Source organism: Ornithinicoccus hortensis, assembly GCF_006716185.1.
GTDB classification, from domain to species: Bacteria; Actinomycetota; Actinomycetes; order Actinomycetales; family Dermatophilaceae; genus Ornithinicoccus; species Ornithinicoccus hortensis.
Map to the genome: position 1 here is coordinate 2,732,095 of NZ_VFOP01000001.1, position 230,686 is coordinate 2,962,780.

The following is a 230,686-nucleotide window of genomic DNA, read 5'->3' on the forward strand; positions in this document are numbered from 1 at the left end:
TGCTGGACGCCGCCTCGCTGCGGGTCTCCCAACGCGACCCGCAGTGCCCGCCCCAGATCCGGGACCTGCAGATCACCGACCACGCCGCGCTGCTCATCGAGTACACCGGCGGCACCGCCGAGGAACTCAGCGAGCGGGTCGCCGCCGCGACCCCGGCGCTGCGCTCGCTGCCGGTCACCGCGCCCGCCGAGCTCTCCGAGGACGGCGCCACCCGCACGGCGCTCTGGCGGGTCCGCAAGGGGCTGTTCAGCGCGGTCGCCGGGGCCCGGCCCCAGGGCACCAACGCCCTGCTCGAGGACGTCGTGGTCGAGGTGGGGCTGCTGGGCCAGACCTGCGCCTCGCTCACCGAGCTGTTCGACCGGCACTCCTACGAGGAGTCGGTCATCTTCGGCCACGCCAAGGACGGCAACGTCCACTTCATGCTCAACGAGCGCTTCGACGACGACGCCGCGATGGCCCGCTACGCGGCGTTCACCGAGGACATGGTCGACCTCGTCCTGGGCAACGGCGGCTCGCTGAAGGCCGAGCACGGGACCGGGCGGATCATGGCACCCTTCGTGCGCCGCCAGTACGGCGACGAGCTGTACGCCGTGATGTGGGAGCTCAAGCGCCTGATCGACCCCCGGGGCCTGCTCAACCCCGGCGCGGTGCTCTCCGACGACCCCGACTCCTACCTCAGGGACCTCAAGCCCAACCCCCGGGTGGAGGAGGAGGTCGACCGGTGCGTGGAGTGCGGCTACTGCGAGCCGGTCTGCCCCTCGCGGGACGTGACCCTCACCCCGCGGCAACGGATCGTGCTCCGGCGGGAGATGGTCACCGCCCGCGAGCGGGGTGACCACGCCCTGGCCCGGGAGCTGGAGCAGGACTACGTCTACGAGGGCGAGCAGACGTGCGCGGTCGACGGCATGTGCCTGACCGCCTGTCCGGTCCTGATCGACACCGGTGACCTGGTGCGCCGGCTGCGGCGGGAGACCGTCTCGCCGGTGGCGGACCGCGTGTGGGAGGGCGCCGCCCACGCCTGGGGCGCCACCGCCCCGGGAGCCGCCCTGGCGCTCAGCGCGGCGCGGGCCCTCCCCGCGGCCCTGCCCGTCGGGGTGACCGCCGCGGCCCGGGCGGTGCTCGGGCACGACACCGTCCCGCTGTACGACGACGGCCTGCCGGCCGGTGGCAGCCCCCGCCCGAGGCTGGACCAGCCGGGGGCCGAGGCGGTGCTGTTCAGCGCCTGCATCGGGCAGATGTTCGGCCCGGAGACCACGGCGGACGGTGCTCCGACCCCGGGCGCCGCCGAGGCCCTCCGCACTCTGTGCGAGCGCGCGGGTGTCCGGCTGCGCACCCCGGCCGACCCGGGCGCGCTGTGCTGCGGCACGCCGTGGAAGTCCAAGGGCCTCGGCCGTGGGTATGCGGTGATGGCCGACCGTGTCGTGCCGGCGCTGCGCGAGGCGACCGGGGGCGGGGCCATCCCGGTGGTCATCGAGGCGTCCTCGTGCGCCGAGGGGCTGGTCGAGATGCTGCGGGACCGGGCCCCGGAGCTGCGGGTGCTGGATGCCGTCGAGTTCGTCGCCGAGCAGGTGCTGCCCCGGCTGACCATCACCCGCAGGGTCGACTCGGTCGTGGTGCACCCGACCTGCTCGACCGAGCGGGCCGGGACCACCCGGCACCTGCTGGAGCTGGCCCGGGCGGTCGGCGAGGAGGTGTCGGTGCCCACCGGGTGGGGCTGCTGCGGGTTCGCCGGGGACCGGGGGCTGCTGCACCCCGAGCTCACCGCCTCGGCCACCGCGCCCGAGGCCGCGGAGGTGCGCGGGACCGGGCACACGGCATACGTGTCGAGCAACCGGACCTGCGAGATCGGGATGACCCGGGCCACCGGGCGGCCCTACCGGCACGTCCTCGAGCTGCTGCTCCACGCCACCGGCTGAGCGGCGCCCGTCCGGACGGTCGGGCGCCCACTGGGTGGGACCCGACCGCCCGGTCGGCGCTGCCGCGTCGGGCCGGCTACTCCAGCGTCCGCAGCTGGTCGGCCACGCCCTCGCTGATCGCGGCCGTCCCACCGAGCAGGAAGATCCTGCCGGGGTCGAGCCGGTCCAGCTCGGTCCAGGTTGCCTCCGGGATGCTGTCCTGCTTGACCAGCAGCACGGGCACGTCGGTGTCCGCGGCACGCGCGGCCCCGGCCAGTGCGTCCGGCCAGTCCTGCCCGGTCGCCACGAAGATGTCCTGCGACGTCTCGTGGTCCTGGGCGATCAGGGCCGCCGTCTCGTACCGGGTCGGCCCGGCCACCCGCTCCACCGGGCCGTAGGAGCCCAGGGCCTCCTCGACGTCGGCGGACACCGCCTGGGTGCCGCCCAGGAGCACGATCTGCTCCGGCGCCAACCGGCTCAGCTGCTCGGCCGTCGCGTCCGGCACCGCGTCGGGCCGGACCAGCAGCACCGGCCCGTCGAGCGCCCCGGCGCGGGCCGCGCCGGCGAGGGCGTCGGGGAACTTGCGACCGGTGGCGACGTAGACCACGTCGGCGGACGCGAAGTCCCCGGCGATGATGGCCGCGGTCTCGTACCGGTCGGCCCCGGCGTAGCGGACGACCTCGGCGTCGGGGACGAAGGCCGCGAGCTCGTCCTCGACCTCCTGACCGACCGCGCTCGTGCCACCGACCAGGACCACCGTGCTCGGCTCGAGCCGTTGCAGCTCGATCCGGGTGGTCTGCGGCAGCCACTCCGGGTGGGTCAGCAGCACCGGGGCCCCCTGGCTGCCGGAGGACGCGGCCGCCGCCAGGGCGTCCGGGTAGTCCTTGCCGGTCGCCACGAAGACGGTGTCCACGGGGCCGGGGAACAGCTGGGAGATCCTGGAGGCGGTGTCGTAACGGTCGACGCCCGCGACGCGGACCACCTCCGGCGGCACCGGCTCCGGGTTCTCCTCGCACGCGTTGTCCCGCATCGAGAAGTCCTGGGTGACGGTGTCCCCGCGGACCAGGTCCACCAGGTGCATGTCCGGCCGGTAGCCGGGCAGGCTCGCGGTCATCCGCAACCGGCCGACCTGGGTGTTGAACCAGCGCGCGTAGTCGCCCTCGTGGTTGGTCACGACGAGCCAGCCGTCGCCGACGTCCTCCCGCACCGGGTCGACGTTGATCGGGATGCTGTCCCCGGCGGTCTGGCCACCGTCGCACGCCTCGAGGTATGCCGTGCCCATCACCTTGCCCCACGTCAGCGGCGGGCTGACGTGCATCGCGACATCCACCGGGGTGGGTCGCACGGGGGTGTTGGCCGAGATGGTGACCTGACCGCTGTAGGTCCCCGGCTGGGCCACCGTGCTGCTGTCGGTCGTGACCAGCACGGTCACGCTGTCCCCGGGCTCCAGCACGGCCTCGGTGGTGTCGAGGTCGAGCCACGGGACGTCTGCGCCGCTCTCCGCACACTCGTCGAAGCCGGGCAGCTGCTCGGCGGAGTCGGTCGGGGAGAAGCCCCCGAGGTCGCCACCGATCCGGACCAGGCCGCAGGCACCGCCGCCGCGGTAGACCGCCTCGTTGGCCGCCGGGAACTCCGACCACGTGTCCGCGTCCGGGTCGTACCCGAAGGTGGCGTTGGTGATGTTGTCGTCCTGCACACCACCGACCACGACCAGCTGGTCGTTGGCCGCCGTGCCGGCGGCGCCCCAGACGGTGACCGGGGCCGGCGCGCCGTCGGCCCACGCGTCCTCCGCCGGGTCGTAGAGCAGCGTGTCGGCGAGCCCGGCGCCGTCGTCGTCGATGCCGCCGGCGCAGGCCAGCACACCACCGACGGCGCCACACACCGGGAAGGCGTTGGCCTGCGGCAGCGGGGCCAGCTCCGTCCACTCGTCCGCGGCCGGGTCGTAGGACTGGACCGTGTCGACGATCGGGAAGCAGTCGGCCGTGGTGCAGCCACCGACCACGACCAGCTGGCCGCCGAGCACGGCATACCCGCTGGAGGAGGTCGGTACTGGCATCCCCGCGGCCGCCGTCCACGCGTCGGACGCCGGGTCGTAGAGCCAGGTCTGGTCGGTGGGGTCGCCGTCCTGCCAGCCACCGGCGACCACGATCTGGCCGCCGACCACGCCGACCGCCGACGACTGTGCCGGGGCCGGGAGCGGTGCCACCGGCATCCACTCCAGCGCCGTGGCGTCGTAGCGCCACACCGCATCGGTGCTCTCGAAGCCGTCGGTGCCACCGATCGAGTACCACTGCCCCTCGACGGAGACCACCCGGTTGTCCAGCACCGGCAGCTCCAGCGGGGTCAGGTCGACCCACGGCTCCTCCGCCGTGCGGGGCGGGGCGGCGGTTTCGCCGGACGGCGCGGGACCGTCGCGGAAGGCGGCCACCGAGACGTCGGCCTCCCGGCTGACGACCGGGGCACCGGCGGACCCCAGGACCTCCTGGGTGGTCATCCGGCTGCCGTCGGCCCGCAGGATCTCGAACCCGACGTTGCGCTCGCCGAAGGTCACCTCGGCCGGGCTGGTCCCGTTGTTGGTGACGGTGAACTCGGCCGAGTCGCTCTCGCCCAGCTGCACCTCGGTCTCCAGGGAGGTCGGGTCGACCTCGAGCACCGCCGAGCCCAGCACGAAGTCGGCCCGGCCCACGTCACCGACCGGGACGTCCACGTCCTGCTGGTCGGTCCCGTAGTTGCGGGCGGACGCCTCGAACGGGGTGCTGCCGGTCAGCGCGGAGTACAGCCAGTAGAAGCCGTCCTCCAGCGCGTCGTCGTCCGGGGTCGCCCGCGTGGTCCCCACGTCGGAGGGGTTCTCCAGCGAGGTCACCCGGGCACCGAGGATCCCGGCACCGTCGGAGTCGTTCTGGACGTACCCGACGACCAGGCCACCGCCGTCCGGCAGGCACTGACGGCTGCCGATGAAGACGTCGTCGACCTGCCACCAGGCGTCCCAGTCCGCCTCGTAGTGGAACCGGACCTGGGTATCGGTGCCAGCCTCGTCGCCCAGCGGCAGCAAGACCGGTCCGGCGCCTGAACCGGCCGCCTCCCAGAGTGGGGTCCAGGTGGACCCGCCGTCGGTGCTCAGCTCGACCTGAGCCACCGAGCTGCCGAAGTCCTCCCGGTAATGGTTGAAGCCCACCGCAGGTGACTCGACCGCAGACAGGTCGACCACCGGTGAGACCAGGGTGGTGTCCTGCGGGTTGTCCGGACCGAGGAAGTCGCTGTTCACGACCGCGAAGTTGCCCTCGCCCCCGGTCCCATTCGGGATGTCGTAGGGGTCCTCGAAGACCCACACCCCGCCCGACCCGTTCAGGTCCTCGACCGTCCAGCCGTCGGGTGCCTCCGTCCCGTCGAAGCTCTCGGTGATCCCGTCCACCACGACCGAGTAGCCGGGCGCGTTGCAGGTCACGGCGTCGACGGGCAGCGCGAAGTCCTGCTCGACCGTGCCGTCCTCGGCGATGGTGACCTCGGCGGATCCCACCTGGTAGCCCGGGTACTGCGCGGTCGCGACCACGGTGTGCGTGCCCGCGGGCAGCACCAGCTCGTACGCCCCGGTCTCGGGGTCGGTGTAGCTGCCCACGGTCGGCTCGCCCTGCACGCTCAGCCGGGCGTAGAGCGGCCAGCCCTGCCCGCCGCCGTCCGTGACGGTGCCGGTCAGCGTCCCGCTGGGGGCGGGGTCCAGCGCCACGTCGTGCGTGACGGTGTCGTCGACCGGGATGGTCAGCGTGTCGGTGTCGGTGACGTAGCCGAACCGGCTGACGGTCACCGTGTAGTCCCCGGAGCTGAACCGCACCCGGTAGCTGCCGTCGGCGCCGGTGCGGACGCTGCGCTCGCGCTCCCCCTGCAGGAGCACCTGGGCACCCGCCACGGGGTCGCCGGTCGAGGCATCGGTCACCGTGCCCTCGACCGTGCCCGAGTCCGCGATCGGGGCGGCCGTGAGCAGGGCCAGCGCGTCGAGGCGTCCCTCGCCGAAGACGTTGTTGTCGGCGTCGGTGCCCCCGCACTGGTCGTTCGGGTTGTCGATGGCCGTGCCGTCGAGCAGCTCCTTGGTCAGCTCGATATCACCGACCAGCGCCGGGTCCGCCGACCAGAGCAGCGCGATGGCGCCCGCGACGTGGGGCGTGGCCATCGAGGTCCCGGTGAACGCCGCGTAGTCACCGCCGGGCACCGAGGAGGTGACCGCCGTGCCGGGCGCGGAGATGTTGGGCTTGATCTCCCCGTCCTGGCCCGCGCCGCGGGAGGAGGAGGACGCGATGTTGTGGTTGGCGTCGTAGTTGCCCACCGAGTAGTTGATGATCCGGCTTCCCGGGGAACCGCTGGTCTCACAGCCTGGTCCGATGTTGCCGTTGGCCCAGACGCCGAAGATCCCGGACGCCGCCCACGCCTCCGCGACGTCCTCCATGAAGGGGTCGTTGCTGGGTGCCGTGGTGCCCCAGGAGTTGTTGATGATGTGCGGACGCATCGACGCGTCGGGGTTCTCCCCGGTCAGGTCGGTCGGGGCCAGCATCCACTCACCGGACAGGATCAGTGCCTCGTCCGAGGGGCAGCACCCGTTGGCGGCGATCCAAGTGGCCCCCGGCGCGACCCCGATCTGGTGCTCTCCCCCGTCGTCGCCGACCATGGTGCCCATCGTGTGGGTGCCGTGGGCGTCGAAGTCCCAGGGCTCGTCCGACCCGGTGCCCGCCGCGTCGAACCAGTTGTAGTTGTGGTCGAACGTGCCGTCCCCGTTGTTCCCCCGGTACTGGTTCACCAAGGCGGGGTGCTCGTAGTCCACCCCGGTGTCGATGTTGGCCACGACGATGTCCTCGCCGGTGAGCCCGAACTGCGACCACACGTCGTCGGCGTTGACGTCCGCCACGCCCCACTCGACCGCGGTCGGGCCGACCACGGCCGGCTCCTCGACGGGTGTCGGGATCTCGTAGGCGGTGTTCGGATAGATCCCCTCGACCTCGGGGTCGGCGGCCAGCGTCGACACCAGCTCGGCGTCACCGTGCTTGACCAGGATCGCGTTGGAGATGAAGAACGGGGTGTATGCCGTGTGCGCGGCGTCGAGGTCCGCGCGGGCCTGCCGCTGGCTGGCCGCCGCGGTGGCGCGGAGCTCGCGGTGGACCGCCTCACCGCGGGCGTCCCAGTCCTCGATCTCGGCGAGGGCGTCGAGGTCGGGGCGGTCGGCGAAGCGCACCAGGAAGGTCGCCTGACCGTCCGCGTCGAGCGCCTGGGCCACCTCGTGGCTGACCTTGTCGCCGGCGTCCGCCGCCGGCTCGGCCGGGGTGGCTCCGGCGCCCGCACCCAGCGCCATACCCCCCATCGTGGCGAGCAGCCCGCTGAGGGCCACGGCCACCCAGCGTCGTTTGCCGCCCCGGGCGCCCTGGCCCCGGCGTGTGCTTGACGAACCCATAGCCCTGCCCCTTTGCACGGCGCCCGCCCGGGAGGAGTCCCCGGGGACACGGACGTTGGGACGAACCTAGGACCGCGCGGGTGCCGGGGGCATCCGCGCAACTACCCAGGCTCCTGCGGCCCGAGACCGCCGGACATCGCGGCGTGCCAGGCGGCCACACCGGCCCTGCTGCGGTAGCCGAGCTTGCGCAGGACGGAGCCGACATGGCTCTCCACGGTCCGCTCCGAGAGGTAGAGGTGGACGGCGATCTGCCGGTTCGTCCACCCCTGGGCGATGTAGCCGGCGACGACCCGTTCCCGGGGGGTCAGGCCGCTCGCCTGCAGCACCAGCGTGATCCTGCCCTGGGCGGGCGCCTCCGGGCCGGTGGCGGCCTGCTCTGGCCGGTCCTCCTCGGCGGCGGCCGCGGCGAGGATCGCCCGCACCTCGGCCTCCATCGACCGGTTGTTGCGGGCGGCGCGGACCTTCAGTCGGCGCCGTACGTCCTCGTCGAGGGAACGGACGGTGATCGCGGCCATGCCTGATGCTAGCGTTGCTAGCGACCTCGGTAGCGGCTGCTACCCTGCCGGTCCGCGCGAGTCCCACGGAAGGGGGTGCCGCCGTGGCCCCGATGCAGGGATCGCCCGGGGAGGTCGACGTCCGCGACTACCGGGACGAGGACGAGCCCTCCTGGCTGCGCGCCCGGGTGCTCAGCTTCCTCTCCACCGCCTACTACGACGACGTGAAGACCGAGCGCACCCGGTTCGACGGCGCTGCCGTCCGCCTCGTCGCGGTCCGCCCGGGGCCCGGGGCGATCACGAGCCCGGGGGCCGAGGAGGTCGTCGGCCTGCTGGACGTCGAACTGTTCGACCCCGAGCCGGGCGCGGCGGGCGGCACCGCCACGATCGACAGCATCGCGGTCCACCCGGACCACCAGCGCCGCGGGCTCGCGGACCGGCTGCTCGCCGAGGCACTGCGCAGGCTGGCACCGCTCGGACTGGTGTCCCTGGACGCCTGGACCCGCGAGGACGAGCCGGCCAACCACTGGTACCTGCGCAACGGGTTCGCCGTGGCGCACGAGTACCTGCACGTCTACAAGTCCTGGGACGACCCGGCCGAGGGGTTCACCACCCCCGACGGGCTGTCCGCGCCCCTGGCGGCCTTCATGCACGGCTCCCTGGAGGACGAGCAGGCCCTCCGCGCCCGGTTCCGCCGGGTCCACCGCTGCCGCCAGTACCTGCGCGAGCTCTGACCCGGGCGTTGTCTGTCGCCCGGCTCCTGCAGCCCGGCGGCGGAAAACCCGTTGCCCGCCGCCGGTCCCGCTGGCACCCTGACCTGACACGCGGCGAACCGCCGCGGGACGCGGGGCGACGGCAACGTCCCCCTGAGGAGAGGAGCAGTGAGATGTCCACGACTGCCGTCGGTGTGCCCACCAGCCACCACCCCCTCTCCCCCAGGAGCAGCAGCCTTGTCCCACCCTTCCGACACGGGTGACATCGCCCCGTTCTTCGTCTTCGACTACACCCCCATCGACGACCCCGCCCGGGCGTCGTCCCCCGACGGTGATGACGCCGGCGGCGCCGGCGACCAACGGTTCAGCACCTACTGGGACGTGGAGCGCGGCTGCCGCGGTCCCGAGCCACGACCCCACTGGGTGGTCCTCGACAGCGCCGCCGTCGACACCGACCTCGGCGTCCTCAAGACCGGCAAGGAGGCCGACGTCCGGCTGATCCACCGGGCCGCCACCGACGGTTCCGGCGCCGAGACCCTGATGGCCGGCAAGTACTACCGGGACCTGGACCACCGCAGCTTCCGCCGCAGTGCCGCCTACACCGAGACCCGCCGGGCCCGGCGCAGCCGGGACAACCGGGCCGTCTCCCGCAGGTCCTCCTACGGACGGGAGGTGGCTGCCGGCATGTGGGCCGTCGCCGAGTGGGAGGCCCTCAACCAGTACTGGTCCGCGGGCGTCCCGGTGCCCTACCCGGTGCAGGTCGACGGCACGGAGATCCTGATGGAGTTCATCCAGGTGGCGGGCGATGCCGCGCCGCGGCTGGCGGAGACCCGGCCGGACCCCGACCTGCTCGAGCACTACTTCGACCAGGTGCGGGAGGCGATGACGCGGCTGGCCTCGCTGCACGCCGCCCACGGTGACCTCTCGCCCTACAACATGCTCGCGGCCGGAGAACGCATCGTCATCATCGACCTGCCCCAGGTGGTCGACCTGGCCGCGAACCCCGCCGGGTTCGAGTTCCTGCACCGGGACTGCCGCAACGTCTGCGCGTGGTTCACCGCCCGCGGGCTGCCGGTCGACGCGGACGAGCTGTATGCCGACCTGGTCGCCTACACCTGAGCGACCCGGGTGCCGGGCCCGGTCGGCTAGGCGGGGACACCGGCGGCGGCGAGCAGTGCCTCGTCCTGCGCCACGTGCCGCTCCACCGTGGCCCGCTGGGTCGTCTGCAGGTCGGCCGCGGCCACGCCGGCCCGCACCGCGTCCCGGACCTGCCGGGCCGCCGCGGAGGAGATCAGGTCCAGCCGCAGCGCATGGGCGGCCGCGCCGGCATACGTGTCGAACAGGTACACGCCGGTCCCGGCGAGCCGCTCCCGGTCCCGCGGGTCCGTCCCGGCCACGTCGTGGATGAACACGGCCCGCACGTGGTCCGGGTCGCGCTCCAGCATCGCCTGCCCGACCCGGACGTCGGCCTGCCCGCTGTCTCCCAGGAAGACGACCGCGCACTCCGGGAAGAGCAACCGGTAGCGGTCGAAGTTGACCAGCTTGCGCTGGGCGATCCGCCCCTTGGTGAGCAGGTTGAGGATGCTGCCGGTCATCACCGAGTGCGGCGGCAGTCCGTGGCCGGACAGCCCGTTGCGGGTGTAGCTGTCGACCACACCCGCCGCGTCGGAGGGCCGGGCGGTGAGGAAGGTCAGGTCGCCCGGCCGACCCGGCTCGGCGGCGGCGCCGTGATCGAGGGCGCACAGGAACTCCACGACGCCCGGGTAGACCACGCCGCGGGGGAACCGTCGGTCGTGCAGCATCGAGATCACGGTGTCGTCGATGTCGGACAGGATCTTCAGGTCCGGGGACTGCTGCCCGGCCGCCTGTCTCGCGATGTGCTCCAGGATCTCCTCCCGGACGTCGTCGTCGTCGATGTCCTCAAAGATCAGGTGGTCCAGGTCGTGGTAGTCCCCGTGCGCGTTCACCAGGTTCTTCAGGGTTGCCAGCTCGGCGCCCTGCAGGGACAGGAAGACGTCGCGCACGGCCCGTTCGTGGCTCGCCGGGGTGCGGCCGTGGTGCAGCGCGTGGACCAGGTCGGCCAGCCGCTCCAGGGTCAGCTCGGCGCGTCGCTCGCGGCAGAGCAGGTCCAGCAGGGCACTGCGGTGGTCGGGGCCGAACATCCGCCGGTCGTCCAGTCCCCGGATCAGGTCCGTCAGCTCGACCTCGGCGAGCAGGGCATCCAGCTCCCCCGGGGGCGTCTCCCGAAGCAGCTGCAGCACGGCGGCCTCCTCGTCCCGACGGGTCCACCCGGAGACCAAGGACCGGAGTTCGGCGCTGCGGCTGCTCACGGCAGCAACCTACGGCACCCGCACCATGAGCGCACCGGGCTCCACCCGCGCCGACACGGCGAGCACCTCGGGGTGCGGGTCGCCGTCCACCTGGATCGTCACCCCGCCGGGCGCGGTGACCCGGACCGCGCCGACCTGCCGGTAGCCGAGGCCACACACCGGGCGGCGGTGCCCGACCAGGCCCTGGACCGCGATCGGGACCCAGTGCCACACCCGGGGAGGCGCCACCAGCGCTAGCTCCAACCGGCCGTCGTCCGGTCGCGCGCCGGGCACAACCGTGATCCCGAGCGGGATCCGTCCGCAGTTGGCGACCAGCAGGCTCCACGCCCGGACCTGCTGCTCCGGCCCGCCGTCGCGGCGGACCGCGAGGTCCACCGGCGCCGCCGCCAGCCGGCGCAGCCCGGGCAGGAAGTAGGCGGCCCACCGGATCCGCCGCTTCAGTCCCGGGTCGACAGCCGACACCGTGTCGGCGTCGTGACCGATCCCGAGGACGACGAGGAAGGCGGTCTCGTCGGAGACCACGGGGCCAACCGGTCCCTGCTGGGTGTAGCAGGCCCACCCCAGGTCCACCCCCCGGAGGCGGCCGTCGAGGGCGACCCGGACCGCCCCGGTGAGGTCGCGGCGCGGCAGGTCCAGGTTGCGGGCGAACAGGTTGGCGGTGCCCAGTGGCAGGATGCCGAGCGGCAGACCCGTCCCACCCAGCACCTCCGCCACGGCTCGCACCGTGCCGTCGCCACCACCGACGACCACCAGGTCGGCCCCCTCCGCCACCGCCCGGCGCGCCTGGGCTCCCCCGGGCTCGGCGACGGTGGTGGTCAGCAGGGTGGGAGCCGGCCAGCCGCGGTCCGCGCACGCCGCGTGGACCAGTTGCACGGCCCGGTCCGCGCGCGACCGGGCCGGGTTGAGGATCGCGACGACCCGGGTGGTCACGGGTCGGCTAGTCGCTGGCGAGGTGGCGGGTGACCGAGGTCGCGATCACGTCCGGGGTCAGCCCGACCCGCTCCATGACTTGGCCGCGGGACCCATGGGCGAGGAACTCCTTGGGGATGCCGTAGCACCAGACCGGTTGCAGCAGGTCGGCCTCGCGCACCGCCTTGCCGATCGCTTCCCCGATCCCACCGTCGACGATGTTGTCCTCCACCACGACGACGTGCCGGCTGCGGCGGACCAGGTCGACCAGATCGGCGCTCACCGGGAGCACCCACCGCGGGTCCACCACCTGGACCCCCGCCCCTGCGGAGGCCAGCTTGTCCCCCACCCCGAGCGCGACCTCGGCCATCGCCCCGACGGAGACGATGAGCACGTCCGGGCTCGGGTGCGACTCCCCGTCGGCATCGAGGTCGCGGAGCACGTCGACGGTGCCCTGCCTGCGGACCGCCTCGACCGGCTCCGAGACGGTGCCCTTCGGGAAACGCAGCACGGTCGGCCCGTCCTCGACCCGGACCGCCTCGCGCAGCGCCTGCCGCACCTGCGCGCCGTCGCGTGGGGCGGCCAGGCGCAGCCCCGGCACGATGCCGACCACGCTCATGTCCCACATCCCGTTGTGGCTGGCGCCGTCGCTGCCGGTCACGCCGGCACGGTCCAGCACGAAGGTCACCCCCTGCCGGTGCATCGCACAGTCCATCAGCAACTGGTCGAAGGCCCTGTTCAGGAAGGTCGCGTAGACGGCGACCACCGGGTGCAGCCCGGCGAAGGAGAGGCCGGCCGCCATCGTCACGGCGTGCTGCTCGGCGATCCCCACGTCGAAGACCCGCTGTGGGTAGCGCTCGGCGAACGGTCGGAGGCCGACCGGGAGCAACATCGAGGCGGTGAGCCCGACGATGTCCTCCCGCTCGTCGGCAAGGGCCAACAGTTCGTCGCTGAACTCGTCGGTCCAGGCGCGGCCCGAGAGTTCCAGCGGGAGGCCGGTCTCGGGGTTGATCACGCCCACCGCGTGGAACCGGTCCGCCTCGTCGGTCGTCGCCGGCTCGTAGCCGTGGCCCTTCTCGGTGAGCACGTGCACCAGGACGACGCCACGGAAGTCCCGGGCCCGGCGGAGCGCGGTCTCCAGGGCGGGCAGGTCGTGCCCGTCCACCGGACCGAGGTACTTCAGCCCCAGGTCCTCGAACATGCCCTGCGGGCTGACGATGTCCTTCAGGCCCTTCTTCACCCCGTGCAGCGTCTCGTACATGGGACGGCCCAACACGGGGGTCCGGTAGAGGAGCTGCCGCTTGCCCCAGGTGAGCACGTCCTCGTAGCGCCGGTCGGCCCGCAGCCGACCCAGGTACTCGGCCATCCCCCCGGTGGTCGGCGCGTACGAGCGCTCGTTGTCGTTGACCACGATGACCAACGGCAGGTCGGGGCTGGCGGCGATGTTGTTCAGCGCCTCCCACGCCATCCCGCCGGTCAGCGCACCGTCCCCGATCACGGCCACGGTATGCCGGTCGTCCTCACCGCGCAGCATCCGACCGGTCGCGATCCCGGTGGCCCACGACAGCGAGGTGGAGGCGTGCGAGTTCTCCACCACGTCGTGCTCGGACTCGCCCCGGCTCGGATACCCGGAGAGGCCGCCCTCCTTGCGCAAGGCGGAGAAGTCGTGGCGGCCGGTCAGCAACTTGTGGACGTAGGACTGGTGCCCCGTGTCGAAGACCACGGTGTCCGAGGGCGACTCGAAGACCCGGTGGATCGCCATGGTGAGCTCCACGACCCCCAGGTTGGGCCCCAGGTGGCCACCGGTCCGGGACACCGAACTGATCAGGTAGTCCCTGATCTCGGCCGCAAGGCTCTCGAGCTGGCGGGTCGAGAGGCTCCTGAGGTCCGCCGGTCCGTTGATGCTGTTGAGGAGACCCACGAGTGCCGGTTCCCTTTCTCCGTTGACGTCCGGTCGAGTGTACGGCTCCCCCCTGGGTGCTAGGAGCGGGCGCGGGGACCGGTCGAGCCCCGCACCGTCAGCCGGACGGGCAGTACCACCGGTGCCTGCGCGTGGGGCTTGGCACCGCCGATCATCGCGATCAGGTGCTGTGCCGCGGTCGCGCCCATGGCGCGCAACGGCGAGGCCACCGTGGTCAGAGTCGGGGTGACCCAGTCGGCGGCCAGGATGTTGTCGAAGCCCACCACGCTGACCTGGTCCGGCACCACGATCCCCCGTTCTCGCAGCCCCTGCATGAACCCGATGGCCATCTGGTCGTTGTAGGCCAGGACCGCCGAGGTCGGCCGCTCCAGCCAGCGCTGCACAGCGCGGGCACCCCCGGCCACGGTCGGCACCAGCGGCCCGATCCGGTGGGCGGTGAGCAGCAGTTCCAGCGATGCCTCGCGCACCGCACGCCACCGCATCCCGTCCACCCACGACGCCTCCGGCCCGGCGAGGTAGGTGATCGTGTGGTGGCCCAGGGACCCCAGGTGCTCCATGGCCCGCCGGACGCCACGGGGGTTGTCGGTCACGACGGACGGGATGCCGGTGATGGCCCGGTTGAGCACCACCACGGGGCCGCGCTTGGTCAGCGTCCGCACGGCCGCGTCCGACATCCGGGAGCTCGTCAGGAGCACTCCCTCCACCGAGCCGGCGACCCGGTCCAGTGCCGCGCGCTCCCGCTCGCCGGACTCGCGGGAGTCGGCCAGGACCAGGGTGTAGCCGGCCTCCGCGGCCGTGGTCTCGGCGCCCCGGATGACCGGGAAGTTCACCGGGTTCGTGATGTCGGGCACCACCAGGGCGATCATGCCGCTCCGGTGCGTCGACAGGGCCCGCGCGATCGGGTTGGCGCGGTATCCGATCTCCTCGGCGACGGCCCGGATCTTCTGCGCGGTCGCGGTGCTCACCCGCCCCGGCCGGGCGAACGCCCGCGACACCGTCGAGGGAGCCACGCCGGCCCGCCGGGCCACGTCGTAGATCGTCGGCGCCCGGTCCGCGTCGTCCGGTGAGGTGCTACCCACGGCCTCACCGTAGGACCGGCGACACCGGTTGGCAACCGATTGCAGTGATGGCAGTACCGGCGGGGTGGGCCGGGGTCAGCGACGGGCGACCCGGGTGGTACCCCGCACCGCGATGGGGGCCCGCACGCGCAGCGCCTCCAGCAGCAGCTCGGCGCTGCGCAGGGCCGCACGCAGCCGCAGTCCTTCCTGGGTGAGCGACCCGAGCACGTCGCCCAGCGTCCCCGGCGGTAGCACCGGGCCCAGGTCGGGGCGCACGTCGCGCCAGGCTCCCCGCATCGCCGCCAGGTCCGCCTCCAGGTGCCGCACCGTGACCCAGGCGAGGGCGACCGGGTGACGGCGCCAGGCGGCATACGCCCGGTAGTCGGCGGGACACTGGTCCAGCAGCCAGGACACGGCCGCCTGCTCCCACCCGGACACGCCGGCGGGCGGCACCCGGTCGGGCCAGCCCGGCGGTCCAGAGTTCATGCGAACAAGTGTACGACCTCTCGGGTGGTGCGTCAGTAGTAGACGGCCAGTGCGCCGTTCGGCCCGTCGATGACCTGCACCGGGGTGTCGAAGACACGGGTCAGGATCTGGCCGTCCATCATCGCCGCGGCCGTGCCGAACTCGACGACCCGGCCGTTCTTGACCGCACAGATGTGGTCGGCGTAGTGACCGGCGAAGTTGATGTCGTGCAACACGATGATGATGGTCCGGCCGAGCTCGGCCGCGGCCTCCTTCAGGTGCCGCATCATGTGCACCGAGTGCTGCATGTCCAGGTTGTTCAGCGGCTCGTCCAGCAACACGTATTCGGTGTCCTGGGCCAGCACCATCGCCACGTAGGCGCGTTGGCGCTGACCACCGGAGAGCTGGTCCAGGTAGCGACCCTCCAGCTCGGTCAGGTGCAGGAAGTCGATCGCCCGGCTGATGATCTCCTCGTCCGCCCTGGTCAGCCGCCCCTTGCTATAGGGGAACCGGCCGAAGCCGACCAGCTGGCGCACCGTGAGACGGGTGATGAAGTGGTTCTCCTGGCGCAGGATCGAGATGATCTTGGCCAGGTCCTTGGAGGCCGTGGTCGACACGTCGTAGCCGGCGACCTCGATGGCCCCGTCGTCCAGTCCGAGGAGTCGCCCGATCATCGTCAGCAGGGTGGACTTGCCGGCCCCGTTGGGACCCACCAGCGCGGTGATCCCGCCGGCCGGGATCTCCAGGTCCACGGGGCCGATCTGCACCTCGCTGCTGTAGTTCTTCAGGACGTTGGTCAGCGTGATCACAGCCGGCCCTTCTTCAGGATGACGTAGAGGAACACCGAGCCGCCGACGAGCTCGATGATGATGGACACGACGCCCTCTGCGTAGAAGACGTTCTTCAGGATGAAGTAGGCCCCCGAGAGCACCACGAAGCCGATCAGGAAGGCGACCGGGAAGACCCGCCGGTGGTCGTAGGTGTCCGCCAACTGGTAGGCGAGGGTGGCGACCAGGAAGCCGAGGAAGGTCATCGGCCCGACCAGCGCGGTGGAGACCGCCATCAGGATGGAGACCAGGAAGAGCACCCGCAGCACCTCGCGCCGGTGGTTCAGTCCCAGGTTGAGGGTGGCGTCCTTGCCCAGGGCGACCACGTTGAGCCGGTGGGAGCCGGCCCACAGCAGCAGGCCCGCACCCAGGCACAGCGGGATGGCGACCGGGAAGTAGCCGGCGTTGGCGTTGGTGACCGAGCCGAACAGCCGCGCGGTGAGGACGTCGAAGTCGCTGGGCGTCAGCAACCGCTGCATGAAGCTGGAGATGGAGCCCAGTCCCCCGCCGATGATGATCCCGATCAGCAGCATCACGTGGATGTTGCCGTAGCGGCCCGACAGCAGCCAGCCGTAGAGCAGGAGGGACAGCCCCACCATCAACACGACCTGGAGGACGAACTGGCGTGTCCCGGTCAGCGCCACCAGTCCGGCGACCCCGAGGAAGTACACCGCGGAGGTCTGCACCAGGACGTAGAGCGACTCGAACCCCATGATCGAGGGGGTGATGATCCGGTTGTGGGTGACGGTCTGGAAGCTCACCGTGGCGGTGGCCTGGCAGAACGCGACGATGGCCATCACGGTCAGGTCGGTCACCCGCATCTCGGCGATCAACCAGAAGCCTTCGGTCCCGAACGGTTCGGGGTTCCCCCAGGCCAGGCGGCCGAAGCCGAACCCGACAGCCAGCACCAGCAGGGTCCCGACCACCAGCCGGTAGCGGACCCTGGAGTGCCGGGTTGGCAGGGCACCCGAGTCCCGCGTCCGGTCCGGAGGGACCCGGGAGGGTATGCGGAGGGTCGTCAGGTCAGACACGGCGCCGCTGCCTCAGCAGGAGGTAGACGAAGACGACGGCACCGACGATGCCCAGGATCAGCGACACCTGCACCTCGAACGGGCTGATGATGGTCCGGCCGATCAGGTCGCAGACGGTCACGATGGCGATGCCGAGCAGGCAGACCCACGGCAGGTTGCTGCGGAGGTCGTCGCCGCGGAACATCGAGACGATGTTGGGCACGATCAGGCCGAGGAAGGGCAGGTTGCCGACCACCACGGTGACCACGCCCGTCGCGATCGCGATCAGTCCCGTACCGACCAGGATGAGCCGGTTGTAATTGAGCCCGACGTTGGTGGCGATCTCCTCCCCCAGCCCGGCCACGGTGAACCGGTCGGCCACGACGAAGATCGCGACCCCGACCAGCAGCACGATCCAGAGCACCTCGTACTGCCCACGGATCACCGAGGTGAAGCTGCCGCCGAACCAGATGCCCAGCTGCTGCAGCATGTCGGTCTTCAGCGCGACGAAGGTGGACAACGACCCCACCACCGCGCCGAGCATGATCCCGACGATGGGCACGATCAGCGAGCTGCGCAACGAGACCCGACGGAGGAAGGCGAAGAAGACCATGGTACCGATGAAGGCGGCCACCACGGCACCCACCATCCGGGTGAGGATGCTCGCATCCGGCATCACGATCAGCACCCCGAGCAGACCCAGCCCGGCCCACTCGGTCGTCCCGGTCGTGGTCGGCTCGACGAACCGGTTCTGCGTCAGCAGCTGCATGACCAGACCGGACATCGCCATCGCGGCACCGGCCAGCACGAGCGCGATCGTCCGGGGGATCCGGCTGATCGCGAACATCTGCCCGCCGTCTTCCCGGCCGAAGATGTCGTACTCGCCGGTGAGCAGGGACAGCACCAGCAGCGCGAGCACGCCGAGGGCCCCCAGGACCAGGGGAAGGTTGAACAGCTTCCCCCGGTCCGGGGCCCTGAGCGTGCTCGCGCTAGTGGTCACCGGGTCGACGGTCAGTTCTTCGCCTCGAGCGCGTCCGCCAGGGTGTTGAAGAACTCCGTGTAGGTCTGGATGCCCTCGTTGGTGTAGGTGTCGGCCGGCATGTAGACGAGGTTGCCCTCCTGGATCGCCGTGACGTTCTGCAGGGCCTCGGAGTCCTCCAGCACCTCCGCCGCCGGGGAGTAGTTCGGGTCGTCCGCGGCGACCGCTGCGTCACGGTCCATCACCAGGATCCAGTCCGGGTTGGACTCGGCGATGGCCTCGACCGAGATGTCGTCGCCCTGGTGGTCCTCGCTGCCCTCCACCTCCAGCGCCGGGGTCAGCCCGAAGATGTCGAAGGCGGGGCCGAGCGTGCGTCCTACCCCGGGGGCGACGTAGCCGATCTCACCGCCGGAGGTGATCAGCGCCATGACGGTGTCACCGTCCTGGTAGGCGGCGTTCACCCGCTCGATGGAGGCGTCGAAGTCACCGATCAGCTGCTCGGCCTCGGCCTGCTTGCCGAAGACCTCGCCCAGCACCGAGATCTGCCGGCGCAGCTCCTCGTCGAACGGCTCGCCCTCACGCGGGTCGAGCTCGAGCACCACGGCGTCGGGGGCGTACTTGGCCAGGTCGTCGTGGTACTGGGCGAAGCGCTGCCCGTTCACGATCAGGTCCGGCTTGGCGCTGACGACCGCCTCGAGGTTGGGCTCCCGGTGGTTGCCGAGGTCGACGATGGAGTCGTCCGAGGCGTAGGAGATCGTGTCGGGCATCAGGGACACCGCCGCGGCGCTGAGCTCGACGTCCCAGTCGGCCAGCGTCTCGAAGGTGCGGTTGTCGGTCGCCACCACCGACTCCAGCGGCAGGCTGATCGTCTGCGGGCCATTGTTGTCCTCGACGGTGACCTCCGACGGCTGCGCTTCGCCGTCCCCTTCGGCGCTACCGGTCTCCTCGGCGCCGTCTGAGCCCTCGGCGCTGTCGGAGCCCTCGGAGCCCTCGGCGGCGGCTTGCGAGCCGTTGTCGTCCCCGGAGTCGCCATCGGACTCACCGCCGCAGGCGGCCAGGGCCAGGGACAGGATGCCGGCGCCGGCGGCCAGGCGGAAAAGACGTGACGTGTGCATGCAGATCCTTCGTGACTCGTGACCCGTGCAGACGGGCCCTAGGGTTGCGGGCAACAAGAGGGCCGGCGAACCCGCCAAACATCCTGCGAAGCAGCGGAGTAACCGACACAGGCAAGCCTAACCTAACACCGATGGGTAGCTCGACCCACCCCCGCATGGCGTCGGTCACACCAGCCCGGTCACCGCCGCCGGGCCGCCGCACGGGCTCGATAGGATCGGAGGCGCTCCACCGCCAGCCGTTCGACAGAGGCAGCCCGATCGCCGGTACCCCGCTCAGGTCGCGGTCCGTGGAACCCCCGGATCGTTGGCCCTTCCATGCCCGGGAGGGCGAAGTGGAGCAGGTCGTGCAGCTGCTGGACCCCGGGACCCCGCAGGTCCCGGCGGACGGCCGGCCTGAAGGGACCGGCGGCGCCGTGCTGGCCGGGCCCACCGGAGTGGGCAAGACCCGGCTGCTGCGCGAGGTGCTGGCCGTCCTGGAGGGGCGCGGGCGCCGGGTCCACCTCAGCGTCGCGACCCGGTCGGCGGTGGAGATCCCGTACGGCTCCCTCGCCGGGCTGGTGCCGGACCGGGCACCGACCGACCACCAGGACTCCGACTCCTGGCACGCCGCGGTGGCCGCCAGGCTGACCGAGGGACGGGACGGCGCAGCCCCCGTGGTCCTCGCCGTGGACGACGCCCACCTGCTCGACCCCGGGGGCGCCGCCCTGCTGCTCCACCTCTGCGTCAGCGGCGCGGCCACGGTGCTGGTCACCGTGCGCCACGGTGAGCCCGCACCCGACGCGATCACCGCCCTGTGGCGGGACGGGCTGGCGCACCGGATCGACCTGCAGCCCTTCTCACCGGCGCAGACCGAGTCGTTCATCGACGCCCTGCTCGAGGGCCCGGTCGCGCGGCGCACCCGGCAGCGTCTGGCCGCGGTGAGCGGTGGCAACGTGCTGTTCGCGGGCGAACTGGTCCGCGGGGCGGTCGAGTCCGGGACGATGCGGCAGGTCGACGGGGTGTGGACCTGGGACGGCGCACTCGTCCTGGCGCCCCGCCTGGTGGACGCCGTCGACCAGCGGCTCGGCGCCCTGGGGTCCGCCGAGCGGGAGGCGCTGGCCCTGGTCGCGATGGGTGAACCGTTGCCCCTGGGCCTGGCCGAGCGCGCCCTGGACCCCGCTGCCGTGCATACCCTGGAGGCCGCCGGTCTGGTCGCGGTCGCCGGGGCGGCCGAGGGTGCGCCGGGGCTGCGGGTGTCCCACCCGCTCTACGGCGAGCTCGCCCTGGCGGGGGTCGGGACATTGCAGGAGCGGCGGTTGCGCCGCCTCCTGGTCGAGGACCTGCAGGCCGCCGGCGGGCACCGCAGCGGACTGGACACGGTGCGCCTGGCGCGGTGGCAGCTGGCCCTGGGCGACCCGGTCCCGGTGGACCTGCTGCGGGAGGCCGCGGCCCTGGCCAACCGGTTCTTCGACCACCCCCTGGCGGAACGACTGGCCAGGGCGGCTCTGCGGGTCGAGCCACGCTCCGCCAGTGCCGGGATCGAGCTCGCCGCCGCCCTCAACGGACAGAACTCCTACGCCGCGGCCGAGGAGGTGCTCGCCGCCCTCGAGCCGGACGTCCTGGCCGACGGGTCGGCACAACTGCACCAGCACTACCTGGACACCCGGCACACGTCCCTGCTCCTGGGGCTGGGCCGGATCGAGCAGGCCCGGGACATGTTGCGCCGCGCCGACGCCGCCCGCCCCGCCGCACCCGGCACCGGGATCAGGCCGACGGAGTCGCTCGTCGCCGTCTACTCGGGGGCGATCGCCCTCTCCCAGGGCCACCTGGCCGAGACGCTCCGGCTCATCGGGCCGGTGCTCGGGGCGGACCCCGACCGGGTCCCGGCGCTGGCCCGGCTGATGGCGCTGGAGCAGGCCGGGGAGGCCCTGATCTACCGGGCCGAGTTCGACCGGGCCCGGCGGGCGCATGCGCAGCTGCGGGACCTGGCCGACCACGAACCGGCCCTGGCCGCCCGGGGACTGGCCAACGCGATGCTGCAGGAGGTGCTCGCCCGGGCGTCCGAGGGGGCCGCCGGTGCCGCCCTGGAGCTCTCGCTGCACCTCCAGGAACAGCTGGGCTCCGTGCCGGACCCGGCGGTCACCAGCCTGGCCACGATGGTCCTGGGCGCCTGTCAGCTACGGTGCGGGCTGGTGGCCTCGGCGGTCCCCACCCTGGTCGAGGCGGTGCACGCCTACGGACGGAACGACCACGGGGGGCAGCTCTCCTGGGCCCTGGCGCTCCTCGCCCAGGCGCAGGCACTCTCCGGCGACGGGTCCGCCGCCCGGCTGTCCCTGGCCCGGGCCGAGGCCACCCAGCTCCCCCAGGTCCCGGCACGGCACGAGGTCGACCTGGTCACCGCCCGCGCCCTGGTCCACTGGGTCCACGGGAGGACCACCGAGGCCATCGCCGTCGCCCGGGCCGGCATGCCCGACTTCCCGGAGATGCTCGTCCACCGGGCCCGGCTGGTGCACCTGGCCGCCCTGCTCGGGGCGCCTCCCCGCAGCGTCCTCCCGGACCTGGAGGCGCTGGAGGCCCTGGCCCCCGGGGGCGGCGGCGGGGACGGACCGATCCACCTGACCGTCTCCCACGTCAGGGCGCTGGCCGAAGGCGATGGTCCCGCCCTGGAGGAGGTCGCCGACCACTTCACCGGGCTGGGTGCGCACCTGCTGGCGGCCGAGGCGGCCGGGCACGCCGCGGTCGCCTACCGCCGGGCCAGGCTGCCCGCCGCGGCGGAACGCGCAGCGGCCCGCAGCAGGGTGCTCGCCGCCCGCTGCGAGGGCGCCCGGTCCCCCGCCCTCGAGGTGGCGCCCGCCCTCGCGCACCTGACCGCCCGGGAGGCCGAGGTGACCCGGCTCGCCGCCCGCGGCCTGAGCAACGCGGCGATCGCGGCCGAACTGACGCTGTCGGTGCGCACCGTGGAGTCCCACCTCTACCAGGTGTTCGGCAAGCTCGGGGTGACCCACCGTAGTCAGCTCGCGGGCCTGGTGGGGACCTCCGAGCTCGAGAGTCCGCTCCCCTGAGCGACCTCCCGGGGCCAGTTCAGTAGTCGGCTACTGAGGTGTGAGATCCGTTCGCGCCCTAGCGTTCTCAGTGGGTACTCCCCGCGGCTCCCGTCCGACCCTGATCCGTGGCCGGTGACACTCAGGACGGGGGCCGTTCCGTGCCCCCCGGCATACCACTGGGCCGGGACAACGGCAGGGCCCCCGCACCAGACGTCCGGTGCGGGGGCCCTGTGCGGTCTGGGTCAGGCGGAGACCAGCGACCGCAGGACGTACTGCAGGATCCCGTCGTTGCGGTAGTAGTCCGCCTCACCAGGGGTGTCGATCCGGACCACGGCGTCGAACTCGACCGTCTCGCCGCCCTCCTTCTCGGCCGTCACGTGCACGGTGGCAGGGGTGCTGCCCTCGTTCAGCGCGGTGATGCCGGCGAAGGAGAAGGTCTCGGTGCCGTCCAGCCCCAGCGAGTCGGCGGTCTGCCCCTGCGGGTACTGCAGCGGCAGGACGCCCATCCCGATCAGGTTGGACCGGTGGATCCGCTCGTAGGACTCGGCGATCACGACCTTGACGCCCAGCAGGCGGGTGCCCTTGGCCGCCCAGTCACGGGAGGACCCGGAGCCGTACTCCTTGCCGGCCAGCACGACCAGCGGGACACCGGCCTCGGCGTAGACCTGGGCCGCGTCGAAGATCGCGACCGGCTCGGTGGAGCCGTCCAGCAGGTTGCGGGTGAAGCCGCCCTCGACCCCATCCAGCAACTGGTTGCGCAGCCGGATGTTGGCGAAGGTGCCGCGGATCATCACCTCGTGGTTGCCGCGGCGCGAGCCGTAGGAGTTGAAGTCCTTGCGCTCGATGCCGTGCTCGGCGAGGTACCGGCCGGCCGGGCTGTCGCCCTTGATGGAGCCCGCCGGGCTGATGTGGTCGGTGGTGACCGAGTCGCCCAGCTTGGCCAGCACCCGGGCGCCGGAGACGTCCTCGACCGGGGTCGGGGCAGCGTCCATCCCCTCGAAGTACGGGGGCTTGCGCACGTAGGTCGACTCGTCCGCCCACTCGAAGGTCTTTCCGTCCGGGGTGGGCAGCGACTGCCAGCGCTCGTCGCCGGCGAACACGTCGGAGTAGTCCTCGGTGAACATCTCCCGGCTGATCGAGGAGGCGATGGTGCGCTCCACCTCGTCCGGGGAAGGCCACAGGTCCCTCAGGAAGACGTCGTTGCCGTCGGTGTCCTGACCCAGCGGCTCGGACTCGAAGTCGAAGTCCATCGTGCCGGCCAGGGCGTAGGCGATGACCAGCGGCGGTGAGGCCAGGTAGTTCATCTTCACGTCCGGGTTGATCCGGCCCTCGAAGTTCCGGTTGCCGGAGAGCACCGAGGTGACCGCCAGGTCGTTGTCGTTGACCGCCTGGGACACCTCCTCGATGATCGGTCCGGAGTTGCCGATGCAGGTGGTGCACCCGTAGCCGACCAGGTGGAAGCCCAGCTTCTCCAGGTAGGGCCACATGCCGGCCTTTTCGAAGTAGCCGGTGACCACCTTGGAGCCCGGGGCCATCGAGGTCTTCACCCACGGCGGGACGGTCAGGCCCCGCTCGACGGCGTTCTTGGCCAGCATGGCGGCCGCCATCATCACCGAGGGGTTGGAGGTGTTGGTGCAGCTGGTGATCGAGGCGATCACCACGTGGCCGTGGTCGATCGTGACCTCCGCGCCGTCCAGGGTGACCGTGGCCGGGTTGCTGGCCCGGTCCCCGTTGACGCGGGCAGCCGAGTGGCTGGGCCGCCCGGCGGACTCCGACTCCTCGTGCGCGTCGTGGCTCGGCGCGTCGGATGCCGGGAAGCTGTCCCGCAGCTCCTGGTCGACCGAGCTCTTCTCGATCCGGTTGCCGTTCACGACGTAGTTCTTCAGGTCGTTGCGGAACTGCTCCTTGGCCTCGGTGACCGCGACCCGGTCCTGGGGCCGCTTCGGGCCCGCGATCGAGGGCACCACGGTGGACAGGTCCAGCTCGAGGCGCTCGGAGAAGCGCGGCTCCACCGAGGGGTCGTGCCACATGCCCTGCTCCTTGGCGTAGGCCTCCACCAGCGCGACCTGGTCCTCGGAGCGACCGGTCAGCCGCAGGTAGTCCAGGGTCACGTCGTCGATCGGGAAGATCGCCGCGGTCGAGCCGAACTCGGGGCTCATGTTGCCGATGGTGGCCCGGTTGGCCAGCGGCACCTGGGCCACGCCGTCGCCGTAGAACTCGACGAACTTGCCGACCACGCCGTGCTCGCGCAGCATCTCGGTGATCGTGAGCACCACGTCGGTGGCCGTCGCCCCGGCCGGGATCGCCCCGGAGAGCTTGAAGCCGACCACCCGCGGGATGAGCATGGACACCGGCTGGCCGAGCATGGCGGCCTCGGCCTCGATGCCGCCGACGCCCCAGCCGAGGACGCCGAGCCCGTTGACCATCGTGGTGTGCGAGTCGGTGCCGACGCAGGTGTCGGGGTAGGCGGTCAGCTCGCCGTCGACCTCGCGGGTCATCACGGTGCGGGCCAGGTGCTCGATGTTGACCTGGTGCACGATGCCGGTGCCCGGCGGGACGACCTTGAAGTCCTCGAAGGCCGTCTGCCCCCACCGCAGGAACTGGTAGCGTTCCCCGTTGCGCTGGTACTCGATCTCCACGTTGCGCTCGAAGGCGTCGGCGCGCCCGAAGACGTCGATGATCACCGAGTGGTCGATGACCAGCTCGGTCGGCACCAGCGGGTTGATCTTGGACGGGTCGCCGCTCAGGTCGGCCATCGCCTCGCGCATCGTGGCGAGGTCGACGATGCACGGGACACCGGTGAAGTCCTGCATGATCACCCGCGCGGGGGTGAACTGGATCTCGGTGCTCGGGTCGGCGTTCTCGTCCCACTGCGCCAGCGCGGTGATGTGGTCGGCGGTGATGTTCGCACCGTCCTCGGTGCGCAGCAGGTTCTCCAACAGCACCTTCAAGCTGTACGGGAGGTCCGAAGCTCCCTCGATCCCGCCGATCCGGTAGATCTGGTAGCTCGCGTCACCTACCTGCAGGGTTCCTTTGGCTCCGAAGCTGTCTGATGTGCCGCTCACGGTGGGGCTCCTTCCCAGATATCTTGACGTCAAGATACATGATCTCACACATTGACCCAAGTCTCCCGCACCCGGCAGGAACCCGCTAGCGAGCCTCGCCTGAGCTGTCCGACAGCCGTATGCCGTCAGCCGGCCGGGACGAGCAGGGCGATGCACTCCATGTGGTGGGTCATCGGGAAGGCGTCGAAGACGCGCAGGTCCACCAGGTCCAGCCCGGCGTCGCGGGCATACCCGACGTCCCGGGCCAGCGCCGCGGGGTCGCACGCGACGTAGGCGACGGCCCGCGGGCCCAGCCGCGCCACGTCCCGGACCACGGCCTTCCCGGCGCCGGAGCGCGGCGGGTCGAGGACCACCAGGTCCGCCCGCTCGCCCGCGCGCGCCATCCGGCGCACCGCACGGTCCACCCGGTCACGGGTCACCCGCACCCCCGCCCAGGGCGTCAGGTTGTCCCGCGCGTGCTCCACGGCGAGCCGGTCCCCCTCGACGGCATGCACCCGGCCGGAGTCCCCGACGGCGTCGGCCAGGGCCGCGGCGAACAGGCCGACCCCGGCATACAGGTCCAGCGCGCGCTCCCCCGGGCGGGGGTCCAGCCAGCCGAGCACCGTGCGGAGGAAGGTCTCCGGCGCCCCCGGGTGGACCTGCCAGAAGCCCCGCGCCGCCACCCCGAACTCGAACTCGCCGGTGCCCGTCGGGGTCGGGACCCGCTCGAGCACCAGCGGCGCCCGCTCGGTCCCGCCCGGGACCGGCACCAACACCGGCTCGCCGCCCGAGGGCGCGATCACGTCGACGGCACGCTGCCCCGGGAAGCGCCGCCGCAGCACGCCGGTGCCGACCACGGCGTCCCGGGCGATCATGCAGTCCTCCACCGGGATGACCTCGTGCGAGCGGTGCCCGCGCAGCCCGGGGCGCCCGGTCCCGTCGACGGCGAACTCCACCCGCGTCCGCCAGCGCAGGCCGGCCTCGTCGCCGGGGACGGGTTCGACGACCACGTCGCGGCCCAGCGCCGCGGGCAGGTCGATGCCGGCCAGCCGGTCGAACTGCTCCAGCACCACCGCCCGCTTGAGCTCGCGCTGGGTGGCCAGGTCGGCGTGCTGCCAGTCGCACCCACCGCAGCGGGCGGGCCCGGCATATGGACAGGGCGGCTCGACCCGCCCGGCCGCGGGCTCGAGCACCTCCACGGCGTCGGCCCGCAGGAACCGGCCGCCGGGGCCCTCGCCGGTCACCCGGGCCCGCACCCGCTCTCCCGGCAGCGTGTGCCGGACGAAGAGCACCCGCCCCTCGTGCCGCGCGACGCAGTGTCCGCCGTGGGCCACCGTCTCGACGGTGACCTCCAGGACGCTGCCGACCGGCAGTTCCTCGGTGGTGGTGGGGTGGCTCACCCGGGCGACGCTACCGCCTCCCGGCCCCCGCGCCTTGCGCGGTGGCCTGTCCCTGCCAGGGGACGGTCACCAGCATCACCCCGGGGGTGCGCAACAGCTCCCGCCGCAGCCGCTCCTCGGCGCGGTCGCGGACCCAGCGGACCCACCAGCGCTCCGAGACGTACTCGGCGACGTAGACCACCACGACCTCCCGCGGCCGGTCACGGTGCAGCCGGCGCACGTAGTCGATCACCGGCCGGACCGACTCCCGGTAGGGGGACTCCAGCGTCCGCAGGGTGACCGGCAGGCCGCGCCGGGCCCACTCCCGCTGCAGCTCCAGGGTCCGTTCGGGCAGCACGTCGGTGGTGACCGCCTCGAGCTCCTGCGGACGGCTGGCCCGGGCGTAGGCCAGCGCCCGCATGGTGGCCCGGTCCAGCTGGGGCACGTAGACCAGCGCGTAGACCCGGGAGGGGACGATCTGGCTGGCGTCGCTGCCCTCCGGCGGCAGGGCCAGGTCCTTGTCCACGGACCGGTGGTAGTTGTAGACCATCGTCATCACCATCCAGAGCAGGCCGATGCCGAGCAGGGCGACCCCTGCGCCGTGCACGAACCGGGTGAGCACCACGACCGTGAGCACGGTCAGGGCGCAGGTGGCGCCGGCGAGATTGATCGCCCGGCTGCGGATCATCGCGCGGCGGTTGTGCAGGCTGAGCTCCGTGCGCAGGTGCCGGTTCCAGTGCCGGACCATGCCGAGCTGGCTCAGCGTGAAGGAGACGAACACTCCCACCACGTACATGTGGATCAGGTCGGTCACCGTGGCCCGGTAGAGCAGCACCAGGGCCAGCGCGGCGGCGGACAGGAGCAGGATCCCGTTGGAGAAGGCCAGCCGGCGCCCGCGGCTGACCAGGTCGGTCGGCAGGAACCGGTCCCGGGCCAGCCGGGAGGCCAGCACCGGGAACCCGTTGTATGCCGTGTTGGCGGCGACCACGAGCATCACGCCGGTGCAGATGGAGACCAGCAGCAGGCCCAGGCTGTCGGCGCCGAAGACGGTGGTGGACAGCTGGCCCAGCACGGTGTCCTGCACCAGGTCGTCGGGGACCGGCACGCCGTCCAGGCGCAGCTGCTCCTGGGGGTTCTGCGCGATCTGGATCCCGGTCGCCCGGGTCAGCACGATCACCGAGAGCAGGATGGTGATCGACAGGGCCGCCATCATCACCAGGATCGAGGCGGCGTTCCTGCTGCGGGGCTTGCGCAACGCGGGCACGCCGTTGGCGACGCCCTGCACGCCGGTCAGCGCGACCGTGCCGGAGGAGAACGCCCGCAGCAGGAGCAGCCCCAGGCCGAACGCGGTGAGCGCCTCGTAGCCGTCCGCCGGCACCAGCTCGTAGGCGGCCGAGGCCGCCTTGTGCAGCGACCCGGTCGCCCACTGGTAGAAGCCCACGCCGATCAGCGCCGCCATGGCCGCCAGGAAGGCGTAGACGGGCACGGCGAGCGCCCTGCCGGACTCGCGGACCCCGCGCAGGTTGCTGAGGGCCAGCACGCCGATCAGGACGGCCGCGGCCACCGGCTCGAAGCCGCGCAGGAAGCCCAGCGCCGAGGCGGCGTTCTGCACCCCCGCCGAGACCGACACCGCCACGGTCAGCACGTAGTCGACCATCAGGGCGGCGCCCACCCCCAGGCCGGCGCGGGGCCCGAGGTTGGTCGAGGCCACCTCGTAGTCGCCTCCCCCGCCGGGGTAGGCGTACACCGTCTGCCGGTAGGAGGCGATGATCAGCATCATCACCACGCAGACGGCGACGGTGACGCTCCAGGAGTGGGTCAGCGCGGTCACGCCACCGGCCAGCGCCAGGGTGACCACGATCTCGTCGGGTGCGTAGGCCACCGAGGACAGCGCGTCGCTGGCGAACACCGGCAGCCCGAGGCGCCGCGGCAGCAGCTCCTCGTGGAGACGGTCGGTGCGCAGCGCCCGCCCCACGAGGACGCGCTTGACCAACCGACCGGACTCCATGGTGGCGAGTCTAGGGACGTCCGGGTGCCACGGCAGGACGCCGGAGCGGGGTAGCGTCAGACCCGTGCACTTCGTGATCATGGGCTGCGGCCGCGTCGGCGCCACGCTGGCGCACAGTCTGGAGCGCCGCGGGCACGCCGTGGCCATGATCGACCAGGACCCCGCGGCCTTCGCCCGCTTGGGCAAGGACTTCCAGGGGCAGCGGGTCCGGGGGGTCGGTTTCGACCGCGAGGTGATGAAGGCGGCCGGGATCGGGTCGGCGTATGCCTTCGCCGCCGTCAGCAGCGGCGACAACTCCAACATCATCGCCGCCCGGGTGGCCCGGGAGACCTTCGGCGTGCAGCGGGTGGTCGCCCGCATCTACGACCCCGCCCGGGCGGAGATCTACCAGCGCCTCGGCATCCCCACCGTGGCGACCGTGCGCTGGGCCGCGGACCAGACGCTGCACCACCTGCTGCCCTCCGGGGCGACGCCCGACTACTTCGAGCCCAGCGGCCGGCTGGCCCTGGCCGGGGTGCACCTCAACCCTGGGTGGATCGGGCGGCGGCTGACCGAGGTGGAGGAGTTCAGCGGCACCCGGGTCGGCTTCGTCACCCGGCTCGGTGACGCGCTGCTGCCCACACCGGGCACCGTCTACCAGGACGGCGACGAGGTGCACCTGATCGCCGACCGGTACACCCTGCCCCAGGTGGTGCACCGCCTCGAGCAGACGCCGCCTGAGGAGTGAGGGAGGGTATGCCGTGAAGATCGTCGTCGTCGGCGCGGGCAGCGTGGGCCGGTCCATCGCCCGGGAGCTGATCAACAACGGGCACGACGTGCTCATCATCGACCGGGACGCCGACCAGGCCCGGGTGTCCCAGCTGCCGGCGGCCGAGTGGGTGATCGCCGACGCCTGTGAGATCAGCACCCTCGAGCAGGTGCACCTGGCCGACTACGACCACGTGGTGTGCTCCTCCGGGGACGACAAGGTCAACCTCGTGGTCTCCTTCCTGGCCCGCACCGAGTTCGCCGTCCCCCGCACCGTGGCGCGGGTGAACAACCCGCGCAACGAGTGGCTGTTCAACGAGTCGTGGGGGGTCGACGTCGCCGTGTCCACCCCGCGGCTGATGACCGCCCTCGTCGAGGAGGCCGTGGTCGTCGGCGACGTCGTGTCGCTGTTCGAGTTCCAGCAGGGGAACATCCAGATGGTCGAGCTCACGCTGCCGCCCACGAGCCCCTTCGTCGGCACCCGGGTCGGTGACATCCCGCTGCCCGCCGACACCCTGATGACGGCCGTACTCCGCGACGGGCGCCCGATCGTCCCGAGTCCCGACGAGGCGGTCGAGGCCGGTGACGAGTTGCTGTTCCTCTGCCCGCCCGAGGCCCAGCACCAGCTGGCGACCACGTTGAACCCCGACTCCCGTCCGCGGGAGGTCCGCGAGGACGACGACTGACCGACCGGCCTCACCCAACGGGTGGGGACCCGCTGGTGCGGGCTCAGCCGGTGGCGCCCTCCCGGTGCGGCGTCCGGCCGACCGTGAGGAGCACGCCCATCACCACGACCGCCAGCAGGTAGAGGGGCCAGCCGAGCACCACCTTGGCCACGCCGAGCCAGGCGACCTCACCGGCCAGGTACAGCGGCAGCATGATCGCCACCCGCACCACGAACAGACCCACCAGGACCCAGGTGAGCCGGGAGCAGACCCTGACCAGGGCCGAGTCCTTGCGCCAGCCGGTGGGGTCCTTGGTGTAGTCCGGGTCGCCGACGGCGACCAGGAAGCCCAGCAGCGGCCAGCGCGCCATGATGGACACCAGGGCACCGACCCCGTAGGCCGCGGAGGTGAGGATGCCGGGGAGGAAGGCGTCCTCGGCCCGCCCTGAGCGCAGTGCGAAGAAGGCGGCAATCGCGGTGGCGAAGATCGAGGTGAGGACGAACCGCGGTGACCCCCCGACGGCCAACCGGATGCCGAGCAGGATCAGCGTGATCGCGCCGGCCGCGATCAGGGCCGGCCGGACCTCGCTGCGGAGCACCCACACGGCGACGAAGGCCACCGTCGGCAGGGCCGTCTCGAGGGAGCCGTACCACCCTCCGAGGGCATCCTTGAGCCGCTTGCGGATGACCGCCTCGACGGTCTCCTCCGCGGTCGCCCCGCGTTCGGTGGCGTCGGCCGACCCGTGCTCAGACATGGTGCGGCAGCAGTTCGTAGCCGGGGTTGAACATGGTGGCCTGGTCGTCCACCTCGGTGACCCGGCCCCAGACGGTCAGGTAGGCGCCCGGGCGGATGCCGTCGATGCTGCGCCGCCCCAACCAGGCCAACCGCAGCACGCCCGTGCCGTCGTACAGCTCCACCTCGAGCCGGGGTGGGCTCTGCGCGGGCTGGACGGCCAGGCTGTGCACCGCCCCGGTGACCCGGGCGGTCTGCCGCGGCACCAGGTCGGCGATGCGGGTGCAGCCGGTGCGCGCACAGGCGCGGGCCAGGTCGTCGGCCTCCTGCTGGGCCTGGTCCTGACCCAGCCGGTCCAGCACCCGGGAGATCATGTTCATTGCTGCTCGTCCGGCTCCGCCCCGGGCAGGTCGGCGGCCCGCTGGGAGGCCTGCGCCGTCTTGGCGGCCTTGGCCGCGGCGGCGCGCCTGTTCATCTCCTCGACGAACTCGGCGGGCGGGCTCAGGTGCAACACCTCACGGGGCGGACGGGGCTCCTCACCCCGGTCGACCACGACGAGCCGGACGAAGGTCTGGATGGCGGGCAGCGCCTGCGGGCTGGTGGCCGCGGGGCCGTTGATCACCGCGCGCAGGAACCAGCGCGGCCCGTCGACCCCCAGGAAGCGGGCCGGCTGGAGCACCGCCCGGCCGTCGGTGGTGCGGGCCGGCAACTGCGCGACGACCTCCTTGCCGAGCACCCCGTCGACGACCTCGGCCTGGCCGCCGGCGTTCACCAGTCCCTCGACGATCTGCGGCCGGATCTCGGACCAGACACCGCGCGACTTGGGCGCGGCGAAGGCCTGCAACTGGATCTTGGACTGCGCGAGGGTGCAGGTCACCCCGACGACCTGGTTGCTCCCCTGCTCCACGTCCAACCGCAGCTCCATGCCCTTGACGGCCGGGATCTTCAACGGCCCCAGGTCGACCCGGCCGGACAGGTCGGGGCGCTCGCTGATGTCGAACGGCCCGTCGACCGGCCGGTCCCAGTCCCGGTCCACGCCGGGCTGCCCCTCGGGAGCCGCCGGCGCCTCGTCGACGTCGACCTCCTCGACCTCGTCGGGGGTGCTCTTCTTCCTGCCGAAGATGGCCAACGGACGCCTCAGTTCTTCTCGGTGGTGGATGGGGTGGAATCTGTCTCGGGACGCTCCGGGCCGCCGAAGCCGCCGGAGTCCCCGTGCCCGCTCTCGCCGCGGTCGCTGCCCGGCAGGGTCGTCACCTCGGTGAACCTGACCGGGGTGACCTCCTGGACGACGAGCTGGGCGATCCGGTCGCCGCGCCGCACCACGAACGAGTTCACCGGGTCGCTGTTGTGCAGGTTCACCTGGATCTCGCCGCGGTAGCCGGCGTCGACCGTGCCGGGTGCGTTCAGGATGGTGATGCCGTGGCGCGCCGCCAACCCGGACCGGGGGTGGACGAAGGCGGCGTAGCCGTCGGGCAACGCGATCGCGACGCCGGTCGGCACCAGCGAGCGCTCCCCCGGCGCCAGCTCGCACCCGGCCGCCGCATACAGGTCGACCCCCGCGTCGCCCGGGTGGGCCCGGTGCGGCACCGGCAACCCCTCGTCGAGCCGGCGCAACAGCACGGGAACAGCAGGTCGGTCAGTCACGTGGACCGAGGCTACCCGTGTTGCTGGCCGGGTCGGCGATCGCGCAGGTCAGGCGGCGCACTCGGTGCACACCGGAAGCCCGCCGACCTCTTTGGCCAGCTGGCTGCGGTGGTGCACCAGGAAGCACCGCGAGCAGGTGAATTCGTCGCTCTGGCGGGGCAGCACCCGCACCGAGAGCTCCTCGCCGCTCAGGTCGGCGCCGGGCAGCTCGAAACCCTCCGCGTGCTCCGTCTCGTCGACGTCGACGCTGGAGGAGGACTTGTCCGCCCGCCGCGCCTTCAACTCCTCCAGCGAGTCCTCGCTGAGGTCGTCGTCGGTCTTGCGTGGAGCGTCATAGTCAGTCGCCATGACAGTTCTCCCTCCCTCGGAGATTGTGCCGGACGGACCTGGCGTGGTCCGCGCTCGTGGAACTCGTAATGGAACCTGGCCTCTTAACGTCGCGGCCACCGATTTTGTGCCCGTTCCCGGTGAACGCGTCGCAGTGATGCGCCGCGATTGTGCCGCATGGTGTGGTGCGGTGGCTAGGCGGGGGGTCACCGAGCCTGCGACCTGCGGTTCTACCGGATCAACGTCCCGAGCGGACCGTGCAGTGCCGGACCGCTGGCGAGCAGCGGGCCACGACCTCCGGGAGCGTCCAGACCGGTGACCACGCCGCCGGCCTCCCGGACCAGCAGGGCACCCGCCGCCACGTCCCACGCGTGCAGCCCCGCCTCGTAGTACGCGTCGAAGCGTCCGGCGGCCACCGAGCACAGGTCGAGCGCGGCGCTGCCGATCCGGCGCAGGTCCCTGACCTCCGCCAGGACGCGCAGGGCAAGTTCGGCCTGGGCCGCGCGCTCGACCCGGTCGTAGGAGAAGCCGGTCCCCACCAGGGCCAGGGACGGGTCGGTCTGCTGCCCCACCTCCAGCGCGATCGCGCGGGCAGGCCGCTCGCCGGCAGGATGGTACCCCGCGACCTCGCCCATCGGGTGGACGCAGCCGCCCCCGCCCAGGTGTGCCCGGAAGACCTCGTCGACCCGCGGGTTGCTGACCGCCCCGGCCACCGGGAGCCACCCCCCGGGGACCCTGGGGTCACCGACCACCACGGCGACGGACACGGCATACGCCGGGATGTCGTAGAGGTAGTTCACGGTGCCGTCGATCGGGTCCACCACCCAGGTCAGCCCCGAGGTGCCGACGGTCAGGCCCTCCTCCTCGCCCAGCACCCCGTCCTCCGGGCACCGCCGGGCCAGCTCGGCCCGGATGAGGTCCTCGCTGCCGGTGTCCATCGCGGTCACCACGTCCAGCGGGGTGGACTTCGTGGTGGCCACCTGCACCGTCGCCGGCCGGTCGCCGCGCACGAACCGGCCGGCGCGCACCGCGAGGTCCACGGCCAGCGCCTCCAGGTCCGCCAGCCGGGCCGGGGGCGGCACGTCCCGGGCGTCCGCCCAGTCAGGGGTGGGGAGCACAGGTCAGTCCGCTCCGCAGGCGGCCGGCTTGGCCACCCGCAGGTTCGGGCAGCACCCGGGCAGGCACACCGACGGCCGGGGCACGGGCACCGGCCAGACCGGTTGCACGACGTCCTCGCCGCGCGCCTCGGCCGCCCGCTCGAGCACGAGGTCGACCAGGCCGGAGACGAACTCGGGGTCGATGCCGACGGTGGGGACCCGGACCATCTCCAGGCCCAGCTCGTCGCAGGTCTCCCTGGCCTCGGTGTCGAGGTCGAAGACGACCTCCATGTGGTCCGACACGAACCCGATGGGCGCCAGGACGACCTGCGTCACGCCCTCGGCGGCCAGGTCCCGCAGGTGGTCGTTCACGTCGGGCTCGAGCCACGGCTGGGAGGGAGGACCGGAGCGGGAGCAGTAGACCAGGTCGCTGTCCAGGGTGAGGTCCAACGTGGCGTTCACCTCGTCGGTGATGGCCGCGGCCAGGGCCTGGTGCTGGGCGCTGTAGAGGTTGCCGTCCTCCTCGCCGCCGCCGGACGTGTCGTCCATCCCGTCCGGGATCGAGTGGGTCACGAAGACCAGCGCGGGCTCCTCACCGGAGCCCTGCAGGAGCTCCCGGACCGCCTCGGTGACGAGCCGGGAGTTCACCGAGGCGAACCCGGGGTGGTTGAAGTACTGGCGCACCTTGTCGACCCGCAGGCTGCGCCCCTCCCCCGTCAGCTCCTCCAGCGACTCGGCGATGTCCTCGCGGTACTGCCGGCAGGAGGAGTAGGAAGAGTAGGCACTGGTGGTGATGGCCACGAGGGTGTCGCGCCCCTGCTCGTGGGCGTCGCGCAGCGTGTCGGTCAGGAACGGTTCGGAGTTGCGGTTGCCCCACAGCACCGGCGTGCTGATGCCGCGCCGGTCGAACTCGGCCTGCAACGCCGCCCGGAGCGCGCGGTTCTGGTCGTTGATCGGGCTCTTGCCGCCGAAGGCCTGGTAGTGCTCGGCGACCTCCTCCAGGCGCTCGTCCGGGATCCCCCGGCCGCGGGTGACGCGACGCAGGAAGGGCATCACCTCCTCCGGCGCCTCCGGCCCGCCGAAGGAGATCAGCACGACCGCGTCGTAGGGCTCGGTCTCCGCCGCACGCTCGGCCGCGGGCTCCTCGGCCAGGACCGGTGCCGCCTCGGACTCCGGTGGGAGCGCGGGCTCCGGCTCCGGCTCCGGCGCCATGGCGGGCTCGGGGGTCAGGGCCGGCTCGGGCGACCGCTCCGGGTCGCGGGGTCGGCTCGGGTCGACGGGTTCGCGCGGCTCGAGGGGTCCGTCTGGGGGCAGCGTCATCAATGGTCTCCTGTGCGCAGCGCCTGGGGCGCGTTCAGATTGAGGGTTACCGCCACGATGCGGATCACAAAGACAAGGATGGCTGATCCGTAGAGAACCCACTCGTCGAGGTAGCCCAGATGGTGCGCGAGCACCACGGAGACGGCCCCCACCACGGCGGGAATCGCATACAGCTCCCGGCGCAGCACCTCGGGCACCTGGCCGGCCAGCAGGTCCCGGATCAGGCCGCCGCCGACGGCGGAGATGGCGCCGACGATGACCGCGGCCAGCCCCGGCATACCGAACTGCAGGGCCTTCAGCGATCCGGTCACCGCGAAGGCGGCCAGGCCGACCGCGTCCAGCACGAGCACCATCCGGGTGATCAGTCCCCGCCGCAGGCCCCGCCGGGGCACGTCCGGGTCCCGCAGGACGCCGTGCAACGCGAAGACGAGGAGCGCGGACAGGGCGGCCGCGGTGATCAACCGCCAGTCGCTGATCCCGACCGGGGGGATCGCCCCGATCATCACGTCGCGCATCATGCCCCCGCCGAGCCCCGCCATCCAGGCCAGCACGACGATCCCGACGAGGTCGAGCCCCCGACGGACGGCGACCAGCGCCCCGGACAGCCCGAACACGAACACGCCCACGAGGTCGAGGGAGAGTTGGAGGTCGGGGTTCACATCAACCATGCTCGGGACAGTATGCCTCCCGTGACCGCTGGTCAGCGGCCGAGGTGGCACTCGCTTGCCCCCGCGGCGGCGTGCCCGTTCCCCGCTGGGGCCCGCGGCATGGCAGAGTCGGACGCCAGGAGACACCCAGGACATACGCAGGACACACGGCACGAGGAGATCCGGCATGCGGGAGTTGCGGTTCGTTGCGGTCCACGAGGACGGCGAGCACCTCGTGCTGAACGACCCGGAGGGCGACGGAGGCGAGGGCACGGAGTACCTCCTGGCCGTCGACGAACGTCTCCGGGCGGCACTGCGCCAGCGGGCCACCGGGAGCCCGACGCGCCCGGAGACGCCGATGAGCCCCCGGGCGATCCAGTCCCTGATCCGGGCCGGGCACACCGCCGAGGAGATCGCGGGCGCCACCGGCTGGGACGCCACGCGGGTAGCCAGGTTCGAGGGCCCGATCGTGGCCGAACGGGAGCATGTCGCCACCCGGGCCCGGGCCGCCCACGTCCGGGGCCGCGCGGCCGACGGGGGCATCGCCACCCTGGACAGCCGGGTCGCCGAACGGTTGCAGGCGCGCGGGGTCGAGCCGGAGGACGTCTCGTGGGACGCGACGCGCCCCGAGGGCGGCCAGTGGACGATCGTCGTCTCCTTCACCGCCGCCAACCGCAGCCGCCAGGCCGCCTGGCGCTACGAGCCGGCGGGCGCCACCGTCGAGGCGCTCGACGACGAGGCCCGTTGGCTCTCCGAGGACGAGCAGGCCCTCCCCGGCGGCCGCGAGGCCGTGCTGGCCGGCGATGGCGCAGGAGCCGTCGACCTGATGGCGACCATGCGGGAACGCAGCCGGGCCCGCGGCCGCCGCTCGAAGAAGGCGACCCCCGCCGCGAAGGACCGCTCCTCGGGATCCGCCACCGACGACGGGTCGGCCGACCCGGCCGCACTGCCCTCCGGCGTCACGCCCGCCGACGACGTCCTGCCCCTGGAGGACCTCGACTACGACCCCGCGACCGCCGGGCTCCCCCCTGCTGCCGGTCGTCCCGACCGTGCGGCCGAGGACGGCTCCGAGGACGACCTCACCGACGACGCGGCCGGCCAGGATGCTGCCGGTGACGAAGGCCTCGGTACGGATGCCGGTGCCGACGGTTCGGATGTCGATCGTCCCGACACGGATGCCGCCGACGCAGATAGCTCCCACGACGAGGGCTCCGACGAGGATGAGGCTCCGTCCCCGGCCGAGCGGCTGCTGGGCAGGCGCGGTCGCCGCCGGCGCAACCGCCGGGCGGAGGAGGCTACCCTCGCCGACTTCTTCGGGCCCTCGGACGAGGAGCAGCAGGCCGACGACGAAGGCCCCACGGACGAGGACTTCTCCGACGGCGAGTTGACGACCGACGAGTTGGCGACCGACGAGTTGGCGACAGACGAGGAGCCTGACGAGGACCGCGACGACACGCCCGCTGGTGGTCCGGTCGCGGCTGCAGTAACGGTCGAGGCCGGGGCCGCGGCACGCGAGGACGAACTGGACGAGGTCGACGTGCTCGACGACGACGCCGAAACCCTCGGCGACGACACCCAGGCGTTCGACGACGAACTGGACCCCTCGGACGAAGACGAGGACCAGGACGGGGACGAGGAGCGGACAGCCGGCGAGGCCTCGACCGCCTCTGCCGATGTGCCGGTCGACGAACCGGCACCGGCGGATGACGTCTTCGACCTCCCCGAAGAGCCGTCAGCAGACGGCACATCTGCTGCTGAGCCGCCCGCACCGAGTCCGGAGCCGTCAGCAGACGCCGCACCTGCTGCGGAGCCCTCCGCACCTGCCGCGGGGTCCACGCCTTCACGGAAGAAGGGTCGCAAGAGCGTCCCGAGCTGGGACGAGATCATGTTCGGAGCCCAGGACCGGCGCTAACGCCGCCGCAACCACGGTCGACGGGTCGTCCACGCGGCGGGTCGGCTACCGCGACGGGTCGGCTACCGCCCGTCCTCGGGCTCCTGCTCCTGCGCCTCCCACTCAGACGCCTCCCTCCGCCGGACCGGGCGGGTGGGGTCGTGCCGGTATGGCTGGGTGTCCTCCGCGCGGGGACCGAGGAACTCCTCCCCCTCCGACTCGAGATAGGGGCGTTGCACCTCCCAGGCCAGGTTCTCCTCCAACCGGGAGTGCCCCACGCCCCCCGCGGACCCACCGTGCTGCGGCCCGTTCCTCCGAGGCCGCACCTCACGCTCGTAACCACCGCTGCCGGTGGGCTCCGGCCGCTGCCGGGCAGTCGTACCTTCGGCGGCGGCGGTCTCCTCCGGGACGGGTCCCTCCGTGGTCTCCTCAGCGACGTGCCCCGCAGCGACGCGCCCCTCAGGGGCGGGTGCCCGCGGGGCGGGCTCGACCGGGGCGGCCCGCGGTGCCCTCGCCCGCTTCGTCCGCGCCGACGCCCGTCGCTTGGGGCTCCACAGCACGAAGACCAGCCAGAGCACGAGCAGTCCGGCGACGGTCCCCATACCGATCGTGGCGTCGGTGGGCAGGGCCACGCCCAGTCCGCCGCCGAGCACCCAGGACAGCTGGATCAGCGTCTCGGAGCGACCGAAGACGCTGGTGCGTCGGTGCTCGGGGACCTGCTCCTGGATCGTGGCGTCCAACGCCAGCTTGCCGACCTGCTGGCACAGGCCGACCGTGAGGCTCAGGATGACCAGGGTGATCATGCCGAAGTTGATCGCCGTCACGACGGCCACCGCCACGTCGACGATCAGCGAGACCCGCACCAGCACGAGGGGTGGGACGGCCTTGAGCAGCGAGCCGATCAGCGTGCCGAGTGCGGACCCGACCCCGACCGCGGCCACCACGACGCCGATCAGCAGGGTGAAGTTGTCGCCCCATCCCGGCGGGGGGTCGGTGCGCAGCAGGAAGGCCAGGAAGATGGTCAGGAAGCCTGAGATCATCCGCAGTCCGCCATTGGCCCGCAGCGCCGTCACCACGTCCGGCGGGACCGACCAGCCACCACCGGAAGCGGTGAAGCCGCTGATCGGGACCGACTTCTCACCCTTGACCGAGTCGACCTCCTTGGGCAGCAGGATCGCCAGGATGGTGCCGGTGGCGAAGATCAGGAAGGCGAACCGGAGCGCCCACTCCGCCCCGAAGGTGGCGGCCCCCACGCCGATCGGGGCGAGGACGGTCGCGCCGACGACCCCGGCCAACGACATCCGCCCGTTGGCCTTGACCAGGTTCATCCCCCGCGGCAGGAGGCGGGGAGTCGCCGCGGAGCGGGCGATGTTGTAGGCCTTGGAGGCGACCAGGATGGCCAGGGCGGCCGGGAACTGCCACCACGACTCCTCCTGGATCGAGCTGGCGAGCACCCAGCACAGGAAGGCCCGGACGGCGAACATGGAGCCGATCGCCCACCGCCTGCCGTGCCGGAACCGGTCCAGGAACGGCCCGATGAACGGGGCGATCAGGCTGAACGGCAGGAGGGTCATCAGCAGGAACAGCGCCACCTGCCCCTTGGCCTCACCGGTCGGCACGGAGAAGAACAGGCTCCCGGCCAGGGCGACCGCGACCACGGCGTCGCCCCCGTTGTGCAGCAGGTGGACCTCGATCAGCCGGGACAGGCCCGTATCGCCCGCACCGTCGGCGTGCGTCGCCTTCCGCGCCAGCCGGGCCGTGGCCTTGCTGGCCGCACCGGTGCCGTGCGCCGCCGCCTTCACCCCCTTGCCCAGGCCGTGGCCGACGCGGGCACCGACCTCGGCGGCCTTGCTGGTTCGCGGGCGGGCGGAGATCCCCTCGATCGGGGCCCGGTAGCCGGCCGGGGAGGTCTCGTCGCCGGCGAAGTGGTCAGGGTCCTGGTGGCTCACGGGTCCTCGCTCACCGGCTCGGCAGCGGACACAGGTCCAGGTCGAAGGGCAGGACGTCGGGTGAGAGCGCCTGCGCCCGGGCCGCCTGCCCGGTCATCCGGCGCATGTAGTGGCGACGGCACAGGACCTCGTACTCCACGGTCGGCGCCGGCTCGTCGGCGTCACCGTCGGCGACGTCGCCCACCACGATCTGGTCCCCCTCGACGACCATGGTCCCGTCCACCACGCGGGCGTTGTGGGTCGCCCGGCGGCCGCACCAGCACAGCGCCTCCACCTGGAGCACCTGGGTGCGGTCGGACAGCTCGATCAGGCGCCGCGACCCGGGGAAGAGCTCGGTGCGGAAGTCCGCGGTGATCCCGAAGGTGAAGACGTCGATCCCCATCTCGTCGACGAGCCGGGCCAGCTGCTCCACCTGCACCGGGGTGTAGAACTGCGCCTCGTCGCAGATCATGAAGTCCACCTTGCGCCCGTTGGTGACCTGCTCCACGACCAGTTCCCAGAAGTCCAGGTCATCACCGACGGTGAGCGCCGCGCGCGCCAGCCCCAGCCGCGAGGAGAGCATGGCCTCCCCGGCCCGGTCGTGCTTGGAGAAGAGCAGGCCGGAGCGACCACGGACCGTGTGGTTGTGATGCATCTGGAGCGCCAGGGTCGACTTGCCACAGTCCATGGTTCCGGTGAAGAAGACGAGCTCGGCCACGATGGAGGAGTCTACGTAGCCGGACGGTGCAGGAGGGGCACCGACATCTCGGCGCGGCTCAATGACCCGTGTTGCCCGACCAACCGGAGGACCTCCGGGCGCAGCGCGCGGGAGTCCAGCAGGGTGGCCTGGCCGTGCATGGCCGCCACCACGTCGCCGATCCGGGCGAGCACGCCGGGGTCGACCGGGGTGTCGGCCGGCCCGAACCACCCGGCCTCGAGGGCCTCCTGGCGGGTCAGCACGGTCGCGGTGTCCCCGAGCAGTTCCCGCCAGGTGTCGGCCACGTCCGATGCCGCACCGGGCTGGCAGTGGGCCTGCGGTCCGCGCGGCTCACCACCGAGGTGCCGTATGCCGTGTGCCAGCTCCGGCTCGTAGGCCAGGTCGCGGCGCTGGGCCTCGGGGGCGGTCACCATGCCGTGGTCCGCGGTCACGGTCAGCGAGGTGCCGGCCGGCAACCGACGCGCGAGGTCGGCCAGGGCGGCATCGACCGCCTCGACCTGCTCGCCCCACTGCCAGGAGTCCGGGCCGTGGATGTGGCCGGCCTTGTCGACCTCGCCGAAGTAGAGGTAGACGAGGGACGGACCGCGCCCGCTCGCCAGCAGCGATGCCAGGGTGGTGTAGACGCGCCCGGCCATCGAACTGGCCCCGAGGAACCGCCCGCCCCGCAGGGTGGCCCTGGTCAGCCCCGACTTCTCGAAGTAGGGCGGCCCGACCCGGGTGACGTCGACACCCTCCGCGGCGAGCACCTCGAAGACGGTCCGGTGCGGCTGCCAGCGTCGCGGGTCCGGCCCCATGTCCCAGGACAGGTGGTTGAGCAGCTGGTCCTCCTCCGGCATCAGCGCCTGCCAGCCCACGATCCCGTGGGTGAGCGACGTGAGGCCGGTCGACAGGCTGGCCGTGCTGGTGGCGGTGGTGGACGGGAACCCCGAGTCGATGGCCCCGGCCGGTGCATCCAGCGTGCGCAGGAAGGGTGCGTGCCCGCCCCGGGCCGCCAGGAGCTCGGCGCCCAGCCCGTCGACCATGACCACGACCGCGTGCCGTGCCTCCGGCAGCTCCAGCTCCCGGCCCACCCAGCTCTGCTCCGGCACCGGGTGGCCGAGCGACCGGGCCACCGAGGGCAGCACGGACCCCAGCCACAGGTCGTACCCGGGCAGCTGCAGGTCGGAGCGGGTCATCGGGGCGCTAGGAGCCGATCCGGAGCGAGAGCTGCTGGGCGAACTCCAGGGCCTGGTGCAGCAGGTCAGGACCGTCGGCGTCCGCCGTGATCCGCAGCGAGATGTCATCCGAGGCCACGGTGCCCTCGTAGCCGTGGTCACCCTCGCAGGTCGGGTCCGAGCACGCCGCGGGGATCAGGTCGAGGCGGGACACGGTGCCCCAGCCCAGGGTCAGGGTCACCGCCCGGCCCCGGTCGCTGCCGTCGAACTCGACGGGGTCCGGGAGCACGTGCGTCATCATCACGCCGCGCACCGCCGACAGCGGCACGGTCTCGGTGGTGGCGGTCGCCATGTGCTGCCCGGCCTCCGGGCCCTGGTGGTCGTCCGCGTGCGCGATGACCAGCCGGCGCTCGGTGAGCGCCAGCACCGTCAGGTGGCGCCGGACCGCCTCCTCGTCGAAGGTCGTCTCCTGGTGCAGCAGGTGGCTGACCACCTCGTCGGCTCCCAGCGCCAGGGTGAGCACCTCCCGGACCACGGCCGGCAGGTACCCCGCCCGCTCGATGCTCTCCTCGAGGTCGACGGGCAACTGTGGTGCGGTGCGACGTGCCATGGACCCCATCCAAGCACCTTCGCCCGGTGGGCCGTGAACGTCGTCCACGACGTCGGGATCCCCGGCCGCTACGTGGAGAGCGCCCGGCGCCCCCGGTCGGCCCGTTGCGGGCCGGGGGCCACGTGCACCCTGGCGCCCAGGACGGCGACGCCGTGCTCGTGGGCCATCACCGGGTTCAGCCGCAGCGCCGCGATCTCCGGGTGCTCGTCGGCCAGCACCGACACCCGGGCCAGCAGGTCGTACAGCCCGTCGAGGTCCGCCGCCGGCGACCCCCGGTAGCCGGAGAGGATCGGCGCGGCCCGTACGTCCGCGACCATCTCTGCCACGTCGAGGTCGGTCAGCGGCGGGAACCGGTGGGCCACGTCCCCGAGCAGGTCGGTGGAGATGCCGGCGATGCCGAAGCTGACGACCGGGCCGAACAGCGGGTCCTCGGAGGAACCGATCACCACGGTCACCCCGTCCGGGGCCATCGACTGGACCGCGACCTCCTCCAGCCCCAGCGGCTCGATGGCCGCACGCACCCGCTCGTATGCCGTGCCCGCGCCGGTGGCCGAGCGGACGTCCGTGCGCACCCAACTCCGGTTCGGCTGGTGGCGCACCTCCTGGCTGGTCGCCTTCACGATCACCGGCAGCCCCAGCTCCGTGGCGGCCGCCTCGGCCTCCTCCCGCGAGGCCACCTGGCGACTGGGCCAGAGCACGATCCCGTAGGCGGCCAGCAGCTCGGTGGCCTCCTCCTGGGTCAGCCCCCGTCCCTCCGGCTCGCGGGCCAGCACCGTCTCGATGATGTTGTGCGCCTGGCGGCGGTTGACGTTGGACGGGCGCACCCGCTCGCCCTGCTCCCGACCCCGCCACTCGGCATACCGGGTGGCCGCGGCCAGCGCCCGGACGGCGTCCTCGGGCATCGGGTAGGTCGGCAGGTCACCGCCGGGGCTGACCCCGCGCATCCCCAGGAAGGTCGCCACGCACGGCTTGCCCTGCCCCCGGACCGCTTCCTCCACGGCCGTGACGACCTGGCTGTCGCCGGTGATCACCGGCGGGATGAAGCAGGCCACCAGCGAGTCGACCTCCTCGTCGGCCAGTGCCGCGGCCAGCGCCTCGCTGAACTCGGCGGCGGAGGCGGTGCTGGGCAGGGCGACCGGTCCGTGGGCGACCTGCAGGTCCCAGGAATGGCAGGCGTCCGCGGTCAGCGCCCCCAGCGCGTCCGAGTTGGTGACCACGGCGACCCGCAGGCCGCGCGGCAGCGGTTGGTGCACGACGAGCTGGGCGACGTCGAAGAGCTGGTGGGTGTTCTCCACCCGGATCACGCCGGACTGACGCAGCATCTCCGCGAAGGCCTCGGGCCGCTCCCGGGTCATCCGCACCCGGTGCCCGGGGGGCGGCTCGCCCTGCACGCCCGCAGCGGACTTCACCACGATGACCGGCTTCACCGAGGACAGCTGACGCGCGATCCGGGTGAACTTGCGCGGGTTGCCCATCGACTCCAGGTAGAGCCCCACCGCGTGGGTGGCCTCGTCGTCGATCCAGTACTGCATCAGGTCGTTGCCGGAGATGTCGACCCGGTTGCCGGCCGAGGCGAAGGTGGAGAGCCCGAGCCCGCGGCGCTCGGCGGAGGCCAGGACCGCGATCCCCAGCGCGCCGGACTGGGCGAACAGCCCGAGCGAGCCCGGGGGCGGCACCCGCGGGGAGAGCGAGGCGTTGAGCCGGACGCCCGGATCGTTGTTGATCAGCCCGAACGAGTTCGGCCCGAGCACCCGCATCCCGTAGGCCCGGGCGGTGAGCAGCAGCTCCTCCTGGCGTTCGCGCCCCTCGGGGCCGTCCTCGGCAAACCCGGCCGACACCACCACGGCCGACGGGACACCGGCCTGGGCGCACCGGCGGACCAGGTCGCTCACCATGTCGGCGCGGACCGCGATGATGGCCAGGTCGATCGGACCGGGCACCTCCTCGATCGAGCCGTAGACCGGTTCGCCGTCGATCTCCTCGGCGCGGGGGTTCACGGCATACACCGCGCCGGTGTAGCCGTGCTCCCGCACGTGCCGCCACAGGGCCCGCCCGATCGACCCGGGCTCCCGGCTCACCCCGATGATGGCCACCGTCTCCGGCGTGAGCACCCGGCGCATGCTCACCGCCTCGGCACGGTGCTCGCGGGACAGCCGGACGGCGGCGGCCCGCTCCGTCGGCTCGATCGCGAAGGAGACCGCGATCACGCCATCGTCGAACTCGTGGGTCACCTCGAAGCCCGCGTCCGCGAAGACGCCGATCATCTTGCGGTTCTGCGGGAGCACGTCGGCGACGAACCGGCGGACCCCGCCCTCCCGGCCGATCGCCGCGAGGTGCTCGAGCAGGACCGAGCCCACGCCCCGACCCTGGTAGGCGTCGGCCACGTTGAAGGCGACCTCCGCGGTGGTGCTGCCGGCCGACAACCGGTCGTAGCGCCCGATCCCGACGATGTCCTCCCGGACGGTCATCACCAGGGCGACCCGGTCGTCGTAGTCCACGTGGGTGAACCGGCGCACGTCGTTGTCGGAGAGCCTGGGGATCGGGGCGAAGAAGCGCAGGTAGATCGACTCGGCCGACTGCCGGGAGTGGAACTGGTGCAGACCCTCGGCGTCGTCCGGCACGATCGGGCGGACGTGTGCGACCGAGCCGTCGCTGAGCACGACGTCGGCCTCCCAGGAGTGCGGGTACCCCGGAGGCAGATCGGGCCGATCGGTCATGGGACCAGCATCTCAGACCCCGTCCGACGGGCGCGGGCGGCGCACCGGCCCCGGTCCCGGGAGCGAGGCCCTCCCCGAGGGCTACTCGCCGGGTCCGGCACCACGGGCGGGGGTCACCGCCAAGAAGGCCGGCCGGGCATACCCGGCGTCCTCGTATGCCGCGGTGACGGCCGCCTGCACGTCCTGCCGGGCACCGGGGGCCAGCAGGGTGATCACCGACCCGCCGAAGCCTCCGCCGGTCATCCGGGCGCCCAGCGCCCCCGCTGAGACCGCGGTGGCGACGGCCAGGTCGACCTCCGGCACGGTGTTCTGGAAGTCGTCCCGCGCCGCGACGTGGCTCGCGGTCAGGACCGAACCGACCTCGGCCACCCGGCCAGCCTCGACGAGGTCGACCACCTGCCGGACCCGGGCGTTCTCCCCGAGGATGTAGCGGGCCCGGCGCTGCAGCACCGGCTCACCGGCCAGCCGGGCCAGGGCGGCCTCCGGGTCCGCCACCTCGCGCAGGCTCCCCAGCCCGAGGCGCTCCGCCGCGGCCTCGCAGGACCGCCGTCGCTCGGCATACGCGCCGTCGACCAGGCGGTGCGGCGCCCGGGTGTCGATCACGAGGAACTCCAGCCCCGCCGCGGCGAGGTCGACCGGGACCGGCCGCACGGTGAGCTCCCGCGCGTCAAAGAGGCTCAGCTGCCCCGCGGCCGAGTGCAGCACCGCCATCTGGTCCAGCAGTCCGGTGGGGGCCCCGACGTAGTCGTTCTCCACGCGCTGGACCAGCCGGGCCAGCTCCGTCCGGTCCGGGTCCACCCCGGCCAACCCGCACAGGGCCAGCGCCACCGCGCACTGCAGGGAGTGGGACGAGGACAATCCGGCCCCGACCGGCACGTCGCTGCTGATGCTCAGGTCGGCACCCGGCACCTCGAACCCCGCCGAGGCCAGCGCCCAGGCCACCCCCGCGACGTAGCACCCCCAGCCGCGCACCTCCCCCGGCGCGCCGGGCAGCAGGAAGGACACCGGGTCGTGCCCCGCCGATGTCGCCGAGATCTGCCGGTCGTCCCGGCGTCGCGCCCGCACCACGGTGCGCAGCGGGAGGGCGAACGGCAGCGCCAGGCCGTGGTTGTAGTCGGTGTGGTCCCCGATCAGGTTGACCCGGCCGGGGGCCGACCAGGTGCCCTGCTCGCGTGGGGAGGCCGCCCCCGCGGGTCCGCTAGACATCCCGCAGCCGCTGGGCGGTCGCCTCCGGCAGGGAGTCGGTGATGAAGGCCCCCATCCCGGACTCGGAGCTGGCCAGGTACTTGAGCTTGTCCGCGGAGCGCCGGATCGAGAAGAGCTCGAGGTGCAGGTAGTCCAGGTCGTCGGCGTCGTGCACGACCCCCTGGTGCCAGGCCGCGATATAGGGCAGCGGGCGGTCGTAGAGGCGGTCGAAGCGGTTCAGCAGGTCCAGGTAGATCTCGGCCAGGTCCACCCGCTCCGCGGCGTCGAGCTCGGCCAGGGTGCGCACCCTGCGCCGCGGATAGAGGTGCACCTCGACCGGCCAGCGGGCGGCGGCCGGGACGAAGGCCGCCCAGTGGTCCGACGCGGCGACCACCCGCGCCCCGTCCTCCAGCTCGGCCCGGAGCAGGTCGGTCTGGAGGTCGGCGCCGGTCTCCTGCCGGTAAGCCAGCGCGGACTCCCGTATCCGTGCCGTCCGGGGCGTCACGAACGGGTAGGCGTAGACCTGCCCGTGGGGGTGCGACAGCGTCACCCCGATCTCCTCCCCCCGGCTCTCAAAACAGAAGACCTGCTCCACGCCCTCGATCGCGGACAGCTCGGCGGTGCGGTGCACCCACGCGTCGACCACCAGCCCCGCGTCCGCGACCGAGAGGTCGGCGAAGCTCGCGTCGTGGTCGCTGGAGAAACAGACCACCTCGCACCGGCCGAGGCCCGGGCGGACCTCCACCAGCGGGTGCACCGCGGAGGTCCCTGCCGTCGCGTGGGTGGAGAGGCTGGGGAACCTGTTCTCGAAGACGACGACCCCGTAGTCGTCGGCGGGCACCTCCGACAGGTACCCGTCCCTCGAAGGGCACAGCGGGCACTGCTCGACCGGCGGCTGGAAGGTGCGTGCCTGGCGGTGCGAGGCCATCATCACCCACTCGCGCAGCAGCGGGTCCCAGCGCAGTTCCGAGGCCGAGCTCACCTCCGGCAGGTCCCGGCGGTCGAGCGTGGCCCGCTCCGGCGCGTCGTCGTGGTCGAAGTAGATCAGCTCTCGTCCGTCGGCCAGCGCGGCGCGGGTCGTCTTCACGGTGGCACCATACCGATCGCACAGTGACGGTGCCGCGGTCTACGTTGGGGTGGTGAGTTCGACGACGCACTACCTGCGCTACCCACACATCCACCAGGACCAGGTCACCTTCGTTGCCGCCGACGACATCTGGCTGGCACCGACGACCGGGGGTCGGGCCTGGCGGCTGACCAGCGACCGGGCACCGGTCCAGCAGCCCCGTTTCTCTCCCGACGGCGCCCACATCGCCTTCGTCTCGCGGCGTGACGGCCACCCGGAGGTGATGGTGGTGGACCTCGCCGACGGGTCGGTCCGCCGGCTCACCTGGTGGGGCGCCTCGGTGACCCTCGTCCTGGGGTGGACCGCCGACGGGCGGGTGCTGGCGGCCTCGCACGCCGGCGAGGCGAACTTCCGGCACGTCACGGTGCGGGCGGTCGGTCTGGACGGTGCGGTCGAGCGACTCCCCTACGGCCCAGCCTGGGGCGTGGCTGTCCGCGAGGACGGGCCCGTCGCCCTCGCCACCCCGGGCAGCCGGCCACCCGCGCACTGGAAGCGGTACCGCGGAGGGACCGCCCCGCGGCTGTGGCTCGATCCCACGGGCACCGGAGAGTGGACCCGGTTGCTCCCGGAGGAGCGGGCCTCGCTGGTCGACCCGCTCTGGATCGGGCAGCGCCTGGCCTTCGTCTCCGACCGCGCCGCCCACTTCCCCGACCGTGCCGACGAGCAGGCCAACCTCTGGGTCTGGGACACCCCGGGGGAGGGCGCGCCTCGTCAACTGACGCTTCAGGACGAGGACCGCGGCTACGTGCGGGACGCCACCACCGACGGCCAGCGGGTCGTCTGGCACTCCCGCGGCCGGCTCTGGCTACTCGAGGACCTGTCCGCGGAGCCCCGCGAGGTCGAGGTCCGGCTCACTGGCAGCCGCCCCGCCCCGCGCTCGGCGTCCCCCACCGACGAGCTGACCTCGATCGCCCCTGACCATGGTGGCGACGCCAGCCTGGTGAACTGGCTCGGCAGCACCTTCTGGCTGACCCACCGCGAGGGGCCGGCGCACGCGCTCGTGGCCGACTCCGCGGTCCGCAGCCGGGAGCCGGCGCTGCTGGGACGCACCGGCCGGGCGGTCCTGGTGACCGACGCGGCGGGCGAGGACGCACTCGAGGTGCACAGCCTCGACGGGTCCGCGCCTCCCCGCACGGTGACCGTGGGCGACCTGGGGCGGGTGCTGCATACGGCATCCGACCCCTCCGGCGAGCGGGTGGCCACGGTCTCCCACGACGGCAGGGTCAGCGTGGTGCACCTCGCCGACGGCACGGTGACCCAGGTCGGACACTCCCCCGAGGGCGAACCCCTCGACCCCGTCTTCTCCCCCGACGGTCGCTACCTGGCCTGGTCGCAACCGACCAGCGAGGGCGAGTTGCACCAGTTGGTCGTGACCGACCTCTCCGCCGCCAACCCACAGCCGGTCTCCCTCACCGCCGGCACGGTCCACGACCGCGCACCCGCGTTCACCCGGGACGGCAAGTTCCTGGTGTTCCTGTCCGACCGCACGTTCGACCCGGTCTACGACACGCACGCCTTCGCGCTGGCCTTCACCGGGTCGACCCGTCCGTGGTTGCTGCCGCTCTCCGCGACGGAGCCGGCACCGTTCGGGCCCAGCGCCGCCGGCTGGCGGATCAGCAAGGACAAGGAGAAGGAGCCATTGCCGGGCGGGCAGGCGCCTGACGGGCAGGCACCCGACGCCGAGACCCCGCCCGCGTCACCGGACCTCGACGTGGAGGGCGCGGAGGACCGGATCGTGCCGTTCCCGGTCCCGTCGGCCGACTACCGCGACCTGCGGACCGCCACCGGCGGCGTCCTCTGGGTCCGGGTCGCCGGCGATTCCGGGGCGCTGGGCACCCGGCGGGCCGGCGTCGGGGACGACCCGGCCCCCGACACCCTGGAGTTCTGGTCCTTCGAGCAGCGCAAGGTCACCACGGTCGCGGACAAGATCGACAGCTTCGCCGTCTCCGGCGACGGGGAGCGCGTGGTGCTGCGCTCCGGGGACACGGTCACCGTGCAACCTGCGGACCGCAAGCCCGACGAGGACGCCGGCGAGGTCGTCACCGTGGACCTGGGGCGGCTCCGTCTCGAGGTGGATCCGCTGGCCCAGTGGCACCAGATGTACGACGAGAACGCCCGGATCATGCGCGACCACTTCTGGCGCGATGACATGGACGGGGTCGACTGGGACGCCGTGGTCCAGCGGTGGCGCCCGGTCGTGTCGGGTCTGGCCACGCACGACGACTTCGTCGACCTGCTGTGGGAGGTGGTCGGCGAGCTGAACACCTCGCACGCCTACGTGATGCCCAACACCCCGCCCGGCGACCAGTCCCGCAGGTTGGGGCTGCTCGGTGCGGACCTCTCCCCCGCCGAGGGCGGGTGGCGGATCGACCGGATCCTGCCCGGTGAGTCCACGGACCCCGACGCACGCTCCCCGCTGCGGGCGGCCGGGGTCGACGCGGCGGAGGGGGACCTGGTGGTCGCGGTCAACGGTTCACCGGTCGACCCCGCGTTCGGCCCGGCGACCGGGCTGGTCGGCGCCGCGGACACTCCCGTAGAGCTGACGTTGCGCCGCGACGGCCGGGACCGCCGCGTCGTGGTCGTGCCGGTCGGCAGCGAGGAGATCCTGCGCTACCAGGAGTGGGTGCGTTCCCGGAGGGAGTACGTCCGGGAGCACTCCGGCGGTCGGCTCGGCTACGTCCACGTGCCCGACATGACCAGTGTCGGCTGGGCCCAGCTGCACCGTGACCTGCGGCAGGCCACCAAGGCCGAGGGGCTGATCGCCGACGTGCGCTACAACCGCGGGGGACACACCAGCCAGATGGTGATCGCGAAGCTGGCGGCCAAGGTGGTCAGCTGGGGCGTCGGCCGGCACTACGCCAGCCCGACGAGCTATCCCGACATGGGGCGCCGCGGACCGGTCGTCCTGGTGGTGAACGAGAACTCCGGCTCCGACGGCGACATCGTCAACGCCGTCGCCCAGGCCATGGCGATCGGGCCCGTCGTCGGCGTCCGGACGTGGGGCGGAGTCGTCGGCATCGACGGCCGGTTCGACCTGGTCGACGGCACCTCGATCACCCAGCCCCGCTACGCGACCTGGATCGAGGGCAAGGGCTTCGACGTCGAGAACTACGGCGTGGACCCCGACATCGAGGTGGTGCACACTCCGGCAGACTTCTTCTCCGCGCGGGACAAGCAGTTGGACCGGGCCATCGCCGAGGCGATCGAGCGGTTGGAGCGCGAACCCGCGGCCGTCCCGCCGGAGATGCCCGAGCCCAAGGTCCGTCCACACTGAGCCCTTCGCAGGCCAACCTGAGCCGGAGACCACCGCCGACGCCGAGGCCCTCACTCCGACAACAGACCAGCCCTGGCCCAGGTGGCACCGCCGTCGGTCGACACCCAGTAACCCGGGTCGCTGACCTCACCCGGCAGGAGTTCCTGCCAGGCGTACACGGCCCCATCCGCGCCGGCCCGCAGACCGCCGAGTGAGGGACTGGTGACCGGCAGCGGCTGCTCCGGCTCAGCGAAGGTCCGGCCCCCGTCAGTGCTGGTCAGCGCCTCGTCGGGGGTGACCAGCACCAGGTCCTCCGCGTCGGGGGCGGCCAGCCACACCGAGGAGGAGGGTGCGGCATACGACTCCCCGGCGCCGGCCCAGGTCCGGCCACCGGTCGTCGAGGAGGCCACCGCTACCTCGCTCGAGGTCCCCGTCCCGTCGTCGGTCCGGCAGCCGAGGAAGACCGTGTCGCCGACGGCCGCGGCCGCGAAGGCGACCGGGTCCGCGCAGTCGAGGGGTTGCGCGACGGACTCGAGCCGGCCGGACTGGAGCCGCTGCACCACAACCGACTCCCCGCCCTCGGTCCCCGTCGCCGGGGTCCCGACCAGGAAGGTCTCCGTCCCGGTCAGTTCGACCCGGAGGTCCGTGACGGGAGTGGGCGCCGGTGCAGTCAGCACGTCCTCGGCCGTCGGGGCGCTGCCGAGCTGGGCCTGCACGAAGACGGCGTCGGCACAGACCCCGTCCCCGTCGCAGCCCGCAGCACCCGCGATCACCACCCGACCGTCGCGCACCGCCACGTCCCACACGTGCTCGAACGTGTCGTCCGGGACGGGCACGTCGGCCCACGACCTGCCCCCGTCGGAGGTCACCGCCAGGGAGCGACCCGTGGACGACCACCCGTACCCGACCTCGGCATCGGCGAACTCCACCCGGTCGATCCCGGCCGGGACCAGGTCGGCCACCACCTCCCAGGTCACACCCCCATCACCGGAGTGGATGAGCACGGCGCAGACGGCGTCGTAGACACACCCCGAGCCGTAGGTACCCGTGGCGAAGATGTCCCCCTGCCCAGCGTCGGTCAGCCGGGTGATCGCGAAGTCGCCCGGCACGCTGGTCGGTGTCTCGTCGGTCACGGGCGGGCCCACGGTCTCCTCCGCGGTCGGCTCCGGCGTCTGCTCGGTCGTGGGGCCGGCGGGGTTCGGGGTCTCCGGGACGTCCTGAGGCCAGAGCGCGTAGGCGGTGACCGCCACCGCGGCGGCCGCCACGCCCAGTCCGGCACGCGCGGTCCACCGGCTGGTCCGCCGCTCCCGGCGGTGCCGGTCGGCGATCCGCTGCCAGGTCAGGTCGTCCGCCGGTTGGTCGACCACCTCCGCCCGCCGGTTCGCGAAGAACTCCTCCACCAGCTGCTCGTCGCCGCGCTCGTTCATCGGTTCGCCTCCAGCGCTCGTGCGAGCAGCGCCCGCGCGTCATACAGGTCCCGTTTGACCGCACCCTCGGACTTGCCCAGCTCGCGGGCGACCTGCCCCACCGTGAGGTCGGCGTAGTAGTAGAGCAGGACCGCCGACCGCAGCCTGTCCGGCAGGCCCGTCACTGCGGAGCGCACATCCATGGCGTTCTCCGCGTCGGGGGCCGGGGCGGCCACGTCCGGGTCGGGCCCCCTCCCGCCCTGGAACCTCTCGTATGCCGACGCCTCCCGCCCCCGTTTGCGCCAGTGGTCGCGCACCAGGTTGGCGGCCGTGGCATACAGCCAGGGTCGCGGTTCCTCGACGTCGGCCCAGTGGCCCAACAGCCGGACGAACGCCTCCGTGGCGACGTCGTGCCCGAGATCCCGGTCCCCCACCAGGGACGAGGCCCACCCCGCGAGGCGCCCGAAGTGGGCCAGGTAGACCTGGCGCACCTCGACCTCCACCGCATCGGTGGTCGCACGCGCCATCTGGTCTCCTGTCCGGGGCCGGGGCTCGGCCAGCAGGTTCATACCTGGAGGACGCCGGTGCCCTGCCGCCGGTTGGCTCACACCCGGCGGTTGGCACGATGGTGGCATGGAGTTCACCGAAGTCGTCCGACGTCGCCGCATGGTGCGCAACTACGACTCCGACCGTCCGGTCCCGCCGGAGGTGCTGGAGCAGGTCCTCGGCAACGCCGTGCGGGCACCGAGCGCTGGGTTCTCCCAGGGGTGGGACTTCGTGGTCCTCACCGACCCGGCGGACCGGGCTGCCTTCTGGGAGGCCACGGCCGACCCGGACTCCGAGCCCGACAGCTGGCTGCGCGGCATCCAGCACGCCCCGTGCCTCATCCTGTGCTGCTCCCACAAGGGCGCCTACCTCACCCGGTATGCCGAGTCGGACAAGGGGTGGACCGACCAGGACGAAGCACGGTGGCCGGTCCCCTACTGGGACATCGACACCGGCATGGCTGCCCTGCTCATGCTGCTGACCGCGGTCGACGAGGGGCTCGGCGGACTGTTCTTCGGGGTGCCACCCGTGGCCCACCCGGCGGTACACGCGGCCTTCGGGATCCCCGATGACCGCAACCTGGTCGGCGTGGTCTCGGTGGGCTATCGGGCTCCGGACCGCAAGAGCCCCAGCCTCAAGCGTGGCCGGCGCGAGGTCCCCCAGGTCGCCCATGCCGGCAGGTTCGGCACGCCTTTTCCGGGCCGCTGATCTGGTGCTGATCCCCTGGCTGATGCCCTAACCGATCGTCCCAGCCTTACCCCTGACCGACGCCTAGGGGGTGACCCTGCCCGATCGATAACGCGCGGGCGAGACCCCGATCACGGCGGTGAACTCCCTGGTGAAGTGCGCCTGGTCCGACCACCCCAGCCGGGTCGCCAGTGTCGCCAGGTCCGGCGCCTGCCCGGAGTCGATGGCGTGCGCGGCGTCCTGCAGCCGGAAGCGGCGCAGCACCCGCAGTGGCGACACCCCGACATACCGGGTGAAGGCACGTTGGAGGGTCCGGGGTGACAGGTGGACGGCCTCGGCAATGGGCCCGAGACTCACCTGTTCGCGGGACCGCATCAGGTCGGTCGCCCGCCGCACGGCCCGGTATGTCGTGTCCTGGGCGACCCGGTCGGCCACCGGCTCGAACAGCTCTGCCAGGTGGTCCAGGAGGATCCGCTGGCGGTCGGCCTCGTCCACCAGGCCCGTCGCCGTGCGGGCGACGTCGGCGATCGCCGGCCCGACGATCCCGGTGGCGTCGACCACCCTCCCCGTCAGGTCGGCGACGTCACGGTCCAGCAGGGCGGCGAGGCCACCGGGGTGGAACCCGACTCCCGTGACCCGACCAGCCCGCGGCAGGTCGACGGTGAACACCTTGGTCACCACCCCGTGGACCAGGGCGGCAGGCGTCGGTACGCCGTGGATCGACTCGCCCCCAGCAACCTCCTCGAGGGTCAGGTGGACGATCGGGTCACCGAGGACCTCCGCCCGGAACGGCACGGACTCCTCCCGCCGCCACCGCACCCACCAGGTCCGGGACAGCACGAGGGAGAGGGGACCCTCCACCCAGTCCCGGGAGGATTCGTACACCTCCCGCCCCCGCGCCGGCCAGAGCACGCCCTTCGCGCGCCGCAGCGCGTCCCCGGGTTGCCGCGGCGCGTCCCCGGGTTGTCGCGAATCTGCAAGCGGCACGGCACCGATCGTAGGCAGCATGACTGACATGAGCACTTCACACATACCCGCAGGGTTCAGCTCGGTCACCCCGTTCGTGGCGGTCGTCCGCGCCGCCGAGGCACTCGACTTCTACGCAACTGTCTTCGGGGCGGTCGTGACGAGCCGGATGGATGGCCCGGACGGCTCGGTCGTGCACGCCGAGATCGACCTCGGCGCGGGCCGGCTCCAACTGGGGGACCCCTCACCCGACTTCGGGCTCACCGCACCCGACCTGGTCGGCGACGACACGACATACAGCCTGGCCATCTATGTGCCCGACGTCGATGCCACGTTCCGGGCGGCCGTCGAGCAGGGCGCCACGGTCCGTGAGGAGCCGGCGGACTTCGTCACCGGTGACCGGTTCGCCAGCATCAAGGACCCGTTCGGCGTGCGCTGGACGATCATGACTCGGGTGGAACAGGTCTCCGACGAGGAGGCACAGCGGCGACTCGACGACTGGGCGGAGTCGTTGTCCTGACCCTTGTCGTGTCTTGACCATGTCGTGCTGCCGGTCACGTCGTGCAGCCGGTCGTGTTGCCGGTCACGTCGGGGTGCCGATCGTGCTGCCGGTCACGAAGTCGCTGCTCCCGTCGCCGCGGCCAGCGACTCGAGCCACCGCTCGGTGGCCCGGGGGCTACGAAGGTGCACGGCAGGCGGCCCGTCAGGATCCATTGCCCACTGACGGATGCGGGTCCGCTTCCGCTTGAAGCTCCGGAAGTGCCACACGAGGATCGAGTCGCGCGAGAAGATCTCACGCCATCCCTCGACATTGCCGTTGCAGACCTCCTCGCGGGTGATCAGGCGTCGGGCCGTCCGGCGGATCAACCGCGTGAGGGACGTCAGTCGCGGGTAGTCCAACGCGATGATCACCTCCACCCGTGACATCGGGAGGTCCAGCCAGGCGCCGTAGGCAGAGTCGAGGATCCACTCGTCCTGACCCACGATCGCCTCGATCAGGGCACGCTGCTCGCCCTGTGGGCGCGAGCCCCAACCCGGCAACCAGCCGATGTCGTCGACGGACGTCCACGGGATGCCGGTCACCTCGGAGATCCGTGCAGCGAGGGTGCTCTTGCCGCTCCCGGTCACTCCGTAGACCATGATCCGTCGCGGCTGCATCGGACCAATCCTATGGGCCAGGGTCGCCCGGTACCCGCGCTCTTGTGTGGGCACTCAACCGGCCGCGATCAGAAGGGTGGAGGGAGCTCGGTGCCGGGGGCGGCCTCGTCGCTGTCGTCGTCCCCCGGCCGGGCGACCTCAGCAGGAGCGCTGAGCCCGAGGATGTCTTCCGGGGTTGCCTGGTCCGGTGGCGGCCCGCTACTGCGTTGCCCGTTGCGGGTGCGGTGTCGCAGCTGGATCGGCGCGTTGTGGTGCACCCAGGCTGGTCCGCAGGACCGGTCGTCCGGGTCGAAATAGTCGTCCTCGGCAGCCAGCGGCTCGGAACGGTCACGGTGAGCCAGGGCGGCATAGATCAACCGGTCCTGGAGGTCGGCGTCGCCGTCGACTGCCTGCTCGAAGCGTTCCCTGGCCTCCGCCAACGCCGCGGCATCCGCCAACACCGCGGCTTCCGCCAACACCGCGGCTTCCTGTCCCGGCGCGGTCGCTGCCCGGCCGATGCCGATCTGACCCAACGCGGGCCGGGTCAACGTGCGGTAATCAAAGGTCCGGGTGGTGTAACAGGCTCCGAACAGGGTCGTCCAGGTCACCCGGCGGTCACGGTCGATCTGGGCCTGCCACACATCGCGGGTCTTCAGCTCGTGGTGCGGGCGGTGCCCGGACATACCGTTCGAGGCGCTGGTCGCGCCGCCCTCGCTGTGGGCATGGACGTGGTCGAAGTCGCAGTTCTCCGCGGGGACCGTGCATCCGGGTGCCCGGCAGTGCCGATCGGCGGCCTCGGTGAAGGCTCGCATCTGTGCGTCGGGCCGGTATGTCGTCGCCGTGCGCTCGACCAGGTGCCCGTCCAACGGGTCCGTCACCAATCGATGCATGACTCCCCCGGCCCGCGCCGCCAGCTCCCGGACCGCTTCGCCGGTGAGATACCCGTAGCCGGGGATCATCCCGACCCCCGCGGAATGTGGGTTGACCAGGACGTCCAGAGGCACGATGACGTCGAGGTTCACCTTCGGTGTGCCAGCCAGGATCCGAGCGCTGACGTCGTCCAAGCCACCGAGGACATCCCCAGGGGCTGCGGACCCGGGGCTAGGCGGCCCTTGTGCCTGGCCGCTCCCTGGACCGGAACCCGGGCTGGGCGACACTTCTGCCTGGCCGCTCCCTGGTATTGCGGCCCCGGGTGGGTATCCGGGCGAGTCACCCTGGCTGGTGTCCTGAGCCGGGCGGGACTCATCGTCCAGAACCTGGTCAGCACCGGCCGTCGACGACTCCGGCGCGTCCTTGGGCTCAGGCCCTCCACCGGTCCGGCCGTGGATGAGGAGGGACAGGGCGAGGTCGGCGCGCAATTGGGACAGGGAGCGCGGGTCGCCGGCCGCGCGCAACGCCCTGGCTGCCCTGTCGACCCGTTGGATGGCGGCCACGATCGAGGTCGTCCGCCCGGTGATGGTGAGACATCCCGTCCCGTCATCCTCCACCTGCGCCCGCGCGTCCCGCCGGGACACAGCGGCTTCGCGGTCAGCCTTGGCCTTGGCCGGGTCCTCTCCCGCGAGCGCTGCGACCAACCTGTCCAGCACGTCCTTGGTCTCGCCCCAGCCCTGCCGGGCCATGTCGTCGGGATCGACCCCGCCGTCCCGCGCCGATGCAGCTCGCTCGGACTCCTCTCCGAAGGTGGCCTTCGCGACCTGGACCGCGACCTCTACCGGCATCTGCCGGCACGTCGACCACCACGCACGGACCTGGTTCCACTGCACCTCGCCGCTGGCCATCGCTCGCCAGGGCGTCGTCGTCGCCACCCGGGGCCCGGTCGCGAAGGCCACCCGGTCGTGGCAGTCCTGAATGCCCCACCCGGTCAGGACCTGCAGCTCGTGTGCCATCGCGGACTTGGTCTTCTTCCGCCAGGTCTCCCGTCCCGTCTCGGACAGTTCTGACGGGTCGGCGACCGCCCGCTTGCCTAACAACTTCTCGCCGGTCGCTGCAGCAAGGTCGGCGACCACGCCGACGAGCAGGGAATCCGACCACCGGGACAAGACCAGCGCCGCGTCGACCGCTTCCACCAGTTCCTCGTCCGTGGCCCGGGACGTCGCCTGCCCGGACAACCACCAGGCTCCCGAGGCCAGTGCCGGGCTGGACTCGAGATCAGCGATCGACTCGTCATCTGCAGAGGAGTCGGCACGGCCCGGGTCCTGGTTGACGGGCGAGTCGTGATCGGGATTCGCGTCCTCGTCAGGAGCCACGTCACCGTCGGGAACCGCGCCCTCGTCGGCAGACGGAGCCACGTGGAAGGCGCCAGCAGCTGGACCTGTCCCCGCGACACCACCGCCCAGGACCGGCACCAGGGCCACCAAGTGGCTGACGACGTGCTCGGGGAATCCACACTCGTGCAAGGAAGCCCGCAACCGTACGGTCCGATCGAGGTGATCTGTCCCGTCGAACTGATCCGCCCCGACCGGCTGGTTGCGTCGAACCGTCTCATCCGGGTGGTGTGGGCGATCCGCCTCGCCCGACTGGCCAAGACGCGCCGTGCGGTCCGGGCGACGGTGCCGGTCCGAGCCATCGAGCTCGACCACGATGCCGTCCGTGGGGACGAGGTGCAGCCTCGCGGGCTCCTGCTGGGTAGCCGACGCCTGGTCGCACCAGGAAAGAATCCTTGCCTCGGCCAACGAGACGGCCACTTCACCCGACCCCACCACACGCACCCCCTCTCGGTGCTCCCGGTAGCACCAGTCTTTCCCCTCATCGGGAACAACCGGTCCAACCTCTCCGATACCTCCATATTAGTACACCCGTACGACATAGACAAGAGGTTCTGCACAGGAACTTTTGGCGGGTCGGCACCCCGGCGAGATTCCGCACCGTGTCGGACCCACCAGGCAGGATGGACCTTGATGCGACACATCAACGACAACGAGAGACGCAACAGGTTGGCCGTGCGCCACGGGATCCACCCGGACCACCGGCTACCCGACGCGGTGGCCGCCACCAGGGCGATGACCGTGCTCCACGCGACCGAGGCCGCGACGGTCCACCTCTCGGTCCAGGCCCGGGTCGACGGGACGACGCCGGCGGACATCGACCATGCCCTCTACGAGGACCGGTCCCTGGTGAAGCAGCTGGCGATGCGGCGCACCCTGTTCGTCTTTCCGCGCGACCTCCTGCCCGCCGCCCTGGGCAGCGCCTCGGCCCGGGTCGCGGTCGAGCAGCGCCGGGTGATCACCCGCGACGTCGAGATGCACGGGGTCGCCGAGGACGGCGCAGCCTGGCTCGACCGGGCCTGCGACGCCGTCCTCACACGGCTCGAGCCCGGTGACTGCCTGTCCGCCAAACAACTGCGCGAGGAGATCCCGGAGCTCCGCGGCACCATCACGGTCAACACCTCCAAGAAGTACGGCGGGACCTTCCAGATCGCACCGCGGGTGTTCACCCTGCTCGGCGCCCAGGGGCAGCTGGTGCGCGCGACAAACGGTGGCCACTGGCGTCTGGGGCGCCCGACCTGGACCTCGATGGGCACCTGGCTCGGGCAGGAGGTCATGCCGCTGACCACCGAGGAGGGGTATGCCGAGCTGACCCGTCGCTGGCTCGGCACCTTCGGGCCGGGCACGGTGGAGGACCTTCAATGGTGGCTGGGCTCCACCAAGTCCGCAGCGCGGGCGGCCCTCGCGACGGTCGACGCGAGGGAAGTCTCGCTGGACGGCGGTATCCACGGGTGGGTCCTGCCCGACGACGAGGCACCGGTCGCGGCACCCGAACCGTGGGCGGCGCTGCTTCCCACCCTCGACCCGACCACCATGGGGTGGAAGCTCCGCGACTTCTACCTCGCCCCGGAGCACGTGCCGTACCTGTTCGACAGCAACGGCAACGGCGGCACCACGGCCTGGTGGAACGGCCGCATCGTGGGCTGCTGGGTGCAGGACCCGGATGCCGTGGTCCGTGTCGTGCTGCGCGACGGCGAGGAGGTCGGAGCAGCCGGCACCAGGGCCCTGCAGGACGAGGCGGAGCGACTCACCCGGTGGCTGGACGGCGTCGTGATCAGCAACGTCTACAAGTCGCAGCTCATGAAGCGGGCAATCTTGCCCTAGTGGTCGCACCACTGCCCCAGGGGCAGCGAAAGGCGACCCAACCGGCAGTGCCCGAGCGGCGTCATACTGCTGAGACGGGCACGACGGCGTGCCCCAGGCACCCCCGGAGGTCCCGATGAGCGCACTGCGTCCCACCCATCACCTGCTGCGGCGCCTGCTCCTGGGGCTCCTCCTCATCGCGCTCGGCCCCGGACTCCTGGCCGGCCCCGGCGCCGTAGCCACGACGACCAACCCGGCGGCCGGGGCCTCGTCCTCCGGCACGGTCCGCCAAACCACCGACCACGAGACGCAGGGTGACCTCGCCTTCCGCCTGGAACGACTCTCCGGCACCGACCGGTATGCCACGGCGGCGGCCATCAGCGCACGGTTCTTCGGGTCCGGCGTCCCGGTGGCGCTCGTGGTGACCGGCGCCGAGTTCCCCGACGGCCTCGCCGCGGGACCGGTGGGCGACCGGCTCGGCGGCCCCGTGCTGTTCACCCGGCATACCTCGCTCCCTGCCAGCACCACCGCGGAACTGAAGCGGCTCAAGCCACAGCGCATCCTGGTGGCGGGCGGGACGGCTGCGGTGTCCAACGGGGTGCTCAACCAGCTGGACGCGTTGGCCACCTCGGGTGCCACCCGCATCTCGGGCCCGGACCGCTACGCCACGGCGGCGGCGCTGTCCAAGCACGCGTTCCCGGGCGGCGCCTCGATCGCGTACGTCGCCACCGGGAGGGCGTTCCCCGACGCACTCGCCGGAGGGGCCGCCGCCGGGGTCCAGGACGCGCCGATGCTGCTGACCGCCAGGTACTCCCTCAGCGACGCGACGCGCACCGAGCTGGAACGTCTGGCGCCCGACCGGATCATGCTGTTGGGCGGCACCGCGTCGGTCTCGAACACCGTCGCGAGCCAGCTGTCCGAGATCGCCGTCACCGAGCGGGTCTCCGGCAGCGACCGGTACCAGACAGCACTGGCCATCTCCCGTCGCGTGTTCGGCCCCGACCGGCCGGGCTTCCTGATGGCGACCGGCACCAACTGGCCGGATGCCCTCGCGGCGAGCCCGGCGACCCGGACCACGCGCGGCCCCCTGCTGCTGTCCTCCGGGACCAATCTCCCCGGCGGCACGACGACCGAGCTCCGCCGCACCACCCCGACCCGGGCATACCTGCTCGGCGGCACCGACGTGGTGGACCGCGAGATCGCCCGCAAGGTGCAGGCCATCCTCGGGGTCTGTTCGGCGGGGGCCAGGCCCTCCCCCGGCTCCCAGGAGGTCTTCGACCACGTGCCCGGCGCCACCAAGCAGCTGGCCTTCACCCTCGACATGGGCGGCCGGATGGACCCGGCGATGGACATCGTGGAGTTCCTGATCGACAACCAGGTCTGCACGACCTTCTTCCCCACGGGCATCACCGCCAACTCGCCGGAGGGACGACAGGTCCTGGAGCTCATCTCGGCCAACCCGCACCTGTTCGAGGTCGGCAACCACACCGTGCACCACTGCGACCTGGTCAACGGCGGAGGAGGCAGCCCGACCACCGCCCCCTGCCAGCGGAGCATGACCGCGCAGTTCATCCGGGACGAGCTCACCGGCGCCGAGTCGACCATCGAGCTGCGCACCGACGGCATGACGGTCACCCCCTACTGGCGACCGCCCTACGGCTCGCACAACAGCTTCGTGCGCAGTGCGGCCGCCCAGGTGGACTACACCAAGACGGTCCTGTGGAACCGCGACACCATCGACTGGTCGCTGGACACGACGACCCAACAGATCATCGACCGGGTCACCAAGCCGCTGCCGCCGGCAGGGACGATCGTCCTGGCCCACATCGGTGGTTACCGGACCCTCGACGCGCTCCCCACGATCGTGAGCACGCTCCGCGCGAACGGCTACACCTTCACCACGATCTCGGACCTGCGGGACGGCTAGGCGAACCTGGGGCGACCGGCCGCACAGCACCGGTCAGACGGTGGAGCGGGACCTCCCGGGGAGCAGCGTCAGCAGCAGCCCGGCCGCGATCCAGCAGCCGAGCACGATGAACGCCCCGGTGGATCCCGCGCCGTCGAACCAGCCGACGGACCGGAGCGCCGTGGCCGTGGCGCCGGGCGGCAGGACCTGACCCAGGGCGCCCCAGCCGGCGGGCAACATCTCCGGCGCCGACATGGCCCCGGAGAGCGGGTTGCCGAGCAGCACCATCACGGCCGCTACCAGACCGATCGCGGCGGTGCCCAGGAAGCGGTGCAGCCCGACGATCGTCGTCCCGATGGCACAGATCCCCAGGGCGAGCACCCCGGCATTGGCCCAGAAGGAGCCGGCCAGGGCGCTGAACCACGTCTGCATCACCAGGGTCAGCACCAGTCCGCCGCCTACCGCCACGGCGAGGACGGTGGCGAGGCGCCGACCACGGCCGACGATCTGAAGGCAGCTGAGGGCTCCCGACGCGATACCGCCGATCACGATCGGCAGGACGGCCGACCCGAGCCCGACGCCGCGCGGGTCATCGTCCGGCAGGGGCACCACGTCCGTCACCTGGAGCGGGCCGCCGGCCTCCGCGGGCACGTTGGCCGCCAACTGCCCCAGCGCGGACGCCACCGCGGGGCTCGCCGCAGTGGCCGTGAGCATCCGGCCACCATCCGGACCGAGCAGGATCGCACCGTAGACCTCGCGGTCGCGGATCGCCTGCTCGGCCGCGTCCTGGTCCGCCAGCACGCTGATCTCGAAGGCGTCCTCGCCCGCTGCGGCAGCGAGCCGGTCGCCGAGCTGCCCGGCTACCTGCGGGGGCGCCACCACGCCGACGGGTATGCCGCGGGGTGCGCTGTGCAGGTTGGGCCAGGCGAACGCGGTGATGACCAGGCCCAGCAGCACGGCCACCCCGAGCGCCAGGCCCAGCACCCGTCCCCACGCGGTCGGGACCTGCGAACCGGGCCGGTGCTGCGGCTGCCGGGTCTGGGTTTCGACCATCTTGCCTCCCATAAACGAGCATTCGTTCTCTTTGAGAGAAGAGTCCTCCTCACACCCCGACCTTGTCAAGAACGGTCGTTCGGTTTTATGGTGCGGCATGCCCAAGGTCACCGACGAGCACCGCGCGGCCCGCCGCCAGCAGATCCTGATGGCCACCCTCCGGTGCGTCGCCGTCGAAGGGCTCCACCGCACGACGATGGCCGACGTGATCCGCGAGTCCGGGCTCTCGGCCGGGGCGGTCTACGGCTACTTCAAGAGCAAGAACGACCTGATCCTGGCGATCGCCGAGTTCGGCCTCGCACTGATGGACACCGAGCTGCGCGGCCTCGCGAAGGACGGGAACGTCCCCTCCCCCGACGAGGTGACCCGGCAGCTCACCCGGGCGATCGTCCGGCAGGCGGAGAGCCAGGAGATCGACATCACCAAGGTGGTGATCGCCGTGTGGGCCGAGGCGGTCCGCGACGAGGGGGTCCGCGCCATCGTGAGTGAGCGGATCAGGACACTGCGCGACTCCTACGCGGGCCTGGTCTCGGCACAGCAGGCGGCCGGGCTGGTCGATCCCGATGCCGATCCCCTGCACGTCACCCAGGTGATGGTCGGGATGCTGCCCGGGTTCATCCTGCAGCGCCTCGTGCTCCAGGACGTGGACCCCGAGGGGTATGCCGACGGCCTGGCGGCGCTTCGCCGGTAGGTGGGTGCCCGGCCGGGTCGGGCGAGCGCCGCGACAGCGGGACGCAGGGAACAGGTCAGCGGGACGCCAGGAACTCGTCGATCTCGGCCCGGGTAGGGGCGGTAGCGGGCCCGCGCCGGGTCACCTTGATGGCGCCGGCCGCATTGGCCCTGCGGGAGGCGGTGAGCAGGTCGGCCCCGGCAGCCAGTTCGGCGACCAGCACGCCGGTGTGTGCGTCGCCCGCGCCGTTGGTGTCGACCGGCTCCTGCGGGAAGCCGGGCAAGTGGACCACGTCGTCGGAGCCGGCCTCGAGCACGTAGCACCCGTCCGGACCGTCCCGCACGACGACCAGCGCCCCGTCGGGCAGCCGGTCCCGCACGGCGGGGACGGAGCCGGCCACGTCCTCGACCCCGGTCAGCTCGGCGGCTTCCTCGGCGTTGCTGGTCCACACGGCGGTGCCGGCCAGCATCCGGTCGCGCACGGACGCGGCGAGGCCGGCGAACGCCGCCCCCGGGTCAAGCACCACCCGCACGTCCTCGCCCACGTCCTCGAGCCAGGCCAGCAACGGGTCGCGGGTGGGCTCCAGCAGGGTGTAGCCGGTCACGCAGACCAGGTCGCCGCCCGAGGCCCGGGAGGTCGCCAGGCTCTCGGGGGTGATCAGCCGCTCGGCCCCCAGGGTCGTCACGAAGGTCCGCTCCGCGCTCGGTTCGACCAGGACGACGCACACACCGGTGTCGGCATCCGGCACCGGCTCGCTGGACACGGCGACCCCCTCGGCCGCCAGCGCCGCGCGCACGAGGTCACCGTTGGGCCCCGTGCCGTGCGCGCCGGCGTGCACCGCCTCGGCCCCGGAGCGCGCGGCGGCGGCGAGCACGCTCACCGAGCCCCCCGCATACCGGTTCTGGGAGGTGGCCATCACGTTGCCCCCGCGCCGTGGCAGCTGCTGCACCTCCACGACGAGGTCGACGAGTGCCTGTCCCGTGTGGATCACCCTGGTCACCCGGGTGACACTAGGGCATGCGCTTCTCCCAGGTCGATGTCTTCTCCGGCACGTCCTACCGGGGCAACCCGCTGGCCGTGGTGCACGACGCCGAGGGCCTGCCCGAGGAGGACCTCGCCCGGTTCGCGAACTGGACCAACCTGTCGGAGACCACCTTCCTCCTGCCGCCCACCGTCCCCGGCGCCGACTACCGGGTGCGGATCTTCACCGTCACCGAGGAGCTTCCGTTCGCCGGTCACCCCACGCTGGGCAGTGCCCGCGCCTGGCTCGCCGCTGGCGGCGTTCCCGCCAGTGAGGGTGTGGTGGTGCAGGAGTGCGGGGCCGGCCTGGTGCCGGTCCGGTATGCCGACAGCCACCTCGCCTTCGCCGCGCCACCGTTCCTCCGGTCCGGTCCCGTCGACCCGTCCGATCTCGACCGGATCGCGCGCGCCCTCCGGATCGACCCGGGGCAGATCCGGCACAGCCAGTGGATCGACAACGGTCCCGGCTGGGTCGGCGTGGTCCTGGCGTCGGCCGAGGAGGTGCTCGCGCTCCGGCCGGACTTCGCGGCCTTCGACGGTCTCGACATCGGCGTGATCGGGCCACACGGCCCCGGTGGACCGGCCGACTACGAGGTGCGGGCGTTCGTGCCCGGGCTTGGCGCCACCGAGGACCCGGTCACCGGCAGCCTGAACGCCGGGTTCGGAGTGTGGCTCACCGGGGCGGGGCTCGCCCCCACGTCGTTCACCGTCCGCCAGGGCACGGCGCTGGGCCGCGCAGGCGACGTCACCCTGTCCGTCGAGGGGGACCAGGTGTGGGTCGGGGGCCAGGCAACCGTCATGATCAGCGGAGAGATCCGGTTCTGACCCGAGGTGTGTGGCTGATGCAAGACCTGCACGAGTTGTTCCGACGCGCGGCCGACGAGGCTGCCGGTTTCCGCAGTTCGCTCGGCACCCGCCCGGTGCAGGCACCGGTCGACCAGGCGCGGGCGAAGGAGTTGCTGGACGTCCCGCTGCCGGACGCGCCGCGGGATCCGGCCGAGGTGGTCGACCACCTGGTCTCGGCCGCCACGCCGGGCCTGATGTCGACCCCCGGTCCGCGCTACTTCGGTTTCGTCGTGGGTGGCGCCCTGCCGGCGGCATCGGCCGCGGACCTGCTCGCGGTCGGTTGGGACCAGTGCGCCTTCAACGGGTCCCTCTCCCCCGCCGCCGCGGCCGCCGAAGAGGTGGCCGGCGGCTGGCTCAAGGAGCTGCTCGGCCTGCCGGAGACGGCCGGGGTCGGCTTCGTGACCGGGGCCCAGGGGGCCAACACCGTGGGGCTCACCTCGGCCCGACACCACCTGATGCGCCAGGCGGGCTGGGACGTCGAGCGCCGGGGCCTCAACGGGGCGCCGGCCATGCGGGTGCTCGCCGGCGCCGAGCGCCACGCCACGATCGACCGCTCGCTGCGCCTGCTCGGCCTGGGCTCGGACTGCCTGGAAGAGGTAGCCGTCAACGACGAGGGGGCGATCGACACCGCGGACCTGGCCCGGGTCCTGGCGGACGGGCCCACCGGCCCCGAGCACCCGACCGTCGTCTGCCTGCAGGCCGGCAACGTCAACACCGGCGCCGTCGACGACCTGCGCGCCGCGACCGAACTGGCCCACGCGGAAGCGGCCTGGGTACACGTGGACGGTGCCTTCGGGCTGTGGGCCGCGGCCAGTCCCGCCCTGCGGCACCTGGTGGACGGCGTGGAACTGGCGGACTCCTGGGGCTGCGACGGCCACAAGTGGCTCAACGTCCCCTACGACTCCGGCTTCGCGTTCTGCTCCCGGCCAGAGGTGCAGACCGCCGCCATGTCCTACACGGCCTCCTACCTGACCGGGTCCGGGGCCTCGCCCGGTGCGGCAGACTTCACCGCCGAGTCCTCGCGCAGGGCCCGGGGTTTCGCGGTGTGGGCCGCGCTCCAGGAGCTGGGCCGCGACGGGGTGGCCGACCTGGTCGACCGCACCTGCGCGCTGGCCCGCCGGTTCGCCGCGGCGCTGTCCGACGCGGGACTGGAGATTGTCAACGACGTGGTGCTCAACCAGGTCCTGGTTGGGTTCGGCGAGGACGACGCGCGCACCGACGAGATCCTGGCCCGCATCCAGCAGGACGGCACCTGCTGGATGGGCGGCACGACCTGGCGCGGTCGTCGGCTGATGCGGATCGCGGTGTCCAACCACCTGACGACGGAGGCCGACGTCGACGCCTCGGTCGAGGCCGTGCTCCGCGCCGCCAGGCACACCGGGTAGGCGCACGGCATACGATCTGCAGTGAACGGCCACAGGCGCACCGCAGCTGACCGGATCGGGGACCGGCGCCCGGGGCCAGATCGGAGCGTCCATGGAGTTCCTACCCATGATCCTGCTGGTCACCGCGACCGTGGGACTCACCGCCGTGGCCCGGCACTTCCTGTGGCCGGCACCGCTCCTGGTCACCGGGGTGGCGCTAGTCGTGGCGGGCATCCCCGGTCTGCCCGCGTTCACGATCGACTCCCACGTCATCCTCACCCTGGTGCTGCCGCCACTGCTCTACTCGGCCGCGCTGGACGTCTCGCTGCTCAACTTCACCCGGAGCCGCAAGCACATCTCCCGGCTCGGCGTCGGGCTGGTGGCGGTCACCGCCGGCGTGGTCGGCATCGTCGGCTACCTGCTGGTGCCGGACATGACGCTGCCCGCCGCGCTGCTCCTGGGCGCCATCGTGGCCCCGCCGGACGCGGTCTCCGCGGCCGCGATCGGCCGCCGGCTGGGGCTGCCCCGCCACGTGATGACGGTCCTGTCCGGGGAGAGCCTTATCAACGACGCGGCCTCGCTGACCCTGTTCAAGGTGTTCCTGCTGATCATCGGCGGCACCTCGCTGACCGTCCTGGACGACCTCGGCATCTTCGTCACCGCGGTCCTCGTGGGGGTCTTGGTCGGGCTGGTGCTGGGCGTGGTCTTCCACTGGATCCGGATGCGGATCGACGACCCGGTCGTGGAGACGATGCTCGGCCTGCTGGTGCCCTTCCTGGCCTACATCGGCGCCGAGGAGATGCAGGGCTCGGGCGTCCTGGCGGTCGTCGCGGCCGGCCTGTGGATCGGCTTCAACTCCCCGAAGACCGGCTACGCGGCCCGGATCACCGAGCGTCCGGTCTGGTCCGCGATCGACCTGCTGCTCGAGAGCTTCGTCTTCGCCCTGATCGGGCTGCAGATGAAGCCGATCGCCGAGGCGCTGGACAGCAGCGGGCGCGGTGTCTGGAACACGGTGTGGATCGCCGTCGTCGTGCTGATCGTCGTGATCCTGATCCGCCCGGCGTTCATCTTCGGCACCTACCACCTGTCCCGGTTCAGGTCCAACAGCCGGGAGCAACGCCGCGTGCGGGCGGTGGAACGGGCCAGCCGCAGGGTGGAGAGCCGCAACCGGCCGCCCCGGGTCCCGAAGCCCCTGGGGCGCAAGCTCCTGCAGGCCGAGCCCGAGATGACCTGGCAGGAACTGACCGTGCTGTCGTGGACCAGCATGCGGGGCGTGGTGACGCTCGCCGCGGCCGCGGCGGTGCCCGTGGTGACCGACTCGGGCAACCGGGTGCCGGGCCACGACGTCATCATCTTCGTGGCCTTCTTCGTCACGATCGGCACACTCCTGCTCCAGGGGCTGACCCTGCCGTTCGTGATCCGCCGGCTGGGAGTCACCGACCCGGAGCAGGACAAGCGGGACCGGGAACAGGAACGGGCGCTGCTGCGGATCACCATCACCGAGAGCGTGGAGTACCTGGAGACCCACCGGGACGAGCTCACCAAGACCTTCGACGGGCCGCTGCTGGACCGCCTGCTCAAGGGGATGCGGCAGCGCATCGAGTGGCAGGAGCAGGAGTCCCGCCTCGAGGCCCAGGAGGACCGTCAGCTGGACCGGCGGGGGCTGCAGTACCGGGGCGAGCTGCGCCGCAAGATGCTCCGCCGCCAGCGCGACGTCCTGGTCCGGGAGCGGGACAAGGGCAGCATCGACGAAGAGGTGATGCGCGAGGTGCTCAAGGGGCTGGACGCCGAGGAGCTGGCCCTGGACACCTCGATCCTGCACTGGGACCGGGCCTAGTCCGGTCTGGCCCGGCCCCCGGTCTAGCCCCAGGCGCGTGCCGCACCCGTGCTCCCGGTGCGTCACGACATACGATCGAGGACGATCCCTATCCACCTGCACCACGCACCGCACAGCACCCAGGAGTAGCACTTCATGGCGCGACGCCCCCGCTCGTCCGGCCCCGACCTGTTCGACGTCGAGGAGAAGATCGTCGACATCGACGTCCAGGAGGAGATGCAGGGTGCCTATCTGGAGTACGCCTACTCGGTGATCTACTCCCGGGCGATCCCCGACGCCCGGGACGGCCTGAAGCCGGTGCAGCGCCGGATCCTCTTCGGCATGCACGAGCTGGGGCTGCGCCCGGACAAGGGCCACGTGAAGTGCTCCCGCGTGGTCGGCGAGGTGATGGGTAAGTACCACCCGCACGGCGACGGCGCGATCTACGACGCCATGGTCCGGATGGCGCAGCCGTTCACCATGCGGTTGCCGCTCGTGGACGGGCACGGCAACTTCGGCTCGCTGGACGACGGCCCCGCCGCGAGCCGGTACACCGAGGCCCGGCCGGCCCCCGCGGCGCTCCTGATGACCGGGAGCCTGGACGAGGAGACGGTCGACTTCGTCCCCAACTACGACGAGCAGCTGATGCAGCCGGAGGTGCTGCCGGCCGCCTTCCCCAACCTGCTGGTCAACGGCGCGTCCGGCATCGCGGTCGGGATGGCCACCAACATGGCGCCGCACAACCTCGGTGAGGTGATCGGCGCCGCCCGGCACCTGATCGCCCACCCGGACGCGACGCTGGACGACCTGATGCGCTTCGTCCCGGGCCCTGACCTGCCGCTCGGTGGCCGCATCGTCGGCCTGGACGGCATCCGGGACGCCTACGAGTCCGGCCGCGGCTCGTTCCGCACCCGGGCGACCGCTCGGATCGAGAACGTCACCCCCCGCCGCAAGGGCATCGTGGTGACCGAGCTGCCCTACCTGGTCGGCGCCGAGAAGGTGATCGAGAAGGTCAAGCAGCTGGTGCAGAGCAAGAAGCTGCAGGGCATCTCCGACATCAACGACCTCACCGACCGCAGCAAGGGCCTGCACCTGGTGATCGAGGTGAAGAACGGCTTCAACCCCGACGCCGTCCTGGAGCAGCTCTACAAGCTCACCCCGATGGAGGAGTCCTTCGGGATCAACAACGTCGCCCTCGTCGAGGGCCAGCCCCGCACGCTCGGCCTGCGCGAGCTGTTGCAGGTGTATGTCGACTTCCGCACCGACGTCGTCCGGCGGCGCACCGCCTACCGGCTGCGCCGACGGCAGGAGCGGCTGCACCTGGTCGAGGGCCTGCTCATCGCGATCCTGGACATCGACGAGGTCATCCAGCTGATCCGCTCCAGCGACGACGCGGCCGCGGCCCGCGAACGGTTGATGCAGGTCTTCGACCTCTCCGAGCTCCAGGCCAACTACATCCTGGAGCTGCAGCTGCGCCGGCTCACCAAGTTCTCCCGGATCGAGCTGGAGTCCGAGCGGGACGAGCTGCAGCGGGAGATCGAGCGGCTGACCGCACTCCTGGAGGACCACGAGCTGCTGCTGGCCCTGGTCTCCGACGAACTGGCCGAGGTCGCCAAGGAGCACGGGACCCCGCGGCGCACGGTGCTGCTGGAGTCGGCCGGGGTCACGGCCTCGGCGGCGGCCTCTACGCCGATGGAGGTGCCCGACGACCCCTGCTGGGTGCTGCTGTCCTCCACCGGGCTGCTGGCCCGGACCTCGACCGACGAACCGCTGGGCACCGGCGGGGCCCGGCGCAAGCACGACGCGATCGTGTCCCGGGTCCGCACCACCGCCCGGGGCGACGTCGGACTGGTCACCTCGACCGGCCGGCTGGTCCGCCTCTCCGCCCTCGAGCTGCCCACCCTGCCCCCGACCAACGGGGCGCCGACCCTCTCCGGTGGGGCACCGCTCGCGGCCTTCGTCGACCTGCCCGCGGGCGAGCAGCCGCTGGCGCTCTGCACGCTCACCGGGGACGGGCCCGGCCTGGCGCTGGGCACCCGCAACGGCGTCGTCAAGCGGGTCAACCCGGACTACCCGGGCAACAAGGACAGTTTCGAGGTGATCTCGCTCAAGGACGGCGACAGCGTGGTCGGCGCCGTGGAGCTGACGACTGGCGAGGAGGACCTCGTCTTCATCACCTCCGAGGCGAGCCTGCTGCACTTCTCGGCCTCCGGCGTGCGGCCGCAGGGCCGCTCGGGTGGCGGCATGGCGGGCATCAAGCTCCCGGCCGGCGTGTCGGTGGTCGGCTTCTGGGCGGTCGACCCGGAGGCGGAGAACGTCGTGGTGACCGTGGCCGGGAGCGCCGGTGTCCGCCCCGGGACGGAGGCCGGGTCGGTCAAGGTCACGCCGTATGCCGAGTACCCGGCCAAGGGGCGCGCCACCGGCGGAGTGCGGTGTCACCGGTTCCTGCGCGGCGAGGACGCCCTGATGGTCGGCTGGGCGGGGTCCACTCCCCCCATGGCCGCCTCCGCCAACGGCGTGGCGGTCGAGCTGCCGCCGGCGACCGGCAAGCGGGACGGCTCCGGAACGCCGGCCAAGGCCCCGATCGCCCGCGTCGCCGCAGGCTGAGACGCTCCGGGAGGCACGCCAGGAGGCCGAATTGCATAATCATGCACTCGGCCGTATATCCTCTCTTTCGTGAGCAAGGTACTGAAGACACTTCCCGTCGGCGAGCGCGTCGGCATCGCCTTCTCCGGAGGGCTGGACACCTCCGTGGCCGTCGCGTGGATGCGCGACAAGGGCGCTATCCCCTGCACCTACACGGCCGACATCGGCCAGTACGACGAGCCAGACATCGACTCCGTGCCGAGCCGTGCCACGGCATACGGGGCGGAGATCTCGCGACTGGTCGACTGCAAGGAGGCGCTGGTCGAGGAGGGCCTGGCGGCGATCACCTGCGGCGCCTTCCACATCCGCTCCGCCGGGCGCGTCTACTTCAACACCACCCCGCTGGGGCGGGCCGTGACCGGCACGCTGCTCACCCGGGCGATGCTCGAGGACGACGTCCTGATCTGGGGTGACGGCTCGACCTACAAGGGCAACGACATCGAGCGGTTCTACCGCTACGGGCTGCTCACCAACCCGAACCTGCGGATCTACAAGCCGTGGCTGGACGCCGACTTCGTCAGCGAGCTGGGTGGGCGCAAGGAGATGTCGGAGTGGCTGGTCGACCACGACCTGCCCTACCGGGACAGCACCGAGAAGGCCTACTCCACCGACGCCAACATCTGGGGCGCCACCCACGAGGCGAAGACCCTGGAGCACCTGGACACCAGCCTGGAGACGGTCGACCCGATCATGGGCGTGAAGTTCTGGGACCCGGCCGTGGAGATCGCCCCCGAGGACGTCACCATCCGCTACGAGATGGGTCGGCCGGTCGCGATCAACGACCAGGTCTTCGGCTCCGACGTGGAGCTGGTGATGATGGCCAACGCGATCGGCGGCCGGCACGGCCTGGGCATGTCGGACCAGATCGAGAACCGGATCATCGAGGCCAAGAGCCGGGGCATCTACGAGGCACCCGGGCTGGCGCTGCTGCACATCGGCTACGAGCGGCTGGTGAACGCGATCCACAACGAGGACACCGTCGCCAACTACCACAACGAGGGTCGGCGGCTGGGTCGGTTGATGTATGAGGGACGCTGGCTGGACCCGCAGGCGCTGATGATCCGGGAGTCGCTGCAGCGGTGGGTCGGGACCGCGATCACCGGCGAGGTGACGCTGCGGCTGCGGCGCGGCGAGGACTACAGCATCCTGAACACCGCCGGACCGGCCTTCAGCTACCACCCGGACAAGCTGTCCATGGAGCGCACCGAGGACTCGGCCTTCGGGCCCACGGACCGGATCGGCCAGCTGACGATGCGCAACCTGGACATCGCCGACTCCCGCGCCCGGCTGGAGCAGTATGCCTCGGTCGGCATGGTCGGGCAGGTGCGCGTGGAGCAGATCGGCGAGGCCCGCACCGAGCTGATCGGCGTGATGACCGAGGGCGGCGCCGAGGCGATCGCCTCCCGCGGCAAGGTCAGCGGCGAGGACGAGTGGCTGGACCGGGCGGCGATGGAGTTCGGCACCGACTGACCGGCTCAACCGCGGCGCGGGTGCTCCCGGAGTTCCTCGCGGAGGAAGTCGGTGACGAACCGGCGCGCCTCCTCGTCGGTGTCGACCGACGGCACGTCGGACTGGTCCTGACCTGCCCCCGCGGGAGCGGTCCGGGAGCGCTCGAGTTGCACCATCTTGCGCACCGTCGACCACGGGCTGGCGAGCCAGGACAGGTCCACCAGCTCGTCGGTGAGCTCCAGGTGCCCGGGGTCCTGCGCCTCGGCGGCGGCCCGGGCCCTGGCTCCCTCCTGCAGGACGACCTCCTGCTGTCGCAACCAGGCGTCGACCTGCCGGTCGACCTCGGCATGCCGGTCCCGGCGCCGGACACCCCGCTGGACGAACCCCTGGAACAGCCAGTCCTCCTCGTCCCACCAGGAGCCGAAGGTGAGCAGGCCCGCCCCGTCCGGCCAGTGCGGGGAGACGGCCGGGAGGTCCTCGTATGCCGTCAGCAGCGCCCGCCTCCCCCGGCGCCACCACGGCCGCCGGTCCACGGTGTCGACCACCTCGTGGAACCTCCGGCGGAAGATCTCGGCTCCGAGCGCCCGCTGACGCAGTTCCCTGGCGGGGGCGCCCGTCCCGGCCGGGTCCTCGTCGAGGTGCTCCAGTCGGTCGGCCGTTCCGGCCACGGCGGCGGCCAAGCCGTGCCGGATGAGCGGTGCCGCCATCGTCAGCAGCGGCGCCAGCACCGGTCGCCAGGCCCCCCTGCCGACGACCCGTAGGCGCACCCGCAGGGACTCCCCGGTCGCCCGACGCACCACCTGCGCCCGCACCCGGACCGACAGCCAGTCCAGCTCGATCGCGGCATCGAGCAACCGCTCCGGCTCTCGGCGCAGCGCCACCTCCAGGCCGAGGTGGCGCAGCGTGCTGTGCACCGCGAACGAGCGGAACGCCTCCAGCCCGTCGCAGTCCACCAGGAACCGACGGCGACCAGTCGTCTCGCGGTAGGCCAGGTGCGCGGTCCGGGCGCCGTCAGTCCCGCCGATCCGGACAGCGGCTGCCCCGACGGTCAGGCCGGGGGCGACGACCTCGTACCTGGCACCCGGGCGGCCGTCCACCCCGTGGACCAGGCGCAGGTCGTGTCCGGTTGCCTCGGGCAGCAGCACGCCCAGGTCGGCCCCGCCCCCCGGTTCACCGACCTGGAGCCGCCACCACGCATCCCACCCCTGGCCGATCGGCCACCTGGTGCCCTGCTCGGCCCGGAATCGCACGCGCCCACCCTGCCACGCCCGGGTCGCCCGGGGACACGGTCACCCCTGGGACACAGTCACCCCTGGACACAGTCACCCCTGGGAGCCCTCCTCGGCCGCGGCAAGCCGCGCGGACTGCTGCGCCACGAGGGCCCGCAGCGCCAGGTCCACGTGGTCGACCACGAGCCGGCGCAGCGCCGCGGGCGCCTCCTCGTGCGCGGCCAGCCACTCCTTCCCCGCCACCACGACCGGGTGCTCCACGGGCCGCCGAAGGGCCCCCTCGGCGAGGTCCGCCCGGGGAAACAGCCCGTTGACCAGGATGGTGGCCATCGTCATCGAGCGGCTCTCCCACCACCCGGTCAGGCTCGCGAAGTAGGCCTCGGCATACTCCGCGGCCGCGGCCGCACCGGCCGGTTCGGCGAACCCTGCGACGAGCGCCCGCAACTGGTCGTTGGTGACGGACTCGTCGGTGGTGGCCCGTTCCCAGGTCTGGCGGCGGGCGGCGGCACCCGGCCGGCTAGCGACGGCCCGCAGGTAGAAGGTCCGCCCGGTCATCGTGTCGTCGTCGGCCAGTGCCGCGTCCAGGTCCACGAGCGCGATCGCGTCCTGGGCGGCCAGGGCGCGGCGCGCCGACCAGCGCAGGTCGTCGTCCACGTCCAGGCCCTCGGGGACCCTGCTGCCGTCGAGCAGACCGCGCAGGTCGGGCACCCCGTCGGCACAGGTCGCGGTGGCACCGATGAGGGCCTGCGCCCACACCTTCTGCAGGTCCGACCCGGCGGGTGCCTGGGCGAGCCCGGAGCGGGCGGTCGCGACCAGGTGGGCCCGCAGCTCATCGCGCTGCTCGGCCGGGGCGTAGACCTCGACCGCCTGGGCCGCGGTCCCGAGGGCTGTCGCCACGATGGAGGCGTCCTGCTCCGCCAGGACCTGCGGCAGCGCGCGGAGGAACTCCCGGGGAGGCAGGTTCCCGTCGCGCAACGAGTTCCAGGCGATCGACCAGAGCAGTCCCCGGGTCAACGGCGACTCGATGCTCGCCAGGTGGTCCCGGACGACCGCCGCCGAGTGCGGGTCCAGGTGCACCTTGGCGTACGTCAGGTCGTCGTCGTTGAGCAGGACGAGGTCCGCGCGGTGGCCGGCTGCCTCCGGGACCTCGGTCATCTCGCCCACGACGTCCTGTTCGATCCGGGCGGTGCGCACCAACCGGTCGTCCACCAGCTCGTAGAGTCCCACCACGAGCCGGTGCGGTCGGTCGATGCGCTCGCCCGAGGAGAGCTCCACAGCGGTATGCCGGATCACCAGGCGGGTCAGGACCCCGTCCGCGCCGCGCTCCGGGAACGGCTCCAGCTCGGAGATCCCGGCGAGCTCCAGCCAGGCACCGGCCCAGCCCGACAGGTCCCGTCCCGAGGCCCCCTCGAGGGCCGCCAGGAGGTCCTCGAACTCGGTGTTGCCGAAGGCGTGGTCGGCGAAGTACCGGCGGGCCCCGGCGAAGAAGGCCTCCTGCCCGACGTAGGCCATCAGCTGCTTCAGCGCCGAGGCGCCCTTGGCATACGTGATGCCGTCGAAGTTCTGCCGGGCCGCCTCCAGGTCATCGACCCGGGCGACGACGGGGTGCGTCGTCGGGAGCTGGTCCTGGCGGTAGGCGAAGGTCTTGCGGTCGGAGGCGAACCGGGTCCAGGCGTCGGTGAACTCGGTGGCCTCGGCCGCAACGTGCCAGCCCATCAGGTCGGCGAAGGACTCCTTCAACCACAGGCCGTCCCACCAGCGCATCGTCACCAGGTCGCCGAACCACATGTGCGCCATCTCGTGCAGGATCGTCGAGGCCCGCCCCATCAGGTGGGGCCTGGTCGCCTTCCCCCGCGGGAGGTACTGCTCGGTGAAGGTGACCAGCCCTGGGTTCTCCATCGCCCCGATGTTGTATTCCGGCACAAAGACCTGGTCGTACTTGCCCCACGGGTAGGGGTAGCCGAAGGCCGCGTCGAAGAAGTCCAGGCCCTGCCTGGTCACCTCCAGCAGCGCCTCGTGGTCGAAGTGCTCGACCATCGAGGCCCGGCAGAGGACGCCGAGCTCGATCTCCTGCGCGGACCCGTCGGCGCGCCGGACCGACCAGGTGTCGCCGAACCGTCGGTAGGGACCGGCCGCGACGGCGGTGATGTAGGTGGACAGCGGCGGCGTCGGCGCGAAGGTGACGGTGGCCAGGGCCCCGGAGCCGTCGGTGGTCCGGGAGGCCTCCGGCTGTCCCGACACGATCTCCCAGTCCGCCGGGGCGGTCACCACGAAGGTGAACGCGCCCTTGAGGTCCGGTTGCTCGAAGTTGGCGAAGACCCGCCGGGCGTCGGTCGGCTCGAAGTGGGTGTAGAGGTAGGTCGCGCCGTCCACCGGGTCGGTGAACCGGTGGAGCCCCTCGCCGGTGCGGCTGTAGGCGCACTCGGCCCGCACAACCAGCTCGTTGTCCGGCGCGAGCCCGGTCACCGGCAGCCGCGCCCCGTCGTAGGTGGAGACGTCGACCGGCTCCCCGTTGAGGGTGGCCCCGAGCACCCGGTCGGCGATCAGGTCGACCCAGGTCTCCGGACCCGAGGAGGTGAAGGCGATCGTCGTGGTCGAGCCGTAGCTGTCGACGTCGGGGTCCGCGGCCCGGGCGAGGTCCAGCTCCACCCGGTAACTCTGGACCGAGACGGTCTGCGCACGGGCGGCACACTCGGCATGGGTCAGGTTGGTCGTGGGGGTCGTGGCAGTCACGACGGACCAGTCAACCATCCCCGCGCGGTCCCCGGGCGGCTCACCCTCCGACCGGCCTGTCGTGGCGGATCTGCCGCCCCCGGGCTACAGTCGGGGGATGCACCACCAGCAGCGGACGACCACGCCGGATCCTCTCCGGCGCTGACTTGCTGCACCCAAGTCCCAGGCCCCGGAGCGTGACTCCGGGGCCTTTCCCGTCCCTCCTCGCGCTCCACCCACCACCAGGAGCACGAAATGCCCGACCGACCGTCCGACGAGCCGCTGGACCACCGCGACCTCAACCACGACCTGCGCGTCTTTGCCACCGACCCCGCCATCGGTTCGGGGTTACCCCTGTGGCTGCCCGCTGGGGCGACCATCCGCCACGAGCTGGAACGGTTGGCCCGTGACATCGCCCGGCGGGACGGGTGCGAGGGGGTCTACTCCCCCGTCCTGGCCAAACGCGCCCTCTTCGAGCAGTCCGGGCACTGGGACAAGTTCCACGAGGACATGTTCCCGCCGATGTCGCTCGGCGGGGGTCCCGACGGCGAGGACCTGGTCCTGCGCCCGGCGAACTGCCCGCACCACGCGAAGATCTACGCCTCCTCCCGGCACTCCTACCGGGAGCTGCCGGTGCGCCTCAACGAGTTGGCGCCGATGTTCCGCGCCGAGCGCTCCGGGGTGCTCTCCGGCCTGAGCCGGGTCCGCCAGATCAACCTCGACGACACCCACGTCTTCTGCCGACCGGACCAGGTGGCGGCCGAGGCCGCGCGGGCGCTGCGCTCGGCACTGGAGGCGCAGCGGATCCTCGGGATGCGGGTCGACTACGTCCGGCTCTCCCTCGGCGACGACAGCGGGGCCTTCCTGGGTGCGCCCGAGCAGTGGGAGCACGCCGCCGCGGCGCTGCGGGAGGCCGCGGCCGAGGTCGACCTCGATGCCCTCGGTATGCCGTTGCACGAGGTCGGGGGCGAGGCCGCCTTCTACGGGCCCAAGCTGGACCTGCAGGTCCGGGACGGGCGTGGCCACGAGGAGACCATCGCGACCGTGCAGCTCGACTTCGTGCAGCCCGAGCGCTTCGACCTCGGCTACGACGCCGCCGACGGCAGCCGGGCACGCGTGGTGATGATCCACCGCGGCACCGTCGGCTCGATGGAGCGTGTCGTGGCCGCGCTGCTGGAGCGCTACCAGGGGCGGCTCCCGCTCTGGCTGGCGCCGGTCCAGGTCTGCGTGCTGCCCGTCTCCCCCGACCAGGACGGACCCGCCCGTGACCTGGCCGAGCAGCTGCGGGGAGCCGACCTGCGGGTCCGGGTGGAGCACGAGGGGACCCTCGGGGCGCGCATCCGGTCCGCCCGGGTGCGCCGGGACTGCCTGGTCGCCGTGCTCGGGGCGCGCGAGGTCGCCTCCGGCAGCGTCGGGGTGACCGACGTGGCCGCCGGCTTCCGCGGCCCGGTCGGGCGGGAGGAGTTCCTGCGGATCCTGGGCCGGGCGTATGCCGCACGGCTGCCCCGGGTGCCCTGGCAGCAGGCCGGCTGACCCGGCGACCCCACTGCATACCAAAGTAGGGTGCCCGGCCGGAACAATCTCGCCCACGGGCAACGTTGAGCCGTCGGCTAACGACTTTCCAGCACTCATCCACGAGGGATTCCCATGGCTTTGACGACCCCGGAGACGGTCGCTCCGGACCGCGCGCCGATCGTGCTCACCCAGCGCACCGTCTGGTTCATCTTCGGCGCCCTGATGGCGAGCATGTTCCTGTCCTCGCTCGACCAGTCGATCGTCGGCACCGCGATGCCCACCATCGTCGGGGAACTCGACGGTGTCGCCCACCAGGGCTGGATCATCACGATCTACATCCTGGCCGTGGCGATCGTGATGCCCCTCTACGGCAAGGCCGGTGACCTGTTCGGTCGTCGCTGGCCGTTCCTGATCGCGATCACCCTGTTCACGGTCGCCTCGGCGGGCGCCGGGTTCGCCGGGACGTTCACCGAGCTGGTGCTGTGGCGCGGCGTGCAGGGCCTGGGCGGCGGCGGCCTGATGATCCTGTCCCAGGCGATCATCGCCGACATCGTCCCGGCCCGGGAGCGCGGCAAGTACATGGGCCCGATGGGTGCCCTGTTCGGCATCGCGGCGGTGGCCGGGCCGCTGCTCGGCGGCTGGTTCACCGACCACCACGACTGGCGCTGGGCGTTCTGGATCAACATCCCGATCGGCATCGCCGCGATCGCGATCGCCTGGGTCGCACTGCGGCTGCCCAGCCACCGTGCCGCCAAGCGGCTCGATATCACCGGGGCCACCCTGCTCGTGCTCGCCGCGTCCTCGATCGTGCTGATGACCAGCTGGGAGAGCCTGAGCGGCGCCGGCTACGACTGGTCCGACTGGCGGCTGCAGGGGTTGGCGGCGCTCACCGTGCTGTCCATCGCGATCTTCATCCCCGTCGAGCAGCGCGCCGAGGACCCGGTCCTGCCGCTCCACCTGTTCAAGAACCCGACCTTCACCCTGACCACGACGATCGGCCTGGTGATCGGCATGGGCATGTTCGCGGCGCTTGGCTTCCTGCCGACCTTCCTGCAGATGTCCAACGGCGTGGGGGTCACCGCCTCCGGCCTGCTGCTGATCCCGATGATGGTCGGCGTCATGGGCACCGCGATCTGGTCCGGCTTCGCGATCACCAAGAGCGGGCGCTACCGCCGCTACCCGATCACCGGGATGGCGATCGCCACCATCGGGCTGATCTGGTTGACCCAGCTGGACGCGCAGACCCCGCTGTGGCTCTTCGGCATCATGATCTTCGTGCTGGGCGCCGGCCTCGGGCTGGTCATGCAGACCATCGTGCTGGCGGTGCAGAACGCGGTCGACCCGCACGAGCTGGGCACCGCCACCAGCGCCAACAACTTCTTCCGCGAGATCGGCGCCGCGGTCGGCATCGCGCTGTTCAGCAGCATCTTCACCTCCCGCCTGGTCAACAACCTCGAGGGGGTCTTCGCCGGCGCACCCACCCAGGGCGGCGGGGCCGGCGCGGACTCGTTGACGCCGGCCATCGTGAACAGCCTGCCCGAGCCCTACCACTCGGGTGTCGTCGAGGGGTATGCCGACGCGCTCGCCCCGTCGTTCTGGTACCTCGTGCCGCTGCTCGCCCTCGGCTTCCTGCTGACCCTCTTCCTGAAGGAGATCAAGCTCTCCGACATCGCGGGCATGGTCGCCCGCGGCGAGGCGGTCACCGAGGACCAGGTCGGCGGCGAGACGGTCGCCGGGCAGCAGGTCGGGCAGGCGGCACCGGAGGATCCCTCGGACGCCGAGGTCATCGACGCGATGGAGCAGGACGTCAACCGCCGGGGCCGCCACCGGGCCTGAGCCGTCAGACCAGCTGGCCCCCGTCGGCGACGACCCGGCCCGCGTGCACGACGGTGCGGCCGGCGGGCCGGTCCATCACCGCCGAGGTCGGCGTCTCCGCGTCGACCAGCACGAAGTCGGCGCTGTCCCCCTCCCGGACCTCCCGGTGGGACAGGTCCGTCGGGTCGGTGGGCAGCCGCGGCGCGACCGGGTCGAGCACCGCGCGGCCGCCGAGCGTGGCGACCTCCAGGCAGCGCTCGATCATCCGGTCGGCCCGCAGCCCGCCGGTGAAGGCGAGCTGCCAGGTGCGGTCGAGCATGTCGGCGTTGCCGTAGGGCGACCAGTAGTCGCGCTGGCCGTCCTCCCCCAGCCCGACCCGCACCCCGGCCGCGAGCAGCTCGGCCAGGGGCAACACCTTCGGGCCCGCCGGAGCGACGGTGGTCACCGCGACGTCCTGCTCCACGAGGCCCTCGACCAGCCGGCTCCTCGTCGCCGCGTCCACCTGGCCCAGCGCGAAGGCGTGCGCCAGGGTCACCCGTCCCCTCATGCCGGCGGCCCGGGTGTGCTCCAGGACCAACTCGGTGCTGAAGGCGCCCAGGTCCCCGGGCTCGTGCAGGTGGATGTCGACCGGCACCTGGTGCTGCTGCGCCAGGTCGAAGACCGTCCGCAGGTGGGTCCTCGGGTCCCGGTCCAGCGAGCAGGGGTCGATCCCGCCGACCACGTCGGCCCCGGCCTCCAGCGCCGCGCCCAGCACCTCGACGCTGCCCCGCTCACGCAACAGCCCCGCCTGGGGGAAGGCGACGATCTCGATCTGGCAGCGGTCGGCATACCGCTCCCGCGTGGCGAGCACCGCCTCCAGCCGCTCCAGCCGGCAGTCCACGTCGACCTGGGCATAGCTGCGCATCCGGGTGGTGCCGCGGGCGATCATCATCTCGACCGTGGTGGCGACCCGCTCGGTGATGGGCACCTCGGCGTCGCGCCAGTGGGCGCGGTCGTTGAGCATCATCGCCCAGACGCCGGGCGCCCCCGTGTGCGGCCGGAACGGCAGACCCAGCCGGGTGGAGTCCAGGTGCACGTGGACGTCGGCGAAGCTGGGCAGCAGCAGGCGACCCCCGCCGTCGAGCACCGTGGTCCCGGCGGCGGGCTCCCCCGCCGGGTCAGCGTGCTCGGACACGCCCGTGACGACCCCGTCGCGGACCGTGATGTCGTACAGCGGCCCGCCCCAGGGCCGGACCGCACGGATCAGCCGAACCACGGCTCCTCGGCCTCCTGGTAGGTCCCGTCCTGCAACGCGATGTCGAGCCAGACGTTCACGAGCTGCTGCCAGGCCACGTCACCGTGCGGCAGGAGGTAGCCGTTCTGGAAGAAGGTGAAGGGCTCGTCGGGGTTCACCGCACACAGCTCGTCCTCGGTGTGCGCCACCCACTTGGTCTCCGAGGCGTCGGTGACCATGACGTCGGCATCGCCGGCGATGATCTGGTCGAAGATCGTGTTGTTGTCGTCCCACTTGGTGATCTCGGCGTCGGGGAAGTTCTCCTCGGCGAACGCCTCGTTGGTGCCGCCCACCGGCGTGATGACGCGCACCCCGGCGGTGTTGATGTCCTCGATGGTCTGGTACTGCTCGACGTCGTCGCAGCGAGTGATCGGTGCCTTGCCGTCCTGCACGGTCGGCTGGGTGAAGAAGACCTGCTGGGCCCGGTCGGTGTTGAACGAGATGCCCCCGGCCGCGAGGTCGCACCCGGCGTCCAGGTCGGTGATCAGGTCGCCCCACGTGGTCTGGACCATCTCCACCTCCACCCCGAGGTGGTCGGCGAGGTCCTGCGCCATCGTGACGTCGATGCCGCTCCACTCCCCCGTCTCGGGGTCGAGGTAGGTGTAGGGCCGGTAGTCGCCGGTCGAGCAGACCCGCAGCACGCCCGAGTCGAGCACCTGCGCCATGGTGTCGGGGGCGGCCGACGCGCTTTCCTCACCCGGCGCGGCGGTGGCCTCCCCGTGGTCAGCGGCGCCGTCCGCTTCCTCCTCCGCGTGCCCGGCGTCCGCTGCGGGGCCGGCGTCGAGGCCGGGGCCGTCCTCGCTGAGCGCGCAGCCCGTGAGGCCCAGTCCCGCCCCCAGCAGGGTGAGCGTCGCCAGGGTGCTGCGGGTCCGGTGGTGTCGCACGGTGCCTCCTACGGCCTCGGGTGGGGGGCCCACGCTAGTCGACGCCTAGCTGTACCTAGCCGTGCGGGTTGGAGGTCTTGCCGTCCAGCCAGAGCACGTCGGTGGCGTCCCGGTGGGTCCCGTCGGTGCCCACGTGCTTGTCGCTGATCTGCACGCCGTGCTTGATCACGTGCCACAGCGCCATCGCGTGCCCGCGCCCCACGTCGTAGTCCTCCTTCAGCCAGGCGGCGACGTCGCCAGCCCTGGTCTCCGGGGAATCCAGGCCCCGGCCGTGGGCGATCTGCACGAGTTCGCGGGGAGTCTTGCCGGTCTTGGTCTCGAGTGCGTCGAGGTATGCCTGGAAGGACACGGTGCGCCTTTCGGTCGGTGGGCCTGCGTCGAGCGGTCTGACCCGGGACGGTGCCGAAACTCATCGCCAACACATCGCCCCGGCGTCCTGGGAGGATGGTGCCGTGGAACGCACCCTCGTCGTAGTCCGCCACGCCAAGTCGGACTGGGACGTCCCGGCCGGTGACCGGGACCGCCCGCTGTCCGCCCGCGGTCGCCGGCAGGCCCCGGAGGTGGGCCGCTGGCTCGCCCGGCACCTGGGGAGCCTCGACCTCGCCGTGGTCTCCGTCGCCGCCCGCGCGCAGCAGACCTGGGAGTTGGTCGCCGGGCAGCTGCCGCAGCCCCCGGACGCGCGCGAGGAGGAGGACGCCTACACCTTCAGCGGGGACGACCTCGTCGACCTGGTGCGCGACCTGCCCGCGCACGCCGGCCGGGTCGCCCTGGTCGGCCACAACCCGGCGGTCGAGGAGCTCGTGGCCCGCCTGACCGGGGAGCCCGTCCGTATGCCGACCGCTGCACTGGCCGTCGTCGCCCTACCTGCGTGGGGTGCCGGTCCGGGACGGGGCCGGTTGCGCGCGGCCGGGCGCCCGGCGGACGGCGAGGTCACGCTCGCCGACTAGATGAGTAAGTCCAAGTCCAAGGGGGGCAGTGACTGGTGTGATCGGTGTGGGCGCATGTGATTTGAGGGCATGACTGTCCAGAGTCGGCGTTGTCATCCAACGTCGAACCTGGAGGTCCTCGTGGACGCCGATCTGGACACCCTTGCCACTGGACTGTATATGACGACCGATGATCTACTCGCTGCTCACCCGTGGTGTCCCGCCCCGTCCGGCCGTCGGGATCGCGCCGGATCAGCGATGCTGAGGTTCTGACGATGGCGGTGATGCAAGCCCTGCTGGGCTTCACCAGCGAGGCTCGCTGGCTGCGGAACGCCCGGGCGCACCTGGACGCGCTGTTTCCGTCCCTGCCCAGCCAGTCCGGGTACACCAAGGGGCTATGTGAGTTCCCTCCGACCATGTCCTGGCTGGTCAGCCGACTAGCCGCGGTTACCAGCGTGGCCGACGACGCTGTGTGGTTGTCGACTCCACCCCGGTTGAGTGTGACCGCTCCCGAGAGACCACCCGCCGCAGCGACCTGGTCGGCTGAGCCGAGTACGGTTACTGCGCCTCCCACTCCCGCTTCTTCTGGGGGCTGCGCCTGCACCTGGTCGCCACCGTGCACGGGCTCCCTATCGCCTCGGCCCTGACCGGGGCCAAGGCCGACGAACGAGCGACACTCAACGATACCCTGGCCGCCCGGCCCGCCCCGGCAGCAGTGTTCTCGTTCGCTCCGACCTCACGCGCAGCCGCTCGGACGTTGCCGTCCTGGCGGTCCAGCTCCGTCAAGAAAGTTTCCTTCAAGTCATCCAATGACACGATCCCCGCAACTCCCTGAAGAACAGGGTGCGGGGATCACTAGCACCCGCGCACCGGGCGGGGCCATTCCTTCACCACCTACACGTCATCACCGATCACGACGCCACCGTCCTCACTCGCGGCCGGCAACACCCTCAGCCGTGCGAATCGGGCACACTAACTGCAGTGTCACCGATAGCGTGATACCGCACCTCAGACGGTCAAGGTCACGATCAGGCCACGTTCTCCCCATGTGATGGCAAGAACGGCAATTTGCGCTAGGTTCAGCAGCATGACCCGTCAACGTCGTCGGATGAGTACCCGACTGGCGGCCCTGGCGCTGTTGGGAACGTTAGTTATCCCTGCCGTTGCCAGCGCTTCGACCGTTCCGCCTTCAGGCACCCCCGCCAGGGCGCCGATGCACTCTGGCGGCAACGCCCCAAACGACTCTCTTGCAGACTCGTCGTGCACATGGCAGCACAACAATGGGAACTGGCCCGCCGAGATCCGCGTCCATATCGCAGCAGGCACAGCGCCGACCCCGTATCCGAACTACGACATTGTGGACTTTCCCGCTGCAGTTGTACGAGATGGCCGAACCTACAGCTTCCAGGGACGCATACGGGATGCCGTGAGCCGCTGGGACACCAGTTTGGGGTCAACGGCGGCTGGGGCAGCTGGCTTCAATTATACGAACGGGGAACTAGCCTTCACTGGAACCTTGGCCAATGACCGAGTCGTGGTGTATCACTATAACCCGACGCAGCGCACTCCCGCGGACCCGCCTCTAGCCGCTGGCAATGACTATTGGCGTACTGGTGGTGTGGCCGCTCACTGGATTTGGCAGGGACGCACGAGCAGCACCATCCCCTCGTGCACCCCACGGATTACGACGCACACGAGGCTACTCCGTGCCGCAATATATGTTCCCCAGTACAGCAACTGGCACACGGCCGCGGAACGCAGCGCATGGGAGAACTGTGCTGCGCGAGATGCTGCAGGTCCCTATCTATGTCGCAAGGACTATGACCTCCAGGAGTCGGTTCACCACGAACTCGGCCACACGCTTGGCCTTGTTCACGCTACAGGCACAGTGCCCAGCACCTGGGCTCACTGCGGGGAACCTACCGTCGATCGGGGGTCAGGAGCTGCTCCGAGGTACAGAACGAGTGATCGATCCGTCATGTGCGCCGGGCCGAAACCCTTCGAGACGGCGCGCCGCACGGCAGCTCACCTGCACAACTATGAGAGTCGCACCATCTCGAGACAGGGGAGGGATCAGCTGTGAGACTCCTAGCGCGAATAGCCGCCTGCGGCATGCTCATGATCTCGGCCGTCGCGTGCGGAGACGTCTCTGACGAGGTAGGTCAATCTTCCGTCAACTCTGCTGGAGAAGATCAGTCAGACCGCTCCGCTGATCCGGATGCCCAGGACCCAGGCGATCTGATGTGTGGATCGAGTGGTGCGGGCGATGTCAACCCCGAGGACTTCCGGGGCACCGAGCAGCTGTCATCGAGCTCTGAGGAGGCGGCGTCGCGGTACCTGGAAGACACACGGGACTTCTACGAGAACGACCCCGGGGGAATCGCACAGGTTGAAGCTGGCCGTCGCTGGATCACGCGCGTCGAAGGAGGCACACCCCTCACCGCCGAAGAGTTGCAGGCCGGGGCAGAGGCTGAGCTCCAAGCGGCCGCCACGTTGCGAGGGGCGCAGGCGTTATCTGAGGCATTGGAACGCGGCACGGTAGTCATCGAAGAACGTGACGATGGTTACCTGGACCTCACTACCCCGAACGAGTCGACCACCTTTGCCTACCTGACCCTGGCCTTCGTGCCAGGAGACGGCGGCGGGTACATGGGCGTGGAGTTCGGCTACGAGTTGCCCGCCCTAGAGTGTGACCGCGCTCCCGAAGACTAGGCTTCACGACCGTCTCCGGCAGTCCCTTAGTTGCCCCGGGGACCGCCTCACCCGAGCGTGGTGCGCAGCTGCCCGATCCCCTCGATGGTGCTCACGATGACCTCGCCGCGGGACAGGTAGCGCCGGGGCTTGCGCACCGCGCCGACGCCGGCGGGGGTGCCGGTGAAGATCAGGTCTCCGGGCAGCAACCGCACGATGGCGGACAGCCGCGCGATCAGGTCGGCCACCGGGAACACCATGTCGGCCGTGGTGCCGTCCTGCAGCACCTCCTCCCCCGAGCTGCAGCCGATGGCCAGCCGGTCCCGGTCGGCGAACTCCTCGGGGGTCACCAGCACCGGCCCGACCGGGGAGAACCCGGGATAGGACTTTCCCATCGAGAACTGCGGCGGCTTCCCCCGGAACTGGACGGCCCGCTCGCTGAGGTCCTGTCCTACGGTGAGCCCGGCGACGTGGTCCCAGGCCCGGTCGGCGGAGATCGCGTGGCCCTCCTGCCCGATGACGACCACCAGTTCCACCTCGTAGTCGCAGCGGTCCGACGGCAGCCGCACCTCGGCATACGGGCCGGTCACCGAGGAGGGGAACTTGGTGAACACCATCGGCTCCTCCGGCAACTCGAGCCCGGCCTCCTCGGCGTGGTCCCGGTAGTTCAGCCCGATCCCGAACACCTGGGGCGGACGCGGCACCGGCGGGCCCAGCCTGGCCGGGTCGAAGGGCTCGCCCGCCGAGGGATCGACATCGGCGGCCCACTGCACGAACTCGGCCCAGCGCTCGAAGACCGCCTGCGGGTGCGCCCCGAACCTCCCGTCGCTGGCGCGTTCGACGTCGGTCGCGTGCTCACTGTCGGGGTCGACGAGCACCAGCCGTCCGCCCAGGTTCCCGATCCGCATACGAACTCCTCCTCTGTGGTCAGGTCCGGCACCGACCCGGATGCCGGTATCGGCGTCCGCGGCGTGCCCTGCGTGGCCATCCTCTCCCGACCCCGCTGGTCGCCCTCGCAGGGCCCGTGGGACAGTGCTGCCATGGAGAAGTCCTCACTCACCGCGCTGGCCCGGGAACAGCTGCGGAAGGCCACCGCCTCCAGTGCCGGCCGCAGCGCGAGCACCGTCTACGGCGGGCACGAGCACGTGCTCCGGCAGACCGTCATCGCGCTGGCCGGCGGCCAGCGGCTGGAGGAGCACGAGAATCCCGGCGAGGCGACGGTCCACGTGCTGCACGGCCGGGTGCGCCTCGGCGCGGGCGAGACCACCTGGGACGGGACACCGGGCGACCTGCTCGTCGTGCCGCCGGCCCGGCACTGGCTCGAGGCGCTGGAGGACTCCGCCGTCCTGCTCACGGTGGCCAAGACCGGCTGAGCCGCCGGGCTACACCGGCTCCGGCACCAGCGTGAGCAGGGCCCGACCGGCCAACCCCACGGACCGGGACAGCGTGTCGCGGAACTCCGCGTCGAGCTCGGGCAGGTGCTGCAGCTGCCACAACACCTCGGTGTTCACCCACGCGGCGTCCCGTGCCCGGCCGATGCTCCACGACCCGACGAGCGTCAGGACCGGCGCCAGCTCCCGGTCGACGTCGAGCGCGATGCCGGACAGGAAGGACTGCCGGACCTCCTCGTGCCCCTCGGCCAGGACCTTGGTCACCAGGTCGTAGTCGGCGCGCACCCCAGGATCGCCCGGGTCCTTGCCCAGTTGCCGGCAGGTCTGCACGACGGCGACCGGCAGGTCGTGGTTGATGTGCGCGTTCATCCCGGCGATCGCGAACTGCACAGGCACCAGGGGGGCGTCCCTGGACTCGAACAGCGGCGCCCAGCACCTCGGCACGTCCTGCCCGCTGCCCCGGACCGCGTCCAGGTAGAGGTGGGCGAAGACGATGTCCAACCGGGTGATGAACTCCCGGTCGCCGAAGGTGCCGTCCTCGATCCGGGCCGCGACGAGCTCGGTCACCCGCAGGTACATCCGGTTGAAGTGCCGTATGCCGTCGCCCGGCTCCAGCGTCCCGTCCACCGCGCGCAGGGCCTCGATCACCGCGGCGACGGAGGCGAGCTGGTGCGGTGGTGGTTGCACACGCCCCGGCGTGGGGCGCAACCGCCTCCGCACACCGGCCAACAGGTCACGCCATCCCATGGCCGATTCGACCACTCCGGCGACGTCACCACAAGGGCCCGTCGGGGCGCCGCGCCGTCAGGGCGCCGCGGTCTTGGCGGCGCTCAGTCCCGTGACGGGGCGTGGATCCCGGCGAGCATGCACCGGGCGGACCCGCCGGCGTGCTCGATGGTGGGCACCTCGACCGGCAGCACGGCATGGACCGCCTCGAGCTGTCGTCGCTGACGGCGGCGCAGCGAGCGCCACCCGCGGGCCGAGATCACCAGCGCCGGGTGGTCACCGGCCCAGACCTCCAGGGCGTTGCCAGCGAACTCCCGGACCTGCTCCGCGGTGATCGCCAGGACAGTCCTGCCGGACCCCTCGAGCTCCTCGACCAGGCGGCGCCGCTGGTCCTCGTCGCGCACCGTCTCCAGGGCGACGATGGCCACCCGTTGCCCGACCGACATCATCACGTTGGTGTGGTAGATCGGGACACCCTGCCGGTCGGTGGCGTCGAACAGCACGGGGCGGTAGCCGTGGTCCAGGCAGAACAGCTCCACCAGCTGGGGGTCGGCGCGACCGGACCGGCAGACGTAGGCGATCCGGTGGACGTGGTCCAGCACCATCACCCCGGTCCCCTCCAGGAAGCAGTCGATCTCCTCCCACAGGCTGTAGTCCCGGGTGCGGGAGATCTCGTAGTGCCGGCACAGCTCGTGCACGATGTCCGCGCGGCGCTCCAACCGGCGCACCGAGGCCCGCATCGGGTAGAGCGCCAGGCTCCCGTCCGGGTGCGTGGTGAACCAGTTGTTCGGGAAGACGGAGTCCGGCGTCCGGCGCTCCAGGTCCTCGAACAGGTGCACCCGGACACCCTCGTCCTGCAACCGCCGCGCCATCGCGGTGACCTCCCGGTAGGCGGCACGGGCCACCTCGTCGGGGTCGCCCGGGGGCACGGTCATGAAGCCGTTGTCCACCAGCGTCTGGGGGTTGGGGGTGAAGAAGTGCGGTCGCACCATGACGACGGCGGCCGGGGTCTGCAGCGGTGCCCGGGCGCCCTGCGGGGCGGGCGACGTCGGCGCCTGGCCGGCCCCTGGGCTCAGGGGCGTGCTCGGCGTCCTGGGTCCGTAGGTCGAGAGCGTCATGATCCGGATGCTAGGCCAGCCGTGCTGCCAACAGAACGGCATACTCACACCGCAATCCCTCGGCATACTGGTCATTTTGCGGCAGTTGATGTACAGATTGGTCATGCGAGGTCTCGACGACATCGACCGGGCACTGCTGACCCGGCTCCGCGACGACGGCCGGGCGTCGGTCTCCTCCCTGGCCCAGGACCTCCACGTGGCGCGGGGAACGGTGCAGACCCGGCTTACCCGGCTGCTCGACGAGGGCGTGATCCGGAGGTTCACGATCGAGCTCGACCCGGACCACGAGCACCAGACGGTGCGCGCGGTGGCGATGGTCCAGTTGCAGAGCGTGACCACCACGGTCGTGGCCAGGGCCCTGCAACGGATCCCGGAGGTGGCCGAGGTGCACACCACCAACGGCGCCTGGGACCTGGTCACCGAGCTGCGCGCGGCGACCCTCGAGGACCTGGACCGTGCCCTGGTCGAGCTGCGGGCGGTGCGCGGGGTCAGCAACACCGAGACCTCCATCCTGCTGCGCACCTACTGACCGATCTCACGGTCGGAAGGTGACATTTATCAATGGCGCGCGCGGCGTCCGCCTCCCTACGCTGAACGGGCAAGCGGAGGGGACAGCCGATGGGAGAGCACATGTCAGTGCAGGATGCGCAACCAGCCGCGACCAGCGGTCCCGACACCGGGGACGTCCTCGTCGTCGAGGGCCTGCGTCGCCGGTTCGGCGACCTGGTCGCGGTCGACGGGGTCGACTTCCGGATCGGGCACGGGGAGACCTACGGGTTGCTCGGCCCGAACGGTGCCGGGAAGACCACGACCATCTCGATGGTGGCCGGGCTGATCCCCGCCGACGAGGGCACGGTCACCGTGGCCGGGCAGCTGATGGGCCCCCGCAGGGTCGACCCCAAGCGGCACATCGGCCTGGTCCCGCAGGACCTGGCGATCTATCCGGAGCTGACCGCCCGGGAGAACCTGACCTTCTTCGGCAAGCTCCAGGGCATCACCGGCGCCGACCTGAAGGGCCGGGTGGCCGAGGTGCTCGAGCTGATCGGACTGACCGACCGGGCCAAGGAGGCCAGCAAGAACTTCTCCGGCGGCATGAAACGTCGCCTAAACATCGGCATCGGCCTGTTGCACCAGCCGAGCCTGCTGATCCTGGACGAGCCCACGGTCGGGGTGGACCCCCAGTCCCGCAACTCGATCCTGGAGTCGGTGGAGGCGCTGTCGGGCGAGGGCATGGCGGTGCTCTACACCACGCACTACATGGAGGAGGCCGAGCGCCTCTGCGACCGGATCGGCATCATCGACTCCGGCACCATCCAGGCCGAGGGCACCCGGGAGGAGCTGATCCGGCTCACCGGCGGTGTCGACCAGATCCGGCTCAGCGGGTCGGGCGACGTCGCGGCGGCGGCCGAGGCACTGCGCGGTATGCCGAAGGTCGAGCAGGTGGACGCCGACCGGCACACGCTGCGCCTGACGGTGCGCGAGGCGCCGACGGCGGTCGCCGACATCGTCACCGGGGCGAGCGCGGCCGGGATGAGCCTGAGCGACGTGGAGATCAGCCGGCCCAACCTGGAGTCGGTCTTCCTGCACCTGACCGGCAAGGCGCTGAGGGACTGAGATGCGCGCACTCCTCACCATGACCGGGTCGGACCTGCGGCAACGCATCCGGGACCGGTCGGTCATCATCTTTGCGGTCCTCGTGCCGCTGGCGCTCATGTTCGTCCTTGACCTGGTGGTCGGCGACGCCACCGACAGCGAGCTGGAGCCGATGACGGTGGCCGCGTCGGCCCCCGCCGACGACGAGCTCGCCGCCGCGCTGGTGGAGGTCCTCCCCCAGATCGAGGGACTGGACATCACCGTCGAGCAGGTCGACGCCGACCGGGCGCGGTCGATGGCCGAGGACGGCTCGGCCACCATCGGGTTGCTCGTGCCGGAGGGGTTCGGCGCCGGGCTCCAGTCCGGCGACGGGATGGACGTCACCATCATCGAGGGCGACTCGGCCGGCCTGGAGGGTCAGATCCTGACCTCCATCGTGACCGGCACGGTCGACCGTTTCGGCGCGGCGGCGGTCGCCACCCGGGCCGGGGTCGCGGCCGACGTGCCACCGGCTGACCTGGCCGCCATCGGCGAGTCCGTCGCCGCGGCCGAACCCTCGATCACGCTGACCGAGGGCCAGGCCTCCACGGAGCAGCTGGACGGCTCGGGCACCCTGGTCGCCGGTCAGGCCGGCCTGTTCCTGATGTTCACCGTCGGATTCGGCGTGCTCTCCCTGCTGTACGAACGCGAGCACGGCACGCTGGCCCGGCTCAAGTCGATGCCGATGAAGCCGGAGCTGATCATCGCCGCCAAGGCCGCGGTGAGCTTCGTCCTCGGGGTCGTCGCCACGACCATCCTGCTGGTCGCGGGGAGCCTGCTCTTCGGGGTCAGCTTCGGATCCCCGGTCGCCGTCGGCGCGCTCGTGCTCGCCGTCGTGCTCGCCTCGACGTCCCTGATGATGGTCGTCGCCCGGGTCGCCAGGACCTCCGAGCAGGCCAACATCGCCCAGTCCGTCCTGGCCATGGTGCTGGGGATCGCCGGTGGCGCATTCTTCCCGATCGCCGCCAGCGGCCCGGTCGGCACGCTGCTCGACCTGAACCCGATCGCGGCCTTCATCCGCGGCCTGGGCATCACCGCCGGCGGCGGGGGCCTGACCGACATCGGTATCCCGGTGGCCATCATGCTCGCCTTCGCCGTCGTGGTGACCGTGCTGTCCCGGCTGGTGCCGGAGAAGGGAACGGCGCTATGAGACCCGTCCTCGCCGTCGCGGGCGCCGAGCTGCGCCGCTTCCTGCGCGACAAGTCCAACATCTTCTTCGTCTTCATCTTCCCGCTCCTGCTGGTCCTGGTCCTGGGGTCCCAGTTCGGCGGGTCCGGCGGCAACGGCAACGTGACCATCGCCGGGGAGGCCGGGGACCTGCGGGAGGCCATCACCACCCAGCTGGAGTCCCAGGACGTCGGCGTGCAGACCGCCGACCACGCCACCACGTTGGAGCAGGTCTCCCGGGGCCGCACCGATGCCGGCCTGATCCTGCCCGACGGGGCCGAGGCGGCCTACCAGGCCGGCGACCCGGTCACCCTGGAGGTGGTTCCGGGGTCCGGGGCCAACGGCATGGCCACCCAGCAGCAACTGACCCTGGCCGTGGGCGCCCTGCAGCTCCACGAGGCCCAGGTCACCGCGCTGACCGACCTCGGGGTCGACTCCGACCGGGCCCGCACCGAGCTGAGCACGGCCGCCGACCAGGTCACCCTGCCCGGCGTGCAGGTCCAGGACGTCGACGAGGTCGCCCAGGAGTTCGCGGGCGTCGGCAAGTTCGACGTGGGAGCCTCCTCCCAGCTGCTGCTGTTCGTCTTCCTCACCTCCCTGGCGGGGTCAGCCACCCTCATCCAGTCCCGCAGCGAGGGGGTCATCGCCCGCTCCCTGGCGGCCCCGGTCAGCAGCACCCAGGTGCTGCTCGGCCAGGCCGCGGGCCGGTTCGTCATCGCCGCCTTCCAGGGCATCTACATCATGGTCGCCACGGGACTGTTGTTCGGTGTCAGCTGGGGCAACCCGGCGCTCTCCGTCCTGGTCCTGCTCTGCTTCAGTGCGGTCGCCGCCGGCGCCGCGATGCTCCTCGGGGCCTCGCTGGACAACGCCGCGGCCGCCTCCGGGGTCGGGGTCGGGTTGGGCCTGGTGCTCGCCGGGATCGGCGGCGGGATGGTCCCGTTGGAGATCTTCTCCGACACCATGCGCCAGGTCGCGCACTTCACCCCGCACGCCTGGGCCTACGACGCGCTGGCCAAGATCACCCGCCACGACGCCGGGCTGGTCGACATCCTGCCCGAGCTCGGGGTGCTCGTCGGGATCGCGGCGGCGGTCCTGCTGCTCGGCACGTGGGCGCTGCGCCGCAGCGTCGCCCGCGCCATGTAGGAGCGGGCCTCGGGGAGCCGGGCCCGGTTGCCGCGCAAGCTCGGCTCCCCGATCTCTTGACAACGACGCGAGACTCCCCCAAACTCTGACATACGGAATACAGTTCTCGCATCGCGAAAGCAGACACCATGTCGCTCCAGCAGTTCAACGACGCACCGCTCGACGAGGCGACAGCCACCGTCAGGGCCTGCCTCGACATCCCCCGGTGGGTAGAGGCGGTCGTGTCGGGACGACCCTACCGCTCCGCCGACGACGCGGTCGCGGTGGCGCAGACCGCTGCCGACCCGTTCACCACGGACGAGGTCGACCAGGCGCTGTCGCACCACCCCCGCATCGGGGAGCGTGCCGAGGGACAGAGCCGCGAGGCCTCGCTGTCCCGGTCCGAACAGGCCGGGCTGGGCCTGGACGACAGCGTCCAGGAGCGACTCGCGGAGGCGAACCGGGCATACGAAGAGCGGTTCGACCGGGTATTCCTGATCCGCGCCGCCGGACGCACCGCCGAGGAGATCCTCGCCGAGTGCCGCCGCCGGCTGGACAACGAGCCGGAGCAGGAGGCCCGCGAGGTCGCGGACCAGCTCCGCCAGATCGCCGTCCTCCGACTGCAGGGAGCACTGTCATGAGTTTCGTGACCGCCCACGTCCTCGATGCCACCGCCGGCACCCCCGCCCGTGGCGTCAGCGTCGTCCTCGCCGATGCGGAGGACCAGGTGATCGCCGAGGCGGTCACCGACGACGACGGCCGGGTCAAGGACCTCGGCCCCGAGACCCTGGGATCCGGGCACTACCGGATCACCTTCGGGACCGGCGACTACTTCGCCGCCCGGGAGAGCGCCACCTTCTACCCGTTCGTGCGGGTGGACTTCGTGGTGGACGAGCAACAGGCGCACTACCACGTGCCGTTGTTGCTCAGCCCGTTCGCCTACTCCACCTACCGAGGCAGCTGAACCAGGAGCTGTCACCCCGCCCGACGAACGGCGTTCGCCGGCGCGGTGACGGCGGCCGCCGCAACCGCACCGAGCGCAGCCATCGCGCTGCAGACAAAGGAGTCAGAAGATGAGCAACGTCACCCTCACCGGCAGCCAGTACGGCAAGGCGGAGAACCGCCTGGTCCGGATCACCCGGGACACCGACCGGCACGAGATCGAGGACCTCAACGTCACCTCACAGCTGCGCGGGGACTTCGACGCGGCGCACTACGAGGGCGACAACAGCCACGTGGTCGCCACCGACACCCAGAAGAACACGATCTTCTCCTTCGCCCGCGACGGCATCGGTTCCCCCGAGGAGTTCCTGCACCGCCTGGCGGAGCACTTCACCTCCTCCTTCGACTGGGTCTCCGGTGGCCGTTGGGCTGCGGAGCAGTTCGGCTGGTCCCGGATCGCCGACCACGACCACACCTTCTACCGCTCGGCCCCCGAGGTCCGCACCGCCGTGCTCGTGCGCGACGGCGACGACGAGACCTACATCAGCGGCTTCTACGGCCTGACCGTGCTCAAGTCCACGGCGTCCGGGTTCGTCGGCTACCCGAAGGACCCCTACACCACGCTGCCGGAGACCGAGGACCGCATCATGGCCACGGACATCGCGTGCCGCTGGCGCTACAACACCTCCGACGTCGACTTCAACGCCTCCTACGAGGCGATCAAGAAGACGATCATGGAGGCCTTCGGCGCCGAGTACTCCAAGGCCCTGCAGCACACGCTGTTCCAGATGGCCGAGGCCGTCGTGGAGAACCACCCGGAGGTCGACGAGATCCGGTTCTCCTGCCCGAACAAGCACCACTTCACCTCGGACCTGAGCCACACCAACCAGGACAACCCGAACGTGGTCTTCTACGCCGCCGACCGCCCGTACGGCCTGATCGAGGCCAACTTCGCCCGCGAGGGCGCGGCCACCAAGGACGAGGCCTGGGTCGGGATCGCCGGCTACTGCTGAGCCGCGGCGCTCGGCATACGTCCGTACGGCAGACCGAGGAGGCCGGGCCCCACCACCGGGGCCCGGCCTCCTCGCGCGCTCGTTCGGTGCACTCTGGGACGGATCAAGCCGCCACCACCGTCGCTTCACCCCGGAACCTGGCGCTATCCACCGGGAAGCTTCTCCTACGAAGCGCAGGATTACCGGGTAACCCGATAATCCTGCAGCCCCGGAGCGGCCCTCGGGTCAGCCGAAGAGGCGGCCGAGGGGGGCGTGGCGGTTGACGTCCTTGTAGAGCAGGTAGCGGAACGGCTCGGGGCCGCCGGCGTAGCAGGCCTGGGGGCAGAAGGCGCGCAGCCACATGAAGTCGCCGGCCTGCACCTCGACCCACTCCTGGTTGAGCAGGTAGACACCCTTGCCCTGCAGCACGTAGAGGCCGTGCTCCATGACGTGGGTCTCCGGGAACGGGATCGAGCCGCCGGGCTGGAAGGTGACGATGTTGACGTGCATGTCGTGCCGCACGTCGGTGGGGTCGGCGAACCGGGTGGTCGCCCACCGGCCGTCGGTGTCCGGCATCACGGAGGGCTCGACCTCGGCGTCGGAGGTCACGAAGGACTCCGGGGCGTCCAACCCGTCGACCGCCTGGTAGTTCTTGCGCACCCAGTGGAAGGTCGCGGGGACCTCTCCGGTCGACCGGACGGTGTAGGCCTCCCCCGGCGCCAGGTAGGCGTAGCCGCCCTCGTCCAGCACGTGGGCGGTCCCGGCGATGGTCACGGTCAGCTGGCCGCCGACCACGAAGAGGACCGCCTCGGCGCGGGGGTCGTCCTCGGGCCGCTCGCTCCCGCCGCCGGGCTGGACCTCCACCAGGTACTGGGAGAAGGTCTCGGCCATGCCGGTCAGCGGGCGCGCCAGGATCCACATCCGCATGTCGTCCCAGTGCGGGAGCAGGCTGGCGGTGATGTCGCTCATCGTGCGGCGCGGCAGCACGGCGTAGGCGTCGGTGACCACGGAACGGTCCGTGGTCAGCTCGTGCTGGCCGGGCAGTCCGCCGGTCGGGACGTGGTAACTCATGGGTGGGCCTCCTTGGCGAGTGCAGCGGTGTCGGAGCGGGGTCGGGCGAGCTCTTGCATGCGTGGCCCGTCCAGCCCCGTCCGGCTCACCAGCTCATCTTCCCCGATGGCACCGCAACTGTGCCCGCGGTGCAGGTACCGGGCGAGGGCACGCACGGTCGCGGGCTCGTCCATCACCTCGCCCTGCACCTGGGCGATGTAGCGCCCGATCCGGTCGCCCGCGCTGGGCAGCCCGGAGCGGAAGAACGCGTAGTTGGCGATGTAGCGGGTGATCAGGTGCCCCGGGTGCATGTCCCAGCCCTGGTAGATGCCCTGGCGCAGCGACCGGGTGACCAGCCGGTGGTGCAGCTCCCGGGCCGCGCGTCGCTGGGCGGCGTCCCCGGAGGGCACCACGTTGGTCGACCCGTCGCTGAGCTCGACCGGCGTGCCGGCGGCGACCAGCTGCATCACCGCCTTGGCCTGGTCGGCGACCGGATGGTCCATCGCCTGGTGGGCGGCGGCCACCTGCATCGAGGCGGAGTAGTCGTAGGTGCCGTAGTGCAGCCCGCTGACCCGCGCTCCCCCGGCCCGGACCGCCGCCGCCAGCTCGGCGCGGCCGTCCACCCCCAGGATCAGGGGCGGGGTCTCGACCTGGATCTCGAAGGTGAGCCGCCCGCTGTCCAGCCCGAGCTTGCGCTCGGCCTCCTCCAGCACCAGGACCAGCGCCTCGACCTGGCTCGCCGTGCTGACCTTGGGGAAGGTCAGGCGCAACCCCTCGGGCAACCCCGCGCCGTCGCCGTCGGCGAGGCCGGACAGGAACCGGCCCAGGGTGCGCAGCCCGCGGGCCCGCACGTCCGACTCGAAGCACTTGAACCGGATCCCCCAGAAGGGCGTCGCGGTCCCGTCCTGCTCGTCGGCGCGGCGGGCGGCCAGCGCGGCGGCCACGGCGGCGTCCTCGACCTCGTCGGGCCGCACCCCGTAGCCGTCCTCGAAGTCGACCCGCAGGTCCTCGACCGGCTCCTCGAGCAGCTTCTGCTCCACCCGGGGAGCCACCTCGGCGGCGAGACCGGGGTCCAGCCCCAGCTCGTGACAGAGCGCCTCGACGCCACCGTCCTGGGCTGCCAGTTCGCGCGCCGTGGCGCCCCAGCCGGCCGCCGTCCCCGGGCCGATGGCGTCGGCCGGGACGTAGACGGTGTGCACCGGTTGGCGGGAGTCGCCGGGCCCCGGGTATGCCGAGGCCAACAGGGCGTCGGTCGGGGCGAGGTGCTCCTCGACCCGGTCCAGCGTCGCCCGGTCAAAGAGGTCGTCGTCGCTCATGTCAGGGGGTCACCTCGGGCAGCGGCGCCGCACCCTCGGGCGTCTCCGGCAGGGCGGTCCCGGTGGCCCGGGCCGCCTGGTGGACGGCTGCGGCCACGTCCTTGGCCACCCGGGGGTTGAAGACGCTGGGCACGATGAAGCTCGGGTTCAGCTCGTCGGCGTCCACGCAGTCGGCGATGGCCGTGGCGGCCGCCACCAGCAGCTCGGTGGTGACCTCGCTGGCGCCGGCGTCGAGCAGCCCCCGGAACAGGCCCGGGAAGGCCAGCACGTTGTTGATCTGGTTCGGGAAGTCGGACCGGCCGGTCGCCACCACCATGGCGTGCTTGGCCGCCTCGACCGGGTGGATCTCGGGGTCGGGGTTGGCCAGCGCCATCACGACGGCGCGCTCGTTCATCGTGGCGATGTCCTCGGCGGTGAGCAGGTCCGGTGCGCTGACCCCGACGAAGACGTCCGCCCCGGCGACCGCCTCGGCCAGTGTGCCGCTGAAGTCCTCCTCGTTGGTGTGCTCGGCGATCCAGGCCCGGTGCTCGTCCTGGTAGGTCTCACCACGGTGCAGGGCACCCTTGCGGGCCACCCCGACGATGTGCCGGGCACCGTGCGCGATGAGCAGCTGGATGATCGCGTGGCCCGCGGCGCCGACGCCGGAGACCACGATCCGCACGTCCTCGATCTTCTTGTCGACCACGCGCAGCGCGTTGATCAGCGCGGCGAGCACCACGATCGCGGTGCCGTGCTGGTCGTCGTGGAAGACCGGGATGTCGAGTTCCTCACGCAGCCGGCGCTCGATCTCGAAGCAGCGGGGGGCCGCGATGTCCTCGAGGTTGATCCCGCCGTAGGTGGGCGCGATCGCCTTGACGATCTCGATGATCTTCTCGGTGTCCTTGGTGTCCAGGCACACCGGCCAGGCGTCCACCCCGGCGAACTGCTTGAATAGCACCGCCTTGCCCTCCATCACCGGCATGGCCGCGGCCGGGCCGATGTCGCCCAGCCCCAGCACCGAGGTGCCGTCGGTCACCACGGCGACGGTGTTGCGCTTGATCGTCAGGTTGCGGGCGCTCTCGGGATTGGCCGCGATCGCCTTGCAGACCCGCGCGACACCGGGGGTGTATGCCCGGGAGAGGTCGTCGCGGGTGCGCAGCGGCGACTTGGCCTCGACGGACAGCTTGCCGCCCAGGTGCATCAGGAAGGTGCGGTCGCTCACGTGCTGGACGCTCACCCCGTCCAGGGCGCCGAGTGCCTCGGCGACCCGCGCGGCGTGGTCGTCGTCGATCGTGTTGCAGCTGACGTCGACGATCATCGAGTCCGGTGAGGACTCCACGATGTCCAGGGCCGTGACGGCGGCTCCCGCCTCCGTGGTGGCCACGGCCAGCTCCGAGGTGGACGACATGCCCGCGGGGGCGCTGACCCGGAGCGTGATGGAGTGCCCGGGGTTGGGATGACCTGCCATGAATGCCTCCTAGAATTCCGTATTGCGGAGCCTACAGTTCGCAGAGCAGAATCATCAAGGGTTTCCCGCCGATCGGGTCCCCGTGTCCTCAGGACATCAGCGCACCGATCCGCGCCGCGGCCTCCTTCAGCCGGGGCACGGCCACGTCCACGAAGTCGCCCGCGACCCGGCTCACCGGGCCGATCACCGAGACGGCCATCGGCGCGGGGGCGCCCGGCACGGGGACCGCGTAGCACTGCACGCCGACCTCCTGCTCCTGCTCGTCGACCGCATACCCCCGGGCGCGGACGGTGGCCAACTGGGTGGCCAGGGCGTCGATGTCGGTGAGCGTCTGCGGGGTGGCGGCCGGCATCCCGGTCCTGCCCAGGATCGCGCGGACCTGCTCCTCGGGCAGGAAGGCCCCGACGGCCTTGCCGACGCCGCTGTTGTGCAGCAGCGCCTGACGGCCCACCTCGGTGAACATGCGCATCGCGTGCGGCGAGGGCGACTGGGCGATGTAGACCATGTGGTCCCCGTCCAGCATCGCCAGGTTCGCGGTCTCCGACAGATCCTGCACCAGGGACACCAGCTCCGGTCGCGCGATGCCGCCGAGCTGCTTGGAGGCGTGGTCCCCCAACCGGACCAGGCGGGCACCGAGGGCGTACCACCGCGACGGCAGCTGCCGCACGTAGCCCAGCGCCACGAGGGTCTGCAGCTGGCGGTGGATGGTCGGCACCGGCAGCCCGGAGCGGGTCGAGAGCTCACTGGTGGAGATCTCGCCCCCCGCGTCGGCGATCGCCTCCAACAGGGCGAAGGCGCGCTCGACGGACTGGATCTTGCCGTTCCGCTTGGGGGCCTTCTCGGACGTGGCCGACTCGCTCATGCGCTGCAGTCTACGAAGAACCCTTGACAGCCCAGTCAGGCATCCCTAAGGTTCCGTAGTGCAAGATACTTTTTCCGCATCGTGGAGGTAGAGATGGTCCGGTACACCGTCAACGCATCGATCCTGCTGACCGACCGGCCGCTCCTGGAGCGCCCGGCGGCCGCCGCCGAGGCCGGGTTCGGCGCGGTGGAGTTCTGGTGGCCATGGGCCACCGCCGTGCCGGGCGATGCCGAGGTGGACGCCTTCGTCCGCGCCGTGCGCGACGCCGGCGTGCAGCTCACCGGCCTCAACTTCTTCGCCGGCGACATGCCCGGAGGCGAGCGCGGCCTGGTCAGCCAGCCGGCCCGCAGCCAGGAGTTCCGGGACAACATCGACGTCGTCGTGGGCATCGGCGAACAGCTCGGCTGCCGGGGCTTCAACGCCCTCTACGGCCTGCGCGTGGACGGCGCCGACGTCGCCGCGTCGGAGGAGGCGGCGACCGAGAACCTGCTCGCCGCGAGTGCCGCCGTGGCCGCGATCGGCGGGACCGTGCTGCTGGAGCCGGTGAGCGGCGCCGCCGGCTACCCCCTGCTCACCGCCCGCGACGCCCTGGACGTGGTGGACCGGGTCAACGGCGCCGGCGGATCCGCGGTCGCCCTGCTGGCCGACTTCTACCACCTGGCCGTCAACGGCGACGACGTCGCCGCGGTCGTGGAGCAGCACGCCGCACAGTTCGGCCACATCCAGATCGCCGACGCCCCCGGCCGCGGCGAGCCCGGCACCGGTGACCTCCCCCTGCAGGAGTGGATCGAGCGCAGCTACGCGCTCGGCTACGACGGCTGGGTCGGCCTGGAGTACAAGACCGACGCCGCCGACCCGTTCGTCTGGCTGCCCCGCGAGCAGCGCGGCGCACCGGCCTGACCGGCACCACCGCCCACCGCACCGCACCCCGCACAGCACCACCCGAGAGGACTCCCCCATGAGCACGCAGCAGACCACCGTCGCCGTCATCGGCCTGGGCATCATGGGCGGCCCGATGGCCGCCAACCTGGTCAAGGCCGGCTTCGACACCGTCGGTTACAACCGTAGCCCGCAGAAGGTGAAGGACCTGGAGGCCGCGGGAGGCCGGGGCGCCGCCTCGATCGCCGAGGCGGTCGCCGACGCCGACGTCATCATCACGATGGTGCCCGACTCCCCCGACGTGGAGGACGTCGCGCTCGGCGAGGGCGGACTCGTCGGGGCGGCGAAGTCCGGCGCGATCTGGGTCGATGCCTCCACCATCCGCCCGGACGTCGCGGTCCGGGTGGGCGAGGCCGCCACCGAGGCGGGCCTGCGTCCGCTGGACGCACCGGTCTCCGGCGGTGAGAAGGGCGCCATCGAGGCGACCCTGTCGATCATGGCCGGTGGCGAGGCCGAGACCTTCGAGGCGGCACGCCCCGTCCTGGAGGCGGTCGGCAAGACCATCGTGCACGTCGGACCGTCCGGGTCCGGCCAGACCGTCAAGGCGGCCAACCAGCTGATCGTGGCGGGCACCATCGAGCTGGTCTCCGAGGCGCTGGTGTTCCTGGAGGCCTACGGCGTGGACACCGAGGCGGCCATCAAGGTCCTCGCCGGCGGACTGGCCGGCAACCGGATCCTGGACAACAAGGCCTCGGCCATGGCCCAGCGGTCCTTCCAGCCCGGCTTCCGGGTGGACCTGCACCACAAGGACATGGGCATCGTCACCGCCGCCGCCCGCGAGGCCGGGGTCGCGATCCCGCTCGGCGCCCTCACCGCCCAGCTGATGGGTTCGCTGCGCCAGCTCGGCCACGGCGACCTGGACCACTCGGCCCTGCTGCTGCTCGTCGAGCAGCTGTCCGGCCACACCCGCAAGGACTGAGCCCCGCCCCGGGAGCTCGCCACGACGTAAGGACGAACCGATGACCACCATGCGCGCCGTCGATGCCGCCATGCTGATCCTGGAGAAGGAGGGCGCCACCCAGACCTTCGGGGTCCCGGGCGCGGCGATCAACCCGTTCTTCTCCGCGATGAAGGCCCACGGAGGGATCCACCACGTGCTCGCCCGGCACGTGGAGGCCGCCTCCCACATGGCCGAGGGATACACCCGCGCCGCCGCCGGCAACATCGGCGTGTGCCTGGGCACCTCCGGGCCTGCGGGGACCGACATGCTCACCGGTCTGTACTCGGCCTCCGCGGACTCCATCCCGATCCTGGCGGTCACCGGACAGGCACCGGTGGCCAAGCTCGACAAGGAGGACTTCCAGGCGGTCGACATCGCCTCGATCGCCGCCCCGGTCACCAAGTGGGCGGTCACCGTGATGGAGGCCGGGCAGGTGCCCGGCACCTTCCAGCGGGCCTTCTGGCTGATGCGGGAAGGGCGTCCGGGACCGGTCCTGATCGACCTGCCGATCGACGTGCAGCTCGCCGAGATCGAGTTCGACATCGACACCTACGAGCCGTTGCCGGTGGCCCGCCCCGAGGCGACCCCGGCGCAGGCCGCCCGGGTGCTGGACATGCTCGCCACGGCCGAGCGCCCGGTGATCATCGCCGGCGGCGGCGTCATCAACGCCGACGCCGCGGACCTGCTGGTGCAGCTGGCCGAGACCCTCCAGGTCCCGGTCATCCCCACCCTGATGGGCTGGGGCGCCATCCCCGACGACCACCCGCTGCACGCAGGCATGGTGGGGCTGCAGACCTCGCACCGTTACGGCAACGCCACCTTCCTGGAGTCCGACCTGGTGATCGGCATCGGCAACCGCTGGGCCAACCGCCACACCGGTGCCCTGGACGTCTACACCGCCGGCCGCAGGTTCGTGCACATCGACATCGAGCCGACCCAGATCGGTCGCGTGCTGGCCCCCGACTTCAGCATCGTCTCCGACGCGGGGGCGGCCCTGCGTGCCCTGTTGGCCGGGGCGCAGGAGCGGGTCGAGCAGCGCAGCCTGCCGGACTTCGGTGTCTGGGTGAAGGACTGCGCTCTGCGCAAGGCCACGCTGCAGCGCAAGACCCACTTCGAGGACATCCCGATCAAGCCGCAGCGGGTCTACCAGGAGATGAACCGGGCGTTCGGCAAGGAGACCGTCTACGTCTCCACCATCGGGCTGTCCCAGATCGCCGGTGCCCAGTTGCTGCACGTCTTCGGTCCCCGCCGCTGGATCAACTGTGGCCAGGCCGGCCCGCTGGGCTGGACCATGCCGGCCGCGCTGGGTGTGGCCACGGCCCGCCCGGAGGCCGACGTCGTCGCCCTCTCCGGCGACTACGACTTCCAGTTCCTCGTCGAGGAGCTGGCGGTGGGCGCCCAGTTCCGCATCCCCTACGTCCACGTGCTGGTGAACAACTCCTACCTGGGCCTGATCCGCCAGTCGCAGCGGGCGTTCGACATGGACTACAACGTCTCGCTCGCGTTCGAGAACAGCAACTTCCCCGACACCAACGGCTACGGCGTGGACCACGTCGCCGTGGCCGAGGGCCTGGGCGTCAAGGCGGTGCGGGTCACCGACCCCGAGAAGCTGCACGAGGCGCTGACCGAGGCCCAGCGGCTGGCCAGGGCCGAGCGCCTGCCGGTCGTGGTCGAGGTCATCCTGGAGAAGGTCACCAACATCTCGATGGGTGCGGGCGGGCTGGACACGGTGCACGAGTTCGAGGCGCTGGCCGAGCTCGGTGCCGACGCCCCGACCGCCATCTCGGTGATGGACTGACAGACTGACGTCATGCGCGTAGTGCTCGCCCCGGACAAGTTCAAGGGTTCCCTGACCGCGGCGGAGGTCTGCTCGGCCCTGGCCGACGGCCTGCGCCGGGAGCTGCCCGAGGTCGAGGTGGTCAGCGTGTCCGTCGCCGACGGCGGCGACGGCACGGTCGCCGCCGTGCTCGACCAGGGGTGGCAGGCGGTCACGACCGAGGTGCCCGGCCCCTGGGGCGACCCGGTGGCCGCGACCTGGGCCCGGGAGCCGGACGGCCCCGGCGCGGTGCTGGAGATGGCCGCGTCCTCGGGCATCGCCCTGGCGCCGCAGGACGTCCCGTCCCGTCCCGACGACGGACCGACCCGGGCCCTGACCGCCTCGACGGCCGGCACCGGCGCACTGTTCGCCGCGGCCCTGGACCAGGGCTGCAGCACCATCGTGCTCGGGGTCGGCGGCAGCGCCACGAACGACGGGGGCGCGGGCATGCTCAGCGCCCTCGGCGCCCGCCTGCTCGACGCATCCGGTCACCCCGTCCCGCCTGGCGCAGCCGGCCTGGAGTCCCTGGACCGGGTCGACCTCTCCGGCCTGGACCGCAGGCTCCTGGCCGCAGAGGTGCTGCTGGCCAACGACGTGGACAACCCGCTGACCGGCGACGACGGCGCCGCGGCGGTCTTCGGCCCGCAGAAGGGCGCCGACCCGGCCACGGTGGCACGGATCGACGCGGCCCTCGCCCGCTGGGCCGAGCTGCTGGACGCCGCCCTCCCCACGCTGCCCGAGCCGACCGCGGGACGACCGGGAAGGGCGACCGCCCGTGGCGCCGGTGCCGCCGGCGGCACCGGCTACGCGGCGATGGCCGTCGGCGCCCAGCAGGTCTCCGGCGTCGACCACGTCCTGGACCTCGTGGGCCTGGACGACGCCCTGGAGGGCGCAGACCTGGTGGTCACCGGCGAGGGGATGCTGGACCGGCAGACCCTGTCGGGCAAGGCCCCGGTGGGCGTCCTGGCCCGGGCCCGGCGCCACGGCATACCCGTCGTCGCGGTGTGCGGCCACCGTGCCCTGACCGACGCGGAGACCGACGAGGTCGGGTTCGCCGCCGCGTACGCGCTCACGGACCTCGAGCCGGACGTCGAGCGGTGCATCGAGGACCCGGTGCCCCTCCTGGAACGGGTCGGCGGCCTGCTGGCGGGCCACGTCCCGCCGCACCAGCCGCCCACCAGCGGACGGGAGGAGACCCCGTGAGCACGGACCCCAGCACGCCTCGGTTGGAGGAGGTCAACCGTCCGGAGTCGTTCCGCGCCGAGTTGGAGCGGTTGCGCGCCGAGGCGACCGGGACCCCGGGCGGGGACCCGAGCCCCGCCGGAGGCACCACCGACCGGACGGGCGGGACGGGCCTGGACCTCGTCGTCCGCGGCGAGCGGATCCTGGTCGAGGGCGCCTTCGGCCCCTGGGAGGTGGGCGTCCGGGGCGAGCAGGTCGTGGCCATCGAGCCGCTCGGGACCGGCCTGGCCGCGGGCCGGGTCATCGAGCTGGCCGCCGACGAGGTGCTGGTGCCGGGGCTGGTCGACACGCACGTCCATGTCAACGAACCCGGCCGCACCGAGTGGGAGGGGTTCGCCACCGCCACCCGCGCCGCGGCCGCCGGCGGTGTGACGACGATCCTGGACATGCCGCTGAACTCGATCCCCTCGACGGTCACCCCCGAGGCGCTGGAGCTCAAGCGGCTGGTCGCCGGCCCCCAGGCGCACGTCGACGTCGGCTTCTGGGGCGGGGCCGTCCCCGGCAACCGGGACCAGCTCGCCGCGCTGCACGGGGCGGGGGCGTTCGGATTCAAGTGCTTCCTGCTGCACTCGGGCGTGGACGAGTTCCCGCCGTTGACGCCGGAGGACCTGGAGGACTACCTGCGGGAGGTCGCCGGGTTCGGTGGCCTGATGATCGTGCACGCCGAGGACTCGCGGGCGATCGACCTGGCACCGCACTGCGAGGGTGACCGCTACGAGCGGTTCCTGGCCTCCCGGCCGCGCGGCGCGGAGAACCTGGCCATCGCCGTGGTCATCGAGCGGGCCCGTTGGACCGGTGCGCGGGCGCACGTCCTGCACCTGTCGTCCTCCGACGCGCTGCCGATGGTCGCCAGCGCCAAGGCCGACGGGGTCGACCTGACCGTGGAGACCTGCCCGCACTACCTGACGTTGACCGCCGAGGACGTCCCGGCCGGCGCCACCGCCTACAAGTGCTGCCCGCCGATCCGGGAGGAGTCCAACCGCGAGCTCCTCTGGCAGGGGTTGCTGGACGGCACCATCGACTACATCGCCTCGGACCACTCGCCCTCGACCCCGGAGATGAAGGGCGTCGCGCACGGCGACTTCGGCCAGGCCTGGGGAGGCGTCGCCTCGGTCCAGGTGCAGCTGCCGGTGGTCTGGACCGAGGCCCGGCGCCGTGGCATCCCGCTGGAGCAGGTGATCGCCTGGATGGCCACCAAACCCGCCGCACGGGTGGGCCTGTCCTCGCGCAAGGGCGCGATCGGCGTGGGCCTGGACGCCGACCTGGTGGTGCTCGCCCCCGACGCGACCTTCACGGTGGACGCGGCCGCGCTGCAACACCGGCACGCCGTCACCCCGTACGACGGCAGGGAACTGACCGGCGTCGTGCGTCGCACCCTGCTGCGGGGCGCACCGACCGGGGACACCCCGCACGGTCGGCTCCTGTCCCCCGGCTAGCCGCTCAGAGTCGGACCGGCTCCCCCGGCAGGTACTCGGCGAACACCCACAGGTCCACGTCGCGGATCGCCAGCACGCCCAGGTACGGGAACTGGGAGTCCACCGCGGGCCACAGCGAGGCGGCACCGTCGGCGGACCACCGGAGGTAGCCCAGCGGCCTGAGCGCACCCAGGCTGTCGTGGACCTCGGTTTCCCTGTCGACCACGCTGATCCACCAGCCGCCCGCCCCGTCGCCCCGGGGCAACAGGCCCGGGGTCTCGATGAGGTGCTCGAGCAGCAGGCCGCTGCCCCGGCTGTTCCGCATCGGCCACGCGGTGGCGACCCGACCCTCGCCCTCGTCCCGGCCCACCGGGGTCCGGTCGAAGTGCACGGTGACCACCGGGTCGATCGCGTCGATCTGTTCCTCGGTCACGCTCGGAGCTTCTCCCCGGCCGAGCAGCCGGGCGAACCAGCCCCGGGGATCTTCCGGGACGCTGATGGTCGGCACCTCCGCGGGAGCCTGCGGTGGCGGATCGGGCTCCGCGCCCACCAGCTCGCAGAACAGGGACACGCCCCGGGAGCGCCCGGCGAGGGCGGCCACGTCGTCGGCACCGACCAGCGCCGGGAACCCGTGGACCCGCGCGGTCCCCTCGCCGGCCAGCAACAGGATCCCGAGGGTGTCGGCCGGTCCCCCGCCCTGGCGGGTCCGGTCCTGGGTGAGCCGCCAGGCGGCCTCCGAACCGTCCCCGACGCGCGGGCTCCGTCGCGCGACCTCGCGGAGCAGTCCCGCCACCGTGTCGTCCGCCGGGTGGTCCCAGACCGCATCCCCAGCGTCGCCGCCGGCGACGGACTCCGGGGCATAGAACTCGAGGTCGACCCCGACCGTCCGGACCATCACGTCACTCCCCACCTCGGTGCACCCCTGACCGGACCAGCGTATGCCGTGTCCCGGGTCAGCCGGGCTGCTCCAGCGTGCGTTCGAACAGTCCGCGCACGTCGTGCGGCAGGTGCGACTCGGTGACGGTCACGTCCAGGTCGACGGCGTCGCAGCACACCCGATAGGTGAACGCGTCCGGGTGGCCGCCCCGGGACGCCTCCCCGCCCGGCGCCTGCAGCGCGCGCAGCCGCTGGCCACCGAGCAGGTGGCGCCAGTCCCGGGTATCGGGCTCGGGCAGTTCGTCCAGGCGCACCTCGCGCTCCCGGACCAGGCCGGCGAACCCGCCGCTGCGACGCAGCAGCAGCTCGGCCCCGGCGGGCGCCGGCTCGGCTCCGCCCTCGGGCACCGGGTCCGTTGCCGGGCCGGGTGCCGGCTCCTCGGCACCTGCCACGTCCGACCCCTGCCCGGTCAGCACGCCGACCGCCTCCCACCCGTGCCGCACCGCCGCGACCTCGGCGGAGTCCGCGCCGTAACGGTCGGTGGCCGCGGTCACAGTCAGCTGGGCGAACGTGGCGAAGTCGCAGTCGGCCCGGATGTCCCCGGTCAGCGTGTCGTACCAGATCTGACCCGGCGCCTCCCAGGCGTTGCCGCCGAGCGCGACGGCGGTCTCGTAGAACGCCCGGTTGGGGATGCCCGAGTTGATGTGCACGCCGCCGTTGTCCTCCGCGGTCCGGACGTAGTCGTCCAGGTGGCCCGGCTGCGGGTCCTTGCCCAGCACGGGGTCGTCGTATGCCGTGCCCGGCGCCTTCATCGACCGCAGCGCCACGCCCTGCACCGCGTCGGTGAACAGGTCCGCCCCGATCAGCCAGTCCGCCTCCCGCGCGGACTGGCCGAGGGCACGCTGGCGCACCAGCGAACCGAAGACGTCGGACACACTCTCGTTGAGGGCGCCCGGCTGGTCGCGGTACATCAGCCCGGCCGTGTGCTCGATGACGCCGTGGGCGAGCTCGTGGCCGATGACGTCCAGGCTGAGCGTGAACCGGTTGAAGATGCGGCCGTCCCCGTCGCCGAAGACCATCTGCACGCCGTCCCAGAAGGCGTTGTCGTAGTCCCGGTCGAAGTGCACCGTCGCCAGCAACGGCATCCCCCGGCCGTCGAGGGAGTCGCGCCCGAAGGCGTCGAAGAACAGCTGCCAGGTGTCCCCCAACCCGTCGTAGGCCTCGTCGGCCGCCGGGTCACCGGTGGGGTCCTCCGCCTCCCGCCGGACGGGGGTGCCGGGCAGCTCCCGGCCACCTCGGGCATCGGACACCACCCGCTGCGGCCCGGGCTCGCCCTGGCCGCCGGACTCGGGTGACTCCACCGCGCCCGACTCGGCCGCACCCGACTCCACCTCGCCCGAGGCCACCTCGCCCGAGGGGTCCGCCCACTGGCCCCACAGGTCCGGACGCTCCCGGGCGCGGCGCAGCGTGTCGTCCCCGTCCAGGGTGCGCCGCGCGGGGCCGGACAGGCCCGGGTCGGCATCGGCCGCCAACCGCTCCAGCAGGTAGGGCGGCACGAAGCCGTGGGTCCGGGACCTGGTCGGGTCGTTCATCGCTGCTCCGTTCGCCGTGGTAGTCCCCAGTGTGGACCCCACCACCGACAAACGGCCGGGAAGGTCAGGGCACGGCGCCGTAGGTGCGCCCCACCCCGATCCGCAGCACCAGCCGCCGCTCCGCCACCTGGCTCGAGCGGTACTCCTCCCAGTCCGGGTGCTCCCCGGAGATCGCCCGGTAGTACCCGACCAGCTCGTCGACCACCTCGTCGTGGGGGTCACCCGCGACCTCGGTGAGCTCTGCGCGGCCCTCGGCCACGGCATACCCCCAGAAGTCGTCCGAGCTCACCTGGAGGGCCACCCACGGCTCGCGCCGGGCGTTGCGGGTCTTGGCCCGGTCCTGCGTCACCGAGACCCGGGCGGTGTCGGTCTCCGGGTCGTAGACGTAGAGCACGTTGGACAGCTGCGGCCGTCCGTTGCGTCGCAGGGTGACCAGGACGCCCTTGTGGTGGGCGGCCAGGAAGTCCCGGTGCCCGGGCGCGATGCCGTCGCCGGACACGGTCAGGCCGCCGTGCTGATCTGTCGACCGGGCACGCGGCGACCCGTCACGACCGCACCGGCGGCGATGGTCTCCTCGGCGTCGACCCGCGCGTGGTCCGCGATCCGGGCCCGGTCGCCGACCTTGGTCCGCATCCCCAGCCGCACCCCGCGGCCGATCTGGGCGTCCCTGCCGACCCGGACACAGCTGCCCACCACGGCGTCCTCGCCGATCTGGGCACCCTGGTCGACCCAGGCCCCGGACCCGATGCGGGCGCCGCGGCGCACCACGGCCCCGGGGTCGACGTAGGCGGACTCGTGGACGAAGGCGGACGGGTCCACGCTGGCCCCGTCGGCGACGAACCCACCGCCGTGGACGTGCTTGTAGTAGCGAAGTGCCTTGCCCGGCACCTCTTCGATCTCGATGTAGTTCTTCTTCCTGCGCACCGTGATCCCTCCCCTCGGGAACTGTCGTCGGGTGCCGGGAGTCACGGATCCCCGGCGTGTAGTGGAACGGTCGATCGGGGCCGGATGTTCCCGGCCGGTAACGACCGGCGGGAACCCCCGTGCCGCACACGGCGCCGCCCGCCCCAAGGAAGCGGGACGGGCGGCGACGGAGATGCTCAGGAGGTCGGGGACAGGGTGAAGCCCACGCCCTCCTCGGTCGGTGTCGCGTCGAGGGTCTGGCCGTCCAGCAGGGTGGCGGCGTCCTCGGCCAGGTAGACCTTGCCCTCCCCCGCGTCGACGACCACGTCGGTCGGCTCCGGCTCGGGCACGACGCTCACCGCCAGCTGGGTCTCGTCCCCGGCGACGGCCAGGCGCAGCCCGGCGGTGTCGGGGAGCTCGTCGCTGTCGGTCAGGCCCTTGACGACGGCCTGGGCGTTCTCGGTCACGGTCAGCATGGAAGTACTCCTGTCTTCGGTGCGGCGCCGGCAGCGGACTGCCGGCGTGGACGCTTACGACCACCTCGCGGGGCAATGCGCACGCGCCTCGGACTCCTCCACCCTCGTCGACCGACCGGGGGGTGTGTCAAACGCGGCACCCGGAGGGGGTGGTGCCTCCCGCCGTCGCAGCGGCACAGAGAATGCCGGTATGCCGACGACCGCCGAGTCCGCCCTGTTCCGCCCCTACCGCCTGCGCGGCGTGGAGTTCCCCAACCGGATCTGGGTCTCCCCGATGTGCCAGTACTCCTGCGACGACCGCAGCGGCGAGCCGCACGACTGGCACCTGGCCCACCTCGGCGGATTCGCCCGCGGCCGGGCCGGACTGGTCCTCACCGAGGCGACGGGCGTCAGCCCGGAGGGACGCATCTCGGCCCAGGACACCGGCATCTACACCGACGCGCAGGTCGCTGCCTGGCGCCGGATCGTCGACTTCGTCCACGGACAGGGCGTCCCCATCGGCATGCAGCTCTCCCACGCGGGGCGCAAGGCCTCGGCCTACCGGCCCTGGGACGGCCGCCGCGAGACGGTGCCCGCCGACGAGGGCGGGTGGACCCCGGTCGCCCCGAGCCCCATCCCGCACGACGGCCGCGTGGTCCCCCGCGAGCTGAGCACCCAGGAGGTCCGGGACGTCGCCGCGGACTTCGTGGTGGCCGCCCGGCGGGCGCGGGAGGCTGGCTTCGACGTGCTCGAGGTGCACAACGCCCACGGCTACCTGCTGCACCAGTTCCTCTCCCCGCTGTCCAACGAGCGCACCGACGACTACGGCGGCTCCCCGGAGAACCGGGCCCGCCTGTTGCTGGAGATCGTGGCCGGCATCCGCGCGGAGGTCGGGCCGGACGTCCCCCTGTTCGTCCGGTTCTCCGCGACCGACCACGCCGAGGACGGCCTCACCCCCGAGGACGTCGCCGCCGTCGCCGGGTGGGCCCGGGACGCGGGCGCCGACCTGTTCGACATCTCCAGCGGTGGGCTCGTGCCGGCCACCTTCCACACCGGTCCCGGCTACCAGGTGCCGTATGCCGAGGAGATCGCCGCGCGGACCGGTGCGCCGGTGAGCGCGGTCGGGATGATCACCACCCCGCAGCAGGCCGAGGACATCGTGTCCTCCGGGCGGGTACAGGCGGTGATGATGGCCCGCGAGCTGATCCGGGACCCGCACTTCCCGCTGCGGGCGGCCCACGAGCTGGGCCAGGAGATCGCCTGGCCCCCGGCATACGACCGGGGCCGGTGGCCCCAGGAACCGGCGCGCGGGGCCTAGGTCTGCGATGGATGCCGTCCTGCTCGGGCTGACGCTCGGCGCCGCCGCCGGGATCAGCCCGGGCCCGCTCCTGGTGCTGGTGATCACCTCCGCGCTGCGCGGCGGCTGGCCGGCGGGGGTCCTCGCGGCGTGCGCGCCGCTGCTCTCCGACCTCCTCGTGGTCTCCGGCACCCTGCTCCTGCTCAACCACCTGCCGGACCGCGCGATGGGCTGGCTCGCCCTGGCCGGTGCGGTCTTCGTCGCCTGGACCGGGGTCAGCACCATCCGCGAGGCCCGGGACGCCTCGTTGACGCCCGCCCCGGCTGCCCGGCGGACCGTGGCCCACCAGGCTCTGGGGCAGGCCGCGCTGGTCAACCTGCTGAGCCCGCACCCCTGGCTCACCTGGGCCACCGTGCTCGGCCCGTTGACCCTCTCGGCGTGGCGGGAGGCCCCCGTGGGCGGGGTCGCTCTCGTGGTCGGGTTCTACGTCGCGATCGTCGGGTCCAAGGCGCTGCTCGCGGTCCTGGTCGCCGGAGGCCGCCACCTGCTGAGCGACCGGGCCTACCGCCGGATCCTCGTAGTCGCCGGCGCGCTGTTGGTCCTGGCCGCAGTCGTGCTCGCGGTCGAGTTCTGGCCCGTGGCGTTCGGCTGACCCCCTTCCCAGCGGGTCGAGAGTCCGGCCTACTCCCCGCCGGCGGGCCCTCCGTCACCGACGCGTCAGCGCCGCCGCGACCCAGTCGGTGAACGCCTCGGTGGTCCACCCGGAATCCACCACCAGCGCCCGGTAGACCCCGGGGGCGGCCAACGCCCGCAACACCGCCTGCACCTGGTCCACCGGGCGAGACAGCGCCGGCTCCAGCGAGGCGACCATGGCGTCGAGGACCTGGTCGCGGCCGGCCAACTTGGCCCGCAGCAGCGTCCTCGTCTCGGGACTCTCGTCGCTGGCCCCCTCGAAGACCGTCGCCACGTCGAGCCCGGTGGCATACAGGTTGGTGAGCCAGGCGGCCGTCCCCCACACCCGTGCCGAGACGTCCGGGTCGGCCAACACCGCCTCGGCGCGCTCCCGGGCCCCGGCCTCCTCCAGCCAGATCTCGCAGATGCGGGACAGGATCTCCCGCTTGGTGCCATAGGCGGAATAGACGGTCCGGACGGCGACCCCGGCCGCCGCGGCGATCGACTCGATGCTCGCGCTGCCGTATCCCTGGGCCGCAAAGACCTCGCGCGCGGCCCGCGCGATCCGGTCCCGCGTCTGGGCCGCCTGCTCCTGGCGGTAGGTGCTCTTGACAGGTGCTGCCATACAGGAACTTCCCCGACGCAGAGTTCACCATCGAGGACTGGGTACAGGACGGGCCGACAGTCTGGGCCCGGGTGCGTGGCCGGGCCACCGCGTCCGGACCCTTCTTCGGGCCCCCCAGCAACCGGCCCGTGGACTTCACGGTCGTGGATATCGCCCGTGTCGTCGACGGCCGGATCGTCGAGCACTGGGGCGTGCCGGACCGGTTCGCCCTCCTGGCGCAGACTGGTGTCCTGGACCGGCTGGCGCCCTGACCCCGGCGGCGACTCCCGACATACGCTGGACCCGTGCCGGAGGACTTCCTGATCGCCCGCAACCCGGAGGAGGGCACGTCCCTGCCCTACCTGCTCCGCATCCCCTTGGGCCCGGAGGGCATCGTGCTCAAGGCCCGCGAGACGTGGCCGCGGACGGCCAAGGTCTACTGTCACCGCGCCGTCGGCTGGCCGCGCGACCCCGAGATCCTGGAGCGGGTCCCGGTCCGCTCCTGCGTGCGCCGCGGTGCCGCCATCGACCTGGTGCTGGGGCGGGGGCGGGAGAACCGGTCCCAGTTCGTGCTGACCCGGGTCCGAGGCGGTCGGGAGGCGATCTTCTGGCAGACCGCCCGCACCACCAGGCAGGCCCGCCCGGCCGTGACCCTGCCCACCGCCCGCGCGGCGGGCGTGACCGACCTCCCGATCATCGTGGACTCGCACGAGCGCTATGCCTGGAAGTTCACCCACCAGCAGGCCACCACCACGGTGCGGGGCCTGTCCGCCGGCGACTACGCGGTGGAACTCCACGGCCGGGTCGTCGCCTCGGTCGAGCGCAAGAGCCTGACCGACCTGGTGTCCACCCTGACCGGCGGGCGGATGCGCTACCTCCTGGCGGCCCTGGCGGACCTCCCGCGGGCCGCGGTGGTGGTCGAGGACCGCTACTCCCAGGTCTTCCAGCTGGAGCGGGTGCGTCCGGCACTGGTCGCCGACGGGCTGGCCGAGTGTCACGCCCGCTTCCCCCAGGTGCCGATCATGTTCTGCGAGACACGGGCGCTGGCCCAGGAGTGGACCTACCGGTTCCTGGCCGCGTCGCTGCGCGAGGCGGCCGAGGAGCAGGGCGGGGACGCCCGGGTCGCCGACCTCCCCGCCGCGACCCCGGCGCCGCCGGCCCGGATCCGCGCGTGGGCCCGCGCCCAGGGTCTGGAGGTCTCGGACCGCGGGCGGATCCCGGCGGACGTGGTGGCCGCGTTCGACCGCCGCAACGACTGACGACCCTCGTCCCGACCCGCCTCCCCGGGGACCGGGCGGAGGGCACGCCGGAGAGCGTGTACCCTGGCTCCATGCTCATCGCGCGTTCGTATTGGTTCTTTGTGTCGGCTCCGGCCGGCGCGACGAACGACTGACGCGCACCCGGAGCCGACACGGGCGTGGACCATCTGGTCCGCGCCCTCCGCTATTTCTCAGGCGGACGCTCCGGGACGAAGGGGTGCCGCCACCGCACCAGGAGGACACCCCGATGACTAGCATCAACCAGATGGCGGCTGAACGCACCGACGACCTGCGCGTCCTACGGATGGACCCGCTGCCCACCCCGCACGACGTGCGCACCGAGCTCCCGCTGCCGGACCACCTGTCCGAGCGGGTCGCCCGGTCCCGGGCCGCGGTGCAGGACGTGCTGCGCGGCGACGACGACCGGCTGCTCGTCGTGGTCGGGCCGTGCTCGGCACACGACCCCGTCGCCGTCGTCGACTACGCCCACCGGCTGGCCGAGACCGCGCGGGCCCTCGAGGACGACCTGGTGGTCGTCATGCGGGTGTACTTCGAGAAGCCCCGCACCACCACCGGGTGGAAGGGCCTGATCAACGACCCCCACCTGGACGGCAGCTACGACATCCCGCGCGGGCTCCGGCTGGCCCGTCAGGTGCTCCTCGACGTACTCGACGCCGGGGTCCCGGCCGGCTGCGAGTACCTGGAGGCGACCACCCCGCAGTACCTCGCCGACACCGTCACCTACGGCGCGATCGGCGCCCGCACCGTGGAGTCCCAGGTGCACCGCCAGCTCGCGTCCGGCGTCTCCATGCCGGTCGGGTTGAAGAACGGCTCGGACGGCAACATCCAGGTCGCGGTGGACGGGTGCGTCGCGGCGCGTGCCCCGCAGACCTTCCTCGGCGTCGACCTGTCGGGCCGGGCCGCCCTCGTCGAGACGGCCGGCAACCCCGACTGCCACGTCATCCTGCGCGGCGGGCGGGCCGCCCCCAACTACGACGCGGCCTCCGTGGCGGAGGCCGCCGCCCTGCTGGCCAGGGCCGGACTCCCCGAGGGGGTCGTCATCGACGCCAGCCACGGCAACAGCCGCAAGGACCACGTCCGCCAGGCCGAGGTGGCCCGGGAGATCGGGGCCCAGGTGGCAGCCGGCAGCACCACCGTCGTCGGAGTCATGCTGGAGAGCTTCCTGGTCGAGGGTCGCCAGGAGCCGGCGCCGTCCGGCTTGACCTACGGACAGTCGGTGACCGACGCCTGTATGTCGTGGGAGACGACCCGGACCGTGCTCACCGACCTCGCCGGCTCGGTGCGACAACGGCGCGGCACCCGCTGAGGCCGGCCGACCGATGCGCCTGTGGAGCCTGCACCCCCGCTACCTGGACCGCCCGGGACTGACCGCGGCCTGGCGGGAGGCTCTCCTGGCACAGACGGTCCTGGCCGGGCGGACCCGCGGCTACACCCGTCACCCGCAGCTCACCCGGTTCCGGGAGACCGACGACCCGCTCGGGGCGGTGGGCGCCTACCTGTGCGGCGTGCACGATGAGGCGACCGCCCGCGGCTACTCCTTCGATGTCACCAGGGTGGACACCCCGGACCCGACCGGTCGGTGGGCCGGTGCCCTCGAGGTCACGCAGGGGCAGCTCGACCACGAGTGGGCGCACCTGATGGGCAAGCTCCGGGTCCGCAGTCCCGAGCTGGCCGAGGAACACGCCCGCGACGTCGCCGCGGGCAGCGATCGGGTCGCCGTGCATCCGGTCTTCTCGGTCGTCGAGGGTCCGGTGGCGGACTGGGAGGTGGTCGGCGAGGCCGGCCCGCGGTGACGTCAGCCGGGTCGGACGGCCGTCGCGAGGAACAACGGGTAGGTACGCCCGTCCTTCATCACGTCATACGCGTGCCGGACGTCGACGGAGACGAGGCCAGCCTGCCCGAGCTGCTCCGCGAGCGCGTCGGTGTCGAAGCCGTGGTGCACGTCCGCGTCCGGGGAGTCGTGGAACGACCCGTCCTCAGCGACCAGGTCCGACAGGCACACCCGGCCACCGGGCGCCAACAGTGCTACGCAGGCGCGCAGGACCGCTGGCACGTCCGGGATGTGGTGCAGGGCCATCAGGCTGACGACCAGGTCGAACTCCTCCGCCGGAGGCGGCGCGGTCGACAGGTCGACGTCCCAGATCCGGGTGGCCCCCGGGAAGATGCCTGCGGACACCTTGTCGGCCAGGACCTGTCGCATACCGCGGGACGGGTCCGCGAGGGTGATCGGCCCGACGTGTCCGACCAGCGCCTCCGAGAGCAGCCCCGTCCCGGCCCCGCACTCCAGGACCCGTGCGTCTGGGTCGGGCCCGGTGACCTGGCGGATGAGGTCGGCCACCGCGGTGGCTCGGGTCCGCTTCTCCGGGTCGTCGTCCCAGGTGGCCGCGCGGTCATCGAAACTGTCGCCGGACATGGTTACCCCTCAGGTGGTGGCGGGCGGGTCGCGGAGGAGCGGTCGGGGCCGGTCCCCCGCCGAGCCTAGCGAGTCCACCGTGGACGGTCAGCCCTCCAGGAGCAGATCCGTCAGCGTCGGCTCCTCCTGGGCGACCTCCACGAGGGGGACCCCCACGTTGCCGGCCACGGCGGCCACCCGGGCAGTGTCCGCCCCCTCGACCCGGATCCGCGAACCCTCGCTCTCCACCGGGCCGCAACCGCCCTCAGACAGACCCCGGACCATGGTCGGCGTATCGGCCTCCGAGAGCACTTCGACGGTGACCCTGCTGCGCAGCCTGAACGACCGCGCCGGCCCCGACTGCGCCACCTCACCGTCCTGGAGCACGACGACATCGTCGGCGACGTCGAGCGCCTCGCGGATGCGGTGCGTGGCCACCAGCGCAGTGCCTCCGTCGGTGCAGTGCTCACGCAGGGTGTCGTGCAGCCACCCCACTCCCTCCGGATCCAGCCCGTTGTGCGGCTCGTCCATCACCAGGGAGGCTGGCCGGTGGAGCGTGGCGGCCGCGACGGCGAGGCGCTGCCGCATCCCCAGGCTGTAGGTTCCCACCCGGTCACCGGCAACCTCGGCCAGACCGGCCCGCTCCAACGCCTCCTGCTGGGTGGCTCGGTCCACGAGACCGTGCCCGACGACCCTGAGGTGGTCTGCAGCCGTCCTGCCGGCGGCAGCGGTCGGCCGGTCGAGCACCGCGCCGACGATCCGGCGTGCCCGGGCGTAGTCACGCAGTTCCCGGTCCCCGAAGGTGGCGCTGCCGCTGTCCGCCGACGTCAGTCCTAGCAGGATGCCGAGCGCGGTCGACTTGCCGCTGCCGTTGTGTCCGAGCAGCACGGTCAGGCGTCCGGGCGCGCAGGCGACGTCGACGCCAGTGAGGACCTGGCGTCCGGCGAGACTCTTGGTCACCGCCGCGAAGGCTATCCGGATCCCGTTCGTGATGGTCCTCATCGGGCGGCCACCGCCCGCCCCACCGTCGACCGGAGTGCGTGCGCCACCGACCGGAGCTCGTCCACCATCCTCGCCATCCCTTCCAGTGCGAAGACGCCTCCCGCGTTGAGGACGACCTCGTCGACGCCTGCCGCCCGTAGAGCGAGGACGTGGTCGACCACCTCGTCCTCCGAGCCCACGGCGAGGACCCCAGAGTCCAGCAGCTGGGTGATCGCCTCCCCCGTGGTCGCCCCCTCGCTGACTGCACCGGACATCTCAAGCATCCGGCGATAGTGGGGCAGGTCGAGGTGTCCCCCGGCTGCCGCCGTCATGACCGTGGCGAGGTCGCGACCCGGACGGGCCGTCGCCACATGCACGATGCTCACGACCCGTGCGCACGATCGACCGGCCCGGTCGGCACCGTCCCGGAGAGCCGGCACCAGGGTGTCCGTCAGGTACTGCCGGGGAGTCAGCAAGGTGATCGCGACGTCGGCGACCTCGCCCACGGCGGCCGCGTGGCGCGGGCGCAGCACACCGGCACCCACCTCGACTGCCGGGGCGGCCACGGGCAGGAGACCCACCGGGGAGCCGTCGTCCGTGCCTCCCCCGTCTCCCGGCAACACCCCACCCTCCAGGAGGAGTCGGACCTGTCGGACCTGGTGCACCGTGTCGTGGGACGGACGCACCCGGGATCGCCCCGTCACCGCCCGGGCGAAGCCGGGATTCCCGATGCCCAGGCCGAGGACGAAGGGCTGTTGGGTGAGGACGGCCGCGCTCCGAGCCTGGAGTGCCGCGTCATACGCCGTGCGCAGGGGGACCAGTCCGACGCTAAGTCCGCACGGGACGGGGAGGCCCGCACCGGCGAGATAGCTCATCACGTGCAGACTGTCCACGCCGAAGCTGTGGCCCATCCAGAAGCGGTCGGCCGTGCCCTCCGCCACCAACTCGGCGACCCGGTAGCCCGCCCGCGCGTCGGCGGGAGAGAACGGCAGCAGGACGGAGACCTTCACCGGTCCCGCCCCGCGGAGTAGTCGCGCCGCGCCACCGTCCAGGCCCCCACCAGCCAGGCAAGGCCGGCGTACCCGGCCAGGACGAGCAGTGCTGCGCCCGCGGCCAGGGGCTCGGCTCCGCCGCCCGCTTCGACCCCGCCGGAAAGTGCACCCACCACACTGCCGGGCAGCATGCTGGCGGCAGTGCCGAGGGCGTCGGTCTGGTTCAGGATGCCGGCTACCACCCCGTCCACCAGCAGCAACCAGACCAGCGCCACGATGACCGCCAACAACTCCTTGCGGAAGAGGGAACCGACCCCGACCCCGATCACGGCGAAGAGCGGGTGGGCGAGCCACGCCGCCCCGATCGTGCCCAGCGTGTCGGGATCGGTGAGGAGGACCGGGTGACCACCGATCGTGGCGGCCACGACACCGACCGTCAGCCCCGCCAGGAGCAGCAGGCCACCGGCGACCGCACCGGCGACCCCGGCTGCTGCGACCTTGGCTGCCAGCACCCGAGAGCGCCGCGGGGAGGCGACCAGGGTGGTCAACAGGGTCCCCTGCCTCAGGTCGCCCGCCATCATGGTGATGCCCAGGAGAACCGACAGGATGAAGCCGTACCGGAACCCGGTGAGGTAGACGTTGAGGAGCATCTCCGGCAGGGCCAGACCACTGCCCTCCGGACGTTGGACCTCCCCGGCGAAGAGGGCATACAGCGTGGCGAGCACGAGGATGATGACCACGCCGCCGGCCACCGCGACGCACGGCACCACGTCTGTGCGCAACTTCACCAGCTCGGCCCGGACGTCTCGCCGGAACGACTCGCGGTCACTGCTGGTGAGCCGTCGCTCCTGGAGTGTGGTCATGAGTTCTCGGCACCCGCGGGGGTGTCCATCTGGTGGGCGACCAGGTCGGCGTAGTGAGGGCACCGCCGGACGAGTTCCTCGTGCGTCCCGGTGTCGACCACCTCTCCGTGGTGCAGGACGACGATCTGGTCTGCGTCCCGCACCGTGCTGAGTCGGTGGGCCACGATGACCTGCGTGCAGGCCAGATCCCGCAGCCGCCCGAAGACCTGCTGCTCCGTCCGGGCGTCCAGGTGGCTGGTCGCCTCGTCGAGGACGAGGATCCGCGGTCGGTGCACGAGCGCCCTGGCCAGTGCCAGGCGCTGGAGCTGTCCGCCGGAGAGCCCGACGCCCTCATCGCCCAGGGGGGTCGAGTAGCCCAGCGGCATCGCGACGATGTCATCGTGCAGGCAGGCCAGGGATGCCGCGAGGACCACGTCCTCATCCGTCGCCTCGGGGTCGGCCAGGGTGATGTTGGCCCGGATGTCCCCGCTCAACAGGGAGGGAGACTGGGTCACCACCCCACACTGGGAGCGGAGCCACTCGAGGTCGAGGGACTGAAGGGGGTGACCGTCCATCGAGACGTTGCCAGACGTAGGCGGCAGGAGGCCGGTGAGCACCCTGGCCAGCGTGCTCTTGCCCGATCCGCTGTAACCCACGACGGCAACCCGTCCCCCTGCCGGCACGGACACGTTGACCCGGTCCAGCGCCAAGGGCGCGTTCTGCGCGTAGGCGAACGACACGTCCTCCAGCTCGATGCTGCCCTTCAGCACCGGCCTGGCATCGCCCTGCCCGACGGATTCCGGTTCCTCATCCAACACGTCCTTGATCCGGTCCAGGTGGACCCGGACGGTCTGCATGGCCTGCAGGCTGTTGCCGAGCTGGCCGATGGGCGCCAACGCCGCCCCCGACAGCGCGCTCACCGCGAGCATCGTGCCCATCGACATCTGGCCCATGATCACCAGCGACGCCGCGAGCAGGGTGACCGCGATGGGCGCGGCGATCCGGGTGCCGGAGAGGACGGCCTCGACGACGTTGTCGAGGCGGCGACGTTGCACGGAGCTGTCCAACTGGCGCCGGTAGGCCACGGCCCACCGGGAGAAGGCCGCACGGTCGGCGCCCGAGCTCTTGATCGACTCCATGCCGCCCACCGTCTCCAGCAGCGCGCTCTGGGAGTCGCCCATGGCGATGAGTTCCCGCTCGGCGAGCAGCTTGGCGCGCCCCAGGGTGCTCACGATCAGGAGCACCTGCAGCATGCCCACGGCGACCAGCGCGAGCGCGATGACCCAGGAGTTGAGGGCGATGACAGCCAGGTAGACCATCACCAGGCCCGAGTCGATGAGGATGGCCAGCATCTGGCCGCTCAGCAGGTCGCGGATGAACGCGGTGCTCGACGCGCGTACCAACAGGTCTCCGCCGCGTCGCAGCTGGAAGTACTTGTAGGGCAGCGACAGCAGGTGTCGCATGAAGTGCGTCATCATCCGGATGTCGATCACGGTCTGCAGCCACAGCAGGAACTCGGATCGGGCCAGGGCACTGCCCACGTTGGCCACCGCGAAGCAGAGCAGCCCCAGCAGCAAGATCTTCACAACGCCCGCATCACCGGACGGGATGATCTGGTCCACCACGAACTTGGTGAGCAGCGGAGGAAGGATCCCCAACGCGACGAGCAGGAGGGACACGCCGACGACGGCGCCCAGGTGTGAGGGGCTCCGCGGGACGTAGCGGGCGATGAACGAGAAGAAGGACCCGCGCTCGCGGGCACGGGGCGTCACCTGCTGGGGTCGGAGTTGGAGGACCACGCCCTGGTAGCCCGCGTCGAACTCCGCCCACGACAGCGTGCGCCGTCCGATGGCCGGATCGATGATCCGGACCCCGCTCCCGGAGATCCGCTCCACCACCACGTAGTGGGCGCCCTCCCAGTGGGCGATGAAGGGGGCCGTCACCTCGCCGAGCGACTCGATCGGTGCTCGCAGCGCCTTGGCCTCGAAGCCGCGGTCGCGCGCCGACTCCGCCAGCACCCGGAGCGAGGTCCCGTCCCGTCCGACACCGAGGCTGTTGCGCAGCTCCCGGACCTGTATGTGGTGGCCGTGGAAGCCGCTGACCATCGCCAGGCAGGCGACCCCGCACTCGGTGGGCGTCGACTGGTAGTGAACCGGTGTGCGCCACATGGTCAGCCGATCAGGCCACGGAGGACGGGCGTGGGCGCGAACCGCACGCTGACCGGGTCCCCAGCGACCACGTCGTCGACCGCTTCGTCGAGTTCCACCACCACTGTCGGTGGCTGGCCCTGCTCGGCGGGCTGCACCGAGATCACCGTGCCGTCGATGACATCGCCGGGCACGGCCACCTCGACATCTTCGCCTTCCTGGGCGACGTCACCTCCCGACACGAGGAGGCTGCCCCGGGTGCCGGAGACCTCGCTCCACTGCCCGTGGGCGACCGGCCGGTAGGTGACGAGGAGTCCGGCCACCAGGATGGCCGCGCAGACTGCTGCGGTCACCCAGAACCACCACCAGCGGACCCGGATGACCTCGGGAGTGATCGAGTCGCTGCTCCGGATCGCTGCCTGTGTCTCGTCGAGCGTGGCTGTCATGGCCTGTTCACCTCACCCACCGCCTCCGCGGACTCAAGGGTCAGCACATTCGGCATCGCCCCTCCGGAGGCCGCAAACGCGAGGCCCCACGCGATGCCGGCGGTCCCGGTCATCAGTCCCGGGGTGTGGACGCCGCGCGGTACCCCGCAGAGCCATCCGTCCCGGCTGCCCGACTCCACCAGGGCCAGGAGGGTCGTGTCGGTGTCCGCGTGGGGAGCGGCGCCGGAGTGGGTGGCGGCCAGCAGGTTGCCAACGTCGCCGTGGCACAGACAGTGATTGCCGATCCCGCGCACCTCGGATGCTCCCGCCAGCCCGGTGTCCCACAGCGCGCGGACCGCCAGGTCGCGTTGCCCCGTGAGCCGGTCCGGGTCCGGGATCAGGTCCTGGTGCCTCAGCAGGGCACCACGTCCCAGGGCGCCGCCACCCGCGCCGTGACACCAGGCACGCATCGCCCCGCCGCGACCCGTGGCGATGGTCCGGAGGTCCGCCGAGTCGCCGCTCTGGCTGTCGAAGTGTTGGTCCTCGTGGGCCAGGGCACCGGCGATCAGGTCCCCCACGTCGGCGCCGGAGTCGGCTTCGTGTAGCCGGGCGAGCGCGAGGGCGATGCCGAGGGTGCCGTGCGAGAGCCCCACGAGGGGTTGGCCGTCGGAGACCGGGCTGATCCACCCGAGTTCACCCTCGCCCAGGCCCTGGGCTGTCTCGCGCAGCCGGTCGGCGGCGCAGTGGGCCACCTCCAAGGCCGGAGTCGGGGCGAACGGCGCGACGGCGAGTGCGGCCAGCAGCGCCCCGGCGCTGCCCGACACGATGTCGGCATTATCGTCGACCTGGACAAGTTTCCCGAGCGTGTCCAGGAGCCCTGCTGCTGCGTCACCCCAGTCTGCCCGGTCACGCAACGTCGCGGCCGTCGCCAGGGCGTACATGGTGCCGCCGACGATGCCGAATGCTCCCGCATCCATCCCGGCGACCCCCCGCTTGGCGACCTGGCCTGCCGACAGTTCCGCCATGACGGCTGCCTGGGACGCGACCTGGCCCATCGCCCGGTCGGCGTACTCGACGACCCGGTCGTCTCCCCCGACGCTCGCGACCGCGGACAGCGCCAACGCGATACCCGGCACACCTGCATACAGGTCCATGGACGTCGGGGAGAGGGTCCACCACCGTTCGTCGACCAGGTTCAGCCCGATCCAGCCGAGGTGTCCATCCCGTTCCACGGCCGAGTCGCACAGGGTGCGGGCGATCTCGTGGGCGGCCTCGACCACCTGTTCCCGGGAGGCCCCGGCGGCCGGTCGGGGCCGCGACCAGCCCGGCCACTTGTCGACCTCACCGTCGATGGAGGCGGCCACGAAGCTGTAGGTGGCGATCTCCATCTGCCGGCGCCGGTCCTGGGTGTCCAGAGCGTTGATCCGTGCGCGCACGATGTCGGTGGGGGGTTCGGTGCGCCGCCCCAGCGGCACCTCCGCGTCCCCGGCGAAGAGTTCCCCGGTGTCGGCACTCACCCCGAAGATGGGCACGTCACCGACGAGGAGATCCTCGAACTCGGCCCGGATCACCCCGATCCGGTCGGGCCTCCCCCGGTGGCCGTTGAGCAGCTTGCCCAGGTACATGAGTTGGTCGAGCGCGTCTCGCTGGAAGTCGGGGTGCATCGACTTCAGCAGCAGGCGCCCGTAGAGGAAGGTCGGCCGGGCGATGTGCCGGACCACCGCCCCGGCGAATCCGGCGAGCGGTCCATCCTCGGATACCAGTTCGTCCGCATGCTCCTCGAGCAGACGATGGGTCTCCTCGAAGCCCTGCAGGAAGGGTCCCTCGCGCTGCACCAGGTCGAAGACCTCGCCCGACTCTGCCGTGGGCGCGTTCGCCTGGGCCGGCACCGTGTGGCGCTGCGCATCGATCCGCATGGTGTCGCGGCCGGCGTCGACGAGCGTGGGTACCTCGACCAGCCCCTGCTGCCCCCCGTGGCCGCCGATGGCACTGACATCGACGGCATACGACTCGTCATCCTGGTTGACCAGGATACGGTCGGGCAGGATGCCGATGGAGCGGATGGACTCCCCCAGCACCGTGGCGGCCGCGTTGACCAGTTTCTCCTCCGGGCGGGATCCTGCACCGATCGGCTCGACGTGCAGCAGCGCTTCCAGGTCCACCAGCACGGGGTCGTCCCCCGAGGCCATGACGTTCTCGAAGTGGAAGTCGGTCGAGTGCAGCGCATAGAGCAGCGCGGTCAACCTACCCAGCCGTCGAGCGTACCGGTCGGCGCCCGCCTCGTCGGTCGGGCGGGAGCTGTCGATGAACTCGACCCACGTCCGATCGGCCCGCCCCACCGTGGTCACCCGCCGGAGGGGTGCTTCGGTCAGGTGGTCGTTCGTCCACGCCAGGAGACGGTCGAACGCCCGGTCGAGCGCGACGTCACGCGGCTTGTACACCACCTTGGTGCTGTCGGTGGCCAGGATCGCGACGGAACGGCCCTTGCGGTGGCTGTCTCCGGCACCGAACTCGACCCGGGTGAACCGCGGCACCTGCCCCTGCCACATCACGCCGGAGAGTTCCGGGAGGTCCTCGAGGTAGGCGCGGACCAACTCCAGCCGGCGTTCCACCCAGTAGCGCAGCCGCGTCGTGACGAACCGGGTCAGGACGACGTACTCGGACAGCAGCGCTGCTCGGCCCTCCTGTCCCTGTAGCAGGCTGACGAACGCTGCGTAGCGCTCCTCCGGGGTTCCGTCCCCCAGTCGTTCCTCCACGCGTGCCACGTTGAGCTCGAGGACCAGCACGGGGGAACACATCATGTGCAGGTACTCGACGGGAGGATCGGCGACGACGGCCTGCACCAGCGAGTCGACCGACTGACGGATCTCCTCCGACTGGCCCTCGGCCAGGCCCTCGGCGCCGGTCACGAACTCGCGGAGGGCTCCCTCGAGTAGGGGACGGAGCACCTCCAGCAGACCCAGCGGCGGGAGCTCCGCACGATCCTGCCCCAGCGTCCAGAACCGCTCGAAGTCCGCGACCCAGTCGGGCACCTCCTCCAGGCGCCGGCGGAGGGAGTCGTCGTCTTCACCGAGCAGCCCCCACAGGTCACTCGCACTCACGCCGAGCGGGCGCAACACCGTGTCCTCGGACTCCGCATCGGAGAACGCTGGCAGCGAACGCCAGCGGGAGATCCGGAAGTCCTGCCGGTCCCGGTCGTTCACCGTGGGGGTGCCGGGCGCTGCGAGTCGCTCACTCAGCGTCGCCGCCCGCCACCACGGCAGGTCCGGGCACCGCTGGGCGGTCGTGCCGGGCGCAGGGTCGGTGCGACGCTCCTGTTGCGTGCCAATCACTGTCGCACGCCTCGCCCCGCCTGCGTGCGGTTCCGGATAATGGCTACGAGACCCGTTCCGAGGAGCCCGACGATCGCGGCGATGGCCAGGTAATAGTTGCCGAGCAGGACGAACGCAAGGACGCCCAAAACAATAAAGCCTACGACGGCCAACATCTCGATCTTCGTCAACATCTCCATCAACTACTCTCTCGATCCGAGCCTTCGGAACATCAGATAACGATCAGATAAATTAGGCATGAAGTACAAGTCGCTCGAGTCGCTGGCTGTGGGCCCCCAGCCAGCGACTCAGCGCCGCCGGACTAGCAGCCCGGGTGGTCGCAGACTAGACCGCAAACGGTCCAACCTGAGTACCACGGCACACACCAACAGCACCCGAAGGTCCCCACGAGGCCGGAGCCTGCGCCGGAGACCTCATCCATCTCGAGTTCGGTCAGCTCGGCAATCTCTGCCGACCCCGACGGGTGCGCCATGTCGGCGCTGCGGGACTGCGGGTCCTTCCAGGAGCGAACGATATCCATCTCGCACAGCCCCCTTCAGCAGCAACCACGCGTGCCCATCTGGCAGGACCCGCAAAGGGTCCCGTCAGGCGAGCACTTGGTCACGGTGATGGCGATGGTCGCGGTGACGATGGCGCAGGCCCAGCCCGTGCCACCAGCCACCATGTCCATGTCGTCGTCGGACAACTCCACGACGCCGGCCGGATGGATATCCAGATCCGACCCCCTGGCTTGAGGGTCTTTCCATGCAGTCGTTGTCGTCATTGACTTCCTCCATCTCTGATCGGAGTCCCCCAACCCGCCAGCCAGCCATTGCGACAATCGACCTTCGAAGAGTCTAGGGACTTTCTCTGGTGATGCAGCACCACTGTGTGGTGCATCACGACCATAAGCACGGCTTTCAGCGGCCCGCAATGAGTTGACGAAAGACAGAAGTTCATTTTACGTGGTCCCCGGCGCCATGAACGCGCTCTCATCGCGCTGCGGTGCAGGTCAGGTACGACCTCGTCGATCTTCCTGACGATTCAACCGTTTACCCTCGGCGCGTCGGGCGTCCTGGCCGATCCACGCCACACACGACTCAGCAGACCCAGTTGTACTCGCGGCTCTCCTCGGTCAACCAGGTCTCCATGCCGCTGTCCGAGACGAACCTCGCGTAACCGTCGCTGTAGACGGTCAGGGTGCCGGTGTCATCACCCGGCCCGGGCGGTGCGACCGCGGGCAGCGGCCCGGGGCCCATCGCATACGGGGTGGGATCGAAGTCCTCCAACTCCTCGCTCAGCAGCGGGTAGTAGACGAGGTCCTCGTGGTGCAGCACCTCGTTGCCGCACGCCCCGTAGTAGGAAACGTCCTCGTAGACCTCCACCACCGTGGCGCCGGTCGGCGACGCGCTCGGGTCCTGGGGCTGGCCGGACGGTGACTGGTCCCCGCAGCCGGACAGCACCAGGGCGACCGACAGCAGGAGTACGGGGGCGGACCGCGTGCAGAGGCGGGGCAGGGAGGCGCTCATGGTGGTAGGACGCGCCGGCGCCCCTCCCCGTTCCACGCCGACAGGACCGGTTCCCGACGACATACCGATGAGTCCGGCACCCGAGGCGGGTCAGACCCTGTGGACTGTCCCCGACGAACGGAGCCCCCATGTACGACCTCCACCCCGCGACCCAGGCACTCGGCACGGTCGTGGCGGGGGTCCGCGACGACCAGCTCGAGGATCCGACACCCTGTCCCGGGTTCTCCGTGGCGGATCTGCTGGACCACGTGGACGGCCTGGCGCACGCGTTCGCCGAGGCGGCGGCCAAGGAGGTGTCCGACGGATCGCAGGACCCGCCCGCTCCGGACGGCGCCACCCTGGCTGCGGACTGGCGCCGCCGGATCCCCCGGCGGCTGGCGACGTTGGCACGGGCCTGGCGGGAGGAACCTGCCTGGTCCGGGATGACGCAGGCCGGTGGGGTGGACCTGCCCGGGGAGGTGGCCGCCCTGGTCGCGGTCAACGAGGTGATCGTGCACGGCTGGGACCTGGCGACCGCGACAGGGCAGCGGTTCGGGGCCGAGCCGGACCTGGTGGCGGCGGCGCTGCGGTTCGTGGAGCAGTCGGTGCGGGACAGCCCCGGCGGCACGCCCGGCCTCTTCGGACCACCGGTGCCGACCCCCGCGGATGCCGACCCGCTGCACCGGCTCATCGGCCTCACCGGGCGCGACGTGGGGTGGCGACCCACGACATAGCCCTCCCGCCGATCGGCGCTGCTGCCCGTCGCTCAGCGCCGCACCCCGCTGGGCTACGGTCTCCTGGTGCCCAACCCCGCCCAGCGACCGGCGTCGCACCCGCCCTCGGCGAGACCGACCCTGCTGGTGACGGCGGTGCTGGCCGGGCTGGCGATGATCGGCCCGTTCACGATCGACACGGTCTTCCCCGGGTTCACCGCGATGGGCACCGACTTCGAGGCGTCCACCACCGCGATGCAACAGGTGACCAGCGTCTACCTCCTCGCGTTCGCGGTGATGAGCGTCTTCCACGGGCCGATCTCGGACGCGCTCGGACGCAAACCGGTGATGATCGGTGGGCTCGTCGGCTACACCCTGGCCACGGTCGGCTGCGCCCTGGCGCCGTCCCTCCCGGTCCTGCTGGTGTGCCGCGCGCTGCAGGGCACCTTCGCCGGCGGGGCGACGATCGTCAGCCGCGCCGTGATCCGCGACATGTACTCCGGGGCGGACGCGCACCGCCTGATGAGCCGGGTGATGATGATCTTCAGCATCGCCCCCGCCATCGCGCCGGTCGTCGGTGGCTGGCTGCTGGCGATCGGACCTTGGCCGGTCATCTTCTGGGCGATCGCCGGGTACGGCATCCTGATCGCGCTGCTCACCCTGCTGGTGCTCCCCGAGACGCTGCCCGCCGCGGACCGTCATGCGCTGAGGGTCCGGCCGATGCTCGGCGGTCTGGTCGGCGTCGCGCGGCACCCGGCGTTTGCCCGGCTCGCGATGGCCACCACCTTCACCTTCGCCGCCCAGTTCCTGTATGTCGTGTCCGCCCCGATCTTCGTGGTGGACCTGCTGGGCAAGGGCGAGCAGGACTTCTGGCTCGTCTTCGTGCCGATGATCGGCGGCATGGTGACCGGGGCCTGGGTGTCCGGCCGGCTGGCCGGGCGGGTGCGCACCGAGCGGCTGCTCGACGGCGCGATCGGCTTCGCCCTGCTCGCCGCCCTGGCCAACGTCGTCCTGGTCGCCATCAGCCCCACGCTGCCGATCGTCGTGATCGCCCCGGGCTTGATCGCCTTCGCGGTCGCCATCGCCTTCCCGGTCCTGCAGTTGGCGATGCTCGACCTGTTCCCGCACCACCGCGGGTCCGCAGCGTCCCTGGCCACCTTCGCCTCCCTGGTGTTCAACTCCCTGCTGGCCGGTGTCATCTCCCCGTTCGTCACGACCTCGCTGCTGGTGATGGCGGTCTCCAGCGCCGGCTTCGCCCTGCTCGGCCTGGCCTTCTGGGTGTGGCACCGCGCCTCCGCGGTCCCAGCCGCCGCGTGAGAACCTGCGGGGCGACCCCGGAACCGGACGCCGCCCCGGCGCGTCCCAGTGACATGGAGTCTCCCGCTCGTCGGCTGATCCGCGCGCTGGCACCCTGCCTGGTCGGGCTGGGTGTGCTGGCGTCCTGCGGCACGGACGCCCCGGGCTCCCCCGACCCCGGCGCCACGGTGGCGGTGCGCGGCGCGACCCCGGAGGTCGCCCCGGACGAGGCCGCCGTCACCGGCGGACCGAGGATCACCGACGAAGAGAGTGCCGACGTCCTCCTCTACATCAGCAACCAGTCGTTCGAGGACGACCGGGTGCGGATCACGGTCCACATCGACGGCGTGCGCCTGGTCGACGACGACTTCGACGTCGAGGGACAGCACAACTGGATCCTCTTCCCGGTCGAGCTCGCCCCCGGGGAGCACCGTATCGAGGCCGTCTCGGACACCGGTGCCAGCCTCGAACAGACGCTGACCCTCCCCGAGGGGGAACGCCGCTGGGCGGTCCTGGACTACTGGTTCTACCCCGACCAGGGCGACGACCAGGACGACGTCCCGCGGATGTTCACCTTCGAGGCCTACGACCACCCGGTGGCCTTCGCCTGAGACAAACTGCGACGCCCTGCCCGGTCAGAGCACGGGTGAGGGCTCGCGGCGCCACTCCTCCAGCATCGGCGCCAACCCCTCGGCGAGCATCGGCAACTGGGGCACCAGGCTGAGGGCACCGACCATCTGCAGGCTGCGCGCCCCGTCCATGATCCGTTGCAGGTCCGGGTCGACGGTCCGCAGCCCCAACGGGCCGGCCGCCGCGTCGTAGGCGGCCACCGCCTCGGGTCCGTGCCCGGCCAGGTCCCACTCGATCGGTCCCAGGCAGGCGTCCTCGAAGTCGGAGAACTTCAACCCGGAGGTGGTGCGGATGACGTTGTGCGAGGGGGCATCGCCCTGGATCGGTTGCACGTCAGCCTCCGGGAACCGGTCCTGGAAGGCCCGGACACCGGACAGCACCGGCCGGAGCGCCCGGTACTCGGCGTGGACACGGTCCAGGTCGTCGTCGGAGAGCAGGTGGCACCCCTCGAGCGCCTCGATCATCGCCGGGAGCGAGTCGTTGAACGGGCCCAGGAACGGCAGCACCCCCGGGTAGGCCCCCAGCGCCGCGTGCAGGGCGGCGCACACGGCGTAGTCCGCCCCGGCATACGGGCTGTGGTCGGGGCTGACGTCGGCCAACTCCCAGAATGTCATCGAGAAGTCGTCCTCCCGGACCGGCTCGGGCGGCACCAGCGGCGATGGGCGCACCACGGGGACGTTCTCCCGGGCCAGCCAGTCGGCGATGTCGATCTCCCGCTGCTGGCGCAGGGTGACGTCCTCCGGGGTGGTCCCCGGCGGCAGCACCACCGGGATCCGGGCCACCACCGGTGAGGGGTCCAGGTGGACCACGACGGAGAAGACGTCGTGCAGCACCCGGGTGTCCTCGACCTTCAGGCCCAGGTCGGTCGCGGCGGTGAATGCGGCCTCGGTGGCCAACCGGGTGCGGGCCGCCAGTTCCTCGGGAGTGAGCGTGGCATCGGGCATACCCCATCGTGGCAGCATCCGGCCGTCCGCGCAGCAGATCCGCACCGCCGGGTTCTCGACGCCCGAACACGTGGCGGGGTGCGGGAAACCGGTGCGGATCACCTAGCGTGTGCCGGATGAGCGCCCTGACCCTGCGTGTGCCGATCCGGTTCAGCGACATCGACGCGTTCAACCACGTCAACCACACCCGGTACCTCAGCTACTGCGAGGACCACCGGATGGAGATGCTCGCCGACCTCCGGAAGACGGCCCCGGACCTGCCCTTCCTACCCAACCTGGTGGTGCGGAGGGTCGAGGTCGACTACCTGGTGCCGGCCGTGCTCGCCGACCGCGAGATCGAGGTGCGGGGCGCGACCACCCACGTCGGCACCTCCTCGTTCCGGATCCGCTACGAGCTGGCGACCGCACGCGGGGTGTGCGCCACGGTCGACGCCGTGCTGGTGCAGGTCGACGACACCGGCGTGCCCAGTCCGTTGGACCCCGCCTACGCCGCGTGGCTGGAGGCGCACCGCGCCTGAGCCCGGCCGGCCGGCCGCTACTCCTCGCCCGGCCCCGTGACCTCCTCGTGGGTTCCCCGTCGCCGGAGGGCCAACCCGAGGAGCAGGCCCAGCAGGCCCGCCAGTGCGTACCCGCCGTAGCGCTTGACCAGTACCGGACCCACCGCGCTGCCGAGGTCGATCGCGTCGTCCTGCTCGGAGTGCCAACCGCCGGGCGTCGCCGCGGCCGGTGCCGGCCGTGGGGTCGGATCCGGCCGTGGCACGGGAGGCGGTTGTTCTGCCGGGTCCGCTGTGGCGGCTCCGGGGGCTGCCGCCGCGCCCTCGGGGGCGACGGCCGGTCCGGCCGCGTCGTCGGTGGGCGTCTCCCCCGCCGGCTCGGTCGCGTCGTCGGCGTCGCCGCCGTCCCCGAGCTGCTGCTCGACGCAGCTGATGAACTGGCCCAACAGCTTGTCGGAGACGTCCTGCATGACACCGCGCCCGAACTGCGCCGGCTTCCCGGTGACGTTGAGGTCGGTGCTCACCTCCGCCCTGCTGCCGCTCCCGTCGGGCACCAGCCGCAGGCTCACCGTGGCGCCGGCCGTGCCGTTGCCCCGCTTGTCCTTGCCCTGGGCCTCGATCACGGCGGTATGCGCGGCGTCGTCGCGCTCGACGAACCGGCCGGACCCGGCATACATCATCGCGATCGGCCCGAGCTTGACCTTCACCGTGCCGGAGAAGTCCTGCTCGGTCGCCTCGGTCACCGTGGCGCCGGGGAAGCAACTCCCGACCTTGTGCAGGTCGGTCAGCAGCGCCCAGGCGCGGTCCGGGTCGGCGGGGACGGTGAATTCGTGGGACAGCTTCACCGGCTCACGCTCCCGCTGCCGTCAGCACGGCCCGCCGGGTGAGCACACCCGCCACGTGCATGCGGTAGTCGGCCGCGCCGTTCAGGTCCGAGGGCGGGTCGGTGCCCTCGCCCACCTGGGCACACACCTCCTGCAGGGTCGCGTCCGAGGCGGACCGACCGACGAGGGCCTGCTCGACCGCGGGGGCCCGCAGCGGGGTCTGCCCCATGTTGGTCAGCCCGACCTTCGCCTCGGCGATGGTGCCGCCCTCGGCGCGGACACAGGCGGCGACGCCGACGATCGCCCACTGGTGGGAGACCCGGACGAACTTCTCGTAGGCACTGCCCCAGCCGGTGTGCTTGGGCACCCGGATGGCGGTGAGCAACTCGTCGTCCTGCACCGCCGTCTCGAACAGCCCCACGAAGAACTCCGGGGCCGGCACGGTCCGCTCGGCGCCGTCGGCACCGGCGATCACGAACTCGGCGTCCAGGGTCAGCACCGGGGCTCCGACGTCACCCGCGGGATCGGCGTGCACCAACGCGCCACCGATGGTCCCGCGGTGCCGGATCTGCGGGTCGGCGACCTCGCCGACAGCCTGGACCAGCAGGCCGGCGTGCTCGGCGACCAGGGGCTCGGCCAGGAGGTCGTGGTAGGTCGTCATGGCGCCGATCCGCAGGGCGTCACCATCGTCGGTCACGCCCTGCAGGTCGGGGATCTTGCCGAGGTCGACGAGCAGCTCCGGAGCGTTCAGCCGCATCCGCAGGATGGGCAGCAGCGACTGGCCGCCGGCGATCACCTTGGCGTCGTCGCCGTGCTCGGCGAGCACCGCCAGGGCCTCCGCCAGGGTCGCCGGGGCCACGTAGTCGAACTGGGTGGGGATCACTGCACACCTCCAGTGGTGTCGGCGGGACCGGCGGCCGGGCCGGGCGGGTCCTGGTTGGGCGCCGACTCCCCGAAGTGGGGAGCCGCCGCGTCCTCGGTCGCGGCCTGCCCGCCGGCGGTGCCACCCTGGATCGCGCGCCAGACGCGCTCGGGGGTGCACGGCATCAGGATGTCGTTGACCCCGTAGTGCCGGATCGCGTCGACGACCGCGTTCACCACGGCCGGGGTGGAGGCGATGCAGCCGGCCTCCCCGACGCCCTTGGCGCCCAGGTCGTTGCTGGTGGCCGGCGACACCGTCCGGTCGGTGACGAAGGAGATCGTGTCGGCGCTGGTCGGCAGGGTGTAGTCGACGAAGGACCCCGAGACCAGGGTGCCGTTCTCGTCATACACCGCCTCCTCCCACAACGCCTGGGCGATGCCCTGCACCAGGCCGCCGTGCACCTGCCCCTCGACGATGAGCGGGTTCACCACGGTGCCGATGTCGTCCACGCACACGTAGGAGCGCATCCGCGAGGCCCCGGTCTCGGTGTCGATCTCCATCGCGCACAGGTGGGTGCCGTGCGGGAAGGAGAAGTTCACCGGGTCGAAGGTCGCGTCGGCATCCAGGCTGGGCTCCATGCCGTCGGGCAGGTCGTGCGCCGCGAAGGTAGCCAGCGCCAGGTCCGCGAGCCCCACGCCGGAGTCGGTGCCCCGCACCTGGAACCGGCCGTTGCTGAACTCCAGGTCCTCCACGCTCGCCTCGAGCTGGTGGGCCGCCAGCGGTTTTGCCTTCTCGATGACCTTCTCGGCCGCCTTGATCACCGCCTGCCCGCCGACCACCAGGGACCGGGACCCGTAGGTGTCCATCCCCTTGTGCGAGATCTGCGTGTCGCCGTGCAGCACCTCGACGTCCTCGAACGGCACGCCCAGCTTGTCGGCGACGATCTGGCTCCACGCCGTCTCGTGTCCCTGGCCGTGGGCGGAGGACCCGGTGATCACCTCGACCTTGCCCGTGGGCAGCATCCGGACGGAGGCGTGCTCCCAGCCACCGGCGCCGTAGTTGAGGGAGCCGAGCACCCGGGAGGGGGCCAGCCCGCACATCTCGGTGAAGGTGGAGATGCCGATGCCCAGCTGCACCGGGTCGCCGGACTCGCGGCGCTGCTGCTGCTCCCGCCGCAACTCGTCGTAGCCGAAGAGCTCCTTGGCGCGGGCGGTCGCCGCCTCGTAGTTGCCCGAGTCGTACTCCAGGCCGCACACGGTGGTGAACGGGAACTCCTCGTGCTTGATCCAGTTCTTCTCCCGGATCTCCAGCGGGTCGACCCCGATCTCGACCGCCAGCTCGTCCATCAACCGCTCGATGGCGTAGGTGGCCTCGGGCCGACCGGCACCGCGGTAGGCGTCGGTCCACGTCTTGTTGGTGAAGATGTTCCGGCAGGTGAAGTGGTAGGCGGGGAACTTGTAGATCGCGTTGAACATGAACGCCCCGAGGATCGGCACGCCGGGCGTGACCAATCCCAGGTAGGCGCCCATGTCGGCGAGCAGCTCGACCTTGAGGCCGGTGACCGTCCCGTCCTTACGGGCCGCCAGGGTGAGTTTCTGCCACTGGTCCCGCCCGTGGTGGGCGGCCAGCAGCGACTCGCTGCGCGTCTCGGTCCACTTGCACGGCTTGCCCGTATGCCGGGCCGCGAGGAAGGTGATGACCTCCTCGGGCGTCACCTGCAGTTTGCCGCCGAACCCGCCGCCCACGTCCGGCGCGATGACCCGGACCTTGGACTCGGGGACCCCGAGGGTCATCGCCAGCATCAGCCGCAGGATGTGCGGCACCTGCGTCGCGGACCACATGACGAACTGCTCGCCGGTGGGGTCGACCACGGTCGAGCGGGGCTCCATGAACGCGGGGATCAGGCGCTGCTGGCGGTACTCCCGCTCGATCAGCACCTCGGCGTCCCGGATGGCGTCCTCGACGTCCGCGCCCGTACCGGCCTCGGCCGAGTCGAAGGTCCAGGTCGCGCTCACGTTGGTGCCCAGGTCCGGGTGGGCCAGGGCCTCGTCGGCGGCGGCCGCCTTCAGGTCCAGCACGGCCGGGAGGTCCTCGTAGTCGACGTCCACGAGTTCGGCGGCGTCCCGTGCCGCGGCGGCGCTGCGGGCGATGACGACCGCCACCACCTCACCGGCGAAGGCCACCCGGTCCACCGCGATGGCCGGGTGCGGCGGGGCCAGCTGGTCCTCGGTGACGGGCCAGGCGCACGGCAGCGAGCCCTGGATGTCCTTGACGTCCTGGCCAGTCAGCACGGCCACCACGTTGGGGGACTCCTGGGCCGCCGAGACGTCGATCGAGGTAATGGTGGCGTGCGCGAACGGGCTGCGCACCATGCTCAGGTGCAGCATGCCGGTCAGCTGCAGGTTGTCGGTCCACCGGGTGCGCCCGGTGATCAGCCGCTCGTCCTCCTTGCGGCGACGGGCCTTGCCGACCTCCAGTTCCGGTGCGGCGGCGGTGGTCTCCTCGGTGATGGTCATGACGACACCGCCTCGGACTGGCCGGACGCCTGCTGCACGGCCTTGACGATGTTGTGGTAGCCGGTGCACCGGCAGAGGTTGCCCTCCATCCCCACCCGGATCTCTTCCTCCGAGGGTGTCGGGTTCTCCTCCAGCAGGCTGGTGGCCTGCATGATCATGCCAGGGGTGCAGAAGCCGCACTGGAGGGCGTGGCACTGGTGGAAGGCCTCCTGGACCGGGTGCAGCGCACCGTCGGTGGCCAGCCCCTCGATCGTGGTGACCTCGCGGCCGTCGGCCTGGACCGCGAGGACGTTGCAGGACTTGACGCTCTGCCCGTCGAGGTGGACGGTGCACGCCCCGCAGTTGCTGGTGTCGCACCCGATCACGGTGCCGGTCTTGCCGAGGGTCTCGCGCAGGTACTGCACCAGGAGCATGCGTGGTTCGACGTCGTCGACGTAGGTCGCGCCGTCGACCTTGACGGTGATACGTGCCATAGAAGTCACTCCATTGTGTGGGGACAGTGGGATCTGCCGGTCACGGGTCTCACCCCGATCCTGTCCAAAGTCGCCCCCTGTGACAAGGGTCACGCGCCATACATCGCCGCAGGTCAGACGTGGTTCCGCAGATGCGGAACGGCGTCGGGAGAGGGACCCGCACCCACGGGTCAGGTGAGGCTTTCCTCACCCATCTGGTGGGCGATCGGGTCGCGGTGGTGGATCGGACCCTGCAGTTCCGAGAGCCGGTCCCCGGCGCCTCCCCACCGCAGCGCGATGATCTCGGCGGCGATGCTGACGGCCGTCTCCTCCGGGGTCCGGGCGCCCAGGTCGAGACCGATCGGGCTCGACATCCGGGCCAGGTGCTCTTCGTCGATGCCGGCCTCCCGCAGCCGGGCCAACCGGTCCTCGTGAGTGCGACGCGATCCCATCGCCCCGACATACGCCACCCGCGGCCCGGTCAGGGCGACCTCCAGGAGCGGCACGTCGAACTTCGGGTCGTGGGTCAGCACGCAGATGACGGTCCGTTCGTCGATCCGCTCGGCATCGACCTCTCCCTGCAGGTACTTGTGCGGCCACTGGACCACCACCTCGTCCGCCTCCGGGAAGCGGGACCGGGTGGCGAAGACGGGCCGGGCGTCCACCACGGTGACCTGGTAGCCCAGGAACGAGCCGACCCTGGCGACCGCCGCGGCGAAGTCGATCGCGCCGAAGACCAGCATCCGGGGCTTGGGCGCGTAGGAGGCGACGAAGACCCGCATCTGGTCTCCCCGGCGTTCGCCGTCCGGCCCGTAGGACAGCGTGGCGGTGCGGCCCCCGGCCAACAGTCCCCTGGCGTCGTCACGGACGGCGGCGTCGGCCCGGGCGCTGCCCAGGGTCCCGGTGTCGCCCTCGGCCGCCGCGGTGTGCTCGGGGTGGACCACGAGCCGGCGCCCCAGCCAGGACTCGTCGGGATGGGCCACCACCGTGGCGACCGCCACGGGTCGACCCTCGTCGATCTCGGTGGCGACCCTGCCCAGCTGCGGGAAGGTCTGCTGCGAGATCTCCTCGACGAAGACGTCCAGGATCCCGCCACAGGTCAGGCCCACCGCGAAGGCGTCGTCGTCGCTGACCCCGTAGCGCTGCAGCACCGGCGGCCGGCCGTCCAGCACCTCCTGGGACAGCTCGTAGACGGCGCCCTCAACGCAGCCGCCGGAGACCGACCCGACGGCCTCGCCGCCGGGGCCGACGAGCATGGAGGCCCCGGGCGGACGGGGTGCCGAACGCCAGGTCCCGACGACGGTGCCCATGCCGACGCGTTCACCGGCCTGCCACCAACCGAGCAATTCCTGCAGCACCTCACGCACCGCGGACCACCTCCACCATCTCCTCGAACGCGGCCATCGAGTGTCCGGCCACGAAATCGTCGCAATAGGGCAACGCCGCCACGATCCCCTGCTGCACCGGCGCATACCCGGGCTTGCCCCGGTGCGGGTTGACCCACACCACCCGGTGCGCCAGGGCGTGCAGCCGCCGCATCTGCTCGGCCAGCACGTCGGTGCCGTCCCGCTCCCAGCCGTCGGAGAGGATCACGACCACCGCGCGCCTCGCCATACCCCGTCGTCCCCAGCGGTCCAGGAAGGCCCCGAGCATCTCCCCCAGCCGGGTGCCCCCGGACCAGTCGGGCACGGCCTCCCCCGCCCGCAGCAGCGCCCGGTCGGGATCGCGCTCGCGCAGGGCCGGGGTGACCCGGGTCAGGCGGGTGCCCATCGTGAACGCCTCGGTGCTCCGTGGTGCGGCCTGCACCAGCGTGTGCGCCAGCCGCAGCAGCGAGTCGGCATAGGAGGACATCGATCCGGAGACGTCGATGAGTAGCACCACCTGCCGGGGACGGGTGTCCCGGCGGCGGTAACGCACCGGCGCCGGCTCCCCCATCCGCTTCAGTTGGGCCCGCAGCGTGGCCGGTCCGTCGACCTGACCGCGGTGCGCACCCGTATGCCGTCGGGCCGGCCTGGTCGGCGGATGGGGCCGCAGCGTGCCGAACAGCCGGCGCAGCTCGGCCCGGTCCTGCGGGGACAGGCCCGCCACGTCGCGGTGGCGCAGCACCTCCGTCGGGCTGGCCACCGCCCGGACCGGGTCGTCCCCGTCCTGGGACCCGCCCGTGCCGCCGTCCGTCAGGTCGGCCTGCACGGTGCTCAGCCGCGGCACCTCCTGATTGGTGACGGCGTTCATCGGGGTGCCGCCGAACCAGCCGGTGAAGACGGTGTCATAGGGCTCGAGGTCCGCGGGCGAGGCACACAGCGTGCCCCGACCGGCCCAGTAGACCCCGACCCGGTCGGACACCCCCACCGCGGCGCAGGCGGCCAGGAAGGTGCGCTCGCGGTCGGCGGTCACCGGGAGACCGGCGGCACGGAGTGCCCGGGCGAAGCCCAGGAGCGTCTCCTCACCGGTCCAGGTCATCAGCGCGTCAGCATCCGGTCCAGGGCCCGGCGGACCCGGTCGGCGTCCTCGCGGTACTTGACCGCGGTCCCCAGGGTGCTGGCCGCCACCTCGGGGTCCAGCCTGCTCGCGCCCAGCGCCTGCAGCGCCCGGGCCCAGTCCAGGGTCTCGGCGACCCCCGGCGGCTTGATCAGCTCCCCCTCGTGGCGCAGCTGCTGGACGAGGGTGACGACCTGCTCGGCCAGCTGCTCTGGCACCTCCGGCGCCCGGGTGCGCAGGATCTCCAGCTCCCGCGCCAGCCCCGGGTGGTCGATCCAGTGGTAGAGGCAGCGCCGCTTCAGCGCGTCGTGCAGCTCCCGGGTCCGGTTCGAGGTGAGCACCACGAAGGGTGGCGTCTGCGCCGTCACCGTCCCGACCTCGGGGATGGTGACCTGCCAGGTGGACAGCACCTCCAACAGGAACGCCTCGAACTCGTCGTCGGCCCGGTCGATCTCGTCCACGAGCAGCACGCACGGGCTCTCCCGCAGTGCGCGCAGCACGGGCCGGGCGAGGAGGAAGCGTTGGTCGAACAGCTCGGCCTCCAGTTCCTCCCCCTCGCGGGTCGGGCCCCCGGCGGAAGCCACCGCCTCGACCGTCCGCAGGTGCAGGATCTGGCGCGGGAAGTCCCAGTCGTACAGGGCCTGGGTGGCATCGATCCCCTCGTAGCACTGGAGCCGGATGAACGGCACCGCGAGGACCTGCGCGATGGCCTCCGCCAGGGCGGTCTTGCCGGTGCCCGGCTCACCCTCGAGCAACAGGGGACGGGACAGCGCGTGGGCCAGGTAGGTGACCGTGCCGAGGCCCTCGTCGGCCAGGTAGCCGGTCTCGCCCAGCGCCGCGCGCACGGCCCCCACGTCACGGAACACCTCGTCGGGTCGCATGGGCCGAGCATGCCCGAGGTCCGCCGGGGTGTCGACGTCCGCCCCCGTCGCGAGGTCCGCCACCGGGATCGTCTGCACCGGGTTGACCCGCAGGTACTCCCGGGCGCCGCGGTCCCCGTCTGCCGAGGCCAGGACGCCGGCCCAGTGGTCCTGCCCGAGTAGCACGGGATGGCCCGGCAGGTCGTCGTATGCCGCGCGCGCCAGGGCGGTGCCCAGGGCCCCGTCCCCGGGCGCCCCGCCCTCCTCGAGGACGCGTCGGACCACCCCGGGGCCCACGTCGGGCAGGTCGACCAGGTGGACCAGTGCCGCCTCGTGCCCCGTGTCCCCGTGTTCCGTGCTCAGTTGTTGCAGGTGTTGCAGGCCGGTGCGCAGCGAGGCGCCCATCCCCTCCGCCCAGTCGACGCAGCGGGTGGTGCGCACCTGCGGCAGGTCCGCCGCGTCCAGCCGGGCCTGCACCTCGTCCGCGCGGGCGCCCAGCACGACCAGGACGTCGCTGCACCCCCCTTCGATAAGGGTGCGGCAGGCGGCCTCCACGTAGCTTTGTCCGTCCTCCCGGCTCAACAGCGCCTTCGGCATGCCCATCCGACGACCGGCACCCGCCGCCAACAGCAGGCCGTGCACCCGCGCACCATTCGGCATACCCATGGCCCCATTGTGGCCCGGGGCGGAGGTCCGTCGATATGGACCTGGGCACGCGCACCGTCCAGGCTCTCGTGGCTCCGACGTCTTGGGCCCGGCGCACTGCGTTGCGAGCCCGAGAGCTGTCGACGCCGTGCAACGCCACCTCGACGCGCCCCGGGCAGTGTCGACCCTGCCGCGCGCCCAGTCTTCGGTGAGCGCGTTGATCCTGGTCAGTGGGGTATTGATGGGTGCCGTTCGATTTTGTCGAACATATTTTCGTCGAACGTATTGACGAGTGTGGAGTGGGTGGGTTAGATTAGGACAAAGATTCGATCAGGGTCCCGGGGAAGGACGTTGGGTCGGAGTGGCAGGTGGGATGCCGGAGGGTGGTGAGGGGTATGGCGGTACAGCCGCAAGAGACGCCGATGGTGCTTCCCGGGCCGTCTCAGGTCACCGGGCACCCGGACACCGGGCACCCGGTGTCCGGCTACCCGGTGTCCGGGTGCCCGGTGCCGCATCCGGTGGAGGCGATGGTGGCGGGGGTGGAGGCCGCGCTGGGTGGGGTGTCGCGACAGGCGTGGGCGGGGTTGGAGGCGCCGACGGCGCGGGCGTTGTATGCCCGGTTGTCGCGGGTGGCTGAGCAGGTCTCGGCGCACAAGATGGCCGCGGCCCGGGTGTTGGAAGCGGCCGGCACGGCCCGCCAGCACGGCGCGGCGTCGACGGGGTCGTTGCTCGGGTCGGACTTCGGTGGGGACCGGCGCGAGGGGGACGAGCTGGTCCGGCTCGGGGACACCCTGAAGCAGGCGCGGGCGGGCGCGACCGAGGACGCGTTCGGCGCCGGGCGGATCACCCGGGCCCAGGCCGGGGTGATCGGCAAGATCCTCAAGGACCTGCCCGAGGACGTGACTCCCGACCAGCGGGAGGCGGCCGAGACCGCCCTGCTGGGCCAGGCCGGCACGATGACGCTGCGGGACCTGCGGGCCAGGGGCGACCGGATCAGCGAGGTCTTTAGGGCCACCCCGGAGCAGACCGATGCCGACGAGGAGGCGATCGTGGCCCGTCGCGAACGCCGCGCCCGGTCCCTGACCACGTTCTGGATGCGGGAGACCGGTGAGGGCACCTACCAGGGCGGCTTCACGATCCCCACGGTCCAGGGCGAACTCCTCAAGACCATCCTGGACGCGGTCGCCTCACCCCGCCGCGACCACCTACGCACCACCGGCCCCGCAACCCCCGCCGGCCCCGCCGGCGGCCCCGGCGGGCCGGGCGGTCCCGGTGGCCCGGGTGGTCCGGGTGGTCCGGGTGATGACCGGTCCTACCCGCAGAAGCTGGGGCAGGCGTTCTGTGCCCTGATCGAGCACACTCCGACCGACGGGTTCGTCCAGTCCGGTGGTTCGGCGGCCGTGGTCGCGGTCTCACTGTCCCAGGAGAAACTAGCCACCGGGACCGGGTGCGGCACGACCTCGACCGGGGTCCGGTTGACCGCCGGGCAGATCCGCCGGTTGGCGTGTACCCAGCAGCTCCTGCCCCAGGTCTTCGGCGGTAAGAGCCTGCCCCTGGACCACGGGACCCTGCGCCGGTTGTTCAGCAAGCACCAACGGATCGGGATCGGGCAACGCGACCAAGGATGCGCGATGCCGGGCTGTGACCGGCCCCCCGGCTGGTGCGAGTTCCACCACGCCGGCAACCCCTGGTCCACCGGGGGCGAGACGAACCTGGACCAGGGCGTGATGCTCTGCGCGTTCCACCACCACCTGATCCACGACCAACACTGGCAAATCAGACTCCACCCCGAGGACGGGATCCCCGAGTTCCGGGCACCCGGAGGCACCACCTGGGCCCGCAACACCCGATACCGACCACCCCGAGATCTCGGGGTGGCACCCACCCCAGCCCTGCTCAACCACTCATAGCACCCGGACACCCGAACGCCAACACCGCGACGCCGGACGCCAACTCCCGGAGGCCGACACTCCCATGCCGCGACCCCAGGGCCTGCCCACAGGCCCTGGGGTCGCTCCGACTCAGTGAGACCTCGTGGCGCGCCGCGACGACTACACCTCGCGGGAGGGGAACTGGCGGACGCCGTCGGCGGTGAGTACGCCCCAGACCGGGGTATCGTGCGGCTCGTCGGGGACGTGGGGGAGCAACTCGTGCTCGTGCAGGACGGTCACGGTGGGCGTGTCGGGCCGCAGCAGCTGCAGCGCCCGGTCGTGGTAGCCGCCACCCTTGCCGATCCGGATGCCACGACCGTCCACGCCGAGGCCGGGGGTGAACGCGACGTCGACCTCGGCCAGCACGTCTCGATGAAGGCCCCACTCACCTGAGTCGGCGGTCGAGCTCCGCCTGAGCGAAAAACGCGGACGCGGTCTTGAGGATCTCGTTCGCACGTTCCAACTCGGTGACCCTCTTCTTCAGCGCCCTGACCTCCTCGCTGTCCCCGCTGCGTGAGGCCGCGCCCGATCCCCGGGTGCCCCCGGCGCGCTCGGCCTCCTCGACCCAGTTACGCAAGGTCGCCGGGTTCAAGCCCAGCAAGGACCCCACGTGGCGCCGCGCGCCCAACTTGGACTCCTCACCCTCAGCGAGCCGGCCACGGTACATCCGCACCGCCCGCTCCCGATACTCAGCGTCGTACTTCCTCGGTGCTGCCCATACGGGCCCTGACCCCGCGCCTGGCGCCGGTGCTGACCTGCTGGCCGCCTACCTGGACCGCCTGGCCGCGACTGGTCGGGGGAGCTCGCCCTACGTGGGTGCAGCGCGCAGGTTCTTCGAGTCCTGGCCTGATCCGCAGGACTGGGCTGCGCAACCGCTGGCTGATCGGCTCGCCGCCGACCACCAGACTCGTCCGGTGATTACCTTCCTGATGCTGCACCACGGGCTGCGACCGGGATATGACTACCTGCTGGAACGTAAGTTCTCCTCGATCTGGCGGGAGATCCTCGGCAGCCCGCTGCAGGGTGAGGTCGATCGGTTCCTGGCCGCCGCCGAGGAGCTCGGGTTCTCCATGCGCGTACGCCTCTCCACCGGCTCACAGGTCCCGGCAGGGCTGCTGATTCAGACAGGTCGAGCGATGCAGGACCTGAGGCTGGCCGACCTGGAGGAGTTCACCGCCGCCTGCCGTGAGCGGGCAGCCCGGACCGGTGCCAGCCACCGGCACTACCTGTCAGCGATCAGTAACACCCACCGGGTCCTGTTCCGCCTCGGCGTCCTGGATGACCTGCCGCGCAGTGGTGGGCCGGTCCCGTTGACCGAACGGATGGCACAGGTCAGCCCACCGATCCAGGCCGAGCTGATCGCCTACCTGGAACGCAAGAAGGCGACCTGCCAGGTCAAGACGGTCTCCACGATGGCCACCCGGCTCAAACACTTCGGTATCTTCCTGGCCACGATCGACCCGGGCCTGGTCACGGTCGGCGACCTGGACCGACGCCGCCACATCGAGCCCTTCCTCGCCTCGCTGATCGACACCGTGAGCGCCAAGGATGGGCAACCGATCAGCATCGGTGACCGGCACCGACGCGTGATCGCCGTGGCCACGTTCCTGACCGATATCACCGAGTGGGGTTGGGAGGCTGCCCCGCCCCGCAAGGTCATCTTCCGCGACGACATCCCCAAACTCCCCACGCTTCTGCCGCGCTACCTGCCGGTAGACGCCGACCGTGCCCTGATCACCGCGCTGACCGAACACCCCCACAACGAGCTGGCCGCGCTGGCGCTGCGCCTGCAACGCGCCTGCGGGCTGCGGATCGGCGAGCTGCTGGACCTGGAGCTGGACTGCGTGCACCAGATCGAGGACAACGGAGCTTGGCTCAAGGTCCCCCTGGGCAAGATGAGCACCGAACGGATGGTCCCGCTCGATACCGAGATCCTCGACCTCCTCGACCGGATCACCACCCTGCGTTCCCACGGCCGGCCCTTGCCCCACCCTCGCTACCGGCGCCCGGCACAGTTCCTGTTCACCCACCACGGACGCCGGCTGGGCCAGCAAAGCCTGCGTGCTGAGCTCGACCATGCCGCCCACACCGCTGGGCTGGAACGCGTGACCTCCCACCAACTGCGGCACACCTACGCCACCGCCCTGGTCAACGCCGGCGTCTCCTTGCAAGCACTGATGGCGCTGCTCGGTCATGTCAGCGCCGAGATGAGCCTGCGCTACGGGCGCCTGTTCGACTCCACCGTCCGCACCGAGTACGAGCGCGCCCTGGAACTGGCCAAACAGCAAGTCTCACAGCCCGCCCCGCTGACCGAGCCGAGCCCCTCGGGCAGGACCCAACTCCCGTTGGCCGACATCACCGGCGGCAAGGACTGGCGCACCACACCACTTCTGAAATCGCGCATGGCCGGAGGATTCTGCTTGCGCGCACCTGCCCAGGGCGCCTGCACCTACGCCAACATCTGCGAGCACTGCCCCTCCTATCGCGCCGATCCCTCCTCCCTGCCGATCCTGGCCGCTCAACGCATAGATGCCCAAGCCCTCGCCCACGACGCCGAGCAGCGAGGATGGATCACCGAGGCCGAGCGCCACCACAAACTCATCGCCCGCCTCGACACCCTGATCGCCGACACGGGAGCCAGCACCGGATGACCACCACCGAAGTCCTGAACACCGTCGAAGGGGCCTGCGCCGACCTTGCCCGCGACGGAGAACCCATCACGTTCACCCAGGTCGCCGCCACCACCGGGCTGGCCCGCTCCACGCTCTACCGCAACGCCGCCCTCCGCGCAGTCATCGAGCACCACCAGCACCACACCGATGGCCCACTCAGCCCACTCACCGACCAGCTCGCGACTCTTCGCGTCGCAGTGCTCGCAAGGATGTAGCGCGATATATAGAACTCCGATACAACACCGCACGTCTCCACTCGGGACTCGGGTATCGGACGCCACAGGAAGTCCACGACGAGTACCTAAGCTCGACGGCGGCCGCCTGAATTACAGTTAGATGCTGTCCGGAAAACGCGGGGCCGATCACCCTCAGACACAGCCACGCCCACAGTCTGGGACCTACACGCCCCCGGCGCCCTGGGTTGGGGCCGCCCAGCACCCTGGGGCGGTCGCAGGCGCCGGAAGTACCACGGCCGGCGGCGAGCGTTACGCGAGGACGGCATGTCCACAGGTCGAGTGCACTGATCGAGATGAACGACCTGTGCGCCTTGCGGAAATCATGCCTGAGCGCGGCGTGGCCGGGACAGGGGCATACTGGGGGCAATGACTACTCCAGCCCCTGCCAGGCGACGCCACCTCGCCACCAGCCCCTTCCCGCCCAAACCCGACGTCGTCATCACCCAGTTCGCGGTGGGCGACAAGGTCTGTCACGACTCCTACGGGGTCGGTCGTGTCACGGGGGTGGAAGCGCATGCGGTCACCGTCGACTTCTCCTCCCGGACCGTCCGCGTGGTCAGCCCGTTCAGCAAGATGGAGCACCTGTAGGAGCCACAGCCAGATAGCGATCCAGCAGCTCGGGTCCCACCTTCGCCGCCTCGCGCGGGCCGAGATCGGCCAACTGTAGGGCCAGTCCGTCGACCACGGCCTGCAGGAGCACAGCCTCCCACTCCTCGATCTCACCGCCCGACGAACGACCGGTAGCCGTCGAGCCAACCACTGTCCGCGACGGGACCGCAGCCCCCGATTCCGTCGCTGCCGCTCGTCGTGCGCGCAGCAGATCCCGGTACAAGTCCCGCAGCCGGTCGGCCGTATCCCGCTTGAGCTCACCCAGGTCGGGGTCCGTGTCCGCGTGCGCGGAAAAGGCGAGCCAGACGCCGAACTCTCGGTGCCGCTGCTCGTCCAACGGCAGCAACTCGAGCAGGATTGCCCGCGTCCACTCGGACGCTGGACCGGTCCGCGGCACTGCCGCGAGTCGCGCAGCCACGTGCTCGGTGATGAGCGCCATCGCATAGTGCAACATCTGCGTGCGGGTGCGGAAGTAGTGCTGGACGGTCCCGCCGCTGACCCCCGCCTCTGCGGCGACGTTGCGCACACTGACTCCGACAATGCCGTCCCTGGCAACGATCTGTAACAGGGCACGGGCAACGCGCGCCCTGCCTTCGCCAGTCGAATCGGTTGCGGGTTTCACGCGACGACCATACACTCGTAAGTGTCTAATACAGTCGTAAGAGAGGCAGCCATGCTCCCGGTGTCCCAGATCGAGGACACACCGCCTCAAGCACGCGTACTCCCCCGTCTCGCGGCGCTATGGGGACTCGCCGTCGGCACCCTGGCGGTGCACAACATCGAGGAGTGGCTCCTTGACCTCACTGGCTGGATGGCAGACCGCCCCTGGCTCCCGGGTGGTGCATTGCACGGCGACCAGACCCGGTTCACCCTCGCCCTCTTGACCGTCACGGCGCTCTTCGCAGGGACAGCCATCGTCGCAGTGCTGGCCCGCCCGCGCTGGAGCGCAGGCGTCTTGGCCTGCGCCGCCTACGCGCTGGTGGCGAACGGCGTCAGCCACATCGTGATGAGCTTGGTGTCACGGGATCCGATGCCAGGGCTGTTCAGCGGGGCGCTGCTCCTGGTGCCAGCGGGGCTCGTCATCATCCGGCGTCTACCCCCCGTCCGATGGACGCTGGGTGCCGTGCTGATCACGGTCGGGGCTGCGTTGGCCCTCGTGTTCGGCTCGCTGGGCCTGGCGGCCGCACTGACGCCGTGATCTGACCCTTGATCTCACGGCATTGACCTGACCCTTGACTGACCGCGGATCAGCCAGGGGCTGACACCGAGACCGGTTGCAGGTTAGCGTGCAGCGATGAGACGCCAGCCTCACGAGAACGTCGCCACCGTACTGGTGGCGCCGCCTGCCCTCGTCGACCTGGAGCTCGAGCTCATGGCTGTCGACCTGAGGCTCTGGCCTGTCGAGTCCGCCCCCATCTGCGAAGACGGGCCGCGCACCGCCTTCCAGATCCGTCACCGCCTGTTGGAGAAGCACCGGGGCGAGTGGGACTGCGCGTCCGGGTGGTTGCCGGTCTGGATCAGCTTCGGCGACAGCTGGCGGGACGGCGAGGAGCCGCTGCCATGGGCCGCACACGCCGCCCTCTGGCACGTCCTGGACTCCCGCGCCGAGCAGGTGCGCTTCCACCGTCGCCTGGAGGGCGTGCCCAAGATGCCCCGCCCCGAGGAGTCATCCACCACCTCTGGACGATCCGCACGCCGGACTCGGTAACGTCCGGGCGACCACCGGGGTGCGCCCCCGCGCACGGCAACCCGGCGCGACCTCAGTACGCCTGGCTGACCGTCGACATCCGGAAGTCAGGGATGCGCAACGCCGGCGCCAAGGAACAGGTGAACCAGTCGTTCCACTCCCGGCACAGGGTGTGCTCCGAGCGACCTGCCTCCGTGGCTCGTCGCAGCAGGCCGATCGGCGACTCGTTGAACCGGAAGTTGTTGACCGCCGCGGTGACCCTGCCCTCCTCGATCAGGTAGACCCCGTCCCGGGTGAGACCGGTCAGGAGCAGCGTCTGCGGGTCGACCTCTCGGATGTACCAGAGACAGGTCAGCAGCAGACCCCGCTTCGTGCCCGCGATCATCTCGTCGAGATCGGCGGTGCCACCGGCGTCCACCAGCAGGTTCTCCGACGGGAACGGCAGGTCCCCGGTGCCGCCCGAGCGTGCGAATCCGGCCCGGGTCCGCACAAGGTTGCGCAGGACCCCGTCCTTGACCCAGTCAACCCTGCCCACGGGCACGCCGTTGTCGAATACTGACGCCAGTCCCGGTGCGGAGCTGGGAAGGATCACGAACGGTGGCTGCTGGAACTGCTGGTGCTCGGGGTCGGATGCGATCGTGATCGGCAGCGTGCTCAACTGCTCGCCGATGCGGGTGGTGCCGCGTTCGGCGCCGGCGTAGACGTTTTGCCCCTGCTCGGCGTCCCGGGCGCTCATCGTCCAGTACGCGTAGACGAGCAGGTCGACAACCGCCCCGGGCGGCAGGATCGTCTCGTACTCCCCCGCGGGGAGGTCGACCCGGGTGCTCCCCCAGCCGAGCCGCTTCTCCAGTTCGTCGTGCATCGCCGGGACATCGACGTCGGTGAAGTCCGTCGACTGCGCCCCGACCCACGCTGAGTTGATCAGATCCGGCGCCTTGGCATTGACCTCGAGGCGCCCCATGGGTTCGACCGCGCGCCGACGCAACCCGGCACTGTTGGCGAGCCAGGTGGTCGTGCGGCGGTACTCGGCGAACCCGAACAACAGGTGACCGGCCGCCGCGGCGCGCTCGAAGGCGGTGCCGAGGTCTAGGGCCAAGCCGGAGAAGTCCTCCGGCCCGACCCGGTATGCCGGGTGGTCGAAGTCCTCGTCGGCCTGGCCGGAGACGAGGGGTTGGGCCTCGTCATCGGCCGGTGCCCCGGGGGCCGCTGCGTCGGCCTGGCGGACCAGCTCGAGCAGGTCCTCGGCGGTGGCCAGCGGGCCGGTGACCGAGGCGGCAGACACGCCGTCGGCCAGTTCAGCGGTGCTGATCACCGTTGCCGTGCGCTGGCTCATCGAGCCGTTGGTGGTCAACGCGTTGGCTGCCCACCGGAGGTTGACCTCGTGCGACTCCTGGACGATGACGGTGCACTCCCGAGCGGTCGAAGCGGCCACGGCCTGCTCGACCCAGCTGCTGACGGCGATGTCGTTCATCAGTTGTCCCCCTCTGCGGTGTTGAGCACGTTCACGTTGCGGAAGCGCGCGGCGGGGCAGCCATGGCTCACCGGCGCGCCCTGTCCGGGCTGACCCTTGCCGCAGTTCAGCGATCCCGCGAGCAGGTAGGTGTCCGGTCCGCCGACCGCGTCCATCGAGCCCCAGAACTCGGTGGTGGTGGCCTGATAGGCGACGTCTTTGACCTGCCCCGCGAGGCGACCGTCCTTGATGCGGAAGAAGCGCTGCCCGGTGAACTGGAAGTTGTACCGCTGCATGTCGATCGACCAGGACTTGTTGCCGATGACATAGATGCCGTCGTCGATGCCCGCGATCAACCCGGCCACGTCCGGCCCCTGTGGATCCGGGGCCAGCGACACGTTCGGCATACGTTGCAACGGGATGTGCCCGGCGGAGTCGGCATAGGCGCAGCCGTTCGACCTGCCGAAGCCCTTCTCCTGGGCCATCTGCCGGTTGAGCTGGTAGCCGACCAGCACCCCGTCCTTGATGATGTCGAACGTCTGGGCCGCGACACCCTCGTCGTCGAAGCCGACGGTCGCCAGCCCGTGTTCGGTGACCCGGTCGCCGGTGACGTTCATGTGCTCAGAGCCGTACTGCAGGGTGCCGAGCTGATCGAAGGTGGCGAACGAGGTCCCGGCGTAGGCGGCCTCGTAGCCGAGCGCCCGGTCCAGCTCGGTGCCGTGGGCGACCGACTCGTGGATGGTCAGCCACAGGTTGGTCGGCTCGATGACCAGGTCGTAGCGGCCCGCCTCGATCGACGGGGCCTTGGCGTGCTCGGCGAGCAGCTCGGGCAGGTGGGCGATCTCCTCCTCGAAGTCCCACGCGGTCCCGGTGAGGTACTCCCACCCACGGCCGGCCGGCGGCGCGACGGTGTTCATGGTGGCGAACCCACCGTCGCCGACGTTGACCGCCTGGAAGTCCGGCTCGATCCGCACCCGCTGTTGCGTGGTCGAGGTGCCGGTGAGGTCGGCGTAGAAGGTGTTCTCCTTGACCGCCAGCAGCCGTGCCGTCGCGTGGTGCACGGCATCCGCGGCGAGAAGCCGTTCGGACAGGTCCAGCAGCCTGGCGAACCGGTCTGCCTCGGGCACCTCGAACGGGTCGATGTCGTATGACGACACCCAGGTCTGGTCCGCGTGGACGGGTTCGGGTGCGAGCTCGACGGGGGTGCTGACCAGGGGGCGGGCCACCGTGGCCATCGCCACGGCCTGGTCGGCCAGCCGCTGCGCCTCCGCGGTGGTGAGGGTGACTCCGGCCGCGAATCCCCACGACCCCTCGTGGATCACCCGCACGCTCAGCCCCAGGTCGGAGGAGTCTGAGCTGGCCTCCAGCCGAGCATCCCGCAGCATGCGGTGCAGTCGCTGGGTCCGCACGACGCGGATGTCGGCATGACTGGCACCCAAAGAGGCGGCACGGGACAGGGCCGCGTCGGCGAGCTCTCGGAGCGGAAGCGCGGTGAACGTCGGGTCGATTTCGGGCATGCTACGACCCTACGTGGTCGTTCCGGCCGCCGTCGCGACGCACGGGCTTTAGGTCACGTCCCGCGGTGGAGCGGTGCGGCTCAGAACTGGATGCCGCGGGTGAGTGCGCCGTCGACCAGGATGTTCGCGCCACTGATCCGCGATGCCCGCGGGCTGGCGACGAAGACCACGGGGTCAGCCACCTCCTCGGGGCGGCCCATCTGCCCCGTCGGGTTGAGCCCGAGCGCCATCGAGTACAGGTCCGGGTTGCCCTCCTCGATGCCCTCCCAGACGCCGCCCTCGAAGTAGGTGTTGCCCGGGGAGACCGTGTTGGCCCGGATTCCCTTCTCGGCCACCTGCAGCGCCAGGCCCTGGATGTAGCCGATGATCGCGGTCTTGGCGGTCCCGTAGGGGCCGGACGCGAAGTCGGCCTCCCGCCCGGACACGCTGGAGATGGCGATGATGCACGCCGAGTCGCTGGCCTCCAAGTGTGGCATGGCCGCCTCCACCAGCCGGACCGTGTGCATGATGTCGACGGTGAGACTGAGCTCCCAGTTCTCCGGGGTGTCGGGGATGGCGAGCGCGCTGACGTTGGCCACCACGATGTCCAGTCCGCCCATCGCGGCGGCGGAGTCCTGCACCCAGCCGCGCAGGGTGTCCGCGTCCCCCACATCCACGACGGCGCCGGTCACCTCGCCACGCTCTGCCAGGGCACGTTCCACTGCACCCACCTCCTCGGCGTTGCGGGCGCAGAACCCGACGACGGCGCCCTCGGCGAGGAAACCCTCGACGATCGCCCGTCCGATGCCGCGGGTGCCACCGGTCACCAGCACCTTCTTGCCCGTGAGTTGCAGATCCATGGCCAGACTCCTTGGTGTGGGGGGGCTGCCGGCAGTCTCGCCGCGCCGTGGTTCTTGTCAGAGTGTGCGGGCGAGCGCCCGGAGCTCGGCGTGGATTCCGCCGAACGCCTGAGCGGTCGGCAGGAGTGCCTTGGCGACCTTGACCACCACGCTGTAGTTGTTGTCCACGACGTTGGCGACGGGCACCTCGGCGATCTGGGTGATGAGCTGGTAGGCATCCATCGGGTGCAGCCCGTAGAGCTCGGACAGCCACCCCACCACCTGGGCGTTGGCGATCCGCCAGGAGTCCTCCATCGGCCGACTGGAACCCACCACCATCCAGTGGTCGTCGTCCTCAATCCGCGGCCACAGCGGCGCGCCGCCCTTGATGAGGTCGACGAGGACGGTGGAGGTCATCGCCCCCTCGACGGCCGTCCCGCAGGCCTCCCCTTCGCCCTGCCGGTAGTGCCCGTCGCCGAGCGAGAACAGCGCACCCTCCACGTTGACGCCCAGGTAGACGGTGGCCCCGGCTCGCATCTGCGGGGTGTCCATATTGCCGCCGAACCGCTCCGGCACGAGGGAGGATCGGACCTCTCCCCCGGGGGGCGCCACCCCGACCGTGCCGAGCATGGGTGCGACCGGGAGTTCGAACCGCTGCTCGCCGAACCGTGCCTCGAAGGCGACCGTGTTCCGTTCCCGCTCCAGGTGGTAGATCCAGGTAGTGTCGGGCAGCGACGCCTGCAAGGAGACGGTCCGGTCGGTGCTGGTCATCCCGCCGAAGAACGGGATGGTCGCCGAGGCGCCCCAGTCACGGGCCGGCTCGAGGTCCACCAGGTGCAGCACCAGGGTGTCCCCGGGCTCGGCGCCTTCGACGTAGAACGGGCCGGTCTGCGGGTTGACGAACCGCAGGTCCACCTTCTCGGCCGACAGGTCGTCGATGCTGCGCAACTTCCCGCCGAAGGCGTCGTCGGACCACAGGCGGAGCGCGGACCCCGGCCGGACGCTGAAGACCGGTGCCACACCACCAAAGGTGTAGGCGTACTCATCACTGGCCGGCGTGTACTCCCTGACCTCCATGTCCGGACCGTATCGAAGAACGGCCGTCCGGGACAGGGCTGCGTACTACGCCGGTAAGACGTAGAAGTACATCAGCAGGTAGTGCAGCGCGGCGGCCACGACCACGAGCGCGTGCCACACCTCGTGGAAACCGAACACCCCCGGTTTCGGATTCGGCTTCTCGATCACGAAGATCACGAACCCGACGCTGTAGACGATGCCGCCGGCACCCATGAGGGCCAGCGCCCCCAGCGGCAGGGAGACGTCCGCCCCGATCAGGAGCACCGTCATCCACCCCAGGGTGATGTAGAGGGTATTGGTCACCCACTTGGGCAACTCACGCCATATGGACCGCATGACCATCCCGAAGATCGCGATGGCCCAGACGGCCCCGAAGACGGTCCAGCCATAGGTGTTGCGGAACAGCACGAGCACCAGTGGCGTGACGGTGCCGGCGATGAGCAGAAACACCGAGGTGTAGTCCAGGGTGCGCAATACCTCGTTGAACACGGGGCCGCGGTCCAGCCCGTGATGAAGGGTGCTCGCCACGAACAGGGTCATCAGGGACAACCCATAGACGCTGAACCCCACGATCTTCCACGGATCACCCTGCTCGGCGGCCTGCGCGATCAGGAGCGCCGACCCGGCCAGGGCGAAACAGGCCCCGAACATGTGCGAGATCGTGTTGAACCGCTCGTCGGTGACATGGACGCTGCCGTCCTTGCTGAATGTGGGTTGATCCACCAGGTTCCTCTCCCGGATGAGTGGCTACCCAGCCTACGGTCTCTGCGGTGTGCTTCTCGCCGAGGCCAGACCGGGACACCTCCCCCTCAGAACGGCACCTGGGACCCCAACAGGCCGGGCCCCGAGCCACGGCCGGAGACGACCCGGCAGAAGTCGGCAGCGTCCATCGCGATGGCCTCTCCCCCGGTGCCGACTCCCCACCGGCCACCGGCCGCGCCCGTCAGTTCCAGGCTGAACGGCTGGCCGTGGCGCGAGGCCCACTCCCGGACGACGTCGTCGACGATGACACCTTCGTGCTCGGCCGTGGCCGGCACGAGCACTCCGGTGGCCCGGGCGATATCTAGACGGTGCATGAACGGGTCGCGGGTCAGGATGGTGTCGACCAGGTAGCCCATCGTCCAGCGTTCCTGCACCCCGCCGGTCTCCTCCGAGAGAGTGACGTGCCGGCGGACGGAGGCCGGCATGCGGTCCCGGTAGCGCGCAGCCCTGGTGCCGTACTGCCTCATCCGCACGGGCAGATCGGCCGTGGTCAGGCTCGCGTGCTCGTCGACCTGCAGGCCGGTGAGTCCGTCGATGGGTTCGAGTCCCTGACGTCTTGCCCGCCACGTGGCGAGCACGAACTGCCGCACGAGCTCGCGGGTGGATCCCGCGAACCGGGCCATCCCCACCATGTGCCCGACGACTGCACGGACGTCCCATGCCTCGCAATCGGTCGGCTGGGACCAGTGCTCTGGTTTGAGCTGTTCCAGGGTGGAGGCCACCCTGTCGTACTCGGTCGTGGCAAGGCGCATGGCGACGTCGTGGCTCAGGGCGGAACGGAAAGTCTTCCGGCTGGATCGTGGGGTGAGCTGGGTGGTCATGGTCGGTCCTCGGTTCAGTCGCGCGGCGGCAGACCCACCGCGTCCGCATACATCTCCATCGCGCGGTCGAACTGGCGGGACCAGCGATCGCCTCCGGGGTCGTTGGCGAGCTGGGCGTTGATCAGCCCGCCGAGCAGTGCCGTGGCGAGGTCGACGTCCTCGTCGCGGGTGACTGCCAGGTCCGCGAGCACCTGGCGCATCAGGTCGAGCACGGCTACGGCCGGCTCGTATGCCGTGGGGCTGGGGACGAACCCCGGGATGGTCCGCAGGTCCATCAGCTGGTGGCGGACCGGGTCTTCGAGGGCGAAGTCGAAGTAGGCGCGGGTCGCCCGCAGCAGCACGTCGCGGGGGTGGAGGGCCTCCCTGACGGTAGCCGCCTGCAACACCTCGTGGGCCCGTTGCATCCGGTCCAGGCAGTGCCCCCAGGCTTGCCCAAACATGGCGTCATAGATCGCCATCTTGGAGTCAACGTGCGTGTAGAGCGACGGTGCACGCATGCCGACCCGGCGGGCCACGGCGCGCAGCGTGATGGCTGCTAGTCCGTCCTCGCGGGCGACCTCCCAGGCCGCATCGAGGATCTCCAGCCGGGTCGCCTCACGGCGTTCGGCTTGCCTATCACGGTTAGGCAGTTCTGACACTGTACAAGGATGCACCCTGGCCGGCTTCCTGTCGAGGGGCAGTCGGTCAGTTCTTCGGGACCTCACCGAACCCGTCGGCGAACCGGCCGATCGCCTCGGGACCGACCACGTCGCCACCGCGCAGCGGCAGCTCGACCTGGGGCACTTCGGGCAGCGCCCGCGTCAACTCCGCCAGATGGGCAGACTCCTGCTCCCGGCGGGCTGCGAGGAACTCGCCCTCGTCCGAGGGTGAGCGCTTGTTGACCACGAGCGCGCCGACGGCGACGCCCGAGCGGGCAAGCTGCTCGTGCAGCTCCACGGTCTCGAGGACGGGCAGTCGCTCAGCGGTCAGCACGATCAGGAAGACTGTCCGGGCGGGATCGGTGATCAACTCACGCAGTCCCTCGAAGCGCAGCTGCCGGCGGACCAGAACGCGCCGGATCTCCTGATCCCGCCGTGCGCGCCGGTCGACCCGGTCGCGCGGCTCACCGGTCCCGGCGCGGGTGTCGCCGAGAATCGCCTCGCCCGGGTCGTCCCGGTCGCCGCCCAGCCCGCGCAGGGCCGCACCGAACTTCTCCGACCGGGCCTGGCGCCGCAGCAGCCCATCGGTCCAAGCGGCCATCGTCTCCGGCAACGACATCAACCGGGCGGTGTGCCCGGATGGTGCGGTGTCGAAGACCACGAGTTCGTAGCGTCCCTGCGCCTGCTCCACCGTCTCGGCGATCCGTTCCAGCACGGCCGCTTCGTGGGTGCCGGGCGCATCCCGGGCCAGGTCCAGGTGTTTGCGGACCTCACCGCTGAGCCGCTCCGGCATCAGGCGACGCATGGTGGAGCCGACCGCCGCCAGGTGCTCGTCGGTGGTGCGCTGCGGATCGATCTCCAGCCCGTCGAGACCCTCCGCCAGCCGCACCGGCTCATCACCCACCGGCCTGCCCCACAGGTGCCCGAGGTTGTGTGCCGGGTCGGTGGACACCACGAGGGTATGCCGGCCCGCACGGGCGGCGGAGAGGGCCAGTGCGGAGGCGACGGTGGTTTTGCCCACGCCACCCTTGCCGCCGACGAAGAGCACCTCCCGGTTCGCGATGAGGTCTAGCAGCACGAGATCTGGTCCAGCGGCGAGCGGTCGAGCCCCATCCGGGTGTGCCAGTCATGCACGCGGTCATACATCACCGGGAGCAACTCGATCGTGTAGTAGCTGGCCGGGTTGGGTACGCCGAGCGCCTCCGACAGCACGAGCATGAGGAACAGGTCATCCTCTTCCTGGCGCGCGCGGGCGAAAGTCTGCCGGTAGGGCGCGTAGTAGAACTCCCGCAGCCCCACGGCAATCTTTCGCCCGCGGCCATTCACTCGGCACCGCTGCCCCGGGCGGGTTCCAGCTCCTCGTCGTCGGCGTCCTCGCCCTTGCGGGCCCGATTCATGGCGCCCACCGATTCGACGATCACCCAGACCGCGGCGATCAGGATCACCACGTCGAGCACCAGCAGCAGCCAGTTCTGGTCGTTGTAGAAGGTGCCCAGCTGGACGAACAGGGCGTACACCGTCATCACCAGGACGAAGACCATCGGCAGCACGATCGGCCAGGCGTTGCGCTTCTTGCGCAACAGCATCACCGCAAGGATTCCCAGCGTCAGGCCCGCGAGCAGCTGGTTCGTGGTGCCGAACAGCGGCCAGATCAGCAGCCCACCGGATCCGTCCGCTCCGGCTCCGAAGGTCAACGCGAGCGCCACGACCACCACCACGATCGTGGAGGAGACCTTGCCCAGGCTGAAGCCCATGATGTCGCCGGCCTCCTGCACAACAAAGCGCTGTAGCCGTACCCCTGTGTCCATCGTCGTCGCTGCGAAGAGGACCGCCATGGTGGCCAGCACTGTGGCGCTCAGGGAGGTCGAGAGGCCGAGACCGGCGTTCATCAGGGCACCACCCCCGTCGACGAAGGCCTTCACACCGCCGTCGTTGAACGCGGCGTAGACATTCTCCCAGTCGGCCAGCGTGCGGAACCCGGCCGTCGTGGCGATAATCGCACCGAGCGCCAGCAGGCCCTCGCCGACCGCGCCGAAATAGCCGACGAAGCGGGCGTCGGTCTCCTTGTCCAGTTGCTTGGAGCTGGTACCCGAGGAGACCATCCCGTGGAAGCCGGAGATCGCGCCGCAAGCGATGGTGACGAACAGCAGCGGCACGATGCTCGGGGTGCCCTCCGGGACGTTGTCGTTGAACGCCGGGGCGACCAGGTCCCGGCCAGCAAACAGGAAAGAGCCGTAGAGCAGCCCCAGGCCGATGAACAACTGCAGCCCGTTGATGTAGTCGCGCGGCTGCAGCAGCATCCATACCGGCAGGATCGATGCGACCGCGGCGTAGAGGAACAGGATGACGATCCAGGCGGACGCGGCCGGCAGGCCAAGCACCGTGTCGGGCAGCGAGACCGGGAAGCGGTCACCCAACAGGATCAGGCTGTACAGCGCGACGACACCGACCACGGACACGACCGCGAGGTTCCACTTGTACCGGTAGATCGCCTGCCCGACGAGCAGCGCCACCGCGATGGCACCCCACGTCGGTATGACTGCGGTGGGAGTGGAGACCAGCAGCCCGGAGATGACCACGGCGAAGGCCGCGTTGACCATGAGCAGCAGCAGGAAGATGACCACCAGGAACAGGTTCGCGCCGCGGGCACCGATGTAGCGACTGGATAGCGCGCCCATCGACTTGCCCTTGTTGCGGACCGAGGCCCACAGGGCCCCCAAGTCATGCATCCCGGCGAAGAACACGGTGCCGATGGTCACCCAGAGGAAGGCCGGCAGCCACCCCCAGATCACGGCCACCGCGGGTCCGACGATCGGCGCGGCGCCGGCCACCGAGGTGAAGTGGTGACCCCACAGGATGTACTTGTTGGTGGGCACGTAGTCCACGCCATCGCGCAATTCGTTTGCAGGCGTCTGGAAGTTGGGCTCGAGTCGGTAGATCCGATTGGCCAGGTACTTGGAGTAGAGGGCGTATCCCAGCAGGATCATCGCCACACCGATGAATGCGAGGAGCACTGAGTTCACGATGGCCTCCGGGGCGTCAGGCGGGTTCGGGGTCAGACCAGGGTAGCCGTGACTGGTGTGACAGATGTCACGGATGGGGCGTACTTGACGATCTTGTGATCTTCTCCCCCAGCCGCGCCACGATCGGTGCAGCACCCCGATCGCCTGGTCCAGATCCAGACCGGCTCGAGCGCGACCACCTGGTGGACGATCTGAAAGCCGTTGCCAGAGGTGTGGTGCCCGCCTACGATTGTCGTGGTCGTTGCCCCCTACTGACGAGGCTGCCGTGCTCATCTGAGGTCGTCCCTCACCTTGCGCCATCTCGACGACCCCAGGAGGCACGCATGTCTTCGACCACTCCACCCACTTCTGCCCATACGGCCTCCATAACCGCGAGTGGGCTGACCTTTGCCTGGCCCGACGGTGACGTCGTCTTCGACAACCTGAGCCTGGTGGTGCCGCCCGGACGGTCCGGGCTGGTCGGGTCCAACGGCACTGGCAAGTCGACCCTGTTGAAGTTGATCGGCGGCGCTCTGCGTCCCAGCGCCGGCAGCATCACCACCGCCGGGGAGGTCGGCTATCTGCCGCAGGACCTTGCCCTGCGTGCCGCGCAACCAGTCACCGAGTTCCTGGGCATCGGGCCGGTCCTGGCCGCCATCGCGGCCGTGACCTCGGGTGATGCCTCCCCGGAACACTTCGACACCATCGGTGACGCCTGGGACATCGAGGAACGTGCCGAGGCCCAACTGGCACGGCTCGGCCTGCCTGCGGGGGTGCTGCACCGGCGCCTAGGCGAACTGTCCGGCGGCGAGACGGTGCAGCTCGGCCTGACCCGACTGTTCCTCCAGGGACCCGATGTCCTGCTGCTCGACGAGCCGACGAACAACCTCGACCGGGTCGCTCGCCAGCGGCTCTACGAGACGGTCGCCGCCTTCCGGGGGGCACTGCTCGTGGTCAGCCACGATCGCGACCTGCTGGAACGGGTCGACCAGATCGGCGACCTGCGCGACGGTTCGGTGACCTGGTACGGCGGCGGATTCACGGCATACCGGGAACAGGTCGAGGTAGAGCAGGAGGCGGCCGCCCAGGCGGTGCGGACCGCGAAGGCAGACGTCCGCAAGCAGCAGCGCGAGCTGGTCGAGACGCAGACCAAGCTGGATCGGCGCAAGCGGTACGGGAAGAAGATGCAGCAGCAGGGTCGGGTCCCCCCGATCGTGGCCGGCAACCTCAAGCGCGCCGCGCAGGTGTCGGCCGCGCGGCTGACCGATCAGCACACCGGGGACGTGGCCCGTGCCCGGGAACGCCTGGACCGGGCCGAGTCACGGCTCCGGGAGGACGCCGAGATCCGGGTCGACCTGCCGGGCTCCCGAGTGCCTGCCGGCCGTGACGTCCTCGTGTTGACGGACCTTGTGCTGCGTCACGGACGGACCGTGGACCTGCACCTACGTGGTCCCGAGCGGGTGGCCCTGACCGGACCGAACGGGTCCGGCAAGACGACCCTGCTGCACACGATCACCGGCGACATCCCGCCGCGGTCCGGCACAGTGGACCTACGCGTGCCCAGCCGACTGCTGCCGCAGCGGCTCGACGTCCTGGACGACGAGCTGAGCCTCGTGGCGAACCTGGCACGGTTCGCGCCGCAGGCCGAGACGAACGCGCTGCGGGCCGCGCTGGCCCGGTTCCGGATCCGCGGCGGCGACGCAGAACGGACCGTGAGTACCCTCTCGGGTGGCGAGCGTTTCCGCGCCACACTGGCGGCGCTGCTGTTGGCTGAGCCCACCCCACAGTTGTTGGTCCTGGACGAGCCCACGAACAACCTGGACCTGCTCAGCGTGGAACAGCTCGTGTCGGCGCTGTCCCAGTACCGCGGGGCGCTGCTGGTCGCCAGCCACGACGAGCGGTTCCTGGCCGAGATCGGGATCACCCGGACCTTCGACCTCGGCCAGGAGACCGGCGACGTGTGACCCGCCCGCGTCAGTCGCCGATCTTGCCGCCATCCCGGCGGTAAGCGACGACGATCGAGGGGCGCGGGATCGATGTCCCGCCGTCCGGCCAGTGCGACAGCGGGTTCTCGAACGAGGCCTCGCTGAACTCACCCGGGTGTTGGACCGCGACGAGGACCATGCGGTCCTGGACGATCGGGCCGCAGGTCTCGCCGCCGCCGGGCACGGCGAGGAACTGGCGGACCCAGCCCCGGTACTCCCCCTCCACTGGAACGCCGTAGAGCGCGTCGTTCGTGCCCAGGGTGCCGGGCTGACCGTCGGTGCTGATCCACAGGTTGCCGTGCCGGTCGAATGCCACGTTGTCGGGGCAGGAGATCGGCGAGACCTCGCTCTTGTCGAACCCGGCGAAGTAGGTGCTCGGATCGTCCGGATCGCCGCAGAGCAACAGGACCTTCCAGCCGAAGCTCGTGGCTGCGGCGTCATCCCCGGCCTCGGTGAGCTCCATGACGTGTCCGTGCTTGTTGTCGCCGCGAGGGTTGGCCTCATCCGCCTGTTCGTTGGTGCGGGCGGTGTTGTTGGTCAGCGCCATGTACACCTTGCCGGTCACCGGGCTCGGCTCGACGTCCTCGGGACGGTCCATCTTGGTGGCGCCGACGATGTCGCCGGCCTGCCGGGTGAACAGCAGCACCTCCTCGGCCGACATGCCGGGGACGAAGGAGCGGGGCCCACTGACCAGCTTGATCCACTCACCGGAGCCGTCAAACTCGCCGTCGGACGGTACCGCACCGGAGCCGTCGATCTCCTCGGGCGGCGAGTCGCCGGTGAACCGCGCGACATAGAGCGTGCCGTCCTCCAGCAGGTGGGCGTTGTGCTGGGGGTCGTTCTCCCGGTACTTGCGGCTCGAGACGAACTTGTAGAGGTAATCGAACCGCTCGTCGTCGCCCATGTAGGCCACGGCATAACCCTCGTCGCTGATCCGGATGGTGGCGGCCTCGTGCTTGAACCGGCCGAGGGCGGTGCGCTTCTTCGGGGTGGAGGTGGGGTCGAACGGATCGACCTCGACGATCCAGCCGAACCGGTTCACCTCGTTCGGCTCCTTGGTCAGATCGAACCGGTCGTCGAAGTCCTCCCAACGGCGTTCGGAGGCACCGCCCGGGAGCCCGTAGCGGGCCAGTCGCTCCCGCACCACCGGGTCGGAGACGCCGTCGGCGTTGGCGAAGTACTGGTTGAAGTTCTCCTCCGCCGTCAGCCACGTGCCCCACGGCGTGACGCCGCCGGCGCAGTTATTCAGGGTGCCCAGCACGGTTCTGCCCCGCCGGTCCGCGGTGGTCTGCACGTAGCGCGACCCGGCGACCGGCCCGGTGAGTTCGAACTCGGTCCGGGTGTGGAAGCGGCGGTTCAACGCGTGGTCCAGGATCGGCTTGAGGCCGACCTTCTTGCCTCCGCGACGGCCGGACGGCTCGACCGCCACGACGGTCAGCCCGTGGGCGGCCCAGCCGATCTCGACCTGCTCGAGGGTGGGATTCTCCGGGTCGTAGCCGGGCAGCATCATCGGCTCGGTCGAGTACTCGTGGTTGCACACCAGCACCGTGGACTTCGTGCCGGAGTGCCGACCCTCCAAGATCCCGGTGTGATCGTTGTTGTAACCGAACTGACGTTGCTGAGCTGCCGCCGTCTGGTTGTGGGGGTCGAACGCCGGCGCGTCGGACCACAGCGGGTCGCCCCAGGAGATGACGACCTCGCTGAGGTAGTCCTTGGGCACCGCGACCGTGTCACCCGTCTGCTGGGTGATCGGCGCGAACCGCAGCCCCTTGGGCCCGGGACCCTTCGGCGGCACGCGGCCACCGGTCGGGACCCCGGTGGTCGCCGCGACGCGCTGCGGGTCACCGAGGGTGGTGCCGGCGGCGACGAGGGCGACGACTGCACCCGCCTTCAGCAGCGACCGCCGGCTGAAGGCTTCCTGCGCGATGTCCCCGAAGTAGGCGTTGCCGGACCTGTTCGGGACGTCGTGGAAGCAGGCGTCGCCGCAGCGGTACTTACAGGTCATCCGGGACCGGCCGGTGCCGTGCCCACCGATCTGGACCAGGGGCAGCTGACGGCGTTTCGGGGGCAGCACAGACATAGGGGCTCCTTCGGGAGGTCGTGGATGACCGTCACGCTAGGCAGTCCGTGGGTCCCCTCCGGCTAATCCCGTGTGAACACTGCGACGCATTCTGGTGACCGACCGTTGGCGTGGATCTCTGGTGTTCTCCAAGCCCGCAGGTCGTGATTTTCTGCGCGGCGGCGTGCCCCAATTCGGCACCCCGCCCCGACCTGCTGATCGACTCAGGGGTCTGGCACCAGCACGCTCGTGAGGGTCACCCGGTGCTTGTCTGGCCCTGGCTCGCGGTATCTCGTCAAGAGGGCCGACATCTCCTGCTGGAGGGCGGCGAGATCGTCCAGGTCGACATGGAGGACCGTCTGGGACGCCCCCGACAGGCGGAGCAGGTCCGGGTCCGCCCCCTGGAGGAAGCGGTCCATCTGCCCGCTCAGGTGCGCCAGGAGGGTGAGGAAGATCTGACGAAGCCCCCCGGCCCCCAGCGCCTCGAGATCGGCAAGGTCCGCATGCGCGTCCCGCGGCCCCGCGGCCAGGGTTCGCTCGGTCGCTCCCCGGACCTTCCGCTCGGCCACGACCGTGAGCACGCCGGCGTCCAGCAGCGCACCGACGTGCCGGTAGAGCGTGGCGGGGGTGACATCGGGCAGCGCCTCGCGCAACTGTGCCGTGGTGCGCTCCCGGTCGGCCACCTCGTGCAGGATGCGCAACCGGACCGGGTGCCCCACAACGTCGAGAATGCGGATTTCAGCCATACGCCATTATGTCAGTTGCGATTATTCTCAACATTGATATCGTTAACTCATGCCATCGATCGAACTGGACCGCGAACGGTCCGTGCTCCGCGTCACCTTCTCCGCGTTCGAGCGTCTGATGATGCTGCGCCGCAGGCCGCTGGAGGTGCCGTTCGCGGCCGTGACTACGGTCAGCGCCGAGCCCGGTTGGACCTCGCAGGTGCTCGGGATTCGCAAGGGGCTGGTCGTCTCCGGCTATCTCAAGCTGGCCACCTTCCGACACCCGGACGGCACGCGACGTCTGGTGACCATGCGTCGCGGGCGGCCACTGCTGCGCATCCGTCTGTCGCAGCAGACCTACGACGAGCTGCTGCTCAGCACGCCCGAGGCGCCGGCCCTGGCCACCGCGCTGGATCGCGCCCGAGGCGTGTCGTCGTGACTCGTCTCGCGGTCAGGGGATCCGGCCAAGTCATGCGTGAAGGGCCGCCACGGCAGGCCCGTCAGATGACGCCGAGCGCCAACATCGCGTCCGCGACCTGGACGAACGCGGTGGCGTTCGCGCCGACCACGTAGTTGCCCGGCACGCCGTACTCGTCGGCCGCCTCGGCACACCGCTCGTGGATGCCGCGCATGATCTCGGCCAGCCGCTGCTCGGTGTGCTCGAAGGTCCAGGAGTCCCGGGAGGCGTTCTGCTGCATCTCCAGCGCGGACGTGGCGACGCCACCGGCGTTCACCGCCTTGCCCGGGCCGAACAGCACCCCGGCGTCCTGGAAGACCCGCAGCGCCGCCGGCGTGGTCGGCATGTTGGCGCCCTCGCCGACCACGAGGCAGCCGTTGGTGACCAGGGCCTTGGCCTCCTGCTCGTCGAGCTCGTTCTGCGTGGCGCACGGCAGCGCCACCTGGCAGGGCACGTCCCAGATCGAGCCGTCGGCGATGTGCCGGGCACCGGGTCGCTGCTGCGCGTAGTCGCTGACCCGACCGCGCCGGACCTCCTTGATCTCCTTGAGCAGCTCGACGTCGAGACCGGCCTCGTCCACGACGTAGCCACCGGAGTCAGAGCAGGCCACGACCGTGCCACCGAGCTGGTGCACCTTCTCGATCGCGTAGATCGCCACGTTGCCGGACCCGGACACGACGACCTTCTTGCCGTCGAAGGACCCGTTGACGGTCTTCAGCATCTCGTCGACGAAGTAGACGGTGCCGTAGCCGGTGGCCTCCTTGCGGACCATCGAGCCGCCCCAGCCCAGGCCCTTGCCGGTGAGCACCGCGGACTCGTAGCGGTTGGTGATCCGCTTGTACTGCCCGAACAGGTAGCCTAGCTCGCGGCCGCCGACCCCGATGTCACCGGCCGGGACGTCGGTGTACTCCCCGAGGTGCCGGTAGAGCTCGGTCATGAACGACTGGCAGAACCGCATGACCTCCTGGTCGGACCGCCCCTTCGGGTCGAAGTCCGAGCCGCCCTTGCCGCCACCGATCGGCAGCCCGGTCAGGGCGTTCTTGAAGATCTGCTCGAAGCCGAGGAACTTCACCGTGCCCAGCAGCACCGAGGGGTGGAACCGCAGCCCGCCCTTGTAGGGCCCGAGCACCGAGTTGAACTCGACCCGGAACCCGCGGTTGATCTGGACGTCACCGTTGTCGTCGACCCACGGGACCCGGAAGATGATCTGCCGCTCCGGCTCGCAGATGCGCTCGATCACCCGGGCATCCTTGTATGCCGTGTGCTTGGCCACGACGGGCCCGAGCGTGTCCAGGACCTCCAGGACCGCCTGGTGGAACTCGTCCTCTCCGGGGTTGCGCTGCAGAACCTGTTCGTAGATCGGCTCCAGCGTGGGGTCGAGCTGGTGCATGAAGTTTCCTCCCGGGCGTAGTGGCGGAGAGGTAAGACTATCCACTCCCGGGCATGATTATGCATCCATCGGGACACCCGGCCCCTACACGAGGACCCCGTGGCGCGCGTTCCAGGCCTCCGCCCCACGATAGGCGTGGTACATGCCGTATCCCCAGATCCCCAGTGCGACAGGCAAGAAGAGGAACCCCACCAGCACCCAGACGAGGAGCGCGTAGCCGATCCAGCTCGCCACATATGCGGCGAAGATCACTATCCCGCGCTCGGTGTCACCGTTGAGGAAGCTGCCCAGCCCCGGCACGAAGAAGGAGGCCACCAGCGAGATCACCGGGTTCTTGGCCTCCACCCGGACCGGGCCGTCGGCCGCGCCCAGCGGGGCGGGCGGACCGTCCGGCCGCGGGGTGAGCGGGTAGGCGGGGGCGGGGGACGACTCGTAGGTGTGCTCCCAGGCGCCCCGGGAGGCGGTGTGCTCGTGCTCGGTCATGGTGTCCTCTCGGTGGCACGGCGCGGCCGTGCGGATCGGTTGTCGAGGACAGGAGCACCTCCGGGCGGTCCTGATACATGCCGGCACAACGGCTTACGCCACGGAGTCTCCCGGACCGTAGGCGTCCAGCCAGACGTTGACGGCGGCGCGTGCCCCGTTGCTCCCGACGCCCCAGTCGGCGGTGGACCCGTCGAGCACGATGACCGAGCGTTCCCCGACCACCTCGCTGCCGGACCGGTCGAGCCGCAGCGCGGTGAGCTCGCTGATGCCGACCGCACGCTCCTGTGGGTGCGCGGCGGCCGCCCCGTAGAGCCGACCCCACCGGTAGTCGTAGGTCAGGGTGGGCTCCAGGCTGATGCCGGGCAGCACCCCGAGCCCCTCCACGACGTCGTTGCCGTCCGCCCGGAACTCGGCGATCGCGACGTCCTCGTAGTCGTCGCCGGGGGTGGGGTTCGCCACGTAGTGCGCCCCGAGCACCGCGGTGGCGGCACCGTCGGTGAGCACCGGCGTCGGCCGCTGGACCGACTTGCGCACCGCGTCGGCGTAGCCGCGGTCGGCCACGGCCAGCGCCATCAGCGACTGGTCGCCGCCGATAAAGACGACGCCCACCGCCCGCGCGAAGGCGCTGGCCGGGAGCGGGTCCTGGCCCTGCACCAGCACCCGAACGGGTCCGTCCCAGCCCGCGTCGGCCAGGGCGCTGCCGTAGTCGGCCGCGGCCGTCTGGGCCTGCAGCACGTCCTCGTAACCCGCCGCGACGAGGACCACGTCAGTGTGTCCGGACCCGCGGGTCCGGAGCGCGTCGACGAACCCGGTCAGGGCCGCCGAGTCCCCGTCGTCGTTCATCCCGCCGCCCAGGTAGAGCGGTCCGCCGACCCGGCGGTGCAGCGCCGGCTGCGTCCCCCGCTCGGGGGCCGCCACGGGCTCACCGGACATGGCAGCGGTCCGGCCCGGCACGTCATACGACATCCCGGCACCGGGTGCGAGCAGGTGGGTCAGCACGCCGCGGACCGACAGGGTGTCGGCCAGGCCGACCCAGTCCGGCTCGTCGGCGTGGCTCAGGTCGAGGACCGCGCTGGAGCTGTTCCCGAACGGGTCGGTGACGGTGCGGTCGTCCTCGATGACCACCCCGGTGGCCCAGTCGACGCCGACCCCGAGCTTGCCGGCGCCGCCGTACCGCTCGGCGGACATGGCGGTCCAGTTCAGCAGCCGACCGAACCGTCCGCGCTGGTAGAAGTGCTGGTCCAGGATGATCTCCTGCGACCCGAAGGCCAGCCCCCGTTCGTCCGAGGCCGGGTCGTCCCCCCAGTAGATGATGGTCTTGTCCCGCTCCAGCGCGTTCCACGGCCAGCCGTCCTCGCTGTAGCCGGCGCCCATGGACACCGACTCCACCGCGTTGCCCGCGCTGGTCCCGCCCAGTACGACTCCGCCCTCGAAGGCCTGCTCCAGGTGCGTCTCAGCCGGGCTGTTGGCGAGCACCTGCATCGCCAGCACCTGGTCACCGCCGAGCACGAAGACCCCGTCGGCGTCGGAGTCGATGACGGCGACGGAGTTGGCCGGGTCCATCGCGTCGGCCCGGTCCAACAGGACCAGCAGGGTCGCCTCGCACCCGCCCGGGAAACTGTCCAGATCGACGACCGCCTCGCAGTGGTCCTCGACCTCCTCGGTGCGCTCCTGGGCGAGCTCCAGGTTCTCCTCCCGGTCCTCCGGGGCGTCGCCGTAGCTGGAGGGCACCACGAAGATGTCGACCGTCTCCCCGGTGGCCTGGTCGGCGACCCGGGCGGTGAAGGACTGCATGGCCTCCGGCTCGTACCCGCCACCGATCGGCGCCAGGGTCTCCGGCGCCTCGGGGTCGGCACCGGCCGCCGGGAGCGCGGACAGCGGGGCCACCAGCCCCAGACAGCAGGCGAGGGCGAGCGGGCGGAACGGACGACGGGACACGTGGGCCTCCTCGGGCACGCGACGGATTGCTACCAGGGTGAGACCAGGCCGTGTGCGGCGTTGAACTTGGAGGCCCCACGATAGGCGTCGATGAGACCGAACACCCAGATCCCCAGGGTCACCGGCACGAACGCGAGTCCCACCAGCACGAACATCAGGGCGAAGGTCGACACGACGGAGAGCGCGTAGGCCACCAGGATGACCACGCCCTTGACGGTCTCCCCGTTGACGATGGTGCCCAGTCCCGGGATGAAGAAGGAGAGCAGCATGGCCAGGACCGGGTTCTTCGGGGCCACCCCCGCGGACGGACCGCCGTATGCCGGCCGCCAGGGATCGGGGTAGGGGTGCGCCTGGGGACCCGGCTGGTCCCACGGCGCGGGCTGATACGGCTGGCCGGTCGGATACGGCTGGCCGGTCGGGCTGCCCTGGTCCGGCGGGGCGGCGGGCGGTCCCGGGTTCCACACCCGGCCGTGGTCGGCAGGCGTGACCAGCGGACCGTAGGCACCGGGCACGATGTGCTTGCCGATGTACTCCCCCGGCTCCGGCGGCTGGCCGTTCGTCCCGTCCTGCACGACACCCCTCCCGTGGACCACGGTCCCGGCGACCGCGTCGTCCCAACCTATCCGGCCGTGGCCCCCGCGGGCCACACCGCCGGTCAGGCGGACTCCCGGACCACCAGGCGGGTGGAGAGCACCTCCGGCTCGGCGTCCTCCCCCGCCATCAGCCGCAGCAGCAGCGCGACGGCCCGGCCGGCCATCTGCGAGACCGGGTTGACGACCGTGGTCAGGCCCGGCCGGCTCAACGTCGCGGCCGGCGAGTCGTCGTAGCCGACGACCGCGACGTCGCCGGGCACCTCGCGCCCGAGGGTGGACAGCTCCCCGATCGCGGAGACGGCCATCAGGTCGGAGGCGACGAACACCCCGTCCAGGTCCGGGGACCGCTCCAGCAGGCGGTGCATCGCGGCGGCGCCACCGGCGGCCGTGAAGTCGCCGGACTCGACCAGGTCCGTGGGGCGACCGGCCTCCCGCAGCACCTCCTCCCAGCCGCGCAACCGGTCCCGCCCCGCGCTCATGTCGGGTGGGCCGGTGATGGTGCCGATCGTCCGGCACCCGCGGGCGAGCAGGTGCTCGGTGGCCAGCCGGGCCCCGGCCGCGTTGTCGACGTCGACGTAGGGCATCGTGGCCTGCTCGGAGTAGGGGCGGCCGAGGAAGACCGATGGCAGCTGGGTCTGCTCCAGCACGCGCCACAGGTTGTCGTCCTGGTGGTGGCTCACCACGATCGCGCCGTCGGTGTGCCCACCCCGCAGGTAGCGCCCCATCCGGCCGTCGTCGTCGCCGGCCTCCCCCATCACCAGCACCACCTGGAGGGGCGTGCTGGCCAGGGCCTGGGTCACCCCGCGGAGGGTGCCGGAGAAGAAGGGGTCGGAGAACACCCGCTCGTCGGATTCCGGCACCACGACGGCGATCGAGTCCGGGCCGCGCTTGACCAGTGAGCGGGCCGCCCGGTTGGGCCGGTAGCCCAGGGCGTCGACGGCGGCCTGGACGGCGACCCGGGCCGCCTCGCGCACCCGCGGGTCGGCGTTGATCACGCGCGACGCGGTGGCCCGGGAGACGCCCGCCCTGGTGGCGACGTCCTCCAGGGTCGGCACACTCTTGGCTGCCATCGGGTCCTCCGTTCCGATCTCGTGTTCCCTGCCCTCGCGCGCTGGCGCGCGCCCGCGGTGGCGCCCTCAGGGCAGCCGGTTAGATCCTGCCACCCCGGCGTACCACTGGGCGCTGGCCTTGGGGGTCCGCTCGAGGGTGTCGTAGTCCACCCGCACGATGCCGAACCGTTTGTCGTAGCCGTAGGCCCACTCGAAGTTGTCCAGCAGGGACCACAGGAAGTAGCCCCGGACGGTCGCGCCCTGCTCGATCGCCGCGTGCACGGCGGCCAGGTGGTCGGCGACGTAGGCCAGCCGGTCGGTGTCCTCGACGAAGCCGTCGTCGTCCGGCACGTCGTCGTAGGCCGCTCCGTTCTCGGTGACGTAGAGATCGGTGCTCGCGGGGCCCGTGTAGTCGCGGTCCAGCCGCACCAGCAGGTCGGTCAGTCCGTGCGGCCGGACCTCCCAGCCCATGGCGGTGTGCGGCACGTCCTGGGGCACGAAGCCCACGTGCTCGGAGCCGACGTGCTCGGTCGGTCTCCCCAGCGCCCGGGCCGCGTCGGCGGCCTCGTGAGCCAGCTCGGGCGGGACGCCGGTGACCGTGTTCCCGGAGTAGTAGTTGACGCCCAGCATGTCCATCCGGCCGCTGATCAGGTCCAGGTCGCCGTCCCGGACCAGGTCCTCGGGCCAGACGGCGCGCAGGTCGTCCAGGACGTCGGCGGGGTATCCGCCCCGGAGCAGCGGCTCGATGAAGAACCGGTTGCTCATGCCGTCGATCCGGCGCGCGGCGTCGCGGTCGCCCGGGTCGCCCGGGTCGGCCGGGGTGACGTCGGCGAAGTTGAGCGTGATCCCTAGCTCCAGTTCCGGATCCCGGGAGCGCAGCACCTGCAGCGCGAGGCCGTGCCCGAGCAGCAGGTGGTGTGCGGCCCGGAGCGCGTCCGGCCCGTCGGTGCGGCCCGGGGCGTGCCGGCCCGCGGCATACCCGAGGAAGGCGCTGCACCAGGGCTCGTTGAGCGTGGTCCAGTAGTGGATCCGGTCACCGAGTGCCTCGTGCACCGCCTCGGCGTAGTCGGCGAACCGGTGGGCCACGTCCCGGCTCGGCCACCCGCCCTGGTCCTCCAGCGCCTGCGGCAGGTCCCAGTGGTAGAGGGTCAGCCACGGCACGACCCCCTGCTCGAGGAGCTCGTCGGTCAGCCGGGAGTAGAAGTCCAGCCCGGCCCGGTTGATCGACCTGCCGTCCGGCATCACCCGGGCCCACGAGGTGGAGAACCGGTAGGACTGCAGGTTCAGGTCCCGCATCAGGCGCACGTCCTCGGCATACCGGTGGTAGTGGTCGCAGGCGACCTGCCCGGTGTGCCCGGCGTGCACCTTGCCGGGCGTGCGGGAGTAGGTGCCCCAGATGCAGCAGCCCCTGCCGTCCTCGCGGGCCGCGCCCTCGATCTGGTACGAGGCGGTGGCCGAGCCCCACAGGAAACCGTCGGGGAACTGCTTGGGGGTGCTCATTGCTTGACGGCTCCTTGCATGATGCCGGACACCAGTTGGCGGCCGGCGACGACGAACAGGATCAACAGCGGGATGGTGGCCAGCAGCGCGCCGGCCAGGACGAGGGAGTAGTCCACCCAGTGGGCGGCCTGCAGCTGCTGCAGGGCCACGGGCAGGGTCGGGTCCTGCGGGCCCAGGATGATGAACGGCCAGAAGAAGTTGGTCCAGGTCGCCACGAAGGTGAACAGACCGAGCATCGCGGCGGCCGGCCGCGCGGCCACCAGGCCCACGTGCCAGAAGGTGCGCAGCATGCTGCAGCCGTCGACGCGGGCGGCCTCGATGAGTTCGTCGGGCACGGCCTGGCTCAGGTACTGGGTCATCCAGAACACCCCGAAGGCGGTGACCAGGCCGGGGACGATGACGGCGACCAGTTCGCCGGTCCAGCCGAGCTTGGCCATCACCTGGTAGAGCGGGACCACGCCCAGCTGGGTCGGCACCGCCATGGTGGCGATGACGAAGACCAGCAGCGGTCGCGAGCCACGGAACCTCAGCTTGGCGAAGGCGTAGCCGGCCAGCGTGGCGAAGAAGACGACGGATGCCGAGACGACGGTGGACACCACGATCGAGTTCCGGGTGGCCCGCCAGAACTCGACCGTGTCGATGACCGTGGCGGCGTTCTGCAGGAAGTTGCCGCCGGGCAGGATCGGGAAGGTCTGCCGGGACAGCACGGTCGAGTCGTGGCTGGCGACCAGGAAGGACCACCACAGCGGGAACATCGAGCCCAGGAGCACCGCGGCCAGCAGTCCGTAGACCAGCTTCCCGGGGCGTCCCTGTCCCGCTCCCGAGGACCTGCGACGCGGTCTCTCGACGGCGCCGACCTGCAGGCCGGTCGGGGCGGCCGGTGGCTGTGCACTCACCGCTTCACCTCCGAGGACGCGATGCGTCGGGTGATCCAGAAGTTGAGCAGCCCGACGAGGACGATGATCAAGAAGAGCAGGACCGCCACGGCCGAGGCCCGGCCGAAGTTGGAGCGGGTCCAGCCCAGTTCGTACAGGTAGACGGTCAGCGTCTGCCACTGCCCGTCGGCACCGCCCCGGCCGAACTGGTCGTACATGCGTGCCTCGTCGAAGATCTGCAGACCCCCGATGGTCGAGGTGATCACCACGAAGATGATCGTGGGCCGCAGCATCGGCACGGTCACCGACCAGAACTGCCGGACCCGGCCGGCCCCGTCGATGGCGGCCTGTTCGTACAGGTCCCGCGGCACCGCCTGCATCGCCGCGAGGAAGATCAGGGCGTTGTAGCCGGTCCAGCGGAAGTTGACCATCGTGGCGATGGCCAGGTGGCTGGGCAGGCGCTGGGAGTGCCAGCCGACCGGGTCGATCCCGAGCACGCCGAGCGCGCTGTTGATCAACCCGAACTTGTCGGCGAACAGGTTGGAGAAGATCAGCGCGACGGCCACCGGCGCCACGACATACGGAAGCAGCACACCCATCCGCCAGAAGGTCTTGGCCCGCAGGTTCGTGTCCAGCGCCGCCGCGATCACGATGGCCGCGAAGACCTGTGGGACCGAGGACAACAGGAAGATGCTGAACGTGTTGGTCAGCGCGGTCCAGAAGTCCCGGCCGGTGAGCACCTCGACGAAGTTCTTGGTGCCGACGAACTCGCCCTGCCCCATGATCAGGTCCCAGTCGTGCACGGCGACCCAGCCGGTGTAGACCAGCGGGAACAGGCCGGTCACGAAGAACAGCAGGAAGAACGGGGAGATGTACAGGTAGGGCGAGAGCTTGACGTCCCACCGGCTGAGCCGGCTCCCGAGGCCGATACGGCGCGGCGGCCGCGGGAGCCGGTCAGCGTGCTCCACCGGGGGGCGGAGCCGGGTCATGGTGGCCACGGATCAGCCCAACGCCTCCACGTCGGAGACGAACTTGTCCCAGGAGGACTGGGCGTCGTCGGTGCCGTCCACGTCCACCCGGGTGAGCGCGTCCTGGAGGGCGGTGTTGATCGAGAAGTAGTCCGGGCCCTTGTAGGGCTGGAAGGTGATCGCCTTGGCCCGCTCGGCGAAGATCTCGCCGGTGGGGGCATCGTTGAAGAAGGCGTTGGTGGAGCTGAGCAGCTCCTCGGACTCCAGCGCCTCGACCTGGCTGGGGAAGGTGCCCTTGGCCTCGAACGCCTTGACCTGCTGCTCGGGCGCGGTCAGCCAGTTGGCCAGCGCCGTGGCCTCGGCCACGTGGTCACCCTGGGCGGGCACCGTCAGGTAGGACCCGCCCCAGTTGCCGCCACCGCCGGGGAAGACGTTGGCCACGTCCCACCCCTCGATACCGGAGGCGTTGCCCTCGACCACACCCAGCATCCAGCCCGGGCAGAGCATGGTGGCGAAGGAGGACTCCTGGAAGCCGTTGGCCCAGTCCGGGCTCCACTGCCCCAGGCCGGCGGAGAGCTCGTCGTCCACCGACGCGGTCAACACCTGGTCGTAGAGCTCCCTGACCTCGGGGTTGGTGGTGGCGATGATCTCGCCGGCCTCGTCCTGGTAGGCGACCTCGACCTGGTTGATCATGCCCTGCCAGGTGGCGTTCGCCGAGTCGAACCACGCCGCGTCCGAGGACGCGACGAAGTCCTTGCCGACGTCGAAGTAGTGCTGCCAGTCACCCTCGAGGAGGGTGGCCACCTCCTCGCGGTCCGAGGGGAGCCCGGCCTCCTCGAACAGGTCGGCGCGGTAGCAGATCGCCTCGGGGCCGTTGTCCGTGCCGTAGCCCACCAGCTTGCCGTCCTCGGTGGTGGCGGCAGCCACCTTCCAGTCCTGCCAGCGCCCGTCGACGGAGGGGTCGGACAGGTCGGCGAACTTGTCGGGGTACTGCATGAACTCCACCAACCAGTCGACCTCCACAGCCTCGATGTCGGAGGCCCCGGAGTCGGCGCCCAGGCTGTTGCGCAGGGCGTCGCGGGCGTTGTCCGCGGTGTCGGCCTTGACGTGCTCGATGGTCACGTTGTCGTGCAGCGACTCGTACTCGGTGAAGAGTTCCTCGTAGCCGAACTCGTTGAAGGTGGCGACCGAGAGGGTCACCGGCTCGGCACCGACCTCGCCGTTCCCGCCGGCGCCTCCGGTGCCCTCCTCACCCCCGTCGTCTCCGCCACAGGCGGCCATGCCGAGGGTGAGGGCGGCGATGCCGGCCGCCGAGGTCAGTGTGCGCCGGGTGCGTTGCACGGGTAACTCCCTTGTTACGTGGCGGGGCGCCGCCGTCCGATAGGCCGTGAAATCGCTCTCACTGTGAGAGCGCTCTCACAGATCTAGGGTGACCGCCTGCGGTGCCCTTGTCAAGGGTTGTGTTGTGCCGGGAGTCCTCGGCCCGTGCGGGCACGCCCTTGCCCCGCGGGGGCGTGTCCCTACTGGAGCGCCACGAAGTAGGAGCCCGACCGGTCCATGCTCAACAGTTCCTCGACGAGCAGCACGCTGTCCTCGAGGTCCTCGGTCGCGACGATGAAGCAGACCTGTCCCTCGATGGTGTCGCCGGGCTCGGCGTCCGGCGCGGCGATGAGGTCGGTGTCCATCCCGGCGGAGCAGAACTCGCCCTCGGTGTCGCTGGTCGGGACCCCGTCCGGGCCGAGCAGCTCGAACCACAGGTCCATGAACGCCGAGCCGCGGTCCTCACCGTGGTAGGTGGCGGTCACGGACAGCAACGAGAACTGCGACCCCTCCGGCGGGTCCGGGTTACCGAACTCCGGCCCGGACAGGGCCTGCGTCGCGTCCTTCTCGAAGGCGTCGAGGGTAACGGTCCAGTCCCCCACCTCCACGGTGGAGCCCATCGGGATCGGCGACTCCAGGCTCCCGGTCTCACCGCTCGCCTCGCCCCCGCCCCCGGGAGAGCCGGTGTCGGTCGGCGCGGCGCCGGTGGGCGGTGCGGGCGTCTCCGTCGTCGGGGCCGTGTCCGTCGTCGGCGCTGCGTCCGTCGTCGGGGCCGTGTCCGTCGTCGGCGCTGGCGCCTCCGTGGTGGGGTCCGCATCCGTCCCCGGTGCCTCCGAGGTCGGCGCAGCCGCCGGCGCACCCGGCGACTCGCTCTCCGGCACCGAACCACACCCGGACAGTGCCACCGTCAGCAGCGCGGGAGCCGCGAGCAGCGCCGCGACACGACGGGAAGGCGCGACACGACGGGAACGGGACGTGCTCATGGGGACCCCCAGGTCATCAGGTCGGAGACCCCGGAACCCGAGGTCGGACAGGCGGTGCCGAGATTACCAGCGGTCCTGACGGCGTCCGGCTCCCGCGAGGTCGCGGTGTCCGCCCTGGCCCCGGTGACCGGCTCCCCGGCCGCCCGTGCCGTGGCCGCCGTATCCTCCACGGCCACCCTGCCCGCGACCACCGCCGTATCCTCCGCGACCGCCCTGTCCGCCACGGCCACCCTGGCGGCGACCGCCCTGGCCGTGGCCGAACTGGCGTCGACGGGGGCGGAGCAGGTCGTTCAGCCGGGACTGCGGCACCGGCGGCCCCTCGGGCATACGGCCCCCGGCCGTCACGACCACCAGGTCGTCCTCGGGGGTCACCGCCTGCGGCGTGCTGTCCACGCCCGCGGTGTCCAACAGCTGGATCATCTTGCGACGCTGGTGCGGCAGGGCCAGGGTGACGACCATGCCGGCCTCCCCGGCGCGCGCGGTACGCCCGGAGCGGTGCAGGTAGTCCTTGTGGTCCGCCGGCGGGTCGGCCTGCAGCACCAGGGAGATCTCGTCCACGTGGATCCCCCGGGCGGCGACGTCCGTGGCGACCAGGACCGGCAGCTCACCGGCCTTGTATGCCTCCAGCACCCGGGTGCGGGCCGACTGGTTGAGGCCGCCGTGCAGTGCCGCGGCGAAGATCCCGGAGTCGCGCAGCTGCTCGGCGACCCGGTCGGCGCCCAGCTTGGTGCGGACGAAGACCAGGGTGCGGCCGGGGCGGTTGGCGATCATCGCGGTGAGGACCTTCTTGTGGTGCGGGTGCACCAGGAAGACGTGGTGGTCCATCGTCGTGACGCTGGCGGTGCCGTCGTCGGTCGAGTGGGTCACCGGGTCCACCAGGTAGGTCTGCGCCACCTGGTCGACACCGTGGTCCAGCGTGGCCGAGAAGAGCAGCCGCTGCCCGCCCGCCGGGGTGAGGTCGAGGATCGCGGTGATCGCCTCGAGGAAGCCCATCTCCGACATGTGGTCGGCCTCGTCCAGCACGGTGACCTCGACCTCGGAGAGGTCCGCGGCACCCCGCTCGATGAGGTCCATCAGCCGGCCCGGGGTGGCCACCAGCAGGTCGACGCCCTGCTCCAGGGAGCGCAGCTGGGGCGTGTACGACATACCCCCGGCGACGAGCTGGAAGCTCAGCCCGACCGACCGCAGCAGCGGCTGGAGCGCGTCCACGATCTGCATCGCGAGCTCGCGGGTCGGGGTCAGCACGATGGCGCGCGGCCGGTGTGCCGTGGCCCGGCCGGATGCGGCCAGGCGGTGCAGGGTCGGGAGGCCGAAGGCCATCGTCTTGCCGGAGCCGGTCTGGCCACGGCCCAGGACGTCGCGTTCGGCCAGCGCGTCGGGGATGGTGACGGCCTGGATCGGGAACGGTGCGGTGATCCCCTGCGCGGCGAGCGCGTCGACGAGCCTGGCGTCCAGGCCGAGGTCGGCGAAGTTGCCGGTCCCGAGGTTCACCGGCGCCGGGCGGGCCGCGGGTGCAGTGTTGGCCGCCGGTGCCGTGCTGGCCACGGGCGCGGTGCGGGTCTCCTCGGAGTAGCTGGGCGCCGTCCGTCCCCGGGAGAACTCCTCCCGGTGGGCGGGCCGCCGGTAGTCCTCGCGGCGGGCCGGGCGGCGGGTGTCCTCGCGGCGGCTGTCCTCGCGGCGGGGTGCTCGGGCCCGGTGACCCTGACCCTCCTCGACGACGCCACCGTTGTGGGCGGCGTGCACCTCGCGCCAGTCGCGGGCGGGACGGTCGTAGCCGCGGTCGTCACGGCGGCGGTCGTAGCCACGGTCGTAACCGCGGTCGTAGCCACGGTCCTCCCGACGGGGACGGTCGTAGCGACGCTCATCACGCGGACGGTCGTAGCCGTCCCGGCTCTCCCGGCGGGTACGGTCGAGGCGCTCGGAGCGCTCCTCGAACCGGCGCGTCTTGGAGGGGGTCTCGCCGCCGCGGCGGGGACGCCCGGCGGCGGCGCGGGCCTTGGCCGCGGCCTTCTTCTGGGCAGCGGTGTGGCGGGGCTTCTTCTTCTTGGACGGCGCGGAACCGCGCCCGATGGCCTTGGCCATGGCGTATCTACTCATTTCGGTTATCGGTGAGGTTGGCGCGCCTCACCGCCTCCATGAGCGGGACCGTCCTACCTCCAGGTGCCCGTAGCACCCGCTGGGCCGCGAGGAACGTGTCGTCCTCCGGCAGGCCCATGATCATCAACTCTGGTATCGGGCCGAATCACCATGCTACCGGATCGGGGACACCGCACCGCACCATCGAGGGCCGATGGTGACGCACTTCACCCGGCGGCCCGGCCGTCGCGCATCGGACCGAGCAGGTCGTCGAGTGCAGTGTCCAGCGTGGGATAGGCGAAGTCGTAGCCCGCCTCCGCGAGCACGGTCGATGTCGCGTGCCGGCCGGTGATCGCCAGGGCGGGATCGGTGCGGAGCACGACGCTCCCGATCCGCAGCAGCGGCGCGGGGGTCGGCGGCGCCCAGGGGCGGCGAAGGTGGGCCCGCAACCGGGCCATCAACTCGGCGTTGCGGACGGGTTCGGGCGCGGCCGCGATGACTACCCCCGACGGCAGGGTGAGGCCCGGCGCGAGACCGAGTGCGGCCCGGGCGATGGCGAGCCAGTCCTGGACGTGGATCCAGCTGACCCACTGCTGCCCATCGCCGATCGGTCCGCCGAGACCGACCCGGGTGACACCGAGCAGCCGGTCGAGCACCGGGGCCCCGCGGTCTAGCACCAACGAGGTGCGGAGCACGACGCCGTGCTCGGTGTTGGCCCCGGAAAAGGCCGCCTCCCACGGGGCAGCTACGCCGGTCATCTGCGCCAGGCCGTCCTCGGGGACGGACGTGGATTCGTCGCACGGCTCGTCGCCTGCGTCGCTATAGATGGCGGTGGTGCTCGCCTGGAGCCAGTGCCGCAGCGGCGCCGGTAGGTCCCGACTGGCTTGGACGAGGGCATGAGTCGAATCCACTCGACTATCCCGGAGCGAGGCGATGTTGGCCGGGGTGGGCCTAACGTCGACGAGGCGACCCGCAAGATTGACCAGCGAGGTCCGGCCGGGCTCGGAGAGTTCTTCGGTCCAGTCCCCGACGGTCTTCCCGTCCCAGGTAACCTGGCGGAACGGCAGTCCGTCCTGGACCGACCGGGTCAGCAGAACGACCTCGACCCCTCGGCAAAGGAGATCCGCGGCCAGCCGCCGGCCCAGCGTGCCGGTCCCTCCAGCGATGACGACCTTGGGCGCAGCAGGCCCGACACCGCCGCCCCCGAGGCCGTACAGCCTGGCCGCGTCGAGCGCGGGCTCCCCTGCCAGGGCGCGACGCACGAACGGCGCGAACCCGGCGGTGAGCGGTCCACGGATCCGCAGGGTCTGCGCGAACCGGGTCAGCCCAGCATCGTCGGGACTGAGGTCCCAACTGATGCGCAGGCTGCCGCGGGGTTGCGGCTGCTCCAGGACCAGGCTGCGCCCGGGAATCAGCTCGACCACCCGGAACGGTGGCGCGGTCCTGCGGTGCACCGCCCCCACGACGGGCAGGGCCAGCGCCAATTCGCCGGTCTGCCCGACCTCCAGCGGCCCGTCGAGGTGTGCCGCAAAGATGCCGGGGCACCACTCTGCCCAGCGCGTCACGTCGGTCAGGACCGCCCAGAGAGCCTCGGCATCGAGGGCCAGCACGGCCCGGTCGGTTTGCTGCCACGTCATGGGTGGGAGCGTACGGGTGTGCTGGGCACCCGGTGCCAGGGCCTCTGGGTCGACCTCCCCGATGGACAGGTCCGATGCACCCGGGACGTCGACGCCGCGGTCCTCAACCCATGTCGGAGGGATCCTTGATCCGGGTCGGCTTGGCATAGAGCGCACGGTTCAGGAACCAGGTGAGGGCCCATAGCCCGACGCCGATGACCAGCAGCCAGCCGGCCACGACGTACACCTCGGTGGAACGCCCCGTCCAGGGGCCCACCATGTAGGCGCAGGCGAACGCCCCGACGACCGGGATCCAGGTCGGCGCGGTGAAGTGCTCGTGCTGCACCGGATCCTTCCGCAACACCAGGCACGCCACGTTGACCACGGCGAACACCGCCAGCAGGAGCAGCGCGGTGACGTCACCAAGGTTCTGCACGGAGGGGACCAGCCAGATCAGCCCCACCGCGAGGGCGGTGGTGAACACGATGGCGGCCCACGGTGTCTGCCGTCCCTTGTGGACCAGACCGAGCGGCTTGGGCAGCACCCCCTGGCGGGACATGCCGTAGAGCAGTCGCGAGGCCATCATCATGTTGATCAACGCAGAATTGGCTACGGCGAACATGGCGATGAACGGGTAGATATCACCGATCGGCAGGTCCGGTGCCCCCGTCTGCACGACCGTGAGCAGGGGCGTGCCGTCCTTGGCCAGCTCTCCCACGGGGACCAGGGCCACCGCGGTGATCGAGACCAGCACGTAGATGAGTCCGGTCAGCATCAGGCCGGAAAGCATGATCTTGGGGAAGATGCGCGACGGCTCCTTGGTCTCCTCGGCCATATTGACCGAGTCCTCGAAACCGACCATCGCGAAGAACGCCAGGGCGGTCGCCGCAGTCACCGCCATGAACGCGTTCTTGCCCGACGGGCTCTCGAAGATCACGATCCGGGAGAAGTCCACCTCTGCACCCGAGAAGCCGGCCACGGCATACAGCCCGACGAAGATCACCAGCAGCAGGCCGGACAGTTCGATCAGGGTCAGCACCACGTTGGCCTTGACGGATTCGGCCACCCCGCGGAAGTTGATGGCCATCACCAACAGGATGAAGACGATGCCGCCGATCAGTAGGGCACCGGAGTTGGTCTCGTCCCACCAACCGAAGCCCTTACCCAGGTTCTCGGCGAATGCGCGGGAGGCGGTGGAGGCCGAGGTGATGCCGCTGGACATCACCAGGAAGGTCACCAGGAAGGTCAGGAAGTGGATCGCGAACGCCCGGTGCACGAAGGATGCCGCGCCACCGGCCTGGGGATACTTGGTGACCATCTCCAGGTAGGAGAACGCCGTGATGATGGCGATCGTAAAGGCCACCAGGAAGGGCACCCAGACCGCACCACCAACCTCGTTGGCGACCTTGCCGGTCAACGCGTAGATGCCCGTGCCGAGGATGTCCCCGACGATGAACAGCAGGAGCAGTTTCGGGCCCATCACCCGTTTCAGCTCGGTCTCCTGCTCGCCCGCTGCACTCTTCAGCTCTGCGTCGCTCACGACACCACCTCCTGTGCTACACCCGACTGGCGGGACCGGGATCCCCCGATCGGGGTAACAGTGGCGCAGCTCACAGTCGCGCGCAAGAGACACGCGCAGGTCCGAACCAACGCGTGGTCACCGGTGAGGTGCTCGTGACCCGTCCCTGAGCATCCGGAGGAACGACAATCCACGGTATGCCGTGGAGCCGATGGTCCGCTCAGGCGTCGATCCGCTCCCGGTCCAGCGCGTGGGCCGAGTCGACGATGAAGTCCTTACGGGGCGCCACGTCCGAGCCCATCAGCAGGTCGAACACCTCCTCGGCGCGGGCAGCGTCGGCCAGGGTGACCCGGCGCAGGGTGCGGTGGCGCGGGTCCATCGTGGTCTCGGCCAGCTGGTCGGCGTCCATCTCCCCCAGGCCCTTGTACCGCTGGATCGGCTGCTTGATGTGCCGACCGCGCTTGTTCAGCTGCGCGACCGTCTTGCGCATCTCGGCCTCGGTGTAGGTGTAGATGAACTCCTTGGGCGACCGGCCGGACGCGCTGACCTCGATCCGGTGCAGCGGCGGCATCGCGGCATACACCCGGCCGGCCTCGACCAGGGGGCGCATGTAGCGGAAGAACAGGGTGAGCAGCAGCGTCCGGATGTGCGCACCGTCGACGTCGGCGTCCGTCATGATGATGACCTTGCCGTAGCGGGCCATGTCGACGTCGAAGGACCGCCCCGAGCCGGCGCCGACGACCTGGATGATCGCGGCGCACTCGGCGTTGTGCAGCATGTCCGAGACCGAGGCCTTCTGCACGTTCAGGATCTTGCCGCGCAGCGGCAGCAGCGCCTGGTAGTCCGAGGTCCGGGCCAGCTTGGCGGTGCCCAGCGCACTGTCGCCCTCGACGAGGAACAGCTCGGTCTTCTCGGTGTCGTTGGAGCGGCAGTCGGCGAGCTTGGCCGGCAGCGAGGAGGACTCCAGGGCGTTCTTGCGCCGCTGGGTCTCCTTGTGCAGCCGGGCCGAGATCCGCGACTTCATCTCGGAGACGACCTTCTCCAGCAGGAGCGAGGCCTGCGCCTTGTCACCGCGCTTGGTCGAGGTCAGTCGGGTGGTCAGCTCGGACTCCACCACCTTGCTCACGATGGAGCGCACGGCCGAGGTGCCCAGCACCTCCTTGGTCTGCCCCTCGAACTGCGGCTCGGCCAGCCGCACCGTCACCACCGCGGTGAGCCCGGCCAGGATGTCGTCCTTGTCGACCTTGTCGTTGCCGACCTTGAGCCGGCGGGAGTTGACCTCCAGCTGCTTCTTGAAGACCTTGAGCAGCGAGGCCTCGAAACCGGCCACGTGCGTGCCGCCCTTGGGCGTGGCGATCACGTTGACGAAGGAGGTCGTGGTCGTCTCGTAGCCCTGACCCCAGCGCACGGCGATGTCCACGTCGCAGGTGCGCTCCATCTCCTTGGAGACCATCTGGCCGGTCGGGTCGAGCACCGGGACGGTCTCGGTGAAGGTCCCCGAGCCCTGCAAGCGCCAGGTGTCGGTGACCGCGGTGTCGGGGGCGAGGAACTCCACGAACTCGGTGATCCCGCCGTCGTAGTTGAACGACTCCTCGGAGTGCTCCTCCGAGCGCTGGTCCTTGATCAGGATGGTCAGCCCGGGCACCAGGAAGGCGGTCTGGCGCGCCCGGGCGACCAGCTCCTCGTAGGAGAAGGCCGCGGACTTGAGGAAGATCTGCGGGTCGGCCCAGTAGCGGACGGTGGTGCCCGTGGCCCCCCGCTTGGCCTTGCCGGTCACCCGCAGCTCCGAGCTCTTCTCGTATGCCGTGAAGGGGGACTCCGGCGACCGCCCCTTGCCGTCCTCGAAGGCCCCGGGCTCCCCGCGCCGGAAGCTCATCGAGTGGACCTTGCCACTGCGGGTCACCGACACGTCGAGCCGGCCCGAGAGGGCGTTGACGACCGAGGCGCCGACGCCGTGCAGGCCACCGGACGCGGCGTAGGAGCCGCCCCCGAACTTGCCCCCGGCGTGCAGCTTGGTAAAGACGACCTCGACCCCGGAGAGGCCGGTGCGCGGCTCCCGGTCCACCGGGATCCCCCGCCCGTTGTCGTCGACCTCGACCGACCCGTCCGGGAGCAGGGTCACCTCGATCCGGTCGGCGTGACCGCCCAGCGCCTCGTCCACCGCGTTGTCGATGATCTCCCACAGGCAGTGCATGAGGCCGCGCGAGTCGGTCGACCCGACATACATCCCCGGCCGCTTGCGGACTGCCTCCAGGCCCTCGAGGACCTGCAGGTGCCGGGCCGAGTAGTCCTGCGCCACGGATGACTCCTTCTGCTGTATGCCTGGGGGACCTCAGCAGGGTAACGCGGGGCGGCGACGGTGCCGGTCAGGCGCGCAGCGCCAGGGCTTTCCGGAACCCCGGGATTCGGCCCACAGCGAAACACGCGCAACCAGGGGCCCTCCAGACGCGTCTCAGGAACAGGAAGTCGTGCTTGACTGTTGCTCAGGTGACGGCCTTAGCCGTCCCACCGACCGGTCCGACGAGCAGAGGGAGACTGACGTGAACGGCACACTGGCACCAGAACTGACGGTCGCCGACCGCTGCGACCGTTGCGGCGCGCAGGCATTTGTGCGCGCACGGCTCGCCGGCGGCTTCGAGTTGCTGTTCTGCGCCCACCACGGGCGAGAGCACCTGGAGAAGTTGCGCGACCTGGACGACATCGAGATCACCGACGAGTCGCACAAGCTGCACGCCGACAGCGAGAGCGAGTCGGTCTGACCCCATGACGGTCATCACCGTGATCGCCGGCCTGGTCATGCTGGTCGGCCTCATCGGCATCGTGATCCCGGTCCTGCCAGGACTCCTCCTGGTATGGGCCGGGATCTTGCTGTGGACCCTCGAGACCCAGGGCGGCGCCTGGTGGGTCTTCGGGATCGCCACGGCCATCGCGGCGGCGTGCCTGCTGCTGGAGTACACGATCCCCGGCAAGCGGATGCGCAAGGCGGGGGTCCGCACCTCGACGCTCCTGGCCGGGCTGGGCGTCGCGATCGTCGGCTTCTTCGTGATCCCCGGGGTCGGGGCGCTGCTCGGCTTCCCGCTGGGGATCTACCTGGTCGAACGGGCCCGTCGGGGCGGCCATGCCCAGGCGTGGACGGCGACCAAGCACGCGTTGAAGGCGGTCGGTCTCAACATCCTGATCGAGCTGGCCTCCGCCCTGGTCATGGTCGGCGTCTGGCTGGCCTCGATCATCTGGATCCTCTGAAGCCGGCTCAGACGAGCGCGGTGCCCTGCACCTCCACCAGTGCCTCGACGTCCCAGAGGCGGGCCACTCCGATCCCGGCCGTGGCGGGGTAGTGCCGCCCGATCAGGTCCTTCCACACCGCGCCGATCTCCCGGCCGTGCGCCTTGTAGTCCTCCATGTCGACGATGTAGATGGTCAGCGACACCAGCTGCTCCGGGGTGCCGCCGGCCGCCCGCAGCGCGGTGAGCAGGTTGCCCAGCGCCTGGCGGAACTGCTCGACGACGGTCTCCCCCACGATCACCCCGCTGGGGTCCAGCGCCGTCTGCCCGGCGAGGAAGACCGTGCGGCCCGTGCCGCTGACCGCGTGCGAGAAACCGCTGGGCTTGCCCAGCTCCGGCGGGTTGATGAACTCGAGCTCGCTCATGACTGGTGTGCTCCTCCGTCGATGTTGATCCCCTGGCCGGTGATGCCGCCCGTCGAGATGCACAGCCAGGCGGCGTCGGCGACCTCCTCGGGCCGGATCAGCCGGCCGATCGGTTGCTTGCGTTCCAGGATCGTCCGGGCCTCCTGCGCCTCGCGCCCGGTGGAGGCGCTGATGCCCTCCACGGTCTGGTCGGTCATCGGGGTGTCCACGTAGCCGGGGCAGACCGCGTTGACGGTGACCCCGGTGCGGGCCAGCTCGACCGCGGCCGACCGGACCAGCCCGAGCACGCCGTGCTTGGAGGCCGTGTAGGCGCTGATGTACGGCTCGCCCACCTTGGCCGCCACCGACGCGACGACCACGATCCGCCCGTAGCCGGCGTCCACCATCGGCGGGATCGCCCGGCGCAGGCACCGGAACGGCGCGGTGAGGTTGAGGTCCAGCATCTGCTGCCACTGCTCGTCGGTCGTCTTCGGCAGCGGCGCCGAGGTCCCTGCCCCGGCGTTGGCGACCAGCACGTGCACCGGTCCCCACTCCTGCTCCACCGCGGAGAAGACGTCCTCCAAGGCGGCTGGGTCGGTGATGTCCGCCGGCAGCACCAGCGTCGGACCGGGGCACTCGGCCGCGGTCTGCGCCAACTGGTCCGCGTTGCGGGCGGTCAGCGCGACCCGCACCCCCTCCCGACTCAGTCGCGCCGCGATGGCTCGTCCGATGCCCCGGCCGGCGCCGGTCACCAGCGCGGTCAGGGTCTCTGGGGTTTCGACGGAGGTGGGCACAGGCCGACCCTACGACACGAAACGGCCACAATCATGTCGATCTCTGGACGCTGGACACAAAAACGACATAGGGTCGCTGCGTCACCTGGCACCGATGCCGTTGCCACTGAACCGGAGGGACCCCACCATGACTGCCCGACGCTCGACCAGCCGCCGCCTGTCCGCAGCAGCCGCCGTATGCAGCGCCACGCTCCTCCTCGCCGCCTGTGGTGGCGGGGGCGGCAGCCTCGGCGGGGACGACGAGGTCGCCGCCGGGCCGGTGAAGATCGGCCTGCTCGTCCCGCAGTCCGGGGTCTACAAGTCCCTGGGCGACGACATGAAGGCCGGCTTCGAGGTCTACCTGGAGCAGCACGACAACATGCTCGGCGGCCGCGAGGTCGAGGTCGTCCTGGCCGACGAGGGCGAGACCGCGGACAGCGGCAAGTCCGCCGCCGACAAGCTGGTCAAGCAGGACGGCGTGCTCGCCGTGACGGGCGTGGTCAGCTCGGCCGTGCTCAACGGCGTGGTCGACCTGTTCGAGTCCGAGGGCGTGCCGCTCGTGGGGTCCAACGCCTCCCCCACCACGCTCACCGACGCCGAGTACATCTGGCGCACCTCCTACGTCAACGACGAGCCGGGCAAGGCCCTGGGTGCCTACGCCGCCGAGCAGGAGGACGGCCCCGTCTACCTGCTCGCCGCCGACTACCAGGCGGGCCTGGACGAGACGACCGGCTTCAAGGAGACCTTCGAGCCGGCCGGCGGCGAGATCGCCGACGAGGTCTACACCCCATTCCCGGACACCAGCAACTTCCAGCCGTTCCTGAGCAACCTGCAGAGCTCGGGCGCCGGGGCCGTCTTCACCTTCTACGCCGGGGGTGCCGCCGTGGAGTTCGTCAAGCAGTACGACCAGTTCGGCCTGGCCGGTGAGATCACCCACTACTCCGCGGGCTTCCTCACCGAGGGCAGCGTGCTGGACGGGCAGGGCGACTCCGCGCTCGGCACGCTCACCGCGATGAACTACTCGGCGGACCTGGACAACGAGGTCAACGAGGCGTTCGTGGCGGACTACCAGGAGAAGACCGGGATGCTGCCGACCACCTACGCGGCGGCCTCCTACGACGCGGCGGCGGTGCTCGACAAGGCGATCGAGGCCAGCGGCGACGACCTGTCCTCGGAGAGCCTGAACGCCGCCATCGGCGAGGTGGGCGAGATCGACAGCCCCCGCGGGACCTGGGAGTTCAACGACAACGGCACGCCGATCCAGATGTGGTACCTGCGCGAGGTCCAGGAGGTCGACGGCGAGCTGCGCAACGTCGTGGTCGAGGAGCTCGGCACGCTCGGCGACTGACCCGGGTCGCCCGGTCCCCGGCGCGCCACCCCTTGATGGGACGTCACCCCTGATGAGTTCGACCCACCCGACGACGATGAGGAAGCTACCCCCGTGCTGAGCTGGTTCGACGCCAACGTCATCAGCATGGTGGACGGCGTGGCCTACGGCCTGCTGCTGTTCACCCTCGCCGTGGGATTGTCCCTGGTGTTCGGCATGATGGACGTGCTGAACCTGGCCCACGGCACCCTGTACCTGCTGGGCGCCTACACGGCATATCTGCTGTCCGACGGTTCCCTGCTCGGGATCCTGCTGGCCGTGCTGGCCGGCATCGCGGTCGGGGTGCTCGGCGGGTTCGTGCTGGCGGCGATGACCCAACCCCTCGCCGCGCGCGGCCACCTGGACCAGGCGGTGCTCACCCTCGGGGTCTCCTTCATCGTGGCCGAGCTGCTGTTCGCCGGGTTCGGCTCGCAGCGGCTGCCGACCGCTCCCCCGTCGGCGCTGTCCGGGACGCTCTCGGTCCTCGGGCACAGCTACCCGCTCTACCGACTCGTCTTCATCGGGATCGCGGCGCTGCTGGCGGTGCTCTGCTACGTGGTCTTCGAGCGCAGTTCGCTCGGCGCGCTCGTGCGGGCCACCGTCGCCGACCGGGACATGGTGCGGGCGATGGGCGTGGACACCCGCAAGGTGCTCTTCGGGGTGTTCGGCTTCGGCGCGGCGCTGGCCGCGGTCGGCGGGGTGCTCGGCGCACCGATCATCGCGCCCGGCCCCGGGGTGGACGAGAGCGTCCTCGTGCTCTCCCTCGTGGTCGTGGTGATCGGCGGGCTGGGCTCGGTCCGGGGCGCGCTCATCGGCGCGCTGATCATCGGCCAGGTCCAGACGCTCGGGGTGGCCGTGATGCCGACCTACTCGGCCTTCCTGCTGTTCGGCGCGATGCTCGTGGTGCTGGTCTGGCGACCGCAGGGACTCGGCCGCAAGGCGGTGGCCACGTGAGCCCCGTCCTCACCGGGGACCGCACCCGGATGATCCCGTATGCCGTGGGGCTGGTCCTCCTCGTGGTGCTGCTCGCCCTGCCGTGGTACCTGAGCGCCTACACGATCTCCACCGTCTCCCGGATCTTGGTCTTCGGCCTGCTGGCGATGAGCGTGAACCTGCTCACCGGCATCACCGGGCTCCCCACCCTGGGGCAGGCCGCCTACTTCGGCGTGGGCGCCTACACCGGCGCGATCGTGGCCACCCGGCTTACCGAGGTCGGTCCGCTGCAGCTCGTGCTGTGCGCCCTGGCGGGGGCGGTCGCCGCGGCCGTGACCGGTCCGGTCGCGGTCCGGGCGCGCGGCGTCCCGTTCCTGATGATCACCCTGGCCATCGGCGAGATCGGCTACAGCGCCGCGGGCCGGATGGACGGGGTCACCGGCGGCACCGACGGGTTCCGCGGCATCCCACCGGTCGTGCCGCTGCCCGGCATGGAGCCGCTGACCAACGACGGCCTCGTCTACTACTACGTGCTGGCCTGCTTCCTGCTGCTCTACGGCCTGGTCGCGATGCTCCTGCGCTCCCCGTTTGGCCTGGCGCTGCGGGGGCTGCGCGACAACGAGGCGCGGCTGCGGGCGGTCGGCTACCCCACGACCCGGTATGCCCTGGCCGGCTACGTGCTGGCCGGGACCCTCGCCGGGGCGGCCGGGTCGCTGTGGACGACCGTGCAGCGCTTCGTGTCCCCGGGCGACATGGGCTTCGGCGTCGCGGCCCTGGCGCTGCTGGCCGTCATCATCGGCGGCGCCGGCTCGATGTGGGGCGCGGTCCTCGGCGCGGGCCTGTGCATCTGGGTGCGCGACTACCTGGGCAACATGGTCGCCGGCCACGGCGAACTCCTCCTGGGCGTGCTGTTCGTCCTCGCCGTCTACCTGCTGCCCCGCGGCGTCGCCGGCTTCCGGCTCCCGCGCGGGGGCGGACCGACCGAGGGTGTCGAGGGTGCCGAACCCGCCGGCATCGGGGCGTCGGCGGGTGGTGAGTCATGAGCGGTCCGGACACACGGCATACCGGGTCCGCGGCGGCGCCCGCCCACGCGCTGGAACTGGACGGCGTCTCCCAGCACTTCGGCCACCTCAAGGCGGTCGACGAGGTGACCCTGCAGGTCGCGCCGGGCAGCCGGCACGCGATCATCGGCCCGAACGGCGCCGGCAAGTCGACCCTCTTCGCGCTCATCGCGGGGACCCGTCGCGCCACCGCCGGGCGGGTGGTCCTCGCCGGGCAGGACGTCACCGCGCTGCGCGAGCACGAACGCGTGCAGCGCGGGCTGGTCCGGACCTTCCAACACTCCTCGCTGTTCCTGCGCGGCACGGTGCTGGAGAACATCGTGCTCGCCGCCCAGCAGGTCTCGGGGCAGTCCTGGGGCATGTTCCGGCCGGTGTCCCGCCGCCGGGCGCTGCTCGGGGAGGCGCACGAGCTGCTGCGCCAGGTCGGGCTGCAGGACCGGCACGGCGCTCCCGCGGGCTCCCTCTCGCACGGCGAGCGGCGCCAGCTCGAGGTCGCCGTCGCCCTCGCCTGCCGACCGAGCGTCGTGATGCTCGACGAGCCCGCCGCCGGGATGTCCCCGGCCGAGACGCACCGGCTCACCGAGCTCATCCACGACCTCCCCGGGACGGTGACCGTGCTCCTGGTCGAGCACGACCTCGACCTCGTCTTCGGGCTCGCCGACCGGGTCAGCGTGCTGCACCTGGGCCGGCACCTGATGACCGGCAACCCCGCCGAGGTCCGGGCCAGCGACGCCGTCCAGGAGGCCTACCTCGGCGCCACCGACACCAGCGAGCTGTTCCCGGAGGGGCTGGAGAGCGACCTCCCGGCGCCGACCACCGAGACGGGAGGCACCCCGTGAGCGAGGCACCCTTCCTGCAGGTGTCCGGCCTGCGCTCCGGCTACGAAGGCTCGACCGTGCTGCACGGCGTGGACCTCACCGTCCCCGAGGGGTCGGTCGTCGCGCTGCTCGGCCGCAACGGGGTCGGCAAGTCCACCCTGATCAGCACGATCATGGGCCTGGTCAAGCCGTATGCCGGGTCCGTCCTCCTGGAGGGGACCGACGTCGCGGGCCACCGGGTCGATGCCATCGCCCGCGCCGGCGTCGGTCTCGTGCCGCAGGGGCGGCGGATGTTCGCCCCGCTCACGGTGGCCGAGCACCTCAGGCTGGCCGAGGACCAGGGCCGGCGGATCACCGGGCGGCGGGCCGCCGGCTCGGCCGGGGCCGAGCGTCCGTGGACCCTCGCGCGGGTCCTGGATCTGCTCCCCCGGCTCGGCGAACGGCAGCGCAACCGGGGTGACCAGCTCTCCGGGGGCGAGCAGCAGATGCTCGCCATCGCCCGGGCGCTGCTCACCAACCCGCGGCTGCTGCTGCTCGACGAGCCCTCCGACGGCCTCGCCCCGTCCGTGGTCCGGCAGGTCGGCGAGGTGGTCCAGGACCTGCTCACCGAGGGGCTGTCGATCCTGCTGGTCGAGCAGGACCTGCGCCTGGCCTTCTCGGTCGCCGACCGGGTCGCGGTGATGGACAAGGGGCGCATCGTGCTCGACACCACCGTGACCGACTTCCGCTCCGACGCCGCCCGCGCCCGGGCCCTGCTCGGCGTCGGTTAGGCGCCGGCGGACTGACCCGCGCAGGCCTCAGGTGAGCGAGGAGACGAAGCGCTGGGCCGGCTCGTGCAGGCGGGCGTGGAGCCGGTGGAAGGTCTCCGCGGCTGTGACACCCGTCCAGTCGGTGGGTAGCAGTTCGGGCGCCAGACCGGGGTCCAGGAACGGCAGCCGCCGCCAGGTGGTCACCACCGCCACGTGGTCGGCGAAGGCCTGCCCCTCGTCGGGGTCGCCCGTCGCCGCCTCCCACCGGGCCAGCACCGGCGCGAAGGTGTCGTTGAAGTCGCGGTAGAGCACGTCCAGTCCGTCCAGGTCCCACCAGGTGGCCGCCTCCCCCGCCATGTCACGGAAGCCCAGGTAGTCGGCGTGGAACAGGTCGACATACTCGGCGAGCTCCAGCCGCTCCAGGACGGACCGGGTCTCCTCGGCCAGGTGGCCGGGGGCGATCCACACGCCGGGTCCCACGGTGCCGTAGCCGAGCCAGGTCAACCGGGAGCGCAGGGTGTGCCGCTTCTGACGCTCGGACTCGGGCACGCTGAACACCGCCAGCACCCACCCGTCGTCCAGGGTCGCGCGGGTCCGCCCGAAGATCCGCTGGTCGCCCTCGGTCAACACGTCCCGGGCATACGTCGACAGGGCGTAGCCGGCCAGGTTGTCGCGGCGCTCCGCCTCCAACAGGCCGCGCCGCTTCAGCCGGGAGATCGAGGAGCGCACGGCCGGTTCGTCGACGCCGAGGCGTCCCATCAGCCGGATCAGCGAACTCACCGACAGCCAACCGCCGACCTCGCGGGCGAAGAGTCCGTAGATCGTCACGATGTGCGCGCGGGGGCGCACCGCGGTCCCGGGGCCGCCTTCATCGTCGAGGTCCGACACCAGCCGCTCCTATCGCGAACTCTTGACTGTCGTAACTTGCGAAGCATACTAGGAGGAGTCCCCGACGCCGACTCGAAGAGGCCATGCGCATGCAGCTGTCCCGCTCCGCCCACGTCGACACCTTCTGTCGGGACAACCTCCCACCCCAGGACCAGTGGCCCGAGTTCCGCTTCGACATCCCCGGCGTGCAGTATCCCGAGCGCCTCAACTGCGCGGTCGAGCTGCTCGACAAGGTGATCGAGGAGCACGGCGGGGACCGGACCTGCCTGCTGACCCCGGCGGGCGAACGCTGGACCTACCAGGAGCTGCTCGACTCGGCCAACCGGATCGCCAACCACCTGGTCGACGACCTCGGCATCGTGCCGGGCAACCGGGTCATGCTCCGGGGGCCCAACAACCCCTGGCTGGTCGCCTGCTGGTTCGCCGTGCTGCGCGCCGGCGCCGTGGTGATCCCCACGATGCCGCTGCTGCGCCCGCGCGAGCTGCAGGTGATGGGCGAGATCGGCCGGTTCGACCTGGCCCTGTGCGACCACCGGTTCGTCGCGGACCTGGAGGCGGCGGGCATCCCCGAACTGCGGATCGTGGAGTATGCCGGGGAGGGCGCTGCCGACCTGGCCGCCCGGGTGGCCGACAAGTCCGCGACCTTCGAGCCGGTCGACACCGCCGCCGACGACGTCTGCACCCTGGCCTTCACCTCGGGCACCACCGGCAAGCCCAAGGCCACGATGCACTTCCACCGCGACATCCTGGCCAACGCGGACACCTTCTCCGCCGAGGTGCTCAAGCCGGTCGCCGACGACGTCTTCACCGGCACACCGCCGCTGGCCTTCACCTTCGGCCTGGGCGGCCTGGTGGTCTTCCCGATGCGGGTCGGGGCCTCCAGCCTGCTGATCGAGAAGACCACCCCGGCCGACCTCGCCGACCTGATCCAGGAGCACGGGGTGACCGTGTGCTTCACCGCCCCCACGGCATACCGCGCGATGCTCGCGGCGGGCAAGGCGCCCCAGCTGCGGGGCCTGCGCCGTGCCGTGTCCGCCGGGGAGCACCTGCCGGCCAGCACCTGGGAGGCGTTCCGGGAGCAGACCGGCCTGGCGATCATCGACGGCATCGGCTCGACCGAGATGCTGCACATCTTCATCTCCGCCGCCGACGGGGACATCCGGCCCGGCGCGACCGGCCGTCCGGTCCCCGGCTACCAGGCGATGATCCTGGACGCGATGGGCCAGCCCGCCCCCGACGGCACCCCCGGTCGACTCGCCGTCAAGGGCCCGACCGGCTGCCGCTACCTGGCCGACGAACGGCAGGCTGTCTACGTCCAGGACGGCTGGAATGTCACCGGCGACACCTTCGTCAGGGACGAGGACGGCTACTTCTGGTACCAGGCCCGCAGCGACGACATGATCGTCTCCTCGGGCTACAACATCGCCGCCCCCGAGGTCGAGGAGGCCCTGATGGCCCACCCCTCGGTGCTCGAGGTCGCCGTGGTCGGTATGCCGGACCCCGACCGGGGCGCGGTCGTCTCCGCCCACGTGGTGCTGACCGAGGAGGCCGCCGCGGCCGCGGCCCAGGACGCCGACGCCGTCCGCAAGGAGCTGCAGGACCACGCCAAGGCCCAGATCGCCCCCTACAAGTACCCGCGCCGGGTCGAGTTCGTGGAGGCGCTGCCCCGCACCTCCACCGGCAAGGTGCAGCGCTACCGGTTGCGCGAACCCGACGGCCCGCGCCGATGACCCGCGGGCCCGCCGTCCGGATCGAGCGGCAGGTGGACTGGATCGACACCGACGCCGCCGGCCACTACCACCACTCCAGCGTGATCCGCTGGGCCGAGGCGGCCGAGGCCGAGCTGCTCCGCCGGGTCGGGGCCCCGGACCTGACGCCGACGGTCCCCCGGGTCCGGTACGAGGTGGACTACCTGGACCGGCTCTACTTCCGGGACACCGCGCTGGTCGACCTGTGGGTCGACAAGGTGGGCACGAGCTCGCTGCGCTACGGCTTCGAGGTCACCCGGGCCGGTCACGGGCCGGCCGCACGGGGCGCGATGACCTGCGTGCTGGTGGATCCCGGGACCGGCGCGAGCGCGCCCTGGCCGGCCGACCTCGCCCGACGTCTCGGGGGCGCACCCGGCGGCTGACCGGCGGACCCGACTGACGGCATACATGTCGATCTGTTGCCGGTCGTTCAATGGACAACATACCCTGATCGAGACCGAACCCGAGCCCTGGAGGAACCCCGTGCGGATGGCAGTCATCGGTGGTGGGCCCGGCGGCCTCTACTTCGCCGCGCTCGCCAAGCAGCTGGACCCGACCCACGAGATCACCGTGTGGGAGCGCAACGCCGAGGACGACACGTTCGGCTTCGGCGTGGTCTTCTCCGACGAGACGCTCGGCGGGATCGAGCTGGCCGACCCCGAGATCTACCGGCAGATGGAGCGCGAGTTCGCCCGGTGGGACGACATCGACGTGCACTATCGCGACCGGGTGTTCACCTCCGGCGGCAACGGCTTCGCCGCGATGAGCCGCAAGCGGCTGCTGCAGATCCTGCAGGCCCGGTGCCGCGAGCTCGGCGTCGAGCTCCACTTCCGCACCGAGGCACCCGACGTCGAGGAGCTCGCCGCGACCCACGACCTGGTGCTCGCCGCGGACGGACTGAACTCCGCCGTGCGTCGCCGGTTCGCCGACACGTTCCGTCCCACGATGGACGCGCGCGCCTGCAAGTACATGTGGCTGGGCACGGACAAGGTCTTCGACGCCTTCAAGTTCTACGTGCGCGAGACCCCGCACGGCGTGATGCAGATCCACGGCTACCCCTTTGACGCGCACGGCAGCACCTTCATCGTGGAGATGCACGAGGACGTATGGCGTGCCGCCGGCTTCGACGCGAACGCGGACCGGCTGTGGGTCCCCGGTGAGTCGGACGAGGAGTCGATCGAAGCGGTCAAGGAGCTCTTTGCCGACGTGCTCGACGGGCACGGGGTGATGGCCAACAACTCCCGGTGGATCGGCTTCACCACGATCCGCAACCAGACCTGGCGGCACGGCAACATCGTGATCCTGGGCGACGCCGCCCACACCGCACACTTCTCGATCGGCTCGGGCACCAAGCTCGCCATGGAGGACTCCCTGGCCCTGGCGGCCTGCCTGCACGAGCACCCCGACCTGGACACGGCGCTGGCCGCCTACGAGGAGGAGCGCAAGCCGGTCGTGGAGTCGACCCAGCGGGCGGCGCAGGCCAGCCTGGAGTGGTTCGAGAACCTGGGGCAGTACACCCACCAGGACCCCGAGCAGTTCGCATTCAACATCATGACGCGCAGCCGCCGGGTGACCCACGACAACCTGCGGGTGCGCGACCCCGAGTTCGTCGCCGGCATCGAGGACTGGTTCACCGAGCGGGTGTCCAGCGACCTGGGGGTCCCCGTCGCCCAGGGCACGCCCCCGATGTTCACGCCCTACCGACTCGGCGGGCTGGACCTGGTGAACCGGGTCGTGGTCTCCGCGATGGACATGTACCGGGCGACCGACGGGGTGCCCGAGGACTTCCACCTGGCACACCTGGGCGGGAAGGCGATGGGCGGCGCCGGGCTGGTGATGACCGAGATGGTCTGCGTCTCCCCCACTGGCCGGATCACCCCCGGCTGCACCGGCCTGTGGAACGAGGAGCAGGTCGCCGCCTGGCGCCGGATCACCGACTTCGTGCACGCCCAGTCGCCGGCCAAGATCGGGGCACAGCTGGGCCACTCGGGCCGCAAGGGCTCGACCAAGTTGATGTGGGAGGGCATCGACCAACCGCTGCCCGAGGGCAACTGGCCCGTGGTCGCGCCCTCCCCGCTGCCCTACCAGGAGGGGGTGAACCAGGTCCCGCAGGAGCTGACCACCGAGCAGATGGACACGATCCGCGAGGAGTTCGTGACCGCCGCCCGGCACGCCGACGAGGCCGGCTTCGACCTGCTGGAGCTGCACTGCGCCCACGGGTACCTGCTCTCCAGCTTCATCTCCCCGGTCACCAACCACCGCACCGACGAGTACGGCGGCGACCTGGCCGCCCGGTTGCGCTACCCGCTCGAGGTCTTCGCCGCGGTCCGCGAGGTCTGGCCGGCCGACAAGCCGATGACGGTGCGCATCTCGGCGAGCGACTGGGTGGAGGGTGGCATCGACACCGACGACGCCGTGCTCATCGCCCAGGCCTTCAGTGACGCCGGCGCTGCGGCCGTCGACGTGTCCACCGGGCAGGTCACCCCGGACGAGCAGCCCGCCTTCGGTCGCTCCTACCAGACCCCCTTCGCCGACGCGATCCGCAACCGGACGGGGGTCCCGACCATCGCGGTCGGCGTCATCTCCTCCTGGGACGACGTGAACTCGCTGATCCTGGCCGGCCGGGCCGACCTGTGCGCCCTGGGGCGGGTCCACCTGTACGACCCCAACTGGACGCTGCACGCCGCCGCGGAGCAGGACTACACCGGACCCGGTGTCAGTTGGCCGCTCCCCTGGCAGGCCGGGCGCCGTCGGCCCCAGACCGGACGCACCGACGGGCCGAAGCCACGCCTGGACCTGGTGCGGGAGGGCGAGCCCACCACCCGCCACGCTCGGTGGCGTCCGGAGTCAGGTCCGGAGTCAGGTCCGGAGTCTGCGTCGACCAACCTCGAGGGGGCCGTCCGGTGACCCGCCCCGTCCGGGAGACCGCCGCCCTGTCCGAGGCCGAGCAGGCCTTCGTCGCCGAGGTCGACGACGTCGCGGCGTCCCTGGCCGCGGAGCGGTCTGACGCCGACCACGCCGATGGTCGGGTCGACCGCGGCCTCGTGGCCGCCCTCGGCCGGGCCGGGCTGCTGCGCAAACTGTTCGGCGGGGAGGCGGACGGGGCTCCCTCCGATGCTGCGGCCCCCTCCGATACCGCGGCTCCCTCCGATACCGCGGTCCCGTCCGACGCCGCGGCCCTGCAACTGTGCCTCCTGCGCGAGTCGCTGGCTCGGGTCGACACCGCCGCCGAGACCGCCCTGGCGCTGCAGGGGTTGGGCAGCTACCCCATCCTGCAGTCGGCCCTTCCCGAGCAGGTCGAACGGTGGATCCCCGGCGTCGTCTCCGGCGAGGTCGTCGCGGCCTTCGCCCTCTCCGAGCCGGATGCCGGCTCCGACGCGGCCGCCCTGGCGCTGGAGGCCCGGCCGGACGGGGACGGATGGACCCTGCACGGCACGAAGACCTGGATCTCCAACGCGCCGGACGCCGACGTCTACACCGTCTTCGCCCGCACCGACCCCGACGCCGGCGCGAAGGGGGTCACCGCATACGTCGTCGACGGCACCTCCCCCGGGCTGTCCGGCGAGCCCCTCGACATGCTCTCCCCGCACGCGATCGGCCGATTGGACTTCGACGGGGTCCGGGTCGGCCCGGAGCAGCTGCTCGGTGAGGTGGGCGGGGGCTTCGCCGTGGCGATGCGCACCTTAGACCTGTTCCGGCCCAGCGTCGGGGCCTTCGCCGTCGGTATGTCGCAGGCCGCCCTGGAGCACGCCCTGGACTGGGCGACGACCCGGCAGATCTACGGCGGGCTGCTCAGTGACCAGCAGGCGGTGCAGCACACGCTGGCCGAGATGGCGACCCGCACCGACGCGGCACGGCTCCTGGTGCACCGGGCGGCCCGGGCATACGACGACGGGCTGCCGCCCCGGGAGGTCTCGGCGATGGCCGCGATGGCCAAGCTGTTCGCCACCGAGAACGCCCAGTGGGTCGTCGACCAGGCGGTCCAGCTGCACGGTGCGCGGGCGCTGCAGCGCGGACACGCCCTCGAGCACCTCTACCGCGACGTGCGCGCCCCCCGGATCTACGAGGGTGCCTCCGAGGTCCAGCGCACGATCATCGCCCGCCACCTGATCAAGCAACACCAGGCCCGGCCTGGCCACCCGACCAAGGAGTAGTTCGTGACCAACAGGTACCGGTCCTCAGCCGCCCTGACCGAGCAGTGGGACAACTTCGACTTCTCCGTCGAGGACGGGGTGGCCACGGTCACCCTCAACCGACCCGAGAAGCTGAACCCCCTCACCTTCGAGAGCTATGCCGACCTGCGCGATCTGCTCCACGAGATCCCCCACCGGGAGGACATCAAAGTGCTCGTGCTGCGTGGTGAGGGCAAGGCCTTCTGCGCCGGCGGCGACGTCAACGAGATCATCGGCGAACTGATCCAGATGGACGCCAAGGACCTGATCGGGTTCACCCGGATGACCGGCGAGGTGATCCGGGCGATGCGGGAGTGCCCCGTGCCGATCATCGCCGCCATCCAGGGCATCGCGGCAGGAGCCGGGTCCGTCCTGGCGCTGGCCTCGGACTTCCGGATCGTCACCGAGACGGGACGGTTCGCGTTCCTGTTCACCAAGGTCGGGCTCTCCGGCGGGGACATGGGCGCGGCGTACCTGCTCCCCCGCGCCGTCGGCTACGGCCGGGCGACGCAGCTCCTGATGCTGGGCGACACGATCGATGCCGAGACGGCCGATCGCTACGGGCTGGTCAGCAAGCTGGTGACCAACGAGACGCTCGACGAGGAGGTCGCCGCGCTGGCCGGTCGTCTCGCCTCCGGTCCGACGCTGGCCTACGCCCAGACCAAGTCGTTGATCACCCGCGAACTCGACATGCCGATCGGCTCGGCCATGGAGCTGGATGCGATGACCCAGGCGCTCCTGATGACCTCGGCCGACCACGCCGAGTTCCACGCCGCCTTCAACGAGGGCCGCAAGCCCGACTGGCAGGGGCGCTAAGTCCTCGGATTCCCCAGCGCCCGGGCATCAGCCGGGCGGGAGCGCGGACGGAACGGACTCAGAAGGGCGGGAGCGTGAGCCGAGCGACTCAGATGGGTCGGGCGCGAGCAGAACGACTCAGAATGGCGGGGGTTCGTCCCCGGGTACCCCGGGTCCGGCCTGCTCCTGCGTGATCCCCAGGATGTCCTCGGGGGTCGGCTGGTCCGAGGCCGGTCCCTTGCGCCGCTGCCCCCGACGGGTCTGGTGCCGGAGCTGGATCGGGGCCTGGTGGTGCAGCCAGCCGATACCGATCTCTCGGGCCTCCGGGTCCGGGTAGTCGTCGGAACCTGCCAGACGGTCCCCCGGCCCGCGATGCGCCAGGGCCGCGTAGATGAGGCGGTCCTGGAGGTCCGCATCGCCACCCACCGCCTGGGCCCACCGCTCCCTGGCCTCCGCCAGCGGGTCGGGGCCGCCACCGCCCGTGGCCGAGCCGTTGCCCGTGGCCGAGCCGGTGTCCGAGGTCGAGTCGGCGTCGGTTCCGGCCCTGGCGGACGTCGTCCACGGCTCCGTGAGCAGCCGGTAGTCGAATGCTCTCGTGGTGTAGCAGCGACCGAACAGGGTCGTCCAGGTCACTCGTCGCGTCGCATCGAGGACGGTCCGCCACACGTCCCAGGTCTTCAACTGGTGGTGAGGATCGTGTTTGAGGTCACCGTTGCGCTCGCTCGTCGGTCCGCCCTGGGCATAGGGCACCTCGTGGTCGAAGTCGCAGTTCGCCGCCGGCACCAGGCACCCGGGTGCCCTGCAGAACACGTCTGCGGCGTTGATCGTTTTCCTCAGCGCGGCATCCGGTCGGTAGGTCGTCGACGTCCGCTCGACCAATCGGCCGTCGACCGGATCGGTCACCAGCCGGTGCAGCACCCCGCCGGCGGATGATGCGACCTCTCGGAGCTCCTCGGCGGAGAGGTAGCCGTGCCCGGGGATCATCCCGACCCCGGCCGAGTCGGCGTTGACGAGGGCGTCGAGGGGGACGATCACCTCGAGGTTCACCCGTGGGGTGCCGGACAGGATCCGTGCCATCCCCTCGTCGAGCCCTTCGAGAACGTCACCGTCCGCGCGTGGCCCCGGCGGAGGGCGACCGTCGTGGTCGGCCGCGGGGGCGGCTTCCTCACCCGTGCTCGCCGAAGACGTCTCTTCCCCTGTGACAGAGCCCTTCCCGCCAGCGTCCGTAGCCGGTGCCGGCGAGGTCGTGCCGTGCAGCAACAGGGACAGCGCGATGTCGGACCTCAGCTGGGCGAGGGTGCGCGCATCACCGGCGGCGCGCAGCGCCCGTGCGACGCGGTCGATCCGGTCCATCGCCGCGACCACCGACGTGGTGCGGCCGGTAACCGTCAGACTCCCCGTCCCGTCACCCACCACTTCGGCAGACGCACCCCGGCGGGCGACTGCGCCCTCGCGCTTCTTGCGGGCCTCCTTCGGGTCCTCCCCGAGGAGTGCCGCCACGAGGCGCGCGAGGGCGTCCTTGGTCTCGCCGAACCCGGCCCTGGCCATGTCGTCCGGATCGATGTTGCCGTTCCGGGCTGACTCGACCCGGTCGCTGTCCGGTCCGAACGTCCTGGTGGCTACCTGCGCAGCCACCTCGACCGGCATCTCCCGGCAGGTGGACCACCAGGCACGCACCTGGTTCCACTGCACCTCACCGCTCTCCCACGCCCGCCACGGCACCGCGGTCGCCAGCTTCGGGCCGATGGCAAAGCCCACCCGGTCGTGGCAGTCCTGGATGCCCCACCCGGTCGCGATCTGCAGCTCGTGCGCGACGATGGACTTGGTCTGCGCACGCCACCTGCTGCGCGCGGTCTTGGACATCTCGTCGGGGCCGCTGAGGCCCTCACGGGCGAGCAACTCCTCGCCGGTCGCCTCCGTCACGTCGACCAGGACCTCCGCCAGCTTGGCGTCCGCCCAGCGCTGCAGCACGATGAGCCCCTCGACCGCTCCCATCAGCTCGGCATCGCCCGGTCGGGCGCCTCGCACGGGTTGACCTGCCCCGCCGCCCCGCAGCGCAGGCACGACAGCCGTCAGGTGCTCCCTCACGTGCTCGGGGAACCCACATTCGTCGAGGGCCGCCGCCAGCCGGCCGCGGGGACCACCCCCGGTGTCGCCATGGGCCGGGCCAGGAGCCACCGGCCCCGTCCCCACGCCTGCTGGTGGGGAGGATGTGTCCGTGACCCGGGGCCCAGCCGTCTCGAGCCGTTGGGCAACTGTGGCCACAACTTCTGGCTCGCCTGCCTCGAGCCGGTCGAGCCAGGCGAGAGCAGCCCGCTCACTGGCTCGGAGGTTTCGCCGAGCGTCCGGACCTGACTGCGGACCGCGCCCGGCGAGGGACTCCGCGAGTGCCCCCAAGTCTGCGTGGAAGCCGGTGCCGAGCATGGATACCTGGGCGGCGGTGCAGGGGCCCCATACCGCGGCTGCGTAGCCCGCCCCGGCCGAACCCTCTCCCCGACCACTCATCACACGCACCCCCTTTGGAACGCACTCCGGCCCTCCCCCACAACCTGCTGGGACCATCGGACCAACTCGATGCCTTCACCCTAGAGCGCGCCACCGACAGAGCCGCTGACCTGCACAAACACCACCGAACACCAGCGAACACCAGGCGGCATCACCCGACCTCGCCGCACCGATTCCAGCCCCGGGCCGCCGCCTGAGACCGGGCCCGACCCGGGCCCGGTCTCAGACGCTCAGCACCTGGCTAGGAGGTCCACGCCCGCCACAACGAGGCGTACTCACCATCCGCGGCGAGCAGTTCGTCGTGGCTGCCCAGCTCCGCGATCCGACCATCGATCACGACCGCGATCCGGTCGGCGTCGTGGGCGGTGTGCAACCGGTGGGCGATGGCGACGACGGTGCGGCCGGTGAGCAGCGCGCTCATCGACCCCTCGAGGTGCCGCGCGGTCCGCGGGTCGATCAGCGAGGTCGCCTCGTCCAGGACGAGGGTGTGCGGGTCCGCCAGGATCAACCGGGCCAGCGCGACCTGCTGCGCCTGCGCCGGGGTCAGCACCAGGTTGCCCGAGCCCAGCTCGGTGTCCAGACCCTCCGGCAGGGCCGACACCCAGTCCCAGGCATCCACCGTCCGCAGGGCCCGCACGACCTCCTCGTCCGGAGCACCGTCCCGCGCCAGCACCACGTTGTCCCGCACGCTCCCGCGGAACACGTGGTGCTCCTGGGTCACCAGCGCCACCTCGGCCCGGAGCGCCTGCAGCGGCAGCTCGGTGAGCTCGACGCCGCCGACCTGGACCGAACCAGTCCGCGGGGCATGGATGCCCCCGAGGAGGCGGCCCAGGGTGGACTTGCCGGACCCAGAGGGCCCGACGATGGCCAACCGCTCGCCGGGCTGCAGCTCCAGGTCGATCCCGTGCAGGACGTCGTGGTCCTCGCGGTAGGCATAGCGCAGGTCCTGACCGCGCAGGTCACGGCCGGAGGGCAGCGCCGTCCCGGGGGTGCGGCCGGCCGGGACCTCGGCGATGCCGAGCAACCGGGTCGTCGAGGCGACGCCGACCTGCAGCTCGTCGATGGTGCCGACCAGGCGGTCGAACGGGGCGTAGAACTGCTCGACATACAGCATCGCGGCGGTGATCTGGCCGAGGGTCAACCAGCCCTGCCCGTACCCCCACGCCCCGAGGACCAGGGTCACCACGCGGGGCAGGCTGAACGCGGTGTCCATCACCCCGAACAGCAGGTTGCGCAGGGTCAGCCCGTAGCGCTCCGCCTGCGCGGACACCTCGATGTCATCGCCGGCGGCCGCCCGGCGGACCGGCTGCAGGCCGAGTGCTTCGACGGTGCGGACGCCCTCGACGGTCTCGGTGAGGGTGGTGTTGATCTGCGAGTAGGTCGCGCCCTCGGTGAGGTACCCCGCGGGCGCCTCCCGCAGGTAGCGCCGGACCTGGATGACCGCGAGCGAGAGCAGCACCAGGACCGGCAGGGTCAGGAACCAGCTGTTGACGGCCATCGCGACCAGCGTGAGCAGGACCGTGATGGTGCCGATGATGAACTCCGGGATGGCGAACCGGACGCTGCGGCTCATCGCCCCGACGTCGCGGGTCACCCGGGTCACCAGGTCGCCGGTGCTGGCGTTCTCCACCCGCCCCAGCGGCAGGCGGAGCACCGCCCTGATCACGTATTCGCGGGCCTCGGCCAGCACGCCCTGCCCCAGCAGCGCGCCGCTCCACCGGGCCAGGAACATCATCACGGCCTGGGTGACCAACACAACGGTCACCAGGAGGACCAGACCGGTGGTCGCCTCGGCCAGGTCGATGCCGTCCGCGGCCGCCTCGTCGACCAACCGGCCCAACAGCATCGGCACGGCGAGGCCGGCGACGGCCGTCAGCGCGTTGGCGAGGACGACCAGCACGACCAACAGGCCGCGACGACGCAGCAGTCCGCCGAGGAAAGCCAGGACGGTGCGGCTGCGGGCCACCGGGAGGCCCCGTTCGGGGTCGAACGCCTGGGCCATGTGGGCCTGCGCCCGTTCCCGCCGTATGCCGTGTCGTTGCCAGAGCGCGCGCTGGCGCTCGGTGAGGCTGGCGCCGACCGGGGGCCTGAGGGTGTCGGGTATCGCCGGCGGGCGATCCGAGCGCTCCCGCCAGGTGTTCGGCGAATCGGCCAGGACTGACCGGTTCAGGTCGGTGCTCGTGCTCATCGGTGCCTCCTCTCCACCATGTCTGCCAGTTCCATGCCGGGGCGTGTGTCCCCGTCGCGGCCCTCGGGAGCGTCGGCCGCACCTTCCGGCCCGGCCACGGTGGCGCCGGCCGGATCCTCCGGTCCGGCCACCTCGGCCGCGCCGGGCAGCGGTGCGGTGTCCTCCGCGTCCTCCGCGGACTCCTCGCCCCGCAGCACCACGCGGCGGTAGGCCGCACTGCGCCGGGCCAGCTCCGCGTGGGTGCCGGTCTCGGTCACTACGCCGTCCTCGAGCAGGGCCACCTCGTCGGCCTGGTGCAGCATCAGCGGCGAGGCGGTCATCACCACGGTGGTGCGTCCGGACCTGGCCCGCGGCAACCGCTGCGCGATCACGGCCTCGGTGTGGGCGTCCACCGCCGAGGTCGGCTCGACGAGCACCAGGACGCCGACGTCGGTCGCCAGGGCACGTGCCAGCACGAGTCGCTGGCGCTGGCCTCCGGAGAGTCCACGGCCACGCTCCTCCAGCACGCCCTGCCACCCGCCGGGGAGCACGTCGTAGACGTCCTCGGCGGCGGCCGCGTGCAGCGCCTGCTCGGCGTCCTCCCGGTCGAGCCGGCCGTGCGGGTCGATGGCCTCCTGCAGCGTCCCGGCGAACACGTGCGCCCCGGTGTCGCTGACCAGGACGGCACGACGCACCTCGGTGATCGGCAGGTCGGCGAGGTCGACGCCGTCGAGGGTCACGCCCCAGCTGCCCCGGGCCCGTTCCAGGTCCCGTGCGTGCAGGGCACGACGCTGTTTCTCGGCCTCGGCCATCGCCCTGCGGGAGGCCCGGCCGGCGCCGATCTCCTCCCCGCCGTCCAGCGGCACCGGCTCGGTGTCGCCGGGCAGGTAGCGGCCCAGCCGGTCGGCCAGGGCGGCGCTGTCGTCGGGCCGGCCGCTGACCACCATGGTCAACCGGCCCGGGCGGACCCGCAGGCCCGACGCCTCGTCATACAGCTCGCCGACCCACTCCCGGTCGGCCCCGGCGCGCGACGGCTCGGCCGGGACCGGGGCAGTGTCGGACGCCACGGGCCACGGGGCCGGCTGACCGAGCACGCCGACCGCCTTGCGGGCCGAGACCCGGGTGCGGGTGTACTTCTGGGCGAACTCGAAGAAGGTGCGGATCGGCTGGACCAGGAAGAGGGCATAGCCGAGGAAGGTCACCAGCTCCCCGACCCGGAGCGCGCCGGACTGCACCTGGCGCACCCCCAACCACATCAGGGCCACCACGAAGAGCCCCGAGAGCAGCACCCCCACCGCCTCGACCAGGGCAGTCCAGGCGCCCGCCTGCACACCCGCGGCGCGGACCCGCTGGGAGGACGCGGCATACCCGTCGCCGAAGATCCGCTCGCCGCCGATCCCGCGCAGGATGCGCAGCCCACCGACGATGTCGGTCGCCTTGGAGGTCAGCGTCGAGTCCCGGGACCGTTCCCGCATCTGGGCGTTGCTCAAGGGACGCAGCAGCGGCGCGCTGACCAGCACGAGCAGCGGGGCGACCAGCAGCACGACGAGGCCCAACTGGAGGTTGATCTGCAGCACGATGGTGGCCACCAGCAGGTAGGCGACCAGGTTCCCGAGCGAGCGGGCAAAGATCTCCAGGAAGCCACCGAACTGGTCCCCGTCGCTGCCGGAGATGCTGAGCACCTCACCGGTCGGGCTGCGGCGGGTCAGCACGTGCCCGAGCTGCACCGCCTTGTTGCCGACCAGCCGGGTGGTGCCGTAGCCGGCGATCAGCCAGGACCGCACGATCACGGTGTGCGAGACCACGCCCGAGAGCGCGCCGAGCAGGGTGACGACCAGGAGCAGCCCGGCGAAACCGGCCACCACGGAGGGGTCGCCGGCCAGGATGCCGTCGTCGATGACCCGGCCGAAGATCCACGGGGTCAGCGCGGTGGGCAGCACCCAGAACAGCATCGTCACGGTGGCGACCAGCACGAGATCGCCCTGCTGCCGGATCAGCCACCACAGGAAGCGGTTCGGTGATCGGGTGTCAGGGCGTTGCGAGGCCCCCTCGGTGTATGCCGAGATGGTGGGTGGGAAGTCATGCATAGCCCGCCAAGACTAAGTGGCCACCACCGCTGCGGCCTACCGGTTTTCCCCGAGCCCAGGGGGCTCAGGTCCAGCGGATCGGCAACCGCTTGATCCCGCGCTGGAAGGAGGACCGGAGCAGCGCCGGCGCGCCGGCTGGTTCGAGCCAGGAGGTCCGGGCCAGCAGCCCCGTGAACATGGTGCGCATCTGCACCCGGGCCAGGTGCGCCCCGAGGCAGAAGTGTGGCCCGTGGCCGAACACCAGGTGGTCCCGCGCCTCCCGGGTCACGTCGAAGTCCTCCGGGCGCTCGAACACCCGCGGGTCGCGGTTGGCGGACAGGAAGCTCACCACCACCTTGTCCCCGGCCGCGACGGGCTGGTCGCCGACGACGGTGTCCCGGGTCGCGGTGCGCCGGAACACCATGACCGGGGTCCACCAGCGCAGCATCTCCTCCACGGCGGCCGGTATGCGGTCTGGTTCGGCCCGCAGCAGCCGTTGCGTGTCCGGGTGGGTGAGCAGGGCGTGCATCCCGCCGGGCAGACCGTTGCGCAGCGTCTCGTTGCCGGCCACCGCGAACAGCCAGAACATGTTCTCGAACTCCTCGACGCTGATCGCGTCGGCCTGGCCGAGCATGATCGACATGACGTCGTCGCCGGGGTCCTGCTGCTTGCGTTCCCCGAGCAGGTGGGCATAGCGGTAGAGGTCCGGCATCCCCTCCCGCGACCGCGGGTCCGGCATCCGGCCCTCGGCGTCGGGCTCGGGCCGGACGGCGAGCGCCTCCCGGGCCAGGTCGGTGCCGGCCGCCGGGTCGAAGGCCGCGCTCGTGGCGTAGTCGGGGTCCTGGAAGCCGATCACCCGGTTGGACCAGTCGAAGAGCAGCATCCGGTCCTGGGGAGGCACCCCGAGCACGTCGGCCAGGGTGAGCAGCGGCAGGTCGGCGGCCACGTCCTTGGCGAAGTCCAGCTCCTGCCCCGGCCCGGTCAGCGCCCGGTCCACGATCGCGCTCACGTGCCCGGCGATCTGCTCCTCCAACCGGGTCACCGCCCGCGCGCTGAACGAACGCTGCAGCGGCCGCCGCAGCCGGGTGTGCTCCGGCGGGTCCTGGTTGAGCATCATCCGCTGCACGTAGGCGAGGTCCTCGGGCTTGGCCGGGTCACGCACCTGGGTCGCGCCGGTGTGCGAGGAGAAGGTCGCCGGGTCCTTCAGGACCGACTGCACGTCCGCATGCCGCAGCACCAGCCAGTAGCCCGGCCCACCGGGGAAGCCCGGGCCGGGTGGTTCCTCGACCCACACCACACCCGGGTCCGTCTCACGGAGCCGGGCGAGCACCTCCAGGGGCGCCCCCTCGACATACGTCCCCGGGTCGTGCACCACCGAGGTGCCCTCGGCGGCCACGCGGACGCCGGCCGACGCACTCACTGCCCGGCGCTCACTTGTCGGCCAGGAACGCCTCGATCGCGGTGGCGAGCGCGACCGGGACCTCGTGCATCGCGTAGTGACCGCACGCGGGCAGCTCGACCAGCTCGACACCGTCATACTGCTGCTGCCAGGTCTGCCGCATCGCCTCGGCCGACAGCGCGGGGTCGTGCTCCCCCACGATGACCGCGATGGGCGTGGTGGGGCTGCCGATGCCGGCCGTGTAGTCGTCGTTGACCCAGGACTGGACGGCGCCGGCGAAGGCCGCCACGTCGGCGGTGCTGGTGGAGAAGTCCCGCATCGAGTCCAGCCAGGCGCCGGAGTTGCGGTTGCCGGTCGTGAAGTCGATGATCGCGCGCCGCTTCGCCGGGTCGTCGGGGGCGCCGAAGAACAGGCCCTGGCCGTCCTCGTCCAGGGGCAGCGGCGCGGCGGACACGGGGCTGATCCCGATTAGGGCACGCACCCGGTCGCCCGCCTGCTGCAACAGGGACGCCGCGGCCTTGCCGCCCATCGAGTGGCCCACCACGGAGAACCGGTCCAGACCCAGCTCGTCGGCCGCGGCCAACGCGTCGGCGGCGTACTCCTGCATGGTGAACTCCCCGGTCTCGCCCTGGCGGGCGCCGTAACCGCGCATCTCCGGGAAGTAGTAGGTGTAGGTGTCGCCGTCGACCACTTCGGGCAGGTAGCCCCACCCGTCGGCCGCCCCGAACCACCCGTGCAGGCAGAGCACCGCATGCTCCCCCGTGCCGACCCGCTTGACCTCACCCATGCTGGTTCCTCCTCGTCGAGTACTTCGGGCCCAGTATGCCGGGTGGGCCCGACAGCGCCTGCCGCTCCCGCCTGGACCTCTCCCCTCAGGCTCCCCTGCGCTTGCGGTCGGCCAGGAACCGCCGTTCCTCCGGCACCTGCAGGTCGTCGCACAGCGTCGTCCAGACGGTGCGGACCGGGACGCCGTCCTCGACCGCCTGCAGCACGGTCCGGTCGCCGAGGGCGTGCAGGGCGTGGCCGGCGGCCAGGGTCCGGGCATACGCGGGGCCGAACTCCTGGTCCATCAGCTGCCAGAACTCACTCAACCGCATGCCCACCACCCGTTCTCCACGGTGCAACGGTACGGCGTCTGGTGGCGCACCGTCACCCGAGCAACCAGACGGTGACCAGCATCGCCGGCATCGCGAGCACGGTGGTCAGGAAGACGCCGTCGCGGGCGATCCGGACGGCACGTCCGTAGGCGACGGCGAGGATGAAGACGTTCTGCGCGGTGGGCAGTGCGGCGATCACGGTGGCTGCCGTCAGCTCGGCGTGCCCCAGGCCCAGCACGAAGTGCCCGACGAGGGCGGTGAACAGCGGCATGAGGCCTAGTTTGGAGAGCACCACGAACGCCAACTCTGGCGCGGTGCCGCCGGCCCCCGGACGCGGGGAGAGCCGCAACGAGATACCGAAGGCCAACAGCATGGACGGGATCGCGATCCCGGAGATGAGCTCGATCGGGTCGATCACGAAGCCGGGCAGCCGGATGTCGGCCAGCCCCACCCCCAGACCGAGGAGCGAGGCGACGGTGAGCGGGTTGGTGAAGGGGCGCCCCAGCATACGGAGGACGGAGGCCCGCCCTCCCCCGGACACGTCGAGCCCCGCCAGCCAGAACGGCTGCAGCACCAGCAGCTGGAAGAGCAGGATCGGCGCGGCGAGCGAGGCGTCCCCCAGGACGTAGGCGGCGATCGGCAGGCCCAGGTTGTTGGCGTTCACGTAGGAGACGACCATCCCGCCCATGAACAGGTGCGTCGGGTCACGCTTCCAGACCAACCGCGCCACGAGGATGTAGGTGGCGCTGGTCAGCACCACCCCACTGATGGTGGCCGCCAGGTAGCCGGAGAACAACACGGCCGTCTCGGCGCGCGAGACCACGATGAAGAGCAGCGCGGGTGAGCCGATCCGGAAGGTGAGCTGGGCCAGGATCCGCTGCTCGGTCTCGCCGAACAGGCCGAGGTGCGCGACGAGCCACCCGACGGCGACGACCACGCCGATCAGCCCGAAGCCCTGCACCACGGCACCCACGGGGGCAGTATCGCGGTCCGGGAGTGAGATGATGTCACCGGGCCCGGACAACGAGACTCGACGGAGGAACCAGTGGGAGCCAAGGACACGCGCGGTTATGACGACCTGGTCTGGTGGCAGAAGCTGCTGGTGCACGCCAAGGTGTGGCAGCCCCCGCACCGCACCAAGCACCACGAACTGCGGGACATGGAGCGCCCCGTGCCGCCGCCGGTCACCGGCGCCTACGGCAACGAGGTCGTCCAGCCGAGCAAGCCGCGGCTGGTGCCGCAGCGGGAGGACAACCGCGGCTGAACATCCGGCTCTGTCGGTCGGCCGTGACAGGCTGACCGGGTGAGTGAGAGTGGCGGGGGTCCGGAGGCGGCACACGACGCGCTGCGCCGCTTCTCACCCGCGACACGTGCCTGGTTCGACGCCTCCTTCGCGGGGCCGACCACCGCCCAGGCCGGTGCCTGGGATGCGATCTCGGCGGGGCAGCACACCCTGGTGGTGGCCCCGACCGGGTCCGGCAAGACGCTCTCGGCCTTCCTGTGGGCGCTGGACCGGATCTGCACCACCCCCCGCGAGCCCGACCTGGCCCGGTGCCGGGTCGTCTACGTCTCCCCGCTGAAGGCGCTGGCCGTCGACGTGGAGCGCAACCTGCGCTCGCCGCTGGTCGGCATCCGGCACGCCGCGAGACGGCTGGGCCAGCAGGTCCCCGACGTCCGGGTCGCGATGCGCTCCGGGGACACCCCGGCGAACGAGCGGCGCGCGTTCGCCAAGGACGGCGCGGACGTGCTCATCACCACTCCGGAGTCGCTCTTCCTCCTGCTCACCTCCCGCGCCCGCGAGGCATTGGCAGCGGTCGAGACGGTGATCGTCGACGAGGTGCACGCCGTCGCCGGCACCAAGCGCGGGGCGCACCTGGCCGTGACCCTGGACCGGCTCGACGCCCTGCTGCTCGAGCCCGCCCAGCGGATCGGGTTGTCCGCCACCGTGCGCCCGGTCGAGGAGGTCGGCCGGTTCCTGACCGGCGGCCGACCGGTCAGCATCGTCCAGCCACCCTCGGCGAAGCAGTGGGACCTCCAGGTCGTCGTCCCGGTGCCCGACCTGACGGACCCGGGAGCCATGGCCACGGGAGCCCCCGGCCAGCCGCCAGCCGAGGCGGAAAGTGACCAGCCCGTCGAGCCGCCCGTGGAGGAGGACGAGCCGTGGCAGGAAGGTGTCGGACCGGTGCTGCCGGACCTGGACGGCGACGACTTCGCGGCATGGGCCCCGGCGCAGGACCCGCAGGAACGGGCCTCGGTGTGGCCGCACGTCGAGCACCGGATCGCCGACCTGGTGGCCGACCACTCCTCCACCCTGGTCTTCGCCAACTCCCGGCGCCTGGCCGAACGCCTCACCTCCCGGCTCAACGAAATCGCCGAGGAGACCGCCGAGGAGGCCGCGGATGCGACCGCGGGCGCGACCGCGGTCACCGAGGGAGGCAGGCCTCCTGCGCAGGTGATGGGCCAGGCGGGCGCGTCCCGGGGTGCCCCCTCGGTACTGGCGCGGGCCCACCACGGCTCGGTCAGCAAGGAGCACCGGGCCGAGATCGAGGACGCCCTCAAAGGGGGGCGGCTGCCGGCCGTCGTGGCGACCAGTTCCCTCGAGCTGGGGATCGACATGGGCGCCATCGACCTCGTCGTCCAGGTCGAGTCGCCACCGAGCGTGGCCAGTGGTCTGCAGCGGGTGGGACGGGCCGGGCACCAGGTGGGTGCGGTGTCCCGGGGCGTGCTCTTCCCCAAGCACCGGGGTGACCTCGTGCAGACGGCCGTCGTCGTCGACCGGATGCGGGCCGGCCTGATCGAGCGGCTCGCGGTGCCGACCAACCCGTTGGACGTGCTCGCCCAGCAGGTGGTCGCGATGGTCGCGATGGACGACTGGACGGTCGAGGAGCTGTATGCCCTGGTCCGCCGGTCGGCGCCGTTCGCCTCGCTGCCCCGGCCGCTGCTGGAGGCCACCCTCGACATGCTGGCCGGTCGCTACCCGGGTGAGGACTTCGCCGACCTGCGTCCACGGTTGGTGTGGGACCGGATCACCGACACGCTGTCCGCCCGTCGCGGGGCCCAGCTCCTCGCGGTCACCAGCGGCGGCACGATCCCCGACCGGGGGCTGTATGCCGTGATGCTCGCCACGGGCGACGGCCCCGGCCGCCGGGTGGGCGAGCTGGACGAGGAGATGGTCTACGAGTCGCGGGTCGGCGACGTATTCACCCTCGGGACGTCGTCCTGGCGGATCGAGGAGATCACCCACGACCAGGTCCGGGTGACGCCGGCCCCCGGCCAGGTCGGGCGGTTGCCGTTCTGGAAGGGCGACAGCCTGGGGCGTCCCGCCGAGCTGGGCGCCGCGGTGGGCGCCTTCGTCCGGGAGGTGGCCGGGGGGAGCGAGCCACGGGTCCGCGAGCGACTGCATACGGCCGGGCTCGACGACTGGGCCGTCGACAACCTGGTGCACTACGTCGCCGAGCAGCAGGAGGCGACCGGCCAGGTGCCGGACGACCGGACCATCGTGGTCGAGCGCTTCAGGGACGAGGTCGGCGACTGGCGGGTCGTGATCCACTCCCCCTACGGCACCCCCGTGCACGCCCCGTGGGCGCTGTGCCTGGGCGCCCGGATGCGGGAACGCTACGGCACCGACGTGCAGGCCATGGCGGCCGACGACGGGATCGTCCTGCGGCTGCCCGAGCTGGAGGACGCGAGCGCCCTGGACCGTGACCTGGCCAAGTTACTCACCCTCGATCCCGCCGAGGTACACGACCTGGTCACCACGGAGATCGGCGGGTCCGCCCTGTTCGCCGCCCGGTTCCGGGAGTGCGCCGCGCGGGCGCTGCTCCTGCCCCGGCGACGGCCCGACCGGCGGCAACCGCTCTGGCAGCAGCGGCAGCGGTCCGCCCAACTGCTGGAGGTGGCCGCCCGGTATCCCTCGTTCCCGATCGTGCTCGAGGCGGTCCGCGAGTGCGTGCAGGACGTCTACGACGTCGAGGCGCTCACCGCCCTGATGCGGCAGCTGGCGGACCGCTCCGTGCGGATGGTCTCGGTGGAGACGAGCACCGCCTCGCCGTTCGCCCGGTCGCTCCTGCTGGGCTACGTCGCGCAGTACCTCTACGAGGGCGACTCGCCGCTGGCCGAGCGCCGGGCAGCCGCGCTGTCCCTGGACCCCATCCTGCTGGCCGAGCTGCTCGGTCGCGGAGAGGGCGCGTCGCTGGCCGACCTGCTCGACCCGGAGGTGGTCGCCCGCACCGGGGCCGAGCTGCAGCGGCTGGTCCCCGAACGGGCCGCCCGCGACGCCCAGGACGTGCTGGACCTGGTGCGCACGCTGGGGCCCCTGACCCCGCCCGAGATCGCGCAGCGGACCCAGGAGGAGCACCGGTCGGCCGTCGACGCCTGGCTGACCGACCTGCAGGAGCGGCGACAGGTCATCGAGGTCCGGATCGCCGGTGAGGCCCGCTGGGCCGACGCGCAGGACGCCGCCCGGTTGCGGGACGCCCTCGGGGTGGCGCTGCCGCCAGGGGTGGCGGCGACCTTCCTGGAGCCGGTCGAGGATCCGCTGGGTGACCTGGTCGTGCGGTACGCCCGCACGCACACGCCGTTCACCCTCGAGGAGCTGGCCGGCCGGCTCGGGCTGGGCAGCGCCGTCGCCGGCGACGCGGTCCGCCGCCTGGTGTCAGCCGGTCGCCTGGTCGAGGGGCGCCTGCGGCCTGACCACGACGCCGAGGGCGGTCATCCCTCCGGGGGTTCCTCCGCACCGGACCTGTGCGACGCCGAGGTGCTGCGGATGCTGCGCCGGCGGTCGCTGGCGGCGCTGCGGCAGGAGGTCGAGCCGGTCACCCAGCAGGCCTACGCCCGGTTCCTGCCCACCTGGCAGTCGGTGGGCGCGCTGCGCGGCGTGGACGGGGTGCACCGCGCCGTGGAGCAGCTCGCCGGCGCACGGCTGCCCGCGAGCGCGCTGGAGTCCCTGGTGCTGCCCGCACGGGTCGTGGACTACGCGCCCGGGATGCTCGACGAGCTGATGACCGCCGGCGAGGTCGTGTGGCAGGGACACGGGCCGATCCCCGGCGACGACGGGTGGATCTCCCTGCACCTGGCCGACACGGCACCACTGACCCTGGCCGACCCGGCCCCCGTGGGCGACGACACGGGCCAGCACCTGGTCGACCTGCTCGCCCCCGGTGGGGCGTACTTCTTCCGGGGACTCTCCGACGCGCTGGCCGCGTCCGTGCGCAGCGCCCGGGAGTCGGCGGGCGACCCCCTCGACGGCGGCCTCGACGACGCCACCGTGCTGCACAGCCTGTGGGAACTGGTCTGGGCCGGACGGGTCACCGGCGACACCCTGGCCCCGGTCCGTGCCCTGCTGGGCGGGGGCAGGAGCGCCCACCGGTCCCGCCGGTCCGGTGCCCGCTCGACCCGGTGGACCCGCTCGTCGGTGGCCCTCGCCTCCCGACCGGGACGGCCCGCGGTCCCGACCCGGTCGGGTCCGCCGACCGGCGCCGGCCGGTGGTCCGCCCTCCCCCTCCTCGAGCCGGACAGCACCGCCCGCGCGCTCGCGACCGCCGAGCAACTGCTCGACCGCTACGGCGTGCTCACCCGCGGCAGCGTGGTCAACGAGGGCACCCCCGGCGGGTATGCCGGGGTCTACCGGGTGCTCGCAACCGCCGAGGAGGCCGGCCGGGTGCGCCGCGGCTACTTCGTCGAGCACCTGGGCGCCGCCCAGTTCGGCGCCACCGGGGCGATCGACCGGCTCCGGCTGACCGCGCAGCACGAGGCGGGGAGCCACGAGGTGGGGAGCCGCGATAGTTCGGAGTCGTCCACGGTCCTGGTCCTCGCCGCGACCGACCCGGCCAACCCCTACGGGGCCTCCGTGCCGTGGCCGGACCGCGCGGGCGACGGCGGCGACGCCACGCACCGGCCGGGTCGCAAGGCCGGGGCGATCGTGGTGCTCGTGGACGGCCGCCTCGCGCTCTACCTCGAGCGGGGCGGCCGCACTGCCCTGACCTTCACCGCGGACCCGGAGATCTCCTCCGAGGTGGCCCGAGTGCTCGCCGAGCAGGTCCGGCGCGGCCGCCTGGCGTCGCTGACCATCACCAAGGTCGATGGCGACCCCGCCCTGTCCTCGGAGCACCCCCTGGCCGGGGCCCTCCAGGAGCACGGGTTCCACACGGCCCCACAGGGTCTGCGGCTGCGCCGTTAGACGGCCCACTCGGCGTCGGACCCCCGGCCGGTCCGGTCCACCATGGGTTCGCCGCCGGAGCAGTCCATGTCGGACTTCCCGCAGGACCGGTGGGGCCCGGTGTCCCGCCGCGCGGTTCCCGGTACTTGACACCCTCCCCGTCTCTGCGCACCATGTGCGCATTGGCTAGGCCAATCCCGCCCACTCCTTGCCTCCCGGCACGACGAAAGCAGACGGATGACCCAGGCACCCACCAAACAAGGCACCACACTCTCGCGCGCCATGCGGCCGGTGAACCGGGTGGTCGAGAACTTCATCCCCTCGGCCCTGGTCTTCGCCATCGTGCTGTCCTTCGTGGTCGCCCTGCTGGCGCTGATCCTGACCGACTCGGGACCGACCCAGGTCGTGCGGACCTGGGGCGACGGCCTGTCCGGCCTGCTCGCCTTCATGACCCAGATGGCGCTGATCCTGATGCTCGGGCACGTGCTGGCGCACACCCGTCCCGTCCGCAAGATCCTGCGCTACCTGGCGAGCCTGCCCAAGACATCGATGCAGGCCTACATGTACGTCCTGCTGGTCGCCGCGGTGGCGTCCCTGATCACCTGGGGGCTCGGCCTGATCGTGGGTGCGATGCTGGCCAAGGAGGTCGCCGCGCAGGGCAAGGAACGCGGCATCAAGCTGCACTTCCCGATGCTGATCGCCGCGGGCTACTCCGGCTACGTGGTCTGGCACATGGGCTACTCCGGGTCGGCCCCGCTGACGGCCGCGACGCCGGACTCCTTCGTCTCCGAGTACCTCGGCTCCCCCGTGCCGGTCTCCGAGACGACCTTCGCCACCTGGAACCTGATCGCCATCGTCGCCGTGGTCGCCTGCGTCGCCTTCGCCCTCTTCCTGGTGGCGCCGCGCGGTGAAGACACGATCATCGAGCTCGAGCAGGACCTTCGCGAGGGCGACGTGGAGATCGACGACGAGGTCGTCACGCCCGCGGACCGGGTCGACGCGAGCCGGCTGCCCACGCTCCTCGTCGGCCTGATGCTGACCTTCTACCTGGTTCTCCACTTCGGCGACGGCGGCGGCCTGACCCTGGACATCGTGAACTGGACGTTCCTGGCCCTGATCCTGCTGCTGGTGCGCAACCCGTTCGAACTCATCGCCCTGGTCCGCAATGCCGCGTCCAACGTCGGGGAGATCCTGCTCCAGTTCCCGCTGTATGCCGGCATCATGGGCATCATGGGCGGCACCGGCCTGATCGCGGTGCTCTCCGACGCCTTCGTGTCGGTCGCCTCCCCCGCCACCTTCGGCCTCCTGGCATTCCTGTCCGCCGGCCTGGTGAACTTCTTCGTCCCCTCCGGTGGTGGGCAGATGGCCGTCCAGGGGCCGCTGCTGCTCGACGCCGCCGAGAAGATCGGTGTCGACCCGTCGATCGCCATCATGGCGCTGTCCTACGGCGACCAGTGGACCAACATGATCCAGCCGTTCTGGGCCCTGCCGGTGCTGGCCATCGCGGGCCTGAAGATGCGCGACATCCTCGGCTACACCACCGTGACGCTGATCGCCTCCGGCATCGCGATGGGCGCCACCATGCTCATCGTCTCCGGATGACCGGCGCCTGGCCCGGGCCGGCCGCGGACCCGGCGGCACACCGGTTGGTCCGGGACGTCGCCGCCGGCCGGGCCAGCGCCGTCGAGGTCGCCAGGGCGACGCTGCGGGCAGCCGACGAGGCCGAGCCGCGGATCGCGGCCTTCACCGTCCTGGACCCCGACCTGGTGCTGCGGGATGCCGCGGTCGTCGACGGGCTCGCCGGGTCCGACCGGGCCCGGCGCCCGTTGGCCGGGCTACCCGTGGCGGTGAAGGACATCATCGACACCGCGGGCCTGCCCACGGCATACGGCTCGCCCATACACGCCGGCCACCGCCCCACCGAGGACGCGGAGGTGGTGCGCCGGTTGCGGGCAGCCGGCGCGGTGCCGTTCGGCAAGACGACCACCACCGAGTTCGCCCTGTTCGCCCCGACCGCGACGCGCAACCCGTGGGACCCGGAGCGCACCCCCGGCGGTTCCTCCAGCGGTTCGGCGGCCGCCGTGGCGGCCGGTGCGGTGCCGGTCGCCCTGGGGACCCAGACCGCCGGGTCGGTGATCCGGCCGGCCTCGTTCAACGGGGTCGTCGGCTTCAAGCCGACCCACGGCACAGTCCCCACGGCCGGGGTCAAGGACCTCAGCCCCAGCTTCGACACGGTCGGCGTCCTGGCCCGCACCGTCGACGATGTCGCCCTGGTCTACGGCGCCATCGCCGATGGTCCCCCTGTGGACGGGACGCCGGACGATGGGACGGCGGATGATGGGGGCGCGCCGCGTCGGTTGGCGGTCTTCCGGACCGGCCAGTGGGACCAGGTCGAGGCGGCGGTCCGGGCGGCCTTCGACGCGGCCGTGGACGAGATCGCGGACCGGGACGGTTGGGAGGTGGCCGACCTGCCGTGGAGCGAGGAGACGCACGAGGAGCTGACCCACGCCCAGTCGATCCTGATGGAGGTCGAGGCGCTGGCGGCGCTGGACGCCGAGTACCGCGGGCACCGCGACCTCTGCTCGCCGCAGCTGGTCGACTACCTGGACCGCGCCACCACCCGCAGCGCCGAGGACGCCGAACGCGCCAGGGCGACCATCGACCGGGCCCGCGAGTCCTTCCACGCGGCCGCCTCGGGGTTCGCCGGCGTGCTCACCCCCGCCGCGCACGGCGAGGCACCGCCCCGCGCCACCACCGGTGACCCCTGGTTCAGCCGGGCCTGGACCGCGCTGGGCGGACCGACGGTCAGCCTCCCGTTGCTGCGGGGCGAGCACGGACTCCCGGTCGGACTGCAACTGGCCGGGCACCGGGGACAGGACCTCGACCTGCTGGCCGTGGCGTCGGCCCTGATGCCGTCCGCTCGCTGAGCGCGGCGACCTCGCCGTCTGGCACAGTCTCGGGCATGAGGGATAGACGCTACCGGGCGGTGAGCCGTGCCCGAGGGTGATGCCGTGTGGCGCACCGCCCGGCGTCTCCACGAGGCGCTGGCCGGGGCTGTCCTGCGGGGCTCCGACCTGCGCGTCCCCGCCCTGGCCACGCGGGACCTCTCCGGGCGACGCACCATTGAGGTCGTCCCGCGGGGCAAGCACCTGCTGCACCGGGTGGAGGGCGGCATCACCCTGCACAGCCACCTCCGGATGGACGGCAGCTGGCGGATCGCCCCCGCGAGCGCGCGCCCGGCCGCCGGCCGACGGCATACCGTCCGCGCCCTGCTGTGGACCGACCGGCACGTGGCGGTCGGTGACCAGCTGGGGATGCTCGACCTGGTGCGCACCGACGACGAGGCGACCCTCGTCGGCCACCTGGGACCGGACCTGCTGGACCCGGGGTTCGACGGCGACCTGGCGCTGGCCAACCTGCGGCGCGAGCCGGACCGGCCGGTGGCCGAGGCGCTGCTGGACCAGCGCAACCTGTGCGGGATCGGCACGATCTTTGCCAGCGAGCCGCTGTTCGAGCACGGCGTCGACCCCTGGGCCCTCGTCGGCGAGCTGCCCGACGAGGTGCTGGCCACGGTGGTCGGCACCGCCCGGGCCCGGATGGTGCACTCGGCCCGGGTCGGCTTCACCGTCACGACCGGCCGGTCCGACCGGAGGCCCGAGGCGTGGGTGTTCGGACGCAAGGGCCAGCCCTGTCGCCGCTGCGGGACCGTCATCGACCAGGGCACGGTCGGGGAGCCGCCGCGCCAGCGGGTGCTGAGCTACTGCCCTGTCTGCCAGCGCGGCGGGCGGATGTCAGGCAGCTGAGACGACGCGGCGGCGGATCTCGTCGTGCCGGATCGGCTTGGCCAGGCCCTCGTTGAGCATCGTGGCGACCTGCTGGTCGGCGGCCTCGGAGATGCTGACCCGGTCGGCCACGTTGGACAGCATCTGCGACAGCGGCAGGTCCAGTGCCTTGCAGATGGAGGCGAGCAACTCGGAGGAGGCTTCCTTCTCCCCGCGCTCGACCTCGCTCAGGTAGCCCAGGGAGACCGACGCCGAGGCCGAGACCTCGCGCAGGGTTCGGCCCTGGTGCTGGCGCTGCTCACGCAGCACGTCGCCCAACTCACGTCGTAGCAGAACCATCGCCTATCCCTCCTTCACTCCTGAACCCTGGCGTCCATGGGGTCAACCGTACCTTGCCGGTCCCGGAATCGCGGGGGTTATCCCCCTCCAGTGCGGCCAGCAGCAGGTCAAGCGCCTGTCGCACGGTCTCGTCCCGGATCTGATCCCTGGTGCCTGTGAGGTTCAACGTCCGGGACAGCCGAACTTCTTCCCTCGCCCCGTCGGAGGGAGGACCGGTGACCGCTAGGTGCACCCTGCCGACCGGCTTGCCCTCCGCGGGGTCGGGACCGGCGACGCCCGTCGTCGCCACGCCCCAGTCGGCCTCCAGCACCCGGCGGGTCCCGTCCGCCATGGCCACGGCCGTCTCGGCCGACACCGCGCCGAGCGTCTCGAGCAGGTCGCCCGGGACCCCCAGCACGGTTTGCTTGACCTCGGTGGCATAGCTGACCACCCCACCCCGGACCACGGCGCTGGCCCCGGGCACCGTGGTGAGGGCCGCGCTGACCAGGCCCCCGGTGAGCGACTCCGCCGTGGCCACGGACCGGTCCACGGCTAGGAGCGCGCGGACGACGGCAGCGGCGAGTTCGGTGGTGGCGAGACCGCCCAGCCCGTCGCCAGGAGGGGCGTCGCCCGGTGACGCGTCGCCCGGGGAGGTCACGACGTGCCGGCACCCCGGCGCAGCCGCAGCGCCTGGAGCACGTAGTCGAGGCCGGTGACCACGGTGACGACCAGGGCGGCATACATCACCCACAGGCCCAGGGAGTGCAGGAAGCCGGTCAGCGGGAGGATGAGCAGCAACAGGCCCAGCCCCTGGAGGGCGGTCTTCAACTTGCCGCCGCGGCTGGCCGGGATGACCCCGATCCGGATCACCCAGAAGCGCAGCAGGGTGATCCCGAGCTCGCGGGCCAGGATGACGACGGTGATCCACCAGGGCAGGTCGCCCAGGATCGACAACCCGACCAGGGCCATCCCCATCAGCGCCTTGTCGGCGATCGGGTCGGCCACCTTACCGAAGTCGGTGACCAGTCCCCGGCGCCTGGCCAGGTCCCCGTCCAGCCAGTCGGTGGCGGTCGCGATCGAGAAGACCACGGCGGCCCAGATCCGCAACGCGGTCGACTCGCCGCCCTGGCTGAGCAGCAACCAGCCGAAGACCGGGACCAGGATCACCCGCAGCACGGTCAGCGCGTTGGGCAGGTTCCAGGGGCTGACCCGCTCGCTGCGGTCCGCCAGGTGGTCCGCGCCGCCGGCTGCCGACCCGGGGCTCACCGGAGCTCGCCCTTCATGAGGCCACCAGGTCCACTCCCTCGGTGCCCACAACCGTGGCGGTGACGATCTCACCGACGGCCACACCCGGCATACCGGTCAGGATGGTGACCCCGTCGACGTCCGGGCCCTGCTGCTCCGCCCGGCCGACGACCTCGCCGTCCCCGTCGGCGTCGACCTCCTCGACCAGGACGGACACGGTCTCGCCGATCCGTTCCTCGGCGCGCTGGGCGGTGAGCTGCTCGACCAGGTCGGTGACCTCGGTGACCCGCTCGGCGATAGTGGCCTGGTCCAGCTTCTGGCCATAGCCCTCTGCCTCGGTGCCGTCCTCGTCGGAGTAGCCGAAGACACCGACGACATCGAGCCGGGCCGCGTCCAGGAAGTCGGTCAGCTCGGCGACGTCGTCCTCGGTCTCTCCGGGGAATCCGACGATGACGTTGGAACGGATCCCGGCCCGCGGGAGGCGGGTGCGGACCTGCTCGAGCAGGCTGAGGAAGGACTCGCGGTCACCGAACCGGCGCATCCGGCGCAGCAGCGGGCCGGAGGCGTGCTGGAAGGAGATGTCGAAGTAGGGCACGACGCCGGGGGTGCCGGCCATCACGTCCAGCAGGTCGGGGCGGATCTCCGCGGGCTGCAGGTAGGAGACCCGCACCCGCTCGATGCCGTCGACCGCGGCGAGCTCGGGCAGCATCTTCTCCAGCAGCCGGAGGTCGCCGAGGTCCTTGCCGTATGAGGTGGTGTTCTCGCTGACCAGGAAGACCTCCTTGACGCCGCGCTCGGCGAGCCAGCGGGCCTCCTCGAGAATCTCGTGCGGTCGCCGGGAGACGAAGGAGCCCCGGAACATCGGGATCGCGCAGAAGGCGCACCGCCGGTCGCACCCGGACGCGATCTTCAGGGGTGCCCACGGTCGCCCGTCGAGCCGCGCCCGGACCACGGGCGGGCCGGACGCCGGACCGGCGGGTTGCTGGTGCCCGGGGAGTGCGATGCCCTCGATCCGCTCCTGGCGGGCCACCGGCGCGATCGGCAGCAGGGTGCGCCGGTCCCGCGGGGTGTGCGCGGCCGGTGCGTGCCCGTCGAGCACGGCCTGCAGGTTGGCCGACATGTCCTGGTAGGAGTCGAAGCCGAGCACCGCATCGGCCTCGGGCAGCTGGTCGGCCAGCTGGTTGCCGTAGCGCTCGGCCAGGCACCCCACGGCCACGACGGCCTTGGTGCGGGCGCTGCCCTTGAGGTCGCCGGCCTCCAGCAGCGCGTCGATCGAGTCCTTCTTGGCCTGCTCGACGAAGCCGCAGGTGTTGACGACCGCGACGTCGGCCTCCCCCGCGTCGTCGACCAGCTGCCAGCCCTCCGAGGCGAGCCGACCGGCCAACTCCTCGGAGTCGACCTCGTTGCGGGAGCAGCCCAGCGTCACCAGGGCCACGGTGCGCTGCGGCCGGGAGGTCTCGGTCGCCGAACTCATACCGCCACCTTATGGGCAGTTGGGGCGTGGCCCTGCCAGGCGGCGCTGTGCCGTGGCGTTGAATGGCCGTATGCCGACACCTGACACCTCCCCCTCCCTCGCCCGCGTGACCGCCCTGTTGCGCGATCACCCGTTGGTCGACGGGCACAACGACCTGCCCTGGGCGGCACGCAAACTGGTCGGCTACGACTTCGACGCGCTCGACATCGCGGGCGACACCTCCGACCGGACACACACAGACCTGCCCCGGCTGGCGGCTGGGGGCGTCGGCGCCCAGTTCTGGTCGGTCTTCGTCCCGTCCGGCCTCAGCGGGGACGACGCGGTGAGCGCGACGCTGGAACAGATCGACTGCGTGTACACCATGGCCGACCGGTATGCAGACCGGCTGGGACTGGCGAGGACCGCGGACGAGGTGGAGCAGGTCTTCGCCAGCGGCCGCGTCGCCTCGCTGATGGGCGCCGAGGGCGGCCACTCGATCCACAGCTCGCTCGGCACGCTGCGGATGCTGTACGCACTGGGTGTGCGCTACCTGACCCTGACGCACAACGACAACACACCCTGGGCCGACAGCGCCACGGACGAGCCCGAGCACGGCGGGCTGACCGACTTCGGGCGGGACGTGGTCCGCGAGATGAACCGGCTCGGCATGTTGGTCGACCTCTCCCACGTCTCCGCCGACACGATGCGCGACGCCCTGGACACCACGACCGCGCCGGTTGTCTTCTCCCACTCCGGCGCCCGGGCGGTCTGCTCCTCCCCCAGGAACGTCCCGGACGACGTGCTCGAGCGGCTCGCCGGCAACGGCGGCACCTGTATGGCGGTCTTCGTCCCGGCGTTCGTCTCCCAGGACTGTTGGGACTGGCGAGCCGAGGCGGGAGAGGCGGCCAGGGCGGCCGGGATCGCCCCCACCGACATCGAGGCGTTCACGCCGTTCATGGCCTCCTACCAGGAGCAGCACCCACGGCCGGTGGCCACCATCGGGGACGTGGTGCGGCACATCGAGCACCTGCGCGACGTGGCCGGGGTCGACCACATCGGGATCGGCGGGGACTACGACGGCACGGACGTGCTGCCGGACGGGCTGGAGGACGTCACCGGCTACCCGCGGCTGTTCGCCGCCCTGGCCGACCGCGGCTGGTCCGAGGCCGACCTGGTCAAGCTGGCCGGAGGCAACGTGCTGCGCACGCTGCGGGGCGCCGAGGACGTGGCGGGGGACTAGCCGGAGGCGGCGCACTCACCGGAAGGAGCGCACGCACCACAGGTGCAGCGCGGCCAGTCGACCAAGAGACAGCGTCAACATAGGTTGACACCATCAACGAGTCAACCTATGTTGACGGCATGGATAGTTCCACCCTGGTTGGGACGGCTGCGGGCGATGACCCCCGGACCGGACTACGCGCGGTCAAGGCGCTGCGCCAGCTCCTCGAGCAGCTCGAGGCGGCGCAGGTCCGACGCGCCCGGGCGCAGGGCTGGTCCTGGCAGGAGATTGCCGAGGTCCTCCAGGTGAGCAAGCAGGCGGTCCACCGCAAGCACCGGAACAGCTGAGCCGGACCTGTTCCCACCGGGACCTGGGTCAGGAGGAGGAAGACATGTTCGAACGATTCAGCCGGGCCGCCAAGGCGGCGGTGAAGGCCGCGCAGGGCGTCGCGGCACAGGACCGAGCGGCCGAGGTCCGACCCGAGCACCTGATGCGTGGCGTGCTGGCCGAGGACGCCCTGGTCAGCGCCCTGTTGGACCACCTGGGCACCAATGCTGCATCCGTGCAGGAGGCGCTGGACCGGCGCGCCAGGCGCTTCCCCGACGGCCTCGACGCCGACGACGCGTCCGCCCTGCAGTCGATCGGGATCGACCTGGCCGAGATCACCGCGAAGCTCGGCCCGGATCTCGCTCCCCCACGTCGCGGCAGCAACCCGCCGTACTCACGGGGCGCCAAGAAAGCGCTTGAGCTGGCGCTGCGGGAAGCGATCAACCTGGGCGATCGGTCGATCGGCGGCGAGCACCTGCTGTTGGGCCTGGCCCGCGGCGGCGACCGCACGGTCGCCGATGCGTTGGCGGACTGCGGCCTGGACCTCCCCACGATCCGCTCGGCCGTCGTGGAGCGCCACCGCGCGGCGGGCTGACCGCGTGGGCTCGCATCAACCCAGGTGGTCCACCCTGTTCAGCGCCACCACCTGGCGGTTGTGGAAGAAGTCGTCCTCCCGCAGGTGGGTGATCCCGCCGCTCGTGGCGCGGAAGGCGACGTAGCCGGCGGCCTCGATCGGCATCCCGATCCAGGCCGCCACCACGAAGGTGAGCGCTCCTCCGTGGGTCACGACCACCTGGTGCGGGCAGTCCCGTGCGGTGATCGTGTCCATCGCCCGGTAGATCCGGGTGGCGAGGTCGAGCTTGGTCTCGGCGCCGGCGATCCCCTCGTCGTGGTCCATCCGCTCCCCCGTGGCCGGCGGTGGCACGAAGCGCTCGTCGAGCCAGGCCTGCGGTCGCCCGCCGGCCTCGCCGTAGGACTTCTCCCGCAGGTCCGGCAGCAGGACGGGCTGCACCCCGAGGGCCGCACCGATGGGTTCGGCGGTCTCGACGGTGCGCCGCAGGTCCGAGCTGAACAGTTCGGTGGAGCCGCCCGCGGGCACCAGGTCCCGGATGGCCGCTGCCGCGGCCGCGGCCTGTTGCCGCCCACGGGGCGTGAGGGCGGAGTCGAACCAGCCACCGACCACCCCGTCGGTGTGGTGGCTGGCCTCTGGGTGGGTGACGACGTAGAGGTCTCGCATGGCCCGCCCCAGTATGCCGGGACCGGCACGGCATACGTGATGCTCGATGGCCGTGCCTGTCGATTCTTCCGGTGCTGGCACGTCATGCTGGTGGGAGCGCCCCGGCTCCCCCGAGACGAAGGAGCACCGATGTCGGACGACTACCTGGTCCTGCTGCCCGATGACGAGGACCGCTGGGCCGACGCGCCACCGGAGGTGCGGCAGGAGACCTACCAGCGGCACGTGGAGTTCGCCCGGCTGCTGGCCGAACGCGGCCACACCGTCCTCGGGGGTGCCGAGCTGGAGCACTCCCGGGAGGCCCGCGTCGTGCGGGGCACGCTCGACGACATCCAGGTCACCCAGGGGCCGTACGCGGAGACGGTCGAGCAGCTCAGCGGCTACTACCTGGGGCGCTCCGACGACCTGGACGACCTGCTGCAGGTGTGCGGCCTCCTCGCCGGACCGGACGCCGTGGAGGTGCGCCGGGTGGTGCCGGACAGCGACCCGGCCGCGGGGCAGCGATGAAATACCTGCTGCTGATGTATGGCGACGAGAGCGTCTGGGAGGAGGGCACCCCCGAGGAGCAGCAGGCCTGGTTGGCGGCCCACGACCGGTTCGACGCGGCGGTCCGGCAGCGGGCCCGGATGCTCGGCGGTGAGGCCCTGGCCGGCAGCGCCACGTCGACGATGCTCGCGCCGCAGGACGGTGGGGGCCGGCGCGAGGTCACCGAGGGCCCGTTCGCCGAGACGGTGGAGCAACTGGGTGGCTACTACGTGGTCGAGGCGGCCGACCTGGACCTGATGATCGAGTTGTGTCACGAACTCCCGGACTACTACCGGCTGGAGATCCGGCCGATCGTCGAGTTCGACCCCGAGGGCCCCTGACCGGTGCCGACGACGGGGGACACGGAGTCCGGTCACGCGCTCGAGGCCGCCTGGCGGGAGCACTGGTCGCGGCTGCTGGCCCTCCTGGTCGCCCGGTACCGCCGGCTGGACCTGGCCGAGGACGGCCTCGGCGACGCCTTCGCCGCGGCGGCCCAGCACTGGCCGACCGAGGGGGTGCCCGCGAATCCGCCCGCCTGGCTGCTGACCGCCGCCCGTCGGCGGGTCACCGACCGGCTGCGGGCCGAGGCGGTCGCCGCGCGCAAGGAGCCGCTCCTGGTCGTCGACGCCGACCTCAGTCACCGGGCCCAGCAACCACGGGCCGGCACGGGTGAGGAGATCCCGGACGAGCGACTCCGACTCGTCCTGCTGTGCGCCCACCCCGCCCTCTCCCCCGAGTCCTCCAGCATGCTGACGCTGCGCCTGGTCATCGGCCTGACGGTGCCGGACATCGCCCGGCTGTTCCTCGCCCGGGACTCCGCCGTCGCCGCGCGGATCACCCGCGCCAAGCGCCGCATCGTGGCCACCGGTATGCCGTTCGCCCTCCCCGCGCGGCAGGACCTCGCCGCCCGGGTCAACCGCGTCGCGGACGTCGCCTACCTGTCCTTCACGGCCGGGTACGTGCCGGGGCCGGGGGCCGACCTCTTCCGGGCGGACCTGGCGGGTGAGGCGCTGCGGCTGCTCCGCGTGGTCCGCGAGGTGACCGAACCGACGCCGACGGTGGACCTCGTGCTGGCCCTGACGCTGCTGCAGCACTCGCGGCGGGACGCGCGCGTCGACCCGCGGACCGGCGACCTCGTGCTGCTGCCCGACCAGGACCGGTCCCGGTGGCACCGGGCCGAGATCACCGAGGCGCTGGACCTGCTCGCGCCCTACCTGGAGGCCCCGCCCGCCCCGGGAGCCGGCGGGGTCCGCCTGTTGGAGGCACTGATCGCGGCCGAGCACGCCCTGGCGCTCACCGCCCACCAGACCCGCTGGGACCGGATCGCCGACTATTACGACCAGTTGGAGCGGCTCACCGGCTCACCCGTCGTGCGGCTGAACCGGGCCGTCGCCGTCGCGGAGGCGCAGGGCCCCGCCGCCGGGCTGGCCCTGCTGGACGGGTTGCCTCCCGGCGGCGACCCGCACCGCCTTCCCGCCGTGCGGGCCGAGCTGCTAGCCCGGTGCGGGCGTGTGGAGGCGGCGGCCGCGGCATACGACGAGGCCATCGCGCTGTGCCGCAACGAGGTGGAGCGGGTCCACCTCGAGCAGCGGGCGCAGCAACTGCACCGGGAGGGCCGCTAGACCAGCCTCCCCTGGAGACGTGCTGCGGCACGAGGCACGTGCTGCGGCCGGGTCAGGGCGGGGTCAGCACCGGGTGCAGGTCCTTCATCCGGAACCGCTGCAGCCGGCGCACCGCGAGGGTGCACAGCACCATGGTGACCAGGGTGATCACGGCGAGTACCAGGACGTCCCGCACCAGCCGGTCGGCTGGGCCGCCGGAGATCACGATCCGGAAGCCGTCGATGAGGTAGGTCATCGGCAGCACCGGTGCGATGGCCGAGAAGAACTCCGGGAGCAGCGCGGACGGGTAGGTGCCGCCGGAGGACGGCAGCTGCAGGATCAGCAGCACCAGCGTCAGCGCGGACGCCACGCTGCCCAGGGCCGTGCGCAGCAGGTGCGCCACGGCCGAGAAGCACAACGCACCGAGCGTGGTCAGACCGAGCAGGGCCGCCGGCCGCACCGGGTCCAGGCCGAGGGTGAACCACACGGTGAGGACCATCAGGAGCGCGCCGAGCACCGCGATCGTCCCGATCGGGATCCAGGCGGTCAGCGCCAGGCGGACCGCGTTGGCCCGACCGCTGAGCACCCGGGGCGAGATCGGGCGGACCACCATGAACACCGAGATGCCGAACACCCACAACGCGATCGCGAAGAACATCGGCGCCACGCCGCGGCCGTAGTACGTCGCCGGGTTGTCCACCGTCATCTCCACGTCCGTCGGGGAGGCCAGCACCGAGGCCGCGGTGTCCTGCTCCTGCTGGGTGTAGACCGGGAGGCGGTCGACGCCGTCCGCCAGCCCTTCGGCTAGCTGGTGCGCCCCGTCCTGCAACTGGCCCAGGCCCTCCGACAGGTCGGCGCTGCCGTCGCGCAGCTGCCCGAGCCCCTCGGACAACTGGTCCAGCCCATCGGCCAGTTCGGCGCTGCCGGGGGCCAGCTCCTGCAGACCGATGAGCAGCTGGGTGCTCCCGGCATGCGCCTGCCCGACGCCGGAGTGCAGGTCGGCCGCCCCCGCCGCCACCTGCTGGGCGCCGTCATCGAGCGCGACGAGGCTGTCGTGGGCGGCGTCCAGCTTCGCCGCGAAGTCGTTGTCCCGGATCCGGGCGTCGATCCGGGCCGCGGTGTCCGCGATGGCCTGGGCCCGCTCGTCGATGTCGCCGGTGCGACCGTCCACCCGGTCCACCACCTCCGTGATCTGCTGCCACGCCGGGTCGTCGGCGAGCTCGGGATAGCGCTCCTCCAGGTCGGCCATCTCGGCCCGGATCGCCTCGACGTCCCCGTCGAGCTGGCCGGTCAGCTCCGCGACGGCCTCGCTCACCGCCACCGCGTCCCCCGAGATCTGCTCGGCCTCCTCCTGCAGGGCGGGCAGGTCCTCCTGGAGCTGTTCCAGCGGGGGCAGCACCGTGGCGTTCAGCTCGCTGGTGCCGGCGGCGACCTGGCCGGCGCCGTCCTTGAGCGCGGCCGAGCCCTCCTCCAGCTGGGCCAGTCCGGTGTCCAGCTCGGCCGCGCCGTCCCGCGCGGCGGCCACCCCGTCCGCGACCTGGTGCCCGCCGTCGGCGGCCGTGCTGGCGGCGTCGTCGGCCTCCGCGGCGCCGGCTGCCAGCTCGGCGGCGCCCAGGGCGGCCTCGTCCAGCCCGTCGGCCAGCTGCGTGCCGCCGTCGCTGGCCTCCTGCATGCCGGCCCGGATCTGGTCCAGGTTGGCGAACACCGCGTCGAAGTAGGACTCGATCGCCGAGGCGTCGATGGACCGTTCGATGCTGTCCTGGGCACGGGCGGTGATCGACCCGATGACGAAGCCGTTGGCGTCGTCGGTGCGCAGGTCGACGCGGGCCCGCTGCGGGTCGTCGCCCGCCCCGCTGACCAGGTTGGCCGAGAAGTCCGGCGGCACGGTGACGGTCATGTAGTAGCGCCCGTCGCGCAGGCCCTGCGCGGCGTCCACCTCGTCGGTGAACTGCCAGGCGAAGGCCGGGTCCTCCTGCAACGACGCGACGAAGTCGTCCCCCGCGGTGACGGTCCGGTCCCCCACCGTCGCCGGCTGGTCCTGGTTGACGACCGCCACCGGGAGCCGGTCCAGCTTGCCGTAGGGGTCCCAGTTCGCGGTGAGGTAGATGGCGCCGTAGAGCAGCGGGACGATGAGCACGAAGCCCAGCGCCAGGCGGGGCAGGCTGCCCCGAAAACGGCGCAGCTCGAACCGGGCGAGACGGGCTGCAGGGAAGGGCATCAGCGGGCTCCTGCCGTGTGGGCCGCCGGGTCCGGCAGCTCGATGATCGGGTACCGCCCGGCGCTCGGGTCCTCGAGGCAGGACGCGACGACGGTCACCCCGTCCTCGGCGAGCCGTTCCAGGCGGCGCAGCACGTGCAGCTGTTCCTCGCGCCGCAGCCCCAGATCGAGGTCGTCCAGCACGACCAGCTCGGGCGGACGGATGCAGGCCAGCCCCACCGCGAGCAGGGTCCGGTCCAGGGCCGGCAGGTCGACGACCAGGTCGTCGGTCAGGTGCAGCCCGAGCCGGCCGGCGAGCAGGGCCATCCGGTCCGCCCCCTGCGCGGTAGGAACCCCGTCCATCAGGCACCGCTCGGTGATGCACTCCGGGACGGTCAGCTGCTCCTCGATCTCCACCAGGCCGGTGATCCGGGCGACCGAGGCGATGCTCCGCACGGTGCGGGACCGGTCCAGGTGCTGGTGGTCGACGACAAGGGTCCCCTCGAGTCCGGCCATCCGGCCGGTGAGTGCCAGCAGCAGCGCGGACCTACCCGAGCCGGAGGGGCCGACCAGCAGGACCACGCTCCCGGCGGTGAGTTCGGCGTCGACGGGGCCGAACACCATCCCGCGGGAGGTGCGCAGCGTCAGCTGTTCGGCCAGCACCAGGGTGCGGGGCGGTCCGGACGGGTGGTGAGCCATGGCGTTGGGTCCTTCCGGGTGGACGGGTACGCCGCGGCCGCGGCCGCGGCCGGGTCAGCGCCGGAACTTGATCATGGTCAACCCCAGCAGGCGGGCGACCACGAGGCCGACATAGAAGATGCCCATCATCATCTGGAGCATCAGCACCGCCCGTGCCTGGTTGGCCTCCGCGCCGACCGAGATGTCCGACAGGCCGGTGTTGGTGAGGGTGGTGAAGGACAGGAACAGCAGCTCGTTCCAGGACAGCGCCCCGTCGTGCCAGGCCGAGACGTAGGACCCGGGCCAGAGCAGTTGCACGACGTCGTGGGTGTAGGCCCACGCCCACGCGAGCACCGTGAAGCAGGCCGCGGTGGCGAACAGCTCGTCGCGGCTGACCCAGATGTCGGCGAACATGTAGCGCAGCAGCGAGATGCCGGTGAAGAAGTAGAAGCAGGAGTGCGCGATCGCCGAGGTCAGTTCGATCGTGCCATTGCCCGGGGCGACGGCCTCGGCGATGGTGAGCACGAAGACCGGCACCCCCAGCACCCAGGCGATCCAGGTGGTGGCCGGGGTGCGCCGGACCGCGGCCACGGCCAGCACCAGCACGGCCAGCCCCAGGATCGAGACGAAGGTGCGGCCGAGGCCGCCCGAGGTGGTGAACGGGTAGAGCAGGACGGCGGAGAGCTGCACCGCCAGGAGCACCGCGGACGGGTTGTCGTGCAACGCGTCCCAGATGCGCTGGGGCCGGTTGCGTCCGGCGGCCCCGGCATACTCGAACATCAACCCCGCCCGGTGAGTTCCCAGGCGTCCTCGGACTCTTCCTCGTCCCCCTCGTCCTCCGCGTAGACCGGCCCGTCGCCGTGCGCGGGCGGGGCATCGGCCGGGTAGTCGTCGTACCCGTCGTCGGCGGCATCGCCCGCGGCGTCCGCCCCGGTATCAGCCGGCGCCGGGGGCTCGGCACCCTGCAGCACGGCCAGCGTCGTCTCGAGGTCCTCCGGCTTGACCAGCACGTCGCGGGCCTTGCTGCCCTCGGACGGCCCGACGATGTTGCGCGACTCCATCAGGTCCATCAGGCGACCGGCCTTGGCGAAACCGACCCGCAGCTTGCGCTGCAGCATCGAGGTCGACCCGAACTGGGTGGTGATCACCTGTTCGGCGGCCTGCAGCAACAGGTCGAGGTCGTCGCCAATGTCGTCCTCGATGACCTTCTTGGTGGCCGGTGCGGTGACGTCCTCGCGGTAGACCGGCTTGAGCTGGGAGGTGACGTGCTTGACCACGTCCTCGATCTCGGTCTCGGTGACCCAGGCCCCCTGGACGCGCATCGTCTTGGAGGCGCCCATCGGCAGGAACAGCGCGTCGCCCTGCCCGATCAGCTTCTCGGCACCCGGCTGGTCCAGCACCACCCGGCTGTCCGCCAGCGACGAGGTCGCGAACGCCATCCGGGAGGGCACGTTGGCCTTGATCAACCCGGTGACCACGTCCACCGACGGCCGCTGGGTGGCCAGCACCAGGTGGATGCCGGCGGCCCGGGCCAGCTGGGTGATCCGCACGATCGACTCCTCCACGTCGCGCGGGGCCACCATCATCAGGTCGGCAAGCTCGTCGACCACGACCAGCAGGTAGGGGTAGGGCTGCAGCACCCGCTCGGACCCGGCGGGCGGGGTGAGCTTGCCCGCCCGCACCGCCTTGTTGAAGTCGTCGACGTGCTTGAACCCGAAGGCCGACAGGTCGTCGTAGCGGTGATCCATCTCCTTGACCACCCAGGCCAGCGCCTCGGCCGCCTTCTTCGGGTTGGTGATGATCGGGGTGATCAGGTGCGGGATGCCCTCGTATGCCGTGAGCTCGACCCGCTTGGGGTCGACGAGGATCAGCCGGACCTCGTCGGGGGTGGCCCGCACCAGGATCGAGGTGATCATCGAGTTGATGAAGCTGGACTTACCCGAACCGGTGGCGCCGGCCACCAGCAGGTGCGGCATCTTGGCCAGGTTGGCGATGACGTAGCCGCCCTCGACGTCCTTGCCGACGCCCATCACCATCGGGTGGACGTTGTTGTGCGCCGCCTGGCTGCGCAGGACGTCACCGAGGCTGACGTTCTCCCGGTCGGTGTTGGGGATCTCGACACCGACCGCGGACTTGCCCGGGATCGGGGACAGGATGCGGACCTCGGCGGAGGCCACGGCATACGCGATGTTCTTGGACAGCGCGGTGATCCGCTCCACCTTCACGCCCGGCCCGAGCTCGACCTCGTAGCGGGTGACCGTGGGGCCGCGCATGAAGCCGGTGACCTGGGCGTCGACGCCGAAGTCGTCGAGCACGCCGGTCAGCGCGTCGACCACCTTGTCGTTGGCGGCCGACCGTGCCTTGTGCGGGCTGCCCGGCTTGAGCAGCTCGTTGTCCGGGAGCGTGTAGGTGACGTCGCCGGCCAGCACCAGCTGCTCGACCCGCTGCGGCAGCGGGGTGGTGGGCGGGGCCTCCAGCTCCTCCTTGGCCCCGGCGGGCGGGTTCTTCACGCCCGGGATGCCGGCCGGCTTGGCGCCCGGCCGCGGGATCGGCTGGGTGTCGTCCCCACCGCGTGCGGCCGCTCCATTCGACGTCCCGCCCGGCGCCGGCTGCCCCTCGGCGGCACCGGCAGTGCGGCGGTCCTGGGCGGCCTTGGCCCGCAGCGAACGGGCCTTCTTGGCCTCTACCTCGGCCGCCTGGTCGAAGGCCTGGTCCCCCTCGCGGTCCCCGAGCCGCTGGCGCTCCTTGCGGGAGCGGGCGGGCTTGCGGGTCGCGTCGTGGACGAGTCCGTCCTCGTCCTCCCCCGGCTGCTGGTCGAACCGGGCGGAGTCGAAGAGGTTCTGCTCCAGCTCGCGCAGCCGCTCCGGGATCCGGTGGACCGGGGTCGCGGTCACCACCAGCAGGCCGAACACGGCGAGCAGGAGCAGCACGGGGACGGTCACGTAGACCGAGACCGCGGTGCTGATCGGGCTGGCCACGATGAACCCGACGATGCCGCCGGCGCCGCGGATCACGTCCGCACCCTCGCCGTAGTCCGGTGACCCGAGGGTGACGTGGGTCAGGCCGCACGCGGCGAGCGTCAGCGCCGTGGTGCCGATGACCAACCGATTGGTGGCGGCCTGGTCCTGCGGCGCGCGCAGCAGCCGGATGCCGAAGAGCAGCAGCACGACCGGCAGCGCGAGCGCGACCCGGCCGAAGGTGCCCGCCGTCACCGCGTGGATGGCGTCCCCCACCATGCCCTGCAGACCCCACCACTCGCGGACGGCCACGACCAGCGCCAGCGCGATCAGCAGGAAGCCGATCCCGTCGCGCCGGTGCTCCGGCTCCAGGTCACGGGCCGTGTTCCCCACCTTGCGCACCGCGCCTCCGGTCACTGTCGCCATACCCATCCACGTCCCTCGGGCCGCGCGCCAGGGCAACGGCGCCCGGTCCTTCTTGACCGGGCTCGTGCTCCTGCCACGCGGCGTGCTCTTGCCTCTGCTGCCACTGCTGCGGCCGCTGGCCCGACCACCGGACCCGCTGCGGGCGGACCCGGAGGATCGTCCCGTCGCCGGGCGCGTCGAACCCTTGCGCTGGCCACCGGAGGTGGAGCGTGCAGCAGTCGTCGCAGTCTTGGCCACGTTGGCACGGTACGCCAGATTCACGTCTGCATCACGTGTCACACGCGGCACGGGCCAGATCCGGCTGTCCCCGCGCACGCTGCGCCGCCCGTCGCCGGGTCCGGTCGGTCAGGCGTCGATGACAATCGGGATGATCATCGGCCGGCGGCGCAGCTTGCCGCCCATGTAGGAGCCGACCGTCCGGCGGATCACCTGCTGCAGCTGGTGGGTGTCGGTCACGCCGTTCTGCCGGGCCTGCTCCAGGGCCTCGTCGAGGCGGGGCCGCAACCGCTCGAAGACCGCCTCGTCCTCGGCGAAGCCGCGGGTCTGGATCTCCGGACCGGCGGCGACCTTGCCGGTGCTGGCGTCGCGCACCACGATGATCGTCACGAAGCCCTCGTCGCGCAGGATCCGGCGGTCCTTGAGCAGCGTCTCGGTCGTGCCACCCACCGACGAGCCGTCGACGTAGATGTAGCCGCAGTCGATCGCCCCGGCGATGCGGGCCTTGCCGTCCTTGAGGTCGACCACGACCCCGTCCTCGGCCAGGATGACCCGCTCGCGCGGCACCCCCGTGGCCACGGCCAGGTCGCCGTTGGCGACCAGGTGGCGCCACTCGCCGTGCACCGGCATGACGTTGCGGGGGCGCACGATGTTGTAGCAGTAGAGCAGCTCGCCGGCGGAGGCGTGGCCGGAGACGTGGACCAGGGCGTTGCCCTTGTGGACCACCTTGGCGCCCAACCGGGTCAACCCGTTGATCACCCGGAAGACGGCGTTCTCGTTGCCGGGGATCAGCGAACTGGCCAGCAGCACGGTGTCGTCGACGCCGACCTCGATCTTGTGGTCCCGGTTCGCCATCCGGGACAGGGCGGCCATCGGCTCGCCCTGGGAGCCGGTGCAGATCAGCACCTGCTGGGACTCCGGGAGCTGAGCCAGCCGCCCCAGGTCGACCAGGACCCCGTCGGGCACCTTCAGGTAGCCGAGGTCGGCGGCGATGCTCATGTTGCGCAGCATGGAACGCCCGACCATGGCGACCTTGCGCCCGTTGGCCGCGGCGGTGTCCAGCACCTGCTGCACCCGGTGGACGTGCGAGGAGAAGCACGCCACGATGATCCGCCGGCTGGCCTGGTGGAAGACCTGCTCGATGGCCGGGGCGATGTTCTTCTCCGGCGTGGTGAAGCCGGGGACCTCGGCGTTCGTGGAGTCGGTGAGGAACAGGTCCACGCCCTCCTCCCCCAGCCGGGCGAAGGACCGCAGGTCGGTGATCCGCCCGTCGAGCGGCAGCTGGTCCATCTTGAAGTCGCCGGTGTGCAGCAGGGTCCCGCCGGGCGTGCGGATGAACACCGCGAGCGCGTCCGGGATGGAGTGGTTGACCGCCACGAACTCGCAGTCGAAGGCGCCGAAGGACTCCCGGTCCCCCTCCTTGACCCCGAGCGTGAACGGGGTGATCTTGTGCTCCTTGAGCTTGGCCTCGATGAGGGCCAGGGTGAGCTGGGAGCCGACCAGGGGGATGTCCGGCTTCATCCGCAACAGGTAGGGGACGGCGCCGATGTGGTCCTCGTGGCCGTGCGTGAGCACGATGGCCACGACATCGTCCATCCGGTCCTGGATGTACTCGAAGTCCGGCAGGATCAGGTCGACGCCCGGGTGGTGCTCCTCCGGGAAGAGCACCCCGCAGTCCACGATGAGGAGCTTGCGGCCGTACTCGATGACGGTCATGTTGCGCCCGACCTCGCCGAGCCCCCCGAGGGCGACGACGCGGACGGCGCCCTTGGCCAGGGGTTTGGGACGGGTCAGTTCGGGGTGCGGGTGACTCATGGGCCACAGCGTAGTCAGGTCGGGACCTTCGACCCTGGCCACGTCGCCGGGAAGTGCCGAAGATGGTGGTGGAGGGAGCGGCGACGGGCCGCCCCCCGTCCTGGAGGAGGGCATGATGAGCGCGCGCAAGGTCGTCGTCGGCTACGACGGGACCCCGGAGTCGGTCGCCGCACTGGAGTGGGCCGCCCACGAGGCCAACCGGCGCGGGGTCGACCTGCACATCGGCCACGCCGACCCGTATGCGGCGCAGACCCTGCCCGTCTACCCGCTCGAGGTCGGCAAGACCGTCCTGGAGGCCGCCCACGAGCTGCTCGCCCAGGCGACGCGGCGGGCCGCCAAGGTGCTCCCGGAGGACCGGATCACCAGCGAGGCCGTCGTGACCAGCCCCGCCTCCTACCTGATCGAGCTGTCCGAGGAGGCCGAGCTGGTCGTCACCGGCAGCCGGGGCCGGGGCACCCTGGCGGCGGGCCTGCTCGGGTCGGTCGCGTATGCCGTGGCCGCCCACGCCCGCTGCCCGGTCGTGATCGTGCGGGGCGAGACCCTCGCCCCCGCCCCCGGGCGCCCGGTCGTCGTCGGGGTGGACCGGTCGGAGTCCTCGGACCGGGCCGTCGACCAGGCCGCCGCGATCGCGGCCGACCAGGGCGTCGCGCTGCGCCTGGTGACCGTGGCCGCGCAGCCAGCGGCCGCCGTCTGGACCTCCTACGGCCAGCTGGCCCAGGACCTGTTCCGGGAGCAGCACCGGATGGCCGACCGGATGGTCGGCGAGCTCTCCGAGCGGGTCGCGCAGGAGCACCCGGGCCTGACCATCGAGTCCCGGGTGATCGAGGGCGACCCCGGGGTCGCGCTGGCCAACGAGGGCCGTGGCGCGAGCCTGCTGGTCGTGGGTTCGCGGGGACGCGGCGGCTTCCGCGGGATGCTGCTGGGCTCCATCAGCCACCGCGTGGTCCACGCGGCGAGCTGCCCGGTGATGGTGGTGCGCAGCGCCTAGAGTGGGGGGATGCAGCCGTATCTCGACCTGCTCGACCGGGTCCGCTCCGAGGGTGTCCGCAAGGAGGACCGCACCGGCACCGGCACGCTGTCGGTCTTCGGCCACCAGATGCGGTTCGACCTGGCCGCCGGCTTCCCGGCCCTGACCACCAAGAAGCTGCACCTGCGCTCGATCATCGGCGAGCTGCTGTGGTTCCTGCGCGGGGACACCAACGTGCGCTGGCTGCAGGAGCGCGGCATCAGCATCTGGGACGAGTGGGCCGACGCGGACGGCGACCTCGGCCCGGTCTACGGGCACCAGTGGCGGTCCTGGCCGACGCCGGACGGGCGGACCATCGACCAGATCGCCAGGGTGGTCGAGGGCCTGCGCACCAACCCGGACTCGCGGCGCCACATCGTCTCGGCGTGGAACGTCGCCGAGGTCGACGACATGGCCCTGCCGCCGTGCCACACCCTCTTCCAGTTCTACGTGGCCCCGGCCACCGACGACGGACCGGCCCGGCTGTCCTGCCAGCTCTACCAGCGCAGCGCCGAC

Annotated in this window: 200 protein-coding genes and 2 pseudogenes (2 of these 202 running past the window's edge); 79 read left to right on the forward strand and 123 right to left on the reverse strand. The window is 71.6% G+C overall.

Going from position 1 to position 230,686, the window contains the following annotated elements; translation table 11 throughout:
- Positions 1–1,916, forward strand: the 3' portion of a protein-coding gene (locus tag FB467_RS12810; protein WP_141785442.1) for an FAD-binding and (Fe-S)-binding domain-containing protein. 916 nt of this gene lie to the left of the window's left edge; only the last 1,916 of its 2,832 coding nucleotides appear in the window; its start codon lies beyond the left edge, outside the window; it ends in the stop codon at positions 1,914–1,916.
- Positions 1,917–1,992: 76 nt separating this feature from the next.
- On the opposite strand, the gene FB467_RS12815 is transcribed toward FB467_RS12810, so the two are convergent.
- On the reverse strand, positions 1,993–7,272 hold the full coding sequence (locus tag FB467_RS12815) for a cell wall-binding repeat-containing protein (protein ID WP_141785443.1): 5,280 nt from the start codon (positions 7,270–7,272) through the stop codon (positions 1,993–1,995).
- 158 nt (positions 7,273–7,430) lie between these two features.
- Entirely contained in the window at positions 7,431–7,844 is a 414-nt protein-coding gene (locus FB467_RS12820; protein WP_141785444.1) for a helix-turn-helix domain-containing protein, read from the reverse strand.
- 92 nt (positions 7,845–7,936) lie between these two features.
- Here FB467_RS12820 and FB467_RS12825 point away from each other — a divergent pair, with 92 nt between their 5' ends.
- Positions 7,937–8,557 carry a GNAT family N-acetyltransferase gene (locus FB467_RS12825; protein ID WP_141786654.1) on the forward strand — a complete coding sequence of 207 codons (621 nt, stop codon included), beginning with the start codon at positions 7,937–7,939 and terminating at the stop codon, positions 8,555–8,557.
- 216 nt (positions 8,558–8,773) lie between these two features.
- Positions 8,774–9,655 (forward strand): serine protein kinase RIO, encoded by an 882-nt coding sequence (locus tag FB467_RS12830; protein WP_228393428.1) that lies wholly within the window; start codon positions 8,774–8,776, stop codon positions 9,653–9,655.
- Positions 9,656–9,681: 26 nt separating this feature from the next.
- On the opposite strand, the gene FB467_RS12835 is transcribed toward FB467_RS12830, so the two are convergent.
- The 9 genes from FB467_RS12835 to FB467_RS12875 form a co-directional block, all read right to left on the reverse strand.
- Positions 9,682–10,866, reverse strand: coding sequence for a phosphatase domain-containing protein (locus FB467_RS12835; protein ID WP_141785445.1), 1,185 nt, complete (start codon positions 10,864–10,866; stop codon positions 9,682–9,684).
- A 9-nt stretch (positions 10,867–10,875) separates the two neighbouring features.
- On the reverse strand, positions 10,876–11,796 hold the full coding sequence (locus FB467_RS12840; protein WP_141785446.1) for a diacylglycerol/lipid kinase family protein: 921 nt from the start codon (positions 11,794–11,796) through the stop codon (positions 10,876–10,878).
- A gap of 7 nt (positions 11,797–11,803) precedes the next feature.
- The gene (dxs, locus tag FB467_RS12845; protein WP_141785447.1) at positions 11,804–13,696 is read right to left on the reverse strand and encodes a 1-deoxy-D-xylulose-5-phosphate synthase; all 1,893 of its coding nucleotides are present in this window, start codon (positions 13,694–13,696) and stop codon (positions 11,804–11,806) included.
- A 59-nt stretch (positions 13,697–13,755) separates the two neighbouring features.
- On the reverse strand, positions 13,756–14,775 hold the full coding sequence (locus FB467_RS12850; RefSeq protein WP_141785448.1) for a LacI family DNA-binding transcriptional regulator: 1,020 nt from the start codon (positions 14,773–14,775) through the stop codon (positions 13,756–13,758).
- A 75-nt stretch (positions 14,776–14,850) separates the two neighbouring features.
- Positions 14,851–15,240 (reverse strand): hypothetical protein, encoded by a 390-nt coding sequence (locus tag FB467_RS12855; protein ID WP_141785449.1) that lies wholly within the window; start codon positions 15,238–15,240, stop codon positions 14,851–14,853.
- Between the two features lie 32 nt (positions 15,241–15,272).
- A complete protein-coding gene (locus FB467_RS12860) occupies positions 15,273–16,028 on the reverse strand; it encodes an iron ABC transporter ATP-binding protein (RefSeq protein ID WP_141785450.1) in 756 nt (251 codons plus the stop codon).
- Positions 16,025–17,077 carry an iron chelate uptake ABC transporter family permease subunit gene (locus tag FB467_RS12865; RefSeq protein ID WP_211350606.1) on the reverse strand — a complete coding sequence of 351 codons (1,053 nt, stop codon included), beginning with the start codon at positions 17,075–17,077 and terminating at the stop codon, positions 16,025–16,027. Before FB467_RS12865 ends, FB467_RS12860 begins: the two co-directional genes overlap by 4 nt.
- Complete coding sequence (locus FB467_RS12870) at positions 17,070–18,056, reverse strand: ABC transporter permease (protein WP_141785451.1); 987 nt, start codon at positions 18,054–18,056, stop codon at positions 17,070–17,072. Before FB467_RS12870 ends, FB467_RS12865 begins: the two co-directional genes overlap by 8 nt.
- Before the next feature lie 11 nt (positions 18,057–18,067).
- A complete protein-coding gene (locus FB467_RS12875; RefSeq protein ID WP_141785452.1) occupies positions 18,068–19,150 on the reverse strand; it encodes a siderophore ABC transporter substrate-binding protein in 1,083 nt (360 codons plus the stop codon).
- A 155-nt stretch (positions 19,151–19,305) separates the two neighbouring features.
- On the opposite strand from FB467_RS12875, the gene FB467_RS19335 reads away from it, so the two are divergent.
- Complete coding sequence (locus FB467_RS19335; RefSeq protein ID WP_342354732.1) at positions 19,306–22,191, forward strand: helix-turn-helix transcriptional regulator; 2,886 nt, start codon at positions 19,306–19,308, stop codon at positions 22,189–22,191.
- A gap of 224 nt (positions 22,192–22,415) precedes the next feature.
- Here FB467_RS19335 and FB467_RS12885 read toward each other — a convergent pair whose 3' ends face one another.
- The 3 genes from FB467_RS12885 to FB467_RS12895 all read right to left on the reverse strand — a co-directional run bounded on the left by FB467_RS12885 (position 22,416) and on the right by FB467_RS12895 (position 28,604).
- Complete coding sequence (locus FB467_RS12885; RefSeq protein ID WP_141785454.1) at positions 22,416–25,238, reverse strand: aconitate hydratase; 2,823 nt, start codon at positions 25,236–25,238, stop codon at positions 22,416–22,418.
- Positions 25,239–25,363: 125 nt separating this feature from the next.
- Positions 25,364–26,617: a class I SAM-dependent RNA methyltransferase gene (locus FB467_RS12890; RefSeq protein WP_141785455.1), complete on the reverse strand. Its 1,254-nt coding sequence runs from the start codon at positions 26,615–26,617 to the stop codon at positions 25,364–25,366.
- 10 nt (positions 26,618–26,627) lie between these two features.
- Entirely contained in the window at positions 26,628–28,604 is a 1,977-nt protein-coding gene (locus tag FB467_RS12895; RefSeq protein ID WP_141785456.1) for an APC family permease, read from the reverse strand.
- A 64-nt stretch (positions 28,605–28,668) separates the two neighbouring features.
- Between FB467_RS12895 and FB467_RS12900 the strand changes: the two genes are divergently transcribed.
- Both FB467_RS12900 and FB467_RS12905 read left to right on the forward strand, forming a co-directional pair.
- Positions 28,669–29,331 carry a potassium channel family protein gene (locus FB467_RS12900; protein ID WP_141785457.1) on the forward strand — a complete coding sequence of 221 codons (663 nt, stop codon included), beginning with the start codon at positions 28,669–28,671 and terminating at the stop codon, positions 29,329–29,331.
- A 13-nt stretch (positions 29,332–29,344) separates the two neighbouring features.
- Positions 29,345–30,037: a potassium channel family protein gene (locus tag FB467_RS12905; RefSeq protein ID WP_141785458.1), complete on the forward strand. Its 693-nt coding sequence runs from the start codon at positions 29,345–29,347 to the stop codon at positions 30,035–30,037.
- A gap of 43 nt (positions 30,038–30,080) precedes the next feature.
- Here FB467_RS12905 and FB467_RS12910 read toward each other — a convergent pair whose 3' ends face one another.
- The 8 genes from FB467_RS12910 to FB467_RS12945 all read right to left on the reverse strand — a co-directional run bounded on the left by FB467_RS12910 (position 30,081) and on the right by FB467_RS12945 (position 35,804).
- On the reverse strand, positions 30,081–30,770 hold the full coding sequence (locus FB467_RS12910; RefSeq protein WP_141785459.1) for a DUF3159 domain-containing protein: 690 nt from the start codon (positions 30,768–30,770) through the stop codon (positions 30,081–30,083).
- Entirely contained in the window at positions 30,763–31,128 is a 366-nt protein-coding gene (locus FB467_RS12915) for an OB-fold nucleic acid binding domain-containing protein (RefSeq protein ID WP_141785460.1), read from the reverse strand. Before FB467_RS12915 ends, FB467_RS12910 begins: the two co-directional genes overlap by 8 nt.
- Positions 31,125–31,877 carry a DUF3710 domain-containing protein gene (locus tag FB467_RS12920; protein ID WP_170230712.1) on the reverse strand — a complete coding sequence of 251 codons (753 nt, stop codon included), beginning with the start codon at positions 31,875–31,877 and terminating at the stop codon, positions 31,125–31,127. The genes FB467_RS12915 and FB467_RS12920 overlap by 4 nt, the downstream gene beginning before the upstream one ends.
- A gap of 8 nt (positions 31,878–31,885) precedes the next feature.
- Positions 31,886–32,392 carry a dUTP diphosphatase gene (dut, locus tag FB467_RS12925; RefSeq protein ID WP_141785461.1) on the reverse strand — a complete coding sequence of 169 codons (507 nt, stop codon included), beginning with the start codon at positions 32,390–32,392 and terminating at the stop codon, positions 31,886–31,888.
- A 48-nt stretch (positions 32,393–32,440) separates the two neighbouring features.
- The gene (locus tag FB467_RS12930; RefSeq protein WP_141785462.1) at positions 32,441–32,740 is read right to left on the reverse strand and encodes a DUF4193 domain-containing protein; all 300 of its coding nucleotides are present in this window, start codon (positions 32,738–32,740) and stop codon (positions 32,441–32,443) included.
- A 209-nt stretch (positions 32,741–32,949) separates the two neighbouring features.
- A complete protein-coding gene (locus tag FB467_RS12935) occupies positions 32,950–33,837 on the reverse strand; it encodes an inositol monophosphatase family protein (protein WP_141785463.1) in 888 nt (295 codons plus the stop codon).
- 3 nt (positions 33,838–33,840) lie between these two features.
- Positions 33,841–35,028 carry a ferrochelatase gene (locus tag FB467_RS12940; RefSeq protein ID WP_141786658.1) on the reverse strand — a complete coding sequence of 396 codons (1,188 nt, stop codon included), beginning with the start codon at positions 35,026–35,028 and terminating at the stop codon, positions 33,841–33,843.
- Between the two features lie 107 nt (positions 35,029–35,135).
- The gene (locus FB467_RS12945; protein ID WP_141785464.1) at positions 35,136–35,804 is read right to left on the reverse strand and encodes a trimeric intracellular cation channel family protein; all 669 of its coding nucleotides are present in this window, start codon (positions 35,802–35,804) and stop codon (positions 35,136–35,138) included.
- 166 nt (positions 35,805–35,970) lie between these two features.
- Here FB467_RS12945 and sepH point away from each other — a divergent pair, with 166 nt between their 5' ends.
- Entirely contained in the window at positions 35,971–37,695 is a 1,725-nt protein-coding gene (gene sepH, locus FB467_RS12950; protein WP_141785465.1) for a septation protein SepH, read from the forward strand.
- Positions 37,696–37,757: 62 nt separating this feature from the next.
- On the opposite strand, the gene FB467_RS19340 is transcribed toward sepH, so the two are convergent.
- From FB467_RS19340 to galT, 7 genes are all read right to left on the reverse strand, one after another.
- Entirely contained in the window at positions 37,758–39,623 is a 1,866-nt protein-coding gene (locus FB467_RS19340; RefSeq protein ID WP_267128610.1) for an MFS transporter, read from the reverse strand.
- Between the two features lie 10 nt (positions 39,624–39,633).
- Positions 39,634–40,320 (reverse strand): thymidine kinase, encoded by a 687-nt coding sequence (locus FB467_RS12960; RefSeq protein WP_141785466.1) that lies wholly within the window; start codon positions 40,318–40,320, stop codon positions 39,634–39,636.
- A gap of 11 nt (positions 40,321–40,331) precedes the next feature.
- On the reverse strand, positions 40,332–41,495 hold the full coding sequence (locus FB467_RS12965; RefSeq protein ID WP_141785467.1) for an alkaline phosphatase family protein: 1,164 nt from the start codon (positions 41,493–41,495) through the stop codon (positions 40,332–40,334).
- Between the two features lie 7 nt (positions 41,496–41,502).
- Entirely contained in the window at positions 41,503–42,084 is a 582-nt protein-coding gene (locus FB467_RS12970) for a DUF5998 family protein (RefSeq protein ID WP_228393199.1), read from the reverse strand.
- A gap of 68 nt (positions 42,085–42,152) precedes the next feature.
- Positions 42,153–44,801: a bifunctional acetate--CoA ligase family protein/GNAT family N-acetyltransferase gene (locus FB467_RS12975; protein ID WP_141785469.1), complete on the reverse strand. Its 2,649-nt coding sequence runs from the start codon at positions 44,799–44,801 to the stop codon at positions 42,153–42,155.
- Between the two features lie 81 nt (positions 44,802–44,882).
- The gene (gene galK, locus FB467_RS12980; RefSeq protein ID WP_141785470.1) at positions 44,883–46,007 is read right to left on the reverse strand and encodes a galactokinase; all 1,125 of its coding nucleotides are present in this window, start codon (positions 46,005–46,007) and stop codon (positions 44,883–44,885) included.
- Positions 46,000–47,073 carry a galactose-1-phosphate uridylyltransferase gene (gene galT, locus FB467_RS12985; RefSeq protein ID WP_141785471.1) on the reverse strand — a complete coding sequence of 358 codons (1,074 nt, stop codon included), beginning with the start codon at positions 47,071–47,073 and terminating at the stop codon, positions 46,000–46,002. Before galT ends, galK begins: the two co-directional genes overlap by 8 nt.
- 52 nt (positions 47,074–47,125) lie before the next feature.
- On the opposite strand from galT, the gene FB467_RS12990 reads away from it, so the two are divergent.
- A complete protein-coding gene (locus FB467_RS12990) occupies positions 47,126–50,386 on the forward strand; it encodes a S41 family peptidase (protein WP_141785472.1) in 3,261 nt (1,086 codons plus the stop codon).
- A gap of 50 nt (positions 50,387–50,436) precedes the next feature.
- Here the strand turns inward: FB467_RS12990 and FB467_RS12995 are convergent, their stop codons facing one another.
- Complete coding sequence (locus tag FB467_RS12995; RefSeq protein WP_141785473.1) at positions 50,437–51,792, reverse strand: beta propeller repeat protein; 1,356 nt, start codon at positions 51,790–51,792, stop codon at positions 50,437–50,439.
- Positions 51,789–52,298 carry an RNA polymerase sigma factor gene (locus FB467_RS13000; RefSeq protein ID WP_141785474.1) on the reverse strand — a complete coding sequence of 170 codons (510 nt, stop codon included), beginning with the start codon at positions 52,296–52,298 and terminating at the stop codon, positions 51,789–51,791. Before FB467_RS13000 ends, FB467_RS12995 begins: the two co-directional genes overlap by 4 nt.
- A 106-nt stretch (positions 52,299–52,404) precedes the next feature.
- Between FB467_RS13000 and FB467_RS13005 the strand changes: the two genes are divergently transcribed.
- On the forward strand, positions 52,405–53,025 hold the full coding sequence (locus tag FB467_RS13005; RefSeq protein ID WP_141785475.1) for a nitroreductase family protein: 621 nt from the start codon (positions 52,405–52,407) through the stop codon (positions 53,023–53,025).
- Between the two features lie 63 nt (positions 53,026–53,088).
- Here the strand turns inward: FB467_RS13005 and FB467_RS13010 are convergent, their stop codons facing one another.
- On the reverse strand, positions 53,089–53,991 hold the full coding sequence (locus tag FB467_RS13010) for a helix-turn-helix domain-containing protein (RefSeq protein ID WP_141785476.1): 903 nt from the start codon (positions 53,989–53,991) through the stop codon (positions 53,089–53,091).
- A 28-nt stretch (positions 53,992–54,019) separates the two neighbouring features.
- Between FB467_RS13010 and FB467_RS13015 the strand changes: the two genes are divergently transcribed.
- Entirely contained in the window at positions 54,020–54,490 is a 471-nt protein-coding gene (locus FB467_RS13015; protein ID WP_342354721.1) for a VOC family protein, read from the forward strand.
- A gap of 92 nt (positions 54,491–54,582) precedes the next feature.
- Here FB467_RS13015 and FB467_RS13020 read toward each other — a convergent pair whose 3' ends face one another.
- Positions 54,583–55,128: a P-loop NTPase family protein gene (locus FB467_RS13020; protein WP_141785478.1), complete on the reverse strand. Its 546-nt coding sequence runs from the start codon at positions 55,126–55,128 to the stop codon at positions 54,583–54,585.
- 68 nt (positions 55,129–55,196) lie between these two features.
- Positions 55,197–57,395: an HNH endonuclease signature motif containing protein gene (locus FB467_RS13025; RefSeq protein ID WP_141785479.1), complete on the reverse strand. Its 2,199-nt coding sequence runs from the start codon at positions 57,393–57,395 to the stop codon at positions 55,197–55,199.
- Between the two features lie 609 nt (positions 57,396–58,004).
- Between FB467_RS13025 and FB467_RS13030 the strand changes: the two genes are divergently transcribed.
- Positions 58,005–59,195 carry a winged helix DNA-binding domain-containing protein gene (locus tag FB467_RS13030; protein WP_141785480.1) on the forward strand — a complete coding sequence of 397 codons (1,191 nt, stop codon included), beginning with the start codon at positions 58,005–58,007 and terminating at the stop codon, positions 59,193–59,195.
- A gap of 115 nt (positions 59,196–59,310) precedes the next feature.
- On the forward strand, positions 59,311–61,101 hold the full coding sequence (locus FB467_RS13035; protein ID WP_141785481.1) for a cell wall-binding repeat-containing protein: 1,791 nt from the start codon (positions 59,311–59,313) through the stop codon (positions 61,099–61,101).
- Between the two features lie 33 nt (positions 61,102–61,134).
- Here FB467_RS13035 and FB467_RS13040 read toward each other — a convergent pair whose 3' ends face one another.
- Complete coding sequence (locus tag FB467_RS13040; protein WP_211350607.1) at positions 61,135–62,133, reverse strand: ABC transporter permease; 999 nt, start codon at positions 62,131–62,133, stop codon at positions 61,135–61,137.
- 97 nt (positions 62,134–62,230) lie between these two features.
- On the opposite strand from FB467_RS13040, the gene FB467_RS13045 reads away from it, so the two are divergent.
- Positions 62,231–62,824, forward strand: a complete 594-nt coding sequence (locus tag FB467_RS13045; RefSeq protein WP_141785482.1) for a TetR/AcrR family transcriptional regulator — start codon at positions 62,231–62,233, stop codon at positions 62,822–62,824.
- A 55-nt stretch (positions 62,825–62,879) separates the two neighbouring features.
- Here the strand turns inward: FB467_RS13045 and FB467_RS13050 are convergent, their stop codons facing one another.
- Positions 62,880–63,803: a PfkB family carbohydrate kinase gene (locus FB467_RS13050; protein ID WP_141785483.1), complete on the reverse strand. Its 924-nt coding sequence runs from the start codon at positions 63,801–63,803 to the stop codon at positions 62,880–62,882.
- A gap of 17 nt (positions 63,804–63,820) precedes the next feature.
- Here FB467_RS13050 and FB467_RS13055 point away from each other — a divergent pair, with 17 nt between their 5' ends.
- From FB467_RS13055 to argG, 5 genes are all read left to right on the forward strand, one after another.
- Positions 63,821–64,648: a PhzF family phenazine biosynthesis protein gene (locus tag FB467_RS13055; protein WP_141785484.1), complete on the forward strand. Its 828-nt coding sequence runs from the start codon at positions 63,821–63,823 to the stop codon at positions 64,646–64,648.
- 17 nt (positions 64,649–64,665) lie between these two features.
- Positions 64,666–66,054 (forward strand): pyridoxal phosphate-dependent decarboxylase family protein, encoded by a 1,389-nt coding sequence (locus FB467_RS13060; protein ID WP_141785485.1) that lies wholly within the window; start codon positions 64,666–64,668, stop codon positions 66,052–66,054.
- 91 nt (positions 66,055–66,145) lie between these two features.
- Positions 66,146–67,870 carry a cation:proton antiporter gene (locus FB467_RS13065; protein ID WP_141785486.1) on the forward strand — a complete coding sequence of 575 codons (1,725 nt, stop codon included), beginning with the start codon at positions 66,146–66,148 and terminating at the stop codon, positions 67,868–67,870.
- Between the two features lie 135 nt (positions 67,871–68,005).
- Positions 68,006–70,456: a DNA gyrase/topoisomerase IV subunit A gene (locus tag FB467_RS13070; RefSeq protein ID WP_141785487.1), complete on the forward strand. Its 2,451-nt coding sequence runs from the start codon at positions 68,006–68,008 to the stop codon at positions 70,454–70,456.
- A 69-nt stretch (positions 70,457–70,525) separates the two neighbouring features.
- On the forward strand, positions 70,526–71,965 hold the full coding sequence (argG, locus tag FB467_RS13075; protein WP_141785488.1) for an argininosuccinate synthase: 1,440 nt from the start codon (positions 70,526–70,528) through the stop codon (positions 71,963–71,965).
- A gap of 5 nt (positions 71,966–71,970) precedes the next feature.
- Here argG and FB467_RS13080 read toward each other — a convergent pair whose 3' ends face one another.
- Positions 71,971–73,194, reverse strand: a complete 1,224-nt coding sequence (locus tag FB467_RS13080) for a hypothetical protein (RefSeq protein ID WP_141785489.1) — start codon at positions 73,192–73,194, stop codon at positions 71,971–71,973.
- 72 nt (positions 73,195–73,266) lie between these two features.
- The gene (gene pepN / locus FB467_RS13085) at positions 73,267–75,906 is read right to left on the reverse strand and encodes an aminopeptidase N (protein ID WP_228393200.1); all 2,640 of its coding nucleotides are present in this window, start codon (positions 75,904–75,906) and stop codon (positions 73,267–73,269) included.
- A 234-nt stretch (positions 75,907–76,140) separates the two neighbouring features.
- Here pepN and thrS point away from each other — a divergent pair, with 234 nt between their 5' ends.
- Both thrS and FB467_RS13095 read left to right on the forward strand, forming a co-directional pair.
- Entirely contained in the window at positions 76,141–77,418 is a 1,278-nt protein-coding gene (gene thrS, locus FB467_RS13090; RefSeq protein ID WP_141785491.1) for a threonine--tRNA ligase, read from the forward strand.
- A 114-nt stretch (positions 77,419–77,532) separates the two neighbouring features.
- Entirely contained in the window at positions 77,533–79,236 is a 1,704-nt protein-coding gene (locus FB467_RS13095; RefSeq protein WP_141785492.1) for an MDR family MFS transporter, read from the forward strand.
- A gap of 4 nt (positions 79,237–79,240) precedes the next feature.
- Here FB467_RS13095 and FB467_RS13100 read toward each other — a convergent pair whose 3' ends face one another.
- The 3 genes from FB467_RS13100 to FB467_RS13110 are packed head-to-tail and all read right to left on the reverse strand — an operon-like array spanning position 79,241 to position 81,721.
- Complete coding sequence (locus FB467_RS13100; protein ID WP_141785493.1) at positions 79,241–80,470, reverse strand: amidohydrolase family protein; 1,230 nt, start codon at positions 80,468–80,470, stop codon at positions 79,241–79,243.
- Entirely contained in the window at positions 80,458–81,372 is a 915-nt protein-coding gene (locus tag FB467_RS13105; RefSeq protein WP_228393201.1) for a transporter substrate-binding domain-containing protein, read from the reverse strand. Before FB467_RS13105 ends, FB467_RS13100 begins: the two co-directional genes overlap by 13 nt.
- A gap of 55 nt (positions 81,373–81,427) precedes the next feature.
- Positions 81,428–81,721 carry a DUF4287 domain-containing protein gene (locus FB467_RS13110; protein WP_141785494.1) on the reverse strand — a complete coding sequence of 98 codons (294 nt, stop codon included), beginning with the start codon at positions 81,719–81,721 and terminating at the stop codon, positions 81,428–81,430.
- A 103-nt stretch (positions 81,722–81,824) separates the two neighbouring features.
- Between FB467_RS13110 and FB467_RS13115 the strand changes: the two genes are divergently transcribed.
- From FB467_RS13115 to FB467_RS13120, 3 genes and pseudogenes are all read left to right on the forward strand, one after another.
- Entirely contained in the window at positions 81,825–82,319 is a 495-nt protein-coding gene (locus FB467_RS13115) for a SixA phosphatase family protein (protein WP_170230713.1), read from the forward strand.
- A 120-nt stretch (positions 82,320–82,439) separates the two neighbouring features.
- Positions 82,440–83,010 (forward strand): annotated as a pseudogene (locus FB467_RS19540) (transposase family protein); the annotation flags it as partial.
- A gap of 1,400 nt (positions 83,011–84,410) precedes the next feature.
- On the forward strand, positions 84,411–85,010 hold the full coding sequence (locus FB467_RS13120) for a hypothetical protein (RefSeq protein WP_141785496.1): 600 nt from the start codon (positions 84,411–84,413) through the stop codon (positions 85,008–85,010).
- 47 nt (positions 85,011–85,057) lie between these two features.
- Here FB467_RS13120 and FB467_RS13125 read toward each other — a convergent pair whose 3' ends face one another.
- Entirely contained in the window at positions 85,058–85,897 is an 840-nt protein-coding gene (locus FB467_RS13125; protein WP_141785497.1) for a fumarylacetoacetate hydrolase family protein, read from the reverse strand.
- A 132-nt stretch (positions 85,898–86,029) separates the two neighbouring features.
- On the opposite strand from FB467_RS13125, the gene FB467_RS13130 reads away from it, so the two are divergent.
- Entirely contained in the window at positions 86,030–86,362 is a 333-nt protein-coding gene (locus FB467_RS13130; RefSeq protein WP_141785498.1) for a cupin domain-containing protein, read from the forward strand.
- Positions 86,363–86,371: 9 nt separating this feature from the next.
- Here FB467_RS13130 and FB467_RS13135 read toward each other — a convergent pair whose 3' ends face one another.
- Positions 86,372–87,067 (reverse strand): DUF5995 family protein, encoded by a 696-nt coding sequence (locus FB467_RS13135; protein ID WP_228393202.1) that lies wholly within the window; start codon positions 87,065–87,067, stop codon positions 86,372–86,374.
- A gap of 143 nt (positions 87,068–87,210) precedes the next feature.
- Positions 87,211–88,224: a citrulline utilization hydrolase CtlX gene (gene ctlX / locus FB467_RS13140; RefSeq protein WP_141785500.1), complete on the reverse strand. Its 1,014-nt coding sequence runs from the start codon at positions 88,222–88,224 to the stop codon at positions 87,211–87,213.
- Positions 88,225–88,327: 103 nt separating this feature from the next.
- Here ctlX and FB467_RS13145 point away from each other — a divergent pair, with 103 nt between their 5' ends.
- The 7 genes from FB467_RS13145 (at position 88,328) to pucL (ending at position 94,100) form a co-directional block, all read left to right on the forward strand.
- Positions 88,328–88,753, forward strand: coding sequence for an Lrp/AsnC family transcriptional regulator (locus FB467_RS13145; RefSeq protein ID WP_141785501.1), 426 nt, complete (start codon positions 88,328–88,330; stop codon positions 88,751–88,753).
- A gap of 101 nt (positions 88,754–88,854) precedes the next feature.
- Positions 88,855–89,838, forward strand: coding sequence for an ABC transporter ATP-binding protein (locus FB467_RS13150; RefSeq protein WP_141785502.1), 984 nt, complete (start codon positions 88,855–88,857; stop codon positions 89,836–89,838).
- 1 nt (position 89,839) lies between these two features.
- Positions 89,840–91,006, forward strand: a complete 1,167-nt coding sequence (locus tag FB467_RS13155) for an ABC transporter permease (RefSeq protein ID WP_228393203.1) — start codon at positions 89,840–89,842, stop codon at positions 91,004–91,006.
- On the forward strand, positions 91,003–92,166 hold the full coding sequence (locus FB467_RS13160) for an ABC transporter permease (protein ID WP_141785503.1): 1,164 nt from the start codon (positions 91,003–91,005) through the stop codon (positions 92,164–92,166). The genes FB467_RS13155 and FB467_RS13160 overlap by 4 nt, the downstream gene beginning before the upstream one ends.
- A 128-nt stretch (positions 92,167–92,294) precedes the next feature.
- Positions 92,295–92,786, forward strand: coding sequence for a 2-oxo-4-hydroxy-4-carboxy-5-ureidoimidazoline decarboxylase (gene uraD, locus FB467_RS13165; protein WP_141785504.1), 492 nt, complete (start codon positions 92,295–92,297; stop codon positions 92,784–92,786).
- On the forward strand, positions 92,783–93,109 hold the full coding sequence (gene uraH, locus FB467_RS13170; RefSeq protein WP_141785505.1) for a hydroxyisourate hydrolase: 327 nt from the start codon (positions 92,783–92,785) through the stop codon (positions 93,107–93,109). The genes uraD and uraH overlap by 4 nt, the downstream gene beginning before the upstream one ends.
- Positions 93,110–93,218: 109 nt before the next feature.
- Positions 93,219–94,100 (forward strand): factor-independent urate hydroxylase, encoded by an 882-nt coding sequence (pucL, locus tag FB467_RS13175; protein WP_141785506.1) that lies wholly within the window; start codon positions 93,219–93,221, stop codon positions 94,098–94,100.
- Positions 94,101–94,325: 225 nt separating this feature from the next.
- Here pucL and FB467_RS13180 read toward each other — a convergent pair whose 3' ends face one another.
- From FB467_RS13180 to FB467_RS13195, 4 genes are all read right to left on the reverse strand, one after another.
- On the reverse strand, positions 94,326–95,150 hold the full coding sequence (locus FB467_RS13180; protein ID WP_141785507.1) for a bifunctional allantoicase/(S)-ureidoglycine aminohydrolase: 825 nt from the start codon (positions 95,148–95,150) through the stop codon (positions 94,326–94,328).
- Complete coding sequence (locus FB467_RS13185) at positions 95,147–96,445, reverse strand: DUF6986 family protein (RefSeq protein WP_141785508.1); 1,299 nt, start codon at positions 96,443–96,445, stop codon at positions 95,147–95,149. Before FB467_RS13185 ends, FB467_RS13180 begins: the two co-directional genes overlap by 4 nt.
- Position 96,446: 1 nt before the next feature.
- Complete coding sequence (locus tag FB467_RS13190) at positions 96,447–97,892, reverse strand: NAD-dependent malic enzyme (RefSeq protein WP_141785509.1); 1,446 nt, start codon at positions 97,890–97,892, stop codon at positions 96,447–96,449.
- Positions 97,893–97,980: 88 nt separating this feature from the next.
- Positions 97,981–98,754: an IclR family transcriptional regulator gene (locus tag FB467_RS13195; protein WP_141785510.1), complete on the reverse strand. Its 774-nt coding sequence runs from the start codon at positions 98,752–98,754 to the stop codon at positions 97,981–97,983.
- A gap of 93 nt (positions 98,755–98,847) precedes the next feature.
- On the opposite strand from FB467_RS13195, the gene FB467_RS13200 reads away from it, so the two are divergent.
- The 5 genes from FB467_RS13200 to allB all read left to right on the forward strand — a co-directional run bounded on the left by FB467_RS13200 (position 98,848) and on the right by allB (position 105,127).
- Positions 98,848–99,654: a hydroxypyruvate isomerase family protein gene (locus tag FB467_RS13200; protein WP_141785511.1), complete on the forward strand. Its 807-nt coding sequence runs from the start codon at positions 98,848–98,850 to the stop codon at positions 99,652–99,654.
- A gap of 58 nt (positions 99,655–99,712) precedes the next feature.
- Positions 99,713–100,612, forward strand: a complete 900-nt coding sequence (locus FB467_RS13205) for a 2-hydroxy-3-oxopropionate reductase (RefSeq protein WP_141785512.1) — start codon at positions 99,713–99,715, stop codon at positions 100,610–100,612.
- Between the two features lie 40 nt (positions 100,613–100,652).
- On the forward strand, positions 100,653–102,431 hold the full coding sequence (gene gcl / locus FB467_RS13210) for a glyoxylate carboligase (RefSeq protein WP_141785513.1): 1,779 nt from the start codon (positions 100,653–100,655) through the stop codon (positions 102,429–102,431).
- A 12-nt stretch (positions 102,432–102,443) separates the two neighbouring features.
- Positions 102,444–103,652: a glycerate kinase gene (locus FB467_RS13215; RefSeq protein ID WP_141785514.1), complete on the forward strand. Its 1,209-nt coding sequence runs from the start codon at positions 102,444–102,446 to the stop codon at positions 103,650–103,652.
- 152 nt (positions 103,653–103,804) lie between these two features.
- Complete coding sequence (gene allB / locus FB467_RS13220; RefSeq protein ID WP_141786662.1) at positions 103,805–105,127, forward strand: allantoinase AllB; 1,323 nt, start codon at positions 103,805–103,807, stop codon at positions 105,125–105,127.
- 4 nt (positions 105,128–105,131) lie between these two features.
- Here the strand turns inward: allB and FB467_RS18515 are convergent, their stop codons facing one another.
- The 5 genes from FB467_RS18515 to FB467_RS13250 all read right to left on the reverse strand — a co-directional run bounded on the left by FB467_RS18515 (position 105,132) and on the right by FB467_RS13250 (position 108,953).
- Positions 105,132–106,016, reverse strand: coding sequence for a hypothetical protein (locus tag FB467_RS18515; protein WP_170230714.1), 885 nt, complete (start codon positions 106,014–106,016; stop codon positions 105,132–105,134).
- Positions 106,017–106,059: 43 nt separating this feature from the next.
- The gene (locus FB467_RS13235) at positions 106,060–107,574 is read right to left on the reverse strand and encodes a protealysin inhibitor emfourin (RefSeq protein ID WP_141785517.1); all 1,515 of its coding nucleotides are present in this window, start codon (positions 107,572–107,574) and stop codon (positions 106,060–106,062) included.
- Between the two features lie 64 nt (positions 107,575–107,638).
- The gene (locus FB467_RS13240; RefSeq protein WP_141785518.1) at positions 107,639–108,073 is read right to left on the reverse strand and encodes a PPOX class F420-dependent oxidoreductase; all 435 of its coding nucleotides are present in this window, start codon (positions 108,071–108,073) and stop codon (positions 107,639–107,641) included.
- A gap of 2 nt (positions 108,074–108,075) precedes the next feature.
- Positions 108,076–108,498, reverse strand: coding sequence for a transferase (locus FB467_RS13245; protein WP_141785519.1), 423 nt, complete (start codon positions 108,496–108,498; stop codon positions 108,076–108,078).
- A 176-nt stretch (positions 108,499–108,674) separates the two neighbouring features.
- Positions 108,675–108,953 carry an iron-sulfur cluster biosynthesis family protein gene (locus tag FB467_RS13250; RefSeq protein WP_141785520.1) on the reverse strand — a complete coding sequence of 93 codons (279 nt, stop codon included), beginning with the start codon at positions 108,951–108,953 and terminating at the stop codon, positions 108,675–108,677.
- A gap of 190 nt (positions 108,954–109,143) precedes the next feature.
- Here FB467_RS13250 and FB467_RS13255 point away from each other — a divergent pair, with 190 nt between their 5' ends.
- Together FB467_RS13255 and FB467_RS13260 are read left to right on the forward strand one after the other, a co-directional pair.
- Positions 109,144–110,250, forward strand: a complete 1,107-nt coding sequence (locus FB467_RS13255; RefSeq protein WP_141785521.1) for an NADH:flavin oxidoreductase/NADH oxidase — start codon at positions 109,144–109,146, stop codon at positions 110,248–110,250.
- A 7-nt stretch (positions 110,251–110,257) separates the two neighbouring features.
- Positions 110,258–110,881 (forward strand): LysE family translocator, encoded by a 624-nt coding sequence (locus FB467_RS13260; protein ID WP_141785522.1) that lies wholly within the window; start codon positions 110,258–110,260, stop codon positions 110,879–110,881.
- Positions 110,882–110,935: 54 nt separating this feature from the next.
- Here FB467_RS13260 and FB467_RS13265 read toward each other — a convergent pair whose 3' ends face one another.
- A complete protein-coding gene (locus FB467_RS13265) occupies positions 110,936–111,526 on the reverse strand; it encodes a TetR/AcrR family transcriptional regulator (RefSeq protein ID WP_141785523.1) in 591 nt (196 codons plus the stop codon).
- Here FB467_RS13265 and FB467_RS13270 point away from each other — a divergent pair.
- From FB467_RS13270 to FB467_RS13285, 4 genes are all read left to right on the forward strand, one after another.
- Complete coding sequence (locus FB467_RS13270; RefSeq protein WP_141785524.1) at positions 111,517–111,777, forward strand: ester cyclase; 261 nt, start codon at positions 111,517–111,519, stop codon at positions 111,775–111,777. The two genes, FB467_RS13265 and FB467_RS13270, sit on opposite strands and share 10 nt — an antisense overlap.
- 33 nt (positions 111,778–111,810) lie before the next feature.
- Complete coding sequence (locus FB467_RS13275; protein ID WP_141785525.1) at positions 111,811–112,764, forward strand: Lsr2 family DNA-binding protein; 954 nt, start codon at positions 111,811–111,813, stop codon at positions 112,762–112,764.
- A gap of 247 nt (positions 112,765–113,011) precedes the next feature.
- On the forward strand, positions 113,012–114,091 hold the full coding sequence (locus tag FB467_RS13280; protein ID WP_141785526.1) for a 3-deoxy-7-phosphoheptulonate synthase: 1,080 nt from the start codon (positions 113,012–113,014) through the stop codon (positions 114,089–114,091).
- Positions 114,092–114,104: 13 nt separating this feature from the next.
- Positions 114,105–114,578, forward strand: coding sequence for a pyrimidine dimer DNA glycosylase/endonuclease V (locus tag FB467_RS13285; protein WP_141785527.1), 474 nt, complete (start codon positions 114,105–114,107; stop codon positions 114,576–114,578).
- Between the two features lie 2 nt (positions 114,579–114,580).
- Here the strand turns inward: FB467_RS13285 and FB467_RS13290 are convergent, their stop codons facing one another.
- The 11 genes from FB467_RS13290 to FB467_RS13340 all read right to left on the reverse strand — a co-directional run bounded on the left by FB467_RS13290 (position 114,581) and on the right by FB467_RS13340 (position 125,404).
- The gene (locus FB467_RS13290; protein ID WP_141785528.1) at positions 114,581–115,198 is read right to left on the reverse strand and encodes a class I SAM-dependent DNA methyltransferase; all 618 of its coding nucleotides are present in this window, start codon (positions 115,196–115,198) and stop codon (positions 114,581–114,583) included.
- 87 nt (positions 115,199–115,285) lie between these two features.
- Entirely contained in the window at positions 115,286–116,137 is an 852-nt protein-coding gene (locus tag FB467_RS13295) for an ABC transporter ATP-binding protein (protein ID WP_170230715.1), read from the reverse strand.
- A gap of 38 nt (positions 116,138–116,175) precedes the next feature.
- The gene (locus FB467_RS13300; protein ID WP_141785530.1) at positions 116,176–117,168 is read right to left on the reverse strand and encodes an LLM class flavin-dependent oxidoreductase; all 993 of its coding nucleotides are present in this window, start codon (positions 117,166–117,168) and stop codon (positions 116,176–116,178) included.
- Positions 117,165–118,013 (reverse strand): hypothetical protein, encoded by an 849-nt coding sequence (locus FB467_RS13305; RefSeq protein WP_141785531.1) that lies wholly within the window; start codon positions 118,011–118,013, stop codon positions 117,165–117,167. Before FB467_RS13305 ends, FB467_RS13300 begins: the two co-directional genes overlap by 4 nt.
- On the reverse strand, positions 118,010–120,160 hold the full coding sequence (locus FB467_RS13310) for a peptidase domain-containing ABC transporter (RefSeq protein WP_141785532.1): 2,151 nt from the start codon (positions 120,158–120,160) through the stop codon (positions 118,010–118,012). The genes FB467_RS13305 and FB467_RS13310 overlap by 4 nt, the downstream gene beginning before the upstream one ends.
- 2 nt (positions 120,161–120,162) lie before the next feature.
- Positions 120,163–120,585, reverse strand: coding sequence for a hypothetical protein (locus FB467_RS13315; protein ID WP_141785533.1), 423 nt, complete (start codon positions 120,583–120,585; stop codon positions 120,163–120,165).
- Positions 120,582–123,896, reverse strand: coding sequence for a type 2 lanthipeptide synthetase LanM (lanM, locus tag FB467_RS13320; protein ID WP_141785534.1), 3,315 nt, complete (start codon positions 123,894–123,896; stop codon positions 120,582–120,584). The genes FB467_RS13315 and lanM overlap by 4 nt, the downstream gene beginning before the upstream one ends.
- Positions 123,893–124,075 carry a hypothetical protein gene (locus FB467_RS13325; protein WP_141785535.1) on the reverse strand — a complete coding sequence of 61 codons (183 nt, stop codon included), beginning with the start codon at positions 124,073–124,075 and terminating at the stop codon, positions 123,893–123,895. Before FB467_RS13325 ends, lanM begins: the two co-directional genes overlap by 4 nt.
- A gap of 122 nt (positions 124,076–124,197) precedes the next feature.
- Positions 124,198–124,416: a mersacidin/lichenicidin family type 2 lantibiotic gene (locus FB467_RS19545; protein ID WP_141785536.1), complete on the reverse strand. Its 219-nt coding sequence runs from the start codon at positions 124,414–124,416 to the stop codon at positions 124,198–124,200.
- Between the two features lie 15 nt (positions 124,417–124,431).
- The gene (locus FB467_RS13335; RefSeq protein ID WP_141785537.1) at positions 124,432–124,659 is read right to left on the reverse strand and encodes a mersacidin/lichenicidin family type 2 lantibiotic; all 228 of its coding nucleotides are present in this window, start codon (positions 124,657–124,659) and stop codon (positions 124,432–124,434) included.
- Between the two features lie 316 nt (positions 124,660–124,975).
- The gene (locus FB467_RS13340) at positions 124,976–125,404 is read right to left on the reverse strand and encodes a hypothetical protein (protein ID WP_141785538.1); all 429 of its coding nucleotides are present in this window, start codon (positions 125,402–125,404) and stop codon (positions 124,976–124,978) included.
- Between the two features lie 128 nt (positions 125,405–125,532).
- Here FB467_RS13340 and FB467_RS13345 point away from each other — a divergent pair, with 128 nt between their 5' ends.
- From FB467_RS13345 to FB467_RS13355, 3 genes are all read left to right on the forward strand, one after another.
- Positions 125,533–126,117 (forward strand): TIGR03086 family metal-binding protein, encoded by a 585-nt coding sequence (locus FB467_RS13345; RefSeq protein ID WP_141785539.1) that lies wholly within the window; start codon positions 125,533–125,535, stop codon positions 126,115–126,117.
- A gap of 66 nt (positions 126,118–126,183) precedes the next feature.
- Positions 126,184–127,413, forward strand: coding sequence for a multidrug effflux MFS transporter (locus tag FB467_RS13350; RefSeq protein ID WP_228393176.1), 1,230 nt, complete (start codon positions 126,184–126,186; stop codon positions 127,411–127,413).
- 53 nt (positions 127,414–127,466) lie between these two features.
- The gene (locus tag FB467_RS13355) at positions 127,467–128,003 is read left to right on the forward strand and encodes a hypothetical protein (protein WP_141785540.1); all 537 of its coding nucleotides are present in this window, start codon (positions 127,467–127,469) and stop codon (positions 128,001–128,003) included.
- A 24-nt stretch (positions 128,004–128,027) separates the two neighbouring features.
- Here FB467_RS13355 and FB467_RS13360 read toward each other — a convergent pair whose 3' ends face one another.
- Positions 128,028–128,966 carry a phosphotransferase gene (locus FB467_RS13360; RefSeq protein ID WP_141785541.1) on the reverse strand — a complete coding sequence of 313 codons (939 nt, stop codon included), beginning with the start codon at positions 128,964–128,966 and terminating at the stop codon, positions 128,028–128,030.
- A gap of 116 nt (positions 128,967–129,082) precedes the next feature.
- Between FB467_RS13360 and FB467_RS13365 the strand changes: the two genes are divergently transcribed.
- A complete protein-coding gene (locus FB467_RS13365; RefSeq protein WP_141785542.1) occupies positions 129,083–129,484 on the forward strand; it encodes an acyl-CoA thioesterase in 402 nt (133 codons plus the stop codon).
- Positions 129,485–129,501: 17 nt separating this feature from the next.
- Here the strand turns inward: FB467_RS13365 and FB467_RS13370 are convergent, their stop codons facing one another.
- The 8 genes and pseudogenes from FB467_RS13370 to FB467_RS18525 form a co-directional block, all read right to left on the reverse strand.
- Positions 129,502–130,305 carry an SRPBCC family protein gene (locus FB467_RS13370; RefSeq protein ID WP_141785543.1) on the reverse strand — a complete coding sequence of 268 codons (804 nt, stop codon included), beginning with the start codon at positions 130,303–130,305 and terminating at the stop codon, positions 129,502–129,504.
- A gap of 4 nt (positions 130,306–130,309) precedes the next feature.
- Positions 130,310–131,167 carry an FAD binding domain-containing protein gene (locus FB467_RS13375; RefSeq protein WP_141785544.1) on the reverse strand — a complete coding sequence of 286 codons (858 nt, stop codon included), beginning with the start codon at positions 131,165–131,167 and terminating at the stop codon, positions 130,310–130,312.
- The gene (locus FB467_RS13380; protein WP_141785545.1) at positions 131,164–133,662 is read right to left on the reverse strand and encodes a xanthine dehydrogenase family protein molybdopterin-binding subunit; all 2,499 of its coding nucleotides are present in this window, start codon (positions 133,660–133,662) and stop codon (positions 131,164–131,166) included. The genes FB467_RS13375 and FB467_RS13380 overlap by 4 nt, the downstream gene beginning before the upstream one ends.
- Complete coding sequence (locus tag FB467_RS13385) at positions 133,659–134,135, reverse strand: (2Fe-2S)-binding protein (RefSeq protein WP_141785546.1); 477 nt, start codon at positions 134,133–134,135, stop codon at positions 133,659–133,661. The genes FB467_RS13380 and FB467_RS13385 overlap by 4 nt, the downstream gene beginning before the upstream one ends.
- Before the next feature lie 170 nt (positions 134,136–134,305).
- Entirely contained in the window at positions 134,306–135,481 is a 1,176-nt protein-coding gene (locus tag FB467_RS13390; protein ID WP_141785547.1) for an XdhC family protein, read from the reverse strand.
- The gene (locus FB467_RS13395; RefSeq protein WP_141785548.1) at positions 135,474–136,574 is read right to left on the reverse strand and encodes a vWA domain-containing protein; all 1,101 of its coding nucleotides are present in this window, start codon (positions 136,572–136,574) and stop codon (positions 135,474–135,476) included. The genes FB467_RS13390 and FB467_RS13395 overlap by 8 nt, the downstream gene beginning before the upstream one ends.
- Positions 136,574–137,473, reverse strand: coding sequence for an AAA family ATPase (locus FB467_RS18520; RefSeq protein WP_170230865.1), 900 nt, complete (start codon positions 137,471–137,473; stop codon positions 136,574–136,576). Before FB467_RS18520 ends, FB467_RS13395 begins: the two co-directional genes overlap by 1 nt.
- A 99-nt stretch (positions 137,474–137,572) precedes the next feature.
- Positions 137,573–138,118 (reverse strand): annotated as a pseudogene (locus FB467_RS18525) (nucleotidyltransferase family protein); the annotation flags it as partial.
- Between the two features lie 401 nt (positions 138,119–138,519).
- On the opposite strand from FB467_RS18525, the gene FB467_RS13405 reads away from it, so the two are divergent.
- Entirely contained in the window at positions 138,520–140,007 is a 1,488-nt protein-coding gene (locus FB467_RS13405; RefSeq protein ID WP_170230717.1) for an HNH endonuclease signature motif containing protein, read from the forward strand.
- Between the two features lie 141 nt (positions 140,008–140,148).
- Here the strand turns inward: FB467_RS13405 and FB467_RS13410 are convergent, their stop codons facing one another.
- Both FB467_RS13410 and FB467_RS19550 read right to left on the reverse strand, forming a co-directional pair.
- On the reverse strand, positions 140,149–140,394 hold the full coding sequence (locus FB467_RS13410; RefSeq protein ID WP_170230719.1) for a 5-formyltetrahydrofolate cyclo-ligase: 246 nt from the start codon (positions 140,392–140,394) through the stop codon (positions 140,149–140,151).
- 19 nt (positions 140,395–140,413) lie between these two features.
- A complete protein-coding gene (locus FB467_RS19550; protein ID WP_425325850.1) occupies positions 140,414–140,695 on the reverse strand; it encodes a transposase in 282 nt (93 codons plus the stop codon).
- Positions 140,696–140,840: 145 nt separating this feature from the next.
- On the opposite strand from FB467_RS19550, the gene FB467_RS13420 reads away from it, so the two are divergent.
- The 3 genes from FB467_RS13420 (at position 140,841) to FB467_RS13430 (ending at position 143,524) form a co-directional block, all read left to right on the forward strand.
- Positions 140,841–142,679, forward strand: coding sequence for a tyrosine-type recombinase/integrase (locus FB467_RS13420; protein WP_211350608.1), 1,839 nt, complete (start codon positions 140,841–140,843; stop codon positions 142,677–142,679).
- On the forward strand, positions 142,676–142,915 hold the full coding sequence (locus FB467_RS13425; protein ID WP_141785553.1) for a DUF6262 family protein: 240 nt from the start codon (positions 142,676–142,678) through the stop codon (positions 142,913–142,915). The genes FB467_RS13420 and FB467_RS13425 overlap by 4 nt, the downstream gene beginning before the upstream one ends.
- Before the next feature lie 387 nt (positions 142,916–143,302).
- Positions 143,303–143,524: a CarD family transcriptional regulator gene (locus tag FB467_RS13430; protein ID WP_141785554.1), complete on the forward strand. Its 222-nt coding sequence runs from the start codon at positions 143,303–143,305 to the stop codon at positions 143,522–143,524.
- On the opposite strand, the gene FB467_RS13435 is transcribed toward FB467_RS13430, so the two are convergent.
- The gene (locus FB467_RS13435; protein ID WP_170230721.1) at positions 143,502–144,167 is read right to left on the reverse strand and encodes a TetR/AcrR family transcriptional regulator; all 666 of its coding nucleotides are present in this window, start codon (positions 144,165–144,167) and stop codon (positions 143,502–143,504) included. The genes FB467_RS13430 and FB467_RS13435 overlap by 23 nt on opposite strands.
- A 60-nt stretch (positions 144,168–144,227) precedes the next feature.
- On the opposite strand from FB467_RS13435, the gene FB467_RS13440 reads away from it, so the two are divergent.
- Positions 144,228–144,743, forward strand: coding sequence for an HXXEE domain-containing protein (locus FB467_RS13440; RefSeq protein WP_170230722.1), 516 nt, complete (start codon positions 144,228–144,230; stop codon positions 144,741–144,743).
- A 96-nt stretch (positions 144,744–144,839) separates the two neighbouring features.
- Entirely contained in the window at positions 144,840–145,253 is a 414-nt protein-coding gene (locus FB467_RS13445; protein WP_141785557.1) for a hypothetical protein, read from the forward strand.
- 52 nt (positions 145,254–145,305) lie between these two features.
- Here the strand turns inward: FB467_RS13445 and FB467_RS13450 are convergent, their stop codons facing one another.
- The 10 genes from FB467_RS13450 to FB467_RS13495 all read right to left on the reverse strand — a co-directional run bounded on the left by FB467_RS13450 (position 145,306) and on the right by FB467_RS13495 (position 155,338).
- Positions 145,306–146,703: a metallopeptidase TldD-related protein gene (locus FB467_RS13450; protein WP_141785558.1), complete on the reverse strand. Its 1,398-nt coding sequence runs from the start codon at positions 146,701–146,703 to the stop codon at positions 145,306–145,308.
- A complete protein-coding gene (locus FB467_RS13455; RefSeq protein WP_141785559.1) occupies positions 146,703–148,199 on the reverse strand; it encodes a TldD/PmbA family protein in 1,497 nt (498 codons plus the stop codon). The genes FB467_RS13450 and FB467_RS13455 overlap by 1 nt, the downstream gene beginning before the upstream one ends.
- 80 nt (positions 148,200–148,279) lie before the next feature.
- Complete coding sequence (locus tag FB467_RS13460; RefSeq protein WP_141785560.1) at positions 148,280–149,038, reverse strand: SDR family NAD(P)-dependent oxidoreductase; 759 nt, start codon at positions 149,036–149,038, stop codon at positions 148,280–148,282.
- Positions 149,039–149,095: 57 nt separating this feature from the next.
- Complete coding sequence (locus tag FB467_RS13465) at positions 149,096–150,094, reverse strand: acetamidase/formamidase family protein (protein ID WP_141785561.1); 999 nt, start codon at positions 150,092–150,094, stop codon at positions 149,096–149,098.
- Between the two features lie 45 nt (positions 150,095–150,139).
- Complete coding sequence (gene trhA / locus FB467_RS13470; RefSeq protein WP_228393181.1) at positions 150,140–150,817, reverse strand: PAQR family membrane homeostasis protein TrhA; 678 nt, start codon at positions 150,815–150,817, stop codon at positions 150,140–150,142.
- Between the two features lie 86 nt (positions 150,818–150,903).
- Positions 150,904–151,677 (reverse strand): maleylpyruvate isomerase family mycothiol-dependent enzyme, encoded by a 774-nt coding sequence (locus FB467_RS13475; RefSeq protein WP_141785562.1) that lies wholly within the window; start codon positions 151,675–151,677, stop codon positions 150,904–150,906.
- Positions 151,678–151,691: 14 nt separating this feature from the next.
- Complete coding sequence (locus FB467_RS13480) at positions 151,692–152,315, reverse strand: TetR/AcrR family transcriptional regulator (protein WP_170230724.1); 624 nt, start codon at positions 152,313–152,315, stop codon at positions 151,692–151,694.
- Between the two features lie 46 nt (positions 152,316–152,361).
- Complete coding sequence (locus FB467_RS13485) at positions 152,362–153,393, reverse strand: ArsA family ATPase (protein ID WP_141785564.1); 1,032 nt, start codon at positions 153,391–153,393, stop codon at positions 152,362–152,364.
- Entirely contained in the window at positions 153,384–153,614 is a 231-nt protein-coding gene (locus tag FB467_RS13490) for a cory-CC-star protein (protein WP_228393183.1), read from the reverse strand. The genes FB467_RS13485 and FB467_RS13490 overlap by 10 nt, the downstream gene beginning before the upstream one ends.
- A 23-nt stretch (positions 153,615–153,637) precedes the next feature.
- Positions 153,638–155,338, reverse strand: coding sequence for a carbon starvation CstA family protein (locus FB467_RS13495; protein WP_141785566.1), 1,701 nt, complete (start codon positions 155,336–155,338; stop codon positions 153,638–153,640).
- 323 nt (positions 155,339–155,661) lie between these two features.
- Here FB467_RS13495 and FB467_RS13500 point away from each other — a divergent pair, with 323 nt between their 5' ends.
- Entirely contained in the window at positions 155,662–157,281 is a 1,620-nt protein-coding gene (locus tag FB467_RS13500; protein ID WP_141785567.1) for an ABC-F family ATP-binding cassette domain-containing protein, read from the forward strand.
- 10 nt (positions 157,282–157,291) lie between these two features.
- Here FB467_RS13500 and FB467_RS13505 read toward each other — a convergent pair whose 3' ends face one another.
- Both FB467_RS13505 and FB467_RS19345 read right to left on the reverse strand, forming a co-directional pair.
- Positions 157,292–159,382 carry a PhoX family protein gene (locus FB467_RS13505; protein WP_141785568.1) on the reverse strand — a complete coding sequence of 697 codons (2,091 nt, stop codon included), beginning with the start codon at positions 159,380–159,382 and terminating at the stop codon, positions 157,292–157,294.
- Positions 159,383–159,585: 203 nt separating this feature from the next.
- Positions 159,586–160,107, reverse strand: a complete 522-nt coding sequence (locus FB467_RS19345; protein WP_141785569.1) for a helix-turn-helix domain-containing protein — start codon at positions 160,105–160,107, stop codon at positions 159,586–159,588.
- Positions 160,108–160,156: 49 nt separating this feature from the next.
- Between FB467_RS19345 and FB467_RS13515 the strand changes: the two genes are divergently transcribed.
- Entirely contained in the window at positions 160,157–160,525 is a 369-nt protein-coding gene (locus tag FB467_RS13515) for a hypothetical protein (protein WP_141785570.1), read from the forward strand.
- Between the two features lie 61 nt (positions 160,526–160,586).
- Here FB467_RS13515 and gdhA read toward each other — a convergent pair whose 3' ends face one another.
- The 14 genes from gdhA to FB467_RS13585 all read right to left on the reverse strand — a co-directional run bounded on the left by gdhA (position 160,587) and on the right by FB467_RS13585 (position 179,152).
- The gene (gene gdhA / locus FB467_RS13520; protein ID WP_141785571.1) at positions 160,587–161,933 is read right to left on the reverse strand and encodes an NADP-specific glutamate dehydrogenase; all 1,347 of its coding nucleotides are present in this window, start codon (positions 161,931–161,933) and stop codon (positions 160,587–160,589) included.
- Between the two features lie 84 nt (positions 161,934–162,017).
- Entirely contained in the window at positions 162,018–162,416 is a 399-nt protein-coding gene (locus FB467_RS18530; RefSeq protein ID WP_153390214.1) for a hypothetical protein, read from the reverse strand.
- A 93-nt stretch (positions 162,417–162,509) separates the two neighbouring features.
- A complete protein-coding gene (locus FB467_RS13530; protein WP_141785572.1) occupies positions 162,510–164,354 on the reverse strand; it encodes a Type 1 glutamine amidotransferase-like domain-containing protein in 1,845 nt (614 codons plus the stop codon).
- Between the two features lie 29 nt (positions 164,355–164,383).
- Positions 164,384–164,926 carry a hypothetical protein gene (locus FB467_RS18785; protein ID WP_141785573.1) on the reverse strand — a complete coding sequence of 181 codons (543 nt, stop codon included), beginning with the start codon at positions 164,924–164,926 and terminating at the stop codon, positions 164,384–164,386.
- Positions 164,927–165,009: 83 nt separating this feature from the next.
- The gene (locus FB467_RS13540; protein WP_141785574.1) at positions 165,010–166,017 is read right to left on the reverse strand and encodes a LacI family DNA-binding transcriptional regulator; all 1,008 of its coding nucleotides are present in this window, start codon (positions 166,015–166,017) and stop codon (positions 165,010–165,012) included.
- A 66-nt stretch (positions 166,018–166,083) separates the two neighbouring features.
- On the reverse strand, positions 166,084–167,496 hold the full coding sequence (locus tag FB467_RS13545; RefSeq protein ID WP_141785575.1) for a GH1 family beta-glucosidase: 1,413 nt from the start codon (positions 167,494–167,496) through the stop codon (positions 166,084–166,086).
- The gene (locus FB467_RS13550) at positions 167,493–168,359 is read right to left on the reverse strand and encodes a carbohydrate ABC transporter permease (RefSeq protein ID WP_228393195.1); all 867 of its coding nucleotides are present in this window, start codon (positions 168,357–168,359) and stop codon (positions 167,493–167,495) included. Before FB467_RS13550 ends, FB467_RS13545 begins: the two co-directional genes overlap by 4 nt.
- 29 nt (positions 168,360–168,388) lie before the next feature.
- Entirely contained in the window at positions 168,389–169,360 is a 972-nt protein-coding gene (locus FB467_RS13555) for a carbohydrate ABC transporter permease (RefSeq protein WP_141786668.1), read from the reverse strand.
- A 12-nt stretch (positions 169,361–169,372) separates the two neighbouring features.
- A complete protein-coding gene (locus tag FB467_RS13560) occupies positions 169,373–170,620 on the reverse strand; it encodes an ABC transporter substrate-binding protein (RefSeq protein WP_141786669.1) in 1,248 nt (415 codons plus the stop codon).
- A 239-nt stretch (positions 170,621–170,859) separates the two neighbouring features.
- Positions 170,860–171,642, reverse strand: coding sequence for a DUF4352 domain-containing protein (locus FB467_RS13565; protein WP_141785576.1), 783 nt, complete (start codon positions 171,640–171,642; stop codon positions 170,860–170,862).
- Between the two features lie 63 nt (positions 171,643–171,705).
- Complete coding sequence (locus tag FB467_RS13570; protein ID WP_228393184.1) at positions 171,706–173,739, reverse strand: DEAD/DEAH box helicase; 2,034 nt, start codon at positions 173,737–173,739, stop codon at positions 171,706–171,708.
- Positions 173,740–173,945: 206 nt separating this feature from the next.
- On the reverse strand, positions 173,946–175,355 hold the full coding sequence (locus FB467_RS13575) for a DUF1731 domain-containing protein (RefSeq protein ID WP_141785577.1): 1,410 nt from the start codon (positions 175,353–175,355) through the stop codon (positions 173,946–173,948).
- Positions 175,356–175,458: 103 nt separating this feature from the next.
- Positions 175,459–176,814: an APC family permease gene (locus FB467_RS13580; protein ID WP_141786671.1), complete on the reverse strand. Its 1,356-nt coding sequence runs from the start codon at positions 176,812–176,814 to the stop codon at positions 175,459–175,461.
- 259 nt (positions 176,815–177,073) lie between these two features.
- The gene (locus FB467_RS13585) at positions 177,074–179,152 is read right to left on the reverse strand and encodes a DNA gyrase/topoisomerase IV subunit B (protein ID WP_228393186.1); all 2,079 of its coding nucleotides are present in this window, start codon (positions 179,150–179,152) and stop codon (positions 177,074–177,076) included.
- Between the two features lie 241 nt (positions 179,153–179,393).
- Between FB467_RS13585 and FB467_RS13590 the strand changes: the two genes are divergently transcribed.
- Together FB467_RS13590 and FB467_RS13595 are read left to right on the forward strand one after the other, a co-directional pair.
- A complete protein-coding gene (locus FB467_RS13590; protein WP_141785579.1) occupies positions 179,394–179,612 on the forward strand; it encodes a DUF7455 domain-containing protein in 219 nt (72 codons plus the stop codon).
- Positions 179,613–179,616: 4 nt separating this feature from the next.
- Positions 179,617–180,096, forward strand: a complete 480-nt coding sequence (locus FB467_RS13595; protein WP_194288312.1) for a DUF456 domain-containing protein — start codon at positions 179,617–179,619, stop codon at positions 180,094–180,096.
- A 7-nt stretch (positions 180,097–180,103) separates the two neighbouring features.
- On the opposite strand, the gene FB467_RS13600 is transcribed toward FB467_RS13595, so the two are convergent.
- Both FB467_RS13600 and FB467_RS13605 read right to left on the reverse strand, forming a co-directional pair.
- Positions 180,104–180,499 (reverse strand): RidA family protein, encoded by a 396-nt coding sequence (locus tag FB467_RS13600; protein WP_141785580.1) that lies wholly within the window; start codon positions 180,497–180,499, stop codon positions 180,104–180,106.
- Complete coding sequence (locus tag FB467_RS13605) at positions 180,496–181,272, reverse strand: SDR family NAD(P)-dependent oxidoreductase (protein WP_211350609.1); 777 nt, start codon at positions 181,270–181,272, stop codon at positions 180,496–180,498. Before FB467_RS13605 ends, FB467_RS13600 begins: the two co-directional genes overlap by 4 nt.
- Before the next feature lie 127 nt (positions 181,273–181,399).
- On the opposite strand from FB467_RS13605, the gene FB467_RS13610 reads away from it, so the two are divergent.
- The 5 genes from FB467_RS13610 (at position 181,400) to FB467_RS18800 (ending at position 186,199) form a co-directional block, all read left to right on the forward strand.
- Positions 181,400–182,599: an ABC transporter substrate-binding protein gene (locus FB467_RS13610; RefSeq protein WP_170230726.1), complete on the forward strand. Its 1,200-nt coding sequence runs from the start codon at positions 181,400–181,402 to the stop codon at positions 182,597–182,599.
- Between the two features lie 93 nt (positions 182,600–182,692).
- On the forward strand, positions 182,693–183,571 hold the full coding sequence (locus FB467_RS13615; protein ID WP_141785583.1) for a branched-chain amino acid ABC transporter permease: 879 nt from the start codon (positions 182,693–182,695) through the stop codon (positions 183,569–183,571).
- Positions 183,568–184,593, forward strand: coding sequence for a branched-chain amino acid ABC transporter permease (locus FB467_RS18790; protein ID WP_211350610.1), 1,026 nt, complete (start codon positions 183,568–183,570; stop codon positions 184,591–184,593). Before FB467_RS13615 ends, FB467_RS18790 begins: the two co-directional genes overlap by 4 nt.
- Entirely contained in the window at positions 184,590–185,450 is an 861-nt protein-coding gene (locus tag FB467_RS18795) for an ABC transporter ATP-binding protein (protein ID WP_211350611.1), read from the forward strand. The genes FB467_RS18790 and FB467_RS18795 overlap by 4 nt, the downstream gene beginning before the upstream one ends.
- Positions 185,447–186,199 carry an ABC transporter ATP-binding protein gene (locus tag FB467_RS18800; RefSeq protein ID WP_211350612.1) on the forward strand — a complete coding sequence of 251 codons (753 nt, stop codon included), beginning with the start codon at positions 185,447–185,449 and terminating at the stop codon, positions 186,197–186,199. Before FB467_RS18795 ends, FB467_RS18800 begins: the two co-directional genes overlap by 4 nt.
- Before the next feature lie 27 nt (positions 186,200–186,226).
- Here FB467_RS18800 and FB467_RS13625 read toward each other — a convergent pair whose 3' ends face one another.
- Entirely contained in the window at positions 186,227–187,066 is an 840-nt protein-coding gene (locus FB467_RS13625; RefSeq protein WP_228393187.1) for a PaaX family transcriptional regulator, read from the reverse strand.
- Positions 187,067–187,149: 83 nt separating this feature from the next.
- On the opposite strand from FB467_RS13625, the gene FB467_RS13630 reads away from it, so the two are divergent.
- The 5 genes from FB467_RS13630 to FB467_RS13650 all read left to right on the forward strand — a co-directional run bounded on the left by FB467_RS13630 (position 187,150) and on the right by FB467_RS13650 (position 193,802).
- Positions 187,150–188,796, forward strand: a complete 1,647-nt coding sequence (locus FB467_RS13630) for an AMP-binding protein (protein WP_280525443.1) — start codon at positions 187,150–187,152, stop codon at positions 188,794–188,796.
- Positions 188,793–189,197, forward strand: coding sequence for an acyl-CoA thioesterase (locus FB467_RS13635; protein ID WP_141785585.1), 405 nt, complete (start codon positions 188,793–188,795; stop codon positions 189,195–189,197). The genes FB467_RS13630 and FB467_RS13635 overlap by 4 nt, the downstream gene beginning before the upstream one ends.
- A gap of 100 nt (positions 189,198–189,297) precedes the next feature.
- On the forward strand, positions 189,298–191,721 hold the full coding sequence (locus FB467_RS13640) for a bifunctional salicylyl-CoA 5-hydroxylase/oxidoreductase (protein WP_141785586.1): 2,424 nt from the start codon (positions 189,298–189,300) through the stop codon (positions 191,719–191,721).
- Complete coding sequence (locus tag FB467_RS13645; protein WP_228393189.1) at positions 191,718–192,968, forward strand: acyl-CoA dehydrogenase family protein; 1,251 nt, start codon at positions 191,718–191,720, stop codon at positions 192,966–192,968. The genes FB467_RS13640 and FB467_RS13645 overlap by 4 nt, the downstream gene beginning before the upstream one ends.
- A 3-nt stretch (positions 192,969–192,971) precedes the next feature.
- Positions 192,972–193,802 (forward strand): enoyl-CoA hydratase family protein, encoded by an 831-nt coding sequence (locus tag FB467_RS13650; RefSeq protein WP_141785587.1) that lies wholly within the window; start codon positions 192,972–192,974, stop codon positions 193,800–193,802.
- 117 nt (positions 193,803–193,919) lie between these two features.
- Here the strand turns inward: FB467_RS13650 and FB467_RS13655 are convergent, their stop codons facing one another.
- From FB467_RS13655 to FB467_RS13685, 7 genes are all read right to left on the reverse strand, one after another.
- Positions 193,920–195,809 (reverse strand): HNH endonuclease signature motif containing protein, encoded by a 1,890-nt coding sequence (locus FB467_RS13655; protein WP_141785588.1) that lies wholly within the window; start codon positions 195,807–195,809, stop codon positions 193,920–193,922.
- A 718-nt stretch (positions 195,810–196,527) separates the two neighbouring features.
- Entirely contained in the window at positions 196,528–198,474 is a 1,947-nt protein-coding gene (locus FB467_RS13660; RefSeq protein WP_141785589.1) for an ABC transporter ATP-binding protein, read from the reverse strand.
- Positions 198,471–200,540, reverse strand: coding sequence for an ABC transporter transmembrane domain-containing protein (locus tag FB467_RS13665; RefSeq protein ID WP_141785590.1), 2,070 nt, complete (start codon positions 200,538–200,540; stop codon positions 198,471–198,473). Before FB467_RS13665 ends, FB467_RS13660 begins: the two co-directional genes overlap by 4 nt.
- Before the next feature lie 64 nt (positions 200,541–200,604).
- Positions 200,605–201,939, reverse strand: a complete 1,335-nt coding sequence (locus tag FB467_RS13670; RefSeq protein ID WP_228393191.1) for a cytochrome P450 — start codon at positions 201,937–201,939, stop codon at positions 200,605–200,607.
- A gap of 10 nt (positions 201,940–201,949) precedes the next feature.
- Positions 201,950–202,705, reverse strand: a complete 756-nt coding sequence (locus FB467_RS13675; RefSeq protein WP_141785591.1) for an alpha/beta fold hydrolase — start codon at positions 202,703–202,705, stop codon at positions 201,950–201,952.
- A gap of 85 nt (positions 202,706–202,790) precedes the next feature.
- Positions 202,791–203,015: a DUF3046 domain-containing protein gene (locus tag FB467_RS13680; protein ID WP_141785592.1), complete on the reverse strand. Its 225-nt coding sequence runs from the start codon at positions 203,013–203,015 to the stop codon at positions 202,791–202,793.
- Positions 203,016–203,067: 52 nt separating this feature from the next.
- On the reverse strand, positions 203,068–203,988 hold the full coding sequence (locus FB467_RS13685; RefSeq protein ID WP_141785593.1) for an AEC family transporter: 921 nt from the start codon (positions 203,986–203,988) through the stop codon (positions 203,068–203,070).
- Positions 203,989–204,060: 72 nt separating this feature from the next.
- On the opposite strand from FB467_RS13685, the gene FB467_RS13690 reads away from it, so the two are divergent.
- The 5 genes from FB467_RS13690 to FB467_RS13710 all read left to right on the forward strand — a co-directional run bounded on the left by FB467_RS13690 (position 204,061) and on the right by FB467_RS13710 (position 212,975).
- Complete coding sequence (locus tag FB467_RS13690) at positions 204,061–204,279, forward strand: hypothetical protein (RefSeq protein WP_141785594.1); 219 nt, start codon at positions 204,061–204,063, stop codon at positions 204,277–204,279.
- Positions 204,280–204,318: 39 nt separating this feature from the next.
- Positions 204,319–209,193 (forward strand): Lhr family ATP-dependent helicase, encoded by a 4,875-nt coding sequence (locus FB467_RS13695; protein WP_141785595.1) that lies wholly within the window; start codon positions 204,319–204,321, stop codon positions 209,191–209,193.
- A gap of 216 nt (positions 209,194–209,409) precedes the next feature.
- Positions 209,410–210,774, forward strand: coding sequence for a short-chain fatty acid transporter (locus FB467_RS13700; protein WP_228393192.1), 1,365 nt, complete (start codon positions 209,410–209,412; stop codon positions 210,772–210,774).
- The gene (locus FB467_RS13705) at positions 210,771–212,099 is read left to right on the forward strand and encodes an amidase (protein WP_141785596.1); all 1,329 of its coding nucleotides are present in this window, start codon (positions 210,771–210,773) and stop codon (positions 212,097–212,099) included. The genes FB467_RS13700 and FB467_RS13705 overlap by 4 nt, the downstream gene beginning before the upstream one ends.
- A gap of 66 nt (positions 212,100–212,165) precedes the next feature.
- Positions 212,166–212,975, forward strand: a complete 810-nt coding sequence (locus FB467_RS13710; RefSeq protein ID WP_141785597.1) for a DNA-formamidopyrimidine glycosylase family protein — start codon at positions 212,166–212,168, stop codon at positions 212,973–212,975.
- Here the strand turns inward: FB467_RS13710 and FB467_RS13715 are convergent.
- Genes FB467_RS13715 through rimO form a run of 4 tightly spaced genes read right to left on the reverse strand, consistent with a single transcriptional unit; the run spans position 212,964 to position 215,991 of the window.
- On the reverse strand, positions 212,964–213,293 hold the full coding sequence (locus tag FB467_RS13715; RefSeq protein ID WP_141785598.1) for a helix-turn-helix domain-containing protein: 330 nt from the start codon (positions 213,291–213,293) through the stop codon (positions 212,964–212,966). The two genes, FB467_RS13710 and FB467_RS13715, sit on opposite strands and share 12 nt — an antisense overlap.
- Positions 213,274–213,930 carry a CinA family protein gene (locus FB467_RS13720; RefSeq protein WP_228393194.1) on the reverse strand — a complete coding sequence of 219 codons (657 nt, stop codon included), beginning with the start codon at positions 213,928–213,930 and terminating at the stop codon, positions 213,274–213,276. Before FB467_RS13720 ends, FB467_RS13715 begins: the two co-directional genes overlap by 20 nt.
- Complete coding sequence (gene pgsA / locus FB467_RS13725; RefSeq protein WP_141785599.1) at positions 213,927–214,538, reverse strand: CDP-diacylglycerol--glycerol-3-phosphate 3-phosphatidyltransferase; 612 nt, start codon at positions 214,536–214,538, stop codon at positions 213,927–213,929. Before pgsA ends, FB467_RS13720 begins: the two co-directional genes overlap by 4 nt.
- 13 nt (positions 214,539–214,551) lie before the next feature.
- On the reverse strand, positions 214,552–215,991 hold the full coding sequence (rimO, locus tag FB467_RS13730) for a 30S ribosomal protein S12 methylthiotransferase RimO (protein WP_141785600.1): 1,440 nt from the start codon (positions 215,989–215,991) through the stop codon (positions 214,552–214,554).
- Between the two features lie 70 nt (positions 215,992–216,061).
- Here rimO and FB467_RS13735 point away from each other — a divergent pair, with 70 nt between their 5' ends.
- The 3 genes from FB467_RS13735 (at position 216,062) to FB467_RS13745 (ending at position 218,111) form a co-directional block, all read left to right on the forward strand.
- Positions 216,062–217,210, forward strand: coding sequence for a dipeptidase (locus tag FB467_RS13735; protein WP_141785601.1), 1,149 nt, complete (start codon positions 216,062–216,064; stop codon positions 217,208–217,210).
- 119 nt (positions 217,211–217,329) lie between these two features.
- Positions 217,330–217,536, forward strand: coding sequence for a helix-turn-helix domain-containing protein (locus tag FB467_RS13740; protein ID WP_141785602.1), 207 nt, complete (start codon positions 217,330–217,332; stop codon positions 217,534–217,536).
- 44 nt (positions 217,537–217,580) lie between these two features.
- Positions 217,581–218,111, forward strand: coding sequence for a Clp protease N-terminal domain-containing protein (locus FB467_RS13745; RefSeq protein ID WP_141785603.1), 531 nt, complete (start codon positions 217,581–217,583; stop codon positions 218,109–218,111).
- A 15-nt stretch (positions 218,112–218,126) separates the two neighbouring features.
- On the opposite strand, the gene FB467_RS13750 is transcribed toward FB467_RS13745, so the two are convergent.
- Entirely contained in the window at positions 218,127–218,753 is a 627-nt protein-coding gene (locus FB467_RS13750; RefSeq protein ID WP_141785604.1) for a histidine phosphatase family protein, read from the reverse strand.
- Positions 218,754–218,882: 129 nt separating this feature from the next.
- On the opposite strand from FB467_RS13750, the gene FB467_RS13755 reads away from it, so the two are divergent.
- From FB467_RS13755 to FB467_RS13765, 3 genes are read left to right on the forward strand one after another with little or no spacing between them, the layout of a single operon-like run.
- The gene (locus tag FB467_RS13755; RefSeq protein ID WP_170230729.1) at positions 218,883–219,257 is read left to right on the forward strand and encodes a YciI family protein; all 375 of its coding nucleotides are present in this window, start codon (positions 218,883–218,885) and stop codon (positions 219,255–219,257) included.
- Positions 219,254–219,616: a YciI family protein gene (locus tag FB467_RS13760; RefSeq protein WP_141785606.1), complete on the forward strand. Its 363-nt coding sequence runs from the start codon at positions 219,254–219,256 to the stop codon at positions 219,614–219,616. The genes FB467_RS13755 and FB467_RS13760 overlap by 4 nt, the downstream gene beginning before the upstream one ends.
- Positions 219,617–219,619: 3 nt before the next feature.
- On the forward strand, positions 219,620–220,897 hold the full coding sequence (locus tag FB467_RS13765) for an RNA polymerase sigma factor (RefSeq protein ID WP_141785607.1): 1,278 nt from the start codon (positions 219,620–219,622) through the stop codon (positions 220,895–220,897).
- 52 nt (positions 220,898–220,949) lie between these two features.
- Here the strand turns inward: FB467_RS13765 and FB467_RS19350 are convergent, their stop codons facing one another.
- From FB467_RS19350 to FB467_RS13790, 5 genes are all read right to left on the reverse strand, one after another.
- Positions 220,950–223,094: a YhgE/Pip domain-containing protein gene (locus tag FB467_RS19350; protein WP_141785608.1), complete on the reverse strand. Its 2,145-nt coding sequence runs from the start codon at positions 223,092–223,094 to the stop codon at positions 220,950–220,952.
- On the reverse strand, positions 223,094–223,771 hold the full coding sequence (locus tag FB467_RS13775) for an ATP-binding cassette domain-containing protein (RefSeq protein ID WP_141785609.1): 678 nt from the start codon (positions 223,769–223,771) through the stop codon (positions 223,094–223,096). Before FB467_RS13775 ends, FB467_RS19350 begins: the two co-directional genes overlap by 1 nt.
- Before the next feature lie 54 nt (positions 223,772–223,825).
- Positions 223,826–224,530 (reverse strand): ion channel, encoded by a 705-nt coding sequence (locus tag FB467_RS13780; protein ID WP_141785610.1) that lies wholly within the window; start codon positions 224,528–224,530, stop codon positions 223,826–223,828.
- The gene (locus FB467_RS13785; protein ID WP_228393515.1) at positions 224,530–227,139 is read right to left on the reverse strand and encodes a DNA translocase FtsK; all 2,610 of its coding nucleotides are present in this window, start codon (positions 227,137–227,139) and stop codon (positions 224,530–224,532) included. Before FB467_RS13785 ends, FB467_RS13780 begins: the two co-directional genes overlap by 1 nt.
- A gap of 339 nt (positions 227,140–227,478) precedes the next feature.
- The gene (locus FB467_RS13790) at positions 227,479–229,164 is read right to left on the reverse strand and encodes a ribonuclease J (protein ID WP_141785611.1); all 1,686 of its coding nucleotides are present in this window, start codon (positions 229,162–229,164) and stop codon (positions 227,479–227,481) included.
- 115 nt (positions 229,165–229,279) lie between these two features.
- Here FB467_RS13790 and FB467_RS13795 point away from each other — a divergent pair, with 115 nt between their 5' ends.
- Together FB467_RS13795 and FB467_RS13800 are read left to right on the forward strand one after the other, a co-directional pair.
- Positions 229,280–230,152, forward strand: a complete 873-nt coding sequence (locus tag FB467_RS13795) for a universal stress protein (RefSeq protein WP_170230730.1) — start codon at positions 229,280–229,282, stop codon at positions 230,150–230,152.
- A gap of 9 nt (positions 230,153–230,161) precedes the next feature.
- Positions 230,162–230,686: the 5' portion of a thymidylate synthase gene (locus tag FB467_RS13800; protein WP_141785613.1), read on the forward strand. It continues 288 nt past the right edge of the window; the window shows 525 of its 813 coding nt (coding positions 1–525); it begins with the start codon at positions 230,162–230,164; its stop codon lies beyond the right edge, outside the window.

Excerpts from the sequence above, each read along its gene's own strand:
- FB467_RS13580 (WP_141786671.1), bottom strand. The coding sequence starts at position 176,814 with ATGGGCCCGAAACTGCTCCTGCTGTTCATCGTCGGGGACATCCTCGGC.
- FB467_RS12825 (WP_141786654.1), top strand. The coding sequence starts at position 7,937 with ATGCAGGGATCGCCCGGGGAGGTCGACGTCCGCGACTACCGGGACGAG.
- FB467_RS13125 (WP_141785497.1), bottom strand. The coding sequence starts at position 85,897 with ATGCGGATCGGGAACCTGGGCGGACGGCTGGTGCTCGTCGACCCCGAC.
- FB467_RS12910 (WP_141785459.1), bottom strand. The coding sequence starts at position 30,770 with ATGTCTGAGCACGGGTCGGCCGACGCCACCGAACGCGGGGCGACCGCG.
- FB467_RS13005 (WP_141785475.1), top strand. The coding sequence starts at position 52,405 with ATGGAGTTCACCGAAGTCGTCCGACGTCGCCGCATGGTGCGCAACTAC.
- FB467_RS13065 (WP_141785486.1), top strand. The coding sequence starts at position 66,146 with ATGGAGTTCCTACCCATGATCCTGCTGGTCACCGCGACCGTGGGACTC.
- gdhA (WP_141785571.1), bottom strand. The coding sequence starts at position 161,933 with ATGCACCAGCTCGACCCCACGCTGGAGCCGATCTACGAACAGGTTCTG.
- FB467_RS13460 (WP_141785560.1), bottom strand. The coding sequence starts at position 149,038 with ATGGATCTGCAACTCACGGGCAAGAAGGTGCTGGTGACCGGTGGCACC.
- FB467_RS13045 (WP_141785482.1), top strand. The coding sequence starts at position 62,231 with ATGCCCAAGGTCACCGACGAGCACCGCGCGGCCCGCCGCCAGCAGATC.
- FB467_RS13385 (WP_141785546.1), bottom strand. The coding sequence starts at position 134,135 with ATGGCACGTATCACCGTCAAGGTCGACGGCGCGACCTACGTCGACGAC.
- FB467_RS13595 (WP_194288312.1), top strand. The coding sequence starts at position 179,617 with ATGACGGTCATCACCGTGATCGCCGGCCTGGTCATGCTGGTCGGCCTC.
- FB467_RS12965 (WP_141785467.1), bottom strand. The coding sequence starts at position 41,495 with ATGACCCGCTCCGACCTGCAGCTGCCCGGGTACGACCTGTGGCTGGGG.
- FB467_RS18530 (WP_153390214.1), bottom strand. The coding sequence starts at position 162,416 with ATGACCGAGCACGAGCACACCGCCTCCCGGGGCGCCTGGGAGCACACC.
- FB467_RS13455 (WP_141785559.1), bottom strand. The coding sequence starts at position 148,199 with ATGCCCGAAATCGACCCGACGTTCACCGCGCTTCCGCTCCGAGAGCTC.
- FB467_RS13310 (WP_141785532.1), bottom strand. The coding sequence starts at position 120,160 with ATGTGGCGCACACCGGTTCACTACCAGTCGACGCCCACCGAGTGCGGG.
- FB467_RS13515 (WP_141785570.1), top strand. The coding sequence starts at position 160,157 with ATGCCATCGATCGAACTGGACCGCGAACGGTCCGTGCTCCGCGTCACC.
- FB467_RS13665 (WP_141785590.1), bottom strand. The coding sequence starts at position 200,540 with ATGCATGACTTCCCACCCACCATCTCGGCATACACCGAGGGGGCCTCG.
- FB467_RS13280 (WP_141785526.1), top strand. The coding sequence starts at position 113,012 with ATGACTAGCATCAACCAGATGGCGGCTGAACGCACCGACGACCTGCGC.
- FB467_RS13035 (WP_141785481.1), top strand. The coding sequence starts at position 59,311 with ATGAGCGCACTGCGTCCCACCCATCACCTGCTGCGGCGCCTGCTCCTG.
- FB467_RS13735 (WP_141785601.1), top strand. The coding sequence starts at position 216,062 with ATGCCGACACCTGACACCTCCCCCTCCCTCGCCCGCGTGACCGCCCTG.
- FB467_RS13190 (WP_141785509.1), bottom strand. The coding sequence starts at position 97,892 with ATGGCAGGTCATCCCAACCCCGGGCACTCCATCACGCTCCGGGTCAGC.
- pucL (WP_141785506.1), top strand. The coding sequence starts at position 93,219 with ATGAGCAACGTCACCCTCACCGGCAGCCAGTACGGCAAGGCGGAGAAC.
- FB467_RS13755 (WP_170230729.1), top strand. The coding sequence starts at position 218,883 with ATGTCGGACGACTACCTGGTCCTGCTGCCCGATGACGAGGACCGCTGG.
- FB467_RS13160 (WP_141785503.1), top strand. The coding sequence starts at position 91,003 with ATGAGACCCGTCCTCGCCGTCGCGGGCGCCGAGCTGCGCCGCTTCCTG.
- FB467_RS13545 (WP_141785575.1), bottom strand. The coding sequence starts at position 167,496 with ATGAGCACCCCCAAGCAGTTCCCCGACGGTTTCCTGTGGGGCTCGGCC.
- FB467_RS13325 (WP_141785535.1), bottom strand. The coding sequence starts at position 124,075 with ATGGAGATGTTGACGAAGATCGAGATGTTGGCCGTCGTAGGCTTTATT.
- FB467_RS13055 (WP_141785484.1), top strand. The coding sequence starts at position 63,821 with ATGCGCTTCTCCCAGGTCGATGTCTTCTCCGGCACGTCCTACCGGGGC.
- FB467_RS13505 (WP_141785568.1), bottom strand. The coding sequence starts at position 159,382 with ATGTCTGTGCTGCCCCCGAAACGCCGTCAGCTGCCCCTGGTCCAGATC.
- FB467_RS12820 (WP_141785444.1), bottom strand. The coding sequence starts at position 7,844 with ATGGCCGCGATCACCGTCCGTTCCCTCGACGAGGACGTACGGCGCCGA.
- FB467_RS13180 (WP_141785507.1), bottom strand. The coding sequence starts at position 95,150 with ATGAGTTACCACGTCCCGACCGGCGGACTGCCCGGCCAGCACGAGCTG.
- FB467_RS12995 (WP_141785473.1), bottom strand. The coding sequence starts at position 51,792 with ATGAACGAGCGCGGCGACGAGCAGCTGGTGGAGGAGTTCTTCGCGAAC.
- FB467_RS12915 (WP_141785460.1), bottom strand. The coding sequence starts at position 31,128 with ATGAACATGATCTCCCGGGTGCTGGACCGGCTGGGTCAGGACCAGGCC.
- FB467_RS13445 (WP_141785557.1), top strand. The coding sequence starts at position 144,840 with ATGAGACGCCAGCCTCACGAGAACGTCGCCACCGTACTGGTGGCGCCG.
- FB467_RS12930 (WP_141785462.1), bottom strand. The coding sequence starts at position 32,740 with ATGGCGACTGACTATGACGCTCCACGCAAGACCGACGACGACCTCAGC.
- FB467_RS13380 (WP_141785545.1), bottom strand. The coding sequence starts at position 133,662 with ATGACCATCACCGAGGAGACCACCGCCGCCGCACCGGAACTGGAGGTC.
- FB467_RS13785 (WP_228393515.1), bottom strand. The coding sequence starts at position 227,139 with ATGGGTATGGCGACAGTGACCGGAGGCGCGGTGCGCAAGGTGGGGAAC.
- FB467_RS13555 (WP_141786668.1), bottom strand. The coding sequence starts at position 169,360 with ATGACCCGGCTCCGCCCCCCGGTGGAGCACGCTGACCGGCTCCCGCGG.
- FB467_RS13760 (WP_141785606.1), top strand. The coding sequence starts at position 219,254 with ATGAAATACCTGCTGCTGATGTATGGCGACGAGAGCGTCTGGGAGGAG.
- sepH (WP_141785465.1), top strand. The coding sequence starts at position 35,971 with ATGCGGGAGTTGCGGTTCGTTGCGGTCCACGAGGACGGCGAGCACCTC.
- FB467_RS18795 (WP_211350611.1), top strand. The coding sequence starts at position 184,590 with ATGAGCGGTCCGGACACACGGCATACCGGGTCCGCGGCGGCGCCCGCC.
- FB467_RS13195 (WP_141785510.1), bottom strand. The coding sequence starts at position 98,754 with ATGAGCGAGTCGGCCACGTCCGAGAAGGCCCCCAAGCGGAACGGCAAG.
- FB467_RS13215 (WP_141785514.1), top strand. The coding sequence starts at position 102,444 with ATGCGCGTAGTGCTCGCCCCGGACAAGTTCAAGGGTTCCCTGACCGCG.
- FB467_RS13200 (WP_141785511.1), top strand. The coding sequence starts at position 98,848 with ATGGTCCGGTACACCGTCAACGCATCGATCCTGCTGACCGACCGGCCG.
- FB467_RS13030 (WP_141785480.1), top strand. The coding sequence starts at position 58,005 with ATGCGACACATCAACGACAACGAGAGACGCAACAGGTTGGCCGTGCGC.
- FB467_RS13185 (WP_141785508.1), bottom strand. The coding sequence starts at position 96,445 with ATGAGCGACGACGACCTCTTTGACCGGGCGACGCTGGACCGGGTCGAG.
- FB467_RS19550 (WP_425325850.1), bottom strand. The coding sequence starts at position 140,695 with ATGTACCGTGGCCGGCTCGCTGAGGGTGAGGAGTCCAAGTTGGGCGCG.
- FB467_RS13475 (WP_141785562.1), bottom strand. The coding sequence starts at position 151,677 with ATGACCACCCAGCTCACCCCACGATCCAGCCGGAAGACTTTCCGTTCC.
- FB467_RS13675 (WP_141785591.1), bottom strand. The coding sequence starts at position 202,705 with ATGGGTGAGGTCAAGCGGGTCGGCACGGGGGAGCATGCGGTGCTCTGC.
- FB467_RS12875 (WP_141785452.1), bottom strand. The coding sequence starts at position 19,150 with ATGCACACGTCACGTCTTTTCCGCCTGGCCGCCGGCGCCGGCATCCTG.
- FB467_RS13450 (WP_141785558.1), bottom strand. The coding sequence starts at position 146,703 with ATGAACGACATCGCCGTCAGCAGCTGGGTCGAGCAGGCCGTGGCCGCT.
- FB467_RS13635 (WP_141785585.1), top strand. The coding sequence starts at position 188,793 with ATGACCCGCGGGCCCGCCGTCCGGATCGAGCGGCAGGTGGACTGGATC.
- FB467_RS13680 (WP_141785592.1), bottom strand. The coding sequence starts at position 203,015 with ATGCGGTTGAGTGAGTTCTGGCAGCTGATGGACCAGGAGTTCGGCCCC.
- FB467_RS13660 (WP_141785589.1), bottom strand. The coding sequence starts at position 198,474 with ATGAGCACGAGCACCGACCTGAACCGGTCAGTCCTGGCCGATTCGCCG.
- thrS (WP_141785491.1), top strand. The coding sequence starts at position 76,141 with ATGCCCGACCGACCGTCCGACGAGCCGCTGGACCACCGCGACCTCAAC.
- FB467_RS13630 (WP_280525443.1), top strand. The coding sequence starts at position 187,150 with ATGCGCATGCAGCTGTCCCGCTCCGCCCACGTCGACACCTTCTGTCGG.
- FB467_RS19350 (WP_141785608.1), bottom strand. The coding sequence starts at position 223,094 with ATGCCCTTCCCTGCAGCCCGTCTCGCCCGGTTCGAGCTGCGCCGTTTT.
- FB467_RS13265 (WP_141785523.1), bottom strand. The coding sequence starts at position 111,526 with ATGGCAGCACCTGTCAAGAGCACCTACCGCCAGGAGCAGGCGGCCCAG.
- FB467_RS13305 (WP_141785531.1), bottom strand. The coding sequence starts at position 118,013 with ATGACCACACTCCAGGAGCGACGGCTCACCAGCAGTGACCGCGAGTCG.
- FB467_RS13465 (WP_141785561.1), bottom strand. The coding sequence starts at position 150,094 with ATGGAGGTCAGGGAGTACACGCCGGCCAGTGATGAGTACGCCTACACC.
- FB467_RS13600 (WP_141785580.1), bottom strand. The coding sequence starts at position 180,499 with ATGAGCGAGCTCGAGTTCATCAACCCGCCGGAGCTGGGCAAGCCCAGC.
- FB467_RS13340 (WP_141785538.1), bottom strand. The coding sequence starts at position 125,404 with ATGAGCGCCTCCCTGCCCCGCCTCTGCACGCGGTCCGCCCCCGTACTC.
- FB467_RS13020 (WP_141785478.1), bottom strand. The coding sequence starts at position 55,128 with ATGCAGCCGCGACGGATCATGGTCTACGGAGTGACCGGGAGCGGCAAG.
- FB467_RS13775 (WP_141785609.1), bottom strand. The coding sequence starts at position 223,771 with ATGGCTCACCACCCGTCCGGACCGCCCCGCACCCTGGTGCTGGCCGAA.
- FB467_RS13015 (WP_342354721.1), top strand. The coding sequence starts at position 54,020 with ATGAGCACTTCACACATACCCGCAGGGTTCAGCTCGGTCACCCCGTTC.
- FB467_RS13260 (WP_141785522.1), top strand. The coding sequence starts at position 110,258 with ATGGATGCCGTCCTGCTCGGGCTGACGCTCGGCGCCGCCGCCGGGATC.
- FB467_RS13315 (WP_141785533.1), bottom strand. The coding sequence starts at position 120,585 with ATGACAGCCACGCTCGACGAGACACAGGCAGCGATCCGGAGCAGCGAC.
- FB467_RS13540 (WP_141785574.1), bottom strand. The coding sequence starts at position 166,017 with ATGGCAGCCAAGAGTGTGCCGACCCTGGAGGACGTCGCCACCAGGGCG.
- FB467_RS13750 (WP_141785604.1), bottom strand. The coding sequence starts at position 218,753 with ATGCGAGACCTCTACGTCGTCACCCACCCAGAGGCCAGCCACCACACC.
- FB467_RS12855 (WP_141785449.1), bottom strand. The coding sequence starts at position 15,240 with ATGAACTCTGGACCGCCGGGCTGGCCCGACCGGGTGCCGCCCGCCGGC.
- FB467_RS13740 (WP_141785602.1), top strand. The coding sequence starts at position 217,330 with ATGGATAGTTCCACCCTGGTTGGGACGGCTGCGGGCGATGACCCCCGG.
- FB467_RS13780 (WP_141785610.1), bottom strand. The coding sequence starts at position 224,530 with ATGTTCGAGTATGCCGGGGCCGCCGGACGCAACCGGCCCCAGCGCATC.
- FB467_RS12940 (WP_141786658.1), bottom strand. The coding sequence starts at position 35,028 with ATGGCGCCGGAGCCGGAGCCGGAGCCCGCGCTCCCACCGGAGTCCGAG.
- FB467_RS13365 (WP_141785542.1), top strand. The coding sequence starts at position 129,083 with ATGAGCGCCCTGACCCTGCGTGTGCCGATCCGGTTCAGCGACATCGAC.
- FB467_RS13405 (WP_170230717.1), top strand. The coding sequence starts at position 138,520 with ATGGTGCTTCCCGGGCCGTCTCAGGTCACCGGGCACCCGGACACCGGG.
- FB467_RS13145 (WP_141785501.1), top strand. The coding sequence starts at position 88,328 with ATGCGAGGTCTCGACGACATCGACCGGGCACTGCTGACCCGGCTCCGC.
- FB467_RS12945 (WP_141785464.1), bottom strand. The coding sequence starts at position 35,804 with ATGGTTGATGTGAACCCCGACCTCCAACTCTCCCTCGACCTCGTGGGC.
- FB467_RS13235 (WP_141785517.1), bottom strand. The coding sequence starts at position 107,574 with ATGAACGACCCGACCAGGTCCCGGACCCACGGCTTCGTGCCGCCCTAC.
- FB467_RS13395 (WP_141785548.1), bottom strand. The coding sequence starts at position 136,574 with ATGACCTGGACCGGTGAGGAGACGCTCCTGGGCTTCGCCCGGGCACTC.
- FB467_RS12975 (WP_141785469.1), bottom strand. The coding sequence starts at position 44,801 with ATGACCGATCGGCCCGATCTGCCTCCGGGGTACCCGCACTCCTGGGAG.
- uraH (WP_141785505.1), top strand. The coding sequence starts at position 92,783 with ATGAGTTTCGTGACCGCCCACGTCCTCGATGCCACCGCCGGCACCCCC.
- FB467_RS13360 (WP_141785541.1), bottom strand. The coding sequence starts at position 128,966 with ATGCCCGATGCCACGCTCACTCCCGAGGAACTGGCGGCCCGCACCCGG.
- FB467_RS13130 (WP_141785498.1), top strand. The coding sequence starts at position 86,030 with ATGGAGAAGTCCTCACTCACCGCGCTGGCCCGGGAACAGCTGCGGAAG.
- uraD (WP_141785504.1), top strand. The coding sequence starts at position 92,295 with ATGTCGCTCCAGCAGTTCAACGACGCACCGCTCGACGAGGCGACAGCC.
- FB467_RS12895 (WP_141785456.1), bottom strand. The coding sequence starts at position 28,604 with ATGGAGTCCGGTCGGTTGGTCAAGCGCGTCCTCGTGGGGCGGGCGCTG.
- FB467_RS13060 (WP_141785485.1), top strand. The coding sequence starts at position 64,666 with ATGCAAGACCTGCACGAGTTGTTCCGACGCGCGGCCGACGAGGCTGCC.
- FB467_RS13040 (WP_211350607.1), bottom strand. The coding sequence starts at position 62,133 with ATGGTCGAAACCCAGACCCGGCAGCCGCAGCACCGGCCCGGTTCGCAG.
- FB467_RS13000 (WP_141785474.1), bottom strand. The coding sequence starts at position 52,298 with ATGGCGCGTGCGACCACCGATGCGGTGGAGGTCGAGGTGCGCCAGGTC.
- FB467_RS18520 (WP_170230865.1), bottom strand. The coding sequence starts at position 137,473 with ATGCGACCCGACGAGGTGTTCCGTGACGTGGGGGCCGTGCGCGCGGCG.
- FB467_RS13565 (WP_141785576.1), bottom strand. The coding sequence starts at position 171,642 with ATGAGCACGTCCCGTTCCCGTCGTGTCGCGCCTTCCCGTCGTGTCGCG.
- FB467_RS13560 (WP_141786669.1), bottom strand. The coding sequence starts at position 170,620 with ATGGCCGCCTGTGGCGGAGACGACGGGGGTGAGGAGGGCACCGGAGGC.
- FB467_RS13290 (WP_141785528.1), bottom strand. The coding sequence starts at position 115,198 with ATGTCCGGCGACAGTTTCGATGACCGCGCGGCCACCTGGGACGACGAC.
- FB467_RS13430 (WP_141785554.1), top strand. The coding sequence starts at position 143,303 with ATGACTACTCCAGCCCCTGCCAGGCGACGCCACCTCGCCACCAGCCCC.
- FB467_RS13345 (WP_141785539.1), top strand. The coding sequence starts at position 125,533 with ATGTACGACCTCCACCCCGCGACCCAGGCACTCGGCACGGTCGTGGCG.
- FB467_RS13500 (WP_141785567.1), top strand. The coding sequence starts at position 155,662 with ATGTCTTCGACCACTCCACCCACTTCTGCCCATACGGCCTCCATAACC.
- galK (WP_141785470.1), bottom strand. The coding sequence starts at position 46,007 with ATGTCTAGCGGACCCGCGGGGGCGGCCTCCCCACGCGAGCAGGGCACC.
- FB467_RS12970 (WP_228393199.1), bottom strand. The coding sequence starts at position 42,084 with ATGGCACGTCGCACCGCACCACAGTTGCCCGTCGACCTCGAGGAGAGC.
- FB467_RS13790 (WP_141785611.1), bottom strand. The coding sequence starts at position 229,164 with ATGAGTCACCCGCACCCCGAACTGACCCGTCCCAAACCCCTGGCCAAG.
- FB467_RS13355 (WP_141785540.1), top strand. The coding sequence starts at position 127,467 with ATGGAGTCTCCCGCTCGTCGGCTGATCCGCGCGCTGGCACCCTGCCTG.
- rimO (WP_141785600.1), bottom strand. The coding sequence starts at position 215,991 with ATGAGTTCGGCGACCGAGACCTCCCGGCCGCAGCGCACCGTGGCCCTG.
- FB467_RS13425 (WP_141785553.1), top strand. The coding sequence starts at position 142,676 with ATGACCACCACCGAAGTCCTGAACACCGTCGAAGGGGCCTGCGCCGAC.
- FB467_RS13150 (WP_141785502.1), top strand. The coding sequence starts at position 88,855 with ATGTCAGTGCAGGATGCGCAACCAGCCGCGACCAGCGGTCCCGACACC.
- FB467_RS13250 (WP_141785520.1), bottom strand. The coding sequence starts at position 108,953 with ATGCTGACCGTGACCGAGAACGCCCAGGCCGTCGTCAAGGGCCTGACC.
- FB467_RS13255 (WP_141785521.1), top strand. The coding sequence starts at position 109,144 with ATGCCGACGACCGCCGAGTCCGCCCTGTTCCGCCCCTACCGCCTGCGC.
- FB467_RS13610 (WP_170230726.1), top strand. The coding sequence starts at position 181,400 with ATGACTGCCCGACGCTCGACCAGCCGCCGCCTGTCCGCAGCAGCCGCC.
- FB467_RS13070 (WP_141785487.1), top strand. The coding sequence starts at position 68,006 with ATGGCGCGACGCCCCCGCTCGTCCGGCCCCGACCTGTTCGACGTCGAG.
- FB467_RS13795 (WP_170230730.1), top strand. The coding sequence starts at position 229,280 with ATGAGCGCGCGCAAGGTCGTCGTCGGCTACGACGGGACCCCGGAGTCG.
- FB467_RS13335 (WP_141785537.1), bottom strand. The coding sequence starts at position 124,659 with ATGACGACAACGACTGCATGGAAAGACCCTCAAGCCAGGGGGTCGGAT.
- FB467_RS13095 (WP_141785492.1), top strand. The coding sequence starts at position 77,533 with ATGGCTTTGACGACCCCGGAGACGGTCGCTCCGGACCGCGCGCCGATC.
- FB467_RS13155 (WP_228393203.1), top strand. The coding sequence starts at position 89,840 with ATGCGCGCACTCCTCACCATGACCGGGTCGGACCTGCGGCAACGCATC.
- FB467_RS13285 (WP_141785527.1), top strand. The coding sequence starts at position 114,105 with ATGCGCCTGTGGAGCCTGCACCCCCGCTACCTGGACCGCCCGGGACTG.
- FB467_RS13700 (WP_228393192.1), top strand. The coding sequence starts at position 209,410 with ATGACCCAGGCACCCACCAAACAAGGCACCACACTCTCGCGCGCCATG.
- FB467_RS19545 (WP_141785536.1), bottom strand. The coding sequence starts at position 124,416 with ATGGATATCGTTCGCTCCTGGAAGGACCCGCAGTCCCGCAGCGCCGAC.
- FB467_RS13705 (WP_141785596.1), top strand. The coding sequence starts at position 210,771 with ATGACCGGCGCCTGGCCCGGGCCGGCCGCGGACCCGGCGGCACACCGG.
- FB467_RS13205 (WP_141785512.1), top strand. The coding sequence starts at position 99,713 with ATGAGCACGCAGCAGACCACCGTCGCCGTCATCGGCCTGGGCATCATG.
- FB467_RS13575 (WP_141785577.1), bottom strand. The coding sequence starts at position 175,355 with ATGACGTGGCAGCAAACCGACCGGGCCGTGCTGGCCCTCGATGCCGAG.
- FB467_RS13570 (WP_228393184.1), bottom strand. The coding sequence starts at position 173,739 with ATGAGTAGATACGCCATGGCCAAGGCCATCGGGCGCGGTTCCGCGCCG.
- FB467_RS13715 (WP_141785598.1), bottom strand. The coding sequence starts at position 213,293 with ATGGTTCTGCTACGACGTGAGTTGGGCGACGTGCTGCGTGAGCAGCGC.
- gcl (WP_141785513.1), top strand. The coding sequence starts at position 100,653 with ATGACCACCATGCGCGCCGTCGATGCCGCCATGCTGATCCTGGAGAAG.
- FB467_RS13745 (WP_141785603.1), top strand. The coding sequence starts at position 217,581 with ATGTTCGAACGATTCAGCCGGGCCGCCAAGGCGGCGGTGAAGGCCGCG.
- FB467_RS19345 (WP_141785569.1), bottom strand. The coding sequence starts at position 160,107 with ATGGCTGAAATCCGCATTCTCGACGTTGTGGGGCACCCGGTCCGGTTG.
- FB467_RS19335 (WP_342354732.1), top strand. The coding sequence starts at position 19,306 with ATGGCGTCGGTCACACCAGCCCGGTCACCGCCGCCGGGCCGCCGCACG.
- FB467_RS13120 (WP_141785496.1), top strand. The coding sequence starts at position 84,411 with ATGCTCATGATCTCGGCCGTCGCGTGCGGAGACGTCTCTGACGAGGTA.
- ctlX (WP_141785500.1), bottom strand. The coding sequence starts at position 88,224 with ATGACGCTCTCGACCTACGGACCCAGGACGCCGAGCACGCCCCTGAGC.